Source organism: Candidatus Rickettsiella viridis (genome assembly GCF_003966755.1).
Taxonomy (GTDB): Bacteria; Pseudomonadota; Gammaproteobacteria; order Diplorickettsiales; family Diplorickettsiaceae; genus Rickettsiella_B; species Rickettsiella_B viridis.
Window position 1 is genome coordinate 980,418 of sequence record NZ_AP018005.1, and the last position, 230,686, is coordinate 1,211,103.

Below are 230,686 nucleotides of genomic sequence, written 5' to 3' on the forward strand. Positions count from 1 at the left end.
TTTTTAAAATTAGCTTCCGCTTCAGCACGCGTTAAAGAAATCGCATTTAATAAAGCGGCTTCACTATGTACCACGCGTATTCCACGTCCACCCCCGCCACCGGCAGCTTTGATCAGTACCGGATAACCTATCTTTTGCGCAATTTTTAGATTTTTTTTATCATCATTATCTAATTCGCCTTCTGAACCGGGTACACAAGGTATTTTAGCCTTTCGCATCGCAGCAATAGCCGATACTTTATCGCCCATGGTTCTGATCGTCTCGGCGGTAGGACCAATAAAAACAAAACCACTTTGCTCTACACGTTCTGCAAAATCAGCATTTTCCGATAGAAATCCATAACCTGGATGAATACCTGTTGCATCAGTAATCTCAGCCGCCGCAATAATCGCCGGTACATTTAAATAACTGGCTGCCGCCGAAGCAGGCCCCACACAAACCGTTTCATCAGCCAATTTAGCATGTTTCAAATTAGTATCTATCTCGGAATGAATCGCAACCGTTCGTATGCCTAATTCTTTACAAGCACGCAATATGCGTAAAGCAATTTCACCCCTATTTGCAATAACAACTTTATTCAGCATTATTTTTACCTATTAGCAAATGCCAAAAAAACCATCGTCATTGCGAGCGCGAAGCGCGCGGCAATCCAGTAAAATTTGAGTTTTTTCCTGGATGGCCACGGCCGGATCGAATATCCGGCCTCGCCATGACGAGATATTTTATTTTTATACTGTACAAAAATCATTATTATTCGATAATAAACAGAGGCTGATTAAATTCAACCGGTGTTCCATTTTCGACTAATCTTTTTTTAATGATGCCTGCTTTATCAGCTTCAATTTGGTTCATCATTTTCATGGCTTCAACAATACAAAGCACATCGCCTACTTTTACAGTTTGCCCTAATGCGACAAAAGGATCCGCCGCTGGATTGGGTGCTAAATAAACCGTTCCCACCATAGGCGAACGAACTTGATGGCCGGATTCAGGCAGTTTTTGCGTATTGTCTTTTGCCTGGGATCCAGAAGGAACAATGGCAGCCGCTGGCTGCGAGGAAGAAGCTTGCGTCAATTGGCGTTGAATCCGTATTGACTGCTCGCCTTCTGTAAATTCAATTTCACTTAAGTTATTCTCATTAAGGAGTTTAATAAGCTGATTAATTTTTTCCGAATCCATATAACATGGGCCTCTTCTTTCAATCTAATATTAGCGGCTTATTGGAGCATATCCGATTGTACTTTACTAGTCTTTAGGGAAAACCTATGAACAATCTAGCGCAAATAAAGTGCCAAACACTGGCAGGCGTTGGTCCCAAAATAAGTAACTATTTGGCCAAATGCGGCATTCATACCTTACAAGACCTGCTCTTTCATCTGCCCCACCGTTATGAGAATAGAACGCAGATAACGCCCATCAGCCAGGTAAAACCCGGAACACAGGTATTAGTAAAAGGCACTATTATTCAAGCCACGAGCAAATTCTCCTCTAAACGTCAGGCAAGCCTCTATTGTCGCCTACAAGACGAGAGCGGTAGCTTAGGCCTACGGTTCTTCCACTTAACCCTACCGCAGCGCCAGCAGTTTAAAACCGGCGCTACTTTGCTTTGTTTCGGCGAAGTACGCACCTCATCCAGGAAATTTTTTGAACAAGAAATTGTTCATCCTGATTACGAATTTTTAAGTCCGAATAAAGAATTCAGCTTACCCCCTCACCTCACAGCGGTGTACCCCAGTACACAGGGTTTAAGCCAACGCACCTGGAATAAATTGATACATCAGGTACTCTCATTATTAAGCCCAATATCAACCGATAAAAATACTGTTCAACATCATTTTCGCGATTATTTACCCAAAGCCCTATTAAAATTATTACGACTACCGGATCTTGTTAGCGCTTTACATTTTTTACATAAACCACCTCCCAGTACATCGCTTGATGCACTAAGTGCAAAAAAACATCGCGCCCAACAACGTCTTATTGTCGAAGAACTGCTTGCGCATTTCTTGAGCGTTCGAACCAGCAAAAAAAATCGCGCACAAGAAGTAGCACCCTTATTACTCGCAAAAAACCAATTAACCAAGCGCTTATCAACCGCTTTACCTTTCCAACTGACGGCTGCACAACAACGCGTTAATCAAGAGATCAGTGCTGATATGGCAAAACCGTATCCGATGCAACGCTTATTACAAGGCGATGTAGGTTCTGGCAAAACGGTTGTGGCTGCCTTCGCTGCTATTCAAGCGATTGAAAATCATTACCAAGCGGCCATCATGGCGCCTACCGAAATTTTAAGCGAGCAACATTACCAACATTTTCATCGTTGGCTAACGCCCATCGGTTGTCATGTGGTTTGTTTGCGTTCAAAACTGAAAGCAAAAGAAAAACGAAAAATTTTATCTGCCATAGAAACGGGAAAAGCACAAATTGTGATTGGCACCCACGCCCTTTTTCAAACCCATGTTAAATTTAAAAATCTCGGCTTAATTATCGTCGATGAACAACACCGCTTTGGTGTACAACAACGCTTAGCGCTGTGGGAAAAAGGACAAAATAATAGCTTGCAAGCCCATCAATTGTTTATGACTGCGACACCGATTCCTCGTACTTTAGCCATGACCTCACTCTGTGATCTCGAACTTTCTTTCCTTGATGAACTTCCACCTAAGCGATTACCGGTGAAAACCATTGTACTTTCAGCCAAACATCGTGCTGATGTCATCGCACGAGTTCGAAATAATTGCCTGCAAAAAAAACAAGCCTATTGGGTTTGTCCGCTGATTGAAGAATCCGATTTAGTCCACTACGAAGCCGCTAAAAGCACACTCAAACTATTACAATCCTATTTACCTGATTTACGTTTAGCGCTTATTCATGGTCGTCTTTCGCCAGAAGAAAAAGAAAGTATCATGCACAAATTCAAAGCCCACGATATTGATGTACTCGTTGCCACCTCGGTTATTGAAGTGGGTGTGGATGTAGGTAACGCTAATTTAATGATCATAGAAAATGCAGAACGCCTAGGACTCGCGCAACTTCATCAGTTACGCGGACGCGTCGGTAGAAATCATCAACAAAGTTTTTGTGTATTACTTTATGAACGCTTATCGCCCATTGCAAAAAAGCGTCTCTCTATTATGAGAAAAATTAATGATGGTTTTATGATTGCACAACATGACTTAGAACTACGCGGGCCTGGTGAAATCTACGGACTGCGTCAAACCGGCTGGCAACAATTGCGCATTGCCGACCTGAGTCGTGATTATTATTTACTTCCACATGTAGAACGACTGAGCGACACCATTACAAGAAAACATCCTGATTTAATTGAACCCATTATTCAACGTTGGACGAAAAATAATAGTCAGGACTGCAGTAAGGTTTGATATCTTACTAGCTCGCCGAGCAATGACGATGAGCTTTCAAAAACCCTTGGGCTATTAGCACTAACCTTCTTTCTTATTTTACATGATTTAAAAAAAGCATTATTGTTTGCGAAAACGAATGTGCTCTCCCTTTGCATGGGCATTAGATAAGTATCCTCCCCTGCAATATAATCTATTTCAGTTTGACTCAATTTTTCAACCCACGGAAAGATCTGCTTCAGACTTGAGTCAAAAATACGATCAACCGCAACATTCCTGCTTTTCTTCTTAGCATCCAATTCTGTATTCTTTTTAATATATTTTTTATAGGCTTTTAGCTCGCCTTGGGTCAGTTTATTTTTGTTAACCTCTAAATAATTCGTAAAAAAATTTAAGGACTGCGCATTCCAAACCAATTGTATAGGCAATTGCTCCCAGTACACCGTGGTATAACCTCTTCTCTGGCAATTATCCCCCACTAATTTTTCTAAATCACTATAAATATCTCTTTTAGAAAGCTGAACTGCGTGATCAAAAGCAAACATAGAACAACTATCAAAATCCTGTTGTAAATTATGAACTTTGCCTAATTCGTCCCGTTTTCCGCTCGCAACAAACAGGCGATCAAATGCAAACTGCTTGAGCTTCCCGTAGACACTCATCATTCTTTTATCATTCGCTGCATCGAGCAGTAAACAGCGCTTATGTTCTGCGCATGAAATATCGACGGTTAGGTAATGGCTTCCATGTTTTATAATGAGTTGCAGCCTTTTATTGATGGCAAAATTAGACTTTAAATGCTCACTTAAAAAACTCTCCAATTTATCAAACGCTAGCACGTAGCATGTAAAAGGCTCTAACTTTGAAGCGATTCGAGACCTTCTTTCAGCTTCAACTAATAAACGTAAATATTCAATTGAAACCTGTTAGTAGCTTTATTTAAACGCTTCAGTTCTATTAGCAGATTTTCTTTTGCTATTCTTCCCATGCACCAAAAGCCTAAGGAAAGTATTTATAAAAAAGAATATGCAAATAGGACATCATGCATTACCTAATCTTACAAAACAGGCAACAGAAAAAAAGCCTGTGAATCTATTTTTTTCGCAGGCTTTAATGATAAGAGAACGTCTATACAACCGATAAAAATATAATAATCTTAATGTATTACTTCAGCTTTCTTCTTCGGCATATAAAGATCCGTAATGCTGCCCTCAAATATTTCACTGGCTAACATTACCGTTTCAGACAATGTTGGGTGTGGGTGTATGGTTAAGGCAATATCTTCCGCTTCGCAGCCCATTTCAATCGCTAAGGCAATTTCACTAATTAATTCACCCGCATTCGGACCGACAATACCAGCGCCTAACACACGCTGTGTTTTAGGATCAAATAATAATTTAGTTAAGCCTTCGTCACGCCCCTGACCTAATGAACGACCGCTGGCCATCCAAGGAAACACGGCTTTTTCATAAACAATATTTTTCTCTTTAGCTTCCATTTCTGTCAATCCAACCCAAGCGATTTCTGGATCGGTATAAGCAACCGAAGGAATACAACGTGGTTCAAAAAAGTGTTTTTTACCGACAATCACTTCCGCCGCCACACGCGCTTCAGCCACGGCTTTATGCGCTAACATAGGATTACCTACGATATCGCCAATCGCAAAAATATGATTAACCTTGGTTCTTAATTGTTTATCCACCGCAATAAAACCGCGATCATCTATATCAATACCTAATACTTCTGCTCCAATTAATTTTCCATTCGGTTTACGCCCTACCGCGGATAAAATACGATCATAACGTTGTGGTTTATCGGGTACATTCTCACCTTCAAAACTAACCCACAAGCCATCTTTTTTAGCTTCAACTTTAGTAACGCGTGTATTGAGGATAAATTTATAATGTTTACTAAGACGTTTAGAAAGCGGCTTAACAATATCTTCATCGGCGCCTGCAATAATTCGACTACCACCTTCTACCACGGTAATCGAAGCACCCAGCGCGTGATAAACTGTGGCCATTTCCATACCAATAATACCGCCACCTAACACTAAGAGATCACCTTTGGTTTCTTTCAGCTCTAACGCGCCGGTTGAATCGATAATACGTGGATCATTCGGTAAAAAAGGTAACCGAACTGGCTGCGATCCCGCCGCAATAATGGCCTGCTCAAATTGCACCACTTGCTGACCTGCTTCTGTTTTGATGGTTAATTCATTTTTAGCCGTAAATTTTCCTTCGCCTTGAATCACTTCGACTTTACGTTGTTTAGCTAACATCGATAAACCACCGGTTAGCCTTTTAACTACGCTTTCTTTCCAAGTACGAAGTTTATTAATATCTATTTTAGGCTTAGCAAACTCTACACCAAACTCTTTCATCGCAGCCGCATCTTCAATGACTTTAGCGGCATGCAATAATGCTTTAGAGGGAATACACCCCACGTTTAAACAAACACCCCCTAAAGTCGCATCCTTTTCTACTAATATGACTTTTTTCCCTAAATCCGCGGCACGAAAAGCCGCCGTATAACCACCTGGGCCACTTCCTAACACCAGCACTTCAGTCTTTTTAGTTTCTAAGTCAGCCATATTTTCCTCTTAAGTAAAATGATCATTAAAATAAATCCGAAATCGTCGTCCCGCGGCCGCCGTCCTTTGGCTTGACCAAAGGATTGACCGCTCTCCAAGGACGTCGTCCCGTGGCTTGACCACGGGATCCATACTTTTCTCTGGATCCCCCGCTTTCGCGGGGGATGACGAGCGAAAGCGGAGGATGACGAGCGAAAAAGCTACAGCAACCAGCGACGGATGTCGGACAAACAATCAGCCAAAAACACAATAAATCGTGCACCTTCCGCACCATCGATAACACGATGGTCATAGGATAAACACAAGGGCAACATCAAACGCGGAATAAATTCTCCGTCTTGATATTGTGGTTTAAACTGCGCTTTGGATACGCCTAAAATAGCTACATCCGGCAGATTAACAATTGGCGTAAATGCGGTACCACCAATACCCCCTAAACTAGAAATGGTAAACGAACTACCTTGCATATCGGCACTGCTCAGTTGTTTTAAACGCGCCTTATTACTCACTTCGGCTAATTCTTTGGCTAATTCTAAAAGACTTTTTTTATCAACATCTCTTATAACTGGCACCACTAACCCTTCTGGTGTATCAACGGCAATACCAATATGAAAATACTTCTTAAGAATTAATTGTTCGCCATCGGCTGATAAAGAGGAGTTAAACGCAGGAAATGCTTTCAGCGCCGTTACCACCGCTTTCATAATAAAAACTAAGGGTGTCAATTTAACGTTTTGTTTTGCAGCAAACGCCGCTTGTGCTTTGCGAAAAGCTTCCAATTCGGTAATGTCCGCATCATTAAACTGTGTGACATGCGGAACTAGCAACCAATTACGATGTAAATATTGTGCACTTAGTTTTTTAATGCGTGATAGTGGTTTATTTTCTGTTTCACCAAATTGACTAAAATCAATTTGTGGCGCACTAGGTAGGCCCGAGCCTGTACCACTGCTTTGACCCGTTTGACTTAAACGAGATTTCACAAAATTTTGTAGATCTTCTTTTACCACACGGCCTTTTTGACCTGTGCCTTTAATTTGATTGAGATCCAAGCCAAATTCACGCGCTAAGCGGCGAACACCTGGCCCTGCATGCACATCATCCCCTTGATCATCCTCTGCTGAGGAAATCGCTGTATCGTCGGTGTTCACCGTTGCCGTGGCGGTTTCAGTGGGTTTTGCTGTTTCTTGCAGAACCTTTGGCGCGGTTGTTTCTGTTTTAGGCGCTGGTTTTTCTTCTACTGCCGCTGCATCCGCTCCTACTTCTAGCAGCACGATGAAATCGCCTTTAGAAACTTTATCGCCCACCTTTACTTTTATTTCCTTTACTTTACCTGCAAAGGGCGCAGGAATATCCATGGAGGCTTTATCACTCTCCAAGGTAATCAACGCCTGCTCGGCTTGAATAGACTCACCCACCTTAATTGGTATTTCAATGATCGCCGCTCCAGAAACGTTACCTAAATCAGGTACGCGGACTTCTTTTAAATTAGACAAACTAATTCTCCTCAACTATTCATAATGCTTAAAGGTTTCATTTAAGCTGTAAAAGGATTGGGTTTTTTAGCATCAATACTATACTTTGCAAAAGCCTGTTCAATTTCCTTAGCACTTACTACGCCCTCTGCGCATAAGGCATGCAAACTCGCAATAACGATAAAGAAACGATTTACTTCAAAAAATTGACGCAGTTGCTCGCGTGTATCACTGCGACCGTAACCATCCGTACCTAATACCAGGTAATTTTGTTTTATAAAGCCACGAATTTGATCGGCATTTAAACGAATATAATCGCTCGCCGCAATCACAGGACCTATACGATCAGATAAACACTTAGCCACATAGCTTTGTTTGGCTGGAGCGCTAGGGTGAAGCAAATTATCACGCTCAACCGCTAAGGCTTCTTTACGTAATTCTGAAAAGCTGGTCACACTCCAGATATCAGCCGTCACAGCAAAATCTTTTTCTAATAATTCAGCGGCGGCAATCACTTCATTGAGAATGGTACCGGATCCTAATAATTGTACATGCTTGCGCTTTTCATTGGGTTTTTTATTTTCTGCTAATAAATACATACCCTTGAGAATGCCTTCTTCACTCCCTTTTGGTAAAGCAGGCTGTTTATAGTTTTCATTCATTAAGGTCAGGTAATAAAATACATTTTCCTGTTTTTCAACCATACGACGTAAACCGTCTTGAATGATGACGGTTAACTCATAACCAAAACAAGGATCGTACGCCACACAATTAGGTACGACGGAGAAAAATAAAAGATTATGTCCATCTTGGTGCTGCAAGCCTTCACCCGCTAAGGTGGTTCTACCAGCGGTTGCGCCTAAAATAAAGCCGCGCGCTTGCATATCACCGGCTGCCCACACAAAATCACCGACCCGTTGATAACCAAACATCGAATAATAAATATAAAAAGGAATCATACTTAAATTATTCGTACTATACGAAGTCGCTGCCGCCATCCATGAACAAAAAGCGCCACCTTCATTAATGCCTTCTTCTAATAACTGGCCTTTAACATCTTCACGGTAATACATCAGCTGATCGGCATCGACCGGTTTATAAAGCTGTCCTACGGGTGAATAAATACCAATCTGACGAAATAAACCTTCCATACCAAAGGTACGCGATTCATCAGGAACAATGGGCACCACACGAGGACCTAAGGTTTTGTCTTTTAAAATATGGCGTAAGATATCAACAAACACCATAGTAGTAGAAATTTCACGATCGTTTGATCCTTGCAATGGCGTAGCAAAGTGATCCAGTGCTGGGACTGTTATGGTTTCATCGGATCGCGAACGCCGCGCTGGTAAATAACCACCTAACTTTTTACGATTCTCTTGTAGATATTTAATCTCAGGACTGTCTTTTCCAGGATGATGAAAACTTAAGCTTTCCACTTCTTTATCTGTCATCGCCAACTTAAATCGATCCCGAAAAGCTAACAACTGTTCGTGCGTCATCTTTTTTTGCTGGTGAGTAATATTTTGTCCTTCACCCGCCGTTCCCATACCATACCCTTTAATCGTTTTGGCTAGTATAACCGTGGGCTGACCTGTGTGCTCAACCGCTGCTTTATAAGCGCTATACACTTTTTGGATATCATGTCCGCCACGCTTTAGGTGCCAGAGATCTTCATCACTCATATCAGCAACCAGCGCTTTCAGCTCAGGAAACTTACCAAAAAAATGTTCGCGAATATACGCACCATCTTTGGCACGGTAATTTTGATATTCACCGTCAATGGTTTCCATCATCACCCGTGGTAACAAACCTTGTTTATCTTTAGCTAACAGTGCATCCCAAGCACTACCCCAAAGCACTTTAATGACATTCCAACCGGCACCACGAAATACACCTTCTAATTCTTGGACAATTTTACCGTTACCACGTACCGGTCCATCGAGTCGTTGTAAATTGCAATTCACCACAAAAATAAGATTATCGAGATTTTCTCGTCCCCCAACAGAAAGTGCACCTAAGGATTCCGGTTCATCCATTTCGCCATCACCGCAAAACATCCATACTTTTCTATTCTGTGTGTTCAGCAAGCCACGATTGTGTAGATATTTTAAAAAACGGGCTTGATAGATAGCCTGCATAGGCCCTAAACCCATAGAAACGGTAGGAAACTGCCAAAAATCTGGCATTAACCACGGATGGGGATAAGAGGTAATGCCTTTTCCGACTATTTCTTGTCGAAAATGCATCAGTTGATCTTCGCTTAATCGACCTTCTAAAAAGGCTCGAGCATAAATACCCGGTGAGGAATGACCTTGTATATAAAGTAAATCGCCGCCATGCTGCTGGGACGCCGCATGCCAAAAATGATTAAACCCTACTTCATATAAGGTGGCCGCTGACGCATAGGTCGCGATATGCCCACCCAGCTCAGAAGAAACTTTTCCGGCGCGTAATACCATCATGACCGCATTCCAACGAATTAACGCTGCAATACGATGTTCTAATTTTTTATCACCGGAAAAAGTCGCCTCGCGATTAACAGGAATCGTATTGATATAAGGTGTAGTTAAAGCACCGGGTAGTGCTATACCTTGTTGTCGCACTCTATCGATAAGCTGTTGTACGAGGAATTCAGCCCGCTCAGCGCCTTCGACCTTTAAGACAGACAACAGAGCATCTAACCACTCTTTGGTCTCAATGGGATCAGAATCTAGGTGAAAAGTTCGCTGCGTCATGGATAGTAGCTGCCCTTAAAAATATATTTTTATAATATATACTCTTCGCACTTGAATTTTTGGCGGTGTTTCCGCTCAACTCGCCATTTCGCGGCACTTGCCAAAAACCCCATTGTTATGAGTATAACGCGTTGCTCGGTATTCTACCTTAATTATCATTAAAGCGTCGTCCTGCGCTGGAGAAATCCAGGGCAGAATCCAGATAAAAAGTACGTTATAACAGTACGCCTAACGTAACAGCAAATACAATCACTAAGAAAATAATCAAAGACCGGTCAATCAATTTTAAGGCCTGAGGGTAATTTTCTAAGCTTAATTCAGCGTTTTCTTCTAAACCCAAAGCAATACGTCCACTTTTTTCAGTCAGCTCACGATTCAATGATAAATCTCTTAATAAGTAATCTAACCAAAATTGGCAGGTGTTCACAAAATTACCTGCCAAAGCGAACAGGATAGCGAATAAGCGAACCGGCAGCCAATCGAGAATAGAGAGTACTTGACTAGCCGCCTTGCCTAACGCAGGATAACTGGCATGAATATGCGCAGAACGCTCAACTAAACGATACACAAGTGCTGCCACAGGACCTAATAGCGCAAACCAAAAAATAACTGCAAATAATGTTTCATTGCTTTGCCAAAATATTGGCTGATGAACCTTATCTGTTTCATAAATATTTATCGGGCCCAAGCAATAAAAAAGCACAAAGGCACCCATCAGAAAAGCGAGCAAGCCATGAACAATAAATGCACTCAATCCATAAATAAGCGCAACCGGTATCACAACAGGCAGTACAACCAGCAATAAAGCCACATAATCCTGTTGTGCCCAGCTCTGGTTGTGGGTCAGTTGATGTACTTTATTAACATACTGTTCAAACCAATTAAAACGCGCCAGTAAATTACCTTTGTGCAAAAACCGCTCTATACTTAAACACAATAATAATGTAATAAAAGTCATAATATTCTCTCCAGCTCCTGCCAGGTTTCCGAAATAGCATGCAGTTTAATCGACACGCAACTTATCATTCAAGGCCAATGGCGTAGGATAACGTAAAACCACCCAATAAGACGAGCCAATAAATGTCAAGATAGTGGCCGCTTGAATAAGATAGTTGGCTTTTCCGCCAATTAAGGCTGGTGTAGCCTCTGCCGCTAAATAAGCAATTAATAAAGAAAACTCACTTGCCTGTCCTAAACGTACCCCCGCTTCACGCGCAATATTTCTTTTCTCACCTGACCAACGCAGTAAGACTTGAAACAGCCACGGTTTAATCAATAACACTAACCCGGCGAGTAACAGCGCAGGCACAATGACTTCGGGCAAATAACTTAAATCAAAACTTGCGCCAATCGCAAAGAAAAACATAATCAAACAGAAATCACGCAGTGGTTTTAGGTTCTCGGCAATAAAAACCGCAATAGGTCCTTCAGCAATAGAAACACCCGCTAAGAACGCACCTATTTCTGCGGAAAGCCCTAAGGCACGTGATAGTTCCGCTAAACCTAAACACCAACCTAATGCCACCAAGAAAAGGTATTCTTTAACACGATCGAAACGCATAAAAAGTTTGCTAATAAAATAGTGTTGTACTACAAACGCAAAACCAAGCAACAAAGGAAAGGTAACCAGGGTTAATCCTAAATCGGCCCATTTAGAACCTGTTAGATGTGCGCCATGCACTAATAACAACATGACAATCGCTAACAAATCTTGTAGCAATAAAACACTAATGATCGTTTCACCGATGGGTTTATTATGTAATGCGAGCGTCGGTAATAACTTTAAACCAATAATGGTACTGGAAAAAATTAAGCTTGCGCCTATCAACAAACTTTCTAATAAGGTAAAACTAAACAGATAACCAACCGCAAACCCAATCAGTGTAAATAAAGCACTAAACACCAATGTCACTAAGGCGGTTTTTTTCAAACTATGCAAAAACTCTTGTGGCGTCAGATCCAAACCCACTAAAAACAATAGGAAGATAATACCAATATCGCCAATGTCACGCGCAACGCCCAAATTAGGCACTAACTTTAATCCGCTGGGACCAAAAATAACCCCTAGCAATATATAGGCCACCAACAAAGATTGACGTGTATACAGTGCAATCGTCGCTAAAACAGCGGCACCCGTAAAAATGACAAAGGTAGAAAAAACGAAACTATGATCCATCCATTACTCCTCTAAACACAGCAGTGAGGCGTTACCTCCTGCTGCCGTGGTATTAATAGACAATGAACGTTCCACACATAATCGAGGAAGATAATAAGGACCACCTGCTTTTGGCCCCGTTCCAGATAGACCTTCACCACCAAATGGTTGTACACCCACCACCGCGCCTATCATTGTCCGGTTAACGTATTGATTACCCACATGCACATTTCGTGTAATCGTATCGACTGTATTTTGAATTCGACTTTGTATTCCCAGTGTTAAGCCGTAACCGGTATGATTGATAGACGCTATCATCGCATCACGATCCTTAGCTGCATAACGGACAACATGCAAGATAGGACCAAATACTTCACGCTTTAACTGATCTAAACTATCCAGTTGAAATAATGCAGGTGGGAAAAAGTTAGTTTCATCAATACCATCTGGCATAGCCACTTGATAAAGTAATGTCGCTTCTTCTTTCATACGATCAAAATGTTCTTGTAAAGTCTTCTTAGCGCCTTGATCAATAACAGGCCCTATATCGGTAAACAATGTCGCTGGATTACCTAACTGTAGTTCAGCCATTGCACCACAAAGCATCTCAATTAATTTATCGGCTATTTCATTTTGTACAAATAAGACACGCAACGCCGAACAACGCTGCCCCGCGCTACCGAACGCTGAATTTAAAGCATCCGCGACCACTTGTTCAATCAATGCGGAAGAATCCACAATCATGGCATTTTGGCCGCCGGTTTCCGCAATAAACGGTAAGATACCGCCGATACGGCTTGCCAGGCCTTGATTAATTTCACGTGCGGTTTCTGTAGAACCGGTAAATACAATGCCTTTAATGCGCGGATCTAAGGTTAATTTTGGCCCGATGACCGCACCACTAGCCGGTACCAAATGTAATACTTGACCTGGAATACCGGCTTCATGCAATAAACGCACGGCGGCGGCGGCAATCAATGGCGTTTGACCGGCTGGTTTTGCAATCACTGTATTACCGGCGACTAATGCAGCGGTTACTTGGCCAATAAAAATCGCCAGCGGAAAATTCCAAGGACTAATACAAGCAATCACACCACGCCCTTGAAAACTCAACCAATTTTCTTCGCCGGTAGGACCTGGTAACAACTGTGGAACTAAATCCAAACGCGCGCGCATGGCATAATAACGACAGAAATCAATGGCTTCACGTACTTCGGCAATCGCATCCGGTAATGTCTTTCCACCTTCACGAACTGCTAACGCCATAAACTCTGCTGTTCTTTTCTCAAAAAGATCCGCTGCACGCTCAAGACAAGCTGCTCTTTCCTCTACCGGTGTATTTGCCCAGTGATGCGATATCGTATCGGCACTGTTAAGCGCTTTTTCGAGTTGCGCTAAATTAGCTAAGCTCACTTCACCAATAATCTGTTGTGTTTGTGCTGGATTGACCATCGAGCGTTTCTTTTCGCCCGCTTCTAATTGGCCATCAATAATAGGTCCTGCGACTTCATGTTTTTTAGAGGCTTCTTCTATTTGCGCTGACAATACCTGCCACGATTCGGTATCAGAAAAATCAATCCCCATCGCATTTTTACGTCCTTCACCATAAATATTAATCGGCAAAGGAATTTTTGGATGTGGGATCACTTTCACTTGCTTCATTTTATTCACCGGATCAATCAACATCTCTTCAATAGGCACTGAGGGATCAACAATACGATTAACAAATGATGTATTCGCGCCATTTTCTAATAAACGTCTAACTAAATAGGCCAGTAAATCTTCATGGCCGCCTACCGGTGCATAAACGCGACAAGGAATATTAAGATGTTCAGGCCCTACAATGTAGTCATATAAGGTATAGCCCATACCATGCAAGCACTGAAATTCAAAATCACGATTTTTTCCAGCCAACTGCAACACTGTTGCCAAGGTATACGCATTATGCGTCGCAAATTGTGGATAGATCTCTTTGCTATGCGCCAATAATTTTTTAGCACAGGCAACAAAAGACACATCCGTCGAACTCTTACGCGTAAAGACCGGATAACCTTTTACACCCCTAATTTGCGCAACTTTAATTTCTGTATCCCAATAAGCACCTTTAATCAATCGTACCATCCAACGCTTGCCTTGTTTTTGGCTTAAATCGATTAACCAATCCAGCACAAAAGGCGCACGTTTTTGATAAGATTGGACTGCTAGACCAAATCCTTCCCAACCTGCTAAGGCCGGATCGCAAAATACCGCACCGATAATGTCTAAAGAAATATCTAAACGATCGGCCTCTTCCGCATCCACAGTCAAGCTAATATTATTTTCTTTGGCTTGTAGCGCTAAGCGTAGGAGACGTTCGATGAGGAAAGGTACCACGGTACTTTCTTTGGCAAATTCATAACGCGGGTGCAACGCCGATAATTTAATAGAAATACCCGGCGCATCCTTTAAGCTTTTCCCTAATACCACTTTACCAATCGCATCAATAGCGGTTTGATAGGCTTGAAAATAGCGTTCTGCATCTTTTTCAGTACGTGCCGCTTCTCCCAACATATCATACGAAAAACGATAGCCTCTTGCTTCATGATCTTTAGCACGCTTAAGCGCTTCGGTTATCGTTTGTCCCATGACAAACTGACGACCTAATAACTGCATGGCCTGCTTAACCGCCTTACGAATAATAGGTGCGCTGGTTCGCCCCATAAAACGACGTAATAAACCACTTAAACCACTCTGTTCATCGGATTTAAGCAATTTACCGGTTAGCAAGAGCCCCCATGAACTGGCATTAACAAAAAATGAAGAACTTTGGCCAAGATGAGAAGCCCAATCCGCATTACTAATTTTATCTTCTAAGAGCGCATCAATCGTCGTGCTATCCGGAATACGCAACAGTGCTTCGGCCAAACACATTAAAGCGATACCTTCCTGGCTCGATAAATCATATTCATACAGAAAAGCATCCAAACCGCCCTTAGATAGACGTTTTGAGCGAATTTTCTCCACTAAACCCCGTGCAACCCTCGCTATGCTTAAGGTAACATCATTGGGTAGCGCAGCGGCTTCAATTAATTGACGAACAACCTCCGTCTCATCGGCATAATAAGCCTTCGCAATCGCTGCCCGTAAAGGAGTTTTGTTCTCTGACTCTGGTGAAAACCACATCCGAACCTCGTAAAAGAATACAAAATTTATTTTTTTATTATTTTTATTAATCGATGCCTGTTTTTACTCACAGCAATTGGGTTTTCGGCAAGTACCGCGAAATTGCGAATTGAGCAGGAACGCAGCCGAAAATCCAATTGCCAAGAGTATACATCGCTATTTTGAACCTAATCATACATCAACTCATCTAGCGGGGTTTGTGTCGTAGAACCACCGTTTTGAATCAATTCACAGATAACATCCGTAATACAAAGGTAACGTAGAATATTAGGTGTCACTTCGTCAAAGCTGGCCTTGACCCCTAACAAAGATTGCTCCACTTCATCGAAACTAACACCGATCCCATAACCCAAGCATAAAGAGCAGAGTTGATCGGCCCTACGCGCAATCGCTGGTAACAACCCCACTTCAGAGAAAACCTCTTCATAGGTAATAACCCGCCCATTCAGCGTAAAAGTCGCTTTTAAGGTTTTTGCAATGGCATGCAAGCTTTTTTTCAGCTCCATGAGACCCCCCTACTCTTTCCACCAAGGAATGGCGATCTTGCGTGGGCCTGCAAAAACCGTTCGTAGCCAACGTAAAAACACCGTCACAGAAAAACCATAACGCCCTAATAACCCAAAAAACGTCATTGCAACAAGTGCCAATACAAAGCTCCAAACGCGTATATGCAGCAAAAATAACAACAAGGGAAATGCCGCTCGCGCATCGATCAAAAAAAATCGAGGAGTACGTGCGGAATCACGCCAATGTGCTTCTGTAGGAACACGAGCCATTCTTTATAGTTTCCCATTGTTAATTTTTTAATCATATCCAGGCTAATGGCCGAAATAATACAGCATGTCCTCTGGAATTTAAAGCTAAGAAAATAAACAGCAGACCCAAGCAACACGCAGTCTCAGCTATTCCCCTTAGGGGGTCAATTCTCTAGCCAAAGACGGTATATCTGTTATCTCCTTCTGAACATGGGATTGCATAGCAGCCATCGCCTGATGAAGACGATCTTTTAAAAGTTCAACACAATAACGAGATTTAGTTTCAACGCTTTGACCTGAGAGATAGTACATAACAAGCTGGTAAATCATCACCCATACTAGCAAATAAAATCGGTATCGCTGCTTATCGATAACCGTCCCAAATTCAGCTTCCCAATTTTTAATTCTCTCATCCATTGCTTGAACATCAATGAGATTAGGCAATGTTTTCAATTGTTCTTTTAACCGATCAAGCGCTTCCCGTTTTTTATTCCTCACATCGCTATTGACGAAAAAGAAGCTTGCCCTCGTATTTTTTTCTTCCTCAGGAATGCTATCGATAGCACTCTTGAGGAAACTAATGCTATCCATGGTGTTGAAAAACCAATTTTTATCTTGTCGTGAGGTGAATAAAGGTAAATGCTGTTTATAGGTGTCAACCTGATGGAACCATTCGCAAATTTCCCATAATGAACCTTCATGGGATTTATTTTGTAAATCCAAAAGCTGTTTAGTAGAGATCATACGTTTAGTAATCAATTCTAAATCTCGTCTCTTTTTACCCAGTATCTCGAGCTGACTAACATCACAATAATTTAGATAACCGCTTAATAAACTGAATGGGCCACAATCACGTCTGCCATGCATATCCTGCAAATAGTCAGCTATTTTTTCAGGATGTTGTTTAATAAAACCCTTGAGGTGCTTTCCTCGAATAGAATCTCTCAGTTCTTTCTTAAATAGAAAAAAATAATCCGGCTGTTCAGAGGATGGTAATGGGGTTTCTTCTGCCTCAGCAACTCGCAATAAATTTTCTATATAAACACCAAATTTGCCGGCTGGCATCTTCCCTAAAAGATGAAAAGCCTTCTCAGTAAGACTTTCTACTAAATTTTTTCGGGAATCCGGATCTTTTATTTCCTTAAAGAAAAAATCAATTTCGACTTTGTTCAGCCAACTCGCGTCTTTAAAAATGAGTTCTACTAATCTATATTCCGCCGCTTTTTTTCTTATTTCTGCAGAATGCAGCTTAATCGTTTCTAAAATAATAAGGTAATAATTTGATATATCAGAAAAAGCGCTTAATTTAAAATAATCGCTTAGCGTATTTGTTGCAAAATGCCGCTCCATTGCCCGTACCCTGGCATTATATTCATCAATGAGGTTATTCAGCGGCTCACTCTCACCTACCTCATGATTAATTTCGTTGAGGGTTTTTAGCTCTCTATCTAACACTGCCCTATGGATTTGCTTTAATTTTATCAATGATGCTAGCTCATCCCTTTTAAACCTAGCTAAAAGATGACCGAGCAGCTGCTCTGCTGCGAGGTGTTCTTCTATATAATTGACGAAAGTTGGATCATCCCTATCTAACCTTAGCAGCAAACTAAAATAATCTTGTGCCGTCATTAAATAATGTTCAAGGGGACTAACTGATTTTTCATCTAAAAAACGCAGCAAACCCTGTATACGCGCTGTTATAGAAGCCTTCTCATTGCACCCTATTTCGCTAAGTCGATTAGGCATCGTATTAAAAGCTGCATTTAAGCTAACCAGCATAAATTTAGCATTTTTAGGCAAAACTATCTGTTTACATATATCAGCTAATTGTTGCTTAATGGCTTGAGGCAATTCTTCAGAAGCTGCCAGCTCAGACAGTACATCAAGTAACCAGTAAGGTGATGCTAAACTATCATTTTGTATACTCAACAGATCGAGCTGAATATTTCTTTTAATCCACTTAGTCGCATCAAAAAATGAGTCACTCTGTTTAAACGAAACACTGCTCAGAAAACCTAGCAGTTTGTTAATATCTTTATCTACTTGCTGAAAAAATTCAGCAACCATGTTTTTTATATCTGACAACTCATCATTCAATATTTTTTGATAAGCTATCAGCACCTCTTCAGAGCCTATCTGCTGTTTCTCAGCCATTTCGCCCAATGTATTTAGGTTTTTTGTTAAACTAATGATTTTCTCAGCATATTGCTCTTTCAACGTAGGAATTAACGAACTGAGCTTAAATTCTTCCTCTAAGCCCACAAGCCATGATGAGGAATAGCGTTGTACTGCATCCTGATACTCACTTATAGCTAATAATGGATAATTAATATCGAGCTTAAATTGCTCTAAATTGTTAAGAAATACTTTTTTATAGGCCTCTTTCCTCGCTTGGAGAGCCCTCTTTCCACTTATAAAATCAAATGGGTTTAGCATTTTTTGATATTATTATTGTTGGATATGGATTAGCTTAAGTTATATCATCCTAACGTTAAGGGACTATTAAAATAATAACCACGAAGCGAACGCCAGGACAAACGTGTAGGACAAATATATGATCTAAACGCTACTCAGGGTAATGCCCATTCACTATAGCTAGGCGCCTCGGTTGACGATTAATCCTATGAAAAAAGGCAATAAATATAAGATAATTGCTAAATTTGAAGAGATTGATTACAATCTACCTCCCCTATCGGGCCGAATAGCTCAGTCGGTAGAGCAGAAGACTGAAAATCTTTGTGTCGGTGGTTCGATTCCACCTTCGGCCACCAGGAAATTCAATGACTTATAAAGATTTAAGAAAATATTAAAAAATGCGTGTCATGCAGGTGTCGTAATCAGCACTAATTTTTAGACTAAGTAACACTGAACAATCAATATTATCTAGTATATTTTACAGTCAATTCTCTTGCTCTAGCTTCTTGGATATCATCCATTGTCATATTGAGATGAAATTTCTTCTCAGGGGCATAATAGCCTAATCTCAGAAAGTGCACGTAAAGAATCTCTTAAGAACTTACTATTGATCGTACCATCGTCAGAAATACCAGCCCGAACTACCAATGCCAGCTTTTCCATCACCCATTCCATCGTAGCAATTGCAGAATGGGTAGATTTTACTTGGCGCGATTTTAAGTAGGCTTGACCCTCTGGTTTTTTTAAAAGACGAGTAGCTATCCGTGAAGCATTGGCTGAAGAAAACCCTGCCTTTATTGCTGCTTGCTTAGCGTCCATTTTACCCGTCTCATCCATTTGTTCTATTAATAGGTTATAGAAAACAAACTGACGCTGCGTAAGTCCATTGGGTAAACGGGTTTCGTTAGCCATCTTCGTAGACCATAATGGGTCATTAATTGTCTAGAATTAATACAATTATATCTTATAAAATACTTTTGATAAGATATTTAATCCCTTTATTAATCAAAAACTATTACGCTCAATTGAGGTCAAATTAGTATAAGCAAACTAGCTCTCTTATCTTAAGAAATACATCTATTAAGCCTTCAAACATACTAGTGGTAATTTCCAACCTATCGCCTAAAGACCATAAATAATGGTGAATAATTTCTGGTTTGTAATCTAATTTTTTATAGTTTTAATAGACTTAAAGTAATTACTTCTTAACTACAAAAATAAGGAAAAGAAGAAGTGACGATTGCCATTCACCACCCTCACGATAAATTTTTCAAGCGAAATCTAAAGGAAAAAAAGATAGCAATAGACTTCTTAAAAGCCTATCTACCGCAAACTATTTATAAATCTATAGACATTCATACGCTTCAGCTCACTGAAAAAAGCTTTATTGTCCCAGAGCTTAAAGAGATCCACAGCGACATCATTTATAAATGTGAAATTAATCAAACATCAGGCTACCTATTTTTCCTAGTAGAACATGAGTCAACGGCTAAAGATGAATTAATGGCCTTTCGTTTATTACACTATATTGTCTCTCTCAGCTATGAACATCTTCAACAAGGAAACAAAAAACTACCTATTATTTTACCGTTATGCATTTACCATGGTGAAGTGTCACCCTATCCACATTCGACCGACCTTTACGATAACTTTGCAGACCCAGAATTTGCCAGAAAAGTAGCTTTTAAGCCTTTTAAGCTCATAGACCTCACTGTCCTATCAGATGATGAAATTAGCCAGCATGGACTTGCTGCCCTTATGGAAATGCTATTTAAGCACCAACGAGATAAAAACTTCTTGTCTATTATGAGAAAAATGCTACAAAACCATCTTGTACAAAATATAATCAAACAGCTTAATATTTCCTATCTCACGGATATGTTAAACTACATAGTAAATACCAGTTAGGATGATAGTGAGCCGCAAGCCGCTCAACACCTTATCCAAGAACTGATACAAGCTTTCCCAGGGGAAAAAGAGGTTATTATGACTTTTGCTCAACAATTAAAACAAGAAGCCTTACAACAAGGCCGAGAAGAAGGGCGACACGAAGGTGTTTTGTCAGTTGCTAAAAGACTATTAGTTGAAGAAGGCATGTCCCCGCAAGCTGTCCAAAGATTAACCAGCTTATCTAAAAATGAGGTTATGGATTTAGTCAATAAGCACTAAATTCACAAAATGGATTTCTTGAAACTGGAAGCTGCATTGCTTTAATGATCTACTTATCAGACGTTATAATCTTCTTGGCTGCTTCCTTAGTTTCTTCTACCACTTGGAGTAACACTTGATAAAGTATTTCAGATTCCTCAAGCGATTCTGCTCGTAATACCGTTCCGATTTCTGTGCATATTTGTTCTAAACGATTCGCGCCACAATAACCTGCGCCACCTTTCCATTTATGCGCCATCTTTCCTATACCTTGCCAATCCTTGTCCTGATGATATTGTTTTAGCTCCACTATTTCTTTTTCCAAACTACTTTCTAGTAATTCCAACAATTCATAAAGTGTTTCTTTATCACCCAATAGTTTTAATGCCTTCTCTTTATCTAAAAGAGGAAATGATTGTAAATCATAGGGAAGCTCATCGCGATTTTCTTTTAAAATAGAAGATTGTGAATGCGATAAAAACACACTGAGTATCTCTGCCGCTTTCTCGGGGGTTAATGGTTTGCTGTAGATCGCATTCATGCCATTTTCAAGACAACGCTTCTTCTTTTCTTTAACCGTATGTGCTGTTAATCCAATAATGGGCACCGATGGATTACTCTGCCATTGTTTTAAACGAATACGACGTGTCACATCACAACCATCTCCATCCGGTAAGCCAATATCCATTAATATAAGATCATAATAATTTCTTTCTACTAAGTTTAAGGCCATTTTTCCATCCGGAGCGATATCCGTTTGGCAATTTAGCTCCAACAGAGCACCCTGTGCTACTCTGGCAGCGATAGGGTTATCTTCAACAACCACTAACACGCGACTTCCTGTCGTCACAGGTATTGCTTGCGGTGCAGGCGCCTGGCTCGTTTTTTTAGTGAGTATATGAATACCTTTTGCAAACGATAAAGTCTTTTCTATTTCACTTTCATTGCTGGCTGGGGATAACGATTCTTGCAAAGGAATGAAGCACATAAAGGTTGAGCCCCGATTGGGTTGGCTATCCAGCTGAATCTCGCCTTTTAAGTCATCAACAAATTGCTTAACCACTGATAATCCCAATCCCGTCCCTGAATAAATACCCTGATATGAAGGCGTTAAGCGGGTAAAGCGAGTATAAATCTCATGATGTTTATCTCTAGGAATACCTATCCCTGTATCACTGACACGCAACTCAATGATCAGCTCACGTTTCTTCTTCTCTATTAAACGTGCGCTGACTATAATTTCGCCTTTATTTGTATATTTTAACGCATTTGTCACCAACTCTAGCACAATACGTTGTAGTCGTATGGAATCACCCAGCACATACGGAGAAATATTCTTGTCATAATCAAAATATAAATTAAGGTTTTTTACATCCGCCTGCGGTTTGTTTAAGCGTATAACCTGTTCTAATATTTTATATAAGCTAAACTTCTGCCTTAAAAGCGGAATTTCTCCCGTTGCTACTTGTATACTTTCTAAAATTTTATTCAGAAATTCCAATAAAGCATTGCTTGAGTCTACAAGGTCTATCGCATATTCTTCTACTTTCCTTGGATTATTTGATTGCGTTTGAATCAAACGAGCGCAACCCACAATGCCAGATAAGGGTGTTCTGATGTCATGACGCATGTTTTCTAAAAATTCGGTTTTAGCTTGATTGGCTACTTCTGCTTTTTTTAAGGAAATTTCAAGTTTTGCTTGAGTCTCTTTAAGCTCTGTAATATCGAGTGAAACACCCAACACCCCTATCGTTTTACTTGTTTTCCCTTTGAGAGGTGATTTTCTTGTCAAAAAAGTATGTAAATTTCCATCTCTCAATTTAGCTGTTTCTTCAAAGATAGAAGTCTGGTTACTACTCATGACAAATTTATCATTTTCTATAATTCGTTCAGCCTGTTCTTTCCAAATAAACTCATAATCACTTTTCCCCACCGCCTCTTTTCTATCAGAACATCCAGTAAGTTCAGCATGTAATTGGCTTCCGCCTAGGATAAGGGAGTTTTTATCCTTCCAATAGATACTTGCCGGAACATAATCCACTATATTGTTGAGATAAGTCAGTAACGTTTCTTTTTCCTTCCATAAAGCTTTATCTAAATTCTTCTCCTCCAGAGCTATTTCGCTAAATACCCCAATATCTTCAGATAATGAACCTGTATACTGGATAAATAGCGCTGCCTTTGAGCGATCCAAGTTATCAAAATAAACAACCGATTTTTTTGTATCCCCAATATTTTTTTCCAATAAGTGCTTTATTAAATTTAAATAGTTGCCTGAGAATATAGTATCAATCGATTTTCCTACTACTTCGTTTTCCACAATATCATTATGCATAGTAAGAAAATATCGATTACAACCCAAAAAAGCCTTTGTATCCTTTTGAACCCAATAAATAGAATAGGATAATAAATTTAATATATTTAAAGCCATAATTTTTTTTATAAAAATTTAAACGCGTTAATGCGACACAAAATAAAACTGTTAATTTATAATGTACACGTATGAGAAACAGTAGAATTAATAATACCGTTCACACCACTTTTTTCTAGCGCAAAGAAACCTAATGGCCCTTTTCTATCTGTATTTGTAGAATTAATAACATCGTTCACAATATTTTTTTCTGATACAAAAAAATCTAATAGCTCTTTTCTATCTGTATTTACGGTATCAAATTCATTTTTTTGTAATTTCATCACTTGCTCAGAAAAAACCTTGGCTGTGCTATCAACGTACTCTTCCTCCAGAATAGAATAATGAGTTCCCTGTATAGGCGCACGATGGAATTTATTATCATCCACAAAATCTAATAAGTAATTATTTTTGCTTTCGCCGGCCATATGCTCAAATGCGCTTCCTAATAGAGTGGCCTTCAGTAAAATAACTCGTGTATTCTCAAGTTTTTTAGGCTTGAAAGCAAACCCTAGATCTTGTAAATAGCGATAGCGTTGTTCTAGCTGATCCATAAGGTGCTTTCTGGTTTCACCTATCTTATCTCTCACTTGCGAATAGTAGTTTAAAACCTCTTGCTTCAATTGACATTTGATGGATTCGCTCGCACAAGAAACGACCCAGGTGTCAAGTAAAATCACCCCGATTAAGTTATTTACTTTCCTTTCCTCTAATTGAGCAGCCATCTCTAACGCTAACATACCACCAAATGAATAACCCGATAAAATAAACGGTTGCTTAATTTTATCCTCTATTTGTAAAAGATAGCTTTTAGCCATTTCTTCAAGGCTTAAATTTTGCCGTATTCCGTGAGACAATACCGGATCCTCTATACCAAAAAAAGTATTATTCAACCTTGTTTTTTTCATTAATTCTTCATAACAATATAGCGCGCCGCCCGCTGGATGTATAAAACCTACGGGTGCCAATGTTTTTTCACCTTGTTGAAAAAGAATCAAAGAAGAATTTTGTTCCAAGTTAGAACAAGCCACTGGTAAGTTTAGTATCTGATCAATAGCGCGGATTGAAGAGTTTTGACGCAGTAAATTAAATGACAGCCTAACACCAAATAGTTGTTCAATTTCATAAATCAATTGCACAGTTAATATTGAAGTACCGCCACAATTAAAGAAACTATCATCTAAACCTATTTCATATTCAGCCATGGGGGGCAATGAAAGCACATCTCTAAATAAATTAGCTATTTTCCTCTGGCTATCTGTTAATACTACAGGGGAATTTCTTGTAGCGAAATCCAATTTATATGAAAGTAATGCTTTTTTATCTAATTTACCATTCGCTGTTGTAGGAAACCGATTCAATTCCTGATAAAAATCAGGAAACATAAAGGGCGGCAATTTGCTGCTTAAATAGTCAGAAAAAATCTTATTGTCCAAAATAGGTGTATCTTTATGTCTAATATAAAAAGCAATCAGCTGTTTTTTTCCAGAACCAAGCTCTTTTGTTAACAGTGCTGCTTGCTTCACCGCTGGATGAGACATTAAAGCGGCTTCAATCTCAGGCAAAGAAACTAAAACACCCACTCTTTTCAGTTGTTCACCATCCATTCTGCCACAAAAAAGCAACTGTGGATTATCGATTCTAGTCAACCTCACTTGGTCGCCCGATAAATATAATGTTGATGGTAATAACTCAGGGCAAATTACAAAACGCTCTTTCTGTAATTTAGGATTACGCAGGTAACCTTCTGTTAATGAATCACCGCCTATGGCTAAATGTGCTTTTGCCCCCAGAGGCGCCAATTTTTTAAACCGATCTAGTAAGCGAATCTCTGTGTTATTGACAGGCCTGCCGATAGGAATGGAGGAAAAATCATTGAATATATCGGCGGTGACTCGGCAAGTTGTGGCAAAGATACTTGCTTCTGTTGGTCCATATCCTATTATAAGATTCAGTGCGTTATTATTTGAACAAGAAAAAACCTCCTGCATTGCTTTTTTCTCTACAGCATCCCCGCCCGCTAATAAATATTTCAAATTACTAAAAACCGTTGGTTTAGTATAAGCATACTGATGAAATAGTGCCGCCGTTAACCAGAGAATCGTCACATTTTCAGCTAAAAGTTTTTCGTCAAAAAGTTTATAATCGAGCAGTACGTCTTTATCGATAATAACTAAGGCAGCACCATTCGCCCAAGCTAGCCAACATTCCAATTGCGCGGCATCAAACGCTAAATTTGCAGCTTGCGCAACTTTATCTTGATGATCGACTTGGATGTAGTTTGCAGATTTCACAACACGGATAATCCCTTTCTGTTTCAAAGTAACTCCTTTAGGGACACCGGTAGACCCTGAAGTATAAAGAATACATACTCTACTATCTAATGAAGCAGGAACTAATAAGCGCGCTTCCTCCTGCACTGCCATCTCTTCTAATGCTTGTTTGCTAATTTTTATAAACTGTACCTGTGACTCAGGTTTAATGGAAAAATTAAGATCTGAAACAACATGGTTTATTTTGGCATCCTGAATAATAAAGTTTAAACGTTCTACCGGATCCGCCTTAGATAAAGGAACAAAAACAGCACCTAATTTTAACAATGCCAGTTCTGCTATAAAAAATAAGTACGCTTTTTCAAAATATAACCCCACTGGCTCAGTGGCACCCACCCCTTCTTTTGCTAAATGATTTGCTAAACCTGTTGATAACTGATCAAGCTCTCTATAAGTAAGCCGCATTTCAGTATGCGAAATAGCGATAGAATCGGGATAATTAAAAACCTGTTGCTCAAAAACAGAAACTAAATCTTCATGATAATGATGTACAGGTCCCTTACTAAAGCTGAGTAATTCAGCTTGCTCTTTTTTTGAAACACAACTGATATCATGCAATTTTTGATACGGATCCTGACAAATATTATTAATTAAATAAAATTATCCGCTATACGTTGAATAAATGCATCGCTGTACAATGACTCTGAATATTCAACCAGGCAATTTATCTCTTTGCTTCCTTCTTGCAAAAACAAACTAAATGCCCCAAATCGACACGTTTCTCTTAGATCATATAAAATAGGCTTTTTAGGAATTTCTAAAACAGCCTGCTCACCATCCAACACCAATTCTGATGGTTTATAACTCTGATAAATCAAAGCAGGATTAATTAACACATTAGTAATGCCTTGCTTTTGAGCAATTTTTTGGATTGTTTCAAAAGCAAGTTATTGAAAACTAAGACTATCTAAAAAAACCTGATAATTTTTTATTGCATAATCAAAAAAGGAAATATTTTTTTCTAGATCAAAGGGTAAAACCATTAAATTAACAAAAAATCCTACGACCTTATGGAACGCTGGAGAATTTCTACCATTCGTAGCCGTTATAATCCCTATTTTATCCTCATAAGAATAAGCAGAGACTAAAATACTAAACATTGAATTAAGCAGGTTAAAAGTAGTAGTTTTAGTAGCTTGAGCCAATTGTTTCAGTCTTAGAAAATCTTTCTGTGAAATAGAAAAATTATGTCGTTTGCAAGGATGCTCTGAAGTAAGACTTAAAAAATTAGAGGCTTTATCATAGGGAAATTCTGTCGTTAAGTTCAAAGAGGATAAAATAGTTGACCAATGCTCAGTCGCAGTCGCTTGATATTTTTCAGAATAATAAACATTATTTTGATAATTAATAAAATCACTATACTGATATTTTGCAGAATGGTTCAAATCAATCGCTGAGCTTTGCTCTTGATACAAGACAGATAACTCTGAAACTGTGTTTTGTAAAGAGATAGCATCAAAAATTCCATGATGAATACGCATCAAAATATAGAATTTACGGTCTTCACCAGAATCAAAAATAGAAAAACGAATTAAAGGTTCATCACTCATTAAAAAACTTTCTTTAGCTTTTTTTAAAATAGCCGCTTCTACAGACAATTCATCTTGAACAGGGATCACTTTAAAGGTTCATCACTCATTAAAAAACTTTCTTTAGCTTTTTTTAAAATAGCCGCTTCTACAGACAATTCATCTTGAACAGGGATCACTTCAAAAAAAGTCTGTCTGTCTTCGGCTGGCAAAATAGTTTGTACCAATTCTTTATCTCGCATAACAAAAGAACAGCCAAACGCATCGTGTCGCTTTATAAGCCGCTCACAAGCCTGCTTAAAACGAGGAATCTGCAAGTTACTAATTGAAAAACAAGCAACCATTATATAATTAGAGGAAGGATTGTCGTGGTTTATTTCTTTTTTTTCAGCAAGCCATATCCTTTTTTGTTGAAATGAAGTACTCATTATTTGGCTGAATTTAGAAGGTGCTAGGCTATCTAAGCTATAATCGGACGCTGCTGTTTTTTTAACAACACACTCTAAACTATCCAGGCTACTTTCTCCACTATCGTCTTCTTTTTTAATATCATATTTTGAAACACTCAATTTGTCATCGATCTCCTCTAGGCTATCTTCTTGATCAGTGCCAAACCCTTGATCACCTGAGTATTTTTGTTGTCCAATATAAGAAATTAACGTCTGCAATGTAGTCGCTCTATCCAGCAATAGTGTAATAGAAACATCGATATCCGTAATTTGAAATAAATAGTAGCTTAACTCAGTTGCTTTTAATGAGTCTAAACCAAGATGAATAAGTGCTATATCGTTTTGTACATCACCCAATAAATAATGACAAAGTGTAAATACTTTAGACTCAATCGTAGTTAAACTTAAGAGTTTCCTCTCATCAAAGAAAAATTTATCTAAAAGAAAATCTAATGATCTTGTCAACCTCTGTAGCTTAGTTAAGTAATCATTTTTATTAAAAAGATCACCGTAGCTGTGTTTTTTTACAACAGAATTGGGAACTATTTCCTCATCATGCGTGCCGTTTTGACTCTCTAATAAATTATTAACATCCAATATAGCGAGTTGGGCAGATGAGAAAATGATATTAGTTTCTTCGCCTAACGCTGCCTGGTAGATATATCCAAAAGGAATATTACATTTCTGTAATAACAAGCTAACAAAGGATTGCGCTACTTTATTTTTCTCAGTTTTTTTAAAACGCAGATCAATTTTATCTAATGATCGGTCAACTGCGTATTGCGCGATGTGTTTAATAAAATGATATTCAATGCCTTTTTTAAAAGCTCTACAACTGACAAAAAAGCTATCCACTAATAAACTTTTATCTTGAATGTGACAAAAAGCGACCGCAATAAGACCATAATCCCCAAAATCATCACTCGCTCTAGCATTAAAAATAATCTTATTATCTTTTAAACTGTTTTTTATATCAGCAATATCTTGGAGCAAAGGAAACAAATTAAACTGATTTGTTTTAGCTGATAAGATACTAATTCTTTTAATCGTTTCCTCTTGATTTTCTTTAACTTCATCAATCAGAATAGATAAATTAATCGCTTGTAAAAACTGAATATAATTACTAAAATTAGATTGATAATCCTGTCGCTTTTCATCTTCTTTATATAACTTTGTTCTATTGGCATCTTCAGTGCTAGTAACTTTAGCATCGAAAACCCAATTATCTTGTAAAGCAAAAAACTCTTCTTCATTTTGAGGCGCTTTAATACATAAAACTTCTGGTAAATTGCGTCTAACTTCTTCAAGCTCAAAACGTGAATCATCGATAAATACAAAACTATCTACTCCTAAACCAAGCTCCTTTGATAATTCGTATATATTTTGGGATTTTAATTGCCAATTAATCTTAAGTTTTGCGAAAATTTCACGCTTCAGCTTTATATCGCCGAATCTTTTCTCAAAAACATCGTAGACATTTTGCGGATCGTTTTTACTAATCACACAAATAACTATACCCGCTTCGTTTAGCTTAATTAAAAGCTCGTGTAGTGAATGATGATGCTTCTTAAATTCTACATTTTTTGCGCCTATATCACCCACAACGCCTTGCCATAAAGTATCATCACAATCTATTGCAATAACTTTATAAGGCTTACTGATTAGATTATGTAATTTTCTAACTATAGCGCAGGACAAAGCGATATAAAATTCTGGGGTGTAAGGTATATGGGTTTCTTTACCAACTTTATTTTCAATTGATGTAAGAGAGTAATAAGATTGAATATCCGCTACCTTAATAAACGGAATAGCTTTTTCTTGCATTGCTTCATAAAAGCTTTTTTCTAACGGCTGTAAGTTAGGTAAGCCAGATTCTAAACTTGGACATAAAACCACCATAACACGAGCCGATAATCGACGCTTTACTGTATCAACCGTGTCTATCACTAATTGTAAGTTTTTTTGAAGTAGATCCATTGCGCCTGCAGTATAATTTACTAAATCAGTCAATCTAAACAGGACAGTAACTATTTGATTCTCTTTATCCTTTTTTAGCGCTAATAAAGAAGTGATAATATTTCCATAATTAACGACAACTTTTTCATCCTCCATAAATTGGTCAATTAAAAATTGAAGTGGATTTCTCAAATAGTCAGAATTAAACGAAGATAAAATAATCATATTTTCTTTTTTTTATTTAAAATTTTTATCGACTTTTTAATTCATCTCTTTAACTTTAAAAATTAACTACTGATTAATTTTTTAGCCTGAAATAAGGAATAAAAAGAAGTAAAAAAAACATTATTTAGCCCACAAATGGTACTTTAAACTATCTTTAAAAAAAAAGAAAGCTTCATAAATAAATACTCAATAATTTGTCAAAAATGCTGTGCTTTATCCTCTATAAAGCGACTGTCTAATGATTAAAATCTGCAGTAAATTTGATCGTAGTAAGTAATAGACTGGATGTTACTTAACAATAACAAGTAAAAAAATTAGCTAAGCAACCTCATTTAAATTAAATAAGAAAATAACGTTATCGACTATGGCACAGGGGAGAAAAGAACCCCCAATCCTATCATTTTCTTAATGCCTTGTACTTTCTATTTGAGCCCCATTCCGGTAGTTTAACTACCTAATAGATATATAATAATAAATATTATTTAAACTATTTATATAAAAATGGTAATGCCATGAGAAAAATCATACCCCTATTTCGCCGCCTATTTTCTTCCAAGCAAGAAGAGTGCATACCAAAGAAGAAATTTTTTCCAAAACATTCAATCCTGCTCGCTGAAGATAATCTAATCATTGTATGCGCTATAAAAAATTTACTTGAGCAGCGAGGTTATCGTGTTACGACAGCGGAAGACGGAAGTAAAGCACTTAGCTATTTGAAAAGCCATACCTATGAATGGGCGTTATTAGATATCGTTCTGCCAGAAATAGATGGCATCGATCTGGTAAAAAATTATCGTGACTGGGAAAAAGCAATGAATAAATCTCGCCTTCCTATCTTTGGTTTAACAGGTTATCCCTTTAAGTCGATGGAGCGCACTTGCAAAGAAGCCGGAATAGATTTTCTTTTTGAAAAACCTTTTAAAATGGATGATCTTAAAGTCATTGAAGACTTTTTAAGCTAAAAGCCAACTAAGTTTAGCTTGGCATACCTACTCTATTGCGCTCGCTATTTTGATTCGAGTAATATGCGCTCTCTGCACAGTACAAAAAATGCAGTACTTGCGTTTAAGCGTTTGAAATAACAGCTAATTTTTATTTTAGCCGGCAACTAAAATCTTTCGTCATTGCGAGCCCGGCACCTATCTTAAAATATTGAGTAACAGAAATAACTGATACGATGACATACTTTCTGTGAAGATAGGTGCGGGGCGCGGCAATCCAGTAAAAAGCTCACTTTTTCCCCTGGATGGCCACGGTTGGAACGATGTTCCAACCTCGCCATGACGGCTTATTTATCATTTTTGTACTGTGCAGTAATATGGCTTAAGGGGAAATGCTCTTTAATTTTCACTTAATAATAAGCCTGTAGAATCAGCAGAATCGTAAATTATGCATTTATTACACTATCATGGGCATTCCAACAACAAATCCATCACTAGCCTCATTCAATCATGAGACTGAATTAAGGCCTAAACTGTCTAAACTTTTAAATATACTCCTCAATAACCACAAAATAGATGACACTATTGAAGCTCTAACCGCTGATAAGGCTGGCTATCATAAAAACCTTTGGGATCAAATAACGACAAAAATAAACCTTTATAAACTTATCATTTACGATAAAGGAACCAATTTTTCACTGGCCTCTAATACCACAACAGCCGCTGGCTTAGAAGCGGCTAACATCATTTTCTTTATCCCTTATATTGGCTCAGCTCTTTCAATACCGATAAAACCCATGTTATATGCCATGGATAGACAAAGAAAGCTAAAACGCACCAAAAGAAAATTTTTTCGGCTTATAACTGATGATAAATTCCTTAAGATAATCAGCACTATCCTAAGCAATACCCATCAAGCAGAGTTTTTAGCTCAAAGCGGCGATCCCGAGAAAACAAGAAAATTTGCAGAAAAAATATTTCGTGAATTTTGGCTTTGTTTTAAAAATAAAGTTCGGCGGGATAGCCCAGAAACCGAGGATACTCATAAATTCAAATCTTTTTTAGAAGACTTTTCCTTGGCGGCAAAAAAGGTTTACTCTAAAAAAAATAAGTGGCATATGGCTATTCTTATAGCAATAAGCCTGGCGACACTGCCAATGATTGGCCTAATCTTTCTTTCACCGGCTTCCCTTTCTTTTTTGCCTATTGCTCTTACCACCCTTACTCAAAAATTAGCGCTGGCAGGTGGATTACTGATACCTAGTTTACATTTTATTGAAACAGCGATGCTATTGGGATTAAAAAAAATAGTGGACCTTCATGAAGTAGTGGCTAACAAAATAAACCCCAAGAATAAAAAATCCCCTAAAAAAGAGGACACTGAACCAAAACCTCCCATAGATTTAAAAAAATTCTGGGTCGACTGTTTATACCACTACCATGAAACATTAACCGATCCGTTAAAACAAAACTTTCAAGCCAGTTTAGACAAAATATTAGGGACCTTGGAAAAAGAAAAACCCTTAGCTGCCGCACCAACTAAAGCTGCCATGAGAAAAAAACCAAGCTTATTAAAAGTTAAGCATCGTCGCTCTCGCGCAATGAAAGTTAAGGCCCTATCTAAGATAACAGGGGGTCCTGCTGCAAGGAAAAAAACGCTATTCAGTCACACCCCCATAAAACAACCTATAAACCCTTATAGTATGACTGAGCTGTTTCGCTCCCCGTCAACCAAAACGATAGCGGACGCTTCGCCCGAGCATCCGCCTACGAAATACCTTGTCTTTGTTCGCTGCTAGTAATGCTATATAAATTAGCTACTATTACTCGGAAACCATCGCTTGCATAACCGCTACTTTGGTTTCCTCAGCCACTTGAATTAACTGCTGATAGAGCACTTCAATTTCTTCAAGTGACTTTATGGGTATCGCAGCCGTCAGCTGTTCACAGATTTGTTCTAAACGGCTTGCACCACAATAACTTGCTCCGCCCTTCCATTTATGTGCCATATTTCTAATCGCTGGCCAATCACTCTCTTTATGCTGTTGTTTGATAATCGCTAGCTCTTTATTAAGCCCGCTTATTAGCAAATCTAAGCATTCTTTAACCATTTCTTTTTTACCTATCAGCTTCGCGGCTTGTTCCATATTTAAAATAGCAGTCGATTGTAGCGAATCGCTTGCTTCAGGGAGCGCACTTTGCGACTGGTTTTTATGTGAAATAAAAGCGCTTAATATCTCAGCGGCTTTTTCCAGCGTCAGCGGTTTATTAAATACCGCATTCATTCCATTCGCCAGACAATGCTGTTTCTTATCACCCTCAATATGCGCTGTTAAGCCAACGATCGGAACCGATGGATTTCTTTGCCATTGCTTTAAACGAATTCGTCGAGTGACTTCACAGCCGTCATCATCAGCTAAACCTATATCCATTAAAATAAGATCATAATAATTCTTTTCTATTTTCTCTAGCGCTGTTTTTCCATCGCGAGCGACATCGCTACGGCAGCCCAATTCTTCCAGCACGTTTTCTGTCACCATGGCCGCGATGGTATTATCTTCAACGACTAGCACATGGTTTGTATGAACCACTTCTATTCCAGCGGTTAACAATTCATTAGAGGCTCCCGATAAAATACTATTTTCTTTTAATTCATTGGCTGCTTCTGTATGGGTTTCACCTATAAATAACGATTTCTGAAAAGCGATAACGCAAATAAACGTTGTACCCTTTCCTAGCTCGCTCTCAATATGAATTTCACCATCTAGATCTTCGATAAATTGTTTAACGACGGATAACCCTAATCCTGTCCCTGAATACTTACCCTTATAGGAAGGTATCAAGCGGGTAAAGCGGTTATAAATTTCTTTATGTTTATCTTGGGGAATACCCATACCGGTATCACTGACACGCAATTCAATAATGACTTCACGTTTTTTATTTTTTACTAAACGAGCGCCGATTTTAATCGAACCTTCCTCGGTATACTTTAAGGCATTCGTGAGAAGCTCTAATACGATCCGTTGCACTCGAATGCCATCACCGAGCAAATAAGGCGGAATGCTCCTGTCATACTCTAAGCTTAATTGCAAATCTTTTACCAGGGCTTGGGGTTTATTCAATCGTATTATTTGCTCTAAATCTTCTTTTAAATTAAATCGCTTTCTCAACAGTGGAATTTCACCGCTAGACACCGTAATACCTTCCAAGATCTTAGTCAAAAAATCTAATAAGGCTTCACTCGATTGCACCAAGTCATTCGCAAAGGCACTCACTTTTTGTGGCAACCCCGATTGCATTTGAATCAGATGTGCACAACCGACAATGCCCGATAAAGGTGTGCGTATATCATGACGCATGTTTTCTAGAAATTCGGTTTTTGCCTGATTGGCTATCTCGGCTTTTTCTTTGGCTATTTTTAGGGCTTCTTCCGCCTGTTTTCTTTCAGTAATATCCGTATAAACTCCTAAAACCCCAGTAATATTACCTTGGGCATCACGTAAGGGAACTTTACTAGTAAGTAATACAGTATCAGTACCATTTTCAAGCGTTTGAAATTCTTCAACATTAAGCTGAGGTTGACCACTTAAAATAACCTCTTTATCTATAGCTCTATAATGGTCACTTTGTTCTTTACTCCAAGGAAGATCATAATCAGATTTTCCAACAATATCTCCAGGGGATTTCAGCCCAGCAAGTTTCGCAAACAGTTCATTACACCCTAAAAAGATAGAGTTTCTATCTTTCCAAAAAATAGTATGTGGAACTGAATTAACTACAGTTTCTAAATAGCTATGTAAGTTTTTAGAAGTACTTTGTGTGCTATGTAAAGCAGTTTGAAGAGCCATTTGTGTTTCTTTAAGTTCGCTAATATCACTAGCAATACCTAAAACACCAATAACTTCATTGTTTTTATCAAAAACAGGTATTTTATTGGTCAATAAATAAATTGTTCCACCATCAGAAAGAGTTTGTTTTTCTTCGATATTAAGCTTAGGAACTCCAGATTCCATTATTTGCTTATCATCTCTACGATAAGCATCACTATCTTCTTTCCTTACCGGAAAATCATAATCTGTCTTTCCTATCACTGCTTCCGAAGAGGCTAAACCAAGGCGATGTGCAAAAAAATCATTACAGCCCAGATATCTCCCTTCTCTATCCTTCCAAAAAACATGTACTGGTAATTGTCTTAATAATTCGAGAATAAATGCACTATCAAATTCATTTTTTTCTTTGTTAATATACATAAAAAATCCCTGAGATAAACAAATTAATCTTCATATAAAACATATATTAATATAACCCATAAGTGGTTATTAATATTTTAATCTTGAATTGATAAAAAAGCCTTTTTTATTTTTATCATGAAATTCTTCATTAAGCTTTATTTTTTTAAAAAAATTTGGAATAAAATTATCTAATGAAACAGTATATGAAGGATCCTTATTAACAGGGCGAGCCTTTATAAGCCAAGAAAAACATAAGCCCGTTAACATAAAAGTTTTTTTCATTAAACTTTTATTTAATTGATTATCCGGATTAATTTCTTTACTAATACGGCACATTATTTGTTTAGGCAAAGGCAATATTTGCTCTTTAAAGCTATTAAACCATGTAACAATTGTATTAGCATTTCCATAACCATACAAAAGCTTCATACAAGAAAGTGAAATAAACCCATCCTCAATATAGCTTAATCCTGTATAATCTCTTATATGAACCTTACTTGCGGGATCAAATATGTCAGCTTCACCTTCAACCTGAACGGTACCAAAAAGTACTTCTGAAATTCCTGCGTTAATCATCGCAGGAATATACAGCGAAACACCAGCAACAATTTTTTCAGCAATCGCTAACTGTTTTTCAATAGGAATTTGGCCATTAATTATATCAAGATAATTTTTTGACGGAATTAAATCTGTACTATTCAACAAGTTTGTTTCAGGTGCGTAAGTAATAAATCCAAAACCATCTCCTACATTAGAAAACATACAATGCGGACCCATGCAAAAAAACATCGAATGCTTTTCTTTAAGCTCATCAGGCAATTTCACTTTAACGAGCACCTTAGCTCGATTTGTTCTTAATTCCCTTGGTAAGCGGTAGTATCCAATTTTTGAATTAATATAATCTGTCCATTCCCACGTTGCATTTACTATAAAATTTATTTTTTTCTCGACAATAAGATCGTTATCTTTTTTTAAAGATAACGAATAAGAAGTATCCATGTACGAAAAACATATATCTTTTATTTCACTGTTTGTTGTTACATGAATATTTTTATGGTCTTCTATCTCAGTTAAGAGAAACTTCCTAAATTGCGGCCAATCTAGTAAATGTTCACGCGTTTCAACGCCTAACTTTACCTGCCCCAAATTAACATCACGTTCATACTCTTCAGGGTTTAATATTCTATAGAATTCATGGGGCTCCCCAAAAAGCTTATTTTCACTATCTTGCTCCACAAGCCTGGTATACTCTTCAGCCAACGCTTTATAAGTTTCCAAGATTTCCTCTTCAGAAAACGAAAAGTTTTTAACAATAAAATAGCGCCCGTTCCTTAATGGATAATTTTCAGGGTATTCCTGCCCTACCATTAAATGTGGGCAAGACTTATAAAAACGTCTAGTAAAATCAATTGTTAGATTCAAATAAACCTTAGCGGTATTCTTATCAACATAATGAAATCCTAGACCCATTCGACCAGGAGTACGGTTACTTGTACCCTGCAATAACTCTTCTTTTTTTTCAAAAAGAAATATAGTTGCCTGCGGGTATTCTTCCGATAACCGAAGCGCTGTCATACAGCCTCCGATACCTCCTCCGATTATACCCATCTTAATATTAGCTGCTTCTTTATTATTGCTTTTATTTAACACTCTAACTCTTCTTTTAATTATTGTTCTAATCTTGTTAAGACACCGCTAACAAGCGCTTACCGATTCCAATCAACTTATTACGCATTAAAAACAATTGCCAGCGCGAGCCACCCAATTGTCGCCACAACACTGCCGATCGAACACCGGCTAACAACGCCGCGCGTATTTTACTCACCACTTCGGTTTGGCTTAAATGTTTACCGCTCCCGACTACATGTAAGCGATAAGACAGGCGTCCCAAAGTAGACACATAAATATCGGCTAAATTATTAATCATCACGTGGGGCGAAGAAGAAAAATAATTGGCTTGATAAGCCGCGTGTTTAATTCGCCGACTTAAGCTTTGTTTTATTTCTGAGCTGCGCTCCAGCTTACGCTCTAAATGCATTAAGCCGATTAAATAACGCGTCACATCTCTATCACCCATCATTTTGCTATGGCCTAATACCTTCACTAATTCTTGAAAACCCAACTGCAGTGCAGACACTCGGCCATAAACCTGTTCGACACTGGGTGCATCAACGCGGTAAATGGTTTGAATGCTGGCATCAAATACACTATTTTCAACCTGCCCTGTTCTGGCCAAATGCTTCACCAGCGCGGCGGATTGAAAAATACCGGCTAACGCTAAGCTGAGTTCAACTATTTTTTTTTCATTTTTTTGCACGGATAAATTGACTAAGTAAAGATAAGAAAAAAATCTAACGTAATTTTAACGTCGCTAGACCCAATAAAACTAATACCACAGTGATAATCCAAAATCGTACGATCACACGTGGCTCTGGCCAACCCTTTAATTCAAAATGATGATGAATAGGCGCCATACGAAAAATACGTTTCCCGGTTAGTTTAAATGAAACCACTTGAAGAATCACGGAAATTGTTTCCAAAACAAAAACACCACCCATAATTAGCAACACTAATTCCTGTCTGACCACGACCGCAATACAACCTAACGCAGCACCCAAACCTAACGCACCGACATCACCCATAAATATTTGTGCCGGATAGGTATTAAACCATAAAAATCCTAAGCCCGCGCCCACAATAGCACCACAGATGACAACGATTTCACCCGCACCCGGCACAAAAGGAATCGCTAAATATTTCGCATAAGTAATATTGCCGGTTAAATACGCAAAAATACCTAAGGCGCCACCCACTAATACGGTCGGTAAAATCGCCAGCCCGTCCAGACCATCGGTGAGATTAACTGCATTACTACTGCCTACAATCACTAAATAAACCCAAGGAATATAAAAAATACCTAAGGGAATCAGCAAGTTCTTAAAAAAAGGAATCACTAATTGGGTTTCAATCGGCAATTGCGCACTTCGGTACAGTGCAATGGCAATACCTAAACCAACCACCGATTGCCAAAAATATTTCCAACGTGGCACTAAGCCTTTGGTATTCTTTAAAACTAATTTGAGATAATCATCTGCAAAGCCAATCAAACCAAATCCTACAATCGCAATTAATACCATCCAAATACTGTGATTGCTTAGATTAGCCCACAATAAGGTGGTCAATACAATGGCGATTAAAATTAATGCGCCGCCCATGGTCGGGGTACCGGCTTTGGTTAAATGGATCTTTGGACCATCATGACGTACATGTTGGCCTATCTGATGATAGCTTAACGAACGTATGAGCTTCGGCCCTAATAAAAGTGAAATCAAAAAAGCCGTTAAACTTGCTAAAATAGCGCGCAAGGTTAAATATTGAAAAACATGGAATGCACGATAGTAATTCGACAAAAAGTCAGTTAACCACAACAGCATCGGTTCTATTCTCTCCAGTCTGATCAATTAATGTATTAACGCCGCTACTACTTTTTCCATCTGTGCACTACGTGAGCCTTTGATTAGTACGGTCACATCTTTCTCTAACAAAGGCCTCAATGCTTGGATTAAATCTTCCTGACTCGCATAATGCTTTCCTGAAGAACCAAAGGCTTGAGCCGTTGAAGCGGTTAATTCACCGCAAGTATACACAGTTTCAATCCCCAATTCTTTGGCTAATTCACCGATTTGACGATGATAATATTCGGTATTATTACCCAGCTCGCCCATATCACCCATTACAAAAATACGGCGTCCTGGATAATGCGCTAAAAGTTGTAATGCCACAGTGACCGAACGCGGATTCGCATTATAGGTATCATCAATAATCGAAGCACCCATTTTATTTTTTATGACCGCTAATCGGCCCGGCACATTCGACATTTTTTCTAAACCGCTTTTAATATGTACTAAGGATATGCCGACTTGGCTTGCGATGGCCGCCGCGGCTAAGGCATTAAATAAATGATGTTGTCCTGGCAATACCAGATGAATCGGCATTTCTCCTTTGGGACTCAGCAGCATAAACTGCACTCTACCTTCTGCATCTAAACGAATATCTTTGGCTGAAAAATCCGCCTTCTGCTTTAAACCAAAGCGAATCACTGGGTGCTTGGCTAAACGCGTTTTCCAAGATTTTTCAAAATGATCATCGGCATTAATAATCGCTATACCTTGTGCTGATAAACCCAAAAAAATTTCGGATTTTGCCTGAGCGACTTTTTCAATCGATCCAAATCCTTCTAAATGCGCGGGTGCAATATTGGTTATCAAGGCAATATCAGGTTTGGTTAGCTGGCTTAAATAGGCAATTTCCCCTGCATGATTAGCGCCCATTTCAATCACAGCAAATCGATGTTGTGCATTTAAATCCAGCAAGGTTAAAGGCACACCAATATCATTATTGAAACTTTTAGTGCTCGCTAACACAGGACCAATTTCGCTTAAAATAGCGCGTAACATTTCTTTGGTGGTGGTTTTTCCACAACTGCCTGTTAAAGCAATGACGGGGATAGAAAATTGCTCGCGATGTATCGCGGCTAATTGGCCTAAGGCTTTACGTGTATGGGCGACTAAAATCTGAGGAAGCTCAGAAGAAAGAGGCCTGTCTACCAGCGCTGCGACCGCACCGTGATTTTTAGCCTGCTCAATAAACATGTGACCATCAAATTTTTCCCCGCTAACCGCCACAAAAAGTGCACCCGCTTTAACGGCGCGCGAATCCAGACTCACGGCGCTAAAATCGCCATCAGCCCCTATTAATTGTCCTTCAAGCATCGATGCAAGTGTTGATAATTTCACAAAATTCTGTACCAAAAGTAGACTAATGTTTTAAATATATACCATAATCTAATCCATAGATCGGTAATTGAACTAAAATAATAATATGCGTCTTTTATTTTGTAATTTTCATGAAGCCAATGGTGGTGGCCAGGATAGCTATCTGCTCAGCCTGATTAAAACCTTGCAGGCCCATCATAGCGTTGCTTTAGCATGTCCACCCTCTTCTAGACTCTATTTAACACTACAACAAAAAGTGCCATGCTTCGCTATCAATTATAAGGCCCTTTTCCGTCAAGGTAGGTCATTATTTAAGCAACTGTATGCCTTTAAGCAGTGGGTTGAAAAACAAGCCATTGACATTATTCATGTCAATGGTTCAGCCGATCATCGCGCTGTGCTGCTTATTTATCCCTTCTTAAAACACCGACCTAAATTAGTTTTAACCAAACACAATGCCCTGCGCATTAAGTGGGGTGCTTGGCTGAGAATGCGTTATTTCACCGATGCAATTATTGCCGTCAGTCAATCCACTGAACAACATCTGCTTCAGGCCGGTATACCACTTGCGCTAATTCAAACCATTCCCAACGGAATAGACACCCATTTTTACCAACCCATCTCCACTGAACAAAAAAAGCAATTACGCCAACAACATGGCTTAAGTATGGATGATTTTATTTTGGTTTCCAGTGCAGGAACGGCCGACTGTAAAAACTGGCCTTCGTTAATTGCCGCCATCGCGGCACTACCGGCTAAATTAAAAAATAAGATTAACGTTATCATTGCAGGCAAGACCCCTTTGCCACAACAAATGCAAGCCATCCATCCATTTAACTTAAATGCACAGATTATTTTTACCGGCCTACTGGCCGATACCCGACAGTGGATGCGGCTAGGTGATGTGGGCTTTGTGTTATCCAATGCAGAAGAAACCATTTCTTTTGCGTGTAGAGAAATGATGGCGATGGGTCTTCCTGTGATTGTCTCTAATTATGGTGGTCTGCCAGAAAATGTCACGGACGAGGTTGATGGTTGGATTGTACCCGTTAATGACATTCCGGCTTTAACCCAATGTTTAGTCAGGCTTTTAAAACAAACTGATTTAACACCCATCGCTCAACATGCTCGAGAAAGAGCAGTAAAACATTTTGATAAAGCCGTTTTTATTCAGAGCACGCTTAAGCTTTATCAGCGCTTAATAAACCTTCCACTTCTGCCGCGTCAATAAACAGGCGTTTTATTCCACCTAGTCATTGATAGTCTGCATACCCTAAAGCCCAACTACTCCATTTAACATAAAAAGTCTCTCTGCACAGTACAAAAAAGCGTTATATACGTGTAAGCGCATGAAATAATGGTTAATTTTTATTTTAGTCTGCCACTAAAGTTTTTCGTCATTGCGAGCCCGGCACCTATCTTAAAATATTGAGTAACAGAAATAACTGATACGATGACATACTTTCTGTGAAGTTAGGTGCGGGGCGCGGCAATCCAGTAAAATGCTCACTTTTTTCCCTGGATGGCCACGGTTGGAACATCGTTCCAACCGTGGCCATGACGGCTTATTTATCATTTTTGTACTGTGAAGAGAAAAAATCTCTATAAAAATAGATACTTAATAAAATATTAAGGAAGCCTTCATAATTCATTAACTTCAGCCTGCTACATTACACCATCAATTTTTTATCTAAAAAATAAAAACATTTATTCACATTAAAAATAATAAAAATCATGGTTGTGACATTTCAAGCAGCGCTAGAACAGCTGAAAACAATAGAAACCTTATATACTGAAAAAGCTGTTGAAAAACATGCTGAAAATAATCCTGATGAAGCAGCACGCATACAAGCAGAGCGCATACAACAAGCACAGCACATACAAGCACAACTATTAGAAGCCTATAAAACAGATACCAACGCACTGAAATGCTTAAATAAAATTTTTCAGACGATAAAAAATACCTCGCTGAAAAAGCAAATTTCTACAAATATTGAATATAGCACCCCGCATGATGCCGAAAAATACGGTGAATATTACCATGCTGCACACTACCAACAACTACTCCCTTATTGCGAGCTAGCCTATCTAAGCGAGAAAAATGGCAGTTCTGAAGAATCTGAAGAACAGGCCTTAAAATTATCGGTATTATTTGATAATACTTCTGAAGTATTGACGTATCTTATAAAAAGTGCAAAAAATAAATTATCAGTGCACGATGCCTGCTTGTTTAGCTTACCCGATGTATCACAATGTGATTTTAAGGCATGGAAAAAAATTATTAAAAAAAATATTGATAATATCGTATTTTTTGATCTTTTAATTGAAATTCCCCAACTAGAAAAATTAATTCTAGAAAACAAATTGCAGCCCGGTCAAAAACTCGATAGAAACGCATTAAAAGAGAAAAAGAAGAAATTGCAGGAGGCAAATGTAAAATTTAAGGACTTAAAAAGACGACATGGTATTTTAAGCAATAAAGAAAAAAACAAATATGGCAATTCAATTAAACAATTATTAATCTTAAAGCAAGAATTATTTAAATTGAGTGCAGGAATAAAATTATCTGAAGTCGATTCAGCTGTATTAGCTGCGGTTTGTAACGAATATTGGATGCGTGACCCAGAGCTGGGAATTCCTCGTAGCATGATGTTAGAAAATCAATTAACCGACAAAGATTTTATAAACTTTAAAAAATTAAACCGCCAGCATGCCGGAAAAAATATTCCGGACATCAGCTTAGATGGGGCAGCCGATCATTATCCTGGGGTTTATTTAATGAAAGTCCCTGTACAGGATATGCAACAGGCCGCCAGAGCGGCATACCTTGGCAAGTTAACCGCTTGTTGCCAATCACTTTCAGGACAAGCGGGACAACCTTGTGTTATCCACGGCTTAACGAGCCCTCATGGTGGATTCTATGTACTTTGTGAAGGGGACCTACATGATCAAAAAATAAGCGATCCCGTACTCGCACAATGTTGGATTTGGCGCAGTCAATCCAATGCGCTGGTATTTGATTCGGTAGAATATGATAAATCGCCCGGAAAGATTGATATCACGATGGTTGCAGCCTTATACAAACGACTTGCCAAACAGTTAGTACAAACAGGTCATACTCACAAAGTGGCAATGGGAATACGTTCAGGTACAGGCATGAAATTTAAGGAAAACATGGTTAGCCATTCAGAAACAGAATGTTTTATAGACTATAAAGGTCATAATGATTCTGCCGCACAAATTGTGTTATATGATAAAAATAAACTATTTTATACCTATACTGAGGATGATGAATCACGCCTAGCGCTTGATCGTCGCCTAACAGAAATAATGCAAGATGCCTCTCCCCTGGTTCAATCTGATTTTTTAGAGATCTTACTCAATTGGTTGAGCTTAAATCCTAGCCAGCAGTCGTTGGTGCAAACCATGATACGTATCGCGAAAGAAAATAATCGTGCGCATGAGTTTATCTCTATTAGAAAAGTTCTTCACGACTATGTAGAACATAAGCTAAAACTAACGACAGAAAATATTTCGTCACTCATAGATAAAAATAGCTTCTTTTTATCTATGGTGGACAAAGAATACGGCGCTACTCCGCTACACAGAGTCATTAGATCGACTCATGACGATCTATCTACAATAGCGTTACTATTAGAGCATGGAGCCCCTATTGATAAAACAGATAAAGAGGGAGACACCCCCTTACACTATGCTTGTCAAAAAGGTAATGCAGCCGTTGTAAAATTATTGTTAGAAAAAGGCGCCTCTATTAATAAAGTAAATAAAAACGAAGATACTCCCTTACACTATGCTTGCAAAGAAGGCAATCAAGCCATTGTAAAGTTATTATTAGAAAAAAACGCTTCTGCTAGCATACGGAATAATGAGGGTGAAACTCCCTTTGATGATGCTTGCCGGAACGGTAATGTAGCCATTGTAAAGTTATTCTTAAAGGAAGATATCTCTATTAACACACCAAATGAAGATGGCAATACGCCTTTACACCATGCTTGCCGGGAAAACCACGAAGCCATTGTGCAATTATTGTTAGAAGACGGGGCCGATCTTTCGATTAACATGAAAAATGAACAGGGTAATACGCCTTTACATGAAGCTTGTCAGAATGGAAACGAAACTATTGCACAATTATTATTAGAAGAAGGGGCCAATCTTTCGATTAACGTAAAAAATAAACTGGGCAATACCCCTTTACATGAAACTTGTCAGAATGGAAACGAAATGATTGCCAAATTATTGTTAGGAAGAAAGGCCTTTATAAACATAGAAAATAGTGTCGGCGATACGCCTTTACATCTTGCTTGCGAAAATGCTCATGAAAGCATTGTAAAATTATTGCTAGTAATAGGAAGAGGAAAAGAACCCACTCGCATTAATACCGTCAATTCTTTTGGCGATACCCCTTTACATAAAGCGTGTGAGTCTGGTAATGAAAGCATTATAAAATTATTGTTAGCAAAAGGGGCCTCTGTTGATATAGCAAATAAACAGGGCCATACGCCTTTAGATGCAGCGCGTAAGAACGGTAGCGAAAGCATTGTAGAAATCCTATTAGCGCATGCTTCAAATAATAGCTTCTCCAATTCTAAGCCCAGCTTTTTTAAGCACTCACAACCGATAGCACAAAGTAGTTTACAGGCTCAAATATCTCTCAAAACTTAAGTTTTATCAGGATTTAACAAACATTCCACTTCTGCCGCGTCACTAAACGGATGTTTTATTCCGCCTACTAGTTGATAATCTTCATGCCCTTTACCTGCTATGAGGATAACATCCTCTACCTTAGCGCTTTGAATGGCGTAGCTAATGGCAAGCCGTCTATCGGGCTCTACATAAACCGGTTTTGCACCGGTTAAACCTTGTTGTATCTCTTGAATAATCTGATTTGGATCCTCAAAGCGCGGATTATCATTGGTGATCACAATACTATCGGCGTGTTGTTCCGCCACCGTTGCCATCAAGGGACGCTTCCCTTTATCTCTATCTCCCCCACAACCAAATACACAATATAAAGATCCTCGACAATGTGTTCGCAGCGCCTTGAGTGTTTGTTGTAGCGCATCCGGTGTATGTGCGTAATCGACCACAACCAACGGTTGATGCAACCTGTGAAAAGCCTGCATACGCCCTGTTACGCCTTTCACACCTGAAATAACTTTTGCAATATCTGATAAAGAAAAATCGAGTAATTTCAGTGTCGTTAACACTAATAATAAGTTACTGAGATTAAAAGTTCCTATTAAAAAAGGATTCTCAATGCTGATATCGCCCCACGGCGTGGCGATATCAGCCTTCAAACCCTGTCGCTTAAACTCATAGTGTTTCACCCATACCTGTGGAATAGATGACAACGCAGCAGGCGGTTTTGCAATAGAATAAGCGATCACGGGTAACTTTCCCGCTAACTCGCTAAGCCATGCTTTTCCATACGGATCATCGGCATTGAGTACCGCGTGCTCTACACCAGGCAAATCAAACAGCGATCGTTTGGCTTGTGCATACGCCAAAAGACTACCGTGGTAATCCAAATGATCACGCGTGAGATTGGTAAAAGCGGCAATAGAAAATTCCATACCATTCAAACGTTGTTGTGCTAAACGATGCGAAGACACTTCCATAAAGACCACTTCTGCCTTCCCTTTTAACAAGACCGCTAATAATTGTTGTAATTCAATGGCATCCGGCGTCGTTAATTGAGTAGGTTCTAGATGACCATAAAAACCATTCCCTAATGTGCCAATAACACCACAGCGTCTATCCAGTTGCTGCAAACATTGCGCTAAAAAGTGTGTACAGGATGTTTTACCGTTGGTGCCGGTAATCCCGATCACGGGTAACTGTTGACTCGGATAAGCAAAGAATCGAGCCGCAATAAGGCCCATATAATGGGTTAAACGCGCAATAGGAATCAGCGGAACCGAACAAGAAAGCGTGGATCGTGCATCGGACTCTAATAAAATCGCCGCCGCCCCCTTCTCAATCGCTTCATTGAGGAAATTTCTACCATCCGATTGAATCCCTGGGTAAGCAAAAAACAAGTCCCCCGGCTTAAGCTGGCGACTATCTTGGCAAAGTCCGGTTATTTGCGGATCCTGGCCTAAGTCAGAACTGCAAATACCGTCTAATAATTGATTGAGGTGCATAAAACTAAGGATATCATGAGACTTCTTTCAAAACTGCATAATTTGCTCGATTTCATTGTTAAACGCCTGGCTCCGGTTCTCATTTACCATCTGTAAACTCCGATCCTCGCCAGTCGTTCGCCGCGAACTCAAGCAAATTCCTTTGTTTTGAAAGAAGTCTACCCGCTATATTCAGCCAAAGGAATCGCTTGCGTAGCGGCTAAAAAATCACTATTATAAATAGTAATCATTCTCATTTAGAGATTTTATGCTTAAGGCAGCGATTCCTCTCACCCAGCTACGATCAGGGCAATCGGCTATTGTGCATGGCTTTAGCCCAGATATAGCCGCACATTGCCGCAAACTTCTGCAAAACCTGGGTATTAATCGACAAACCGTTATCACCCTGATACGACGCGCACCTTTTGGCGACCCCTTACAACTGCAAATATTAGGTAGTCAATTCAGCTTGCGAGCGAGCGAAGCCTGCCACATTTATGTGGAATCTTCCGATTAAAATAAGTCAGCCATGATGAAAAAAAATAAAATCATTGCCATCGCCGGCAACCCCAACTGCGGGAAAACCGTTATATTCAATGCACTCACCGGCAGTCGGCAAAAAATAGGTAACTGGTCGGGCGTCACTGTCGAGAAAAAAAGCGGCTCTCTCACCCTAGGTGATCAGCGCTACGAAATGATTGATCTTCCAGGCACCTATTCACTCAGTGTTGTTTCAGATAATAGTGGTGTCGATGAATGTATTGCCTGCAACTATCTACTCTCAAATCCACCGGATACGATCATCAATGTCGTTGATGCCAGTAATTTAGAACGCCAACTTTATCTCACTACACAACTCTTAGAAATGCGCCTGCCTGTCATTATTGCACTCAATATGATGGATATTGCTAAACGCCGTGGCATCAACATTGATGTCGCACAACTCAGCCAATCATTAGGTTGTCCGGTTATTCCTTTAACGGCTATTCGTGGCAAAGGCTTAGCGGAATTACGTCAGGCCTTAGTGCAAACGTCGCATTCATCGGAACCTATCACTTACCCCCTTGAACCGGCACTACAAACCGCCTGGGAAGCACTGAGTCAAAGCATGGATCCCGCGGTCAATCCTTTGGTCAAGCCAAAGGACGGCGGCCGGGACGACGTCCTTTGTCCCCGTTGGTTAGCACTGCGTCTATTAGAAGATGACAACCTTGCAAAAAAACTTGCCAGCGCAGAAGAACGAAATGCCGCAAAATCGCTACGCGATGAATTACGTACACAGTTAGGCGAAGAACCTGACCTACTCATCGCCGATGCACGTTATCGTTGGATACAATCCTCGCTCAAACAAACTATAAAAAAACAAACCAACAACAAAACATTTACGTCATCTATCGATCGCGTCATTCTGAATCGCTGGTTAGGTATTCCTATTTTTCTATTAGTGATGTACTCCCTATTTTTATTTGCGATTAATGTCGGTGGTGCATTTCAAGACTTTTTTGATATAGGCAGTACCGCGATTTTTATTCATGGCACTATCACGCTGTTAAATTCTCTACACCTACCCGCTTGGCTCATTGCATTGATCGCCAATGGTTTTGGTAAAGGTATTAATACCACGATTAGCTTTATACCCGTTATTGGCGCCATGTTTTTATTCTTATCGTTATTGGAAGACTCGGGCTATATGGCACGCGCTGCGTTTGTTATCGATAGATTGATGGCCGCGGTGGGCTTACCAGGAAAAGCCTTTGTTCCTCTCATTGTCGGTTTTGGTTGTAATGTACCGACTGTGATGGCTACGCGTACCTTAGCCTCAGCACGCGATCGCATTTTAACCGTGATGATGGCGCCTTTTATGTCCTGTGGCGCACGTCTGACGGTATATGTTTTATTTGTAGCTGCATTTTTCCCACACGGCGGTGCGCTGATTATTTTTGCTCTCTATCTCATTGGGATTATTACCGCCATTTTAACAGCCTTCTTATTGGGTTCTACCACCTTAAAAGGCGAAAACACGCCGATGATTTTAGAATTACCTACCTATCATTGGCCACATTGGCGCACTATTTTTCTGAGCACCTGGCAACGACTGAAATTATTTTTAATTAAAGCGGGACGCTTCATTATTCCTATCTGCATGCTCATCGGCTTTTTAAATGCCGTCAGCATTCATGGCAAACTTATTTCGGGTGAAGCAAACCAAAGTTCCTTATTATCTTCTATTGGCAAAACAATAACACCTGTCTTTTATCCCATCGGGATTCAAAAAGATAATTGGCCCGCAACGGTTGGTTTAGCCGGTGGTTTGCTGGCGAAAGAAGTCGTTGTGGGTACGCTGAATACGCTATATTCACAAGTAGGACAACTCACCGAAGAAGAAGATTCTTCTAATATCTTAACGGAATTAAAAACAGCAGCGCTCTCTGTGCCTAAAAATCTTGCCGAACTCAAAGTTAGCGTATGGAATCCCATGGCAGCGAAAATGGCCGCGCCCGATACCACCCCCGGGGTTTACGGTGTCATGTCCCATTATTTTGACGGCAAGATCGGCGCTTTTGCCTACTTATTATTTATCTTATTATACTTCCCGTGTATTTCAACCATGGCCGTCATGCAGCGAGAAATAGGAAGAAGCTGGGCTTATTTTTCGATGGCATGGAGCACAGGTATTGCTTACGCTGTCGCCACTGTGTTTTATCAAACCGCTACTTTTATGCAGCATCCTCTGCAATCATTACTGTGTTTTTTAATCATTGGCTTCAGTTTAATCGCAACGCTCTGGGCTTTACGCTATAAAACCAGTGGATTGACAACATTCAGCACACCAAGCACTAGCGATTGTTCCGGAGGTTGTCATGGCTAGTTTACTCGATTTAAAAAAATTTATTGCTGAAAAAAAAGTCGTTAATCTCTCTTTACTATTACAAACTTTTCAAACCAATAAAGAAGAAATCGTCGCTATTTTAGATTTATTAATACGCAAAGGTTGCGTCAAAAAATGTATTAAAACACCCGCTTGTGCAACCCGCTGTTTTAAATGTCAGCCCGAATCGTTTGCTTTATATCAGTGGATCGAGCCAGTCACCCGCACTTAATACCCCCTGCAATAAAGAGAAGACGACGCTTATTTACAGACTAACTCGTTAATGATAGATTCCGCCTGCTAATATTATATATGCGTCGAACGATATAATTGATAGCCATAACAAAAATTATAATAAAAAATGTTTTCCCGTCTTATTAAAGCCACCCGATGCTCTCTCCAAGGGTTAGCCACTATCTGGCGACATGAGCCCGCATTTCGTCTGGAATGCCTGCTTTTATTGGTGGTAATCATTGTTACCTTATACATCGATGTGAGCAAGGTAGAACGTCTGCTGCTGATTGCTTCCATAGGACTTGTTTTAATTGCTGAAATCATCAATAGCGCGATAGAAAAAATAGTCGATCGCATTGGCACCGAGCACCATGTGCTATCAGGTCAAGCCAAAGATATAGGCTCTGCAGCCGTATTCCTGACGCTACTACTGGCTATCTTCACCTGGGTTTCCATCCTATGGAAATAATAAGACAGCTCTATTCTGCCACTGTTGATCTGCCCAATAAGCGACACTACGTGATACTACTTCTATTTTCTATCATCATTGATGCTTCTTTTGGATATTCGCTCGGTATTGTCCATTCATTTGCACTATTTTTTCTTTTACTGTTAATTTTAAAATATAATCGACAGCTTTATCTAGCCATTACACTTCTTTTCGCCTTGCTTGCCGCCTTCTATTTTCCTATCGGACAAATTTTTGGTGATCCTAATTACACTGTCATTACTGCCGCATTTTATACCAATAGAGGTGAAGCAGTAGGTTTATTAGGTAGCATCCCTATTATTTATTATATAGGCAGTGTTCTAATTATTATTCTGTGGGCTTTTATAGCCAAACTACCTGAAAACCTCGCTATAAAAGCTAATAAATTTATCGTAGCCTTTGTGTTAATAAGCACCTTCTTTATGCCACTAAAAAGAGCATTACAAGAAGGTGAACTAGATTTATCCGGAATAGGCATTACCCCCGTAAAATTTTTATTAACTGCATACCACAATAGCTATTTTGTTAGTAAACAATATAAAGAATTCAAAGAAATATTAAGTAAAAAAGATAGCTGGAAAAATGTCTCTGCACATCTAAAATACCAAACATATATTCTGGTTATTGGTGAAAGTGTACGAAAAGATTTAATGCACAATTATGGCTTTGCCATTAACAACACGCCCTTTGCCAGCCAATCCAACGGGCTTTTTTTCGACAATTATTTATCGGCTGGTCCCGCTACCGTCATCTCTTTAACACATACCTTAGCCGAACATCCGAATAACGAATTACAACTGCAAAATAATATTATCAACCTAGCCAAAAAAAGTGGCTTTTATACCTGGTGGATTTCTAATCAGGGTTATCTTGGCGAATTTGATACACCAATTAGTGGTATTGGAAAAAATGCTAATACATCACTATTTTTACAATCCAAGGATTTAGCACGCTTTAAAAATGCGAGTGATAGCGCATTATTGCCTTTTATTCAATCTGCACTCAATAGCTCAACCCTACACAAACCGAAGTTAATCGTCATTCATCTTATTGGCTCTCATCCTCCGGCTTGCCAAAGAACAAAAAACCAGTTTAATGTTTATTTCCACTCCAAAGAGCTATCCTGCTATATCCAAAGTATTCAAAATACTGATACTTTATTAAAAAGCATTGCCTCACTAGCAAAATCGAGTGGAAATAGCTGGTCCATGATGTATTTTGCCGATCATGGGCTCGCTTTAAGAAAAGGTTTTTTAGAGCACAGTGATAAATATCAGCAAAATTATCGTGTTCCGATGTTTATTATTTCCTCCGATGACACACATAAAAGAACAATAACGGCCTATCGTTCTGCACTTAACTTTCCTTTCCTCTTCTCACAATGGATAGGTATTCATGCGCAAGGTTTAGAAACCACGTGCAACTACCTGTCAAATGAACCCTGTAAAAATCAGACTAAGGTCATTTTGATGGACAATAAAACACAGAAAGATATTGATACATTACCTTTAAATCCTATTAAAAAATAAAGAAGGACTTGTTGCTACCCGAACCTCCACATCAAGAAATCTTTAAACCATTACGTACATTGTCAGCAACATCGACCATTTGATTTTTAAGTTTATTTTCCCTATAAAATTGTTGGATAATGCTAGCCGCTTTCTTAATTCTAGCTTCCCGTTTCTGTACTAAAGCTTGACCTCGACTCAACCAAGAACAATCATTCTTTTCTCCTATCTCTGATCTCATCAACTGAGAATAGGCCGCTGGTGTTGAATGAAAAGCGAGATGTTGACCTGATTGGAAAGCCTTCTCTAATCCATAATGACATAATCCATAAGGAATTATGGTATCAGTAAATTCCACAGATGACACCTCATAGATAGGCGAAAATAATATTACCAATAATCCGCCCGGACCAGTTGTATGGGTAACACTCAATTTTAGTAACTTAGACTGGCAAGTTTCACGACTGCTTGCTACAAGATCTTCATCCGACATGGCTAACTTCTTTTTACTTTCCCTAATGAGTTTTTCAGGTAACTCTCTATCCTCCATTACTCTCACTAAAGCTTCCCTTATCCCAATAGCAACATCACACACTGCCATTTTAGCCATCTCCTTACAAAAAATCTGATTATTTTCCGTTTGACGAATTATTTCTACGCGCAATTCACGACTAGTTCTTTTTTCCGCTATCTTAGCTAGCACTGTAAGATACTGATGTTGTATTGACTGCGGAAACACTAGTCCTAATTTCTCAACACCCTCTTTATCCCAAGCTACATAAGCAGAAAATGGCGAATCTTCAGACGACTGTGGTTTATAACAAGCTTCATACAATGAACATTGTATTTGTTTGATAGTAGGTTCTGCTGTTTCTGGATCAACCACAGCAATGATGTCATTGTTTAGTTGCAGTAGCTCATATTCCTGCTGCTGAAAGTGACCAGAAACAACGACACTTCCCATATTGAATAAAATATTTTGTTTTACTTCCATACTAGAGGGTAGATGACGGGTATCAATGTTAGTATCGAAATCACTATACGTACCTAATGTGTAGATAGGTTTCAACCATCGCAATATGTCACTAGCAACCGCTACATTTCCCGCTTCATTCAAATGTTGAATTTCGTCTTGATAGATCGTAATTAAGCGTTTTTCTTCTACGCTCTGACAAAAAGGAATAATGTTCTGCTGTACATCATGACTCAGGATATGATGCTTTTCACAAAATTTAGTTAAATCATTAAACGCCTTCTCAGATAGCAAGCTGCGATCATAAATCAAATGAATCTCATCGTATTGATTCACACTCCGCATATTTACAAGCCGTATTTGATTCTCAAGATTCAAAAAACTATCGGGATCCTTAGTTAACCAAATTTTGACGTGTCGGTGCGGGTTAAAAGTATAAGTCATTGCAGAAAGTACCTACTGTTATTAATTTCTTGGCGTTTAAATTTTTAATTGTGATGCATTTAGACAGCTGCTTCTTATTCTAGTGCAATTATTTCTTGTGTTTCAATATTTAGTATGGCTATTAGCTGCACAAAAAAATCTTATACAGATATTATTTAATGGTTTGTAAATTTAATAATTTTAATGGAGTAAATTTAGATGAAAATAAAAAGTTTAATTACGGTGGCTATAATAGCCCCGCTGCTAGCGTTTAACTTAACCGCAAAAGCAGGCACTTGCCCTGCTTCAGAAGAGTTTGAACAAAGAACGAATGCTTCTGGCAAAATTGACTTTATCGATCAAGATGGCGATTTTGCATTAGCAGAAAAACCCATTGCTTTTGCAGGTGCCACATTTATGAACCCTAGTGAACCAGTAAAGGGCGTACGATATGGTAAAATAAGTGCCTGCTTATATTTAATAAAAGACGCCTCTACTAAAAATCCTACTTTTAAAAGTCTTGCTTTAGTGCAGAATTTAAAAACTAAAGTTGCCACGATTGCAGCTGACTCAGAAGCTTGGAAAAAGCATACAGATACAAAAGGTAGGGAAAGAGATAACCGTTACGATTGTGAATCTGATGATGTTGAAGATTGTCAATTTAATTTGTATTACTTAAAAAAATAAATCATTTTATAGCTTAAACGTGCTTATTATCCGCTATATTGACTAACATTTCTCGCAACACAACCGCAAGCGCTGCATTCATCTGTATCGCCTGTGTTAAATGACGACCCCTTTTTCTACCTACCTTATCCCTACGTTAGCCTAATTTTTATTTTTGCCCCTGCAGCGGAACGTTCTTTTGCGCAACAACACGTTAAGGATACCCTAATTATTTGCATTTAAAATATAGCTTTAAAAACTGATATTATCGTATGCTAAAATTTCCCGACGAATTCTATCATCGAAGCCTTATTGCAGGGCAAGAATATACTGAAATACCCAGTAGTGGCCGTATAGACCCTCAGCGATTTATTGAGGGTAAATCGGATTGTTTTGTAAAAAATGCTTACCAAAACAGCGATAAAGCAAAAAAGCACCTTGTCTTAACCGATTGGATTTATCCTTTTTTAAGCAATATTTATGGGAACCGCACCTTAAATGAATTCCGTGATAAATATAAAAATTACATTGAATCTCTTGTGGACGCAGGGTTTAAGGTATGGGTTTTTGTGTTGGACACGGAGCACCATGCATCATTATCATGTATTAATGATAATGATTATAGCATAAAGCAATCTATTAGACATGCTAATGAGGTGGTCCCTCCTATTTCTACAATTATGGAACTCATGGCTGAGCAAGGGGTAGCGCGTAGCCAAGTTTGTATTCTTGATTTTTACGCCATGAAGGAACATATTGGAGCGCAAACTTTTGCGCTAAACAGTTTGGAGGTTGACTTTCGCACATTTTCGTTGCCACTCGTGCAATTTTTTGAATTTTTAGGGCAAAATTCTACGATAACTAAATTGTATCTGAAAAACATAAATCAATATGCCCTTGATCTAGATGATCTATTAGTCAAAATATCAAAGCGTCTTCCTCAGCTTAACACTCTGAAGATTGATTTTAGATACTCAACAGGAAAAATAGTTGATTGCAGTGAAATATTTAGAAACGTAACATTTCCAAGCTTAAGAAGATTTCTGGTAGCGGGCCCTATTAGCATTGATGAAACCGTATTAAATAAATTTTTAAACAGTTGCCCTCAGTGTGAAAGCCTCCTATTCAATTTTGAATATAATTCTTATTTTAAGATGAGGACATTCAAATTAGATCCTAATAAATTATTAAAAGGTTTAACTTTTTCTGAGCTGAGAAAACTTACGATATATGGCGCTCTTGAGCTTGACACAGCTGTACGGGAGAACTTTTTAAGTCATTGCCCTTTGTTAACATTAGAAAATATCGATTTAGGTATAAGAAACTATGCGCAGAAGAATACATCACAAACTCACTCCTCTGAAATTAATCCTATTTCTGATGGCTTAATAAGCGATAGGTACTCAAGCCTAAATCCTCTTTTTTCGATGGGAAAAAATTCCGGTACGATCAAGTTTGATAGTGATGCGGAGTTACTCGCACAAGCTAGGAAAGATGAAGCTATAGCAGGTTCCTCTTCCGGTGAGCGCAAGCTTGATGTTGAGACTACGTTAAATGATACGGGGTTAACTGAACAAACTAGGGAAGATGAAGCTATAGCAGGTCCCTCTTCCGGTGCGCCCGAGCTTGATATTGACACTATGTTAAGCGATCTAAGGACTATTTTAAGTGATGCGTGGTTAACCGCACAAACTAAGGACGATGAAGCTATAGCAGGTCCCTCTTCCGGTGCGAACAAGCTCGATGTTGACACTGCATTCAGTGATGCGGAGTTAACTGCACAAACTTATTTTGGGAAAAATATAGCGGTTTCCTCTTATCGCCTGTTTGTTTCTGACACTATAGTTAAGAATAAAAATGGATATTTAGCATTAGAAGCTATCAAGACATCACCGGAACGATTAAACCAACAGCCTGCAAAGGTACATGATTTAGCGCCATTTGCTAATGACAAGGACAATACATGTATTACAGGACAAATGGTAGCGCGCTTGAATAGCTCAGATTGGACACCATTACCTTCTTTATCAGCAGATGAGGAGTTGCTCGCTTACCGAGCTCAGAGCGAATTGGAATTTGCTCGTGCAAGCAATTCGGATCAGTATTTCATGCGACTTAGCGCTAATAATAGCTCAAAAGAAGAATCTGTAAAAATCGAATATAAACTCAGGATTCCTAAAACATCAATCAGTTCAAATGATAAATTTAAATTATCTCGCAAGCAAAAAGGTTTATTGAAGTCAATAAACCAACTCTGTTTTAATGCAGATGGTTCACTGCAAGATAATTCTGCTTATCAGCAACTCATTCAGCAAGACAAAACCGTACTTATCTCTTTATTAATTAATGCGCTAAAAAAATTTGGAATAGATAAAGAAAAGAAAATTACGCCTCAAGATGATCCATGTATGCACGATTATACGGGCTTTAATCGTCTTTTAGAAAAAAAAGTGGGTGCCTGTAGACATCGTGCTTATTTGTTTTTAGCCTTAGCCAAGGCATTTAACATCAAGGCACGCGTGATAACCAATGCTGCACATGCGTTCATTGAAGTAGCCCATGAAGAAAAGTGGATTAAATGCGATTTAGGTGGTTATCCCACTAAAGTAAACAAAAAACCGTTGCAAATGCTACCGGAAAATGAAATCAAGCAAAGTGAACAGGAAAAAGCACTATCGAAACCGTTAATCGTTGACAAATTTACCGAAGATTTGAACCTTTTTTACACAAAGTTAGAAACTTATAAGCCCAACAAACAACAAGCTATGCTGGTCTTTCCTCATCAGGAAAGCATTGAGCTTTTTTATGAGGGACTTCATGTTAATAAACGCGTGCCGGGGCAAAAGATTCTTTATCTCCCCAGTTTTAGAGACTTGACTACCCAAACAGTACAGGTGACTAAAACAGGCATTAACATTATGGATAGTGACTTTATTCGAAAATTAAAGCAACTTCAGCCAGGCGATATTTTGTTGATAAACTACGATCGCTTTCAAATGACTGATGTGGGATTTAATTCCTTGTATGATGATTTTCGTCAACTAAGAAATATTGCTATACCTGAAGGCGTCCTTATATTAGCGGCGATGGATAAAGATACCAGTCAGCAAATGGGTGAAGATGTTGTATCAAGATTTTCTATTAGACAGGAGTGGAAAACAACCCCTACACAGCAATCGATTGCTTTAGCCCCCGAACAAAATGATACTCTAGAGGAGAATAACGATAGTACTTCTTCTCCCTTAGTCATCGATCTTTACGATAATGTTTTTGATTGGAAAGAACGATTAATCGGTCGATTAAGCCCTTCAGGTAAAACGAATCCGCCCTTTATTTATAAAACAGGTATTTTTCAACAAGCGTGGAAAGAAGGTAGAAACGTACAAATTATTCATGCACCGCTTGATAACACAGAGTGTCAACGCTTTTTTGCTGATTTAGTCAGAAATAGATACATTGATATCAATGGTGAAAGTGTTACATTGCCTGAGAAGTTTAGCTGGGAATTGACTAATCCCAAATATTGCTTTGAGCAACCCTTGCAAATTATTGCTAATCCACAAAGCAACGATTACGATTATGTGTTGAGCCCTTTTACAATAGAGGGGTTACTGCAACAATATAGTTATTGTAATAAAACGCACATTTTTACGGAAAAGCCTGGTCTTTTAGAAAAATATGCCGGCCAATCCATGCGTCTCTATGTGACACAAGAGCTATCCGTAGGCACTTGGGCAAGCTTGTGCGCTGCTGCGCAGAAACACAACTGTCAGCTTAAGCTGATATTAGCCGATAATGTGAAACTACCTGAGGAGATGAAGACAGAAATACTACCAACTACTTTCTCAACGTTAACAGATTCTACTTCTAAAAATATTTTACACCCCCCTTATACCTGCCATTTTAGTTCAGATGCAAATTTTACGGCAAAAAAAATACAGAAGGAAAACAAGCATCTTCAGATAATTTCTATTGATGCACAAACAAGCTACCAAGAATTAGTGTGTTCACTGCAGCAAGAATCTGATACCGGCGTTAAAGATGCATCAATGCTATTACCCTTAATGCGCACGAAAGAAGGTGCGCTATTAAAAGCAATAGAAGAAGGCCGTTCTATTCTTATTAAAGGACAATTTTCACCGGAATTAGCTAGCAATCTATCCAGTCTTTTTGCAGCACAACCTTTTTTAATGGTCAATGGAGAACAACGGCTTGTTAGTACGAGTCAAGTGATGTTAGTGACAGAACAACCTAATGCGTTTGCATACCTTAATAAAACTAACCTGTATCAAGCCCATTCCGTCACAGCACAAGAACGTCTAGCACTTTTACAAGAAGAAAATAAACCCCTAGAAGAGAGCGTAGAAAAAATTAAGCAACGCTTCGCTGATCAAACAGAAATCCTAGAAACATTCAGTTTTGCGCAGTTAAAAACCATGGCTGAGCGATTAAAAGAAAAACCAGAAACTGATAATCCATTAAAAACACTGGCTATGTTTTCTAAGGACTTCAATACGAGTAGAACGAAGACTGAAATAAAAAAATCGAAACAGAACCCAGAATTGACGACTACAGAGGCTGCTGCTTACGAAGAAACTAAACGCCTAGAAAAAATAAAAAGCGCGTTAGCTAATGCGCCCTATACTTTTTTAATGGGACCCTCAGGCATTGGAAAAAGTACACTGGTGTTTGAAAAATTAAAGGACGCTTATAAAAGAGAAGAAGATCAGACACTCGAATTAACTGTAGGAATGGATGAAATTGGACGTTGGGCGAAGGAACCGGCTGCTAATAGCATACATATTTTATTTATAGATGAAGCTAATTTAAGTAAGGAAGGCACTTTTGATATTTTTGAAGGTTTATTTGATGATCCACCTTCCATCTTGATAAAAGGTGAAATTTGTACATTGACGCCTCAACATAAAGTTATTTTTTGTGGTAATTTTTTAGATTTTGAGGGTAGACAAACGCATCGATTTTTTCAACAACATGGTCACGGGTTGGTATTGAAGGATTGGTCTGATACATTTTTAAAAAATATTCTAAATCAATTACTCGATCAAGTTCATCAGGCTTATTCATTAGAGTTATTAAGTAAAGAAAAAGAACAAATTATAACGCTTTTTTTAAAAACTTATCGTGATTTACCTAAAGATACTCAAAACAAACAATTCTTAACGCTACGTAATTTACAAATGATGGTGTTACGCTTTGCTAATCATGGGCAGAACTATCCTGAACTAACATCCATGCAACGAGCCTTTTTATCGCTTTACGATGAAGTTAAACCCTATTTGCCTAAAGCATTGCGAGCGGAGTGGAAAAGTAAGTTTAAACAAAATGAAAAAAGCTATCGTGAGCTACGCCCTGGCCATAAAGAAGAAGGGTTAACACTTTTAGGAAACAACTATGTGGTACCAGCCAGCCGTCAACGGACACTAGAACTGCTAGAATATCAATTGGCAATACGTGAGAAACAAAAAGAACAACCTTCAATTCATAAGCTGGGTCTTAAAGGTATATTGCTAGAAGGTGCGTCAGGTGTGGGTAAAAGTGCCTTAGTGATGGCGTTGCTCGAAAAGCACGGCTACCAAAAAACCGCCACTGAACCTGCTAAACGTTATTATTATTTAACGTTGACAGATATGGCAGAAGTTAAGGATACCTTGACCAAGGCCTTTCATGAAGGCGCTATTGTTTTAATAGATGAACTTAACACTGCGCCGATAGAAAACCTTCTCAACGCGCTGATGAGCGGTGTTGATTTAGAGGGTAAAGAAGCAGAGAAGCCAGGTTTTTTAGTCATAGGAACCCAAAATCCGATCAACTTTGCTAATCGTAGCCCTCTATCCAAGGCGCTTCAAAATCGATTTCATAAAGTCGAGGTCAAGCCTTACCGCACAGAAGAGTTGCAAGCTATACTCATTTGTAAAGGAATGGATGGAAATGCGGCAAAAGATCGAGTGCAGGCATATGAGGAGAACAACAAAAAAACGTCTAACGCGGCTTTAAAAGAAACACCTAGAGATTTAATGAAAGAGACCGGACCTATTCAAACCGATAGGTTAGAAAGTGCCAATAAATGGATAATTGAAGAGCGGCGAATAGCTGAAGAGCAACAGCAACAGATAATTGAAGAGCAACGGATAGCTAAAGAGCAGCAGCAACGGATAATTGAAGAGCGGCGGATAGCTGAAGAGCAACAGCAACAGATAATTGAAGAGCAACGGATAGCTGAAAAGCAACAGATAGTTGCTGCGCGGCTTGCTCAAGATAGCGTTACGAATTCTTTTAATGATTTATCAACTAGAATAAATCGCTATCGATTAATATTAGATAAAAAAAATGATAGTCTTTCTAAGCAGAAAGCTAAAATTCTCGGTGATTTATATAAAGCATTAAAAAATTTAGATGAAACTAACCTAGAAAAACTGACAGAATTCAAAGAGAAAATTCAGAACCCTAACTTAATAAGTATTTTAAAGGAATATAGAAATAACACTTTAAAAAAAGTGTTCTGGTGTGTTTTTGCTCCCTTCAGACCGAAAACAACGAGTGCTTGCTTGATTGCGGAGTTAGAGAAAAAAACAGAGGCCAAAATAAATTTGGCAATGAGTAACACGCATAGGTCTAGCCTATAAAAACATGGGCTTATTTGCTTAGTTCCGGACTAATAAGGCGCTTATTATCAGCCATATTGACTAACATTTCTCGCAACACAACCGCAGGTGCTACATTCATTTGTATCGCCTGTGTTAATTGGCCACGCCATTGTCTAGCACCTGTAATACCATGAAATAAACCGAATAACGGCTGTAATAAATGCGAAAGGCTTTCACCGCGCATAAAAGCCGCTTGTGCATAATCACTATATTTTTGAACAATAGCGATACGATCATCCACGCTATCTTCCCGCTCAACACGCTCAAGTTCTCTAAACATATAAGGGGTATGCCACGCCGCTCGCCCTATCATCACACCATCCACATAACGCAAATGATCACGTGCCTCCGCTAAATTTTTAATACCGCCATTGATAACAATCGCTAACTCTGGAAAATCGCGTTTAATTTGATAAACCCATTCATAATTTAAAGGTGGCACTTCGCGATTTTCTTTAGGGCTTAAACCTTTTAACCACGCTTTTCTCGCGTGAATAATAAAGGTCTTACATCCCGCTGCGCTCACTGTTTGAATCAACTCGGCTAAATACTCATAACTCTCATAATCATCTACACCGATACGGGTTTTTACGGTGATGGAAAGCGGCACAGCCGCTTTCATAGCCGCAATACATTCAGCCAGATGATGAATATCCTTCATCAATACCGCACCAAAACAACCCGATTGTACTCTATCGCTTGGGCACCCTACATTCAGGTTAATCTCGGTATAACCGTAGCGTTGCGCTATTTTTGCTGCTTGCGCTAATTCTGCAGCAACACTACCACCCAGTTGCAGGGCTAAGGGTTGTTCACTAGCATGGAAAGCCAAGAAACGGTCATGATCTGAATTATTTAACAGCGCGCCGGTCGTGATCATTTCCGTATACAGTGTGACTTCTTGCGAAATAAGCCGCATAAAATAGCGATAATGACGCGTTGTCCAGCCCATCATCGGCGCAACCATAAAAGGATTTATAAGCTGTTTTGGCTGTTTTAGCATATTTTTTTTCTAAAAAGGTCTTCACACTGCGTTTTTTACTGGGTATGATAACGCCACATGTCTTTTTACACAAAAAGTCATGCTTACAATTCTTATAATAAATTGGAGTCCTTCGTCATGAAATTGAAACAAGCTCTTGTATTAGGCTTAACTACTGCCGTATTAGCTATCCCTGCCTTTGCTGCAGACGAAGCTATTAATGCGACGAGCCAGCCTTCTTCAGTTACTACAGTTGAAAAATCAGCAGTAACACCTGCTAAAAAGGAAGCTGTTCAGAAAAAAGGACAAAAGGACGCTTTAGCGGCTAACACTGCAAAAGATGCTGATCTTAGCAAATTAAGCACAGCTAATACTACAGAAGCTAAATAAAAACTATACTCTTCGCACTTGAATTTTCGGCGGCGTTCCCGTTCGACTCGCAATCCTCATGTATGTTGTATACACTGCGGTTGCTTCGTTCTCACGGCGCCTTGCCGAAAATCCCATTGCTGTGAGTATTAAAAACGTTTTTAATACGCTTTGAAAAAAGGCCAGTTTGCTGGCCTTTTTCTTATTCGGCTTCTAGTGTTTCTACTATCAATTGCAGTCGCTTTCTACCCTGATAATAATTCACGCTTAAACGGTAAGTTATCATAATCTGCTCTGCTCTATGATTAGGCCAATCACTCAGGTTAACATTAAACGCAATTGCTTCAAATTGCTGGCTCGATTCCATAAGATTGAGCGTCATTTTTAAATGTTTATTCCCCACTAATCGCTGCGCCAATACATTAAATCGACCTTCAAACAGCGGCTCCGGAAATCCTTGCCCCCAAGGCCCACCTTGGTAACGCAATGTTTCGGCTAAATCTAAAGAGAAATCCTGATGATCTAATTCACCATCGGTATAACATTTCCCTTGTAAAATATCCTCATCCAAATGATGTGCTAACTCTGATTGAAAAGCCGCTGAAAAACGATTTAAAGCATCGCGTCGTAAGGTCAAACCCGCTGCCATGGCATGGCCACCAAACTTAGCAATCAATTGGGGTTCACGCGTGGCAATCGCTTCTAAGACATTACGAATATGCACACCGGGTATAGAACGTGCAGAACCCTTTATTTCATCGCCCTGCTGACTCGGCGCAAAAATAATACTAGGCCTATGTAAACGTTCGACGATACGGGAAGCCAGCAAGCCAATAATACCTTGGTGCCAATTCGCATCAAACAAACATATCCCATTTTCTAAGGGTTTTTGCTCAATGAGTTTATCTAATGCAACAAACGCTTCGCGCCGCATTCCCTCTTCAATCGTACGTCGCTCTTCATTTAATACACTGAGTTTTAAAGCCGCTTCATAAGCCTCATTGGCATCGTTAGCCAGTAAACAGGCCACACCCAATGACATATCCGCTAAACGACCCGCTGCATTTAAACGTGGCGCAACACCAAAACCAAAATCACTGGCAACCAATTGATCCACTTCACGTTTTGCGAGTTTGAGTAATGCATAAATACCGGGCCTCGCTTTGCCTGCTTTAATCCACTGTAACCCTTGATAAACCATTAAGCGATTATTATGATCCAGCGCCACTAAATCAGCCACCGTTCCCAACGCCACCAAATCGAGGAATTGCAACATATTCGGTTCAGGCCGTGTGCTTGGATTAAACCATCGTCGTTCTCGCAATGCATGGCGTAGCGCCAGCATCACATAAAAAATAACACCCACACCAGCTAGGTTTTTACTTGTAAACTGATCACCCGCTTGTTGTGGATTAACAATGGCATCCGCATCGGGTAAAGATAAACCAGGCAAATGATGATCGGTAACAATCACCTTTACACCGGCTTTTTTAGCGGCGGCTACGCCTTCATAACTGGAAATACCATTATCTACCGTTATAATCAGATCCGGTTTTTTAGTATGGATGGCAACCGCGACAATTTCGGGTGTTAAACCATAGCCATATTCAAATCGATTCGGCACTAAGTAATCTACATTCTGAGCAGCAAAGCTTCGCAGTGCACTCACGGCTAATGCACTGCTGGTTGCACCATCACTATCAAAATCACCTACCACCAGTAGTCGTTGCTGTTGCATTAAAGCCGTCGCTAAGATCGAAGCGGCTTCTTCAATACCTTTTAATGCTTGATAATGTAATAACTGACTTAAACGATAATCTAACTCAGCCGGCGATTGAACCCCTCTAGCCGCATACACCCTGGCTAAAATCGGATGTAACCCTTCTAAAAAAGCAACCTTATCTGTTGAACGACGTACGCGTGTTTTTTGCATGTGATATTTTTTAAAATTTCCTATCCCTATAGGCTAGCAGTATAATGATTCGCTTAACTAGAATCAGTATATACTCAAAGCAATGGGATTTTTGGCAAGGCGCCACGAAAACGAAGCAACCGGAGTGTATACAAAATACATGAGGATTGCGAGTTGAGTGGGAACGCAGACAAAAATTCAAGTGCTAAGAGTATAAGTTTATGGAATTAAATCTAGATACCGGTGAAGGTCAATATCATATACGCGGATATGGTGACGGCTTTATTCAAATTAATGACGAAAAAGTGGATCATAGTGTTATCGTTACAGCAAATAAACTGATTGATCCTTGGTTGCCACAATCCTTAACTGAGTTAAATACAACACATTTTCTGTTGCTGTTTGATTTAAATCCAGAAATTGTATTACTCGGTACCGGGCGCCATTTAGCTTTTCCTAATCCTGCTCTGTTAGCCGATTTCTACGAAAAAAAAATTGGTATAGAAATCATGGATACCGCAGCAGCCTGTCGCACTTATGCCGTATTAATGTCAGAAGAGCGTAAAGTAGCTGCTGCTTTATTAATATGCTAAAGCCTTTAATCTTTTGCCCTAAGAATTGGGATTAAATATTCACTTTCTAGGCATTAAAAATCCTATTTAGTATGGATATGGCCTGCTGCTAGCTGGTGTAGTACGCTAGCAATGTAAGTATGAGGTCTTAACCCACGTTCTGCGGCCATTTTTCTGATAACATCCATATCACCTGTTTGGACTCTAATACTAATTTTTTCTTTTTCTCGAAAATAGTTCGCTGCAGTTTTTTTAGCCAAACTAACTTCTTTTTTTAAATGATTAGTACTTTTCCATTCTTCACGATCAAACGAATCAGATAGCTCTTGCTCTTCTTCGTCTAAATCAAAAATCGGCTGTCTTTTTTTAGACATATTTAATTACCTCGCTTAGATATTTTTTAGTTGCCTTTCTACTTGGAAAAACTGTTTTTAAAAAAATCGAGTTTTTTTCCCTAACAAAAGGAACCAAATAAATATATGAATCTATCTCTATAACGTACATTTCTTGTTTAGGATATTTTTTTATATTAGGATGACTAATTACATCAATAGGGCCAGTTGCTTCTAATATGGAAATAATCTCCTCGAAACTAATACCCCTTTTATTAATCAATAAAGTATTTTTTTCTGGGTCAAAACGGTAAATAATCTTACTTTTCAAAGTTTTTCCTAACCATTTTGGAGACAAAAGTAGCCTATTATATCCCATATATCAACTTTAAGGATCTACTTTTAAACCACTGGCGCTAATTCTTTTTGAGTTGCAGAAATTTTCGGATCGCGCGAGTAAACATCATCCCACAAATGTAACACACCTGATTTATCAACCCAGGCAGTGATGTACGTCAAATGGATGGGAATCGCTTGCTTTAAGCGTAGGCTTACTGTCTGTCCTGATTCTAAGGTTGTCTCTATTTGTGATTCTGTTTGTTTAATCGAAGGATCAAATTCCGCTAAGGCTTCCAACAAATCAAACGGATCTTCCATACGTATACAACCTGAACTAAATAAACGTCGCTCTGCATCAAACAAATGCTTAGAGGGCGTATCATGCAGATAAATCATATGCGGATTAGAAAATTCAAACTTAATCTGTCCTAATGCATTATGTGGACCGGGATCCTGACGTAAAATAATACGTGAAGGGTTTTTTTGTGCGGCCAACCAATCGACCTCATCGGGATCCAAGGCTTTATTCGGTCGATTAGCCGAAAATACCCGCATACGATGCTGCCGTAAATAATCTTGGTTTTTTATAATCTGCGGAATAACATCGTTGCGCGCAATACCAGGCGGAACTGTCCAATAAGGATTTAATATAATACGTGTTACTTTTGAATTAATTTCTGGCGTCTGTCGTGACGGTGTCCCCACAATAATGCGTGCCTCTAAAATAGCATGATGGTCTTTGATAAGACGAAGATAATGATCAGGAATATTAATCCAAATATAAGCCGGTTCAGCTAATGCCATTAAACGTGACCAACGCTGTAAATTAATTTGAATTTGATGCACACGTTGCTCAGGCGAAACATTCAGTGCTTCTCTCGTCAACTTACCCACATCGCCATCCGCTATCAAACCATGCCTTTCCTGAAAAAACTCTACGCCTTCTTCTATTTTTTCATCAAAAAGCGCATTATTTGCCTGTTGATTGCATACGGTTGGAGATAAATCATGCGTCGCACACAAACGCTGACGTAGCACTACCACATCCGGGCCCTGCATACCTACGCTTAAGGTTTGATCCGTATTGAGTCGTGGCCACGGATGTTGAACCGCTGCTTGATAAAGCGCTAACATTTTTTCTAAACGTTGATAGGCCGGATTATTATTTGATTCCGCCGCACTTGCTACAGAAAAAAAGCCAAATAATCCTAAGTAAATAAGCTGCCTTTTAATACTCATAAAATACTTTACTCACTCGCTATTTTATGAGCATTTAATTTAAGGTAATGCGTTTCTATATACGCTTCTACAATTTTTTGAAATTGATTAGCAATATCATCACCACGCAAAGTCGCTGTTTTCCGACCATCTTCAAACACCGGCGCAATAGGATTTTCGCCTGTACCTGGCAAACTAATACCGATATTGGCATGTTTGCTTTCACCCGGGCCATTCACAATACATCCCATGACGGCTAACGATAAATTTTCTACCCCTTGGTACTGCTGACGCCAAACAGGCATGCGTATTTTAATATAAGCTTCTATTTCATTCGCTAACTGTTGGAAATAGGTACTGGTGGTACGGCCACAACCCGGGCAAGCCGAAACCGAGGGCGTAAAAGCACGAAGACCCATCGATTGCAGAATTTGTTGGCAGACTTTCACTTCATGCATTCGGTCGCCGCCTGGCTCGGGTGTCAGCGACGCACGAATCGTGTCACCAATCCCTTCCTGCAACAAAACCGCCAAGGCCGCTGTGCTAGCCACAACCCCTTTGGAACCCATACCGGCTTCCGTCAAACCCAAGTGAATCGCATAATTACAACGCTTGGCGAGCATCCGATGGATGGCAATCAGATCCTGAACACGACTGACTTTACACGATAAAACAATGCGATTAGCCGGTAGGCCTATTTTTTCAGCTAAAGCCGCACTGGTTAATGCGGATAAGACTAGCGTCTCACGCAATACTTCATTAGCGGACAGTGGGTGCAATGCCTGCGCATTTTTATCCATTTGTCTGGCACTCAGATCGTGATCCAAACTCCCCCAATTCACACCGATGCGAACCGCTTTATTGTGCTTTAGCGCTATTTCGATGAGTTGAGTAAATTGGATATCACGTTTTTCACCATAACCTACATTCCCGGGGTTAATACGGTATTTATCTAAGGCTTCTGCACAAGCCGGGTAATCGCGTAGCAAACGATGGCCATTGTAATGGAAGTCGCCAATAAGGGGGACCGAACAACCCGCGGCGCGAACCCGGTCACGAATAAAGGGTACCTGTTGGGCTGCCTCTTCCGTATTGACGGTAATCCGGACCATTTCAGACCCCGCTATCGCTAATTCAATAATTTGCTGGACGGTGGCCGGGGCATTCGCGGTATCGGTATTGGTCATCGATTGGACAACAATAGGGGCTCCACCACCTACCAAGACCGATCCAACCTTCACTGCCGTACTGATACGGCGTTTTATACTCTTAGAAATTGGATTTTCGGCGGTGTTGCCGCTCAATTCGCAATCCTCATGTATCATATATACACTCCAGTTGCTTCATTTTCGCGGCGCCTTGCCGAAACCCCAATTTCTGTGAGTATATTAAAAGAGTATTCATACATAGCTGTCAGTGAGGAAACCTCTCTATTTAGTGTATTAAACAGGTGAAATAAGAAACAGATTGCGTTATACTCTAGCACATTATCAGGTCAAATGAACGGCTGAAGACAATTCGAAAGCAAGGGTGTGTTGTCATTAAACGAGGGTGAGCCAGAAGGCGCGTGTTTTCGAGTATCGTAACGCAGCATACTTGAGGTATGTGAGTAACGAAACACAGAAAACACTCGTTTTGTGGCCATCATCGTGCTAAATGACGACATACCCGAGAGATGGAGGCCCCATTGAATAACACACACTTACAAACACTTTATACGACTGCCCTTCCAATCAGCAGTACCGATGCCTATATTGCTAGGCTTAAACAAATCCCCGTGTTAACCACCCAGGAAGAAACCGAATTAGCTGAACGCTATTATACGGACCACGACCTCAACGCCGCCAAAAAACTGGTCATTTCTAATCTACGATTCGTCGTGCATATTGCACAAACCTACACCGGATATGGGCTTGCCCTCGCCGACCTGATTCAGGAAGGTAATATCGGCTTAATGAAAGCAGTTAAACGCTTTGATCCTAAAGTCGGTGTACGACTTATTTCTTTCGCTGTGCATTGGATTAAAGCTGAAATTCAAGAGTTTATTCTGAAAAATTGGCGTATCGTCAAAATTGCCACCACCAAAGCACAACGCAAATTATTCTTTAATCTGCGTAAAATGAAAATGCGTCTAGGCTGGTTTAATCAAAAAGAAATTGAGCAGGTTGCACAGGATCTCGGTGTAAAACCAGAAACAGTACGTGAAATGGAATCGCGTTTAGCCTCTCACGATATGAGCTTAGATATTGGGAACGATGACGATTCAGATTCCCACGCTAACACTTATCCGTTACTCGGTACGCATTTTGAAGATAAGCGTTACGATCCAGCACGCTTATTAGAAGCGAGCGACTCTGCAGAATCTAGCCAAAGCAATCTCTATCAAGCACTGGCGCAATTAGATCCTCGTTCCCAATCCATTATTAGAGAGCGCTGGCTGGCTCAACCTAAAGCTACTTTACAAGAATTAGCGAATCGTTATCAGGTTTCTGCCGAACGTGTACGCCAACTTGAACAAAAAGCCATAAAAGAACTACGTATTGCAATAGAGAGTATCATATGACATCCATTATCAATGGCCTCAAAGCCGATAAAAAATATATTAGTGAAACCGATAGCTTTTTAACTCAATTCGATAAAAAAAATCCAAACAAATCACTGTCGCAACAAAAAGAAATAGAAAACTATCAGGCGTTATACCAACAACGCGATACAAAAATAATAAACCAATCCTAATATTGCGGCACTTGCTATGTTTCTCGAAATTGAACTTAAATTAAGTATTGATGCAAACCCCGCCCATATAGCATTACTTTTTAATCATTCCCTTTTAAAAAACGTTCACCCGGTTTCTGAAGAATTAATCAGCCGTTATTTTGATACGCCGGATTTATGCTTATGGAAACAAGGACTCTCACTACGCATTCGAGAAGCAGAAGGTCGCACGATACAAACCTTAAAAACCGCGGGCAAACAGTTGGGTGAGCTACAGCATAGACATGAATGGGATCAACCGATAGAAGATGCATCGCCTAATATCCACGCCTTTAAAGACAAAGAAGTCTCTAAAAAATTAGAAACCATCATGGGTAAGCAACCCCTAATAGAATTATTTCATACACGATTTAACCGAACCCAATGGAATTTGGAAACAGAGGATGGTACAAAAATTGAACTTGTCCTGGATCAAGGTACGGTTAGGACGGCCACGCAACACATGCCTTTGCACGAAATTGAGCTAGAATTAAAACAAGGCGATGCCCAACAGATCGAAAAAATCGCTACACTGCTAAAACAAACGATTCCATTAACCCTAGAAACACGCAGTAAAGCAGAAAGAGGCTATAAGCTTTATACTCACAGCAATGGGGTTTTCGGCAAGTTGCCGCAAAAATAAGTATCCGCAGTATATTGGAATGCAATAAGGTTACGAATTGAAGCAACCGCAGTGTATACAAACATACATGAGGATTGCGAATTAAGCGGGAACACAGCCGAAAATTCTAGTGCAAAGAGTATACCTAGTGAAACAAGGATTATTCCTGTAAGATATACTCACAGCAATGGGGTTTTCGGCAAGGCGCCGCGAAAATGAGCAACCGGAGTGTATAGATGATACATGAGGATTGCGAATTGAGCGGCAACACAGCCAAAAATTCTAGTGCGAAGAGTATAAATATACTTTATAAGAATTTAAAAACTTATGTTAGAAACAATTAAACACACGAAAGAAAAACGAATCATCATTGAAGGGATCACAGAAAGTGGTGAAACATTTCGACCCAGTGACTGGGCGGAACGGATGTGCGGATGTCTAGCCAGCTTTGAAAATCGACGCATCGCCTACTCTCCCCAACTACGCCCTAGCGTAAATAACGAAACCCATGCAAAATGCCTGGTACTCGATCCCCGGCTTAAAGAAACCAAGCCCGATGTATTTGAGTGTATTATGAAATTTGCTGGTGAAAATCGCTTAAAAATTCATGAATCCTACGAAGACGCTGAATAAGCACCACGCTCAGTTAACAAACATATCTCACATTCAGATTTATTCTTTTTACGGCCACACTGTTTCGCATGCACGATAATCAAAGCATGGAATTGCTTATATAAATCGACTCGCTTCGGTAAATTTTCTTCAAATAAGCGTTGTAAAACTTCATAATGTTCATCTCCCTTTATCATTTGTAACCGTATGAGTAAACGCCGAGTATACGTATCAATGACAAAAACAGGACGGTCAAACGCATATAATAAAATATCGTCTGCTGTTTCTGGACCTATGCCATGCACTGCAAGCAATAACTGACGCAATTTTTGCGTGCTTAATTGTTGCAATGCCTGATAACCACCTTGCGCTAGATACCAACGACAATAAAATTGTAAGCGCTGCGTCTTTATTCGGAAATAACCCGAAGAGTTTAAACAAGCTTCTAATTCCTCTTGAGCAAGATTTAGAATACTTTCAGCATCTAAGTTAATTTTTTGCTGCAAATTTGCTAAGGCTTTTTCTACATTCGACCAATTGGTATTTTGCGTCAGAATAGCGCCCACCATCACTTCAAAAGGATGATTCGCAGGCCACCAAGATTGACGACCATACCGCTTTAGTAAGCGTTGATAAAGTTCTGAGAATGTGAAAGCCATGAGCGTAAATAAGAAAAAACTAAGTAAAAGTTTAGTTTTTTCTTATAACACAACTAACTTTTTTTATCTCCGAGATACTAGAGTCTGGCTTGAAGGCACTTTGTACACTGGCACTTCATACACCGGCTCTGATTTTTCCTCAATCGCTGCCTGCATTAAAAACAAAGGACTCCCCCTATTTGCAAAAAAAGGCTTTGGTTTAACTTCTGGTTTTTTGTCCATTGGGGGCCCTTCTATACTCTCTGTCAAAGAGCTGGAATAACCTGAAGAATGACCACTATCAAAACTAGCATCAAGAGGCAAACAACGATTTAATCCGACGTTCTGATAAATAGGGCTTTCTTCCTTTTCAGCTAAAGGATTCATCACCGAAAATGGTATGGATTTTTGCAACTCAATTTCTGGCGGAGCAGAAGCTTGCTCACTTTTTTCAACCAACCAATTCGTTATAGAATTAACCCCTGCATAAGCCACCTGGTGTATAAAAGAAGCGACAATGGCATTAAAAAAAATATTCAATACTGCTTCTACTTTATGATCTTGAAATTTTTCCCCTAAAATAATACTGAGATTACTTAATAAAAAAAATAAGGTAAAAAGAACTGATGAAGTAAGCTTTTTTGAAGCCCACCGCACCCTACTCTCTTTTTCACCGCCGCCATCCAGTAACGGCTGTAACTTTGAATTAATTAAACTAAAACTAAACGTTAATGCTAAATCCATACTAAAATAGGTAGCACCTGATGCCAATACATTCAAATTACTCATCGTCCCTTTGATACTGGGAAAATAAAGTAGATTCATCGTAGACATCAACATAGATTCCGTCACGGATTGAGCCACAAAAAACAAAGTTGAATGTCGGCGAGCAAATAAAGAATGTTTTTGCAATTTTTCAAATATAAATCGACTAAGTGCTGTAAAAGTTCCTTTAAAAAGGCTCATCGGTATATGAATGACAAGATGATATTCATAAGGAGATTTTGCTTTATACGGTATTAATGATGTTGTAGCATCAATAACAGGCGCTACTGTAATAATGGTATCGCCGCGTGACAAAGCATGATCAAAAATTTCTTCAACTTCTAACCAATTTCTGCAGTGTTTGGCTCCAAACTGATAAGGTGTTACACCAAACTCATCAACCATCCGTGTATTTGCAGTCTGACTCATCAGAAATTCAATTAACGCACCTGAACAATTTCCCTTACTTGCAGCAAGAGCAAAGCGCAAAGGCGTCTCAAAATGTCTCTCGGGATCACGATAATTAATAATAAATCTTAAATAACTTGTATTTTTTACAGCCTCCATTACTTTGTGCAAATTTTGTGAATGAATAGCGTGCATTAATTTGAGGTAATCTCGATAAAAAATCGGTCTAGGCTCAGAAGTTGGCTCAGGGTTCGCATTGGATCTATTATTGTTATTTTTAATGACTGGCATTTTAAACTCCCATAATAAAAATACGATAAGTATGAGAATTTATAATAAATAAAAAAAATTAATGTTTTATTAAATAAAATATTAATTAAAATATAAAATGGACATGATATATTAACCCTCTAAAATATTACGGTAATCAACCGCAATCATCTCCAGATCTAACTTATTTAGAAACAGCGAATAACACATCCAACAACTTAAAGCGGCTAAGTCTTTAAGCTGATGAGGAATATATTGCGGCGCAATAATCAATTTTTCTTCATAGAGGTGAGATAACAAACGCTGATCTTCTAAACTGGTTTTGCCTACAAATAACAGGGGAATTCTTTCTACTAAACCTTCTTGTACTGCTAAACGTAGATAGTTATAGATTAAAATAAAGCCCTTGCTATAAACCAAATCTTTGGTAAAAGGCCCTTTATCCGGCAAACTACCGCGAAAAATACGCACCGAGCTTTTATAACTATCCTCATCACTGTAATGCTGCGATTGAAAAAAATTAAAAACCTCCAGAAAGTTAGCACCTTCTTCAGCCATCGCTATCGCACTCACTCTATCCGTCAATTTTTTAATCCGTAACGGTGAAGAAACAAAATGAAAAATTTCCATAATAATGGCCAATCCTTCTTGTGTAACCGTTGAAGAAGGAGGGCCTTTACTTAAAAAAGTGCAAATAGGTTGCTGCAAGCCATTCAGCGTGGTTCCCATATGCACCCACCCTTCATGAACCTCTAAAATTTTTAAATCACGTTCACTAAAAAGTGCATCTTTACGTATTTTTATCCATTCTGATCCGGCAGCGGCATCGGCAACAATACCATCACTGACCTTAACACGATTCGCTAGATTGGAATTGACAAAATAATGCGATAACCGTTCATTGAGGATTTTTGCGGCTTGTGCACTGGTATATTTTTTTTCATCGAATTCATTGGTTATTTTATCTTTGATATTATCCAGCGCTGAAGAGACTATTTTTGCTAGATCTTTTAAACGCGGTGCATTCACATAAAAAGCATCATCAGCACTACCATAAAGCTCTTGAGATAAGCCACTAAACGCTGCCGTACCGCGAGCTTCTAAAAAACGTAATACATAGCGATATTCTCTACACATGCGTAACATAATGCTACCGACTGAGCTAAATTGGCCGACTTGACGACTAATATCGCGTTCTAGCATTTGAAATTCTTCGCGCTTTTCATCAAAATCAAATGAAAATTTATTTTTTTGATAATAATCGCTATCCACTGGCGGTAATTCTTTACATTTTTTTGCAAAAAACGCCTGTTGTATTTCACCGCCCCACTTAATACTATCTAAAATACGAATAGGCTGCTGTGCTTTAACAATACGATCTGATAATAGGCGTAGTGTAAGATGACCATCTTTTTTATAATTTCCCATAGCATGTCTCCAAAGAAGCAACTACCCCTGATAAATAAGGATCAGAGACTATTAGTTAAGCCTATTTATGCCATCACTGCAAAGCACTCCTGATGACATTTCATCGTGCAAAAAATAGCAGGCCATAGGCTTTCTCTGACTAAACTCGATACTAAAAACAATTAACATAAAATCGCAGCTGAACTGCTTACCAGTGGTCTTAGCTCAGAAGAAATTTTTTCGCATTGGATATCTATAAATTTTAGTATGTTGTTGAAAATACCTTCCGTAGCACCACCACATTTTCTTGATTGATAGATAAAATCTAAATGCTCTTCCATTATTTTTTGAATCGATTTTACTTCTACAGGCACTTTGAAAAATTCGTAATCTGCAACAAAAGAAGTGGGTTGATTAATTTTCTGAATAAGATAAGCCTTTAATAAATGGATTTTTCCAATCAGTTCATTAACCCCTTTACCACCAACATCGGCACTTTTTACAAAAAACAGTGCATGTTCTAATAATCGGGCACATTCTTTATAAATCAATGCTTGGGACAATGAAGTGTGATCCAAAATCCATAGCAGAAACGACATACCGATAGGCTCGTTTTAAGATAGCTATTTTTTGACTATTTTCAATTTCTTTTTTTGACTGTTCAACTAAGGTAGTTGCAAAGTTATAGCAATAATTGGCTTTAGCTCGATTAGAAAGATTGTGCCAAGACGCATGATACGATTTGATTGAATTGAGTGTTTCTTTACAATCTAATAAAAAATTTGAACTTTGAACTGACTTTAATCTTTTGGATTTAAGCGTCGTAAAAAATACATTCGCTCTTAAATAAAGCACTTCTAGGGATTTTCTTATTTCCTCTAGACTTTGTTCGTTTTTTAATAACTCCGTTTCATTTTCTGGACTTTCAGTTAGACAGTTTTCTTTAGTTTGTAGCTTGCTTAACCAGGCCTCAAAAAAATAGGACTCAAGTACCTCATTGGTAATTCCTTCTTGCTGATTTTTTTGAATGAGCTTATAAATCTCTCTATATCTCATAAGAGAAGCCTTGAATGCTTCTGAACCTCTTGGCTGATTTTCAAGCAAGGCATTAGATTTTTTATTTGCGGCTTCTAATAGAGAATAAACATGTAACTCAAGCTGTAAAGATAATTTTTTTTTATTTTTCATTTTTTTATTAAAAAATTTAAAGCTACGTATTCTAACACGCATCAAATGCGTATTTCACATCAAGGACACGCATCAAATGCGTATTTCACATCAAGGAACTGGGCAAGCTTTCTCTTTAACATTTTCATGAATGATATCAACTAATAATTCACTATGAAGGGTAGTTGCATTTAAAGCGGGAATATAATGAAAACTCTCCCCGCCGGCTTTTAAAAAGAGTTGCTGATAGCGTTGCGATATTTCTTCTAGGGTTTCTAAACAATCCACCGCAAAGCCCGGACAAACCATAAGCACACGTTTTACCCCTTGTCTTGGAAGTTGCTGTAATACCACATCACAATAAGGCTGTAACCATTGTGCCTTTCCAAATCTTGACTGAAATACCGTACGATACTGCTTAGAGGATAAATTTAATTGTTTCACCAACAAATTTACTGTACCGTGACACTGCTGCGCATAAGGATCACCCAAGTCAACACTACGCTGCGGTAACCCATGGAATGAAAATAATACCATGGAATCATTTCCATGCTTCATCCAGTATTGTCGTATGCTTGCTGCTAGCGCTGCAATATACAAAGGATGATCGAAATAGGATGAAATAAATTGTAATGAAGGAATAAAACGCTGTTGTTTGAGTATTCTTGCTATCTCATCAAAACAACTGGCCGTAGTCGTCGCAGAATATTGCGGATACAGTGGCAAAATGATTAATGATTGAATGTTATTTTTTTGCAATAATTTTTTTAAGATCATCGCAACAGAAGGCTGCCCATAACGCATCGCTAAAACCACTTTAAATGAATCGCCTAAGCTTTGCTGAACCTTTTCAGCCAATCTTTTTGAATGCACCGCTAATGGCGATCCCTCTTCCATCCAAATCGATTGATAAAGCCTTGCTGTTCGTTTAGAACGTAACGGTAATAGAATGGTTCTTAAAAAAGGCTGCCACAGCCAAGCAGGCAATTCAACCACTCGTGGATCACTCAGAAACTCAGTAAGATATTGACGCACGGCTTTGTAAGCGGGGGCACTAGGCGTACCGAGATTAAGTAGTAATATGGCCTTATGATTAATCGCTGTCACGTACGAATACCTTTGCCTCTATTCAACAAATAAAGATTCAGCAGAAACAAACCCACACAACAGAAGAAAATAACCACTAAGGCTTGCATCACTGGAATATCGCTAACGCCTAATAATCCAAAACGAAAAGCATTGACAATATACAAAATAGGATTAAATAATGATAAATACTGCCAAAAAGACGGTAGTAAATGGATGGAATAAAAAACGCCCCCCAGATAAGTGAGTGGTGTTAAGACAAACGTAGGTACTAATGAAACATCGTCAAAGGTTTTAGCAAACAATGCATTGGTAAACCCAGCCAGCGAAAATAAAATAGTTGTCATAGGCACAATCGCTAACAAAACAAAAAAACTATGCACCTGTAGATGGGTAAAAAATAAAGCCAACAACGTTACTAACAATCCGACCAGCAACCCACGCGCCACGCCACCCGCAACAAATCCTGATAACAGTAACGCGTTAGGTAACGGTGCAACGATTAGCTCTTCTATACTACGTTGAAAACGCATACCAAAAAAAGAAGTCACGACATTGGTATAAGCCGCGGTAATCACTGACATCATAATCAAGCCGGGCGCAATATATTGCATATAGCTAAAACCTTCAATTGTCCCCAAACGACTCCCAATCAGCCCCCCAAAAATTAAAAAATACAGCCCCATGGTAATTAGCGGTGGTAATAGCGTTTGCATCCAAATACGTAAAAAACGCTTGATTTCTTTACGTAATAAACTAATAAAAGCGACCCAATAAATTTTAGCGCGCATGATTTTTTTATCCCCAATATTCGTCATTGCGAGCCCCGCACCTATCTTAAAATATTCAGCAACAGAGGTTGCCGGTATAATGACTTATTTTCTGTCAAGATAGGTGCGGGGCTCGCAATGACGAGTTGATGAGATTATAACATGACAACACTAATACCCTTCCCTTTAAATCGCCAACAGAGCCTATTACTAGCAGGCCCTGCCGGCCAACTTGAGGTGCTAACCACCTATCCTGAATCCCCGCGCAATCCGCCTGTCATCGCCGTTATCTGCCACCCCCACCCTTTATTTGGTGGCACGCTAACGAATAAGGTCGTTACTACCTTAGCACGCAGCTTTAACACGCTAGGTTTTAGCACTGTACGCTTTAATTTTCGTGGTGTCGGTAAAAGCCAAGGTGAATACGCTAAGGGAATAGGTGAAACCGAGGATTTATTAGCCCTGCTACAATGGCTAAAAACAGCCTGTCCTGACCATGCGGTTTGGTTAGCAGGCTTTTCCTTTGGCGCTTATGTTGCAGCGTGTGGCGCTAAAAAATGGCCGGTAGAACAGCTTATTTGTGTTGCACCACCCATAGAAAACTTTCCCTTTAAGTCCCTACCACCTTTTCCTTGTCCTTGGCTACTGGTTCAAGGCGATCAAGATGAAGTCGTTTCTGCAAACGCTGTCTTTTCATGGGCAGAAAACTTAGATAATCCACCGCCTGTTATTAAAATAAAAGGTGCCACGCATTTTTTTCATGGCCAATTGATTGAATTACGTGAAGAACTCATCGCCGCAATAACACCCACGCTAAAAACAACATGACGCCCTTACAAGCCTATACACAAAAAATTCAAGAAAAAATCTTATCCTATGATCCACACCAAGAAATGGCGATGCAGCAATTACAACAAATCTACACTGCACTTCTAAGCACAAGAAAATGGCGACTATTCAAAAAGCAACCTGTGTGTAAAGGATTGTATTTATGGGGTGAAGTGGGGCGAGGCAAAACTTTTTTGATGGACCTTTTTTATAACCATCTGCCTGTACCAAAAATGCGACTGCACTTCTATCAGTTTATGCAATCTATCCATGCTGAACTAACACGACTACAAGGTCAATCTAACCCATTAGATAAAATTGCACAGGATTTTGCACGCAAAACACACGTCCTTTGTTTAGATGAATTTCTAGTACATGAAATAGGTGATGCCATGTTGCTTTCACAACTCCTACAAAGCTTATTTAAACAGGGTATCACTCTTATCACGACGGCAAATATGCCACCGGATGCCTTGTATCAAAATGGCCTGCAACGAGCACTATTTTTACCTGCTATTACACAACTCAAACAACATCTCACTATCTTCCACTTAGAAACCTGCCGTGATTACCGTTTGTATCAAGATATCGAAAAAAATAATAGCTTAGATAATCCAGTACTTGTCATGCCATTGAGCCATGTACAACACTTATTTGATGTGCTAACTAAAGACCAAACCATTCACTCTCAACCACTTTCTATTCATGGACGTCTGATTAAGCATAAAGGCTATACTGATAATACGGTTTGGTTTGATTTTGCTTCGATCTGCGCTATTCCTCGCAGCCAGATCGATTATTTAAGTATTGCAAGACGTTTTTCTACTGTTTTAATTAGTCAACTTATGCCAATGAGTGAACATAATGATAATAGTGCACGGCTTTTCATCCATTTAGTCGATGTATTCTATGACGCCGGCATACAATTGATAGTAACAAGTGATACAACGATGCATGATCTTTATCCACAAGGCCGTTTTCTGTTTGAATTCAAACGAACTAAAAGCCGTCTGATGGCTTTTCAAAAGGAAGCTTTAAAACTCATTAACGAAAAAAAGGGCATTTAAGCGCCCTTCTTTTTCATACAAAAAAATTAAACAGATGTCTTTAATTTTTTCAGCGGTTTAATTTTCACAATCTTACGAGCAGGTTTTGCCTTGAAAATAGTAGGCTCTCCGGTGAAAGGATTAATGCCTTTGCGCGACTTGGTAGCTGCTTTTTTGACAACAGTCACTTTAAACATGCCTGGCATAGAAAAAGCATGACCTGCTTTTGCATGCCCATGCATGATTGCTTGCAACGTATCAAGCACTTCAACTACTTTTTTCTTAGGTAATTCAGTTCCTTTTATCATGCCGTTTATTAATTCAGTCTTTGTAAAAGACTTACTAATAGACGGTATTTTTTTACCGGATGTTACTTTCGCTTTTTTACGAGCTTTTGTTGTAACAGACTTTTTCTTAGCTAACTTTTTAGCCATGATTCATATTCCTCTTACATTAAGGAGTAAACAGAAGGTTTGGATTTTATAAAATAGCATATTTTTAGCATTTTACTAGAGGGGCACGCAAATATTTATTAGAACATATTTTTTACACAATCATTTTTCAAACATGTTGTATGATTTGAACAACAATTTCAATAAATATTAATAGGATAATAACGGACTCTAAAATACTAGAATAACGGTGTTCAAGCTGGCTATTAAGCATTTCTAAAATTTCATGTACTACATCTAGCTTATGGTTCAGTGCTTCCACACGCTTAGTAATATCTAGAAACTTTTCTGTCATCACATAATATTCTTCAAGATTAGAGTAACGCCAAAAATACTCCGGAACATCGAGATATTCACTACTCAAATTGACAGAACTTCGAGTTAAGAAAATTTCACCAATACGTTTCGATATCGCTCTACGTGACAACGATATTTTTCCATCTTCGGCTAATTCCTTAGGGAAACGACTATTAGCGCGTATGTTTTTCTGAATAGACTCTTCATAAAACTCTAATTTGATAGACTGTGCTAAACCATATGAAATAGCTAATTTCATTTGTATGTTATCGGTTTCGCCTTCCTCGAGAGTAATCACATCCACATTAAATCGTTGATGCGGAAAAATTCGTGTCTCTTTATCAATATGATAAATAAAACGATCTCTTTCTATTTCTGCCTTTTTAAGCACGCCCTCCGAAAAAGGAGCAATTTGTTTGATTAACCTTTCTTCTTGTTCTTTGCGTAAACCCCAGGTAACAAAACAACCATGGCTAAAAAAGAAAATATCTATCTCTTTATTGTTCTTAGTGATATACAACACGTTACGAAATAATTTAGCGGTATAATAACGGCTACGAAAATAGTCGGCCAATGCGCTTAATTTATAACTCGCAGCCGTACAAAAAGAAATACAACGCATAAAATTTACTATAGTTCAAAAAGTTTATTCTATACCGATGGCATTTTAAGAAGAATGGTGTGCAGCAGCTTTTAAGATGCCTTTGGATATTCCAATGATTTGTGGAATTCCATTTTGGCTTAATGCAATTTTATCAACTGATTGCCATTGGATGTTAGCCGCTTTATCGCTATTAACTCCCACCAATTTTTCCATTATCGCTCGTTGCTGCGTCAATCGTAATGCCGATCGTCCTTGTAAGGGTACATGTGCTTCTAAATAAAGTCTATCTTTATCCCAGCCTACTTTATAAGGGGAATCCACAATATAAACACGCTCTTTACGTTTAACTTGTGGATATAAACTTTCTATATCTTCGGGAAATAGTCGAAGACAACCTGCACTACTTCGCCTTCCCACACCTTCATAATCATTGGTACCGTGAATTAAAAAAGTCAATTGTTTAAGACGCATCGCATAGCCCCCCAGAGGATTATCTGGTCCTGGTGGTACTTTTAATGGTAAATGAACGCCATCTTTTGCACGATCTTTTCGAATTGATTCAGGAACAAACCAGGTTGGATTACTAATTTTTTGCGCAATCCAAGAAGGCCCTAACGGGGTATCCCAACCTTCTCGACCAATGCCCACTGGATAAGTAATGACAATATGACGATGCGGTGGATAATAATAAATACGTAATTCCGCTAAATTAATAACAATACCCTGACGTGGGCCCGCCGGTAATATAAAACGACTAGGAATAACAATGATGGTGCCTGGCACAAGATGTACGGGATCTATCGTTGGATTCGCTTCTACTAATTCAAAATAACCCATATCATAACGTCGCCCTATTTTACTAAACGTATCACCCGGTAATGCTTGTGTCCATTGTACGTGTCCTACGACACTATTACCCTGCGCAGGCAGAATAAATGTTAGCGCAAACGCTCGCGTAGCAAAAAGTAAATAGAAAAAAACCCCAGCGACTAAACGTAAAGAATAATGCTTAAAATATTGCATAGATACTTGAGTTGCTTAACTTAAGCTCCCTGTTTTTAAGAAACAACATATTGTACATCGAATTACCAACCACGCAACCAACCTTAAAAATGCAGTTTCGTCATTGCGAGCGTCGAAGACGCGCGGCAATCTAAATCATAGACAAGATGGCCACGCTCATTACATTCGCTCGCCATGACAGTTTTTTTAATGTTTTATCAGCAATTTATCCTATACTAGAACTTTTCATTAAGTTGCCATCTTATGTATGAAATTCAAGGTTACCATCGTCGGTTTTCCCGACATGGGATAAAAGAATTCTTTCACATGGATAAACCCCTATTAATTGGCTTACTTAGTCTGGTCATCATTGGTTTGTTTATACTCTATAGCGCCAGTAACCAAAGCCTAGAATTAGTCAGCAAACAAGCATTGCGCATGTTGTTTGCTTTTACGATCATGATCATATTTGCGCAAATTCCTCCCACTGTTTATAGAACGTGGGCACCTTGGATATTTATCATTAGCTTTTTACTTATTGTTGCCGTATTGCTCATTGGCGTTGTTGGAAAAGGCGCACAACGCTGGCTCAATCTTTGGTTATTTCAATTCCAGCCTTCGGAACTGATGAAATTATCAGTACCCCTCATGTTGGCATGGTATTTACACGATAAATCGCTACCACCTTCTTTTTTAAATTTACTGGTCCTATTAGCAATTGTGCTGGTGCCTACTTTATTCGTGGTGAAACAACCCGACTTAGGTACCGCCTTATTAATTGCCATTTCAGGCTTTTCTGTTATTTTGCTCGCGGGTATTAGTGTACGTTTACTCCTATTAGGCGGCCTGTTAATTTTAGTCATCGCACCGATTGGCTGGCACTTTATGCACGATTATCAAAAACTTCGTGTATTAACCTTTCTCAACCCAGAAAGAGATCCTTTAGGTGCGGGCTATCATATTATTCAATCTAAAATCGCAATTGGTGCCGGTGGTTTTTCTGGCAAAGGCTGGTTACAAGGCACACAATCCCACCTACAGTTTTTACCTGAACATACCACTGATTTTATTTTTGCAGTCTGCGGCGAAGAATTTGGTTTAATAGGCAGCATTGTGCTCCTAGCGCTTTATTTCTGGGTTACCTTCAGGGGTCTTTATATTAGTATGAAAGCACAAGACACCTTCTCACGTTTACTGGGTGGAGGCTTAAGCTTGAGTTTTTTCATCGCGGCCTTTGTTAATATTGGCATGGTAAGTGGTCTATTACCCGTCGTGGGCGTGCCATTACCCCTTATTAGCTATGGTGGAACTTCGTTAATTACTTTAATCGCAGGGTTTGGTATTCTGATGTCTATTCAAACACATAGAAAACTAGTCGGTAATTAAAGGAAGATTAATGATATGCAAAAAAATAAGAGTTATTTGAGCTTTCTGTTCCGAAACTCCAAACATAATAGGCACATGCTACAAGCCGTCGTTTTCTTAATTGGTTTATGCTTAAGCGCTTGTTCAGCCTATGCCGATAAGCCAGAGATAAATCACTTTATCGATAAAATGGTGAAGAAATATCACTTTGACCGCCAACAATTACAACAATTATTTAAAACCGTTAAACCCAACCGATCGATTATCTCATCCTTTGCAAAACCAAAAGAAAGTTTAACCTGGTCCGACTATAAGCCCATTTTTGTGACTGAAAAACGCGCACGTAATGGTGTGAAATTTTGGAATAAGCATCAGCAAACTTTACGCTATGCACAACAACACTATGGTATTCCTCCAGCTGTTATTATCGCTATTTTAGGCGTAGAAACACGTTACGGGGAGGTGACCGGTAAATACCGTGTCTTAGATTCGCTCAGTACACTCAGTTTTAATCACACTCGCCGAGCTGATTTCTTTCAAAGTGAACTTGAGCAATTTTTATTGTTAGGCCGTGAAAATCCAACGATTAATCCTAAAACTACCAAAGGCTCTTATGCAGGCGCAATCGGTCAAGTACAATTTATGCCGAGTAATTATCGGCATCTAGCGGTTGATGCGTCACGTAAAGGCTATAGTGACCTCATCCATAATTCAGACGATGCCATTCTTAGTATAGCGAATTACCTTAAGTATTACGGCTGGGTAAAAGATGGCCCTGTTGCCACACCTATCAAAAACAAAAATCACCCTTTATCACTCAAAACTAAACTAATTGCCTTACCTATCAAGCACGGCAAAGAATATTGGCTAGGATTTACTAACTTTCAAGTCATTAAACGGTATAATGCCAGCTCACTGTACGCCATGGCAGTCTACCAACTCAGTGAATTAATCAACCATTACTATCAACAAGAGCAGCATTTACATGTTAATAAAAAATAAGGCTTGGCAAGGAAGCCTTTTTTTTAAGACAACATTAGGATCTTTACTTTTCATGCTTATTTTGGCTTTGACAGCCTGTAGCACCACCAGTTCACGACGTTATCCACTACGTCAGGATAAACCACCTTCTTTTAGAATCAATGCCAATAAAATTCCGAATGCGGTCCCTAAAGCAGAACCTCTAAGCAAGCGCGGTAACCCAAAATCCTATGTCGTTTTCGGGCGTCGCTATTACGTGTTTAAAAGTGCCAGGGGTTACCATGCCACAGGCACAGCTTCTTGGTATGGTATGAAGTTTCACCGCTTTCAAACATCTAATGGCGAATACTATAATGTCGCTGGGATGACCGCTGCGCATAAAACACTACCATTACCTACTTACCTGCAAGTAACCAATTTACGTAACGGTAAGAAAGTCATTGTTAAAGTCAATGATAGAGGGCCTTTTGTGGGTAATCGACTCATTGATCTTTCTTACGTCGCAGCCAAAAAATTAGATATGACCGGCTCAGGAACAGCACCCGTTGCAATTCGCGCTATCACACCAGGCGTCACTCGATTTGCCAGAAATACTTCCTATACCAAACCATCTTCCGAACAAAGCTCAAAAAACCCAAGCAATCCCTTCATTCATTTAGGGCTTTTTAAGCAGCATCAACAAGCACAAAAATTGGCGTTGCTTGTTAAACAGTGGACGCAATCCCCCGTTAAAATAGAAGCGAAATCTATCCATAAGCGTCGTTATTATCAGGTAGTCATCGGTCCTTTACCAAATACAAAAAGTTCACAACAACTGCATCATCAATTGCAATTAGCGGGACTTAGTCAACCTAAAGGTTTTAATTAAGCATTAAACCGGATGGCTACACTCATTACATTCGCTCGCAATGACGGAGAAAGTATGCAACAGCACCCTCGCTACAAAAAAACAACTTACTTTCTCTTTTCTTTATTAGGCATCGCCATTCTGAGCGTATTGTTTAGCCTTAGCTACACCTATCCGCTCACCTTAGGAAAACGCAGCCTTCTTTATAGTGATTATGGTAAGTTTTATCATTCACAACGCCTGATGATCGAAGGAAAAAATATTTACTCACCGATTTATTTCATTAAAAATAAAAAATCGTCGGAACCGGGTCGTGCACTTTTAGCCAAACCAGAATCAAATCCTAAACACGCCATTCGTTTAGCCGGAAATCTCAACCCGCCTTTTTTCACCTTAATTAGTTTTCCCTTCGCTTATTTGAGCTATACACATGCCTTGCTGTTATGGACTTTTTTTTCCATGCTGGCGGGCTGTTTAAGTATTTTACTCATTCAACAAAAACTTGATCCACCCTCACTCAATTCATTACCAACTTGTTTATTACTTTTAATTGCGTTTATTAGTTATTTTCCTACATTTGCTACACTACAATTTGGTCAAGTGAGTTTAATACTACTTCCCTTTCTTGTTTTAGCTTGGCGCGCGGCTCATGAGCAAAAAAGTACAACGGCCGCTATTTTTTTAGGACTAGCCACTAGCTTAAAACCTTTCATCGCTCTATTTTTACTTTATTTTTTAATCCGTAAAGAATGGCGCGCACTATGGATTTTTATTGTAACAATACTGATATGTGCTCTTCTAGCGGCTGCATTCCTTGGCGTAAATACCTATTACGCATATTATCAGCTCAGTCACCAAATCGCTTGGGCCGCTTCCAATTGGAATGTTTCTATTTATGGCATTTTATTACGTCTGATAGGTGGAACAGAAGCGAATACGCCCTTGATACCGCTGCATGGTCTTTTTACCGGCGCGTATCTTTTCCTATCGAGTTTATTATTATTAGCACTCTACTGGTTTTTACGTCCTATTAAAGGCGTCGATCCACAAAAAAAAACCGATCTGGATTTTTCATTTATTTTAATTGCGATGTTATTACTTTCTCCATTAGGCTGGATGTACTATTTCCCTTTTCTAAGTATCCCTTTTCTAATATTGTGGCATTTTTCAAAAAAAGGATTTTATCCCATTGCACTCCCTTTGCTATTAGCCGCATTACTTCTGCTGTCTAACATTCCGATTACCTTAATCCCCACCAATCAAATAAATGCTAACAATGCACTCGCCGTGTTTTTAGGCGCTATGCTGTATTTTGCAGTACTCATTGGCTCAATGAGTCTACTTTTTGTGATGCGTAGACTTATAAAAAAACAGCCGGCGCCAGATTTTGAAAGAATACCCTTCGGCCTGCTATTATTGGTCTATATCGTCGTTTTTTTACCTTCAATCTTTGGCATCACAAAGACAACGAATAGCTGGATGCGATATGCTGTTAACTACAGTACGGAATACACATTGATCTCTCATCAGGACAATACCGCTTATAGATGAAAACTTTTCTTTTTCAAGTATCAACAAGCGGTCTTCCCTATTACATGAGTGTCATAAGCAAAGCTTACGCCACTCACACAAGGGGAGAATCGCGGATCTCCCCTTGTAAAGCCCCATCGCGATATGTGACACTTGAATTTTCAATCCTGAAAATTCAAGTGTCACGAGGTAAACTATGTTGCCCTATCCCTCAATCAATCCCATCGCCTTTAGCCTAGGACCCATTAAAGTCCATTGGTATGGATTAATGTATGCGGTTGGATTTATCGGTGCTTGGATATTAGCCAGTTATCGCGCCAATAAGCCCAATAGTGGTTGGACGATGGACCAAGTGAGCGATCTACTTTTTTATACCGCCCTAGGTGTTATTTTAGGCGGCCGCATCGGTTATATGCTTTTTTATGATTTTTCTAACTTTTTAGCTCACCCCTGGATCATTTTTCAAGTCTGGCAAGGTGGTATGTCCTTTCATGGCGGACTACTTGGCGTTCTATTAGCCATCTATCTCTATAGTCGAAAAACCGGTAAACACTTTTTTGATATTACCGACTTTACAGCCCCTCTTGTACCGATTGGTTTAGGTGCTGGTCGAATTGGCAACTTTATTAACGGCGAATTATGGGGTAGAGTAACGGATGTGCCTTGGGCTATGGTATTTCCTCACGCAGGTCCATTACCTCGACATCCTTCTCAGCTTTATGAATTTTTCTTTGAAGGAATCCTATTGTTTTCATTTCTGTGGGTTTATTCCAGTAAAAAACGACCACGTATGGCCGTTTCGGGCTGGTTTGCGCTGCTATATGGTGTTTTTCGTTTTATACTTGAGTTCTTTCGTCAACCCGATACGCAAATAGGTTTCCTCGCTTGGAATTGGTTAACCATGGGTCAGTTGCTGTCACTGCCACTGATTATTGTAGGTTTAGCTTTAATTTATAAAGCTTATGCGACTAAAATTAACAATGCTGAACACTTGAACGCATCGTTTTGACAAAAAAAAGTTGTTTTTGTGCTAGGCAGAGCCCTATAAAAAGAATTTAATAATCTTACTTAGGTCTTAATGACTTCATTTTTCAAGCAATATGCCAAGCCAAGCCGTTCAACATCAAAAAACTTTTTTTTCTGAAAGCAAACTATTATTATTTTTAGCAATACCGCTCATCATGAGCGGTGTGATTGAAACCTCTATCGGTTTTTTTTCTAATATCTTTCTAGCCCATCTTGGTACAGAAAACCTCGCTGCTGGCGCACTGGTTAATTGGGTATTTACCACCATCATGGTCATTGTATGGGGTACATTTTCTGCTGTCACCACCTTAGTGGCAGGTTATTATGGTGAAAAAAATCAAGATCAAATACGCTGCGTACTTTATGCAGGTCTGCTATTAGCCTTAATATTAATGCTACCTTCCATGCTATTGCTATGGAATCTCGCCCCGATATTCTTATTTTTTGGACAAAAACCAGCAACCGTCGCGCTCGCACAACCCTATTTGCACGGCCTTACCTGGGCTATTATCCCTGATTTTATTATCACGATATTATTACAATTTGTGGCAGGGCTCGGCCGCACCAAAACTAATTTAGCTTTTAGTTTACTGTTTGTACCTATTAGTCTCTTCTTCAATTATAGTTTGATGTTTGGAAAATTTGGCTTACCCTTACTGGGTATCGCCGGTATTGGTTGGGGGGCAGCCATTTCTTTCTGGATCATCACGATCGGCTTCATCGCTTATTTCTACTTAAATAAAAGTTATCACGATTATTTAAAACCCCCTCGTTTTCATAAAATAGGTCCTGCATTAAAAGAAATCTTTCAAGTAGGTCTGCCATTAGGCTTAATGTACTGCGTTGAAGTAGGATTTTTCTTGGCCATGACCATTATCATGGGTCTAATTAATGAAAACACGCTAAGTGCTAATCAAGTCACACTACAATTTTATTGGTTATTTTCGATTGTAACCTTTGCATTAGCACAAGGCATCACTATTAAAGTAGGTCATAGTATTGGCCAGAATGATCGCCAAGCCATTAATTACGCCACCTATTTAGGTGTATTTTATGCGTGTAGCTTCATGGTACTTGCCGCCATCCTGTATTGGTTTTTTGCTGAACATTTGATCAATATTGATTTTAAATCAACCGCAGAAAATGCAACCATTATTCATTTAGCCAAAGAGTTCTTCGCCATTGCCGCTTTAGTGCAATTGGCTGAAGCGGTACGGTTTTCTTTCTTTGGCGCATTACGCGGTTTGAAAGATACTCGTTTTACACTACTCATTTCTATTTTCATTTATTGGGTGATGACCTTGCCATTTGGCTATTTATTAGCCATCGTTTTTGGCATGGGTGGCTATGGTATTTGGTGGGCAACATTAATAGGACAAATCATAGGAACCCCCTTGCTGATTTGGCGTTACCACCGTAAGGTACAAGAATATCTTCTTTAAACAGAAAATTAACGGCGGAATGCTATGCCAGATTCTAAACGACCTAAGCCTGTACTATTGTTAATCCTCGATGGATGGGGTTATAGCGAAGAAAACGAACATAACGCTATCGCCCTCGCTAAAACACCACACTGGGATCATTTAATTAAAACCTGTCCTCATGCGCTGTTAAATGCATCGGGACTATCGGTAGGACTACCTGAAGGCCAGATGGGAAACTCCGAAGTCGGACACTTGACCATGGGCGCAGGTCGTGTGCTTTATCAAGACTTAACACGAATTAATAAATCCATTGCAGATGGCCACTTTTTTAAAAATGAAGTCTTGTTATCGGCTTTAAAAAAAGCACAAAAATCTCAAAAGGCTGTGCATATCCTTGGTTTATTATCGCCTGGTGGCATTCATAGCCATGAAAAACATATTTATGCCCTATTACAATTGTGTGCTCAAGAAAATATAAAAAATTGCTATATACACGCCTTTCTCGATGGTCGGGACACACCACCCAAAAGTGCAATGACATCCATTACTGCACTAGAAAATAAATGTAAAGAACTGGGAATAGGGAAAATAGTCAGTCTCATTGGTCGTTATTATGCCATGGATAGAGATAAACGTTGGGAACGCACGCAAGCAGCCTATGACTGTTTAACCAACGGCGAAGCTGATTATTATGCCGATACGGCCTTAGATGGCTTACAACAAGCCTATGATCGTGGCGAAAGCGATGAATTTGTAAAACCTACTTGTATTCGTGCATCGAATGTTCCACCTATTAAAATTGAAGAAGGTGATATTGTTATTTTCATGAACTTCCGCGCTGATCGTGCGCGACAATTAAGCCGTGCTTTTCTTAATATCGGTTTTAGCGATTTTAAACGAAAACAACATCCTCGTTTAGACGAATTTGTTTCTCTCACCCAATATGCCAGTGATATCCCAAGTCAAATTGCTTTTCCGCAACAATCATTAGAAAATGATCTGGGTAGCTATCTTTCTAAACAAGGTTTGACACAACTTCGCATTGCAGAAACAGAAAAATATGCACATGTTACCTTTTTCTTTAATGGTGGCGTTGAAGCAGAACACCCGAATGAAACACGTGTATTAATTCCTTCTAAAAAAGTGGCTACTTATGATCTAAGCCCTAAAATGAGTGCCATAGAAATTACGACTCAACTCCTTGAAGTGATTGAAGGAAAAAAAGTCGATGTCATTATCTGTAACTTTGCTAACCCAGACATGTTAGGTCACACGGGTAACCTAAATGCAACACAAGAAGCCATCACTTGTATTGATGACTGTATTGGCAAACTTGTTTCTGCTTTACAAGAACAAGGCGGAGAAGCCATTATTACGGCAGATCATGGCAATGCAGAGTGTATGTATGACGAAAAAACACAGCAAGCGCATACCGCACATACCACCGAACCCGTTCCATTTATTTATGTGGGTCGTCCTGCAAAAATAAAACCACAACACGATAGTGGAACATTAGCTGATATCGCACCCACATTATTAGCCGTATTAGGTTTAGCTAAACCAAAAGAAATGACAGGTGAAAATTTAATTATATTTGATTAGAAGCTACCTTGACGAAAAATCACTTCAATTTTAGAATGATTATCGGCAATCAAGGAATATATAATAATGGGTTATGATAGCTCTCTATACGGTGAATCTAACACAAAGGCTCCTGAATTTCTCTCATTCGAAAAATCATATTATTCTAAAGAACAATATGATCTTATAAAAAAAAGCTGTGAAGAAATTAAAAAAATTACTGGTCTCCTCTCACGACTTAATAGAATCAATAACTTACAATATCAACTACTAAGAAAACAGTTAGATAACATCGAAAAAGAATTTATAATATATCTCCATCGTATTATTGATCATGAAAAAATAGCAAAAATCCATTCACAAAGTGTAAACTTACTGCATTGTATGTTTCGCGCTAATCTTTTTACCATTTCAATAATAATGACTATTATTATAGCTACCCTACTACTCCTTCCAATAACTCAGCTTGTAACCATCTCATTAAGCGCCATCATCATTAACACACTGATACTTTTTCAAATTAACGCAATACTTTTAAAAGATGAGTCACCTGTTTTACCGGCTATAAAAAACACCATTGCTCTTTCAATAGCCCAATTAGACCGCTTAATAGAAGCGTCAACACAACTCTGCAAAGACATTTTTTTTATTATTGTTGAAGATGTAGATCAAGATGAAAGTAAAAAAATGCCTTATGAAAGCCGATTCTCTAATAATTCCGGGCCGTTGTTCTTGCCTTTAAGCTTATCAGAAAAACGCTTCGTATCTGTCCCATCACTATCCTGTGATAAAGACATACAAACGATTACAAACGATAATATAGATGACCACCCGCTTTACACTTCAACACCTTAAATTTCACTTTAATTATTGCCCTTATTATAAAAAATGAGGCCACCCATGCATTTTTTGTTCTCAACATTATCTGAGCAATAAAGAATCTATTTTTCCGTTACAAATTCGCAAATTCACTAAAGTGGATTAGACTATAAATAGATACCTTAAAAAAATCGCGCGAAAAATGCGCAAAAAAAACAGCCATGCTCCTCAAAAATAGGGCTTATGCATACTTTATTGACAGAAAAGTCTGTGTGAGTAAGGAAATAGCTTGCTATGCGATTAAAAATTATACTATTAATTCTTTTCAGCGGTGCTTTATTAGGCTTTAGTACACCCTTTTCAACTCCCCCACCATTGAAAACAAAAACTACTCCAACAAAACCAGAAGATATGCTTTCTAAAGATGTGCTGCGCTTTAATCGAGAATTACAAACGATAAAAGCAGAATATGTACAACCCACTTCCGAACATCAATTATTACAGAATGCCATGCAAGGTATGGCCAATGGCTTAGATCCCCATTCTAGTTTCTTAGATGCGGATGATTTAAAAGATCTACAAACAGCCACCACCGGGGAATTTAGCGGCTTAGGTTTAGAAGTTGCCATGGAAGACGGGTTATTACATGTAGTCACACCGATTGATGATGGTCCTGCACAAAAAGCAGGTATAAAATCAGGTGATTGGATTTTACGTATTAACAATAGTCCTATTCAAGGTTTAACCTTACGCGAAGCCGTAAAAAAAATGCGGGGGGAAAAAGGAACACCAATACATCTTACGCTTATTCGTAAGGGCTTACATAAACCTATCACTGTTGATCTAAAGCGCGAAACTATTCGTGTACGTAGCGTCAAAGGACGTCTGTTAGAACCTAATTTAGCCTATATTCGCATTAGTAGCTTTCAAGAAAGCACACGAAAAGATTTAGATAACCTCATCAATCAATTACAACACAAACAAAAAACACCCCTTAAAGGCTTAATACTTGATCTTAGAAATAATCCGGGTGGTCTATTAACATCGGCCAGCGACGTTGCTAATGCATTTTTGGATCCCAATAAAATGGGCTATCACCACGTCATTGTTTATACACAAGGTCAAACGCCTGAAGCTAACATGAAGCTCACGGCTAAACCCAACGATCAAATTTATCGTGAAGCAATGATTGTATTAATTAACCAAGGTAGTGCATCAGGCGCAGAAATTGTTGCCGGCGCACTACAAGATAACAAGCGCGCCGTGATTCTAGGCACCAAAAGTTTTGGTAAAGGTTCCGTGCAAACGGTTATTCCACTCGATGAAACCAGTGCATTGAAATTAACAACTGCACTCTACTACACACCTTCCGGCCGTTCTATTCAAGCCGCAGGCATTTTACCTGATATTACGCTGGATGAATTAAAAGTCAGTACCGTCGATGAAGATCCGGTCGATTCAATTTATCTACACGAATCTGAATTAAAAGGACATCTACAAAATGGTAATGCATCACCAAAAAATATTTTTGAAATGCCTACAACGATTGCAAGCAATGATTTAGTAAAAAATGATTATCAGCTCTTTGAAGCATTCAACTTATTGAAAGGTATGGTAGTACTACAAGAAACACCGATGAAAGGTTAAAGCATTTTACGGGGTTCGGATCCATCAAGATAAGGGGCAACAGCCCCTTTTTTTAATTCAACGAAGGGTTTTTTTATCTACTGAGTATATGTGTATCTTCTGTGCTCTCGAGCAAACTATCATGCGTACTACTTACCGAACCTTCGGCTTTATCAGCACTTTGAAAAAACGGATCATAAGAAGATTTAACATCAACCTTTTCACTTACTCGAGTGCTAAGCATTTTTTCAGCCATTAACTCTTCAAATGACTGGTATCGATTGCTTACTTGAGGCGCTAACATAGAGCTAGTCTTTGGTTGACCCGCCATTTTGTATTTATCGATACACGCCTTAAGATTATTCTCACACTCTTTTAAATTAGCAGATTTTTGATGGGTACCTTTTAGCAAATTTCCAACCCATCTTCCAATTTTCATCCCTATAGAACCATTATGATAAGTGTTCAAGCCAAAAAGAATAAGAGCAGCGACAATAAAAGGAAGAGTAATAGGGAAAATAGCAGCGACAATGGTAGATAATATAAAAAAGCTTACATGAAGAAAGGGAAAAGGAATAAAATAGCTCCCATTGGTTCCCCCACCCATACTCCAATACCCTATCCGTTCAGCAAGCTTATTTTTTGTATACTCCCCTAATGCGTTTAATAGCTGAATGTCCTCAGGATATTTTTCTAAACTCGCTAAAGCATCCTCGATTAAATTTAAGTTACAGTGTATTGGCAATAAGCTTTTATTAATACTAACGGCTGATTTTACTTCCACCCTCTGGGCTTTTCTTGTCCCTAAGTAGTAAATATCAAATACCAGTGATCTTTTCTGCAAAACGGATTGCAATTGCTTTGCATAACACCCATCAAACAGATATTCTTTCTCTTCTTTATTTTGCTTATCTTGTTCGCTTATAGCCATAAATCCCCTTTATTTACGAGTAGCTTTCGCATTCTATTTAAGAATACCAAACAGATACTTCAGAAAAAAATCAATTTTTTTATGGAAAATATTTTTCTAAAACTGAATTATCAATTATCATCACGACTTACTTGTATTTAATTAAGGCTACACAGCGGTAAATTTTTCTCTATTTTATCTATTTCATTATAAATTTGTTCAGAAAAAAATAAAGATATTTGGGGTCGGTCAGGAAGAATATAAACGGGTGTAGTATGAGTGGCTGGACCCGTGTTCATGCTAATAAAAGCACCATTGCCCGAAATTCTGCTATATTGCAGATCTCTGTCAAACAAACAATTAACTATTCCAAGCAAAAGCGCTTTTAATTTGAAGAGCATATATTGTAATTTACCGTTATACATCTCTTCACCAATAAAATTTTTCATCTCACTTAATGCTAAATCAAAATTTTTAATTCTATCCTTAATTTCTGCGATATCATCTTTATCTAAAACCTCACTACTCTTTTTATGGCATATATCTTCTAAATTTTTAGTCAAAAGAGCAAAATAATCTTCCATGCTTTTACGCTTGGGTAGATAATCTTCTCTGTGCTCAACTCTCACTTTTAACTTAGAATCCAGCTCTACAATAAACCCAGCAAACTCTTCTTTTAAATTACTAAACCACCCTGCAAGCTCATCATCGTGATACTCATGGCGGATACCATTAACACATGTATAACTCACATTTTTACTCCTGTAATTTAAATATAAAAAAAGAATTGATAATTAAAACTATAACTAAATATCTTTGGCACGAAAAGAAGCAAATTTAAAGTATCTTTTAAGCTGCTTTGACGAAATAAAATAATATAAAACAATTAACTAATGGTAGACCATCACATTAATTTTTTCTCTAAAACTAACTTCACTACATTAAGCTTAAATCCTTTATCGTATTTTCTGGACATGATACATCTTTGACTTAAGTAGTCGTCCCTGAAAAACTCCTTTAGCCGTCATGGCGAGGCTGGAACTTTGTTCCGGCCGTGGCCATCCAGGAAAAAACTAGCCTTTTCACTGGATTGCCGCGCGCTTCGCGCTCGCAATGACGGGCGGACGCATTCGTTTTTCGGTTAACTCGAACTTTGGTTTTTGGATTCGTTTTGCAAGCTTTCTGCCTATCTCGTTTCAAAGCTTGCAAAAGCTTATCCCATAAAATCTAACTTTGTTACTTCTTTAAAAAGCTTCCTGCTTTTTGAAGTGTAATGGATATATATACATGACTAAGATGTATTTTATATTATTTACAAAGTAAAGTTACCGTCGTAAAGTATCGAATTATCATTAGCAATAACTTCATTATCACTCTTACCGTGTACGGGTGATTTGAAGAAACCCCGATCGTATGAAGATCGTGGTGTTTGGCTGGCGGGATTCGTTACATCGATGTCAACTCCTTCCTGTGTGAGAAGTTTTACTATCTCTGTGTGACCGTACTTAATCGCAAGGTCTCGTGGTTTTCGGCCGTAGACATCGGGTTTATTGATCTTAGCTCCTCCCTCTATGAGAAGTTTTACTATCTCTATGTAACCTTTCTCAATCGCAACGCCTAGTGGTGTTTGGCCGTAGACGTCGGATTTATTGATCTTAGCTCCTCCCTTTATGAGAAGTTCTACTATCTCTGCGTGACCGTACTTAATCGCAAGCAATAGTAGCGTTTGGCCCTTAGCATTCGTTGCCTTGAAGTCAACTCCCTCCTGCTTGAGTAATGCTTCTACTATATCTTTGTCGCCGTTCAGACACGCAACGCCTAGTCGCATTTTGTCGTTGGTGACGTTAGCTTTTGCCTGTATGAGAAGTTTTACTATCTCTGTGTGACCTAGTAAAAACGCATAGTCTAGTGGGGTTAGGCCCTTGTTATTCATTGCATTGACATTAACTTCTTCCTGTATGAGAAGTTTTACTGTCTCTATTTGGCCGTTCAGACAAGCAACGTGTAGTGCGCTTTGGCCCTTGTTATTCGTTGCATTGACATTAGCTCCTTCCTGTATGAGGAGACGTCCTACCGCTTCGTGACCTTTAAAAGACGCATACTGTAGTGGCTCTCGGCCTTTGTTATCCTTTGTAATGCTATTTGCTCTTGCCTGTATGAGAAGTCCTACTACCGCTTCGTGACCTTTAGAAGACGCATAGTGTAGTGGGGTTAGGCCATTGGCATCTGTTTTATTGACATCAGCCCCTTCCTGTATGAGAAGCTTTACTATATCTGTGCAACCTTTCAGACACGCATTGTGTAGTGGTGTTTGGCCATCGGCATCTGTTTTATTGACATCAGCCCTTTCCTGTATGAGAAGCTTTACTATATCTGTGCAACCTTTCAGACACGCATAGTGTAGTGGTGTTTGGCCATCGGCATCTGTTTTATTGACATCTGCTCCTTCACGTATGAGAAATTCTGCTGTAGCTATGTGACCTTTAGAACACGCATCGTATAGTAGGGTTAGGCCGTTGGCATCGGGTTTATTTATATGAACCCGTTTCCCTTTAAAGTTTGATTCACGTTCCAAACGCTTGCCGTTATTTTCGCTCGCTGTGAGGAGTATCATAAGTAACTCAAAATCCATATCCTCTAATTTAAAGTTACTTCCTTTTTTATCATAGATTGTTTTAACTTCTTGATATACATTCCATACATTGTTAAAAATATTTTCAGCTTCCTCTGCAAAAGGCTTGATAAAAAGTTTAGCACAAGCGTCTGTATAACTACTATATAAGTCATCAACCAGAAGCGTAAGCGTATCTTTGAAATCAGCTCCCCATTGTGATTGCTTCGCTACCACAAATTTTATAAATTCATCTTTAGTAGGGATCTTTTTTTCTTTTTTTAGATACTCTTCAAAATAATGAGAGAGAGAAATTCTATCGCAGTATTCAAAATAATGAGAGGCAGAAACTTGATCGCTAGATGGGCCAAACTCTTCCTCAGCAGCTAGGAATTCTTTTTTCCCAGAAAAAGGATCCTTACTATAAGGGCGCATCGTAAATGGACACAATTTAAGCTGATACAAGTCTGTTTTCTTAAAATTATAATCTATTTCAGCCTTAGATATTAGCGATTTGCCATTAGGTGACTTTTCTATGGCATTATCTAGGGCTTTTTCGATTGAGTCTATTAATTCAAAGTGCATTTTTTCCTTTGGATCAAAATTTTTCCAAATAGCAAATATTTGTTCCAATGTAAATCTATGGGTATCGCGCTTACTTGAATCTTTGCTTAATATTAGTTTTTGGCCATCTGGAGAAAATTCTACTAACTGTGAGCGGTCCCCGAAACAATCCCCATCTCCAGAAGGGATAGTTCTATCTTTAAGTAAGCTAAAAAGTTGATAAAAAGAGCCAATATTTTTTTCAGGTTCCTTAGAATCTTGTTTACTTTTCCACCTTATAAATTTAACTATGTCGCAAATTCCGGTTCGGCGTAACGCCCACTCTTTACGATAGGCAATTTCTGCTAGATCTAAAAGTTCGCAATAGTATTCATTGATAATTACAGGTCGGTGGTAAAGACAATTGAATATCGCTGCCGCAACCGGTACTTTATCCATAGGTCCATCAGTGGGTGAGCCTGATAAAGACATGTTTGTCTTATCATTTCGTAATCGATAAATTAAATTTTCTTTCAAACCAGCTTTAAAAGCATCAAAATCACTCTCTCGCTGTAAAGATTCCTCACGTTCTTCTATTATAAAGTATAATCTGGCTAACCATAGTGCAGGAACACCAGGAAGTTTTCCATCCCCAAAAAATATATCGGATAATCGTTTGTCAATAGCTGCTTGATGCGAGGGATCAGTTGAGGTTGATTTAAGCAAGTCTTTAATATCTGGCCGTATCCTTCTGGTACCCGGTACACAAATTTTATCTATAACTCTATCCGTGCTTTCAGCCCAGATTCCATGCTCATTTTTTAATCCAAAAAGCGGATTCAGGATTACTATATCTATTTGGTCTTTACTAAAGTTTTTGAAAGCTGGGGGGAGGGGTTCAACTTGCTTACTAGCTTTGTTTGAATTTGCTACTTGTTCCACGTCTTGAGTATCGGTAGGTTCTAGTTCTTCCGCTAGAAGGACTCTATTCGAAACACGCGACTTAAGCTCCTTCGGAGAAAAACTAATTTCACTATCAAGAATCTTGAATATTTTTTCAAATATGGCTTTTATTTCCTTGACCCTTACATTGTTTTCGCTTGCCTGGGCATATAGTTCTCTAACACTTTTCTCGGCAACCTCTTCATCTTGAGTATTCATTATACCGTCTACTGGTTTAGCAATATTCTTAGAATTTTCACTAACAGTAGTAGCTATTAAATTACGTTGTAGTCTTAGGATCTCCGTTTTGAAAACTTTGTGTTTACCTTCCTCTATATCTTCTTTTGTTTGGCCTAAATTTTGGAGTATTAAGCTTTTTATGATCCTAGATTGTTCTTTAAGGAAACGAGCAGGGTTATTCCAATATCTTTTGATAAGTGCTACTAGTTCGCTATAGTCCTGTATTTCACCATTAACAATCATTATAAAATTCATAACGCTCGAACCTGGAATCCGTTCAGGGCGCGTAAAAGGAGCTAAGACAGACAGATCTACTTGATCTTCAGAATATTCAGAAGACTCAGAAGACTCAGAAGACTCAGAAGACTCAGAAGACTCAGAAGACTCAGAAGACTCAGAAGACTCAGAAGACTCAGAAGACTCAGAAGACTCAGGAACTTTAATATGCATAATGAGCTCTTTAATTCTAATATTACGATCGTCTAGGATGGCAGCACATCTATCAACTTCCTGTTTATCTATCTGACCATCAGTAATAATGACTAAATTAATTCCAGCTTCATCGGATGGCAAATATTTAACAAAGGTAGAAGGATCAGTACCGTTCTCACCTATCCTGCAATTTATCTTTATTGCCTGCTGTATACTCATCATTCTTGGTGTACGATTATTCCACAAAATACAATGTGCATTTGGGTGCGTGTTTTCCCATGATTTTAATTCGTCTTTGACATATGAATAATAATCTTCATACCCGTAAGTAGAACCCGAAATATCGATTGCAATAAAGAGGGGCTTAGTATCAGGCTTAGTATCAGGCATAGCATTCCTCTATATTGATTGTTTGTTTAGTTATAAATTTTTTACGAAACCGGCTTTGCTACAAAGAATTAAGTATTATTTACAATAACTTTTTTCTATATTATTCAATATGATACATGATTTTTCTAGAAAGAAAATTAATTTTTTTCAGGATAAAAATTTTTGTTTAATTCAATATGTAAATAATTAGTTATTTTCTTTGCTTTCTTAGGATAAATAATTCTTTCACCGTTATGTATCTTATTGATATGCGATTGTGAAATTTTTAAAATACCCGCTGCTTTTTGTTGTGTTCCACATTTACTAAAAAAATCTCAATTATTTATTGCTTCATAAGACGTTTTTAGCACCTATTATTTAGAACGTCTTATTCAGCTTAGCTAAAAAATTTATGACCCTGGTCATAAATTTTCAACATAATCTAAAAGAAAAAATAAATCTTAAATTTGTCTTAAAAAGTCTTTCTTAAAAGGAAGCCTTTTGCGCATTTAGATGGGGATGATCTTATTAAACGAATGGCAGAGAGAATCACAGGTACAAAGTTTGGTACATTTGCCTTTACAAGGCTAGGTAGGTTTATGCTTAAGTCATTGATTTTACTGGTGGGCCGTGATGGAATCGAACCATCGACCAATAGATTAAGAGTCGCCCACTTATAATCTAACTTATTGAAAAATGACCATTATTATAAACCGGACGACCCTTGCAAATGTATAATAATGGTTATGTATGTCATGTTCAGTCGCGCAAAAATCGCGCAATGATTTTAAAATTTTTTACTCTCAAACAGCGCCTTGTTTACCATTTAGGCTTAGAGAGTTATTCATCGCGGATGCCGATATGAACGTAGGCACAGATGGTTGTTGTACCTTAAAGAAGCCTTGCCCTAGCCAAAGAGTGGAGCCGTTGTTTTTATTGTTAAATACGGTATTTTTTTTGTTAGACAACAAAATACTGCCTTCAAAAGGTCTATGACTTGGAATATCAACATTATCTGTTTTTTCTGCTGAACTACTTTCACTACCTTCAGGAGAGATTAATCGTAAACTTTCGACGACTTCGAGTTCTGCTGTTAAGGCCTGCAAATTTTCTGTAAACGCATCTATTTCCCCTAAACTTACCTCAGATTGTTGGCTGAAATATTCAAAATCTTCTTTTCTGTCTTCTAAAATATGCCAAGCCCAACGCAAATCAGTTTCTTCTGTATCCAATATAGTTAGATCAGTTAACCTATTATCTATATTATCTAATGTTTCTTTCCATAATACCTTTTGATCGCCTGTAATAGAGGTAGTTTCGGATATTTCTTTCGATAATTTAGACTTATTACTTTTTTCTGAAAACAAATTTTGTAACCAACCGTATAATTTTTTTCCTTCGTGTAGTACAACTTGTAACAACATTAATTGCTCATTAAGTTGTTCAAAAGGACGCTGTGATATTTCTGGTGTATAAACAATATTGGTTTTCTTACCTTCACAATACACGGAAGGACGACCATTAAATTCAATGGGTCGACAACTTTTCTTAGAATAGCTATCTTCTGCTTTCTCTAATTTAACATAGCTATCTTTGAGAAAAATCATCATCTGCATGTTCTGTGTATAACAGGTAAAGCCTTTTAGATAAGCTTGGCCATGTCTAGCTCCTAGCGTGCACTGGCCCATTTGTCCCGCATTAGCGTTGGTTTCGTTAATTTTAGTCTTAAAGTAGCGCTCTAAATGATGATCTGATTTATTTTCGTATATTGATCTTAATTGCCTACTACGAACAGGTAGACTGTCATATACCCCAGTTTTTTCTAGTGCATTTTTCAGTGCAATTAGGAAATCCCCGGATACTTCGAATCGCTTAGGAAATTTTGTTGTATCAATCTTCGGAACAGCTAAACCACCATATACCCCACTTTTTGCCATCGCCTCTACCAATTTACTTAATGGACGACCAATCACTCCGTACTGATTAGAAGCTTTTGTTATATCAACGTTCCGTACTTCTCCTGCGTTATTATATCCAAATATTTTCCCCTTCAATGCATTTCTCATATCACTTGTCATAATATCGCCAATATTGCCAAGAATCCCTTTAATAAAATTAGTATGTTCAGTAATTTTTTTAGCATGGTGTTCATTCACCGCTGCCAGTACTATTTCTCCTAGCAAATCTCGAGGGATTGCACTACTTCGAATAGTTTGTCCGTTTGCATCAAAAGCAAGTTCGTTAAGTTTACTTATTATTGCCTCTTCATCTGTACTGTAAAGTCCCCTCAGTACTCTTGCTACTTCTAATAATGATTTTGTTTCCCTTAATCGGGACTGTGTCATAAATTCTATTGTTCTTTCAATGTTCTCAAAACCTATATATAGCATTTTATTCTTATCTATTAAGTCTGATTCATATAATCTTTGGTTGGCATTTGATTCTGCTCTAGATCCAATCACCATATCTTTCAGTCCGAAGAATTCAGAACTAACTTTACCTGCTGGAATAACCTTATTTTGTTTCCCTAAGATAAACTTAAACTCCTGAAATTCTCCGATCCAACTATGTGGCCTTAGCTTTCTTCTAATTGAATTTTGTTGATTCAACGGCTGATCTCTATCGTCATGTAGCGTTCGTGTTCCGCAACTAGCATCACTCCGTCGACAACGAAGTGTTCCACTATTACTTTTAATTTTACGAGACTTTCTCCCCATATTGAGTGTATCTATCGACAGAATTCCATTGAGTATCACTTGGTAGCTGGCAAGATTAGTCATATCCAATTCATCCCAAGAACCAGGAAGTTGTAGGTAAGTCACTCCACCTGCTATCCCAATCCCTCCTACAATTCTACCGCTTGCCCGCAGTACCTGTACTAAATTTACTTTATTCATATTTTTTCCAAAAGAATGTAAATCCTTTCCTAAAGTATTTATATTCCCTTTTAGAATTCTCCTCAGTGATTGCATCGCTTTTCTAAAAGTACGCCCATTTCTTGAAATTTTGACTAAATTTCCTTTTAAAAATTGGCTAGACTTTAAGGCACCCGCGGGAAGCATAGCCCCACCTAATCCGCCTCCTAAGATAGCTTCCCAAGTAGCAGGATCCTTCCAATTCCATTCCCAAAAAGCGGCATTACCCTGGTTCGTTAAAACACCACCGCCATAAGCTAAACCTGCTGCAGAAACCGAAGAGCTTCCTATTAATACACCTTTTCCTATACCAGAAAGACCGGTATATACACTTTTCAAACCACCAATTCCGCCTACTACTCCTGATCCTGCTCCAAATCCTTGAAACGCTGCATTCCAAGTATGAGGTCTATTCAATTCCCATTCTGCTGGATTCCAGTTACGATTACTTGCTGCTGTACTAAGATAGGTTCCTCCAGCGCCCAATAAAATGGTGGGTACTACGCCAATAGCACCTGCTGAAGTAACAAACCCTATAGGGACAAAAGCACCAGCTACTCCGCCAATACCTATGCCAGCATAAGTACTTTTATGCTTCCAATCCCAGTCGGCAGGATTCCATCGATTGTTAGCTGTTGCACCTCCAAGATAGGCGCCTGCCGATGCAGTTACTACAGTTGCTCCAATTAATATGATGACTGCAATCGCTAACTCTCCATCGGGATCCACGAGAGAAACAGGCGAATTACCGGCGTATTTATAGGGACTAAAATATTGCTCTTTGGGGTCAATTTGGTAAAAGCGGCCAATACTTGGGTCGTATAAGCGAGCGTGGTAATTATAGAGTCCTGTTTCTTCATCGCATTCTTGCCCCGTGTAACGGTATGTAATATGGGCATCAGGATTATTGCCATAAGAACGCATGAGCTGGCCGTATGGTAAGTAATCATAAGCGGCTTCAACTCGTCCGTCTTTGACAATTAAACGAATCGAACCTTCATGATCGGTAATGACACTGTAGTAAGCATTGTTCCGAATAAAACCTAATAGGCCTCGAGGTCCATAGAGATAGACAGTTATGATTGCCTCAGACGGTTCTTGTTTCTCATAGGTGACTTGGTAGTCGACCAACACTCTGCCTTCTTCATCACGAATATAGTAAATTTCTTTACTGACTTTTCCATCCGCTGATGCTACGCGCTTTAACACGCGTTCTCCTTTGGCATCGTAGGAAAATTTTAGACTACGACCATCAGCTAATAAAATACGTCTTGTACGTTGCGAAGTGGGATCATAATCGATTTGTTGTATTCCGCGATGTATGGCCTTAACTACATTACCCTGCGCATCATGATCCATAGAAAGTAGTTCTTCTGGCTTCGATGTAGTAACTTGATCAATTTTAACAGCGTGAATTTGATTCGTGCCATTTCGGTAATCCAATTCATACCGATCAAACCCTGTATAAAAATGAAGATGGTTACCGTTAGCATCAATGTCATAGGATTCAATATCAAAAGCTGTTTCACCTAAAACATGCGAAAAGTGGCAAAATAAAACACGAATAATATCGGGAATAAAAGCCGTATAATTACGTAAAGCGTCCTTAAAACTGGTTTCTAAGGAATTTAAGGCATAAAACGGTGCATCTTGAAGGTAGTGTTTATTTCGTAGCACATCCCAAATACGCTGCGCGTCAGTTTTAGCTTTTTGAATCTCATCTGGCAAGGCAGCATAGGTTTCTATTCCTTTCCATTTTAAGAAAATAGCTTGAAACTCCTCATAATTAAGTTCACGGCGCTCACTTAAACGGGTCATTAGCAATTTCTTAATCGGAAGCGTATAAGGTGTATATATCTGTGTATATAAATTTTCGATCTCACGCAAATCTTTACGTAATGCTTCTTCTCGGAAAAAGGAGCGATCGGGTTTTCCATAGATAGCACCGAGATCGCTTTGATGTTTATCTTGATTAAGATATTCTGCCCGGTGCAAGGCTTGCCAAATAGCTTTCGATTGGGTGGACGTTAATCCTGAAATTTCTTCGGAAAACGTTGTGGGTTGTAATGGTCCCAACGTTTCTTTTGGATCACCTACAAAATATTTTCCTTTTGTTAATTCTTGATAATTACCATACGCATAGCGATGTCCGTAGACAGGGAAATAACGTTCTGCAAGGGTTTTAGCGATTTGATAACCTATTGCTCCATCACTACAAAACAGAGGGAGGGTATTAAATTCTTTAGGATAGTACAGTTTAATAGGACGTTTCATCCAATCCAAATACTCTTCATTAATGAGAGCCTGAACACAACGCGTTGATATTTCTGGCGTTACCCATTGATCATCTGCAAAAGCTTTATCGTTGATAACAAAGGAACGTGGATCGGCATCCTTGAACCAGCTCGCATTAAAAACGGTTTGCATAACCATACCATCGCCATATCCGGCTTGACCATATCCCCCTTCGGTATAAGTTAAATCTTCAGCCAAAAACGGATCCGTAATTTTTTCAAGAAATCCTGGGGAATTATAGTGATAATGACGAACAAAACGGTGTTGAGAGGAACCAGGCCGGTGCTGTTCGCTGAGAAGTTGACCACTTGCGTGATAATCAAATTTGGCATAGTAAGTAGAGTTATTGTCTGTTCCTAGCGCTACGAGCTGACCTTGCTTATTATATTGATAGGTTAATTTAAAAGGCTTGTCATCGATAGCAATGGGATAGGAAAGTGACTGTAATCGACCTGCCACGTATTGCTTATCAATGAAAGCTAACATGGACAGAATTCCTTTGACTTCTACTTGATGATCCGCATTAAAACGAAATTCCTCAAAAAAGGGTTTTTCTTCGTTAAAGGTTACCAGTTGTTTAATTCGATTACGTAAAATGGGCTCCACATGATTGGCGGTATAATAAAATCGTTGATAATCCTGAGCGTCAGATGGTTCTACTGATGAATCTACATAGTTTAGTAACTCAGATTGATTCTGCGGTAGTTTGAAGTACCCTGTTCGGTGGAGCTGGCCATATTCGTTATAGGCTAAATAAACGACTTTTTCTGTTTGATTGGCACCAAACCCCATAAACCTTAGCTTATCATCGGGTGTATACGTAAATGTTACTGTCCCACTATCTGGCGTTGTTTTACTTAATAAATGGCCATTTTCATGGTAAACATAATGGGTGCCTAACCGTTGCCAATACTTTTCTTGCTCTGACAGGCGTGCTTCTTCTCCTGTTTTCAGAGGTTGCGTTTTAAATCGGCTATGGACTTTTTCGTGATAAAGTGGCGGTAAAATCTTTATTAAACGGTTGTTCTCATCATATTCATAGGTACTTAATTGATGATCATAGCCGGGTACATGTTGATACAAGGCAACCCGATTAGTATTTTTATCAAAAATTTCTACTTGGCGACGGCCATTCGGTTGAATTTCAACGTGTTGTCGATAACCCTGATTCAAAGGAAAAAGGTTGGTTAAAAAAGCAATGTTGGCTTGTTTACTGAATTTTTTCACATAAGGACCACCCACTGAAAAATCGGGACCAGGTAAACCTATCGCTTGTTTTTCATTAAGCAGATTGGGAGCGTAAGTGACACGTTGATAAGCAAATCCACGGTCTTGATGGTTTAAATGATTGACTTCACCAGGGAGATAACCGGTATTCCATACAGAATTAGAATCTGATGGATGATCGTTGGTGACAAAATCGGGGTAATAAGCAAGTAATGATTGGTTGCTCGCACGTGTCAACGACGTGACTTTAGTCGTAATGGCTAGACGACCTAAGGTATCGTACAAAGTTTCAGAAACCAGCGCTGTTTGTGCATCTTTTAAAGTTATCACTTGGGTTTTCTCGCCAAAACGATTGAAATACTCAACCTGTACACTGGGATTATTCATCAGACAAAGATCTTTAATAGCTACGTGGCCTCGTGCTTCTAACATCAAACGGGTCCAAGGCTTTAATGATTGATCGTTACCCGCAGACCAAGCTTGATCAAAAAGTAGAACACCTTCTGACCATACCCATAAACGATTTTTTTCGACGAAGAAAATCCATTCACCTTGTATCGGCAGTCCTTTCATGGATTTGGTATGACAAGATGGACAAAACAAGGTGCTACTCATACCTTGACGGGTTAACTCCACATAACTGCCTTGCCAATGCCAGCGCAAAGAAGCGGATGAAGATAAAAAAGCTATTTCACAGCGAAGCGCAAGGGATGCGCTATCTAATAAGCGCGAATCAGCTGCTATCTGATTCCAATGGTTTGCCTGATGATACAATTGTCCTGGTGCGATTTTCCAGGTTTCTGGTTCATTGACTGTCCAACGACTCCGTAGCGCAAAAGGATCAAATTCTTCGTAAAATCCACTTTCTGGCTGGAAAGTAACACGGCTAGCTTGTGTTTTCTCTATGCCTTCAGGCAGCGGAAAAAGATAACCTGTTTTGCTTTCGGCTGATACAAACTCTAGTTGCCCTTGTTCTTTCAGTGTAGCAATGGGTTGGTGCAATCTGTTATAAAGTGTTCGAGTGACCAGGCCGTTCATCTGAATGACTGCTGTCGGTTGGCTTGTCACTGGATGATACACGGAAACTTCAAAAGCACTATCTAAAGGTGAAAACCGAATATGGTCTAAATCGACACTTATATTCGTTGCAGTTCCGACACGAAGCACTATATTTAAAGGGATATCTATTTTATGAGCAGGAGGAGAATCTGAAACACTAGCAAGTGGTGAAGACACTACCATACTACTACTTTCAGTGATATTGCTTGTCGCAGCTTGCATTGTCATTTCTTGATAAATAGCCTTAATGAAGGGAAGCTCAACAAGTAACTCAAGATAGGACCAATCACCCGACTGAAATTTAACTCGACTCAATACCCCTAAAACTTCTTCTCCCTGGTCAGTGAAGATAACTCCTTTAAGAAAGGGTACCGCTTGATTTAATTCTACAGGTTGACTACAGCGTACCCAACAGGAAGCAAGATAAGTTGTATCTTGACGGCGGGGCTGAAAAATCGCTTCCAGGTAGGTATCATTGCTTTCTTTTTTTCCATCAAGATGTAAATAATTTTCGCCTGTAAAAGAAAAACCTCGTTTAACGATGTTTTCTTTGTTGAACTCCCATCTTTTTACTAGTAAGGTGCTGTTTTGAGCTAATTTACCTATTTGATTCACCTCATAGGATTCAAAACCGTAATAACCTACTTCTTCATCTTCTAATATATAAGGAGAGAAGTCTGCAATAACAAGTCGTTCAGTGTGATCCCATAATTGACTTTTTGAAATATTATTCTGATTTGTAGTTTCATTTAGTGGCGCTATGATTTCTTTGTTATTCTTCTTAGGAACTTGAACTATTTTATCCTGCCCATCAAAAAATGCTTGTTCGTGTGTAATTTCCTTTTTAGTCGTGTCATATCTCCATATCTCTTCACGCCAGCCCGACAACGTTTTATTAGTGCCCGGAATAATAGTCACTTTTTTGGTTTGCACAGAACTATTTTCTGTATTATGGCTAGAATCCACTTCGTAAGAAAAACCTGTATGCCGCTGGGTTATTTGATCATTAAAAACAACTTCACGAATAATTGGTTGTAGCAAATGGGGTAAAAAATGGGTTAGAGGTTGAATCAGTAATGCCTCTGGTTTTCCACCTTTTTGACCCACCCACTCCGATAAAGGTAATTTTTTAAGTGTTATTAATCCATAAGCACTAGCACCCATCAACTGTGCATTGGGTATAGATTGAAAGGATGCATTTTCCCCATTAAAAGTTATCAGACCAATTTCATTAGTATTTACTTGAAAAGTAAGGAAATAAGGATCAACACGTAATAATTTTAACGGATCATGAACCCCTAAATTTCTTATAACTTCACTGTGTAGATGACCGTCCTTATTTTTTTTATACAGTTTAAAAGAAGATTTTTTATCTGTCTGTTTTAAAACGAAATGTTTATTTAGATCAATTGTTACTTCTTCGCTTTTTATTGGAAGATCAACCTTTTCCCATCCAGTTCCTGTTATTCGCAGTAATGTATCATTACCACACACTACACCTTGTGGACTCATGTGAATCTGGTAAAAGGATCCCCAAGCGAATAATAGAGTCCTTTTAAAAAATTCTTTTGATTCATTAGCAGCATTATATTCTTTTAGTTTGTCTTCAACGTGATTTTTATTTGCAGTTTTTGCCCACTCTGCGATTTTCCCCGAAACAAATGTTTTAATTTTTACCTTAAAATGTTCCCCTTCTTCTACGTAACCTAATTGATAGACATCGTCCTTACCTTCATGATTTTGAGTTAATTCTCTAATTTTCTCTCGTTCTAGCTTATCCGTATGGGTTTTTACTATATTGAAGTTTTCGTCTAACAAAAATAAATGAATATGCATTCTCAATTGAGCATTTTCTTTTTTCAATTCCAATGCGCTTAATTGAATAAAATTATGTAACATTTGTAAGCCATTGTATTTCAAGACCGTCAGCAATTGTTCCTGCATGTCTTGTGCTAACTCAAAACGCCCTATCGTTTGGCGATTCATGCTAGCTAAACCAACGAGGTTAGATTTTAACAATTTTGTTTTCCAACAACTTTGGTTATCGAGATAACCCATCCATAAATTTTTATCGTCATAGGTGGCAAAGGACCGCCCATGAATAATAAAACTCTCGATTGGCTGTTGTAATGAATGAGGTATAGGTGCGGATAGTAAACTCTTACGCCACTGTTGTTCCTTTTTATTCCAATCAACTATAGTAACAGTGCCTTGGCCCATTTCTACCACAGCAATAAAACTTTCCCCCGTACGAATAAGTGCGGCCTTATCCCATTCATAATAGGCAGGATCTACCGAAAAATTTCCCTGATAACGATGAAATAAATACACCTCCTGAGTCGCTTGGGTATACAAAAGAAGCACAAAAAAATCTTCGCCTAAGTGTATCTGGTAGTTTTTGTTGATTTCTGGCCTTTTATATAAAGGCTTTTTTGGATGAACCGTAGTTGTAGCCAGAATGTCTGTTGCATCTGAATTGAGTATTTGCAGCACAATTTCTTCTTGACTATCTTCATAAGATACTACGGTATAATTTGATCCTTGATTAACAGCAAGGCTATCTTTTTGGGGACTCACCCAATGTTTTATTTCAGGTGCTTGTGGAACCAAGTTAAGTCCTTGATAATGAAACTGAGCACTCGTGTTTTGTGGTGAAACAACCTCGACCAATAAGAGGTGTTCTAACTGTTTTTTATAACGGAATTGCAGTAACTTCTCATATTGGTTCGATCCGAATTTCTGCTCAATATTTGTCAACAAACGCTGTTCATTACGAATTTCATAGTTAAAACTTAAGTGTTGTTGGTAAGTAGGTGTATCTAATTGATATCCACTGAGATAACGTCGTTGCACACCGGGACAGTGAATAAACCCTTCCTTATCCAATATAGGTTCCACAGTATATTCATCAGTTGTTTTATTTGTATACTCTAAATTCAGTGTTGTCCCTTGTTGGTTAGAAATTTTTTTTAATACGATTGACTCCGTAAACTCCTTCCCATTAGGTACTGTGCGATTAACTGTCTCGTAATGATAATAAAGTGTTTGATTACTACGTTTTGTATGACGTTCTACTAAATACCAAGCTACAGGTACAGGTTCTTGAGAAGCCGCGGCGCGACCTAAACCACGCCAATAGGGCCAAGTTAAACGCCACTGAATAGCAGTAACCTGATTTGCTGCATTCGCTTGACCGTAAATACAATGCATTTCATCAGTATCAATAACCCAACGTTGATTGCGACGTTCATAGTAAATTTTAAGATCAGGCATCTCCGCTGATGCAAAAATCAACTTATCTGAACCTGCCGTATGAGACTCAATGTATCGTAAATACTGTATCCTGCCAGATACCATCAAGGTATAGCGTTGATCTTCTAAGCGAAGACTCCCTTGATCTTCAACGAAAATCATGTCTTGAGTTAAAGCGGTTGACCAACCTACACCCAATAATCCATTTTTGGAGGATGGTATCTGGTTGTTATAAGAAAAAGCCAATTGGATAGTAAGATCACCAGGTAAATCGATATCGACTAACGGTAATGTAAAATGTACCTGACCGTTCGGAATATCAATCGCATTTTCAAATATACGATGCTCCCACTGGTCTGCCCAACGACGGTGAAATATATCTAAATTCGTATGTTTTATTTGATCAGGTATGGTAACGTTAGAACGTATCGGCAACGCAAATTTAGGAACGGATACTTCAAATTCTTCATTGTTTTCATGTATGTCTGTATCATTTTTTTTTTCGCCGGATCCCCTGACCTTAGTTATCTCAAATAGTTGAAGGTTACTCTGGTCTTGGGTTAGTAAAGTAGGCGTTGAGGAGTTGAATGAACAGGACGGCAATATCTTTAAAACCTGTACATATCGCTCAGTTCCTATCAACGAACTACTATCTAAAACAGAGCACCACTCATTCTGTATAGGATCAAAGGTTAAAAAAGTTATTCCTTGTGGTCCGGTTAAAATTAGCTCATTTCGTTGATCGCCATCTAGATCAAACAGTTGTAACGATCTAAAATACTCCGGTTTCCAACCTCTATTTTTAGATAAATTAGCACTGTAAGATAGTAAGGCATAACTGTTATTATTCCGTTGATATTGATAGACAAATAGGCCGCTATCATTCCAAACTACAATATCTTGATAAATTTGATGCGTTAAATCAGTAAACAGCAAGCTATCTTCCTGCGTAGTGTTACCAATCTTTGCAGCGATCGGAGTATTTAAAAAATTATTTAAGCTATAGTCTGGTTTAAATTCGTATAAACTTAAACCTTCACTGTTACGCAATACAATATCATCTTGACCACGACGACGTGTATCCGTAACAAAAAAATCTGTCTCCGGATCGTTCCAAATTGGTTGCTGAATAATTGCTGGGTTTTTTATACCCACAGACCACAGCGGCATACTGTAGTTTCTTTTAACATCCTCCTTGCTTACAACATAAAACTTTACTCCTTCTCGTGAACTGTGGGTTAGCACACCAAGAGAGCTTTTATCTGAATAAAAATGGCCAAATCTAACAGTGTGATTTGCTTGATTCCAATGATGAACATCATGAAAACGTAAATCTTGAGCTACTAATTCAAATTTTTGAGGCAAACTTTTACTAGGGCGATAAAAACTGATGCCTTGTATTGTTCGTAAAATAAGCATAGGCTCGCCCACGCCTAAGACATCGGATACGTAGGCTGGATAAGCTGTACTCGAATAGCTCCTCTCTCGATTGAACAGTGGTTCAGAAACTATTTTATGTAAGGTTTTTTCTTCTTTGTTGTATTCGTAATAAGCTATTTCACGATTTTGACGAATGTAAAAAGGCTGTAACGTACACTTTCTAATATCATCACCTTGAATAATATCTTCAGATGGTCCTGAGAGATTAAAATGAAATGAGCGAATAGAATCTAAACGATTAAGCTGATAGTTAAGTAGTGGCATAGCTAACTTCCTTATTTTTCTATTTCTTTTAAATAGAGTGCAGTAATTATTACTGCACTCTATTTAACTGTATTCTTAAAAAAATTACTTTGAGAGAGTTGTATTCAACTTTCCTTGATAAGGAGCACTTAAGTGAGTATCCCCTACATCTGATAAATTTGAAAACGGCGCATTGCCATCCAACAAAGCTGTTTGAGGTCGCTGAACACCAAAAAATAGCAAGTTACTTCCAAAACTATTTTTTAAAAAAGATAACTCGCTGCTGTTATTAACAGCATTACTATTTACCTCAGTACCTACTAAATTCCTACCCGACACACCTCTTAGTTTATCCTTTTGATCCAGTTTTTCATTAGCGAGCATTGCATTAACAACTGTAAACCTTTCCGATAGATCTCGACGTTTTCTACTACCATATGATCCACAATCTTCAATCTTCCAGCGAGCCTGCAACAAAGGAGTGTTTGGTATCCAAGTAAATACTCGACGCCTATCATCATCATATTTTAAATCATCAGCAGCTGCATAAAGTGTTTCATCATAAAAATCATTCCACAATGCAATTTCTGAACCATCTTTAGAGTCATCTGTTGTTAACAACTCAACTCTCCACTCATTTTTTTGAACTCGATTTCCGTTACGCCACGTAAATATTTGTCGTCTATCATCATCATATTTTAAATCACCAATAGCCGCATATAGATATTGTCCCCGATAATTATTTTTTATCTCAAATGTTTTTCCCTGATCATAAGTTTCAAATTTCCAAACAGCATGGCTTCCCGGATATCCAGAACGCCATGTAAACACTCTCCATCTATCATCATCATATTTAAAATAATTATTGGCTGAATATAAATATTCATTATTTTTCACTGTATTTCTAAGACAAACTTTACGCCATAATAAATGTCTAACAGCTTCTGGCAAACCAGATTTTAGCGAATCATAAATGTTTTTATATTCTTGGCCAATATTAGAATAATTAGGCATATCCATATATTCTTTAATTCGATACCCTACTCGTACCATTTCTGGCGTAAAAAATTGGCCATTTTGTTTCATTCCTTCTATAAGGATTTTGTAACCCACTGCTGACTGCGAAATTAAAGGCAAACGGCTAATAAAGCCCTCTACTTTATTAAAATTACTTAAAGAACTACCATAAGCTTCTCGAATAATATGTTCAAGTTCTTCTTTAAACCAATGTTTATTAGTGTCTAACTCTATAATATGCTGCCATTTAGTATTTGCCTGTTCCGGGCTTCCGTCTCTAATAGCAGCAATGCAATCTTGAATCGCACGTTGCTTATTGGCATCTCGGTCGGCTTCTCTTCGTCTTGCATTTTCTTTATCCTGTTCTGTAAGCTTGCCTTCAATATTGGCTATTTTTTGTAAGAGTGCCGTATTAATTGAATCCAGCTGAGATTGCAATCCTTGTACTTGTTGATTAATAGCGTCTATTTGCACTGAATGTTCCTGATATACATCTCTTTTAATATTATCTAATCGGGCAGTTAAAGTAGCTATTCTGGATTCAGCCTCATTTTTAATACGCAATACATCAGCTAAACTAGCTTCAGAATTAGTTACCCTATCTACTCTGTTTTTCAAATCATTTACATCTTCCTGAAGATAGCTTAAATTAGTCATTATCTGAGCATTCTCATTTGGAGGTTGCGGACCCACACCAGATTGTCTAGGATTCCTTGATTGTTTACTAGAGTTAGCTAACTCTTTTGCGTCCTTTTCATCCGTAATTTTTGGATCATTCAGTGGAAATAGCAAACTTTGTAGTTGTTTGTTGATAACTTCTAATTCCCCTATATATTCTAGCGGTATATTCTCTTTAAGACTGTCTAACCTATCAATCAAGATATGTAGTCTATTTTCAGTATCCACATTAACTTGATAGGAACCAGCTGTCTGATTTAAATTTACACTAAAGTCATTTATATCTTCTTTAAGCCACTTCAATCTATTTATTGCTACATTATTGTTACTATCTTTTCTCTGTGATTCAAAATCTAATTGTCTTAATCTCCTAGATATCTTAAAATTAATCACCTTATCTTTTTCTTGCTTAGTTTCAATATGTACGGAGGATCCTATCCGTTGTTCTATCAGAGCTAAACTCTCGTTAAGATGGGGTTTATCTAAAAGTAGTAAATCAGTTGAATTATTAGTTCTTGAAGAAGCCTGACCCTGAAAATTACCTAAAGCACTACTACTTACAACTTGACCAACTAAACCTAATGTCAGTACTTTCGCTGGATTATTTAAAATAAATTGTGTAGAGCTGTACAAACCATTTAATAAGCCGGAAATAAAACCATTTCGTTTCGGTTGTAACTCTGAAACTTTGTTAACTTTAGAATCTTTACGCTGCTTTTTATCTACATGAGAAGAATTGGAATTATTGGTAATAACATTTGACATATAAGCATCCCTTTATAGTTGGTAAAAATTTTGTTGTATCTAATTTAAAAATACCACTTCGATAAACTTCTAATTTATAGTAATAAAATTTTATAAATTTTTCAATTAATATTAAATGTATAATACGTTTAAATAAAAAAATCAATTTAATTATAGAACTCTCTATTACAAAATAGAGCAAATAAAATTTTAAACTGCGATATCTATTCTGAGTCTAGTAAACTCTAAAGTGCTTTTTGTCTTGATTTACAAGGTCTGCCCGCCCATTCTACGGTGTAGAAACCAGCCATGACCTCACTTTTCCATCGTCTCTTCGTGTCTTGTAAAACTGAGGTCATGGCTGTTGGGCGGGCATGTAAGTAAATCTTGTGTGAGAAGTGAAGAGAGAGAGAGGAGGAGGAGGCGAGAAGAAGAAAATAATAGTGTAAAGAATTGAAGGTGATTAAGAATGGGGTTGTGCTAAAAAAATGGAATAATTACGTTAACCGGATTTGGTTATACTATCCAATAAGTTGAACATGAAAATCCAAATCATCAAATTTATGCTTGCTTATTGGCACGAAATGGAGTCCAATTTTTTATAATAAAAAAATTAGGATTATCCCTTTTTGAAATTAACGTCACGTGATGTGGATATCTTACGATTTATTAATGAATTTGGTTTTTGTGAAATGCCTCAGCTCAATCAACGCTTTGGCTTACGAAAACCTAGAAACTATCAAGTAATTAATAAGTTGATTCGTCATCATTTAGTACAGCATGAACGAATCTTTTATAAGCAGCATGGATTATTTCGCTTAACCGCTGCAGGAGCACGATTTACTCCATTACCTCCGTTGCATCGAGTTCCCTTGGCTAACTATCGGCATGATCTGACGGTATTAACTCTCTATTTAAAGTTTAGGGACCTTTACCCCGATGTGACCTGGATCAGTGAACGAAAACTAAAACATGATAAATATAAGCTCGGTGTAGGCCAGCACGGCCATTTACCTGATGGCGTCTTAGTATTTCCCGACGATAAACAAATTGCTATTGAAGTTGAATTGTCTCACAAAAGTAAGCTTCGTTTAGACGATATTTTAAAGTCCTATGCCAGCCAGTTCTCAATTCAAGAAGTTTGGTATTTTTGTAAGGAATCTATGCAACCGCGATTACAGGAGGCAACCAAAGCGATGTCGTTTGTTAAAATTTACTTACTGAAGCATTTTTTAGAAAAACAACCAACAAATTATCATGTCAGTACAGGATAACAGTTTCTTACAACGTCCACGAGAAGCCATTCAGTGCTTGTTAATTGGCCTCTGTTGTTTATGGCAACTCGGGGTAGGATTACTGGGTCTTTTGTGTTTTCTTGTTTTTATCCGAGGACTTCGTTATTCCGTTTGGCAGATATTTTTAACAGGTATTTCATTGGCGGTTTACAGTTGTTTTTTGATGGAATGGCAAGCGCATTTTACATTGTCTTTCCTTAAGCTCATCGACGATGGCTTTGTTGACCATCTTATGTTTTGGAAAACCTTGTTCACCCAAGGTTTTCCGGTTGCGCTGGGAGTTGCGTATCAGCAAGCCTTTTATTATTTAGTCGGATTTCCGCTACTGTTGGCTAGTGTATTAGGCATGACCGAATGGATTCCTAATTCTACGCATGAATGGGAATTAAAAGCGATTCAACGTGGCAAAGCATTATCTTATCGGAACCCTTGGCATAAACGCTTGACTCGTCAAAATAAAAAAAACGAGGACGGAACCTTATTAGGCATTTCTGCGACGAAGGAAGCGGTTATTATTCCCGACGCTGCCGTGAATCAAATGGCTTTAGTATTAGGCACAACCGGCGGCGGGAAAACGATAACCTTACGCCGTTTTTATCAACGCGCACTACAGAAGACCTATCCACTGATTATCGTCGATGGTAAGCCTACCCAAGAAAATGTGACCTGGCTTCAGAAAAAATCTCAAGACTATCAACGCGCTTTCTATGGATTTAACTGTGGAGATTATCATCACTACGATCCCTTAGCACACGGTGGCTATACAGAACTGAAAGATAAACTAATTAGCCTCAAAGATCACTGGGAAAATGATTATTATCGTTCTATTGCTGAAGATTACTTACAAACCACATTTGAAGTATTACTGACGCTAAAAAAGAACTTTGATTTAAAAACGATTGTTAATTGCTTAGATTTTCAAGAACTCGCTCTCAAAACACGCGCCATTACCGATCAATCACTAAAAAAGCGTGTATCCCGTTTGCAGCGTTATGACACGAAGGACATTACTGGTTTGCAAGCACATTTAAATCTGCTCATTTACTCTGAGCTTGGGATTTTTTTTGAAAAAACGAAAAACACATTTAATCTGGCAGAAGTCATCCAGTCAGGCAGTATTGTGTACTTTGCTTTGCCGGCACTACGTTTCCCCAGTTTTGCTAAAGTTTTAGGCAAATTAATTATTAACGATATTAAGGCTGTTATTGACCGCTTAGAAACCAAACAGCGTATTTTTACTATTTTTGATGAGTTTTCTGTATTTGCAGGTGAGCAGGTCTTAAATCTTGTCAATATGGGACGTGGAAAAGGAATCCATGCTATTTTTGGCACCCAAGGTTTGGCAGACTTAAAACGAGTCGATACTGACTTTGAAAAGCAAGTCTTAAATTGCGTTAATACGTTAATCTGCCATCGGCTTAATGATCATGAAAGTGCAGAGAGCATCGCCTGTTGGGTAGGTACGCAAGATGGATTTGATATTACGGCGCAGATCAGCGAAGACGCCTCAACGGGGATGGGTAGTGTAAAACGTAATAAATCCTTTATTATTCATCCTGACTCAATAAAACAAGATTTACAGCCAGGCGAAGCCTTTTATATCAGTAAAGTAGGAAAATTTTTCTGGCAAAAGGTGAAAGTAACTTACTCGTAAAAATAGCTACAGAATATTTCTGTTACCATTAAAATTCGTACCTTACAAAAAATACAGTTAAATAAGATAGTTTTTTATGTTAACAATGTGAAAAGGTTTGTGATCTTTTTTATTTCAGGCACAGGCGTTGCCTGTGTGTTTCGCGCCTGTTAATTCAGTATTCTTAATAAATTCCGTTCAGTCGCTATCATGCGGCAAACCGCATACAAGGAGGCTAACGCATTAAGGGTTTAGTACCGTTTAATGTTTAGAAGATTCATTTTCTCTTTAGATTAACTGACTGACCATGGTTCGCATGTTTATGTTTTATAAAACTTCTGAGTTTTTGTAATCTTAAACAGTGGTAAGTTGTGCTTGTTTTTTTAATAGAATTTAAATTTATTTTCCTTAATAAATTCTCTAAAAAATACTAATTTAATAACGCACTATTATTGACAAAAACACTATAAATATAGTATATTTAAGGAATAAATTAAAAAATGAGAAAAATAAAACATCTTAAGAAAGCGCTGATAGTCAGGACTACGAATCCTAGCCTACCAGCTAACCACAATCTACTATATCGGAGTAAATTAAATGGCTTCCACTATAATACACCAATCCAATACCCTACAACAATTAGCTTTGAATTGTTTGCCCGGCAGCAGAAAAATTATCCAGTGTTTACACAAATTAGAAAAAAAATTTGAACGTGACTTTCATGGAGAAGATATTCTTTCTGAAATGGAAGAAGATGAAAAATCCGCTTATGAGCTATTTGGTAAAAATATTATACCTCATGAAAATTTTTACTCACTGTACTATGCTCAAGACGACATAATAAAGTGCTTAAGAAAAGTTGCAGACGATATCGAATCCTATAACGCGCTTGAAAAATTCTTAACCCTTTTTGGGGAGCAAGTAGAACTGCAAAAAAATCGATATTCTACTAAAAAAAACCAGAGAACTGGAACCTACGAATTCACCACGCTTAAAAAGTTGACGTTGGATTGTTTACCCGATAACCAAGAAATTATTAAGCGCATCCACGATTTAAAAAAGCAACTTAAGGTTGTTTTATCTAAAATGAGAACAGCTAAAAAATCCGCTTATGCCCTAATAAGTGGAAATGTTATATCGCATCAACCTTTTTACTTACTCTATGTTTGCCAAGACAACATAATAAGGGAGCTAAGACAAGCCGCAAACGATATTGAAGACTGCAATGGATTTAGAAAGTTTTTACATATTTTTTCTGATCAAGCACAACTCGGAAAGGTCCAACGTAATATTAAAAATGATAGAGCAGTATGTCATGACTATTGTGCTTAACAAGCATCCTATGTGACTATTCATAAAATACCCTCCTCCATAAGGGGGAGAGCTAAAAAATTTATAACAGTCATTTAGCTAACTGTTGCTCTTGGGAGGGATAATTCCTCCTGCCGTATGGCAACCCACCCTTTATTAAAACAACAAAAAAATGCTTAATCCTTACTTTTAACGATCAACTTATTAACAAAAAAGGATAAAAAATCAGGAGTGGGTAATAGAGAAAAATGCTTAATTTTAGCTGCATTAAAATAAAAAATACGTTAAAATAAAGCTATTAAAATAAGCTTTTTAGCAAAGACCCATGATGGCTGATCGATTTAAAAAAGGAAATAAAATTTATCAAGTTCTGCTTCGTTCTCCCCTTATTATTTTCCCTTTTATTTTTTCTTCATCTGTATGGGCTTTTGGCGGTGATACGCCGGTCAGTCAAGGACTTAACTATGTGATTGATGCCGTTTATGGCGCAACCGGATTATCGATTGCTACCGTCGCTATTATTGGCATGGGCTTACTCTGTGCAGGCCATTATTTAGAATGGAAACGATTTCTACAAACCTTAGTCGGCATTGCTATTATGTTTGGTGCGGGTGGTGTCGCCAGAGCATTACATCTATTAATTTCTTAGGAACAAATAATAAAAGGAGCTCGCTTGAGCAAAGATTACCAACTTGAAGTCGATCCGTTAGCGTTAGCCTTAACACGGCCACCGCTTTTTATGGGTGTTCCCATGCGTTTGTTTTTTGCAAATCTGGCAATCAACATGATGTTGTGTATTGATTTACACACATTAATAGGGATTCCATTATTTGGCCTAGTTCATCTGATTTTATTTCGCCTAACGATGAAGGATTTACAGTTTTTCCGCGTATGGCTGAAATACCTGACACAAACGCCGCCCGTATTGAATCATTCGTTTTGGGGCGGCACGAATAGTTACCAACTAGAGTAAAAAACGGTGTTAACAAAAATGAAAAAACGAAAAAAGCAAGCGGGATTTAAATGGAACCCCTTTTAAAAAGGGAAACCAATGCTTCACAACATATTAATATTATAGGCCACTATAACAACGATACCTTGATCGATAAAAACGGTCAGTTAATTCAAATTATTCGATTAGCGGGTATTGACGGTATTACACAAAGCGAGGAAATCTTAGACGCCTATAAAAACCGCCGCAATAGTTTGTTTAAACACTTTTCGTCGGAATACGCTGTTTATTTTTGGACGGTGGGTCGCCAAACCACGGAGTATCCAGGCGGTGAATTTAAACCAGGATTTGCGCAGCAACTAAATGAAAACTATCGCAAAAGAATACAGCAGCAGCCTTTATTCCATCATGAACACTATGCAGGCATCGTCACAAAACCGGCCGAAGGTGTGTTAAATCAAGGGTTTGATTGGATCAAAAAATTAAGCCAGCAAGCAGACCACATCGCACAGCAACGACAACTAGCCAAAACACAGCTTGCCTTGACGGCCATCACACAGAATGTACTGCAAACCTTAGCAGATTATCAACCACAACTACTCAGTCTTTATCAAAAAGGCGAACAGCTTTTTTCAGAGCCACTAGAATTTATAGGCCAATTAATTAACTACGATAAGTATTCTGTACCGCTACTGTTCCAAGATGCTTCAACCTATCTACCGAGAAAGCGGCTGTTTTTTAATCGTCATTCAGGAACCATAGAATGCCGTGCCAGTGATCATAGCAAAAAATTTGCGGCGGTACTCGCTATTAAAGCGTATCCATCCATCACCTACCAAGGTTTATTAGACAGTTTAAATAGCTTACGAGCGGAATATACCTTAACCCAATCGTTTCGGTTCTATGATCGCCATTTAGCTAAAACCCGTTTACGGGATCAGCAACACGATATGCAGCAAACTCAAGAAGAATCCCTACGTCAAACCGAGCAGATCGACGAGGCCTTTGATGATGCGGCTAGTGGCGAAGCGGGTTATGGTCAACACCATTTTACTCTAGTTTGCTATGCCGACAGTCAAAAACAACTTAACCAACAGGTGAGTGAGATCATCGCTTTGTTTTCCGATCGCGACATTGTATGTGTTCGAGAAGACATGGCCTGTGAATGCGGCTTCTGGGCGCAATTACCTGGAAATTTTTCTTATATTGTCAGGGAAGCGGACATCTCTACAAAAAATATGGCCGCATTGGCGAGCTTACATAATTCGCCTATCGGAAAATTTAAGGATAATTTCTGGGGTGATGCGGTGACGGTGTTAGAAACCTTATCGGGCAGTCCTTATTATTTTAATTTTCACGATAAGGATGTCGGTAATTTTATTGTTGTCGGTGCAACCGGCAGTGGTAAAACGGTATTAGTTGGCTTTCTCATTACCCAAAGTATGAAATTCGGTGGCAAACGGGTTATTTTCGATAAAGATCGCGGTTTAGAAATTTTAGTTAGGGCCTTGGGGGGCATCTATGAGGTGTTAAAACCAGGTATAGCAACTGGCTTTAATCCTTGTCAATTAGCGGATACTAAAGAAAACCGCACATTTTTATTACAGCTTTTTAAACAACTTTTAAAATCTTGCCATAAACCATTTGACGAACAAGAAATAAAAACCATTGAAGAGGCGATTACGGGGATGTATCGCTTAAATCCCGAAGAACGCCAATTTTGCCATATTGCGCCATTTTTCGGCGCGAATATTCCAGGTTCGCTGCGTGCACGATTTGAACTGTGGCACAGTGGCCGTGAACAGGCTTGGCTGTTTGACAATACGGGTGATTGTTTTGAACAAGATCACTACAACGCTGACGTTATTGGTTTGGACTTAAGCCATATTCTCAAAGACGAATGCTGCAAAACACCCACGTTAATGTATTTGTTGCATCGCTTTAGTCAGCAGCTCGAAGGCCAGCGTGGCATGATTTTTCTTGATGAAGGCTGGCTTGCCTTACAAGATGAATACTTTAAAAAAATTATCAATGATTTATCGCGTACACCACGTAAGAAAAACAATTTTTTTGGTCTGGCTACACAAGCAGCTTACGATACCTTGTCATCAGCCATTCAAACGCCGATTAATGAAGCGGCCGCCTGCAAAATCTTTTTTCCTAATCCCAGTGCGGATAGAAAAACGTATATTGAGGGCTTTGGTTTAAGCGAACGTGAATTTGAACTTATTAAAACCTTACCGAGTGAAAGTCATTATTTTTTGCTTAATTATGGTCGAGGTAAAGAATCCGTTGTCTTAAGAGCAAATTTACACGGCTTAGACGATGAAATTGCCGTTATTTCAGGACGAAAAGAAACCGTAGCCTTATTGGATAGCATTCGTGCAGAAGTCGGGGATGACCCCAACATCTGGTTACCCATTTTCCAGCAACGAAGAAAAGTGAAGAAAATAGGATGTTAACGACTCAATTGAGCTTGGCTCCTGTGATTAAAATTACTATTCTTAGTTTACTCATCCTTTTACCGCTTCCCAGTGCCGCAGATCCGATTAGTGACCTATTGATGATCGCCGAACAAATTCAAGGCTATCAACAGCAGATTTCCGGCATACAAAATACCATTGCAGGGTTAACGGACCAAATTCAAGCAGCGGTATCGGGTCAGTCTGAATGGGGACGCTGGCAATTTACCGATCATCAATCCTGGGGCGAAAACACCGATCAGTGGCAAGCTATCCTTAATATGACCGGAAAAGGCGGCAATAGCAGTCTATTAGGCCAAACCCTTCATTTTCTGGAGAAGGAATTCCCTGTGGATACACCACTCTATAACCAGGTTAATCCGAATAAATGCGATCAAGCTTACTATGCCTTAAAAGCAAAAACGGCCTTAGCCGCGAGAGCCGCTAGTCAATTGGGTTATGACAAGATTCAAGAACAGATTAACTATGCCAATCAATTACGCCAGCAGATTGGTAGTACAACAACACTGAAACAATCGCTAGATTTACAGAGTCGACTAACTATAGAGAACAATCTGATTCAATTAGAGACACTGCGTCAGTTAGCACTGCTCAATCAACAACACGCGATTGATGCACAAGCGGAAGTCAATGATGCCATACAAACGGCTCGTTTTCTGAGTACGAAATTTTGAAGGCAATACCAAGTAATGGAGGAGTTAACAAATGAGGCAATATCTATCGGCATTATTAGCACTGTTTTTAGTCTTATCGCTAAGCGGCTGTGTAACTAAACCACTGCAAGCCCCTTGTGATGCAAATGCCACGTTTTGTGGCACTAAAACTAAAATTAATTAGTGGTAAATGGAGAAAATATTTATGCGATTATTTTTACCTTTTAAACAATTTATTTTATTTAGCGTCTTATTCACTAGTTTTAGTCTTTTGGCCGCCTGTGGTCATAAAAATCCTTTACTTGATACAAACATGATTCAAGTTATGGATGAAGAGTTTTTCTTACGAGGAGGCAGTTATCCTATTGACGAATGTGCCTATTATTACAGTTATTCTAAACAAAATTATTCGTTAAAAAAGAAATGTAATGAGTGGACACAAGAATATTATCGTCGCTTAATCGATAGACATGTTATTCCCACTACGACTACCGTAGAAGATTTGAGAGACCCTACTTTTTGGAAAAAAATAAAAGCGTTACATTTCCTTGGTAAAGAACAATGAGCACGCTTTCTGTTAATACATTCATAACTGATACCTTAAGTGCTGTCGATCAAACGATTGAAGGTTTTGTTCATAACGTCTATCAACAGTTTCTACAACAGTATGGCTATGCTTTGACGTTGTTATGTACTGTTTATATTCTTGTATTAGGTTATCGTTTTACGTTACATACTTTGAGTGCTGATTTTAACACGCTTAATCGGCATATCCTTGTTTTACTCATGGTTTATGGCCTAATAATAAACTGGTCTTTATACCAGCTTTTTATCTACAATATTTTTACTAATGAACCTAACCACATAGCTCAAATTATTGTTAATGCTTCCAATCATCAGTTTACGACGGATAAAACAATAGCAGAGGCTTTAAACCAAGTTTATGGTATAGGCATGAGTGCGGCCGGAAAATTATTGAGTAGTTTTACTATCCAAAAATTTTTATGCGCTATTCTCGTTATCATTTTTACCTTTTTATGTTCTCTTACCGCCTTAGCACTTTTAATCTACGCTAAACTTGCGATGGCCATTGGTTTGGCCTTAGGTCCTCTTTTTCTACCTTTTATGCTTTGGGAATCCACACGCGGTTGGTTTGTGAGTTGGTTGCAAAAGTTATTTAATTTTTCACTAATCCCGATTATCACCGCAAGTATTTTATCGTTGATGCTTTCGCTGATAAATTTGGTGTTACCGGACCTTAATCAGCAAGCGCTTCAAGGTGCTCCTGATTTTTTTACAGTAGGACTGTTTGGTGGTTTATCGTTAGTAACCGCCTTTTTATTAAAACAAAGTTTATCGATTGCCAGTAGTTTAAGTGGTGGATTGACCTTAAGCGCATTAGGTCAGATAGGCAGTATGGTGAAATCAGCTTTAAATACCACGGGAGTTAATTCAGCCGCGCGTTTAACCGGAAAAGGTCTTAAATCTGCTGGAAGCGCAATGGTAAAAAAAGCGCAAGGTCAAAAACAATCAGCTATTCATTCAGCGGTAGAACAGGGAAAAAATAATTGAATGATGACGACTTTAAAAAATAAGAAAAAAGCCTTAGCAGAAGAAAAGAGCGTGGATCCAGGTAATGCATTTTATCAAGCGGCTTCGGATTGGCGTTATGATCGATATTACAGTAAAACGATTTGGCTGCGTTATTCACTAATAATAAATACGGCACTACTTACCGCATTGTTGCTTACATTAGTTGTGATAGCGTGCTTGATTCCACTCAAACAAAAAGTTCCCTATCTCTATGCGTTTAATCAAGCGACAGGTGAAGTCACCAAACTTGGTGAACTAGAGCCAACACGCTTAACTGCAAATTGGCAAATGACGCGCTATTTTATTATTCATTATGTGATGAATCGTGAAAGCTACGATAGCGATAATTTAGAAATTCCTTACCAACTAGCCTGGGCACAATCGAATGCAATCATTCGTAAACAATACGATGCCGAAGTGAGCAGCAACCTAGCTAATTCACCCTATCAAAAATACGGTAAAGATAAAGCGATTACCGTGCGTGTATTATCAGTTTCCCGTTTAAATGACAATACCGCCGCTATTCGCTTTGAAAAACAATTACGTGATAAAACGGCCAATACACAACAAATTGTCCATCAAGAGGCGATTTTAAAATGGCAATATCAGTCGATGAAAGCCACGCAAACGCAACTGGATAGAAATCCACTCGGATTTACCGTGATCTATTATCAAGTGACGCCAGTTAATTTAAATAATGGGGGACATGATAAGCATGAATAAAAAAATAAGTTTTCTTTTACTGATGGTTATCCTAGTACAAAGTACCTTGACTCAAGCGGCCTTAATTCCCCGAAAGGTTACAGCGGACCGGCATATTAAAGTAGTAACCTACGACCCCAATAATGTGGTCGTTATTCATGGGCACTATGGTTACGAAACCCAAATTGTCTTGGCGCCTACTGAAGAAATACAAACAGTCTCTATCGGTGATAGCTTAGCCTGGCAAGCCGTGCCCGTTAAAAATAATCTGTTCATTAAGCCCGTCACCGAATCAAAAACTAACATGACGGTATTAACCCATGTGAATAGCTACAACTTTCAGCTAGACTCAACGCCTGCAAAAGTTTCACCGACGTATAAATTACGCTTTATCTATCCTACGGGTGGCTATAATCGTAACGAGCAGCCCAATGCAGTGGGTGTTTGCGATCCCACACCAAATTAACTGGAAATATAGTTTTACAGGGGACAAACGCTTAGCACCGCGTGAAGCCTTTGATTGTAATAATCAATTTACGTATTTCCGTTTTAATAACACCTTACCCGCCATTTTTATTGTCGATAAAAATCGCAAAGAAACCTTAGTCAATTACCATAGAAAAGGAAACTACATCGTAGTCAATTCTACGGCACCACAATTTACTTTACGGAGCGGTAGTTATGTTACCAGTGTTTATAACGATGCAATGATTGGTGATTGGCAAAACATTCGGTGAAGATCATGAAAAAGAAAGAAAAAAACAACGAAACGACACCATCATCTACCGAGGGTTTACCTGAAATTGCCGAAGCCCGTTATAAAAGGCCTTTTCTTCTTGTCATTCTGGGTGGGCTATTAGTTTTACTAGCCACACAGTTTTATTTCCATGCTAGAAAAATAAGCAATAAAACGGAATTTTCTGTAGAGGAGGCTTATACTTTACCAAAAACCGAACCAGAACAAGTCAAAGTTTCTCCTATATTAGAAAAACCGGCCGAAAAAAACCTATCCGAGCAACAGATTGCGGTATTACAAGCGAAACAAAAAGAATTGCAACAACGCCTATCCTCACCCATGATGTTATTTAACACAGAAAATAACCATCAAGCTAATGCCCTCGTAGAAAAATCCTCAGAAAAAAACGTGATGACGGATGCTAATACGCAATTTTTACAACAGGCGGGCAAAGTTTCGGATAAAACGGTGCAAGCAAAAAGAATAGGCCCTCTTAATCAACTGATTGCACAAGGTCAGTTGCTCCATGCCACCCTAGAAACGGCCATTAATTCCGATTTGCCAGGTTCTTTACGAGCCATCGTCGACCAACCTGTCTATGCTGAGGATGGCTCGCAGGTATTAATACCACCAGGGAGTCGCTTAATCGGACAATACAAGAGCGGCATGCTACAAGGGCAGTCGCGGGTTTTTGTGGTTTGGACACGTTTAATAACACCCGAGGGTATCAATCTGAATCTAGCCTCACCCGGTGTGGATGCGTTAGGTATGGGAGGGATGTCGGCGGATAGGATTGATCGCCATTTTTGGCAACAGTTTGGTACGGCCGCACTGCTTTCGATATTAGGCGCAGGTACATCGAATGTCGGTGTTGCGGGGGGTAACGCGTCTTATAATGCTTCCCAAGCCTATCGGTTGGCAGTAGCCAATAGTCTCAACCAAACCGCACAGCAAACATTACAACGCGGTATGATTCCACCGACTTTGTGGATTAACCAAGGAAGTCCACTTCAGGTATTTGTTGCACATGATTTGGATTTTAGTGCGGTTCAGCAAGAAACAAATCCTACTCCTAAAACCACTATTTTCTAACTCAACATGTCGACAAAAGCCTTAGAGAAACATCTTGAACCCCTAAAACCCTTTTTGGCAAAAAAGGGTATCACTGAAATTTGTATTAATCAACCCAAAGTGATCTTTGTCGAGAAAAACGGAGTTTTCACACGTCATGAAGTAGAAGCGTTAGAATTCAGTTTTCTTGAAGCACTGGCCAACCTGATTGCCGAATTTAACCATAAGCCGTTTCCCTGCCCGCTTCTTTCCGGCTATTTACCGACCGGAGAACGAATACAATGTATTATGTCGCCAGCCTGTGAAAAAGATAAAATCATTTATTCGATCCGTTGTCATTCCCGTCGTGACATGCGTTTACAGGACTATCAGAAAGCCGGTGTTTTTGATGACTATGCCGCTATAAAAGAAAATATCTATCACAAAACAATAGCTGATCTAAAAACGCTCCATGAGCAAAAAGATATTTTTGGATTTCTAAAACTTGCCATCCAATCAAAGAAAAATCTGATTATCAGTGGCGGAACCGGCACGGGTAAAACGACCTTCTTAAATGCTTGTTTAAAGCTCATTCCCCATACCGAACGGCTGATTACCCTCGAAGATACGCGGGAAGTTAATATTAAACAGCCTAACACAGTTAATTTACTGTTCAATGAAGAGGACGAACAAATTACCGCGTCAAAACTCTTTAAGGCCTGTCTGCGATTACGACCCGATCGCCTCTTTCTTTCTGAACTCCGAGGTAGCGAAGCCTGGTCCTTTCTCCGAGCCGCTAACAGTGGTCATCCAGGCAGTATGAGTACCGTACATGCCGATACGCCTCAAGGCTGTTTTAAGCAATTAGTCTTTATGATGCAGCAGGCCGGCTCAACTTCCAGTGAAGAAAACCTACACACCTACATCAAATCGATCATCCCCATCGTTATCCAGCTAAAGCGTAGCACTAATCCTACCCAGTTTGTCGAGGTGGCAGAGATTTATTTTAATAGCCTTTAAGTCGTCTTAACCTACGAAAAAACTATTCGTTAAAAATATCTGTTAAATTGTTCGCATCTAAAACGGATTCGCCCCATTTCAGAAGCGTATCTGCATCAGCACAGCCCATCTTGTCTAAGTAGCGTTGTGGTACTTGGTGGAATTTACGTTGCAGCAAATGATGGAGAAAAGCATACTCCCCTTTTTGTATTCCCTGCTGTATTCCCTGCTGTATTCCCTGCTGTATTCCCTGCTGTAGGCCTTTTTCAGTGGCATCGTCTATTTGCTGTGCTAGTACTGCCTCATTATCTCGAACACGTTTAAGTTCTTGTTCATAGAGTGCAAGCTCATTCTCAGACCAATAAAATTGGTCCAAAGCCTCATAAGCCCTCTTAATGATCTGATCGCTACCGATGATCTGTTCTAAATCGGCCACCTTCGTGTTGGCTGCATACTTAAAAAAATAACACCATTTTTCTATTAAAGTTTCAAGCTGGGCGATTTCTTTTTTATGGAACTTAGGTAGTTCGATAAAGGTAAACGAGAAGTCCTTTAAATCATGCTCATAACTATCTCTATCCAGTATGATATGATCCGACTTATAGCCTGATTTATTCGGAAATAGTACACAATCGGCTATGGCGATAAAGATGATCTCTCTGAGATCGTGGTATTTCTCTCCTTTGTCAGCCTGTTGCGCATAGGCTTTGGCCGCGTAATATTGGGCGCGCTTCTCAAAGCCTTTCGTAGTTGCAACCTGCATCTCTACTATCAGTTTTGTTCCTTTTTCATCACGACATAAGACATCAACAATACTTTGCTTCTTTGCTGCAATTTCAGGATCCTGAACCGTACTTAGAAACTCTACGGATTGAATCTGTTGACTACCTGTAAAGCCAAGGATATCATTTAAAAAATGAATGAGGATGTCTTTATTCTTCTCCGACCCAAAGATAACTTTGAACGCGATGTCATTCTTAGGGTCTAAAAATTTAGATAGCATAGTCTATTTTTTTCCTTTAAAGTAACCGTGATTTTATCATAGTTAAGCTATTCATAACATCTAGTAACCATAGAGGCCACCTGATAATCCGCAGGAAGGTACTCTATGGGTTTTTCTATGCCATTGCCCTATCCTCTCGATAGGTACAAGGTGCTTTAAGCAAAATTACTATTGCTTTTCGAGCAAATTGTAATCGCCTAAAATAGCACGAAAATCTTCTATTTTCACAGGTTTTGTTAGCACTTGATCAGCACCCAATGTCAAACATTGCAGTTCTTGTTCTTTGCCATGCGCACTAACGACGATAATGGGGATCCGTTTCCTTTTTGCTTCTCTGGCACGAATCATTTCAATCACCATTTCACCTGAGATGTCGGGGAGACCTAGATCGACAAACACCAGATCATAAGTTAATTGGCGAAGCGCATCTTGTCCTTGAGTCACGCAGTCAACGTGGCAACCTAGTCCTTGGAGTAGTTGCAGATGTATGCGTTGAATGAGTGGATTATCTTCGACGACAAGAATTCGGCCCGATCGAGAAGATAGGTTTTCTTTTACAGTACTATGATTCATCTTAAATTCTCCTTAAAAATAATACTATGGAATGAGTTTGCCTTAGTTAGCCGTAAAGTAAATCCCGTAAAAATCTGAAATTTAATCACTGACTTTGTAAGGAAAGCAACGGGTTTTATTGCGTTGCAAGCGATTTATTCTCCCGTATTTTTACGGGGTTTTGTCCGTATTTTTCTGGTGAAATATAACCATAACGAATTCCTTGGACAACCGCTTGGGTCGTGTTTTTACAACCCAGTTTTTTTCTAGTATTACTTAGAAATTCTTCAACCGTTTTTTTTTCGATAGGTAATATCTCGGCAGTTTGAGCGGAACTGCAACCCAAAGCAGCGAATAATAAGCACTCTTGTTCCCGTGGCGCTAATGACTTATCAAAAAGAAGCTCAGCTTTAAAACTAATATTAAATAATAAGGTTTTAATCAGTCGTCGTTGCTTGACTGATGGCGAATGATTGCCGAGTAATCGTAAAATACGGGTGACGATATCCGTCGATTGATTCGCTGAATACTGTGTTATATCTGGATCTTCTGCTGCAGAACCAGTGACTTTTTTTTTAGACATGATAACTCCTGGGGCACAACAATAGCCCTAACTAAATAATGAGAAATAAGATTGGGTTTTGAAAAAAAGCCCAAGAGTTATGTTTGTAAAATACGTACTAAAATCGCTTCAAGCACGCGTTTTATACGGAGTTGTAATGTTGGGGATCGGTAAGATGAAAAAATTATCCGCTTCTTAGAAAATGAAGCCGATTGCCCTAAGGGGGCTCTGTGATTTATGATAGTAACAGCCATGATCAATTCTCCCGAATTGGTTGTGGTTAGCAACGGCAAGGTATGTTCAGTACCTTGTACATGCGGCTGGCGTGGGAATTTCCTGCGCCAGATTTTTTTATGAACGAATCAGTTTTAATGTTAGCGGCCCCCATACGGGGAATGCAAGGACTTCTATGATTTTTTTTATAAAGAATAACAGCGGGTTTTTATGTCATCTAGTCAAGTAGTCATTAACCAGGTCTATTTATAAACTGGATACTCAAGATCACTTAAAAAATCGGGCATGGTTTTTGACAATGTCAGGTGATTGTAGGGGTAGATTAGTACGGTCGGTGTTGTTCATTAATTGTTGAATTTGTGTCTGCACCTGCGTAAATTGTTGTTCTAGGGTTAATAACGCCATGTTATTTATATCAGGAATGCTAGAAGCTGTAGCCTGCCTATCAACAATGCTTTCTTTACTCCTCAATGCAAAATCAGATAGATTATTCCCCTGATAAAGAACTTTTTGAGAAGACGATGGTAAGCTAGCAACAGCCAGCGTAAACTGCTCTATGCGGTATTTAGGATGTTCTAAGACAATTCGTAACCCCTGTCGTAAGGCACTACCATCCAAAGATGTCATTAATTTAGCAAGCGGGGGTCGCTGCATCGTCTGATAACGTTGCATAACACCTTCTCGTAATAAGAGGAGGTCATGAGTCGTATTGAGTAATTTACGTAAATAGTCTATATCTGCCATCCGTGCTTCAGGTATCGTTTGTCCTTGGTCATGATAATATTTTACATAAGCCTCTAACGCGATAGAAACATCTTGTTTAAAGTTTTGCGTTAAGGATGCGGCGCGGTGCCTTTCTCGTGCGATCTCCTCTGCCTTGGCGTGTAGTTGTGTTGACAAATGCTTCAGCAGGAAAGCTAAGCGTGTACAGTGAGCAGCATAAGGCCCTTGTTCGATAAGGTGTTGAATAGTGGTTAGGCTATCCTGTAATGGTTGGCGACAGGTTGCCTGGCTCAGCCACCCCTTGTGGTTTTGCAGGTGGATAAAAAAATGATTTAAGACCTCGCGCAAATCCTCCTGATTTTTTTGAAAATGGTGCATCAACCATTTTTGCCAGGCCTTTTCCCAACGTTTTTGCCGCCACTGCCACCAGCGCAGTGCCGGTTGTTGTTCCAAGGATTGTAGCGATTCTTGCAATAGCTGGTAACGTAGGATGAATGGCTGTAGCGTTACGTGGATAGTAGAAAATGAATTTGGTAATAACGGCGTAAAATCCAACGGCAACAAAAGCTGCGCTAATAGCGCTTGCTGCCTTTCTAAAAAAGCGAAACGTGTTTTATTACTTCTAAATAACCAGGCGGGCTTTCTTACCTTTTTTGGTATGAGGTGAATTAATTTTGTTGGAGCCAATAATCGGTGTACGGATATCGTGATAAGAGTAATATCCTTAGCTGCGCTGAATTCTGCATATTGGTACCAGGCTAATCCATATAGCTGATTTTTATGATGAGGGCTTCCGTATTGTACAATAGCACGGTGTATTTGATTAAATGTAGCGGCATCCAGCGTTCTTTGGTGCTTAGGCAATGTGATAGAGAGGGATAATAACCGTTGGCTTTGTTCTACCAAAGCATAACTGACATCATCACAGGTAACTTGCTTTCGGTGTTCAGCGATTTTTAATCGCAGCAACAGTACCTCAAGCACTTGCTGTTGTAATACCTTAAGATGGTTTAATTTTCTTTCTAAAAATTGACAGTAACTTGCAGCAATAGGCGCAGGCAAGCGTTGTGAAGGCAGCCAGGCCTGTTGTTTTCTCTCCAGTTCTTCGTGAGCTTGTGTAAAATGATACTGATAGTGAACAATAACGTTGAGCAGAAACAAGAGGCCTTGCGCTGAATAATATTGAAAGGGTCGATGCTTCTTCCAATCCTGATAAATTTGCTTCAATTGGAGTTTAGCGCGAAGATTACTTTCTAACTGATTAAAACCTTGTTGCCAAAATATTTCTGTATTAAACAGTGTTTGTAAATGCTCTTCCCAATCGAGTCGTTGTCGAACTAACTCGTCGGTTTTTAATTGCTGGACGATGGTTTTTAACGCCGCTAACGCTTCCGATGTCGACTGATCCTGTGTTTTAGCCAATGTAGCGCGTAAAGCTCGACGCTGCGTCACAAAAGGAGACGCGTGATAAACCGATTCTTGAATCAGTCGGCAACATTGATTTAAAAAATCCAAGGATTTAGGGTGTAAATAAACTAATCCCCACGTCTTATTTAACTTTATTCGCTTTTGATAGACTTGATTAAAATGTGTAATAGTTTCGGTTAAATTAAACATGCTGATTGACCTTCTTTTTATTTTTCTTTGATCAGTTGGCTTAGCCTTCGTTCAGCCACGTGGCAATAGGGAAGCTGGTTATCGATGAGAACGCAGCGTCGTCCAAGAGAAAGTGCCGCTAAGCCTGTGGTACCGCTACCGGCAAAGGGATCAAGTATCAAATCCTGTGGTTTAGAGAGTAAGCGGATAAAGAACTGCGGTAAGGCGACAGGGAAAACAGCCGGATGACCTTGATTGCGATTCTCAGGACATAGATGCAAAACATTAGTCGGCAAGACCTGTTTTTTATGGCGCCAATTGGCAAAATTACACTGAAACCGACTGCCGGTGGCAGAAACGACAATACGTTTTTTTAATCCACTGAAACGTGCTATTCGTTGTTGGGTGGAGGCTGCCATGGGAATTTTTACGGCCTCCTGATCGACATAGGGTTTCTTTACTTTGGCTAAATGAAACACATACTCCCAGGCATCGCGTAAGCGTGTGGGCCAATAGCCTGGCATACTGGTTTTCTTATGCCAGATGTAATCGTCAATGCAATGCCAGCCTAAACCGATGAGTTTTTCGATCGTAGCCCAAACATAATGCTGGCGTACACCTTGAACAATTTTATCTTTCATGTTCAGTACTAAACTGCCCGTCGGTTTTAGCGCACGCCACAGTGCCTCATGAAAGGTAACAAACCAATCGGTATAGTGATGGGGAGCTACGCTGTCGTAATGGGCTTGCCGCGCATCGGCGTACGGTGGCGAAGTCACGATAAGAGCAACTTTTTCAGGAAAAGTGGGTAGCACGTTTCGACAATCCCCATGGAGAATTTGATACGCGGCGCCTTGTGAAACATCAGAATGCAGCAGGTTATTAGAGATCGGCGTGTTGAGCATGTTATTTTTTTCCTTATTTTTCTTTGGTTAGTACGTTATTTTCCTGCTGTTGCGAAAACTTCTGAGTGGCTTGAGAAAGCGAAAGCGGTGTTTGAGAACATTGTGCGTTGCCCTGGGTATAAACGGCCAAAGCGCACTCAGGATTGCCTAGCAAAATAGGCTCGGGCGGCGTGTGTGTATAACCCTGACTCTCATGCTCCTGCTCTAACCGGCCTTTGAGTAAACGTGGATAGCGAGGCAGTGGTTTTCCTTGATAGTCGCAATAGCGGTTCTCAAATGCTTGAGCTAAAAAAGATAGTTCCCTTTCCGATTGTTGACACAAGTAAACCCAGCCGCCCATATCGGTGATCACGCAGTGAATCACCGCATTATCAAACACCACGCTGTCATAACCACCCACGGTGCGGATAGCAGAAAGTACTTGGCTCCAGGCCTTACGTGCCGGCTGATGGTTATCTCCCTGAATTAAAACAATTAAATCCGCCGGTGTGGGCATCCCCCATTTCTGACGAGCAGGATTTTGCAAAGTATTCAACATCGCTTGTTTGACCTGCATAAACGGGTAGGATTCCAAGCATTGCCAATAGCTTTCTAGCAATACACTCGATACCTTGCGGTTAAACGATTCGGTCAATAACGTCAACCATTGCAGAAACTGTTTTTTGTCATCGGCTAGCATAAAATCTCCTGTGCATCAGACAGAGGATGTAGAGTTTCTTCTTTCGCCATCGATTGCTTGAGCCACCGCTCCCCTACGATGAGATTGTGTGCCAGCGTAGGACTCAAACCACGTCTGGCTAAGTCAAGGTGATGTTCAAAGGGAGGCGATTGTTGTCGCTGTTGAGAGGCTGCACGCTGCTCTTTGGCAAGCCACGTGTTGATATGGCGCAGAATCTGTGTTCGGGATTTACGCTCCGTTGGATTTGCCTCATTCCAGGCCTGGATTTGCCGTAGCTCTTGTGCAACATCCACCGCGGGATAGGTTTTTTGCCAATGCGTTATCGAGGTCGGTAAAACCATAAACTGACTGCCATCGCTCAGAGGAATCTGATAAAGCCCTATCGATGTAACCGTCGTTGCTATGGACACAACCTTATCGTCGATCACGTCAAGCAATTGTTTAACAGGGGGATTTTTTAATTCGCTGTTGCTGCTGGGCAAGCCGTCGTCAGACGGCGCGCCACCATCAACATCCTGTTCCTGATCCTCCTCCTGTTTCTGTTCTTTCTTCTGCTCCTGTTCCTGCTCCTGTTCCTGGCTTAGAAGGGACTTTGAAGTCCCTTCGTAGGGCCTTATTAGCCCCTTTGTTTTTTTATCTAAACACAGTGAAATATGATAAGCTTCATAAAACTTATCGAGAAAAGGTAGTTTGGGTAAGGCCTGATAGAGTTCGTTGATACACTTAACGCGATTATCGTTGGGCTTTAAAGCTTGCCCCAATTGTGATAACGCCATATCGTGTACCCAAACGTATTCTGATGCCGCATCATAGGTACAAAACCCGACTTCACAGAGATTCTGAAGCCCCTTTAAAGCCCCTTCTAAGGTGATACCTAGCTCATGGGCTATAAACGGCATGGGTAAATAGTAGATCCCTAGCATCGTGCAATGAGGGTTACTGATTAGGTATAAAGCAATGAGCTGTGTTGCCCCACCAAATTGTTTGATTTGTTTACCTTGTTCATTAATCCAAAAATGGGGTGAAAGTTTGCTATAATCACGCATGGTTTAAATCTCCTTTGAAGGGTTAATAACTATTTTTTGTTTTGCTGTCTGTTTGAGTTGTTGGGTGAGTGCAATGATTTCTTTCTTACTGCCAGCTAAAATTTGTTTCTGTTTGGCATGACAAAGTGAAGTTAGAGCGGCCGCCGTTGATAGGGCTATTTTTCTTTGGTTTAGTTGGTTAATTAATTGGGGACAGCCATACTTTAAAATTTGCTTGCCTTGCTCAAAGCATTTTCGATGGTTATTACCAAAACCTATTAAGTACGCTATTAGAGTGGTGCTTTTTTCTTTTACTTCGGGAAATTTTTCCCAAAGTGCCTCATCAAAATCGGCTTTTTGTTTATTTTTAACGAGGTCAGTCCGTTTTCCTTGGCGATTTCCAATTAACTTTTCCAAAGCAATACCTATGGCTAGTCGCTCACTCATCAGTAGGGTTTGAGCTAAGTCTTTTGGATCATATTTACCGGCTAACAAAGCGGATAAGGAAAATAGCAAGGCAGGAATAGTTTTCTTACCAAGCGCTTGGTAGTGATAAAATAATTCCTCACCAAAAATGATCCGGTTATTTTCATCTAAACCCAAAAAGACGTTTGCATGAGGTAAGTTATATTGTGGCCTGTTATTTTTTAGTGCTTGAATGCGGTGTAGTGATACACAGACTTGGATGCATGAATAAGCTGTTACTGGGCCGATAGAAAACGCGATATGCCGCAACAGTCGTACCTTGTAGCTAGGAACTAATTCCTTCCAGCTCACCGTTCCTTGCGTTAAGCTATCTATACATAACGCGTATTCCAAGGGAATTTGAATGTTCTTATGTAACCAAGCACTGACACTTTCACGCGGTACACCCAGCTTTTCTGAAAACTGTTGCATGGTATCGAATTGCTGGATGGCTTTTAATAAAGCCGTTTCCCACATCACTCTCCTCCTTCTTTTTATTTTTTCCTTATAAAAATCCTAACGTAAAAAAATGGGAATTATTCCCCGCTTTTTTACGGTATTTTTACTTTTAGCGGTTATTAATTGAGGGGAGGAACATCCGACTATTTTTTTATTAAAAAAATTAAAAAAATAATTTAATAAAAAATAAAAATTTAATCATTTTTAATGGAGGAGATGAACATGCAACCACGACTGATTCGATTACGAGATGCACCGAATTATTTGGGTATGGATCGTCATCGGTTTAATGACGAAGTGAGACCGCATTTAACGGTGATTCCGATAGGAGAAATTGGCATTGCGTTCGATCGACTTGATTTAGATGCCTGGGTGGACGATTATAAGCAGTGTAAGGGTCGTCCTCCATTAGAGAGGAAACCATTATGGGAAGAAAAAAAATGCCAGGGCTCGTTAAACGCGGGAACATCTGGCACATTAACAAGAAAGTCAACGGCCGTCGCATTTCAGAAAGCACTGGATCAGGCTCGCTCGAAGAAGCCGAACGCTATTTAGTTCGGCGTCTTGAGCAGATTCGACAAGCGAGTGTCTATGGAATTAGACCAAAGCGGACTTTTAGAGAAGCAGCTACTAAATACTTAGAGGAAAAAGATAAATCAAGTTTGCATGTGGATGCTATTTATCTAAAAAGGCTAGATCAATATATTGGCGATTTACCACTTGATTCTATTCATATGGATAGCTTAAGACATTATATTCAGGAACGCACGCAGCAGGGCGTTAAGAGGCGAACAATCAATTGCGGCTTACAGGTAGTCAGACATATTTTAAACTTGGCTGAATACGAGTGGAAAGATGAATACAACTTAAGTTGGTTACATAAAGCGCCCAAAATAAAACTGCTTCGTGAAACTGACAAAAGAGAACCTTATCCGCTTCAACTTGATGAGCAAGCCAGGCTTTTAAGTGAATTACCTTTGCATTTACAGCACATGGCTTTGTTTGCTGTTAACACAGGCTGTCGTGATCATGAAGTGTGCCATCTGCAATGGAAGTGGGAAATTAAAATTTCTGAAGGCTCTGTTTTTATCATTCCCGCTGCGGATGTTAAAAACCGTGAAAAACGGTTAGTAGTTTTAAACAAAAATGCCTTGCGTGTAATTGAGGAAGTGAGAGGAGAACATTCAGACTATGTATTTACCTTTCGAGGTAAACCTATTACTCGGATGTTAAATTCCGCGTGGAAAAAAGCACGCGCACGGGCTGGCTTACCTCAAGTCAGAGTGCACGATTTAAAACATACTTTTGGTCATCGATTACGGTCGGCTGAAGTGAGTTTTGAAGATAGGCAAGTTTTGTTAGGCCATAAAACGCAGAGTGTAACAACGCATTATTCAGCCGCTGAATTAGGTAATCTGATTCGTGCCGCTAATAAAGTCTGTGAAACAGGGAAACACTTGGTAGTCTTAAGAAAAAGTGGATTAGTCGATACGAGTCGCGCAAAAGTCGCGCAAGGAAATTTGCAGGAAATAAAAACAAGTTTAAGGTTGGTGTAAGTGTTTGATTTTAAAAGACTTTACTGGTGGGCCGTGATGGAATCGAACCATCGACCAATAGATTAAAAGTCTACTGCTCTACCGACTGAGCTAACGGCCCAAAATTGAACGGCAGATTGTAGTCAATCTGGCAGAAAATAGCAATCCCGTCCTTTTTATCGCTATTTTTAACCCGTAAACCCACACGCGTTATTTTGTTGAGTGACTTACTTTATAAAACCCAAAACCTAAACCGACCACACTCAGAAAACCCAACGCTACTGCCAAACTATTCCACCTAGCTGGCATAATAGCCAATATCTCGGGATTGCTGGTGAGTGACATCGGAATAGCTAGCAACACATCCATTAAAGCTGAACCAGCCACCAATCCACAAGCAAGCAACACTGCATAATGTTGATATTGTTCTATCTTTGCCTTTTGCTCTTCAGACCCGCCTTTTAAGCGCTGTTGAAAATTTCGTCTGATAAAAAATGCAAATAAACTTCCTATAAATAAGGGAATAGAGGAACTTAAGGGTAAATAAACACCCATCGCCACCCCTAATAAAGAAAGTTTTTTTAATCCCAACCATTGCAGTGCAATGAAAACCACCATCATCAAGGCGCCTATGCCCAACATAGACCAGGGTAAATCGTGATTAAAGATACCTTGTGTTAATCCTGCCATCATCGCAGCGGGTGGTGCTGATAAAGTCTGTGTTGGATCCATACCCGCGTGTGGTAGAACAGTTGTCAAACCATAGACGTTAAATAAAAGCTCCATCACATAAGGAATGACCAAAGCCGCTACTATCACGCCCAATACCAACATTAACTGTTGCTGCCAAGGCGCAGCGCCAATAAGATGCCCCACCTTCAAATCTTGAATCGTATCATTTGCAATAGCGGCCATACCTGCCACCACGCCGCCAATAATAATCGTCATCGCCGCCATACTGAGCCAATGCCCAGAAACAGCGGCATGTCCGTGCAGAACAAATAAAGCACGCAAAATGAGGGCGGTTAATAAAAGACCCCCGATCAAGATAGCCGAACCAGGACTAGCGGTTACCCCGACTAAACCAGAAAAATAACCACAAATCGCAGCAAAAATAAATCCTAACCCCACCACATAAAAAACCGCGCCCAAGTTAATGAACAACGAAGCGCTGTTTGTAAAAATATGTGCTGGAAATAAATAGTGAAATAAGAAATAAACGCACACCATTAAAACCGGTAATGCCAACAATAAATAAGCAGTAGGTATATCCTGTTCTTTAGAAAGAATCGGTTCATTTATAGAAGGTTTAAACAATCCCTGCGTTGAAAGCTTAAAACTTTGGTAAAAAGGCTTTAATAAATTAATCAGCGTCCAAAGCCCAGCCATCAGCATAGCACCTAAACCAAGGTAATGAATGTGATTTCTATAAGCCGCTAAACTGGCTGTTAAATGAAAGGGTTTTATTGCAGCAAAAATACTTAATAGTGGTAACGCAACACCCCAGGCCAGCAGCGCGCCTAAGACCAGACTTAAGCCCACATCAAAGCCAATTAAATAACCCACCCCGATTAACGCCGGCGAAAAACCAATACCAAAACCCACAATGGTCGATTTTCCTAGTACAAACCATTTCTCAGCTGCACTGGCAATCACTTTAAAACCGGTCTGTGCTAATTCTAATAATCCACCTAAGCCGGTACCCATGATGATTTCACGAATATGAAAGACATTTTTCTGGACTAGCTGTAACACCTCTGCAATCGCTTTTGCTTCAGGGAAGTACAACTGTGGTGTATTTATTAATATCTTACGCAATGGAATAGAAAATAAAATCCCTAACAAACCACCACATAACGCAATAGCCACATTTTCTAAATACGGAAAATGATGCCAATAGCCCATAATCACCAGTGCTGGAATCGTATAGACAATACCACCCGCCACCGCTTCGCCGGCTGAAGCGGCGGTTTGGATCAAATTGATTTCATAAATACTGGTTTTTTTTAAAAAACGCAGAATGGCCATCGCGAGTATGGCCGCTGGAATAGAAGCGGAAGGTAAAATACCAATTTTCAAAGCTAAATAGGTACTGGAAGCTGCCAGAAGAATCGCTAAAAAAATCGATAATAAAATAACTCTTAATGAAATCATACCGCTTTGTGTTTCATGCTTATTTTGCATAATTATACTCACAGCAATGGGATTTTCAGCAAGGCGCCGCGAAAATGAGCAACCGCAGTGTATAGATGATACATGAGGATTGCGAATTGCGTGGAAACACAGCCGAAAATTCTAGTGCGAAGAGTATATTCACTTTCAAATAATATCTTCATTGATATATGTCTTTAATGCGTCAGGCACTCGTATCTTTCCTTCTACATCCTGATAATTTTCCATAATCGCAACTAGCGTACGCCCTACTGCTAATCCAGAACCATTTAAGGTGTGGATTAATTCAATCGCATTTGCATTGTTGACATTACGCCAACGGGCTTGTAACCGACGCGCTTGAAAGGCCTCAAAATTACTACAGGATGAAATTTCACGGTAAGTCTTTTGACTGGGCAGCCAAACTTCTAAATCATACGTTTTGGCCGAACTAAACCCTAAATCTCCTGTACAAAGGGAAACCACACGATAAGGTAGTTTTAGTTTTTGTAGAATGGATTCTGCTTCTCTCGTCAGTTCTTCCAAAGCTGAATAACTATCTTCGGGTTTTACAAATCGGATTAACTCTACTTTTTCAAATTGATGTTGACGAATCATACCGCGGGTATCTTTTCCATAAGAGCCTGCTTCGCTACGAAAACAAGGCGTATGCGTGACATATTTTTTAGGTAATTTATCCGCTGAAAAAATAACGTCGCGTGCCAAGTTGGTAACGGGTACTTCGGCGGTTGGAATTAAATAAAAATTTTGCTCACCCTTCAGTGCAAATTGTTCATCCGCAAATTTCGGCAACTGACCTGTGCCAATTAAACTGCTGCTGTTAACAATATAAGGCACATAAAGTTCTTCATAACCGTGTTCTTTGGTATGAACATCTAACATAAATTGGATCAAGGCACGCTGAAGCTTGGCTAATTTCCCATACAGCACCACAAAGCGTGTGCCTGATATTTTTCCGGCTGCTTCAAAGTCCATACCTCCGCTTTGCTGACCTAAATCAACATGATCTTTGGGTGAAAATTTAAAAGTAGGAATTTCTCCCCACTGACGTACGGTTTGATTTTGGGCTTCGTCTTTGCCTGCCGGTACTGTGACATGAGGTAAATTAGGGATAGTCAGATAAATAGCTTCTAACTGTTCCTTTATATTCCTGAGCTGGCGCTCACATACTTCACGTTGCTCTTTTATCGTTTTTGCTTCTTCTGAGATAACAGCAACCGGTTCGCCCTTTGCTTTCGCTAACCCTATCGCCTTGGCACTTTGATTGCTCTGGTTTTGCAGTTCTTGGGTATGCATTTGCAATGCCTTACGCTGCGCTTCTAGCTGCTTTAGCTGGTCGATATCGAGCTGATAACCACGTGGTTTAAGCCGTTCTGCAATTTCTTCGATATGGCTACGTAAAAGTTTGGGATCTAACATATAATAGGGCCTTGCTCTTAAGAAAAGTCTCTCTTTTAAAAACGCTAAGTTGAATCAATTATGACGGCAAAAATCATTGATGGCAAAGCAATTGCCCAAAAAATTCGCGAAAATCTAAAAGATGCGATTCAGCGCCGCCTTAGCCAAGGCCAATCTGCCCCCGGTTTAGCAGTCATTCTAGTAGGCGATGATCCGGCCTCACAAATCTATGTACGAAATAAACGCGAGGCGTGTAGCGAATGCGGGATAAAATCAGTTGCTTATGATTTACCACAGGATATCCCGGAAGAAAAGCTACTATCCCTGATTACACAGCTGAATAGTGATGCCTCTATACATGGCATTCTGATCCAACTTCCGCTTCCCAATCACATAAGAACACCACTGATTTTAGATAGCATCGATCCAAAAAAGGATGTAGATGGCTTTCATCCTACTAACCTGGGCTTGCTTGCCCAAGGACGATCTTACTTGCGGCCTTGCACGCCTTATGGCGTGATGCGTTTGCTGGAGCATGAGAAAATTATGCTATGCGGTTTAAATGCGGTGGTGATAGGTACTTCAAATATTGTTGGTAAACCCATGGCATTAGAACTGGTTAATGCAAAATGTACCGTTACGCTCTGTCACAAGGAAACACGTGACTTAAAACAAGCTATTAAGCAAGCCGATTTATTGGTCAGCGCCATAGGAAAAGCCGGTGTTATCAACAGTGAATGGATAAAACCCGGTGCTATTGTGATTGATATCGGTATTACACGATCGCCAAATGGAAAACTACATGGTGATATCGAGTTTGAAACAGCAAAACAATCTGCGGCTTATATTACGCCTGTGCCTGGTGGAGTGGGGCCAATGACGGTGGCTATGTTACTTAGCAACACCTTATTTGCGGCTAAACACATGCCTTTATACTGTGCACAATACAAAATTAGTCGACACTAAAATTTTTCGTCATTGCGAACGCGAAGCGCGTCGCAATCCAGTCAAGGGCTTACTTTTTCTCTGGATAGCCACGGTTGGAGCGGTATTCCAACCTCGCCCGGACGGCCATTTATATTTTTTGCACTGTGCAGAGGCCCCTATAAATACCCATTTTTAAAAAATGGGTATAAAAACAAGGCATTTCCGCTAACAAAAGCACAGCTAGCTGACCCATTCTGGGCTAGAGTCAGCGCCTAAAATTGACTCTAGTATTTTCCACCTTTTCAAGACAGTTTTCCATACTTGCATGAGATTGCTCCAATCTATGGAAACGACTATCGAAATAGCAAGTATTAGCCTTAAGGTTGCCTACACCATCTTCCAGCGTGCTAACATGTCCCCCGAGACTACCTAGGGCATTTTCCAGATTGTCTACATCATCTTTCAGCACACTAACGTCGTTCCTTAGTTGTAGTAATTCATCGTTTATATCTTGCCTTTTAATTCCATCTGATTTTTTTTGAAGAAGAAAAACAAGCAAATTCAAAATCATCAGGACAATAGCCAGAAACCCCAGTCCAATGGACAGATCAGAAAGATAACCACACTGCGACTGATTTATGCCTCTGCTACTATAGGTAACCATACTTCTTAATGGATCTGCTTGGCTTTGGCGATCATAATCTAGTACTCCAGTTTCCCCAGATACTGGGCACACTGGAGGATTGAAAAACGCTAGTGCATTTTCTATTGGCATTATTATTCCTTAATATTAATAGCTTAAAAAATATTCCCTCGCAGAATACTTTATTTAAATATCAATAAAAAGTGATGCTAAAAAAATCCTTTATTTAATTTTTTAATTTTATTTGAATGATTGTTTTTAATAATTGACTGCCGTTTAGCCATCCATTGAATCTTTATTTAAAGGAACATATTTTTTCAACAAATAACTTAATAAACTAAAAATCGCCATTGCTTCGCCGCCTTCAGGTCTTCCTGGTCTAGAAGTAACATTGTAAGCATTAAAATCGATATGCACCCAATGCGTTTCTTCTTTGATAAAATTTGCTAGAAATAAAGCTGCTGTAATCGCGCCAGCAAAAGAAGAAGCCGCTGAATTATTGAGATTAGCAATTTTACTCTCTAATAATTTTTGATACGGTTTATACAAAGGTAAACGCCATAAAGGGTCCTGCGCTTCTTCGCTATTTTTTAACAATGCGCTGGCTAAGTCCTCTTTACTGGTAAAAAATGCAGAGATCTCTGTACCTACCGCGACTCTAGCCGCCCCGGTTAAAGTAGAAAAATCAACCAGTAAATCTGGATTTTCACTATCGGCTTCATTTAAAGCATCCGCTAAAATCAATCGACCTTCGGCATCGGTATTACTCACTTCTACACTTAAACCATTACGCATTGTAATGACATCACCCGGTTTATAGGCATTACCAGCAACCACATTTTCTGCGGCAGCTATCAACAAGCGCAAACGCACCGGCAATTTAAGCAGCATGATCATTTCTGCTAAACCAATCGCATTGGCCGCACCACCCATATCCTTTTTCATTAATGTCATTCCTGAACCGGACTTTAGATTTAATCCACCGGAGTCAAAACAGACACCTTTACCAACTAAGGTAACTTTAGGGTGATGCTTATCACCCCACGTCAGATCAATCAAACGCGGTTCACGTGGACTTGCTCTACCCACGGCATGAATAGCCGGATAGTTTGCTTTTACAAGATCATCACCCACAATTTGCTTAACTGAAGCATGAAAACTTTTACCGAGTTGAACAACTGTATCAGCTAATTCAGCAGGCCCCATATCTTCTGTCGGTGTATTAATTAAATCGCGTACACGATAAATCGCGTTAACTTTTGCATTCAATACACGAATATTAGCGCTAGGAGGAATCAGTAACTGAACCTGTGGTTTTGTTGCTGCTTTATAGCGTGTAAATTCATAAGCGCCTAATCCCCACTCCATCGCCGCACGATGCAGAAAAACCTCATCGTTTATATCCACATAATGATACTGTCCTGGTGGTAACGAACAAGACAAACAACCAAACGACCAAAAATCAGCTGCATCATTCAGTATAAGGATAACTTGATTTAATTGCCCTTCACTGTCAGGAAGCACAGTAGTAGCTCCTGGTTTGACAGAAAAATTAAGTGTCGCAAACCATTGCTGTGTAGCAGGCGTTTGTTTTGCTAACCACGCATCCCATTGTTGCGGTGTCAACGCAACAATGGGAATGGATTGTTCAGTTTGCTCAATGAAACAATTAAGCACTTAATGCCTCCTGGGCAGGAATATAAGATTTATCGAACACACTAGCCACTGCCTGGTGAGTGATTTGACCTCTACAAATATTAAGGCCATTACGCAAATGGCTATCTTCAGCTAATGCTCTTTGAATACCTTTATTGGCGAGTGCAAATATATAAGGGAAAGTAGCATGAGTTAAAGCAAAGGTCGATGTACGTGGAACAGCAGCTGGCATATTGCTAACACAATAATGAACAACATTGTCTACCATATAGGTCGGTTCTGTGTGCGTGGTAGGTCGGCTGGTTTCGAAACATCCGCCTTGGTCAATAGCCACGTCAACCACCACAGTGCCTGGACGCATTTTCTTTATTAATTCTCTGCTCACTATTTTTGGTGCTTCTGCGCCTGGTACCAGTACCGCGCCAATTAAAAGATCCGCCAATGCAGTATATTTTTCAATGGCATCTCGGGTTGAAAAAATAGTATTTAACTGAGCCACCAAACTGTGAATCTAACTCCTGCAGACGTGCAACGGATTTATCTAATACGGTAACCTGAGCTTGAGCACCCAACGCCATACGAATAGCATTACTTCCTACCACACCGCCCCCTAAAACAACGACACTGGCTGAAGCAACACCGGGCACACCCGATAATAAAATACCTCGCCCACCTTGCGCTTTTTCCAGACAATGCGCACCCGCTTGTATGGCAATACGTCCTGCAACTTCACTCATCGGTGCCAACAACGGCAATCCACCGCGTGCATCGGTTACCGTTTCATACGCAATGGCAATACAGCCTGACTTTAATAAAAGTTCTGTTTGATTTTGATCGGCCGCTAAATGTAAATAGGTAAAGAGCGTCTGTCCTTCGCGCAAATAACCACATTCTACCGCTTGTGGTTCTTTTACTTTGAGTATTAATTCCGCTTTATCAAACACTTCTTTTGCTGTGTTAAGAATTTTGGCACCGGCATCGAGATAATCGCTATCCGAAATGTCGATACCCTCGCCTGCTTTTGTCTGTACGAATACCTGATGCTCCTGTGCTACCAATTCACGTACTGTCGCTGGAACAAGTGCTACTCTAAACTCGTTGTTCTTAATTTCCTTAGGAACACCTATTTGCATACCATTAACTCCAATTAATTGTTATCCCTGCGCACTTTACCAGAAGCATTATGCGGTAGCTAGATAAGAGGAGCTAGGCCGGGACTGAGAATAAAGTGGCAAAGAAATATTGATAAAATCTTACTGAGAAAAATAGAGAAAACATAGTAACCTCGCTCAGAACGCACTGAAGCGAGGTTTAAGACGTAAGGCGCAAATATCTCTATTGCAGAAATTAACGAGACACTAAAGAAGGCACACTCTTTGTGGAAGAGAGGCTTTCGCTTTGCGAATGATCATTTTTTTCAATCGACAACTTAAATTTTAAAATATCATTTAATACTTGGCCACCTAAGCTATCTTTTTCACAATAAAATTTATTTAGAGACTTTAGCGTTTGTTTTTCAGTCCCTAAAGATTTTTTTTCTATAAGATACTTGAGTTGTTTAGATTGCTTATCCCAACGTTCTGAAGCTTCTTTTCCTAAAGCTTCTAGTAAAAACTTAGGCTTTTCTGTATATGGATCTTGTAACAACATACGTGGACCCAATACGTCTTTTATTTCAAAAAGTGCATTTTTTTTATTAGGATTATCCCAATTAAATTTCAATGCACTATCCAAAGGCGTTTCCCCTACGTTGTTCCTTGCATTAACCTTAGCACCATTCGACAAAAGTAAATGTATTACTGGAATATTATCTTTGGCAAAGTTTGCTGTTTTTATGTCTTCTACTTTCATAAATGTAGGAAACTTGCTTTTTATTAGAGGAATAGTGCTAGCTGCTAAATGCAGGGGAGTATCTACGCACTTATTAGCTAGGGTAACGTCAGCCCCATGGTCTATCAGCAATTTAACCAATGCTATGTCGTTGTTGGAATTCGTTCCGTCCGATACTCTGCTGCCCCACCCGCTTAACACTAGCATGAGTGGTGTATTTCCATACCGATCAACTCTATTAACATCATCTCCTGCTTGTAAAAATTCTTTTACTTTTTCTAAATCGCCATCTTCAGCAGCGGTGCGAATATCAGGCATAAAAACCCCCTATTAATTTTCAATTAGGAATTAATTATTTTACAGTAAAATAATTAAATAATTACTGTATCAAACACTATTATTTTTCGCTTTGGGTACTCAATATTAGCTGATATAAGTGCTTTTTCTGCTCTTCTGTTAGCGTTGATTGTTTAGCTTGATGTAATAATTTATCGATGCTTTGTTGGACATTCATTTTTTTTAAATGATTTAATAAATCATGAAATTCAGCTTGTATGCCTGTCGTAGGAATAGTGACAGAATAATGAATTAATTGTTGCAGAATTTTATAAGACGTTTCATCAAAGCGCCAATATTCTAATAACATTGCAGTATTTAACTCCGGTGACTCTTTCAACACTAAAAATAACTTAATCAACAGCGAACTACCGGGTAAATCCAATGTTTTAAGCAATTGACATTGTTGCTCAGAAAGTGTTTTAGCCAGCTGTGGGTATTGCACTAAAAGTGCAATAGCTAAGCGCATCGGCGAAAAACGCTTAGTGGTATCTGTTTTTTTTATTCGTGTTTTCACTGGTTTATTTATCTCACTCTGTGTGACTTGTTTTAAGGTAGGCACATCCATATTGATCAAAGTAGCCAGTTGTTCAAATAACTTATGCTGCATAATGCCTAGAGGAATCTTCTCAATCAGTGGTATCGCTAATTTAGCTAAAGCTGCTTTTCCTTCTAGTTGGTGAATATCAACTTGTGTTAATAAATGTTCAAATAAAAAATCACCTAAATAATGTGCTTGTTGTACTAAAGCCATAAATGCGTCTCGTCCCTTACTGCGAATAAACGAATCGGGATCTTCGCCATCGGGTAACAACAGAAAACGCATTGAGTACCCATCTTGCAGCAAAGCCAAACCAATCTCTAAAACACGCCATGCCGCTTTTCTTCCGGCTTGGTCACCATCAAAACAAAAAATAATTTCTTGTTTGATACTAAATAAACGTAAAATTTGATCACTGCTGGTCGCTGTTCCTAAAGTGGCGACAGCATAAGGAATCTTGGCTTGAAATAAAGCCAATACATCCATATAGCCTTCTACTACAATGATATACTCAGACTGACGGCTTTCATGACAAACCTCATGCAAGCCATACAACTCTTTACCTTTGTGAAAAAGTATTGTTTCAGGGGAGTTCAAATATTTAGCTTCACTTTGGCCTTGGTTTAATACACGTCCTCCAAAACCAATCACGCGTCCTCTTTTATCACGAATAGGAAAAATAATTCTGTCACGAAAACGATCATAAAATCCTTTTCCTTCAGATTTTTTTATCAGTAATCCGGCGGCTAATAATGCGTCAGTATCTTTAAATGCTTTAAGCAAATGATCCCAGGCAGCAGGTGCATAACCTAAGGTAAATTTTTTAGCGAGCTGTCCTGATAGGCCGCGCTGCTTTAAATAGTCAATCGCCGTCGGCGTAGCCCGCAATTGTTCTGCATAAAATGCCGCCACTTTTTCCAATAGTGGATAAAGCGTTGTCGCTAAGCCTTTCTGTCTCGATTGACAAGATTCAGAATGCGGCACTTGCAAACCAAATTGTTCCGCTAATAATTCAACCGCTTCCGGAAATGTTAAGCGTTCATAATCCATCAGAAAGCTCAGCGCATTACCGCCCGCAGAACAGCCAAAACAATAATAAAATTGCTTTTCAGCTGCTACAGTAAAAGAAGGCGTTTTTTCAGTATGGAAAGGGCAGCAAGCAATATAACTCTTGCCTTTTTTGCGTAAAGGAACGCGCGCATCAATTAGCTGAACAATGTCACAACGTGCTAAGAGATCATTGATAAAGTCTTGTGGGATTGAGGTTGATGGCATAGGCATTTAACCCCTTACTGATTACCGTCATGGCGAGCTCACGTAGTGAGCGTGGCCATCCAGTTACATACATGAATCATCTAGTTAACTATTTCCTGGATTGCCGCGCGCTGATCGCGCTCGCAATGACATATAAGAAAATTATGATAAGCGTTCTTTTACTTTCTTACTTAAAGCGGCCGTATCTGCTCGACCCTGACATTTCAATTTCAATTCTGCCATGACCTTGCCCATATCTTTGATAGAGGTTGCGCCGGTTTGTTCTATGGCTTGGGATAGCAGTTTATCGACTTCTGCTTCCGTTAAAGATTCTGGCAAATAAGTTTGAATAATGCCTTCTTCGAAGCGCTCCTGCGCGGCTAAGTCATCACGTTTCGCTTCCGTATATTGTGCAATAGAATCACGGCGCTGTTTGATCATTTTGTTAAGCGTCTGAGAAATACGCGCATCATCCAATTCAATGCGCTCATCGACTTCTATCTGCTTAATCGCCGCGAGTATCATCCGAATAACACCCAAACGCGGCTTATCCTGCGCACGAAGCGCGGTCTTCATATCATCTTGAAACCGCTGTTTGAGAGGAGAATCCATCGTTAATCCAGATTAGTGTTTACGCTTACGCTTCATTCTAGCTACGAATATAGGATTATCACGCATTAATCGTTTACGTGAACGTTTAACCGCCGCTGCAAAGCAACGCTTACGTACTTCAGTTGGCTTTTCATAAAATTCTCGGCGACGTACTTCAGCAAAAATACGTGATTTTTCGCAAGTACGCTTATAACGACGTATTGCCGACTCTAGCGCCTCACCAGGTTTAAGTATTACACCAGGCATGTAGTGTACTTCCTCAATTAAAGTTAAAATAGGGGGACAATTCTAACCATCAATCGAGTAAAATGCAAAGTTTCTATTCAAAACAGAGTGTTTTAAAACATTCCATCGGCTGTGTGCTCGGTATCGAGACCTCCTGCGATGAGACAGGCATTGCCATTTATGATGCTCAAAAAGGTTTACTCGCCCACACGCTGTATAGTCAAATTGAGCTACACAATCAATACGGTGGCGTCGTCCCCGAACTGGCTTCGCGTGACCATATCCTTAAAATACTACCCCTACTCCAAGAAACCCTGAAAGAGGCCGATCTTAGCCTCTCTGAGATTGATGGCGTTGCCTACTGTGCCGGGCCTGGCTTAGCCGGTGCTCTTCTGGTAGGCGCTGTCTTCGGGCGCAGTTTAGGCTTGGCACTCGATATCCCAACCCTTGGGATACATCATATGGAAGCCCATCTGCTCGCCCCTATGCTTGAAGAAAATCCACCTGAATTCCCTTTTCTTGCCCTATTGGTATCCGGCGGTCATACCTTACTGGTTAGCGTCAATGATCTAGGTGATTACGAGATTTTAGGGGAAAGCGTAGATGATGCCGTAGGAGAAGCCTTTGACAAAACTGCTAAATTACTCGGCCTGAACTATCCTGGGGGGCCTGCTATTGCCAAGTTAGCTGAAAAAGGCAATCCGAAACGATTTTGTTTTCCTCGTCCTATGCTAGATAGACCCGGTTTAAACTTTAGTTTTAGTGGCTTAAAAACATTTGTCAGCGGCACAATTAATTCAAATGCACAGGATGAGCAAACTAAAGCAGATATTGCCCACGAATTTCAGGCCGCTGTCATAGAGACTTTAGTCAAAAAAACACAACGGGCACTATTACAAACCGGCTTAAAACGCTTAGTGGTAGCGGGTGGTGTCGCGGCTAATAAATCACTACGAGAGCAATTGGGCGTTATGACAGCAAAAAACAAAATAACGCTTCATTATCCACGTCCCCATTTTTGTACTGACAATGGTGCTATGATTGCCTATCTAGGTTATAGACGTTTAAATTTAGGCCAACATGATGGTCTTGCTATAAAAACCATGACACGCTGGCCCTTAGATAAACTAGACTAATGCCCTACCTTAAGAGAAGAAGTGGCCACCGGTAGCGTAGGCGCTTCAAGGTCAGATGCGAGCACATGTAATGGCGGTGGGCTATCTGGTTCCTCTTGCACATAAAATGCCGAACTAGAAACAGAAGTAGGGGCCAATGAAACGACTCTATTTATTGGTTTCTCAGATTGTTTAATAGTTATAGGTGCACTCGCGGTAGGCAGAGATGATGGAGTAGAAGAAAGCCCTGGATTATTTAGCGCTTTATGCTGACTAGACGCTTCATTAACAACAGAAACAACAGCTACAGCAGAATCTACAGCACTTCCATTTTCCAATTTTTCACAAAACAAAAGACGAGCGAAAAGAGTCCCTTTTTTTCCCTTATACTCTGCTAAAGTACCCTCATTTAAATTAAACAGCTCTCGAAAAATATCCTGAATAGAAAGATTATCAGGGTACTGCTGGGCGTCGTATTTTTTTAAAAACTTCTCAACGGCCTTAATGTGATGACGCCGCCAAGCACCTGTGAATAACCTCCAAAAAAAACCACCTTTGGTATAATTACGTAATAATGCGATACACGTTTTAGTCGGGTTTTCAGAATAAAATCGAATAAAAGGGGAACGAATGAGATCATGTTCACTGATATGCCGTTGAGGAAGAGAACCCGCTTTAATTGCTTTCAAGTTAGCTTCAACGTTACTTATACCAAATAATTCCAACAATATCTGCCCTTCTTGTTTTTCTACTAGCCCTAGCTTAGTCTCAGTTTGAAAACCCAACCCAAACAAGTAATAAATCCAAGAATCCAATTCATCTTTTACAAAATCTAAATCAACACGATGATTAGCTTTTACTAATTGGATACTTTTAATAATATTGGAAAAACTTTCTTCAATCGCTTTATCAGCAACCTGATACAAATCACTTTCTATCAGTAATAATAAAAAATCGACGATAGCTATTTTTAAATGATTCTTTTTCGCCATTAATTCACTTATATCCTTTTTATTTCTAGTGCTTAAAATACTGTCATCTATACTTAAAAGGAGCTTAGATACAATTCCCTTAACATCTAATTCCTTATTTTCAGCTATTGCTTTAGCCAAAGGAAAACGATCTTCATTGAAATAAAAGGGAACTATCCGTTCTGACTGGCGAAGCGCATTTTTTTGACTGATTGCTGGAAGGGGGACTATATATCCCTGCTCATCTGCAATTAAGATATTTCCATTTTGGACATCTAAGCCTTTTTCCTGAAGCACAAAAAGAATAATAGGAACATAATCCCATCCAAGTTCTAAATATTCACTACAAGGTGAAATAATTAGTTTTTCGTTGTTTATTTTTATTTTGCCTGCCGCTTTTAAAAAAGTACCATAGCCCATCGTCTGATGGTTAAAAAAAAATTTACGCTTTTTTGCTACTGATTTTTCAAGCTCACGACTCGTATAATTTAAAATAAATTTATTATCGTAGGTAATAACAAATTCAGACCATCCGCCTGACCCTCTTGTTACCGTAGAATCTAGATCTTTTTTATAACAACCTGGCCTTGCTCTAGAGGCTTGTATACCAAAACGCTTAGCTTGAGATAAATCAGTTCCTTGTTTATGACCAAAAACAAGCTCACATTTTTTCCTACCTTCCTCCATTTCACGTAAAAATAATTTTAATTCAATTTCTTGACCACCATTTTCTACTGAGGATAAAGAAGAAGATGATGGTGATGGTGATGGTGATGGTACTGCTAAAGGAATATCATTACACACATCTACTTTACGCACATCCGCTTTTTTTGAGGCATCTGCGGGTGAGTTTTCTTTAGCAAGCCGATGTATCTCTTGTGAAGACGCAACTCTTCTCTGTGCATTTTCTTTTATAATAGAGAGCATATTAGCATCTGCTATTGGAGAAGTAACTTCAAAGTACTTCTTAAATAAACTATTTGCATGAGCGTATGAATATTTATTTTCTTTATTAAGCCCTTCTTTTCGTTTAATCATAACATCCCTTAGTTTAGCTAAACCGCTTAGAACTCTCTATGTAATAAAACATAAACGACTACAAAATTAACATAAAAGTAAAAAAATAAGAAGATCAAAATTTACTGATGCTAGAAAATAAAGATGTGTGGCTTTAATGATAACTTTCTGAATTTATTTTTTTTTCATTAAATTTAATTTTGGCTCTTTACCTGCCAATAAGCGTCTAATATTGGCATGGTGACGAAGCACTAATAAAACACACATCAGTAAGATAGGAAAATAAGCTGAGGATGGCAACAAATAAAGTGTATAAAAAAACGTGAATAGCGCGGCTGAAATAGAGGCTAACGATATAATACGAAATAAAAATAATACGATAAGCCAAACCAATAAGGCGAATAAGCCAAGCGGCCATGCTAAAGACAGCAGTCCACCCAAAGCCGTTGCTACTCCTTTGCCACCACGAAAATTAAAAAAAACGGGGAAGAGATGACCTAAGAAAGCAAAAAATGCAATCCATGCCAAAACAGGTAATGCTAAACCTAAGTAACTTGCTATTATAACTGGCAACCATCCCTTAAACATATCAACTAAAAAAACAATACTCGCTAAGCCTTTACCGCCCATTCTTAATACGTTGCTCGCGCCCGGATTACCCGAGCCTTGGGTTCGGGGATCCGGTAACCCAGCACACTTACAAACAATAATGGCACTTGATAAAGCACCCATAAGATAAGCCAACAAACAAAAAATTAATGGTAACAGCATAGTTTTTTTCAGATATAATGATGAAAATTAATGAGTAAAAATTATTAGGACTCCCTCTACATGACACCTAACTTCAGTAATCTAATTTGGATCGACCTGGAAATGACAGGGCTTGATACAACAAAAGATAAAATCATTGAAATTGCCACTATTATTACTGATTCAGAATTAAATACTATAGCGAAAGGCCCTAACTTAGCTATTTCTCAAGCTGAGCATATATTAGTCGGCATGGATGATTGGAATCAACGACAGCACACAGGCTCAGGATTACTCGCTCGTGTTAGAGAGAGTAAAATATCAGAAGAGGATGCAGAGAACCAAACCTTAGCCTTCATCAAAAATTATGTACCTGAAAATAAATCACCTATGTGTGGTAACAGTATCTGCCAAGACCGTCGCTTTTTAGCTCGCTGCATGCCGGAACTAGAAAGATATTTCCATTATCGCAATCTTGATGTTAGCACATTGAAAGAACTCGCTTATCGTTGGTATCCTCCCATCACAAAAGGTTTAAAGAGAAAGTCGAAGCATTTGGCTTTAGAGGACGTTCAGGACTCTATCGAAGAATTACAATATTATCGCAAACACCTTTTTATAAAATAAACTTAAGTTTAATATATTCACAACCATGGGATTTTTGGCAAGGCAGAGCACAAAACGAAGCCACCTTCATTTCTACAACATACATGAGGATGGCGAGTTGGGCGGGAACGCAGCAAAAAATTCCAGGGCGACGAATATATCAGTGGATTAAAGATATGGCTTACTACAGCACTAATGAATTAAAAAACGGCATGAAAATCATGCTAGATAATGAACCTTACACTATTCTGGAAAATGACTATGTAAAGCCAGGAAAAGGTCAGGCCTTTAACCGTATAAAAATACGTAACCTTAAAAACAATCGCGTTATTGAGCGAACTTTAAAATCCGGTGATAGTTTGCTTGCAGCGGATGTCTATGATATTGAAGTGCAATACCTTTATAACGATGGTCAGGTTTGGCACTTTATGGCCGCCGATACTTTTGAGCAATATGCCGCTGATGCAGCTGCTGTCGCCTCTGCCAAACAATGGTTAAAAGAACAAGATACCTGCACCCTCACCTTATTTAATGGCGCACCTTTAACGGTAGCACCACCTAATTTTGTCACTTTAAAAATAGTCGATACGGATCCAGGTGTACGAGGAGATACCTCAGGTGGTGGTGGAAAACCCGCCACCTTGGAAACCGGCGCAGTGGTGCGTGTTCCGCTATTTATTCAAATTGGTGAATTGATTAAAGTTGATACGCGTACTGGAGAATATTTATCGCGGATCAAATCATGAAAAAAAATTTAATCGGTTTATTAATCACTTTATTACTGTCTGGTTGTGCAGGACAAACGTCGAAGCTTAATCCCGAACCTCTGCCAGTCACTTATAGAACACCTTATCAAGAAGCAAATAAAAATTTTGAGCGTAGCAACAGACTTCCTTCTATGTCGCCTTCAAAAAAAGGTTACTTTGCTTAAATAAAAAAAGAGGGGTGATAGCCACCCCTCTACTTCCGCTCCTGCACTAAACAATCGCTAACGTTAGCGATAATCTTCCTACTAGCTACTTACCCAATAAACTATTTTAGCGTTTGTCTTTTTGTCCTGGCCATTGTGGTTTGCTTGGGCCGTGACCTTGACCTGGATTATGGCTAGGGTTTTGGTTAGGGTTTTGTCCTGGCCATTGTGGTCTGTTACCACCTTGTGAAGGATGTTTTTGCTGTTTTTTATCGTGAGGGAATTTACCTTTGTTCATGATGAGCTCCTAAATTAAAGCATAAAAATACTTCTCTCTTTAAGCCTAGCAAAGACCCCAGCATTTACCATAAAATCGCAGCGGATTGTTCAAAATATGTACAATAAATGGACAATAAGCGCTTGAAAATTGAAAATAGAGGAGATAAATCAAATCAGAGCATTAAACGAGCCGATTTTAATGGAGAGCAAGGCGCTAATAACTTTCTAGTTTAAGCTAATGGAAGATTTTGGGTGAAGAGCTAGGCGCCGGCTTTTCGAGGAGCGGAGTTGATAAGGCATCAATGAGCACCGCAGATAAAGCCGAGCAACAACGCGCTTCACCAAAAGCTGACCATTAGCGTTGTTCTATGAGACGACGAGGTGCCACCCTTCCATCCTCAAGCACCTCACCTACCCCTATAAACTGATCATTAACGGTATGAACCAAACGCACCCAACCTTTTTCAGAAACATTAGGTAGCAGAATAGCTTGGCCTTGGTAAAGATAATAAACCGCTGCCTGCGAAAGTTTTATACAGGGCCAAGTATGTAACAAACTATCTAAGGGCAATAAACAGTGATCACGTTCTTCTTGAGTAAACGCTTCCAATTGCTGCAAGCTTATCATGCCCCTTTCATTATAGTTTGCAACACCAAGACGACGTAATCCTTGTACATAAGCCCCACATCCTAAGGCTTCACCAATATCCTCTATTAAAGTTCGAACATACGTTCCTTTGGTACATTTAATTTCTAACTCAATACTATCGACTGTGGTACCTAATAATGTTAATCCATGTACCGTCACTTCGCGGGCAGAACGCTCGACCGTAATACCTTGGCGCGCAAGTTCATATAAAGGTTTTCCTTTAAACTTTAAAGCCGAAAACATTGGTGGAATTTGTAATATAGGACCACGAAACATAGATAACACAGATTCTAATTGATCAAAACAAGAAGAAGGGATAGGGCGTTCTTCAATGATTTCGCCTTCTGCATCACCGGTTTTTGTTTTAATACCTAAGCGTGCACTAACCCAATAGGCTTTATCTGCTTCAAGTAAAAACTGTGAAAATTTAGTCGCCTCACCAAAACAAAGTGGTAATAATCCCGTTGCTAAAGGATCTAAACTGCCCGTATGGCCTGCTTTTTTGGCAGCAAATAAACGTTTAGCCGTCTGCAGTGCCTGATTTGAAGTAATCCCTTGAGGTTTATCGAGCAACAAAATACCGTTTATAGTGCGTTTTACTGGTTTTAATGATTGGGAATGCATAGGGAATTTTTATTGTAAAATGGTGAACCCGTATATTACTCAGAACGTTTTATTTGATCTTTTTTTTCTTGATCTTTCGTAATAGCCTTGTCGATTAAATCATGTAAGCGTTGACTTTGTACATCTAAATTATCATAAAAAAACCGCAGGGTAGGTGCAACACGTAGCTTAAGCCGCTGCGCTAATGCATAACGCAAACGCGGCGCTGCTTTTTTAAGTAACTTAGCGGTTACCTCTTTATATTGTGCCCCCTGTAAATGCTCAGGATCAAGTTGGGTAAATAAAATATCGGCAAATGCTAAATCTTTTGTCACCTTAACCGCAGTAATGGTAATAAAACGCAATCTAGGATCCGCTATTTGTTTTTGCAGAACAAACGTTAATTCTTTATGAATTAGATCTGCAATCCGATCCGTACGGCTATACTCTTCGGACTTGGATTTTTTGCTGCGTTGCCCGCTCAATTCACAATCCTCATGTATGTTAGATGCTTCTTGCTATCGACGTACGTTCAAACACTTCAATAAAGTCTCCAACACGGATATCAGTGAAATTTTTGATGCCTATACCACATTCCATACCATTCCGTACTTCTGCTGCATCTTCTTTAAAGCGACGTAACGAATGCAGTTCACCTTCATGCATAACCACGTTATCGCGTAACACTCGAATTGCTGCATTACGTCGTACCAGTCCACTTGTCACCATACAGCCAGCAATAACGCCCAATTTAGCGGAGCGGAAAACTTCCCGCACTTCAGCCATTCCTAAAACAGTTTCTTTTATTTCAGGTGATAATAGACCATTCATCACGTTTTTAACTTGATCAATCAGGTCATAAATAATGCCATGGTAATGCATTATTAAACCTGCTTTCTCTACCATGCTTTTAGCATTGACATCTGCTCTAACATTAAAACCTAAGATCAAGGCTTTAGATGTTATAGCCAGGTTAACATCCGATTCAGTAATCGCACCTATACCGACACCCACCAAGTTTATTTTAACTTCAGAGGTAGACAATTTATTTAATGCTTCTTTTATAGCCTCTGCAGAACCTTGAACATCTGTTTTTAAAATAATATTCAGTACTTTCGCTTGGCCTTCATCGAGATAACTAAAAATATCTTCTGATTTAATAGCACGTTGCTGTGCTAACTTAGTTTCGCGTAATTTGCCTTCACGGAATAAAGCAATTTCACGTGCTTTACGTTCATCGGTCACCACAACCACTTCATCACCCGCAACAGGTGCATTTGACAAACCTAACACTTCCACTGGCATAGAAGGACCCGCCGATTCTACAAATTGGCCTCGTTCATTCAGTAGTGCACGCACTCGACCATAAGCAATACCGGCTAATAAGATATCACCTTTGGATACTTTTCCACGTCGAACTAAGATAGTTACAACAGGACCTCTTCCTTTATCTAAACGTGATTCAACCACAATACCTTGTCCGGGTCCTTCTTGTGGTGCTTTTAGCTCTAACACTTCGGCCTGAACTAAAAGTGAATCTAATAAATTATCAATACCTTCCCCGGTTTTTGCAGAAACGGGAACCAACATCGTATCACCACCCCATTCTTCAGGGATAAGTTCATGTTTTGCCAGCTCATTCTTAATTCTATCTAAATCCGCTTCGGGTTTATCAATTTTATTAATCGCAACAACAATAGGTACCTTGGCTGCTTTTGCATGCTGAATTGCTTCCACAGTTTGTGGCATCACACCATCATCTGCCGCAACCACTAACACGACAATATCAGTAACTCGTGCTCCACGTGCGCGCATGGCAGTAAATGCAGAGTGACCAGGTGTATCTAAGAAAGTAATAACACCTTTGGGAACTTCCACGTGATAAGCACCAATATGCTGTGTGATACCACCGGCTTCTCCCTGAGTGACTTTAGTACGTCGAATATAATCTAATAAAGAAGTCTTTCCATGATCAACGTGTCCCATAATAGTAACCACAGGTGGGCGCGGCAATAACTCACCCATTTGTTGCTGAGTAGTGTGCACTAAGCCTTCTTCTAAAGCATTGGAACTAATAGGCTTCGCCACATGTCCCATTTCTTCAACGACAATCGTCGCTGTATCCTGTTCAATGGGTTGGTTAATCGTTGCGATCACACCCAACTTCATTAAGGACTTAATGACTTCTGCCGCTTTAACCGACATCTTTTGTGCCAGCTCACCAACAGTAATCGTTTCAGGAATGCCTACTTCATGTTTTATGGCTACCGTGGGTCTTTCAAATTGTTGTTGCAAGAACTGATCCGCTCTTTTGTGGCGACCTCCCTTTTTCCTATACCGAAACTCCTCATCGGTTTCATCGGATAACTGATAAATATTTTTATGTCGGTATTTCGTCATTTCTTTTTCTTTTAAGCTGCGTGCTTTATGTTTTTTATCGCGCTCTGCTTTTTCTTTATGTGCTGTTAATACAACGTTGGTTTTTTCAGGCAGCTTTTTCTTTTCAGCTTCAGAAGGTGCTAATTTTTTTTCTTCAATTGAGTATTGATCTTTTTTTGGCGTTTCGCTGACAACAGCTGGTTCAGCTGGGGTAGTAGGTGTCGCTTCGGGAAGCGACTGATTTTGTCCTGACGCTTCCTGCGCTACTTTTTCTTGTTCTATTTTTTCTTGCTCTACTGCTAATTCTTTTTCTTTTGCTTCTTTAGCACGGTTTGTCTCTTCATCGATTAAACCTTCATTACTTTTAACATAGGTCCTTTTCTTACGGACTTGAACCTTAATCGTTTTTGCCTTACCTGAAGTATCTTTGACTTTAAGTAGACTCGTACTTTTACGCGTACGGGTTAATGTAATAAGCTTTTTAGGATTATTATTAGCGGCATCTCCCTTTTCACTTTCATGAGAAGCCGTCTTGTTGGTCACTTTATCTTTGATACTTTCTGTCATGCAAATGCCTCTCCTGCCAATAGGTGACAGCGTAGCGAACAAAACCTAAATGGTAAAAGTTATCTGTCTATTTCTCTTTTTCAAACCAAGGCGCTCGTGCTGCCATAATAAACTTGCCCGCTTGTTCACGCTCTAATTTGATAATATCCAATAGATCATCTGTAGACAGTTCGGCCAATGCTTCTCGTGACGAAACACCATTCTTGGCTAAAACAGCCGCAAGCTCTTCTGTCATCCCCTCTATCGCAAGTAAATCTTGATGAGCTTCTAATGGATTTTTTTTATCACTCTTGTCTGTGCTAGGACGTGCAGCAAGCACTTCTTTTGCACGACTTTGCAAGGCTTCCACTAATTCTTCATCAAACTCTTCAATATCAAGTAATTCGCTTTCCGAAACATAGGCAATTTCTTCTAGACTAGTAAAACCTTCGCGCGCCAATACCTGTGCAAGCTCTTCATCAATACCTAATTGTTCCATAAAAAGGCTTTGTAAACCTTCTGATTCTTTAACAATTTTTTTAGCGGCTTCGTCTACTGTAATCACGTTAATCGTCCAGCCTGTTAATTCACTGGCTAAACGCACATTTTGTCCATTTCTACCAATAGCTTGTGATAATTGATCTTCTTGTACCGCTACATCCATGATGTGGGTATCTTCATCCACAACAATAGAAGCGACTTCGGCAGGCGCCATGGCATTAATCGCGAGCTGAATAGGGTTATCATCCCATAAAACAATATCAATACGTTCACCGGCTAATTCACTGGATACCGCTTGTACACGCGCACCCCTCATACCTACACACGCACCAATAGGATCAATACGTCCGTCATTAGTTTTCACCGCAATCTTAGCGCGTGAACCTGGATCACGTGCAGCGCTCTTAATTTCAATGAGTTCTTCACCAATCTCAGGCACTTCAATCTTAAATAATTCGATTAACATTTCCGGACGTGCACGACTCATTAATAATTGAGGACCACGAATTTGTGGATTAACGGCATACAAATAGCCACGTAAACGATCTTCGGAACGTACCTCTTCACGAGGAATCATTTCTTCTCGAGGAACAAACGCTTCTACGCCACTACCTAAATCAATAATTAAGCCTTCTCGTGTAATGCGTTTTACAATACCTGATAACAATTCGCAAATTCGCGCTGCGTAGGCCTCGGCGATTTTAGCACGTTCCGCTTCTCTGACTTTTTGAATAATGACTTGTTTAGCCGTTTGTGCTGCAATTCGTCCAAACTCTACTGAAGCCATAGGCTCTTCAATCACCTTACCCACTTCGAGATTAGGATCACGCTGCTTCGCTTCGCTTAAGATAATTTGTTGCAGAGGATCAAAAGATCCATCAATGGCTTTTTCCACCTCATCTGGCACGATGGTCCAGCGACGATATGTATCATAGTCACCCGTGCGGCGATTGATACTAACTCGGACGTCAATATCTTGACCCGCCTTTTTTTTAGTTGCCATTGCTAAAGCCGCTTCTATGGCTTTAAAAATAAGCTCTTTATCGACATCTTTTTCGTTTGATACCGTCTCTGCCACTAATAAAATTTCTTTTTTCATAGCCTGCCTCCGCTTATTTAATTGTCTCAGGCAACACATTCGCACGCATAATATTGTCCCAGGTTAATGTTACGTCTTCACCCTCTGAGCTTAGTCCAATGCCCTCTTCGGTCGTAAACTTTAAAAGCCCTTTAAACTTTCGTTGATTATCAATGGCTGTGTGCGTTTGAACACTGACCTTATACCCAATAAAACGCTGGAATTGCTCCGCTGTAAATAAAGGCCGATCTAAGCCAGGGGAAGAAACCTCCAAGTTATACCGAGTTAATATCGGATTTTCTACGTTGAATAAGGCACTAATCTGGCGACTTACTCGCTCACAATCGACCAGCTTAATACCCTGCTCACTGTCAATATAGACGCGCAGGATGCTTCGCTGGCCTTGTGTTACATAAACACAACCCCATAACTCATAACCTAAGGACTCAACCGTCGGCAAAATCATTGCTTTTATTGTTGCTGAACTATTCCTCATCGCTCCCTATAAAGGGACTGTTTTATAAAAAAGCCCCTACCTCTAAATAAAAAGCCCCTACCTCTAAATAAAAAGCCCCGAAACGGGGCCCTTTAAAACGTAAAATTGGTAGCGGGGGTAGGATTTGAACCTACGGCCTTCGGGTTATGAGCCCGACGAGCTACCAGACTGCTCCACCCCGCGATAATAGCGGCAGAAGTATACCCCAACCCTGCGCTTAATTCAAACGGATTTTACGCACCGACTAAAAGTCTTGCCGGTTACATATTATGATTTCGGGATAAGAGTGACAAACTACATGCTAAAAACTGTCATTGCGAGCGCGTAGCGCGTGGCAATCCATAAAAGCTATTTTGCCTGGATGGCCACGGCCGGAACGAATTAGGCCTCGCCATGACGGCTGAAGGAGAATAATTAAGGACTTATGGACTTTAGATTGACGCCACATGCATCCAACAACGCTAAAAAAGATTTTCCCGCAGGGGTTTTACTTAACTTCCAGTAGATCTCTACATAACCCTTTAATAGGTAGCGATGATCAGAGCGATTAAGTATCTTTAAAATAGTTTCTGCACGACTTAAATCATTACTAAACTGTGTAGCACGTTGAAATAAAATAGCTGCCAATAAGGTCGCTTTTGAGACCTGCCTCGCTTTACTACCATAATAGAATCCTTGTATACACTCTTCTAAAGCTCTATCTTTATCCCATTGATGCCAGGCCTGATAAAAGTCTAGGGCATACAACTGCTGCGTTTGCACCGTGTCGAATTTTGGTGCGGTATCCAGTTGCAATATAAATAACATCGCGGGAATACTGGCCTCTATATTAGCCCATGAACAATTACCTGTTATTTGCGCGCCTATAGGCAAAGTAGCTATCGGTTTTAAACCCAATACACGATGTATAGTTTTAGTCAGAAATGCCCGTGACTGGCGATTAAAAATTAATTGTTTACAAAAATCTATACTCCAAGCATGGCGATTTTGCAACTGATAAATAACTATACTTCCTTCTCTACGACTATTTTCACCGCGATCACAACGAATCAGCCAATCTTTATATTTGATCAAGGCAATAGCATGGCCTTCATAAGCAATGGGCAATAATAAGAGCTCTTGATCAAGTAAGGCATCAATACTATGCTGATGCTGCTTTATATCAATGGTATAACGTTGGTATTTTAATAAGGCTTGTGCAATAGAAAATGCCTGAATTATTTTTTGTAAGCTCTCAAAAAAAGAACGTAAATGACGTGAAGAGAAATTATTTTTATATCGCTGCAAGGAATGGGTAATCACATCTAATGTGAATTCTAAAAAAAAACCCTCATAATCAACTTCAATAAAACGACCCTCACCATTGACAATATCAACGTGCCCACTTAATTCATAACGATGTCCTAATAATTTTGCTTGAATAAAATCCTGCGCAAAATTCAACTTAGCACCGTATTGATAAAGTAGATTTTTTAATCCCTGCTGTTGCCTCAGTAATGGATAAACTAAGATCGGCTGTCCTGCCGTGGTAGTCGCATTTGGATCCGCTTTATTGGCTAATAATAATTGACATAAATCCATGTTATGATTATCAACCGCCCAGTGCAAAGCAGAACGACCAGTCGCATCGGACTTATTAATCTCAGCACCGTATTCTAATAATAAAGCCGCCACATCAAGCTTATTCGCAATAGCCGCTTCTATTAAAGGTGAAAAACCGTATTCATCCGTCTCTTCAATATCTGCCCCCATTTGAATGGCCTGCTCTACCCCTTCTAAGGTGCCAAATAAAATTTCGTTTGCAAAGGAAGGCATAAGCGTTCTATTCATCGAGAAAGCGTAACGCTTTTTCGTCTACCCAAACTAGGACTGTTGCGTAATTGATTTTCTAAACGTAACTCAGGAAAACGTTCTCTTGCTTTGGGGTTATCGGAAGGAATAGCGGTCAGCTTAGGATCATCACCACTAAATTGTTGACTATGCGCTAATAAAGGATGTGCATGGGGTTGTTCGCCACATCCAAAGCCCTGTTGAGTTTTTTTTCTCCCGAGTAAGTTATTTGGATCTTCGGTGAAAGGAACTGGACCAAACTTTTGCTGTCCTTTACGGCGCTCCTTGGTAAAACAAGCCAATAAATAGGCAGTAAGCTGTTCTACGCTTAAGCTAATACTGCCAGCACCACCCTCACCCTCATCAGTATCTGCTTCATTGTTTAAAGGAAGCTTTTTATTGGCAATAACAAGCGGTTCCACTTCTATGCTGTTTGGTGGGTTATTCTTTTCATCCCCTAAAGGATAGTTTATTTTATAGTACTCAGACATAGTGCTGTTATTTTATCGCATTTTCTTAAACTTAACTAAAATGCTTCGCTTTATAAATGCTCCTGAACCAAACATTCAGCAATCTGTATCGCATTGAGTGCGGCGCCTTTACGAATATTGTCGGATACAATCCAAAGGTTTAACCCTAAGGGTAGGGAGATATCTTCACGAATGCGACCAACCATGACCGCATCTTTATATTTCTCAGAATCCTTCATAATCGGCATAGGGTAACCATTCTCCGCCTGCCTATCGATAAGCTCAATGCCTGAGGCTTTTTTTAATAATTCTTTCACCTTAGCAACGCTTATTTTTTTCTTAGTCTCAATATGTACTGCTTCAGAATGACAATGCAATACCGGCACACGCACTGCCGTAGGATTCACTTGAATGTCTTTATCAGCAAATATTTTTTGTGTTTCCCAAACCATCTTCATTTCTTCGCGTGTATAACCGTTATCCTGAAACTTGTCGATGTGTGGAATCACATTAAATGCGATCTGATTCGCAAAGGCTTGCGGTTTTTTAATCGCCATGCCATTCAATAAGCGTCCACACTGGTCAAGCAGTTCTGTAAAAGCCTTTCTTCCTGCACCAGACACTGATTGATACGTAGCTACATTAATTCGACTGATACCAACCGCATCGTAAATAGGCTTTAATGCCACTAACATTTGAATAGTCGAACAATTGGGATTAGCAATAATATTGCGCTTTTTATAATCTTTTAAGGCTTGTGGATTCACTTCAGGAATGACCAAAGGCACATCGTCGTCATAACGAAATTGAGAGGTATTATCGATAGCAATACAACCATTTTTGGTTGCGATGGGCACATATTCCTTTGAAACGGTTGCACCTGCCGAAAACAAAGCGATATCTACTTTTTTAAAATCAAATTTCGCTAAATCTTCAATGAATAAAGATTTTTTATTAAAGCTAATGGTTTCACCGGCTGAGCGCTGGCTAGCCACAGCATAAAACTGATCAATCGGGAAATGACGCTGTGCTAACAGAGATAGCATTGTTTCGCCCACTAAACCAGTGGCACCTATAACAGCTACATTAAATTTCTTTGTCATCCGCTAATTGCTCTTGGGTTAATAAAAAGACTTCTGCATCGCCTCGCTCGAACGCTAGCCAAACAAAAGGAAGATGAGGAAAACGCTGGATTAAGGCCGCTTTACTGTTGCCAACCTCAACAATTAATACGCCTCCTTTCTGCAAATGCTGTTTAGCCTGTGCTAAAAGCCGAACCACGATATCTAAACCATCAGTGCCAGCCGCTAATGCCATCGCTGGCTCATGACGATATTCAGGTGGCAATTGTGCAAAATCATCGGCATCCACATACGGTGGATTACTAATAATAATATCGTAACGCCGCCCTTTTAAATTGTCGAAGCCATCTGATTGAATGAGATTAACTTGCTCATCTAACTGATGTCGCGCAACATTCATTGAAGCAACCGCTAAGGCTTCTTCTGAATAATCCACGGCATCTATTTTGGCATCTGGAAATGCATAGGCGCAAGCAATGGCAATACAGGCACTACCCGTCCCTAAATCTAAAATAGATTCCACCTTTTCAGGATCAACCCAAGGGCTAAACTGTTGTTCAATCAATTCCGCCATAGGCGAACGCGGTATCAATACGCGTGAATCTACATAGAAGGGCAAGCCTGCAAACCAACTTTCATGAACCAGATAAGCAGTAGGTACTCGCTCGTTGATACGTTGGCTTATTGTATGTAACAGCTGCATACGTTCTTCTGTGGTTAAATGTGCATCTAACCACTCGGGGTTTAAAACGGATCCTAGCTTTAAAACAGCTAATGCTAAATAGATGATTTCATCCCACGCATTGTCAGTACCATGCCCGTAAAAAAGGCCTGCGCGCTGAAACTGAGTAAAACCCCAACGTAATATATCACGTAAAGTACGAAGCTCAGCTAAGGCTTCAGATAGCTGAGCTTTAGTCAGGGAAAAAGAGGATCTATCCACTAGCTTCATTCAAAATATACTCATAGCAATGGGATTTTCGGCAAGGCGCCGCGAGAACGAAGCAACCGTAGTGTATACAACATACATGAGGATTGCGAGTCGAGCGGGAACGCAGCCGAAAATTCTAGTGCGAAGAGTATAAAGGAATTGTCCGTATTTAAACATAGCCCCCTAGCGACAAGCAAAAGACTAAGCAACGATCGGGGACAGTGGGAGATCTGGCCTTTGATTAAGCATCTCTTCAATATGATTTATATATTTATTTTCTGGGGCTTGGGTATCAAAGAAACCCAAGCAGAATTTACCGCTCCTGAGCTTATGATACAAGCCATTGGTAATGGCGATGGGGAGAACGATAAGGGCTACGCATATCGCAATCTTATCCAGCAATAGCCATGCTAAAGATTGCTTTGGGAATACCTCACGCATTTGTTGAATATAGATGGTAGCATCTCTGCTAAATTTATCTGAATCAATCTTTCCTTGTTTTCTATCTTCAACTAACTGGGTAAAACACTTTACGCTTTCGATTCCTTTTTTAGCCAACTCAGGTGATTTTAAGTATTCCAGCATCCTAGTGTAATTAACTAGCTGAAAAATGCTAAGCTGATCAGATATTTTCTCATTACCCAAAGCAGCAACTAATCTATCTAGTTTTGGGCATGTTTTATCTAACGAATAAGATTTTTGCATCCTATATTCATTAGCAACTAATAACCGAATATGATTATAAATAAACTCAACAGGCCGTTCCGAAATAGGAGAAAAGAAAAACACTTCTCCATCATTTTTCAGTTTAAGGAAATAATCTTTGAGGCTCTTTATTAAAGCATCATCATACTTACCTTTTAATACCTGCTTTGATTCATCTGGCATAGGTTGAGGCGCTAGTAGTATATACCTTGGTTGCCCGTCTGGTGTTGTAGACTGCGGTACAACATGGGTATCTGGGGAAAGCGTTGCATGCTCTCCTTGTAACATCGCATCCTGTTTAACTTTAGGTTCTGATAATCCATCTGAAGTGGCTCTTTTGGGCACTACACTATAAACCATGGTTCTCTCCTTATTATTTCCTAGTATTTTAAAAAGGTAATGTCATAGGCTAATTTATTACTTAAAAAATAGAAATTGTCGACTCCTATACAAATGATGATAGATGTTGTAACTTAAAAAAATATTAAGGAAAGGGAAGAGAAGACAAGAAATGGAAAAAGATCGTCCTACTTTAGCCATCATCAATCTAGACTTAGACAAAGAATTTACAAAAGACTCATACAAATTACTACGTGAATTACTCCAGCACTTTATAAAAGAGGTACCGGAATTTCAAAAAGAAATTAACCACGCCTTTCAAGATAAAGAAAAACAAAAATTAAATGATCAGCTACATAAGCTAACCGGTTCATGTCTTTACTGTGGACTAGATAGACTAAAAACAAGCCTTTTACTCCTTAAGGCCGCTATAAACGAAAATAACTACGATAGAAATTTACTAGATGATTTAAATCAAGAAATGAAAAATGCAAAGGAAGAAGCAAAGAATTTCATCGTCATTGCGAGTACCGTAGGCACGAAGCAATCCAGAAAGTAACTTCGTTTAATTTCTCCTAGATGGCCACGCTCATTACATTCGCTCGAAATGACGGTGGTTTTTAAGGATTCGTTTGACAAGATTACTCGCTCCTCGCTTTCACGAGGATCGAAGCTAAATCTTAGGAAGCAGCACGCTCAACTAATTCTACGATTGCCATAGGGGCACTATCACCAGCGCGAAAGCCACATTTTAAAATACGTAAATAACCGCCTGGTCTTTGTTTAAAGCGAGGCGCTACGGTGTTAAATAAAGTAGCTACCGCTTCCTTATCACGTAAGCGATCAAAAGCTAAACGACGATGAGCAACCCCATCTTCTTTTGCTAAGGTAATTAACGGTTCTGCTACACGGCGAAGCTCTTTGGCTTTTGCTAAAGTAGTAGAAATAACTTCATGTTTTAACAATGAAGCCGTCATATTGCGAAACATTGCCTTTCTGTGGCTCGATGTACGACCTAATCTTCGACCTGAGTTAAGATGACGCATAGCGCTGTGCCCTTTTAATCTTTTTTAGTTTCTTCACTTTTTTCTAATTCTTCAGTATTTCCTTCCATTGATTTTTTCAAAGAAGAAAATTGCTGAACTGGAACATCCATACCTAATTGTAAACCACGTTTCTGTAAGGCTGTTTTAATTTCCCATAAAGAAACTTTACCCAAATTAGGTGTTGATAATAGTTCTTGTTCTGTTTTTTGTACTAAATCACCAATACGGTAAATATGTTCAGCTTTTAAACAATTAGCGGCGCGAACTGTTAACTCGAGTTCATCAACAGGAAGCAATAAAATAGGATTGATATCTGCATCTGGTACAGGCACCTCTGCTTCTGTCTCATGACGAAGTTCAACAAATGTATTTAATTGTTCCTGAACAATCGTAGCTGCACGACGTATCGCTTCCTCTGGCTCAATCGTACCATTTGTTTCTAAATCAATGACTAACTTATCTAAGTCAGTACGTTGCTCTACCCGTGCATTTTCAACAGAGTAAGTCGCACGTAAAATCGGATTAAATAATGCATCTAATTCTAAAGCACCCACTTGACTCACATATTGATCCGTCTTACGTAACGAAGCAGGTTGATAACCACGTCCTCTGACGACTTTTAAAGTCATCTTAAATTCTTTAGGCTTTGTTAAATGCGCGATAACGTAATCCGGGTTTTTAACCTCAACATCGTGTGGTAATTCAATATCACCGGCATGAACAGGACCGACTGTATTTTTTACTAATTCAAGTGTGACTTCTTCTCTATCATGTAATAGAAAAGCAATACCTTTTAAGTTAAGTAAAATATCAATAATGTCTTCTTGTACGCCTTCTAAGCTACTATATTCATGAAGAACACCTTCAATTCTTACTTCAGTCACAGCGCATCCAGGCATAGAGGATAACAATATACGACGTAAAGCATTCCCCAAGGTATGACCAAACCCTGGCTCAAAAGGTTGCAGACTAACTAAAGCTCTGTTTTGACTTAAAGTCTGAACTTCAATCGTCTGTGGTGTCAAAAATTTCTTAACATTCGTCGACATGGGTTACCTTCTTTACTTGGAGTAATACTCTACAACTAGATTCTCATTAAATTCTAAAGGTAATTCACTGCGTTCAGGAATCAATTTAACAATACCTTGTAACTTAGTAGAATCAATATCTAGCCAACTAGGTTGGGGTTTTTGTTTAGCAAGTTCTAACGCCGCTTGTATACGTGTTTGAGTTTTGCTTTTTTCTTTTATTTCAATCACATCCCCAGCTTTAACCTGGAAGGAAGGGATATTAACAATCGTTCCATTCACTTTTACGGCACGGTGCGTTACTAATTGTCTGGCTTCTGCACGTGTAGCAGAAAACCCAATACGAAAAACAACGTTATCTAAACGACATTCGAGTAACTTTAATAGATTCTCACCGGTAATGCCTTTTCGTTTAGCCGCCTTCGCATAATAAAGTCTGAATTGTTTTTCTAAGACACCATACGTACGTCGGATTAACTGCTTTTGGCGTAACATAACACCATAATCAGATAATCTTCCACGCTTAGTACCATGCATACCCGGAGGGGTAGCCAACTTACATTTACTATCGAGTGCACGAATGCCACTTTTTAATTGCAAATCACTACCTAATCGGCGTGCTAATTTACAAGTAGGACCTCGGTATCTAGCCATTAACTTTACTACTCCGCTTGAATAATTTTTCTAAACTCGACGACGCTTTGGTGGACGGCAACCATTGTGCGGAACACCGGTAATATTAATAATTTGCGTCACTTCAATATCTTTATTTTTTAAAGCCATAATAGCTTGCTCAGATCCTTGACCTGGCCCTTTTATTCTGACTTCAATACGTCCTAAATTATGTTTATATTTCGCTCTATATTTATCCATCGCCTTTTCAATCGCTTTCTCAAAAGCAACTCGTGCTGCAAAAGCGGTTCCCTTTTTAGTTCCTTTAAACTCACATGCCCCCGCAGAAGAAATGGCTAGTGTGTGTCCACCCTTACGAATGCAAATAATGGTGTTATTAAATGACGTGGTCAGATGAACTATCGCATCGGGAATAATTTCTTTGCGCTTGCGCATAGTGCCAGCCAATGCTTTATCTGCCATCGTTGGCTGAGCTGAATGTGCGTTGTAATCTGTCATATTAATTAAATAACCACCTTATAAGTTATAGATGCTATTGCTCTCATGGGTTAATCCTTACGAATCATTTTACGAGGACCTTTACGTGTACGTGCATTAGTACGGGTACGTTGACCACGGACAGGTAATCCACGTCGGTGCCTGATACCTCTATAACAACCCAAATCCATCAAACGTTTAATACTGAGCTGAACTTCCCGGCGTAAGTCGCCTTCTACTTTAAAATCAGTCAGCGCTTGACGGATGGAATCTATCTGCGCATCCAGAAGATCCTTAACCTTAGTTTGTGGCGGAATAGCCAAATTCTGGCATATTTTTGCAGCACGTGAACGACCTACCCCATAGATTTCTGTTAAACCTATGACGACATGTTTATTTATTGGTATATTTACACCGGCTATTCGAGCCATTTTTAAACTCCAAACCCTTAAATTTAAGATACTTCAAAAGGCGCAGTAGGGTATCTCACTGGCACCAAAAAATCAACAAAAATCGGCTTTTTCCTCGTCATTGCAAGCACAAAGTACGTGGCAATCTCCAGAAAAAAACCACTGCATTGCCATGCGCCTATGCTGTCATTGCGAGCGAAGCGCGGCAACCACAATAACAGATGCATTAGCCTTGGCGCTGTTTATGACGCGCCTCTGCAGAGCAGATAATTCTTAATTTGCCCTTGCGCTTTATAACCTTACAATTACGACATATTTTCTTAATCGATGCCCTAACTTTCATAATGACCTCATAAAATTAATTAGCCCCACCTATGTGAAAGCTTATTCAAGAAACCCTTTGTCTCCGAACTCGTCGTCCCGCGGCTTGACCGCGGGATCCATGAGTAATCATTTTTTATGGACTCTGGCTTTCGCCAGAGCGACGCTATTTCTAACTAATACAGCCCGTTAGGACCCCCTGGCAATCCTTTTAAATTCGCCTTTTTCAATAATGATTCATATTGCTGTGACATCAATAAGGACTGGACTTGAACCATAAAGTCCATGATAACCACGACTATAATCAATAAAGAGGTACCACCAAAGTAAAAAGGAACATGCCAGGCAAATATCATAAATTCTGGCAATAACGCCACCAAAGCCAGATAAATACAGCCTATCAAGGTTAGTCGCGTCATGGTTGCATCGATATAACGAGCACTTTGCTCCCCTGGTCTAATACCGGGAATAAAAGCCCCTGATTTCTTCAAATTATCAGCGGTTTCGCGGGGGTTAAACACAAGCGCCGTATAAAAGAAAGAGAAGAATACTATAGCGGCGGTAAATAGCAAGATATAAAGTGGTTGTCCTGGCGACAGCCAAAAGCTGACATTTGAAAGCCATGCCATGCCTTTTACATTCGAAAACCATTGCGCAAAGGTACCCGGCAGCATCATGATACTGGAAGCAAAGATAGGAGGTATCACTCCCGCCATATTAATTTTTAAGGGTAAATGGCTGCTTTGTGCGCTAAATAGCTTTCGCCCCTGTTGCCGCTGCGGATAATTGACCGTAATGCGACGCTGGCCTCGCTCCATAAAGACCACAAAGGCCGTTACGAGGATAATAACCGCGAGAATACAGAGCAAGGTTAAAAACTGAATTTGCCCCTGTCTAAGCTGCTCTAAGGACTTAGCAATAGCCACCGGGAGGCCGGATACAATCCCTGAAAATATAATCAACGATATACCATTACCTATCCCATGCTCGGTAATCTGCTCGCCTAACCACATCAAGAACATCGTACCTGTCACCAGGGTTACCGTGGCTATAAAGTAAAAAAATAAGCCTGGGTGCAATACCACTTGATGGCTAACCAGCCATTTTGCCATCCCTACAGATTGGAATAAGGCTAAAATCGTCGTTCCATAACGCGTATATTGATTAATCTTACGACGGCCGGCTTCACCTTCTTTTTTGAGCTGTTCTAAAGCAGGCACTACCGCTGTTAATAACTGCACAATAATAGAAACAGAGATATAAGGTAAAAGACCTAAGGCAAAGACGGTAAAGCGCGACAGCGCCCCACCCGAGAACATATTAAAAAGACCTAGAATACTATTATTTTGATGGCTGAATAAGTCAGCTAGACGGTGAGGGTCTAAGCCCGGAACCGGAATATGTGCGCCAATCCTATAAACAAGGATAGCCAGCAATACAAACAATAAACGATGCTTTAGTTCACTAAAGCCGCTGCTGCTTGGTAGATTTCCCTTTCCAGGTGAAGCAAAACGGCTTAGTTTACTCATTTAGCCCTCGACGCTGCCACCTGCAGCTTCAATTGCGGCACGCGCACCTTTGGTTAATTTGATAGCTTTCACACGTACTGCTTTTTCAAGCGTACCTGTTGCAATCAGCTTCACTTCTTTAACAGACCCTTTTATTAAGCGAGCATCTTTTAAAACTTGTAAGTCAATCACATCTACCGTTAATTTATTGAGCGCATCTAATCTCAACACTTGCGTAGATAGGCCATCAAGTGGTGTAAAACCAAATTTTGGCAATCGACGTTGTAAAGGAGTTTGTCCACCTTCAAAACCTAATTTATGAAAACCGCCGGCACGGGCACGTTGACCTTTATGGCCACGTCCACTGGTTTTTCCTAACCCAGAACCAATCCCTCTACCTACACGCTTTGCCGATGGCTTAGAGCCTGGCGCTGGCTTTAATGTATTAAGATACATGATCAATCTCCTCTACTTTTAATAAGTAGGCGACTTGTTTAATCATTCCGCGCATAGCGGCATTGTCTTTTACTTCTATCACTTGGTTTAAACGTTTTAAACCTAATGCAGCGATAGTAGCGGTATGTACAGGTATTCGACCTGAAATACTTTTAGTTAAAGTCAAACGCAGTTTTTTATCTGACATGGGTATTTACTCGTTTATCCAACAATTTCTTTTACTGATTTTCCACGTTTATCTGCAACCATTTCCGGTGTGGTCATATTTGATAATGCTTTTAAAGTTGCTCGAACCACATTAATTCGGTTTGAAGAACCAATAATCTTAGCAATCACATTTTTTATACCCACTACTTCAAAAATAGCACGCATAGGACCACCTGCAATAATACCTGTCCCTTCAACCGCTGGTAATATAATTACCTTCGTAGCGCCATGACGGCCTTCTAGTTTATGAAAAACAGTCTGGTTGTTAAGATCTATATGCAACATATCTCGTCTAGCCTTTTCTAAGGCTTTTTGCATGGCAACAGACACTTCACGTGCAGGGCGTTTACTAAAACCTATACGGCCTTTACCATCTCCCACAACAACACCGGCAGCAAAACTAAATATGCGACCACCTTTAACTACTTTTGCGTGACGATTGACCGCAATAAGCTTTTCTTGCAAACCATCACTTTTCGTTGATTGATCAAAACTCATTTATAAATAACCTTATTAATTAGAAGGACAGCTCAGCCTCGCGTGCTGCCTCTGCCAATGCCTTAACACAACCATGATACCTAAAGCCCGAACGGTCAAAGGCAACTTCTTTTATTCCAACGGCCAATGCACGTTTAGCAATAAAATTGCCGACTATCGTTGCTGATTTTACATTATTTGCATTAGCGCCACCTGCTTTAACTTCCTTATCTAAGGTTGATGCACTTGCCAACACCTTGTCGCCCTTTTCACCTGAAACTATAATTTGTGCATAAAGATGCTTAGCTGTTCTTGCTACACAAAGACGTGGCATACCTAACTGGCGAATTTTTGCCCGAGTCTTTGTCGCCCTACGTTGTCGCTTTAACTTCTTGTCTAACATGCGCGTAAACCCTCTGCCTTATTTTTTCTTGGTTTCTTTTAATTTAATTCGTTCATCCGCATAGCGAACACCCTTACCTTTATAAGGTTCTGGTGGTCTATAACGACGTATTTCTGCGGCTACCTGTCCCACTAATTGTTTATCTGAACCTTGAATAACAATTTCAGTTTGGGTAGGCGTAGTAATGGTTATACCGACTGGGATGTCATACACAACAGGATGTGAAAACCCTAGGGTTAAATTAACTTTTTGACCTTGTACATTAGCTCGGTAACCCACCCCGACTAATTGCAAAACTTTTTTAAATCCTTCACCCACGCCAATAATTGCATTCGCTACATTGGCACGTGTGGTACCTGCTAAAGCATCTGCTTCATTGCTACTGTCTAAAGGCTCAACTTGCAATATTTTATCTTGCAACGTTAATTTCACACGCTTATCAAATTGATAATTTAATACGCCCTGCTTGCCTTTAACAACAACCACTTGACCATCCAACGTTACGTTGGCGTCACCGATATTTATTGGACTTTTTGCAACTCTTGACATACAACTTTTAACCCTTATTCAACAGTGGCGATAACTTCACCGCCTTGACCTAAAGCACGGGCCGCCTTATCTGTCATTAATCCTTTAGGTGTTGAAATAATTGCAACTCCTAAACCATCAACAACCTTAGGCAATTGGTCAGCTGAACGATAAATACGCAGTCCTGGACGACTCACTCGCTTGAGTGAAGCGATAACAGGCTTTTCTAAATGATACTTTAAAAATACAGTCAATGATGACTTAGCTTGCTGTGATTCGCATTGAAAATCATTGATATAACCTTCTTCTTTTAACAAATTAGCAATGGCTAACTTTACCTTTGAGGAAGGCATAGAAACAAAAGGTTTCTTTACCGCCTGGGCATTTTTTATTCGGATAAACATATCCGCAATTGTATCTTGCATACTCATAATCGTTAACCTTTACCAGCTTGATTTTACTATTCCAGGAAGCTCACCCTTCATGGCATGAAGACGCAGCATGCTTCGTGATAACCCAAATTGACGATAAACACCACGTGGACGACCTGTTAAACGACAACGATTACGTAATCGTACAGGTGAAGAATCCCGCGGTAACAATTGTAACTTTTGTTGCGCAGTCCAACGATCTTCATCACTCAGATTAAGGTTGGAAATAATTTCCTTTAACGCCGCCCGTTTTTGTGAATATTTTTTTACTATTAATTCACGTTTACGTTGACGTGCAATGACGCTCTTTTTTGCCATATCTTTTAATTCTCTTTAAATGGAAAGTCGAATGCCGCTAATAAGGCACGCCCTTCTTTATCAGTTTTTGCAGAGGTCGTAATGGTAATATCCATTCCGCGCAATGCATCGATGGTATCGTATTTAATTTCAGGAAATACAATCTGTTCACGAATACCTAAACTATAATTCCCACGTCCATCAAATGATCGGGGTGTAAAACCACGAAAGTCACGGATTCGAGGAATAGCCACTTGAATCAAACGATCAAGAAACTCATACATACGTTCTTTACGTAAGGTTACTTTACAACCAATAGGCCAACCCTCACGGATTTTAAAGCCTGCATGGGACTTTTTAGCCAGTGTGACGATGGGCTTTTGTCCAGCAATCAAGGTCATATCAGCAACCGCTGAATCGATGACTTTTTTATTAGCGACGGCTTCACCGACACCCATATTGATTGTAACCTTAGTTATACGAGGCACTTCCATATTACTTTGATATGAGAAGTTCTCTTTTAACTGTGGTATTACCTTTTTCGCATAATATTCTTTTAATCGGGCCATTAGCTCACCTAAAATTAAATATCGACCAATTCATCATTGGATTTAAAAACTCTAACCCGTCTTCCATCTTCTAAGGTCTTAATTCGGACCTTATCAGCTTTTTTTGTTAGCGGATTGTAAAGCGCTATATTGCTCAAATTAATGCTCGCTTCTTGCGCTACGATTCCACCCGTCACATTCTTTTGTGGGTTTGGCTTAACATGTTTTTTAACCGTGTTAATACCCTCAACCACTGCTCGACTTTTACTCGGTAATAAGCGTAGCACTTTACCCTGCTTACCTTTATCTTTTCCTGCTAAGGCGATGACAATGTCACCTTTTTTAATTTTATGCATAGTTAATTTCCGCTTAAAGCACTTCAGAAGCTAATGAGATAATTTTCATAAATTTTTCTGTACGTAACTCTCTAGGAACCGGTCCGAAAACACGTGTACCTAGTGGTTGTAGCTGTGCTGTTAATAAAATAACGGCATTACCGTCAAAACGTAAAACGCTACCATCTTGTCTGCGAACACCTTTTCGAGTACGCACAACAACAGCATGGCAAACTTCACCCTTTTTTACTTTGCCACGTGGTACCGCATCTTTAACACTAATTCGAATAACATCACCAATACCCGCATAACGGCGCTTGGAACCGCCTAATACTTTTATACACATCACTCGGCGTGCACCGCTGTTATCCGCTACTTCTAGCTCTGATTGCATTTGTATCATTTTGCATCTCCTGCGACCGGTGCAGCAGCATTTCCAACTGTTTTTTCTAACACTTTCACCAACAGCCAAGCTTTATTTTTGGAAATAGGACGACCTTCTTGAATAGTAACCATATCGCCTTCTTGGCACTTGTTCTCTGGATCGTGTGCTAATAAATTAGTACTACGTTTTAGATATTTACCATATTTAGGATGTTTGACCTTTCGTTCAATACATACATTAATGGTTTTATCCATTTTGTTACTAATAACGCGCCCTATTAGGGTGCGATTGACTTTGTTAGTTTGGCTCATGCTTTCTGGCCTATTTTTTCATGTAAAATGGTTAATAATCTTGCTGTCTTTCGTCTAACGATTTTAAGTCTATTTGTCGCTGTTAACTGACGCGTTGCATGTTGTAATTTTAAATTAAACTGCTCGCGTCCTGTCTGAAATAATTCTTCTTTTAATGCGGATATATCCATCTCGCGTATTTCTTTTGTCTTCATTGTCTTCATTACAATACCGTCCGCGTTACAAAGTTTGTTGTTACTGGCAGTTTTGCTGCCGCCAGTTTTAATGCCGCTTTAGCAATCTCAGGGGTAATTCCTTCCATTTCAAACAAAACACGACCTGGCTGAACAACGGCTACCCAGTATTCAACACTTCCTTTTCCTTTACCTTGACGCACTTCTAAAGGCTTTTTAGTAATAGGCTTATCTGGAAACAATCGAATCCAAATCTTACCGCCTCGTTTAACGTGTCGTGTTAAAGCACGGCGTGCTGCTTCAATTTGCCGTGAGGTAATAAAACCCGCAGTAGTTGCTTTTAAGCCAAATTGACCGAAGCTGACTTCGGTTCCGCGTGAAGCCATACCCCGGTTACGACCTTTAAATTGTTTGCGATATTTTGTTCGCTTGGGCTGTAACATAATCTATTTCCAGTCTTTAAAATTCTTAATAAAATTTATTGTGCACTTTCAACGGTCTCTTTAGAAACAGGTTTATTAGACCCTCTAGGCGGACGACGCCGATTATAATGTCTTTGATCTCTTTCTTCCGAATGTTGCGATCTGGCTTCTGAGCTTTCTGGAAAGCTAATTTGCGAACGATCGAATATTTCACCTTTATAAATCCAAACTTTGACGCCTAATTTACCATAGGTCGTTTGTGCTTCTGCTAAAGCGTAATCAATATTAGCTCTGAAGGTATGTAAAGGAACGCTTCCTTCTTGTGAACGTTCACTACGTGCAATTTCAGCACCGCCAAGACGTCCAGAAACTTCAATTTTAATACCTTTAGCACCTAAACGTAGCGCTGTTTGTAGCGATCGTTTCATAGCACGTCTGAACATCACGCGACGTTCAAGTTGCTGCGCTATATTTTCAGCCACTAATTTCGCATCTAACTCAGGCTTCTTTACTTCTACAACAGAAAGTGAAACCGAGGTTGACATCGCTGTCTCAAGTTTTTTTCTCAGGCTTTCAATAAATTCGCCTTTCTTTCCAATCACAACACCAGGTCTTGCCACGTAGATAGTAATTTTGGCATTACGTGCTGGTCTTTCTATTTGTATCGATGAAACACCCGCTTGCAACAATGTTTTTTCTATCAGCGCACGTGCTTTTAAGTCTGCGGATAATAAATCTGCATAGTCTCTAGGCTTCGCGTACCATTTCGCTGTCGATGTTCTCGTTATATTTAAACGAATTCCAACAGGGTTTACCTTATGACCCATGATTACTTCTTCTCCCCATTGTCAGATACTTTAACCGTAATATGGCACGTTGGCTTTAATATACGATTACTGCGACCTTTTGCTCGAGCATGCATACGTTTTAAAGTAGGTCCTTGATCAACAAAAACCGTACTTACTTTCAGTAAATCGACATCAGCACCTTGATTATGTTCTGCATTAGCAACAGCAGACTCTAAAACTTTTTTTAGTACCTTCGCATTCTTCTTAACGCTAAAAGTTAGCAGCTGAAGCGCTTTTTCAACTTTTAAACCGCGTATTTGATCCGCCAGCAAACGGCATTTTTGCGGCGATAATCTCGCGAATTTTAAGTATGCAGCAATTTCCACTTCTTAATACCTCAAATTTATACTATAAATTTATACTATTTCTTTTCGTCAGCGCCTTTAGCTTTTTTATCAGCTGCCCTATGGCTACGAAACATCCGAGTTACTGAAAACTCACCTAATTTATGACCGATCATATTTTCTGTTACATAAATTGGCACAAAATCACGACCATTATGAACGGCTATGGTTAAGCCAATCATTTCAGGTGCAATCATAGAACGGCGTGACCATGTTTTAATAGGTCGCTTCACGGTCGCACTTTGGGCCGCCTGTACCTTTTTCGTTAAATGTACATCGATAAATGGACCTTTTTTTACAGAACGTGGCACTTAACACCTCACAAATTTGTGTTCATTTAATCAGAATTACTTCTTTTTACGCCGTTGCACAATCATTTTTAGATTGCGTTTATTACGACGTGTCTTATAACCTTTTGCTGGAGTACCCCAAGGGCTCACCGGGTGACGTCCACCAGACGTTTTACCTTCACCACCACCGTGTGGATGGTCGACAGGGTTCATGGCGACACCCCGAACAGTGGGGCGAATACCACGCCATCGTGATGCGCCCGCCTTACCTAAAGAGCGGAGATTGTGATCATTATTACTGACCACACCGATAGTCGCTTTGCACTCAACAGGCACTTTTCTTAGCTCGCCTGAGCGGAGACGTATAGTAGCATAATCTCCCTCTCGCGCAATTAATTGAACGTAAGCACCAGCACTTCTTGCCAACTGTGCACCTTTACCAGGCTTCAGCTCAATCGCATGAATAATGGTACCTACCGGTATATTACGTAAAGGCATTGCGTTGCCTGGCTTTATGGGGGAAGAAGAACCTGCGGTTATCTCCATTCCGACCTTAAAATCGTTTGGCGCTAAAATATAACGACGCTCACCATCCGCATAAAGGATTAAAGCAATATGAGCAGTACGATTAGGGTCGTATTCTATGCGTTCAACCCGACCCAAAATGCCTTCTTTATTTCGTTTAAAATCGATTAAACGATAAAGCTGTTTATGGCCACCACCTTGATGACGGGTGGTAATTCTTCCGTTGTTATTACGCCCGCCATTCTTAGGCTTAGGTGCCAATAAATTACTAAAAGGCTTGCCTTTATGTAGACCCGCCTTTGATATCTTTACGACAAAACGACGGCCTGGCGATGTAGGATTTGCTTTTTGGCTAGGCATATAATTAGGTACTCTCTATTTTGTTCCAGTAAAATCAATATCGTGGCCTTCTGCTAAACTTACATAAGCCTTTTTCCAAGCCTTAGAACGTCCTTCGGTCTGCTTAAAACGTCGTGCTTTTGGTTTAACAGTCAGAAGTTGAACCGCGTCGACTTTTACACTAAACAAGGATTCAACCGCTTGTTTTATTTCAGATTTATTTGCATCGATTTGTACTTTGAAAACAAATTGACGGTGCTTATCCGCTAAAAGCGTCGCTTTTTCTGAAACATGAGGCCTTTTAATCAGTTTAAATCGGCGTTGTTGTTGATGCGTTGTTGTGGCAAGAGTCATGCTAATAGTTCCTCGATTTGCTTCAGAGCCGCTGAGGTAATTAATATCTTTTCATGATTGATTAAATCAACCGGGTTAATCGCTTCCACATCAGATAGCTCTACATTGGCAAGATTACGTGCTGCTAAATAAACGCCATTGTCCACTTCATCCAGAATAATTAACACTTTATTTGGCATGTTGAATGCTTTTAACTTAGCCAGTAATTGACTCGTTTTAGGCTGTTCTAATGCAAAAGAATCCGTAATGACAAAACGGTCTTTACGTAAGAGTTCTGAACAAATGGAACGCATCGCTGCACGATACATCTTTTTATTTACTTTTTGTGAATAATCCTGCGTCGTTGCCGCAAAGGTTACTCCACCACTACGCCACAGCGGGCTACGAATCGTTCCTGCACGTGCACGCCCCATACCTTTCTGCTTCCATGGTTTTTTACCACCACCGCTTACTGCAGAACGATTTTTTTGTGCATGCGTACCTTGTCTTCCACCTGCTAGATACGCAGTAACCACCTGATGGATTAAAGGTTCATTAAAACGGCAATCAAATACAGCTTCAGATAATTGAAGTTCTTGTTTTGAGCCACTCTGTGTTACTAACGCCACTTGCATAGTGCCATTCCAATAATTAATTTATATTAAATTTCTAATCTTTTTTTACTTTATTTTTCATTCGTACCGCTGGTTTTACAATAACCCGCCCGCCTGGTGCCCCGGGTACAGCACCTTTTATAAGAAGTATGTTTCTTTCAGCTTCTACTTTTACAACTTCTAAAGACTGAATGGTACAACGCTTATTTCCTAATTGACCCGCCATCTTTTTCCCTTTGAATACACGCCCTGGTGATTGACGTTGTCCTATAGAACCTGGCGCACGGTGGGACAAAGAGTTTCCGTGTGTTGCATCTTGCATTCTAAAATGGTGACGTTTAATTACCCCGGCAAAACCTTTACCTTTATTCGTGCCAGTCACGTCTACAAACTGCCCTGAGGTAAATAAACTATCTAAAGTAATTTCTTTACCAGGTGCTAAATCTTTAACAAACTCTTCACTCGCATCGTCTAAACGAAATTCATACAATCCTTTACCAGCTTCAGTATTCGCCTTAGTAAAATGACCTGCCTCACCTTTACTTAAACGTGAAAGCGACTTAGCAGCCGTCGTTAGCTGTACAGATTTATAACCATCGCGTTCTTTGGTTTTTACCTGAACCACACGATTAGGTAATACTTCAATGAGCGTGACAGGAATAGCTATACCATTTTCAGTATAGACCTGAGTCATCCCACATTTTCTACCTATTAAACCCATTGTCATGATTATTACTACCTAAATTTAATCAACCTTAATCTCTGGATTGCCGCGCGCGTAGCTGTCATTGCGAGCAAAGCGCGGCAATCGCAATGACGAACCCCTTATTCTCTATCTGTACTCGTTTTGACTTCAATACTGACCTCAGAAGGCAAATTATCCAAACGCCTTAACACATCAGCTGTCTTTTCTGTTGAAGCATAGACATCTATCAAACGTTTATGTTTACGTGTTTCATATTGATCACGCGCGTCTTTATCAACGTGTGGTGACGTCAACACCGTTAATTTCTTTATCCGTGTAGGCAAAGGAATTGGACCACGAAGTATAGCACCTGTACGCTTCAATGCGGCAACAATTATTTCTGCTGCCTTATCAATTAAGCGATGATCAAATGAATTAAGTAATATACGAAAGTCTTGGCTTTTTAGGGACATAACTATTTCCTACCGGCCTATTAAGCCTTTTTACCTTTTTTAACGAGTTTTGAAACAACACCTGAACCTACGGTTTTACCACCTTCACGTATTGCAAAACGTAATCCTTGTTCCATCGCAACACCGTATTCATTCATCAGTGTTACCGTAATCTTTACGTTATCGCCTGGCATTGCCATTTCAACACCTTCAGGAAGTTTAATAGTTCCTGTTACGTCGGTTGTTCTGAAATAAAATTGTGGCTTATAGTTTTCCATGAAAGGTGTATGACGACCACCTTCATCCTTACTCAATACGTAGATTTCAGCCTCGAATTCTACCCAAGCTTCTACAGTACCTGGCTTAGCAAGCACTTGACCACGTTCTACCTCTTCACGCTTCAGACCACGAATCAACGCGCCGATGTTATCACCCGCTTCACCTTGATCTAATAATTTACGGAACATTTCTACGCCGGTCACTGCGGTAGTTTGTACAGGTTTTAAGCCCACAACTTCTGCTGCGTCACCTACTTTAATAACACCACGTTCTACACGACCTGTTACGACGGTTCCTCGACCTGAAATCGTAAATACGTCTTCAATAGGCATTAGAAATGGCTTATCTGTTTCCCGAGTTGGCTCTGGGAAATATTCATCCATTGCCGCAGCTAATGCAAATACACCACCGCCTTCACAGTCACCTTCTAAGGCTTTCTTAGCGGATCCCCTAATAATAGGAATATCGTCGCCTGGAAATTCGTATTTGCTTAACAATTCACGTATTTCCATTTCAACTAAGTCGAGTAATTCAGCATCATCAACCATGTCACACTTATTCATGAACACAACAATATTAGGCACCCCTACTTGTCGTGCTAACAAAATATGTTCGCGGGTCTGTGGCATAGGACCATCAGCTGCACTAACGACTAGAATTGCGCCGTCCATCTGTGCCGCACCGGTAATCATATTTTTTACGTAATCGGCGTGACCTGGACAGTCTACGTGCGCATAGTGACGTTTTTCACTTTCGTATTCAACGTGCGAAGTTGCAATGGTAATACCACGTGCTTTTTCTTCAGGCGCTTTGTCGATTTCATCAAACGCTTTTACTTCACCGCCAAACTTTTCTGCCATACATTTAGTAATAGCTGCCGTCAGTGTTGTCTTACCATGATCAACGTGGCCGATTGTTCCCACATTCAAGTGGGGTTTATTTCTTACAAATTTTTCAGTGGCCATAATTTTTTACCTCAATAACTATTAATAACTAACTATCTTTTTTTCGAATAACACTGTCTGCAACATTCACTGGCGCTTCATTATACTTAGCAAACTCCATCGTATAGGTTGCACGTCCTTTAGTAGCCGAACGTAATGCGGTCGCATAACCAAACATTTCTGAAAGGGGAACCTCAGCACGTATTACCTTACCACCACCGGCTGGCAAATCCTCTTGGCCGAGCAGAATTCCACGTCTACGGTTTAAATCCCCGTTGACATCGCCCATATGCTCTTCCGGCGTAATCACTTCAACCCGCATGATGGGTTCCAATAAAACTGGATTGGCCTTACGTGCACCTTCTTTAAATGCCATCGAACCAGCAATTTTAAAAGCCATTTCACTGGAATCTACATCATGGTAAGAACCATCAAAAAGCGTTGCCTTGACATCAACAACCGGATAGCCAGCTATGACACCATTTTCTAATTGTTCCTTAATCCCTTTATCAACTGCAGGAATATATTCCTTAGGAATAACACCCCCTACAATCGAATTAACAAACTCGTAACCTTTTCCTGCTTCGAGTGGCTCCAGTTTTATCCAGACATGACCAAATTGTCCACGACCACCACTTTGTCTAACAAACTTACCTTCTTGCTCAACCGGTTTACGAATCGTTTCACGATAAGCGACCTGAGGCTTACCTACATTCGCTTCCACACTGAACTCACGCTTCATACGATCAACAATAATATCTAAATGAAGCTCACCCATACCCGAAATAATCGTTTGGCCTGATTCTTCATCAACTCGCACACGAAAAGAAGGATCTTCTTGCGCTAATTTACCCAGCGCAATACCCATTTTTTCTTGATCTGCCTTCGTTTTTGGCTCTACTGCGACCGAAATAACCGGCTCAGGAAACTCCATACGCTCCAAAGTAATGATCTTATCCGCGTCGCATAAGGTATCACCGGTTGTCGCATACTTAAGCCCTATAGCTGCAGCAATATCACCGGCTCGAACCTGTTTTATTTCTTCACGGCTATTCGCATGCATTTGCACAATACGACCAATACGTTCTTTTTTACCCTTAACCGGGTTGTAAAGCGTATCGCCACTATTCACAACACCCGAATAAACCCTAAAATAAACCAGCGAACCCACAAAAGGATCGGTTGCTACCTTAAAAGCAAGTGCAGCAAAAGGCGCATCATCTGTAGAAGGTCTATCCGCTACTGTTTGATTTGCATCATCCAGTACGCCCTTAATCGGGGGTACATCATTTGGCGCAGGCAAATATTCAATAACGCCGTCTAACATGGCCTGAACACCTTTATTCTTAAAGGCAGAACCACATAATACCGGAACAATCTTGTTGCCTAATGTTAACGTACGAATAGCTTTTTTAATTTCTTCAGTACTAAATTGCCCAGCTTCTAGATAACGTTCAGTCATCTCTTCAGAAGCCTCTGCCGCCGCTTCTATCAGCTTTTCATTCCACTCTTTTGCTTGGTCCTGTAACTCAGTAGGAATGTCACGATATTCAAATGTCATGCCTTGGTTTTTTTCATCCCAATAAATGGCTTTCATTTGGATGAGGTCAATAACACCCTCGAACTTATCTTCTGCGCCAATCGGTAAATGAATAGGCACTGGATTGCCGCCTAAACGCTCTTTAATTTGCCCTACAACACGTAGGTAATCCGCACCGGCTCTATCCATTTTATTAACAAAAGCAAGCCGTGGAACCTGATACTTATTAGCCTGACGCCAAACAGTTTCAGATTGTGGTTGAACTCCACCTACCGCACAAAAAACAACACAAGCACCATCGAGTACACGCAAGGAGCGCTCTACCTCAATGGTAAAATCAACGTGGCCTGGCGTATCAATGATATTAATTCGGTACGGCTGAGGATATTGCTTTGCCATCCCCTGCCAAAAACAAGTGGTTGCCGCCGAGGTAATGGTGATACCACGTTCTTGTTCTTGCGCCATCCAATCCATAACAGCCGTACCTTCATGAACCTCACCTATTTTGTGTGATTCACCGGTATAAAATAAAATCCGTTCAGTTGTCGTTGTTTTTCCGGCATCGATATGGGCAATAATCCCAATATTTCGATAGCGTTCTATAGGCGTTTGTCGGTCCACTCTCAGTACCTTTTAAATATTTTTAAAATTAGCTCCACCGGAAATGCGCAAAAGCCTGATTTGCTTTTGCCATACGGTGGGTATCTTCACGTTTTTTAACAGCAATGCCTTTGTTGTCATAGGCATCTAAAATTTCGGCCGCTAGGCGCTGTGCCATTGTTTTTTCACTGCGTTGTCCGGCGGCGGTCTTAAGCCAACGCATAGCTAATGCTGTTTTACGAGAAGGACGTACTTCGACAGGAATCTGATAAGTCGAACCACCTACTCGTCTTGCTCTTACTTCAACATTAGGGCGTATGTTATCTAAGGCTTGATCAAAAATATCAAGCAATGCATCGGGATTAAATTTTCCTGAGCCAGCTTCACCTTGCGAGCCATCATCTGCCCCTATTGCCTTTTTAGACTTGTCTTTTAGACGTTCCTCTAACCGCTGTAATGCGCCATAAACAATCTTTTCAGCCACGGCCTTTTTTCCATTTTTCATGATGGAATTAATAAACTTACTGAGCAGTTCACTATTGAACTTGGGGTCAGCAAGTATCTCTCTTTTAGCGGCAACACGTCTTCTTGGCATAACTCTAATTCCTACCTAATTACATTTATTTATCTTTGGGCCGTTTAGCACCGTACTTCGAACGCCCTTGCTTACGGTTTGCAACACCGGAGGTATCTAAAGCCCCACGGACTACGTGATATCGAACACCAGGTAAGTCTTTTACCCGTCCGCCACGCATGAGAATCACCGAGTGCTCTTGCAGGTTATGGCCTTCACCACCGATATAAGTGGTGACCTCCATGCCATTGGTCAAACGCACCCGCGCCACCTTACGTAAAGCCGAGTTTGGCTTTTTAGGTGTCACGGTATATACACGTGTGCAAACCCCTCGCTTTTGCGGACATTGCGCTAAAGCAGGAACCATCGATTTTGCACGTCTTTGTACACGTGGCTTTCGGACTAACTGATTAATTGTGGCCATTCAAAATCTACTCAAAATGTGGCTTAAAATAATTAAAATGCAGCTGATGTTAAAGGCTTTTCAACATTAACTTTTAGCGCAATAAAATCCTTCTTCGTTGAACGAAGAGGGGCGGGATTGTAAAGAGACCGCTCTAAGATGTCAAGTATAGCGCTGATTTTTTCTTGTTATTTTTCACTAAAATTCAGTGCTTTTTCTTCTTCTAAGACGCCACCACAGAAAAAGAATTAAAGCGGTAAAAAAAGCGTGCTTGGGTAGCCAACAACCTGCTTACAACCCCCCTGCACTACCCAAATAAGGGCTATTAGAGGCCCCAATCTGAGGCTGGCAAGCATCCCCATTGGCTGGCGGCTTAAACAGCCCCAGGGGCGTTAATAAAGACGCCTCGCTCTTCGAGCCAGGCTGAGAAGCAGGCTGTTTGGACTCGGAACCCGGAGTAATAAGCACCTCCTGTTGCGGGAATGTAGGCTCAGAAGCGCTATTATCTGCCTCAGGCTTCATCGTGGGCCCTTGCACAAGCTCAGACCCAGAAACGTTCTCTACAGCGCTTTCTGGCTTATCTGCCTGCGCATTAAGGCTATTTAGCCAATTTTCGTTTAGAACCCCCTCTTTAACCGTCTTAGGGGCTACTAAGCGCTTAAAAAAGCGTTTAATCCACTCAAAAAATCCCACCAAAACCCCTAGCAGGCCTGTTTTTTTGCGCACTAGTTTAGGCTTATTGATGCGCGATAATTCTGTTTCGATTTGAATCTGCTGCGCATCGAATTTAATATCACCTGGAAAATATAATTTTGGCCTAACTAATCCTTCAGCACCCGTAGCATTTTGTGACGCCACTTTTTGATGATGTCCTGATGCGAATAAGTCACTATAAATCCTTAAATAAAGTGATCTGTCAGCGTCTGTATCATCATAACGAGGAAATCTTCCACGTAATTCATAAAACGTTGCTGCCGCATCATAAGCCGCTGATGCACCACCTGTACGATCCTTTCCACTCTTACAGGCCACCCAACATGTAGCGCCTATGCAATTGATAATCATGACTTCCATGGCAGCCATTAAGGATTGCCGATGACGCTTATCATTCGTTCTGAATATTTCTATACGACCTTGGCCTGGCGGAATTGATAATAAAGCCAGTATTGCATCAAACAAACGCAGCGTATTTTTATCAAACTCTGCTTTACCTTCGTCACTCAAACGTAGCTTAAGTATTTTAATTAGCTCGTCTTTTTCATCACTTGATATACTTTCCTTGACTGCACAATCATTCAGCTTTATTAATAAATCATCTTGTTCAGAAATCTTTGGCAATAAATAGCGCCTTACAGCACCTAATAATAACGCTGTATTCCTGTCATTATGCTTAGTCTGCTCAGGATGAACACTAAAACGACGCCATATATTGAGCGGATGATTAGTCGATAATAAAGTAATTTTACCAAAAGAATGCTCTTTATATTCCAAACTTCCATTGTCCCGTACAACAAAACCCCATTGTGTTAAAAAAGTTTTGTTTGCAGGCGCAGTCGGATCGTTTAGCGCTACCTGAAAGCGCTTAACTGCTTTCTCCTTCATTTCGTATATTTTGGTATCATTATCACTAGAGTCTGAAAGATGCTGACTCTTTAACGTAGCCGCCATTCCAGGCGACAAAAGTGACTGCGTCAAAATAACCGCCTCGAGAGTTTCGCCAACATGCGATTTACGAATCTGTTGTTCCAAGCTCAATCTAATCTGCGAGGCCAAATTTAAACAAGTTATGCGAAACCCCTCGTGATCAGTATGCGCTTGCTTCAGCAAATCAACAGGAAAAGGGGTTGCGTGTCGAAAATAAGTTAAAGCCTTCTCATTACCGATGTAAAAATTATGCCGCGACATATTAGCAACACCAGGAACGCAACGCAGCGAGGAAGGTATTGATTTAGTACAGAGATCTTTCCAATTGGCTTTAATAAAATTCTGTTGCCATAACGCTAAGCTCTGAAACCAGAACGGCTCTACGAGTGTATTGTGAATTTTAATGTACTCTTGAAATGAGCTTTCTTCATCAAAAAAAGGGGTTTCACGCTGAATTAATGTGTGATCAGTAATGCAATGAACGACTCCTTCTTCTTCATCTAGAAATGACACGAGAGTCCCAAATTCTTCACGCCCTTTTTTCCAGACTGAACAGCGTTCGGCAAGCAGCAGCGATTTAAACGAATCTTTTAGCGTGGTATGCTGAAGCAAAATATCGTTATATTTTTCCAGCAAGCTATCAAAGTATTCTTGGTTTGTACTAAAAGCAGCGCTTTTATCAAGACACTTAGCATAATCTATATAAATGGCTTCAATATTTTTCTTTATTAAATCCACTCTAGCCGAAAATTTAGTGCCTACTTTCCAATCTATTGCCGTTAAATGCTCTATTAAAAGCAACATCCCGTCTTTATAAGATTCCCCTCTTTGCCTTAAATTTTCAACGGCTTTTTTTTCGATTGGCATATAGCATACTCTATTTTTATTCTAAACATTTATCATAATTATTTTTCTATTAATAATAGTAACAGCCTATTATTAATAGAATATTAACCAACATCTCTTTTCATGCTTTTAAACATAAAAGTCGCGCTAATTAATAAAAAAATAATAAAGTTAGAAATAAAAAATGCACCCAAAAGGTGCATTTTTCTAGACCGAATTGTGAGTTTTACACAGGAAGCAAAAATTACTTTGCTTCGTCTTTAGGTTCAGATAACGCCTGACTCAATGCCTGTTCTGCATCACTGGCTGTTACTTGCGGAGCTGCTAATTTTTGCTTTCTTGCCAAACTATTAGCCGCTCGCTGACGTCGTGATTCAGCATGATAGGCAAACCCTGTACCTGCTGGAATTAAACGTCCTACAATCACGTTTTCTTTTAGTCCTTTCAGATCATCACGTTTTCCTGTCACCGCCGCTTCAGTTAAAACACGTGTGGTTTCTTGGAACGAAGCCGCTGAAATAAACGAGTCTGTCGCCAACGATGCTTTAGTGATCCCTAATAATACTGACTCAAAACGTGCAGGCAGTTTATCTTCGCCGATTAGTTTACGGTTTTCTTCTTTGACACGCGCCTCTTCAAGCTGCTCACCTTTTAAGAAGCGACTTTCGCCCGAATCCAAGATGTTCACTTTACGTAGCATTTGACGAACGATAACTTCGATGTGTTTATCGTTAATCTTAACACCTTGTAGGCGGTATACTTCTTGCACTTCGCTGACAATATAATTAGACAGCTTATTAATTCCTAAAAGACGTAAGATGTCATGTGGATTTAAAGGACCATCCGCCACAACCTCACCACGCTCAACATGTTCACCTTCAAAAACGGTGACATGACGCCATTTTGGAATTAACGCTTCAAAGACTTCGCCACTATTTCCAGTAATAACTAAACGGCGTTTGCCCTTGGTTTCTTTACCGAAACTAATAATTCCAGAAATCTCTGCCAAAATAGCGGGTTCTTTTGGTTTGCGTGCTTCAAAGAGATCAGCTACTCGCGGTAAACCTCCGGTAATATCTCGGGTCTTAGACGTTTCTTGCGGAATACGTGCCACGATATCACCCACGCCCACTGCTGCACCATCTTCTAAGCTCAAAATAGCGTTAATGGGTAAGAAGTAATGTGCTGGTAAGCGTGTGCCAGGTAAAAATAAATCATTACCTTCTTTATCGGTTAATCTCACCATCGGTCTTAATTCTTTACCACCAGAACCGCGTTGTTTAGAGTCCATCACCACGATGCTGGTTAAACCAGTCACTTCATCGGTTTGGCGATTCATGGTAATACCATCAACCAAATCAATAAATTTAATATACCCAGCTACTTCAGTCAAAACTGGATGAGTATGCGGATCCCACTGTGCGATGACTTGGCCTAGCACTACTTCGGTACCATCAGAAACCTTAATACTCGCACCATAAGGGAGCTTATAGCGCTCACGTTCACGGCCTTGTGCATCTAACAGGGTTAATTCCCCGGAGCGCGAGACCGTTACAAAATGACCATCGGCGTGCTTAACTAACTTAATGTTGTGTAGCTTAATTCGACCTTTGGATTTCACTTGGATGTGGTTCGCTAAAGCAACCTGCGAAGCAGCTCCCCCGATGTGGAAGGTACGCATGGTTAACTGTGTACCCGGCTCACCGATTGACTGTGCAGCAATAACGCCCACAGACTCCCCAATCACGACTAAGTGTCCTCGTGCTAAGTCTCGGCCATAACAAGCCGCACAAATACCATAACGTGCTTCACAAGTAATAGGAGAACGTACATTCACTTGATCCACCGCGCGCTCTTCTAAGATGTTAACCCACTGTTCATCCAGCAAGGTACCTTTATTAACCACGACATCATCGCTACCAGGTAGGCTCACATCATCGGCTAATACACGACCTAATACACGTTCACGTAACGGCACCATAATTTCGCCGCCTTCTACATGGGGCGTAATTAAAATACCTAGTTCTGCGCCACAATCGAGTTCAGTCACCACCATATCTTGTGCCACATCCACTAATCGACGAGTCAAATACCCGGAGTTAGCGGTCTTAAGTGCTGTATCGGCAAGACCTTTACGCGCACCGTGAGTAGAAATAAAGTACTGTAATACGTCTAAACCTTCGCGGAAGTTAGCCGTAATCGGTGTTTCAATAATGCTACCGTCTGGTTTGGTCATTAATCCACGCATACCCGCCAACTGACGCATTTGCGCAGGTGAACCCCTCGCGCCTGAGTCTGCCATCATGTACACAGGGTTAAACGATTCTTGTGCAACGACGCTACCTTCTGAATTCGTAACGTCTTCAGTCGCCAATTTTTCCATCATCGCTTTTGCAACTTGGTCATTGGTACGCGACCAGATATCAACTACTTTGTTATAACGCTCACCTTGTGTTACCAAACCTGAGGAATACTGTGCTTCAATTTCTTTTACTTCGGTTTCGGCTTCGGAAATAATCCCACCTTTACTTTCAGGTATAATTAAATCTTCTATCCCGATAGAAATACCCGCACGTGTGGCGTAGCTAAAACCGGTATACATTAACTTATCAGCAAATATAGCGGTCGCTTTCAAGCCTAAACGACGATAACATTCGTTAATAAGGCTTAAAATAGCTTTTTTGTTCAAGGTCTTATTGATTAAAGAAAACGGTAACCCATCCGGTAAGATTTCACTCAGTAACGCTCTACCGATGGTGCTTTCTAACAGTTTGGTTGATTCTTGTTTGTTACCTTGCTCATCAAATAGCACTTCGGTAATACGCACTTTGATTTTAGCATGCAAATCTGCATGCCCCGTATCATAAAGTTGGCGTACTGAGTTTATATCAGCGCAAACGAGGCCTTCACCTTTGGCATTAATTCTATCACGCGTTAGATAATAAAGACCTAATACCACATCCTGCGTAGGAACAATGATAGGTTCACCATTCGCAGGTGATAAAATATTGTTAGTCGACATCATTAAAGCACGTGCTTCTAATTGCGCTTCGATGGTTAATGGTACGTGTACGGCCATTTGGTCACCGTCAAAGTCGGCGTTATAAGCGGTACAAACTAACGGATGCAACTGAATCGCCTTACCTTCAACCAAAATAGGTTCAAACGCTTGAATACCCAATCGGTGCAAGGTAGGTGCTCGGTTTAATAAAACCGGATGTTCACGAATCACTTCTTCTAAAATATCCCAAACTTCAGGTGATTCATTTTCTACCATCTTTTTAGCAGCTTTAATCGTAGATGCTAAATCATGTAATTGTAATTTGCTTAAAATAAAAGGCTTAAATAACTCTAAAGCCATTTTCTTTGGTAAACCGCACTGATGTAATTTAAGGGTAGGTCCTACTACGATGACGGAACGACCTGAGTAATCCACTCGTTTACCTAATAGATTCTGTCTAAATCGACCTTGTTTACCTTTAATCATATCCGCTAAGGATTTTAAAGGTCGCTTATTACTACCGGTAATCGCACGTCCGCGACGACCATTATCTAATAAAGCATCAACCGACTCTTGTAACATACGTTTTTCATTACGTACGATGATGTCGGGTGCATTTAAATCAAGCAAGCGCTTTAAACGGTTATTACGATTGATAACACGGCGATATAAATCATTTAAATCGGAGGTTGCAAAACGCCCGCCATCTAAAGGCACTAAAGGACGCAAATCAGGTGGTAATACCGGTAATACCGTTAGCACCATCCACTCGGGCTTATTACCTGATTGTTCAAACGCTTCTAAAAGCTTTAAACGCTTCGCATATTTCTTTAATTTTGTTTCTGAATTGGTATTAGGAATTTCTTCACGTAAGCGATTAATTTCTTCACCCATTTCTAAAGTAATGAGTAATTGTTGTATCGCTTCGGCACCCATACGCGCATCAAATTCATCACCATGTTCTTCGATGGCTTCTAAATATTGTTCATCCGTTAAAAGCTGTCCTCGCTGTAACATGGTCATACCAGGTTCAATCACAACAAAGGCTTCAAAATACAGCACGCGCTCTATATCACGTAATGTCATATCGAGTAAAAGACCGATACGTGAAGGCAAGGATTTTAAAAACCAAATATGGGCAACAGGACTGGCTAATTCAACGTGACCCATACGTTCACGACGTACTTTGGTCAATGCCACTTCAACGCCACATTTTTCACAAATGACGCCACGGTGCTTCAGTCGCTTATATTTACCACATAAGCATTCATAGTCTTTGATAGGTCCAAAAATTTTCGCACAAAACAAACCATCTCTTTCAGGTTTAAAGGTACGATAATTGATAGTCTCAGGTTTTTTCACTTCACCATAAGACCAGGTACGGATCATCTCAGGCGAAGCTAATGAGATACGAATATTATCAAATTCATCTAGATAATCTTCTTGCTTCAAAATACCCAATAAATCAGCCATTAAAGGTTTTTCAGTCACCTGAGAAGCAGCAGATTGCACCGCTTCTGCCATGCTGGCTAAGCTTTCTTGAGGCGAAGTTTGTTTATCTTCTTGTGCAGACACTTTTTTATCTGCCGCCATTGATTCTGTCGCAGCACTTTCAACTTCATTATTCATAGGGTCCACTTTTGGTTTAGTTGCCAAGGTTATAACTCCACATCAGATTAATCTTTGGTTTCTAATTCTGCATTAATTGCCAAGGAGCGTATTTCCTTGACTAATACGTTAAACGATTCTGGCATACCCGCTTCCATATGATGGTCACCATCAACAATATTTTTATACATCTTCGTTCGACCAGCGACATCATCTGATTTCACCGTTAACATTTCTTGTAAGGTGTAAGCTGCACCGTAGGCCTCTAAAGCCCATACTTCCATTTCACCAAATCGCTGTCCACCAAACTGTGCTTTACCACCCAACGGCTGTTGAGTGACTAAACTATAAGAACCCGTTGATCGGGCATGCATTTTATCGTCAACTAAGTGATTTAGTTTGAGCATATACATATAACCAACTGTAACAGGGCGTTCAAAACGCTGACCCGTTCTACCATCATAAAGCGTTGTTTGGCCTGATTCAGGTAGATCCGCTAAACGTAACATGCGCTTGATTTCCGTTTCAGTCACACCATCAAAAACAGGGGTCGCCATAGTCACACCTTTACGCAAATTCTGCGCTAACTCGAGCGTTTCTTCATTCGATAACGCATCGAGATCAACCTTTTGCGCGGTTTGCTTATTATCGTTATAGATGGAGCCTAAAAAGGTTTTGATTTCTTTCATGTTTTTCTTGTTATCTAACATGCCGCCTATCTTTAAACCTAAGCCCTTGGCTGCCCAACCTAAATGGGTTTCTAATACTTGCCCCACGTTCATACGCGATGGAACCCCTAATGGATTCAATACGATATCCACGGGCGTACCATCTTCCATATAAGGCATATCTTCGACGGGGATAATGGTTGAAATAACCCCTTTGTTACCATGTCGACCCGCCATTTTATCCCCTGGCTGAATACAACGCTTAATAGCCAAATACACCTTAACGATTTTGAGTATCCCTGGTGCTAAATCATCGCCTTGGGTTAATTTTTTACGTTTACTTTCAAACTTTTCATCTAAAGCTAAACGAGCTGCTTCAAGTTGCTTAGCAACAGCTTCTAACTGTTGATTGGCGGCTTCATCACGCAAGCTGACCGAAAACCACTGATCTTTAGACAGCGTATTCAAGTATTCCAGCGTTACCTTGCTACCTGATTTGAGCTTATTAGGACCACTGCTCGCAACAGCACCCACCAATAATGTTTCTAAACGTTGGTAACTATCATTTTCTAAAATTCTAAATTCGTCGTATAAATCTTTCTTAATTTTTTCTAAAGCCGCAGCTTCGATACTTAAAGCACGTTGATCTTTTTCCAGACCATCACGTGTAAAGACTTGCACGTCGATAACTGTTCCTCGCATGCCGGAAGGCACACGTAATGAACTATCTTTTACATCGGAGGCCTTTTCACCAAAAATAGCGCGTAATAATTTTTCTTCTGGCGTTAATTGTGTTTCACCTTTTGGTGTCACTTTTCCAACCAGAATATCACCACCTTCAACCCAAGCCCCTAAGTGTACAATCCCAGATTCATCTAATTTAGAAAGCGCACTTTCACCGACATTAGGAATATCAGACGTAATTTCTTCAGAACCTAATTTGGTATCACGACCAATACAGGTCAGTTCTTCAATGTGAATCGTGGTAAAACGATCTTCAGAAACAACGCGCTCTGAAATTAAAATAGAATCTTCGAAGTTATATCCATTCCAAGGCATAAATGCGACTAATAAATTGCGCCCTAATGCTAATTCACCGAGATCCGTAGAAGGACCATCCGCTAATACATCCCCTTTCTTAATCTTGTCGCCTTTATTGACTAAAGGTCGTTGGTTAATACAGGTATTTTGATTAGAACGTGTATATTTTGTCAGGTTATAGATATCAACCCCGGCGGTACCTGCTACCGCTTCCTCGTCGTCTACACGCACAACAATTCGACCTGCATCAACGGAATCAATAAAACCACTACGTTTTGCGACAACAACAACACCCGAGTCTACCGCCACTTTACGTTCCATCCCTGTTCCCACTAAGGGTTTTTCAGTACGTAAGGTAGGAACCGCCTGACGTTGCATATTAGAACCCATCAATGCACGGTTTGCATCGTCGTGTTCTAAGAACGGAATTAAAGAAGCCGCTACGGAAACAACCTGCGACGGCGAAATATCCATATAATCGACTTTATCTGCTGTTGTCAGCATGGATTCATTACGATGGCGTGAAGGAATCAAATCATCGATGAGTCGGCCATGGCTATCCAAACGTGTATTAGCCTGCGCAATAACATATTTACCTTCTTCAATAGCTGATAAATATTGGATTTCATGCGTTACTTTACCGTTTTCAACTTTTCGATAAGGGGTTTCAAGGAATCCATAATGGTTTGTGCGTGCGTAAACAGCCAGAGAATTAATCAAGCCAATATTAGGTCCTTCCGGTGTTTCAATCGGACAAACACGACCATAATGGGTTGGATGCACGTCCCGAACTTCAAAGCCCGCACGTTCACGGGTTAAACCACCCGGTCCAAGCGCTGAAACACGTCGTTTATGCGTAATTTCTGAAAGTGGATTTACTTGGTCCATGAACTGAGATAATTGACTGGAACCAAAAAATTCTTTTATCGCCGCAGAAATAGGTTTAGCGTTAATTAAATCTTGCGGCATTAAATTTTCAGACTCTGCCACACTGAGACGATCTCTAACTGCTCGTTCCACACGCACTAAGCCAACACGGAACTGGTTTTCAGCCATCTCACCCACACTACGCACACGTCGATTGCCTAAATGGTCAATATCATCGACATCGCCTTTACCATTACGAATATCAATCAAGGCTTTTAAAACATCAACAATATCTTCTTTAGCTAAAGTGCCAGATCCTAAAATTTCTTCACGCCCTAAACGCCGATTAAACTTCATTCGGCCTACAGCGGATAAATCATAACGATCAGGAACAAAAAACAGATTTTTAAATAAAGCTTCTGCTGCTTCTTTGGTTGGCGGCTCACCCGGACGCATCATACGGTAGATTTCTACCAATGCTTCTTGCTGGCTATTGCTAGGATCAATACGCAGGGTCGTGGAAACATAAGCGCCTGAATCTAAATCATTGGTATACAATGTTTCAATGGTTTTTATACCGGACTCAGCTATTTTTTTAATGATATCAGCGGTTAATTCGGTATTCGCTTCAAATAAAATCTCACCTGTTTCTGGGTCAATGACTGGTTTTGCTAAGGTTTTACCCAGCAAATATTCAGCTGTAAACTCTAATTGTTTTATTTTTGCTTGTTCTAACTGTCGAATTTGTCGCGCAGCAATACGGCGACCTTGTTCTATAATAACTTTACCTGCTGCATCCTTAATATCAAATGTGGCGATTTCACCGCGTAGGCGCTCAGGTACTAAATCTAAAACAACTGACTCACCTTTGAAATGGAAGGTATTATTCGCGAAAAATAATTCGAGTATTTCTTCAGTGGTAAATCCTAAGGCACGTAATAGGATCGTTGCCGCTAATTTACGGCGTCTGTCGATACGAACAAAGAGGTTATCTTTGGGATCAAATTCAAAATCTAGCCATGAACCACGGTAAGGAATAATGCGTGCTGCATAAAGTAATTTACCGGATGAGTGTGTTTTACCCTTATCATGCTCGAAAAATACACCCGGCGAACGATGTAGTTGCGAAACAACCACACGGTCAGTTCCATTAATAACAAAACTACCTGTATCCGTCATCAAGGGCAATTCACCCATGTAGACTTCTTGTTCTTTAATATTTTTAATTCGGTTAGTGCCCGGCGCTGCTTCATCAAAAATAATCAAACGCATCTTGACACGTAAAGGCGCACCGTAGGTTAGACCGCGTGCTTGACATTCTTTGACATCAAAAGGCGGTTGCCCTATTCGGTAGCTGATATATTCTAAGGTCGCTTCACCACCAGAATAAGAAGAAATAGGAAACACTGATTTAAAAGCCGCATTCAACCCAAACTCTTCTAAAGCGTCTGCTGGGGTATCTGTTTGCAAAAAACGATGGTAAGACTCGATCTGGGTCGCTAAAAGATAAGGCGCCTCCATAATCGTGGCTTGTTTACCAAAATTTTTCCGAATACGTTTTTTTTCTGTGAATGAATAAGGCTTAGCCGCTGACTCAGTTGCTTGGGATATCCGAATTACCATCAAAGTTCACCTAGTTTAGAGAACAGAATTACAATTACATTGAAAAAGCACTAACATAAGAATGCTCAAGTTAACCCTGAGCATCTCATTTTGACTTAATAAGAACCAGTTGCTGCCCTTTCATAAAGAAAGGACAACAACTGCTCTTAAATAAAACCAATCTATTTAAAACGCGTTGACGTTATTTCAGTTCAACTTTAGCGCCCGCTTCTTCAAGCTGCTTCTTAAGCGCTTCTGCATCAGCTTTAGAAAGCCCTTCTTTAATAACGGGTTGTGCTGATTCAACGAGGTCTTTAGCTTCTTTTAAGCCTAGATTGGTTGCTGTACGTACTACTTTAATAACATTAATTTTGTTAGCACCAACATCTGCCAAAATTACGTTAAATTCAGTTTTTTCTTCCGCAGCAGCGGCTGATCCGCCCGCACTAGGAGCCGCTACAGCAACAGTCGCTGCGGCAGCAGAAACACCAAACTTCTCTTCCATGCTCTTAATAAGATTAACAACGTCCATTACGCTCATATTTGCAATCGCGTTTAATACATCTTCTTTAGAATTAACGGCCGTACTCATATAATCACTCCAAAAAAATAAAATACTTCTTCTATAACCTTTAGCTTACCCTGCTGCCTGACGCTGATCGCGTACTGCAGCAACGGTACGTACAAATTTGGCATGTGGTTCAGCCAAGGTACGAACCAGTTTGGTAATAGGCGCTTTCATAACTGCCATTAAGGTGGCAATCGCTTCATCACGTGTCGGTAAACTAGCCAGCTTATCAATATCATTCACTGGAAGCAGTTGACCATCAAACGCTAATGCTTTGACTAGCAATTTTTGGTTCTGCTTTGTAAATGCTTTAATAAGTCGCGCTGCTGCACCGGGTTCTTGTTGAGAAAACGCTAAGAGTAAGGGACCTACTAAGGTGTCCTGAAGACACGCAAAATCCGTTCCTTCCAAAGCGCGTCGTGCCAGTGTATTGCGCACAACACGCAAATAAACACCGGAGTTACGCGCCTGTACTCGCAATTGACTCAATTCACCCACACTCAATCCGCGATATTCAGCAGTGACTGCTGATAACGCGTTTTTTGCAACTTCTCCGACTTCCGCGACAATGGCCTGTTTATCTTCAAGTCTTAGTGTCACGTTCTGGTTTCTCCTCATTCTGAATGATACTAAATTGGGTTTTAGAGTGGTGCGCACGCGCACCGTCTATCATCCGCTTTAGCGATACTCAGCAATTTAATTAAGGTGGCCGTAATACGGTTCACCGTCTGCGTAGGGAATATTAAGCTTTGATAAAAAAGTCTATATTGTCTGGATTGCCACACAATGACGACATTTTTTATCATCACACCTACGGTCTTCGACAGTTAGTAGGTTTTTTACCTACTTTCTGCGAATTTCTTAGACCTAAAATGCAGCGTTTTATACTTTGCTTGCTGCATTTAAGCGGTCAATGTTCTGCCCTTATAAGGGGGTAACCCTTCTATACTAAATAGTGGGGCTAGTCAAGCGACCCACTACACACACCCTAGACTGTTTCTGCAACCGATGAAAGGTTAACAAGTAATCCCGGACCCATGGTGCTAGACAAATGTAATCTTCTTAAAAAGATACCCTTGGCTGTACTTGGTTTTGCTTTTTTAACGGCAGACAGTAACGCATCTAAATTTTGCTGTAACTGCTGCGCTTCAAAATTGATTTTACCAATCGTACAGTGCACGATTCCGCCTTTATCCGCGCGGTACTGTACCTGGCCTGATTTTGCATTGGTCACTGCCGTGGTCACATCCGTTGTCACGGTGCCCAGCTTAGGGTTAGGCATTAAGCCTCTAGGACCTAATATTTGACCTAATTGCCCTACAAAACGCATCGCGTCGGGTGTAGCAATCAACACGTCAAAATCTAAGTTACCGGTCTTAATTGATTCAGCAAGGTCTTCAAAACCAACGATATCAGCACCGGCTGCTTTTGCTGCATCCGCATTACCTGCTTGAGCGAAAACAGCGACGCGTGTGGTTTTACCAATCCCGTGCGGTAATACAACAGCACCGCGAACCGCTTGGTCCGACTTACGTGGGTCTACGCCTAGATTAATACTTACATCTACGCTTTCATTAAACTTAACCGTAGAAAGTTCTTTCAGTAAAGTAATCGCCTCTAAAACAGAGTACGTTTTATTAAGAGGAAGTTTTTCTTTGATCAGCTTGAGACGTTTAGTCAGTTTAGTAGCCATTTTATATTCCCCCTTCTACTTCAACGCCCATGTTGCGCGCGGTACCCGCGATGGTACGAACGGCTGCATCCATATTGGTTGCGGTTAAATCAGGCATCTTAATCGCTGCAATCTCTTCCAATTGCTTACGTGTAATCTTACCGACTTTGTCTTTATTCGACGTGCTACTACCCTTGGTAATACCCAGTGCTTTCTTTATCAGAATAGAAGCCGGTGGTGTTTTTGTAATAAACGTGAAACTACGATCGCTATAAACCGTAATAACAACGGGTATAGGCATACCTTTTTCAATTTGTTGGGTGCGCGCGTTGAATGCCTTGCAAAACTCCATGATATTCACCCCTTGTTGACCCAATGCGGGACCAATAGGAGGCGCAGGATTAGCTTCACCAGCCTTAACCTGTAGCTTCACATAAGCTTGTATTTTTTTTGCCATTTTTTTATCTCCGGGTAGTTAGCGCTTATCGAAATAAGCTCCCCTACTCTTCGCCCTTGAATTTTTGTCTACGTTCCCGCTCAACTCGCCATCCTCATGTATGCTGTATACCCTGTGGTGGCTTCGTTTTCGCGGTGCCTTGCCAAAAATCCCATGGCTATGAGTATATTTTCATCATCCCCCTACTAACTAGGGGGGCCTTGATAGATCTACCTAAGTAAATCTAAATTACATTAAGCTTTTTTAACTTGCCCAAATTCTAATTCAACTGGCGTGGAACGACCAAAGATGATTACCGCAACACTTAAGCGGTTCTTCTCATAATTAACCTCTTTAACTTCGCCATCAAAATCAGCGAAAGGCCCATCGACCACCCGTACCACTTCTCCCACTTCAAACAAGACCTTAGGTTTAGGTCTATCCACACCTTCTTGCATCCGATGGAGAATTTTATCAACTTCTTTTGCATTCAGTGATACGGGCTTATCACTCGTGCCACCAATAAATTTAATAACGCCTGGGGTTTTTTGTACTAAATACCAGCTATCTTCATCCATTTCCATTTCTACTAACACATAGCCTGGATAAAATTTACGTGCGGTCTTACGTTTACGTCCCTGGCGTATTTCTACAACCTCTTCCGTAGGAACGATAATCTGGCCAAATTTACGCGTAAGCCCTTGCTGCTGAATGCGGTCGTTTAGCGCTTCTAATACCTTACGTTCATAACCTGAACGAGCCTGCACCACATACCAGTGCATTTTAGGAGCCGCCATGTTGTTTTCAACTACTTCCGATGACTTTTCAGACTGGCTAGAAGAGTCTTGTTCAACCTCAGTTTTTTTTTCTACCATAAATGTAAACTACCCTCTTCTAACTGGTTAAAAACGCAACAAGCCACAATAAGAAACTATCTACTGCCCACAAAAACAAACCCGCCAATAGGACCATCACCATGACCAGAAGCGTCGTACGCACCGTCTCTTGTCGAGTCGGCCAAACTACCTTATACAATTCAGCGCGTGCGGCCTGTGAGAATGACCACAGACGCTGGCCCTGCGTTGTATAAAAAAAGAGCGCTGCCAGCATAAGGATGCCCATTATCCAAGCTATCAACCGAATAGCAAGGGGTTGGTGCGAGAAATGGTAATTAACGCCAATAGCCAGCACCAGGCCTACACCTATTGCCAACCATAGGAAAACATCTTTTATCGATGTTTTACTTTCTAATTTCGTGTTCTTCATCTTACCTTTTCTACCTGGCAGGCCAGGAGGGATTCGAACCCCCAACTTTCGGTTTTGGAGACCGACGCTCTACCGTTGAACTACTGGCCTAAACTGGAGCCCACAACCGGGATCGAACCGGTGACCTCTTCCTTACCAAGGAAGTGCTCTACCACTGAGCCATGTGGGCGACCGATTAATAACAACTTTAATCTTCTTCTACGTGGAGCGGGTGATGGGAATCGAACCCACGCTATCAGCTTGGAAGGCTGAAGTTCTACCATTGAACTACACCCGCAAATAAACCCACTTAAAATTTATTGCACTTGCTTCCCATCGTGATGGGGATTTTTAAGGGGAGAATCGCGATTCTCCCCTTAAATGGCTGGCACAAGCTTTGCTTGAACCAACCCTGTGATCGGTATTCTGGTGGAGGGGGAAGGATTCGAACCTTCGAAGGCTGAGCCGGCAGATTTACAGTCTGCTCCCTTTGGCCGCTCGGGAACCCCTCCACAAAATTGAGGGGGCTATTTTGCGAAAGTCAAGGCTAGATGTCAACAACTATTCTTACTAAACTGCTATTATATATTTTTTATTAACGTCAACGTAATGAACATCTATTCTGCTACCGTCACGCTTTATTTAGTTATGGATCCACTGGGAAATATTCCCATTTTCCTTTCGTTACTCAAACACGTTGACGCCCAACGGCGCACTCGAATTATTCTACGTGAAAGCCTCATTGCGTTTGCTGTGCTGACACTTTTTTTATTCTGCGGCAAAACCATTCTGCACGGCCTAAAAATTAGCGACGAAGCCTTAAGCATTGCTGGAGGCATTATTTTATTCCTGATTGCCATCAAAATGTTATTCCCCAGCCCAACCCGCTATGCAGCCGACGAAACCCTAGCAGAAGAACCCTTTATTGTACCCATGGCCATCCCATTTATAGCCGGTCCTTCGGCGATGACAACCGTTATCTTGTTTGCCAGCCAAGTGCCTAATCAAATGGGACATTTGTTCATGGCAGTAGCGCTTGCCTCTTTAGCATCCATACTGACACTTCTAGCCGCCACGCCCTTACAAAAACTACTCGGCCCCAAGGTCATCGCCGCGTTAGAACGTTTAATGGGAATGATATTAACAACTATCGCGGTGCAGATGTTTTTAACGGGATGGGCAATGTATTCGGCTCACCCCTGAATTAAAGTGCAACCTTATTCGTCATTGCGAGCGAATGTAATGAGTGTGGCCATCCAGTTTACGATACTTTCTGGATTGCCACGCGCTTCGCGCTCGCAATGACGGAATCAATGTGTCAGTAACACTTTCCTCAATATATCCAACGCTTTATCCAATTGTCCTTTGGTAATTACTAAAGGCGGCGCTAAACGAATAACGGTGTCATGCGTCTCGTAGCTTAACAAGCCTTCTTCCAGTAACTTCAAACAAATTTCTCGTCCTTTTACACCCTCAACAAACTCTAAGCCTATAAATAAACCCTTGCCACGAATTTCTTTAATGAAAGGCGTTTTTATTTTTAATAGCTCCTTGTGTAAATAATCCCCTAATTCTTCCGAGCGCTGAATAAGGTTTTCATCAAATAAGACTTCCAGCGCTTCTAAAGCAACGGCAGCCGCTAATGGATTACCACCAAAAGTACTCCCATGGTCACCTGGCTGAAACACATCCATCACTTCACGTTTACTTAAAAATAAAGAAACAGGTAATAATCCGCCACCCAGCGCCTTACCTAAAATTAAACCATCCGGTTTAACCTGCTCATGTTCACACGCTAAAAAACGACCTGTTCTACCTAAACCTGTTTGTATTTCATCGAGAATCAATAAAACATTATTTTTTTGGCACAATTCGGCAACCGCTTTGAGATAACCAGTAGGCGGCACAATAATACCCCGCTCTCCTTGTATAGGTTCGACTAAAAAAGCCGCCGTATGCGGCGTAATCGCCTTTGATAAGGCTTCTAGATCACCATAGGGTATGGTTTTAAACCCAGAGGTAAAAGGACCAAAACCTCGTTTATATTGTGGTTTTGAAGACAGCCCAACTACCGTCGTGGTACGACCATGAAAATTTCCCTTACAAACAATAATTTCAGCTTGATCGGCAGGAACCTTTTTAACAGTATAAGCCCACTTTCTAGCCGCTTTTATCGCAGTTTCTACGGCCTCAACACCGGTATTCATCGGTAAGGCACAATCCATGTGGCTAAGCTCACAAACGCGTTCTAATAAAGCACCCAGCTTATCGCTATAAAAAGCACGCGAACAAATACTTAAGCGTTGCGCTTGTTCAGTTAACTTAGCGACTAAACGCGGATGACAATGCCCATGGCTGACAGCAGAATAAGCACTCATCATGTCGATATAGCGCTTACCGTTAATATCTATCAGTTCGGCACCTAAACCACGACTCAATACCACCGGTAATGGATCATAATTGGCTGCACCATAACGCTTTTCCCTTGCGATGACTTTTTCTTTTATATTTCCTGTGGCATTCAATATAGCAGGATTAAGGGCTGCGTCATTTGGCATAAAGATTTAATCTCCAAAAATACTTAATACGATGTTATTAATTAATAATTCAGTCTTAGCATCTTTATCGAGATGCGGATTATATTCAACAATTTCCATACCGAGTAATTGTTTTTCCTGCTGTAACAACGTTAAAGCTTGACATAAATCCTTGCCTTTAATGCCATCTGGCTCTGGCACACCGACACCCGGCGCATCTTCGGGATCAACCGCATCCAGATCTAAGCTCACACCGAAACCTGCTGTACCTTGCTTAGCACGCACAATAGCTTCCTGCAATACAACCGCTAGACCTCTTTCTTTAATTTCTGGCATTTCATAAATACGCACGCCTAAACGGCGTAATAGTTCGGCTTCCCCACTTTCAAAACTACGACTACCTATCAAACTAACATGTTCTGGCTTTAATTTTGCTGCCGAGGTTAAAATCTGGGTTAGCTTCAAATCACCATGACCCAATAAAGCAGCCAACGGCATCCCATGAATATTTCCACTGGGTGTTGTTTCAAACGTATGGCTATCCATGTGCGCATCGATCCAAACCAACCCTAACGCTGCATTTTTTTTACTTAATTCAGCAGCAACACCACTCCACGTGCCTATTGCACAGGAATGATCGCCTCCTACCACGATAAATGTTTGTTCCTGTTCGCTTAAACGCTGTGTCATACCTGCCAATTGCGTGTTGAGCTCAACAACTTGCGCTAAACACGCTTGCTTTGATTCATACTGAGGAACTAATAGGGCCTGCCAATGGGTTTTTAAGCCTTTATCTGACCATTGTTTTTCAAGCGCGCTCTCCTTAAGTCGCAATGGTCCATCAGCACAACCTGGATTATTCGCAGCAACTCCCGAAGCGTAACCCAGCAGTACCAAAGACTTCGATATCATTATTAAATTCCTCTGTGCACTCTTCGCACTTGACATCGACTACCTCGCGGCACTTGCCGAAAATCCAATTGCTGTGAGTATATTATTTATTATAAGAAGCGTTGATTACTTACTTTTATGAAAAAAAACAACGAATAGTATATAGATTCTAGCTTTATGAGACCACCTAACTTTTACAATCAGTCTTTAAATAAGACTTGATATCTCAGCAAAGCTGACTAACAATAGATCTATGCAACCACTTGCGCCACTCATCAAGGACCTTGCCGTTATATTGGGCGTAGCCAGCTTGGTTACACTTTTGTTCCAAAAAATAAGACAACCGGTTGTACTCGGTTATCTTTTATCTGGAATTATTGTAGGTCCGCATTTACCCCCTTACGACTTAGTCACAGACGTTCCTAGTTTGCACACCTTATCTGAGCTAGGCGTTATCTTCTTGATGTTTTCTTTGGGCTTAGATTTTAGTTTTCACAAGCTTAAACGTGTCGGAAGTCCCGCTATTATCACAGGCTTACTTGAAGTCCTACTAGTACTGGTTATTGGAATAGGACTGGGAAAGCTCCTAGGCTGGCCTATTTATGATTGTATTTTTTTAGGCGCTGCCCTCTCCATCTCATCCACAACTATTATTATCAAAGCCATGGAAGAGCTAGGTTTAAAAAGTAAACACTTCGCCGAACTCGTCTTTGGCGTACTGATTGTCGAAGATCTACTCGCCATTTTATTGCTTGCCGGTCTTTCTATTGTCGTCGGCACACATGCCGTACTATCGGCAACACTAGTGGATTCAGCGATTAAACTCTTCATTGTCGTTGGAAGCTGGTTTTTAGTCGGTTATTTTTTAATTCCATCCCTAATCCGAAAATTAGTGGATGTTGCCAATCAAGAAACATTGACGATTGTATCCGTCGCGCTTTGTTTATTACTGGTCTGTATAGCCGCCTATTTTGGCTACTCTAGCGCATTAGGCGCGTTTATTATGGGTTCTATTCTGGCAGAAACGGATTTAATTCAGTTTATCGAACAATATATGCGGCCCATTCGTGATATTTTTGCAGCGGTGTTTTTCATTTCCGTGGGAATGCTGATCGATCCGGCTGTGATTATTGATCAACTGGGGGTTGTATTACTTATCTCTGCTGTTACTATTCTTGCTAAAGTATTAACAACCGCTAGTGGTGCTTTAACCGCCGGACAAAGTTTAACAACCTCCGTACGCGCTGGATTTAGCATGGCGCAAATTGGTGAGTTTTCCTTTATCATTGCGGGTTTAGGTCTCTCATTAAACGTCACACGACCCACTTTATTTCCTATTATCATCGCAGTCTCTGCTGTGACCACTTTTACCACACCTTATCTTATCCAAGCCTCAGCTGCTGTCAGCCAACAACTAGAAAAAAAGCTACCTGCTTCGTTTAAAAGCTTTTTAAGTCACTATGCGATATTAATTCACCGTTATTTAATGCTGAAGAAAAAACGCGCTATCTATAGTCAATATATTGCCAAATTATTGATCAATGCAGTCATGGTTGCCATCATTTTCACACTGAGTGAAAAATGGCTTTTCCCTAGAATTAATGAATGGGTCACAACAACCTATTGGGTGAATACACTCAGTTGTCTTATCGCTTTATTGCTCGCTTCACCGTTTATTTGGGGCATGATTTTTGCCTATAAAATGTTTCCGCATCGCTCTCATGCAGCAATAAAACCTATTATCGCCATAGGATGGATATTCACTTTCACGGTTATCACGACACTGGCGGTCACCTATTTCCATACTTGGTCGATTACCTTTCTTTTAGCGCTGATTTCCTTCCTGCTGTTTAGCATACTGCACAAACCCTTACAAAAATTTTACCCTTGGTTAGAAAAAAGATTTTTAGCTAATATCAAAACGCCTAGCCACCAAGAAACCTCAAAAGATGAATTAGTAGCCTGGGGAATCAATCTAAGAGGAACAGATATCAGCAGTAATTATTACTTCATTAATAAAACACTTGAAGAGTTAGCACTCAATCAGCAATTTGGCATCCATGTCATCGCACTTTATCGCGGCAGCAAAGTGATACTTGCGCCTAAACACCAAGAAAAAATTCGCCTTTATGATAAATTATTTATTTTAGGTAACGATGAACAAATTGATGCCTTCAGCCAACTTTTACAAACCGGCATTTATCAAGAAGAGCTTGAACTCTTTAATCATTTTGAATTAAAAACGTTTTTACTGGATAGAACACATCCTTTTGTGGGACTAACGATCGAAGAAGCCATGGAAAAAAGCCAGTTAACCGGGATTATACTTGGCTTAGAACGTAAAGGCGTAAGAACTATTAATCCAAACAAAGAAACTATTTTAAACAAAGATGATTTGTTAATTTTGTTGCTAAGTAAACCATTTACCTAGGCGTCATCTTCCCAACAGGTCAAAAAGCAGGCAATATGTTAGCATAACGACTTTGCATAAAGAGTACACGTCATGGCGAGCGAATGTAATGAGCGTGGCCATCCAGGTTACGATATTTTAGATTGCCACGCGCTTCGCGCTCGCAATGACGAACTTTTATTGCATTTTTTGTAGTGTACACAAGACAACTTTATCATTTCATAAAGGATCATTACTATCATTAAGCAGTTTTTCCACCGTCTTTTCCCCAAAAAGAAAATTTATCCAGAAGCAACCATCATTCCGCGGGCGGAACATACTATCTCGCGCAAAAGCATCTCTGCGAATGCACTCAAAGTACTTTACCGACTGGATCAGCATGGTTATAGCGCTTATTTGGTGGGTGGTTGTCTGCGCGATATATTACTGCAGATAAAACCTAAAGACTTTGATATCGCAACCGATGCACGCCCTGAAAAAATAAAAAAACTCTTTCGTAATTGTCTTTTGATTGGCCGGCGCTTTCGTCTCGCCCATATTCGCTTTGGTCGAGAAGTGATTGAAGTCACGACCTTCCGTGCCGATGCTGAAAAGAAGTCCTTAAAACACCGAACGGTAGCCGCTCATGGTATGTTGTTACGTGATAATATCTATGGAAGTATTGAAGAAGATGCATGGCGTCGTGATTTTACGATGAACGCTTTATATTACAATATCGCTGATTTTTCTTTAATTGATTATTGTGGTGGGCTTAGCGATATTCAACATAAAATTGTTCGTATCATTGGCGATCCACAGACACGTTATCATGAAGATCCAGTGCGTTTATTGCGTGCGATTCGTTTTGCTGGAAAATTAGGTTTTACATTAGATCCAGCGACAGCTGAACCTATCCCTGAATTAGCTAATTTATTACATCATGTTCCCCCTGCGCGTTTATTTGAAGAAGTGCTCAAACTGTTCCACCATGGTCAAGCTTTTGCAACCTATCAACTTTTACGCCATTACCAATTATTTAATGAACTATTTCCACAAACATTTGCATGTCTTGACAAGCCCGCAACTGAAAAACTGCTAGAAATCGCCTGTAAAAATACCGATCAACGACTTCAAGAAGGAAAAACTGTTTCACCGGCTTTTTTATTTGCTATCTTTTTATGGCCCGCTGTACAAGCGAAAGTCCAACATTACAATAAAAAACAGACACCTCTTTTTATTCTTTATCAGCACGCTATCAGTCATGTTCTGGCAGAACAACAAAAACAAATTACTATTCCACGCCGTTATAGTACGACGATACGAGAAATATGGGATCTACAACAGCGATTGATTCAGCGCCGTCCTTATATGATCAACCGATTGACGGCACACCCACGCTTTCGTGCGGCATATGACTTTTTATTGTTACGTGCACAAATACAAGAAATACCCTCCGAAATCGCATCCTGGTGGACCGATTTTATAGCCGCTGACGAAAGTACAAAAACACAATTAATTGAACAAATTATAACGCAACACAAAAAACCAAAACGCCATAAAAATCGAGGAAAATTTGTATGAACGGATTGACAGAAGCACCAGTATGGAAGCTACTAGAGCAACATGCTTCTGCCGTAAAAAAAACATCGATTGCCGAATTATTTGCAAATGATTCGCAGCGTTTTAAACATTTTTCTTTACATCAAACTGGCTTAAGTTTTGATTATTCTAAAAATCCTATTACTGAAGAAACATTGAATTTGTTATTCAAACTTGCCGACACATGTGAGTTAAAGAAGCATATTCAGGCTTTATTTTCCGGAGAATGTGTTAATACCACTGAAAAACTTCCAGCACTACACACGGCACTACGCGATCCACGAACATCCGGGTTAAACGTCAATGGTACTGACATACTACCACCTATTCATGCTGCTTTAGATAAAATGGCGAATTTTGTATCACAAATACACAACCATACCTGGCGTGGCGCAACAGGCCGACCCATCACTGACATCATCAACTTAGGCATTGGCGGATCGGATTTAGGCCCTTTAATGGCAATAGAAAGCTTAAAACCTTATCAGCAAACACCGCTTCGTTTTCATTTTATTTCTAACGTTGACGGTTACGCACTCAATCATTTGCTAACGCAACTCAACCCCGAAACAAGCTTATTTATTATTGCTTCAAAATCTTTTTCTACTCAAGAAACCTTAATCAATGCAAAAACTATTTTAAAATGGATACAAGAAAAAACTGCTCCGCATAATCCGCTACCGCAGCACTTTTTAGCCATTACCGCACAACAGAAAAAAGCCCTGCAATTTGGTATCGCGAAAGAAAATATCTTTCCGCTTTGGGACTGGGTAGGCGGCCGTTTTTCCTTATGCTCCTGCATCGGTTTATCACTGGCATTAGCCATTGGCATGCAAAACTTCCGCGAACTTTTAAGCGGTGCACATACGCTCGATCAGCATTTTTTCAAATCGCCTTGGCAAGAAAATATGCCGCTGATACTGGGATTACTCGGTATTTGGCAAAGAAATTTTTTTCAATCCGAAGCACATGTTATTTTGCCATATGATGCGGCACTCAAATATTTTCCCGCTTATTTGCAACAATTAGAAATGGAAAGCAATGGTAAATCCATTCGTATTGATAATAAAAAAGTAAATTACGCCACCTGCCCAATCATCTTTGGTGAAGTAGGACTCAATGGACAGCACGCCTTTTACCAACTTTTTCATCAAGGTACCAGTCGCTTTTCTGTTGATTTTATCTTGTCGCTACGCAATCCTCAGCACATACTGCAACATCATCATCAACATGCGATTGCTAGCGCATTAAGCCAAAGCAAGGCATTAATGCAAGGTTATCGCAGTGATGTACCCTATAAAACCTTAAATGGAAATCATGCTAATAATATCTTGGCCGTTGATGAGCTCACACCGTTTACCTTAGGTATGCTCATTGCCTTGTATGAACATAAAGTATTCGTACAAAGTGTCATTTGGCAAATCAATCCTTTCGATCAATGGGGCGTAGAATACGGAAAACATCTCAGCCAATCCATTTATAGCGCTTTAGATAAAAACACCACCGAATCAAGTGATGCTAATTTTGACTCATCCACACAAGGCTTAATTAAACAGTACCAGCATATGAATGGTGATAGCTAAAAAGAAAACATCCTAAAAATGAACTCTCTTAATTTGCATAGATTCACAGGAATAGGATTTTCGGCAAAACGCCACAAAAGTGCGAAGCGTATACGTTACATTGTAAACAACTCAATACACTTATATACTGAAAGCATTATTAACCACAATGCTAATATGGCCTGATGGACATTAATCACCCCAAACCTTTTTCATCGGCCAAAACCGAAGTCAAAAAACGTAGCAAAAAAGTAGCCTGGCCTGCTTTTGAACTTGCCTTCTTAGATCATGATTTTTTACTACATAAGTCCTTACGATCCGTACGTTTACAACTTGAATTATTAAAACCGGAACTCTCACAACAAAAACTCAAGATCGAATCAACCATCGTGGTTTTTGGTAGTGCCCGAATCCCGGATCATGCAACGGCTAAACAACAACTCAAACGGGCCCAACAAAAACTAAAAACTAAACCCAATAGCCCTACGTATAAAAAAGCCGTGCAAACAGCTAACAAACGACTTAAAAGTGCCAAATATTATCAAGAAGCACAACGCTTTGGCCAGATTGTCTCTGAACGTTGCAAAAAAAATCGACGCCGCCATTTTGTTATTGTAACGGGCGGTGGGCCTGGGATTATGGAAGGCGCTAACCGCGGTGCGCAGGATGTTAAAGCCAAAAGCATTGGTTTAAATATTGTCTTACCACATGAACAAGCACCGAACCCTTACATCTCACCTGAACTTTGTTTTCAATTTCATTATTTTGCTATACGCAAAATGCATTTCTTAATTCGTACACGTGCCTTAGTTTGCTTTCCTGGCGGATATGGTACATTAGATGAATTATTTGAAGCACTGACCCTACTGCAAACAAAAAAAATAAAACCGATTCCACTATTATTATTTGGAAAAAGCTATTGGTCTAAGCTGATTAACTTTAAACTATTAGTCGATGAAGGCATGATATGCTCGAGTGATCTTAAATTATTTCATTATGTAGAATCAGCTGAACAAGCCTGGAAAATCATCGCAAAATTTTACGATTTGCCAATGAAATAACTACATAGACAATCTATTATAATGACCCTGTTGCGCGTTAGTTAGATGGGGATCCTCTTTCTGCTGAAGTTGATCCTTCATTGAAATTTGGCTGCATAAAGGGGATGCCAACAAGCCGTGTGTTATTGATGTTTCACAAAGATGAATGGGTTCTTTACTTAAACTCTCTAATTTATTTTGCTGGCCAACACCAACCCGAGGCAAATATTTAACGCCTATCGCCGTTACAATCGCCGTAGTGAATGCAATGACTAGCAAAACAGGCATTGAACTAAAGAAACAAAAAGATAAAGCCATGCCTAATGACACAATCGAAGCAATCGTAAAAAAATTGAATAATCGTTGTAACCAAACAGGTAGATGGATCCTGTTATCTTCTACTTGTACTTCGGCATCACCTTTTTTTTCAAATGCTTTAATAACCTTGGCGCATTTACCATCTCTTGCAATACTGCGTGGAGTATAGCTAGATCCATCTATTACTGCATTAGCATCAGGATCAGCGCCTGCTGCAAGCAATAATTCGGCAATCGCGGGATATCCACCACTGTCTACAGCAAAATGGAGTGGTGTAAATCCATATTTGTCTGCTGCTTTGGCATCAGCCTTTTCCTTAAGCAATAATTCGACAATCACTGTATACCCACCCTCTGCAGCCGCATGAAGCGCGGTAGAACCAGCTTTCGTTTTCGCATTAACATAAGCATACGCATTAGCATCAGCTCTCTTCTTCCCAAGCAGGAATTGAACCGTATCGGCATGCCCATTCTCTGCAGCCACATAAAGCGGGGTTCGCTTATTGTCTGTTACCACATTGATATCAGCGCCATTTTCAAGCAGTAATTTAATCGTCTCCGTATGCCCTGTCTCTGCTGCACGAAAAAGCCAAGTTACTCCTCCTATCCCTATCATCTTTGCTTTTTCTGCCGTAACCTGATGAATTACCTTACAATTAGAACGCCACTCATCGACAGCTAATTTAGCCTTTGCTAACTGATCACCCGTAGAATAAACAGCCGTACATAAAATAAGTGGTTTGTCATTTGCGGTATTATTGGTAAAAATTTTTCTTATTTTCTTAGCTATATCAACATATTGATCGCTAGAAAATCGCGTCACTGTAGCGTCATTGTCGATAATCCAAGGAAAGCTTGAATTAGCCGCATCATAAGCTAGCATAATCAAATGTTTATCACTCGAAAGTAATAATCCACAACGCGTTTCTTTGTGAACTAGCGTTTCCATCACTTTTTGCAAGGAAGTTAAATAAACCTCCATATCTGTATACGTATAAACACTGGAAAAAGAGGACACCCGATGTATTCCGCCTCGTTTTTCTGCTAATTTACTTTGGGCAATGCGCGCTACGGTAGAAACCTCCGATTGTCTAAGTGTCGTCTTACTATCAGACCATTCAAGGTGTTGACCGGGCGAATGGAAAAGCTTTACTGTCTGTAAATGTGCAAGAATATCCGGATATTTCAGCACACCCTGCTCATCACGTGATTCTAACTCCTGCTTAAGCACTTCATCATCAGCTTGCGAATTTAACTGAGCCATTTTTTCTAAACGTTTAATATAGCTTTGCTGATATTCCGTACCTAAAATAAAAGCTTGTAACGCCACTACCCCACAACCATGACAAGCGCCCTTTTCTTCAGGTTCTAGATCTATAAGGTTCATTAAACGAATAATAATATCTTTCATAGCAAGCTAAGCACGCTTATTTTATAAACCCCTGGAGGAGAAGCCTAAGCTCCTGGAGCCTAAGCCGCCAATTAATGTCGTTTGTGTATTAGCACCATCTATATGCTTATCACGGGCTGCTAGCGTTTCATATTCTTTTATAAATTTCGCTTCGAGCTGTTTTAGCTCAGCTTTAATCGATTTATCCGATAAACGACGGGGATCTTTTAATAAGACTGGTGTCGTCTGGGGGAATAACTTTTCATGCGCCTTAATAATCGCATAACGTTCCTTCCAGTTTGGATCATTGGTATTTAACACTAATATACCAACTCCTTTATTCTCAGGCCCTTCACCTGTCCCTTGGGCTAATTCAAGCATACTTTGTGTTGAGCTTCTAACAAAATCCATATTTTTAATGTTCTTTTTTATAAAAGTGGGACGACCATCCGCATTAACTGAATCAACAGAAAATTCAATCACATGCTCCTTCTTAACCGCTTTATAGGCTAATGTAATTTCACCCTCTTTTTTAAATTTAAATAAGTTGCGGGACGTTTTAACTCTGATAGCCTCAAGTAAGGTGCTACCTGTGTCAAATTCGACAGTAGTGTGTGTACGTTTATAATCCGATAACGCAGCATACGGAGTATTGCCTATTTCAGGTGATAGTTTATTGAAAAACTCCTGACGTGCGCGAGCCAACTCTTCCGGTGTTTTTGTAACTTTTAAACAGTGCGCAGGACTTTCTACTTTAACTATCGCTTGCTTTGGGTCTGGATCGTTTTTATCTATGATAGCACTCAGTGCTTTCTCGAGCATTAATAATGGGGTTATACGTGCAACAATAGCTTCGGTTTGCGAACAAACTCCCTCTATCGATTTAATAGCCTGTTCATAGCTTTTTTTATCTTTAGGAGTTAAACCGCGCTCATTTAACTTTTCTTGAAGTTCTTGTTTTTTCTCAGCAAATTTTCCGTTATTTATCAGCGTTAATATGCTTTCTAGTGAAAGTTTATCCTCTCTAGCGAAGTCACGTATTTCTCGGCTAGTAGCAACATCCTCCATCGTTAAGTGTAGTCGCTCAGCAGAATTTTCAATAAAATCTGCTGTTGCTTGATAATAATTTGCTAAATCTTGCGGGGTTTTATCTTTGTAACTATCAATTTCTTGTTTGGCAAAATCAATAGCTACATTTTCCGCTTGCTTGGCCAAACTATTTGGGTTTATTTGAGTATGAATTAACTTCTCAATCACTTGATCGGGGCATCCTGCCAAAGTACTAATCTCCTCTATGCTTCTTTCTTCTATGAGCGTGGCAGCTAACTGTTGCTTCACTGCTTCCAGAACTGAAGGTTTCAAATTATAAAGTTTCTGTTTTAACTGCTTGTCAGTCAATCGATTGAGCAAATAACCTTCTTCAGCCAGTTTATCTATTAATATCGGTTTTGCATAATCGACGAGGGCTTTGCTTACTTGAGCACAATCAATTTTGTCAAAAACTCGATCTATAATCGCTTGTTTTGCCTGCTTATCTTTCTCATGCGCTTCTTGTTTTGCCTGTTTACCTTTCTCTTTAGCTTCCAGTTCAGTGAGTGTTTTTTCGACAGCCGCGTTGATGGCATCTTTATTCTCAGCAAAATAATCACTAATTTGAGATCTAGCTTGTTGCTCATTCAATGAATTAGCCTGACGTATTTCAAGCACTCTGTCTCTTAATGCGCTTACGAATGGTTTCGTAGCTGGGCTTTGCATGGTTTTCTTAGCTAATGTGTTTGCATCTATCGCTAGGCTGAGCGCACCTTGTCGATTAGCTATTATCTCCTGAGCTGCTCGTTCAAAAACCTGATGAGTTTTAGCAGCTGCTGCTTGAAAATGATTTAAATAAACTTGAGCATGTGCTACAGCTGTTTCCTCTGCTAACCCTTTGAGCGTTGTTGATCTATTACACTCTATGCTCAACAATGCCTCCATCGCCGCATTATTTTCCAACTTGTTCAGCGTTGCTAGGGATCTGCTATTTAATCTACGACGTAATTGTTCTTTAAAAATTGCTAAATCTTTATCAGATAACCCTACCTGTTCGTCTAAATTCTGTAACGCCATTACTACATGAGAAGGATTGATAACTGCGCTATCGCCAGCACTCTGAAGCTTTTCCAAGAAAGCGCTTCGTGCTATTTCAAGTAATTTGCTATTAACAACCTGCAGAGTAAGTGACTCAAGTATTTGATCAATTTTTTGCACTTTAGCTGTCTTAAACTGCGCAAGCGTATCGCTAACTATACCTTCAACTTGATCTGGATGGATGTCCGCATTTGTTCCAGATAAAACAATTTTTATTACGTCATCTAAATCTTGATCTGTCAAAGATAGACTCGGATCCGTTTTTTTCATTTCTTCAAGTTTTTTCTTAACTATCTTTGCAATCAATGGTTCATGCTTGTCTTCCTCTGTGAGACTCGGCGTAGAAGTACTCGAACTGTTCATGCCGCTAGCCCCACTATCAAAATGACTGCTAACGGAATTTTTTCTACCGAAAGGGGTTAACTCTATAAATTCAGGACTCCCTAGTTTAAGTTGATCCTGCAAGCTTCTTCCTGGCTCTGTTTCTGCGAACTCTTCTGCACCATATTTATTGGAAGCGTCTGACAATCTAAACATTTTTCTTTTTAATGGCATACTTGGTTTTCCCTTTAAGTTCTCACGATCCGTGGAATATGGTCGTTTTTGTGTTTTCTCTGGCGCTAATCCCCCCATGCTTTGATGGCTAAGCACGGGGTTATCTGCGCCTAAATTTTCCTTGGTGTTCTGCAAATTTCTTTGTTGTTCCTTTAAGCGCAATAGCTGCCTATCTTTCTCTGCAAGAGCACCACGTAGCGCTACAACTTTAGCTTGCTCTTGTTGAAGCGCTGTTTGACTCCCTTCAAACGCGTCTTGAAGTTGTTTAACTTGCGATTTAGCTTGCTGCAGTGCTTCTTCCTTCGCTTTAGCGTCAGCTTCCGCTTTAACATTGGCCTCATTTGCTCGTTCAAGTTCTGCTATTAATCTTTGGTTGGTAGCTTGCGCTTGCTGAAGATTGTCTTGTAATCCTCCAAGCTGGTCAGCTAACTTTATTTTTTTATCTTTAAGTTCTTTTATTTCATCTTCTAAAGACTTTAATGTTGTTTGCTTAGCGTCAAGCTGTGCATGAAGCCCTCTTTCAATTCCATACGCTTTATTAAGTTGTCTTTCTTGTTCGGTAATTTTAGCTTGCGTTTGTTGAAAACTATTTTGTAATCTTTGAATTTGTTGTTCTAAACTATCCTTTTCTACTTGAGCTTTTTGAACAGCCTCTTGAGCTTGTTTAAGCACATCTCCCTTAGCTTTAGCATCAGCTTCCGCTTTAACTTTATCTGCATTCGCCTGAGCAAATGCTTCATTCGCTTCCTGAAGCTGTCTTTCTTGCTTTATAGCATTAACTTTAGCTTGACCAACCCCCTCTTGAGCTTGTTCAAGCGTTGTTTGTAATGTTTTAACTCGCTGTTTTAATATAACATTAAATCCAGTTAGATTTTCTATTTGAGCATCTTTTTCAAAGATATTTTCTTCTAACTCTGACTGTTTTTGCTCTGCTTTTACTCTAGCTTGATCAACTTGTTCAAGCTTAGTTTGTAATCCTTTGATTGCTTTTTCTGATTGTTCAGCCTCTAATTTAGCTTGTTGAAACATTTGTTGACTTTTTCCAAACGCAAACTCATCAGCTAAACTTAAAGATGCTCCCTCCCCAATCTGGCTTCTTACTATTGTTGGGCTTGTATTCATATCATCCAAATCATTTTGTAAATGATTTATTTTACGCGCCAAATCATCCCGTTCAGACTGTAAACTTTCATTTTGTTTTTTAAGTTCACTTAGCTCTAACAGCATCGGGTTATCAACAACGTTATTTATTAATGGCTTATTTTTATCCTTTTTATCTGCCGCTGGGCTCTCGTTACGCAATATTTCTATATTATCCTTCTGTTCTGCTATGGTTTTTTTTGCGTCTACAAGCGCCGTCGTAAGTACTCGATTTTCACTTTCAGATGTTTCAAATTGTTCCTCAAGTGCACTCTTCTCTGCTTGAGTCCTTTGAAGTTCCTCTTGAGTTCGTGTTAACTGATCGTCTTGAACTTTAATCCGTTTTCTTTGTTGTTGTATTTCACGCTCAAGCTCCGCTGTATTAGCATCAGACTCTTCAGCTAAACGTTTATTTTGTAATCGACTTTCTGTTACTTGAGACTTTAATTGATCATTTTCGTCTTGGAGTACATGCATTTCACTCTGTAAACCTACTTCCTTAGCCTGAAATACTTCTTGTTGCGCTAATAGCTTATCTTCTGTTGCTAGCAACTCTTTAGAAAGTACATCTACTTTAGCCGCTAATTCTTCAATGCGTTTTTCTGATACAACCTTCTCTGCTCGAGCTTTTTGCAAATCTCTATCCATTAATTCAATTTGTTTTTCAAAAGAAGACTGTTTTTTACCTGCATTTTGCAAATGATTTTTTAGCTCTTGCTTTTCAGTCTCTAGGTTTGTAATACTTCTTTCTAACCTAGCCTTCTCTGTGCTTAACTTTCCTATCTCGCTATCTCTTTGAGCAACCTGTTTCCTAAACTCCGCTACATCGTCAGCAGTTGCTACGGCTAGTTCTTTTGCAGCTATCAATTGCTGTTGTGTTTCTTCGAACTGAGTCTTAAATTGTTCTACATTAGCTTGACTTTCTTTTAACTGACTTTCTAAATCTGCTTTCTGAGATTTAGCTTCAGCTAGTTTTCTCTCAAGATTCTGTTGTGACGCTTGTTGAAGTGTATCCTGATCTTTTAGGCGCCCTTCCAAATTTGATATCTGGGTATTTTTTTCCCTAAGCGCATTCTCAAGATCTGACTGTTTATTTACATGCTTTTGGATCTCATGGTTAATATTTCTCAGCTCTTCTTTTAGTCCTTGATAAAATGCTTGTAATTGCTTGTAGTTCTGTTCTAAAGCACTGTATCCACTTTCACTTTGCTCTAATGCTTCTCTTACGCTGAACAATTCTTCTACTAATCCGTCGCGTTCCTTTATCCACTTATTTCCAGTAAGGCGTTTAGTTTCAGCACTATTCTGTACAGCCGCATCTGCTTGATTAGATAATACTTCCACCCTTGCTTTCAGTAGCGATATATCTGAATTTGCTTCAGTAAGTTTAGCTTCGAGTGCTTGCTTATCCTGTTTTAGTGCTTGATTTTCCTGCTCTAAACCCGCATTCCCTGCACTAAACTCATCAACGCTTTTTTGCATTTTTGCAAATTGCGCGCGCTGCTGACTAGCCTGTCCCTTTAGTTGCGTTATTTCTTCAAATAAGCGTTGCTCATTCTGATCAAAGTCATCCGCTAAAGACTCTCGACTGCTCACCTCTTGTTTTATTCTATCGATTAGATAGGTATTTTCTTTTTGTTTCTCCTCTATCTGACTCTTTAAATCGCTAATCTCGTCTAAAAGCCGTGCAGAAGTAGTTCTAAAAAGTTCTTCGGCACCGGCTTGCACCAAAGCAATAAGATCAGTTTGCAATTGATTTTGTAGTGTCTGTAAATCATGGTTCTCTTCTTCTAGAAGTCTGACTCTTTCTGTCAAACTAGCTAATCTTTCTTGATCTTCCATAGAAGGGGCAGAAAGAGGCTGTGGTTTATTTTCTTGCTGAGCTTTTAACAGATCTTCTAACGCTAATATTCTTTGACTTAAGGCTGTATTTTCTCGCGCTAAGTTTTCAATTCGCTGCTCAGCTTCAACGTTTTTATTCGCTTGAGCTTGCTTTAAATTCGTAGTTAGCTGTTCAATTTTATCTAACAGCACTTGAGTATTAGTGCGCATTTGTTCCAGCTCGTTTTGTTTTGCTGTAACCTGATCACTCACTGCATCTACATGCGCTTGATATCTTTGCTGCTTATGTAATCCCTCTTCTTTTTGCGCTATTCCTATATTTTGCAAAATTTTCTTGCTCTGCTCTAAGAGCATCTTTAATGTTATTAAAACTCTCTTGTAGCTTAGATAAAGCTTCTGTCGCTTCAGAAGCACTCTTCTTAACGGCTTCAAGCTCGCTTGCCTGCACTTTAAGTTGTTCTTCTATCCCTGTTTTAGCATCAAGATTTTCTGTATTTTTAGTTTCTAAGCTGTTAATTGTTAGCTCTAGCTTATCCTTCTCTGCCATTAGATCGACTATCTGGCTATCTCTTTGATCAATGTCCCTCCTAAAATTCTCAATATCGCCAGCCAGATCAAAGAGTTGCTTTCTTGCGGCCTCAAGCTGATCTTGCATCGTATGAAGCTCCCTATTTTTAACATACGCTTCTGTCTGAGTTTCTTCGGTCATGGTGCCCATCTCTTTAGTAAGAGGCAACATAGTCTCTGATGAAGTAGCAGCGGTATCGCTGTGAGTATTGTCTTCTACTTGGCTACTAGGACCCGCTGTTAACTCTGATATGTCTGTTACTTGCGCTGAATTTTTAGTAAATGCTTCTGGTTTTTCTTGAGCTTGGCTTTGCTGGGGGACGTTAGATGTTGTCGCAATAGCTTGATTAACACCGCTAGATAATACGAGCTTCTCTTTTTGTTGCTGAGCAGCTTGTGCAAATGCATTCACTGCCCCTTGAAGATCCGCGCTATCTTTATTAACTAATTGTTTCAACTGTTGAATGTAGCCTTCAATTTTTTGATAGTTATCTTTAATTATTTTCTGAATAGTGGTTTCGATTTTTTGTATTTTTAATTTATCCGGACGCTGTCCCTTTTTTTTACATTCGAGCATATATCCGTTAAGTTTTTTTAGCGGCTCTGCAAGGTTGTTTTCAATATCTTTAACTATCGCTCGCATCTCAAAAAGAACGCTCTTCATCTCACCCCGTTCTTGAGAAGATTGTTTTCCTCTTGTATCGGCTACGGCGCGTTCCAGTTTTGTAATTTCACTCTTAATAGGAGTAAGATCGGCTTTTATAGCGCTTGGCCCGTTTACCTTTGCTATTCCTACAGGAGCATTTGGTTTACGGTTATTATCTGGACCCATTATCGCTACCTCTCTAACTAAAGACTTCTGACCAGTCACCATAACAAAGAAGTCTTAAAGATAACTTAAGTCATCAAAACTCACTTTTACCCTTAGTTATGGCCCCATTGATGATGACTGGAATCTTTATTTCCACGCTTAGAAAACCCCTCAGGAAAAGCGGTCAGATGAGCCCTAGGCGATATTTATCCCTAGGATCATGAACAAAGGTAGAAGTCCAAAAGTACCCTATTTGCCGTAGGGTATAAATTTATGGATTAAAGCCATTAAATTAAAGAAAGAGAGTTTAATGTATTTTTAATATATCCTTTGTATAATAAGGTAGATTAAAAAAAAGAGGAGACAATCAAATGACCACACCAACGGCTCGTATGCCCTATTACTTAGCCCCTGCTAACGCTAATCCCATTTTTAATAATATTCATTTTTCTTTAAAAGCACTCCAAGCATCTGAATTTGATGTCTCTTCCTACTTTAATGAGAACTTCAAAAATAGCATTCTGGATGAGTTAGGTGAATTACCCGCAGCGAACAGAAGTGAGGTTAATAGCTTTTTGGCACAAAATATTAATGATGATACTGATTATAAAGCATTTCTCAAATCTATTGATGAGCTCAAAACACTTAACGATAAAGCCCTGTTAAGTAATCCAAATGCAGCGGCATCCTTAATCGATAATGCCGAAGAAAAATTTCAAGCTTTTCTTAAACAACAGAAGTTAAAATTTGATCAAGCGTTTACTGGTATCCCCGCAGAAAAGAGAGAAAAGCTATGGTCAAACTATGAAAAGAAACTATCATCCTTCATTTATCAGCCTGTTGCCGATTTTGCTAAACAGGTCGATCCTGACCATTTATTGACTCAAGCCATGCGCTACTATGTTCACAAGGTAATGAATAATAAAGATGCGAACTATGCAGATTTGCAAACAGGTTTAGATCAGACAGAGTTTACACCGCGTCCGCAATTTATAGATAGTGATAATAGGATCATTACCACAGAATATGACAAAGATGGCAATATAACATCGCTGCGTGTTCACCCTTATAATGGCAATGTCGGTGATGCACTTGCTATTTTTCTTGCATCCCTTAAAGAGGGTCAAAAAATACCGCCTATTAAGATTGTATGCCCCCTTTCAAACGCTGATATCTTAAAAGCGGAAATGAATATTGGGCCATCGCTCCTCATCATTTTATTGGCACATACAATTGTTAAGCATATACAACAAGGAATGCAAAGAAAACAAATTTTAAATGCCGCTGTTGAAAAAGGTATTCCTTTAAAACATATCTCACTCGAAGATAACCGTGGCAAACCTATTCCTATTTTCAAAGAGAATAATTGGCTTGAAGATCTTGTAGGTGTTCAATCTTCTCAATATAAACTTACAGAATCCCAGAAAAAATTTCAAGAGACATTTCTGGACAATCTTCCGACGATGACGCCTTCAAGATAAGTATACTATTTAATTTATGTTCGCCAGGGAAGGTGAATTAAATAGAAAAAATAGGTAAATGGCTATTTTTTTGAATACGTTCTATGTTTTCTTGACACTTATAGTCTTTATCACTGGGACTAAAATGTGTTTTTATCCCTGCTTGTTTACATCGCAGCCACGCAAATCGTTTTGCGGGTACTGAGCCTGAAAACATTACTTTTTTAGCCCCTCTCTCAATTAAGCAGTCAATCATGTAATTAATTGTTTTAAGTAAAGGGCCTGTGGAATAACCGCCGTAGTTTTTTCCCACCGAGGTAATTAAGCCATCACCAAAATCTAAAACTTTCCAACCTTCTTTTAAACGAATAATTTGAGGAACGTTTTCAGAAGAGCCCGCTGTTCCTGTTCCTTCTTCATCTGACGCCTCTGATGGCAAATTCGGCTCAAGTTGATAGATAGAAAAACTAGACCATAAACATAATAGATACTTAAAAGTCTTGTCTCCTTTAGGTCCTTCCTTAACAAACAAAGCATCGAGCTCACTCAATGCTTTGTTAAGTAAAAAATCGGCTGAATCTACTGTAATAAGACCGCCATCTTGGCTATCAGAAACTAAATCCTCATGTTCCAAAGAAAGTTCAGATTGACTCTTCATACCATGTTCTCAAATGATTTTCTCTCCCAGTTACTCATTACCAGCGCTACCTGTGGGTGAAACAGTCGTACCTTTATCCTTATTTGCTTTATTAGCTTGCATTTGCTTGCCAATACTACGCATATCCGAAACACCCTGTTGCATTCCCGATTGAACGGCTTGTGAACCTGCCTGACCTATTTCACGCATATTACTGTCTACACTGCCGCGAATTTGATTCAACATACCTTCTTCCGGTGTATTTTCAGCTTGCGCACCTATCCAACGCATCACTTTATTGGGCACTTCATAAATCATGCCAAAACTACGATTAACCAGCGCTAAAATCACGCTAGTATAAATAATCATCAACGTAGTCTGTGATACAAGGCCTAAAATATCACCATGAAGCCAATCTTGTCCCAAGCCCCCCATAAAACGTAAGGCAATACTAAAGCCTTGATTTAACAAAGAAATAGAAACGTAAGACAAAATAATCCCGAAAATAAATCCAAATACCATTAGCATAGGCCTCAGAAAGACGCTAGCCAATAACATAACCGCTTGTTCCGCTTTACCTAAGAAATCATGTCCTTCTGGATGAGTAATACCTAATGCGACCAGGGGTGCCGCCATGACTGATTCCAAAACAATCACAAACCATGTCACCGCACCAAAGGTAAATAATATAAAAGGGATCAAGGGCACGTAATAAGCTAAGGTCGCCCCCAAGCTTAAATTAATCATCAGCCAAAAGGTAAATATCGGCATGAATAAACCAATGAAACCAAACAAAGCACCCAATACAGCAATAATAGGACCTGCGGGTGCAAAAAACGAAACCGCCGCTCCAGTTACACCACCTAGTACCACTACCGCTGTGACAATAACAAAGAAACTTATCCACACGCTCTCTACTAAATGAACTAAATCATCGCCAATACTGGACAAGGTTAAAATAGGATCCGCTCCACTATTATCTAAACCCTTTTGAAGTTTCTTTTGAAATTCATCAACCGACTGAAAAGTACTTCCTAGGAACTGACGCAATAAACCATTGGTTCCGCTTACATCACCACCCGTTGAAGGAAACAATTGATTACCTCCACTTGTGTTGCCAGCCTTCGTGGTTTCATTTTGAATATAATCATCGATAACACCGTTTTTAGTCGGCAGATTATTCTTTAGATTATCTAGAATGATTGGATTATTAATGTCTTTGAAAACACTACTATCGTAGTCAGGGCTAAAAGTCGGTGTAATCTGATCCTTAATCACCGATAAATCGTTTATTTTACGTAAACTTTCGTTAAGCTTGGCCATTTGGTAATAATAGCTTCCTGCTAATATCCAACCCGTATCTTTTGCATCTTTAATAAAGTCTTTGAGGTTTGTATCTGCACCTGCTTTCAAAGCTCTCAACGCTGGCTTAACAATCGCAAAATAATCCGCCGAGGTATAAACTAAAGAATTGCTGACCAAAAGAGGATCGTCTTTTTTCAAAGTAACCTTAGAAACTTGATCGTCATACGCTGGCGCTAATTTATTAGCAATACCTTTAGCCATTGAATTCATATCTAAAGTCATCTGCCTAACACCAATACTCGCGCTGTCGTTAGCGGTTAAATTAGCCGGATTAGCCACTTGAGCATTATCAGCTTTACCAATGAAGTCCCAGCTGACTGAACCACAAGCACCTTGATATTTGGCGAAAGTTCCATCCATTTTCCCTGGAAAAGTAATAAACCCACCCTTATCTTTGGTGTAATCTATAAGTTTGCCTGTGTTACTTCCATTAGGCCCTTTACCTGTCACGGATAAAGAAGAAGCAAAATCAGGTACTTCTATTCCTTTACCTTTATATTGACGAACTAACCCATTATAAAGCGTGTACATACATACTTCTGATTTGAGAATATCACCCGATTTAGTCACTAAAAAGGTATTATCAGCCGACTTTCCTGCCCCCGATCCTCCTGAAGCGAGTCCTTGTACAGGCTCTATGACTGTACCATTACGATTCATATAATCTAAAGCAACATTCCATACCTGATCAGCAGCACCTACACCTTGTACCACTACCCACATCACTAGAATCTGGATAAAAGAATAACCGGTTGCTTTAGGCAATAATAAACCAACACCAGAAACCATCCGCAAAGGTACCCATATCGAAGACCATTTTTGTCCTAAAAATTCACCTTGGTGAGCCGTATTTAAGATGGATATAAATAAGGCGTAGGTCAATAAAACAGAAGCCATCACTAATATGGCTGCGTTAAAAGAACCTAACATCGTTCCTAAAATTTGACTGCCTGTTCCATGCAATACACCATCCACAACACCAAAAATAGTCGCTAAATAAGAAACCGATAAGTCACTGGCTGGTGGCGCTAAACTGTCAGCCAAAAGCAAACTAGGAAATAAACCAATAAATAAACTGACTAGAATTTTTTTCATGATGTTTTTTTTCTATTAAGAAAGTAAGCGTTGAACCAGTCGCGAAAAGTACAACCTAATCGCCGGTGTTTAATCTGAAAAACCCAAAAATGATAACGAAAAACTTGGGTTAGAATAACCAAACTCAGTCCTATACAAGGAAAAAATCCACGTAGGGCATGTTCAGATAAGAGATGAATACTATAAGCGACACATATCAGAAGAAGGGTTATCCATATCCACATCAAACGCCTAAATTCTTTTAGTCGCTGTACTAAATCTGCTTCAGTGAGTTTAAGCCGAAGTAAGGCGGCTTCAAAAGACTCTTCGGTGGTTGCTTGTTCAGGAACAAAAAGCTTTTTCGCAAAAGAAAAGAATTCACGATTGGTTTTCGCAAGCTGGCGATAACCAATCCATTTAGGAACATCGACTAAAGGCTTTATTATTTTTTTTATACCGCCAAAAAAGCTCACGTAATACTCCGTAGTTTATTAGATTTCTTGTATTCTCTTCGCACTTGAGTTTTCGATTGTATTATCGAAAACTCAAGTGCCGTGAGTATAAAACTAAGTGGGTTGCCCATTTTTTAGCGCCATTATCACACTTGGCAAACTGACTGCTATGTAAAACTCGGCAAAAACTTATTTGCTTATACTATTATGCTTGTCTAAAACATGCAAATAGTTTAATAAGCTAGTTAATTTTAATTAAATACCTCTGCAAAACGACTGTGTTAGCAACTTAGGTTTGATTTGTGTGCCATTCCGTTGGATAATCACAGCGTAGACGCTATTTACCGGGTCTATAAAAGTAAAACAAGAGTAAAATTATGCCTGATTTAAGCCACAAAGGCTCACACCTGTACTGGAAACAGTATCAAGACCCGATGATCTATCGCGTCCTAAGCTTTATGGAAAGCGTTGAGCAATGGACCAAAGACGGCGACCCTTCCCTAGAAGCAGCGCTTACGCAATTAGGACAAGAGATTGATGAACTTGATAAAGTTGATCTCGATAAACTAGGACGCCAAGCATTATTTATTCGCCTAGGTAATCATTTAGGCATGTCACGTACCCTACGTTTATTACAAGCACTCGATACCTCGCACCCTGGCTCCGCGGCTAAGTTATTGATTCATGCCGAAGAAACCAGTGACAATCCAGAAGACGAAGCCGGTCTATTTTTACGTCGAAATATCGCCTTTGAGCGTTTACGATTGCTCGCACGGGTTTTTTCACAGGATCGACTTGGTCTAGTTTTAAAAGCATTAGAAGGTGAATGATGATAAAAATACAAATGCTAGTGTTATCCACTGTGTTTAGTCTTTTAGCGATGCCTTTGTTTGCCTATGCGGACAACAAACAGGATCCCTTACAACGTTATAGGGATGAAATCAAACGTATGGAAGCAAATGCTTCGCAAACAGTACTCGATCAACTCAAAGCAAATGAATCAAGTAGCCCTTCAAACACAATGCCTAGTCAAGCTGCCCCCACGCCGCTTCCGCAACCCCCTGTTTCAAACAGTGCTAGAGCTTTTTCTCCGCCTACTACTGCAACACAAAACGGTGCTATGCCAACCAATAACCAACCCCACACGAATGACGGCAATCCCTGGTTAAAACCAAATCCCTGGGAAGCGCAAGCACATGTTAATCCCTGGGCAAATGCACCTATTCCCAGCGCGGGCAGCACCACGCCAGCTAATAACTTCACACCACCACCGGCTCCGCCGAATATATTCGCGCCACCTCAGCCTGCAGTGAGCACACCGAATAAAACAACTAACAATAATACAAACCATTAAACCCTGCACAGGAATTTTTTTATGTCAGTAAAATCAATAATAAAAACCACTTTTTTAAGCGCCACACTTGCTACTCTGGGTATAAGCACTCCGATGCTTAGCTATGCAGACACTCCCACTCCTCCCGCTGATTCTGGCACACAAAACCTAGTTGCCGGTTTTGGATCTGCTGCAATACAAAGTAAGCTAATGAACACAGCGCCTGAAGGAAATGACATTACGACCTTCACAGGTACTGCACAAGCGGCTTATTTGCTTTCACCCAACTCACCGCTAGTTGGGCCACTCACAAAAAATCTATTAGGCCAACTAGCGAATCTAGGAAAAGATAACGCAAACGATGCGCTATCTTTTATATGGAACCCTAATGCAAAAAAAGTAGATCCCAATTTAGCAAAAGACCCCATCAAATCGGTTGATGTTAATAGCCTACTCCAGCCTATGACCTACAATGATCTAGAAGCAACCCAAGCTAAAAATGTTATCGATGCATTAAGTGGCTCATTGTCACCGCTGAATACGGTTAATTTTAATCAACTCATCGCTAATTTAAGTGGTAATAAAGATACTAATTTAAAAGCCACACTGAATCAAAAAGAAAACCAAGATTATCTTGCCGCCTTACGTAGTTATATTGCTACACAAACGGTTGCCTTAGGTAATCTTTATCAAATCTATGCAGAACGCCAAGCGATTGACACCAATGGGCTTAGCCCGCAGCTAAAGGATGCAGTCAAGGTAGTTGCAGGACAAACAACAAAAGGGCAAGTTAGTGCGCTACAACTTGAAAACTTCATGGCAACACGCCGTATTCTTGATAAAAGTTGGTACGACAATTTAATTAAAGAAAATCCTGCAACATTACAACGTGAACAAGTTCAATTGCTAGCTGAAAACTTAGCAGAAAGTTACCGAACACGGATGACAACAGAACGTTTACTCGCTACTATGTCAGTCTTGGTATTAGAATTAAACCAACAAATTCGTGTTCAACTACAAAATCAAATACAAACTATTAGTAATCCTCCACAAAAATAGGGGATGTGCTGTACCACGAGATGGACTTTAAAAAAAAGTATTCTTTATTGGATTCTATTGATACGCCGAAGCAGTTGCGCACATTAGATGCGTCGCAACTGCTTCAATTAGCAATTGAACTCAGAATTTTTCTTATCGAAACCCTAAATCAGTGCGGTGGTCATTTTGCGGCTAATTTAGGTACTGTTGAACTAGCTATTGCCTTGCATACGGTTTTTAATACCCCTGATGATGATTTGGTCTGGGACGTTGGGCACCAAGCTTATCCTCATAAAATTCTTACCGGTCGGCGTGGTCAGTTAGCGACCATTCGTAAAACGCATGGTTTAGCGCCGTTTCCTTCACGGCAAGAAAGTGAATTTGATAGTTTTGGCGTTGGTCATTCGAGCACCTCGATTAGCGCGGCTTTGGGCATGAGCATGGCGGCTAAGCAACAAAAAACCGGGCATAAATCCATTGCTGTCATTGGTGATGGTGCAATGACGGCGGGAATTGCTTTTGAAGCCTTAAATCATGCGGGCGATATTCACGCTGATTTACTAGTGGTACTGAATGATAATGATATGTCCATTTCAAATAACGTGGGCGCTTTATCTAATTACTTTGCCCGCATCTTATCCAGTAAACTCTATACGAGTGTTAGAGAAGGTAGTAAAAAAGTTCTGGAGGCAATACCGACGGTACGTGAATTTGCTAAACGTACCGAAGAACATGTAAAAGGCATGTTAATCCCAGGTACCTTGTTTGAAGAATTAGGATTTAACTATATTGGACCACTTGATGGCCACGATCTCCCACTTTTAATCAACACCCTAAACAATTTACGCCAATTGTCTGGACCTCAACTCTTGCATGTTGTCACGACAAAAGGAAAAGGTTTTCCAGCGGCCGAAGCTGATCCCATCGCCTACCACGCCGTCAGCCCAAACTTTTTAACTAAACCAACAACCATTCCTTCAAAAACAAAACCACTCACTTACTCTAATGTCTTTGGTCAATGGATCTGTGACATGGCCGTACGGGATGAACGTTTAATTGCGATTACGCCCGCTATGCGCGAAGGATCCGATCTGGTTGAATTTTCAAAATGCTATCCCGATCGATATTACGATGTGGGTATTGCCGAACAACATGCGGTTACCTTTGCTGCCGGGCTTGCCTGCAAAGGACAAAAACCCATTGTGGCTATCTACTCTACTTTTTTACAACGCGCTTATGATCAACTGATTCATGATGTAGCACTACAAAACTTACCGGTACTTTTTGCGATTGATAGAGCAGGCATTGTAGGCGGTGATGGAGCCACTCACCAAGGTTGTTTTGATCTATCGTATCTTCGTTGCATTCCTAATCTCACGATTATGACACCCAGCGACGAAAATGAATTATATCAAATGCTTTATAGCGGTTTTCAACAATCCACGCCCTGTGCTATCCGTTATCCACGAGGATGCGGCCCTGGTGTTGCTATCAACAAAGCGATGGTCATGATTCCTCAAGGAAAAGCCGAAATTAAACGCGTAGGTCAAACGATTGCTTTATTAGTTTTTGGCGCATTATTACAACCGGCGTTTACTGTCGCAGAAAAACTGAATGCAACCGTTGTTAGCATGCGCTTTGTTAAACCCTTAGATACTGAATTACTTAGTCAATTAGCGAATACGCATACTTTATTCGTCACACTAGAAGAAAATGTGATTGCTGGGGGTGCTGGCAGCGCGGTTGGCGAATACTGTCATCAGCAACAATTGAACTGCGATCTACTCTCTCTAGGGTTACCCGACACCTTCATAGAACACGGCGACCCGGGAGAATCATTATCCCAAGCTGGCCTAGATAAAGCCGGAATCCTGGCGGCTATCGAACAGCGACTAGGGTATGCTGTCATTAAGCGAGGATGAGCAAAAAAGTGAGTGTTTTCGAGTATCGTAACGGAGCATACTTGATGTATGTGAGTAACGAAACACAGAAAACACTCACTTTGTGGCCATCATCGTGCCAAATGACGGCATACCCTAGCGAAGGTGCCTACTTTTTAGTAGAGTGGGGTCATTTTTCGGTAAGTAATTACTTATTTGGCTACTATACCTAGATTGCCACGCGCTTCGCCCTCGCAATAACGAGCCTTTTTCTACATAACGATTTTTAATTATGATCGCAAAACTTTTAAGTAAATTTATTCCTAGCCGCAACCAGCGTCTTCTACAAGAATGTCAAAAAACCATAGTGGCAATTAATCACTTAGAACCTAATCTACAGGCTTTATCTGATACTGAATTACAAGCTAAAACCGCCGAATTTAAAAGCCGCCTAAGCGATGGCTGTGCTTTAGACGAACTATTGGTAGAAGCCTTTGCGGTGGTTCGAGAAGCGAGCCGGCGCGTGCTTGGCATGCGCCACTTTGATGTGCAATTAATTGGCGGCATGGTATTACACAGCGGTAAAATTGCTGAAATGCGTACGGGTGAAGGTAAAACCTTAGTCGCCACGCTGCCTGCTTATTTAAATGCCTTAAGTGGCAACGGTGTGCATATCGTTACTGTGAATGATTATCTAGCTAAACGCGATGCGCAGTGGATGAATCCGCTTTATACTTTCCTGGGATTAAGTACTGGCGTTATCGTCTCTGATTTGCCATTACCTGAAAGACAAGCTGCCTATGCGGCCGATATTGTTTATGGAACCAATAATGAGTTTGGCTTTGATTATCTACGTGATAACATGGCTTTTTCTTTAGCTGAAAAATCACAGCGCATTTTAAATTTTGCTATTGTTGATGAGGTCGATTCTATTTTGATCGACGAGGCACGCACACCCTTAATTATTTCCGGCGCTAGCGAAGAAAGCTCTGAGCTTTACATTAAAGTGAATCAACTCATTCCATCACTCACTTTACGAAAAGAAGAAACGGGGCCCGGTGATTTTTATCTGGATGAAAAAACCAAACAAGTCCATTTAACAGAAGAAGGCCACCAGAACCTAGAACATCTTTTAGTAAAGCAAGGTTTGCTGAATGAAGGAGAAAATCTTTACCATCTCAATAACATTGGTTTAATGCAGCATGTTAACGCAGCCTTGCGTGCACATTATTTATTTCAACGTGACGTTGATTATATTGTACAAAATAATCAAGTGGTTATTGTTGATGAACATACTGGCCGTTTAATGACCGGACGGCGCTGGTCAGATGGGCTACATCAAGCCGTAGAAGCCAAAGAAAAAGCAGACATCCAAAACGAAAATCAAACCTTAGCTTCGATCACCTTTCAAAACTATTTTCGTCTTTATCATAAATTAGCGGGAATGACTGGCACAGCTGATACAGAAGCGTATGAATTCCAACAAATCTATCATTTAGAAGTGGTTGTTATCCCTACCCACTTACCTATTTCTCGCCAAGATTTACCGGATCAAATCTACCTCACTACTGAAGAAAAGTTTGCCTCTATTATTGATGACATTAAAGCGTGTAGAGAACGCAAACAACCGGTACTGGTAGGAACCGCCTCCATAGAAACCTCCGAATACCTCTCACGTTTGTTGGATAAAGCAAAAATTCCACATCAAGTGCTCAATGCTAAGTTTCATGAGAAAGAAGCACAAATTATTGCCGAAGCGGGTCGTCCGGGCACGGTCACGATTGCAACCAATATGGCAGGACGAGGAACTGATATAGTTTTAGGCGGTAATCTCAAAGCAGAACTTGCCAATTTACCTGCCAATACCTCGGATGAAGAAATAGAACAACATAAAATCGAATGGCAAAAACGCCATGATGAAGTGATTGCTGCCGGCGGATTACATATTATTGGTAGTGAACGACATGAATCGCGTCGTATTGATAATCAGTTACGTGGTCGTGCAGGACGCCAAGGCGACCCTGGCTCTTCTCGCTTCTACTTATCATTACACGATAATCTGATGCGCATCTTTGCATCGGATCGTGTTGCGATTATCATGCAAAAATTAGGCATGCAAGCTGGCGAATCCATTGAGCATCGCTGGATTACACGTGCCATTGAGAATGCTCAACGCAAAGTAGAAGGCCGTAATTTTGATATTCGTAAGCAATTATTAGAATTTGATAATGTCGCTAACGAACAGCGTAAAGTCATTTATGAACAACGTAATGAGTTATTGGCAACCGAAGATATTTCGCCCATTATCAAAAATTTATGGCCCGATGTACTTAGTGCGACCATTGATCAATTCATTCCACCACAAAGTCTAGAAGAGCAATGGGATATCCCCGGCTTAGAAAGTCGATTGCTACAAGATTTTGCGCTGGGATTACCGTTACAAACCTGGTTAAACGATACAAACTGCACTGAAGAAGACTTACGCCAAAAAATAGTGACCGCTGCAGAAATAGCGTATACAGAAAAAGAAAAACAAGTGGGCACCGCCACTTTACACCAGATCGAAAAAACATTGATGTTGCAAACACTGGATAATTTATGGAAAGACCATCTCGCTGCCATGGATCATTTACGCCAAGGCATCCATTTGCGGGGTTATGCACAAAAGAATCCAAAGCAAGAATACAAACGTGAGTCTTTTGCCCTTTTTGCTTCACTCCTAGATCAGTTAAAATATCAAGTCATTAGCTTGTTGAGCTGCCTACAAATACAAACCGCTGAAGATGCAGAACGCTTAGAAGCGCAACGTAGACAACAAATGCCACAGTTACTTGATTTCCAACATCCTAACTCCATCAATACCAGCACTGAGAGTGATGATTTGGAAAATACTAAACAGCCTTCTACTCAACGTAATCTGATTAAAACCGGTAGAAATGAAGCATGCCCTTGCGGTTCAGGGAAAAAATATAAACATTGTCATGGACAATTAAACTAATATGTCGCAACCACAAATTATTATTAAAACAGCGGAAGAGATTGAAAAAATGCGCATAGCTGGCAAGCTAGCCGCTGAAGTCCTAGAAATGATAACGCCTTATGTCAAACCTGGCATCACCACCAATAAGTTAGACCAAATTTGTCACGATTATATCGTCAATGCACAAAAGGCGATTCCTGCGCCATTAAATTATCGTGGATTTCCTAAATCTATCTGTACTTCTGTCAATCACCAAGTCTGCCACGGCATTCCTAGCGGACGGGTTTTAAAAGACGGCGATATTATCAATATTGATATCACTGTTATTAAGGATCAATATCACGGTGATACCAGTAAAATGTTTCTTCTGGGTAAACCGTCTATCTTGTCACAACGTCTATGCCGTATCACTCAAGAATGTTTATATCGTGGTATTCGTCTGGTCAAACCGGGAACCTATTTAGGTGATATTGGCGCTAGTATTCAAAAATATGCGGAATCAGAAGGCTTTTCGGTGGTTCGCGAATATTGTGGTCATGGTATAGGACGGATTTTTCACGAAGATCTACAAGTATTGCACTACGGTCATCCGGGCACGGGCATTCAATTAGTCCCTGGCATGACCTTCACTATTGAACCTATGATCAACGCAGGAAAACGCTATACCAAACAATTACCCGATGGCTGGACGGTGGTAACAAAGGATCATAGTTTATCCGCACAATGGGAACATACCTTACTTCTCACTGAAACAGGCTATGAAGTACTGACAAAACGCTCTGAAGAAGCAGCACTTATTTAAATTTAGCCGTCATGGCGAGGCTGGAACGAAGTGACAGCCGTGGCCATCCAAAACAAAACTAGCCTTTTCATTGGATTGCCGCGCGCCTACGGCGCTCGCAATGACGGAAGTACCCGTTTACACTTAACTTCCCCCCATTATTTAATGCATAAAAATCATATACCGCTAGAGTAATGATTGATTTACCTTTTCCAACCTTATATGCTCCAGTCTTTAGAAAGATAAGCTCAAATAAAATAACAAGAGTCATGTATGCTAAAGCGCTCAATAGCCATCTTTTTTTTAGGGATATTCGTCCTCGCACTCGTCAGTTGCGACCTCCTTCATGGCAGTAAACCCGCTA

At 39.7% G+C, this 230,686-nt stretch carries 191 protein-coding genes, 8 tRNA genes and 2 pseudogenes (2 of these 201 only partly in view); 68 read left to right on the top strand and 133 right to left on the bottom strand.

Features of this window, described 5'->3' with window-relative positions; all coding sequences use genetic code 11:
* Positions 1-584 carry the beginning of an acetyl-CoA carboxylase biotin carboxylase subunit gene (gene accC, locus DMP02_RS04550; RefSeq protein WP_126322883.1) on the bottom strand. Its footprint begins 757 nt before the window's first position, so only the first 584 of its 1,341 coding nucleotides appear in the window; the start codon lies at positions 582-584; its stop codon lies beyond the left edge, outside the window.
* Positions 585-750: 166 nt separating this feature from the next.
* Entirely contained in the window at positions 751-1,179 is a 429-nt protein-coding gene (gene accB / locus DMP02_RS04555) for an acetyl-CoA carboxylase biotin carboxyl carrier protein (protein WP_126322884.1), read from the bottom strand.
* 86 nt (positions 1,180-1,265) lie between these two features.
* Here accB and recG point away from each other — a divergent pair, with 86 nt between their 5' ends.
* Entirely contained in the window at positions 1,266-3,386 is a 2,121-nt protein-coding gene (recG, locus tag DMP02_RS04560) for an ATP-dependent DNA helicase RecG (protein WP_126322885.1), read from the top strand.
* On the opposite strand, the gene DMP02_RS04565 is transcribed toward recG, so the two are convergent.
* The 10 genes from DMP02_RS04565 to DMP02_RS04610 all read right to left on the bottom strand — a co-directional run bounded on the left by DMP02_RS04565 (position 3,365) and on the right by DMP02_RS04610 (position 18,679).
* Positions 3,365-4,186: a hypothetical protein gene (locus DMP02_RS04565; RefSeq protein WP_145985130.1), complete on the bottom strand. Its 822-nt coding sequence runs from the start codon at positions 4,184-4,186 to the stop codon at positions 3,365-3,367. The genes recG and DMP02_RS04565 overlap by 22 nt on opposite strands.
* A 335-nt stretch (positions 4,187-4,521) precedes the next feature.
* Complete coding sequence (lpdA, locus tag DMP02_RS04570) at positions 4,522-5,958, bottom strand: dihydrolipoyl dehydrogenase (protein ID WP_126322887.1); 1,437 nt, start codon at positions 5,956-5,958, stop codon at positions 4,522-4,524.
* A gap of 200 nt (positions 5,959-6,158) precedes the next feature.
* Positions 6,159-7,454: a dihydrolipoyllysine-residue acetyltransferase gene (aceF, locus tag DMP02_RS04575; protein WP_126322888.1), complete on the bottom strand. Its 1,296-nt coding sequence runs from the start codon at positions 7,452-7,454 to the stop codon at positions 6,159-6,161.
* Between the two features lie 41 nt (positions 7,455-7,495).
* Positions 7,496-10,171 carry a pyruvate dehydrogenase (acetyl-transferring), homodimeric type gene (gene aceE, locus DMP02_RS04580; protein ID WP_126322889.1) on the bottom strand — a complete coding sequence of 892 codons (2,676 nt, stop codon included), beginning with the start codon at positions 10,169-10,171 and terminating at the stop codon, positions 7,496-7,498.
* 214 nt (positions 10,172-10,385) lie between these two features.
* Positions 10,386-11,129 (bottom strand): regulatory signaling modulator protein AmpE, encoded by a 744-nt coding sequence (locus DMP02_RS04585; protein WP_126322890.1) that lies wholly within the window; start codon positions 11,127-11,129, stop codon positions 10,386-10,388.
* A 45-nt stretch (positions 11,130-11,174) separates the two neighbouring features.
* Positions 11,175-12,347, bottom strand: coding sequence for a cation:proton antiporter (locus DMP02_RS04590; protein ID WP_126322891.1), 1,173 nt, complete (start codon positions 12,345-12,347; stop codon positions 11,175-11,177).
* A gap of 3 nt (positions 12,348-12,350) precedes the next feature.
* Positions 12,351-15,488 (bottom strand): bifunctional proline dehydrogenase/L-glutamate gamma-semialdehyde dehydrogenase PutA, encoded by a 3,138-nt coding sequence (gene putA / locus DMP02_RS04595; RefSeq protein WP_126322892.1) that lies wholly within the window; start codon positions 15,486-15,488, stop codon positions 12,351-12,353.
* A 167-nt stretch (positions 15,489-15,655) separates the two neighbouring features.
* Entirely contained in the window at positions 15,656-15,994 is a 339-nt protein-coding gene (locus DMP02_RS04600) for a type IV secretion IcmS family protein (protein WP_126322893.1), read from the bottom strand.
* Between the two features lie 9 nt (positions 15,995-16,003).
* Positions 16,004-16,264, bottom strand: coding sequence for an IcmT/TraK family protein (icmT, locus tag DMP02_RS04605; protein ID WP_126322894.1), 261 nt, complete (start codon positions 16,262-16,264; stop codon positions 16,004-16,006).
* Positions 16,265-16,399: 135 nt separating this feature from the next.
* On the bottom strand, positions 16,400-18,679 hold the full coding sequence (locus DMP02_RS04610) for a hypothetical protein (RefSeq protein WP_126322895.1): 2,280 nt from the start codon (positions 18,677-18,679) through the stop codon (positions 16,400-16,402).
* A 259-nt stretch (positions 18,680-18,938) separates the two neighbouring features.
* On the opposite strand from DMP02_RS04610, the gene DMP02_RS04615 reads away from it, so the two are divergent.
* A tRNA-Phe gene (locus tag DMP02_RS04615) sits at positions 18,939-19,014 on the top strand.
* Positions 19,015-19,204: 190 nt separating this feature from the next.
* On the opposite strand, the gene DMP02_RS04620 is transcribed toward DMP02_RS04615, so the two are convergent.
* Complete coding sequence (locus DMP02_RS04620; protein ID WP_232019621.1) at positions 19,205-19,570, bottom strand: terminase small subunit; 366 nt, start codon at positions 19,568-19,570, stop codon at positions 19,205-19,207.
* 321 nt (positions 19,571-19,891) lie between these two features.
* Between DMP02_RS04620 and DMP02_RS04625 the strand changes: the two genes are divergently transcribed.
* Together DMP02_RS04625 and DMP02_RS07385 are read left to right on the top strand one after the other, a co-directional pair.
* Entirely contained in the window at positions 19,892-20,566 is a 675-nt protein-coding gene (locus tag DMP02_RS04625; protein ID WP_232019622.1) for an Rpn family recombination-promoting nuclease/putative transposase, read from the top strand.
* Between the two features lie 78 nt (positions 20,567-20,644).
* On the top strand, positions 20,645-20,827 hold the full coding sequence (locus tag DMP02_RS07385) for a transposase (RefSeq protein WP_232019623.1): 183 nt from the start codon (positions 20,645-20,647) through the stop codon (positions 20,825-20,827).
* Between the two features lie 49 nt (positions 20,828-20,876).
* Here DMP02_RS07385 and DMP02_RS04630 read toward each other — a convergent pair whose 3' ends face one another.
* The 5 genes from DMP02_RS04630 to DMP02_RS04650 all read right to left on the bottom strand — a co-directional run bounded on the left by DMP02_RS04630 (position 20,877) and on the right by DMP02_RS04650 (position 29,708).
* A complete protein-coding gene (locus DMP02_RS04630; RefSeq protein WP_172593981.1) occupies positions 20,877-23,141 on the bottom strand; it encodes an ATP-binding protein in 2,265 nt (754 codons plus the stop codon).
* 152 nt (positions 23,142-23,293) lie between these two features.
* Complete coding sequence (locus tag DMP02_RS04635; protein ID WP_126322897.1) at positions 23,294-26,107, bottom strand: AMP-binding protein; 2,814 nt, start codon at positions 26,105-26,107, stop codon at positions 23,294-23,296.
* 32 nt (positions 26,108-26,139) lie between these two features.
* Entirely contained in the window at positions 26,140-26,385 is a 246-nt protein-coding gene (locus DMP02_RS04640) for a hypothetical protein (protein WP_126322898.1), read from the bottom strand.
* A 51-nt stretch (positions 26,386-26,436) separates the two neighbouring features.
* Positions 26,437-27,168, bottom strand: a complete 732-nt coding sequence (locus DMP02_RS04645; RefSeq protein WP_126322899.1) for a condensation domain-containing protein — start codon at positions 27,166-27,168, stop codon at positions 26,437-26,439.
* Positions 27,165-29,708 (bottom strand): HAD-IIIC family phosphatase, encoded by a 2,544-nt coding sequence (locus DMP02_RS04650; protein WP_126322900.1) that lies wholly within the window; start codon positions 29,706-29,708, stop codon positions 27,165-27,167. Before DMP02_RS04650 ends, DMP02_RS04645 begins: the two co-directional genes overlap by 4 nt.
* Before the next feature lie 512 nt (positions 29,709-30,220).
* Here DMP02_RS04650 and DMP02_RS04655 point away from each other — a divergent pair.
* The gene (locus DMP02_RS04655; protein ID WP_126322901.1) at positions 30,221-30,670 is read left to right on the top strand and encodes a response regulator; all 450 of its coding nucleotides are present in this window, start codon (positions 30,221-30,223) and stop codon (positions 30,668-30,670) included.
* 446 nt (positions 30,671-31,116) lie between these two features.
* Positions 31,117-32,448: a hypothetical protein gene (locus DMP02_RS04660; protein ID WP_126322902.1), complete on the top strand. Its 1,332-nt coding sequence runs from the start codon at positions 31,117-31,119 to the stop codon at positions 32,446-32,448.
* Between the two features lie 24 nt (positions 32,449-32,472).
* Here DMP02_RS04660 and DMP02_RS04665 read toward each other — a convergent pair whose 3' ends face one another.
* From DMP02_RS04665 to DMP02_RS04685, 5 genes are all read right to left on the bottom strand, one after another.
* On the bottom strand, positions 32,473-34,899 hold the full coding sequence (locus DMP02_RS04665) for a PAS domain-containing sensor histidine kinase (RefSeq protein WP_126322903.1): 2,427 nt from the start codon (positions 34,897-34,899) through the stop codon (positions 32,473-32,475).
* 69 nt (positions 34,900-34,968) lie between these two features.
* Positions 34,969-36,531, bottom strand: a complete 1,563-nt coding sequence (locus tag DMP02_RS04670; protein WP_126322904.1) for an FAD-dependent oxidoreductase — start codon at positions 36,529-36,531, stop codon at positions 34,969-34,971.
* A gap of 34 nt (positions 36,532-36,565) precedes the next feature.
* Positions 36,566-37,198, bottom strand: a complete 633-nt coding sequence (gene hflD, locus DMP02_RS04675; RefSeq protein ID WP_126322905.1) for a high frequency lysogenization protein HflD — start codon at positions 37,196-37,198, stop codon at positions 36,566-36,568.
* A gap of 34 nt (positions 37,199-37,232) precedes the next feature.
* Positions 37,233-38,315, bottom strand: a complete 1,083-nt coding sequence (mraY, locus tag DMP02_RS04680) for a phospho-N-acetylmuramoyl-pentapeptide-transferase (RefSeq protein ID WP_126322906.1) — start codon at positions 38,313-38,315, stop codon at positions 37,233-37,235.
* A gap of 27 nt (positions 38,316-38,342) precedes the next feature.
* The gene (locus DMP02_RS04685) at positions 38,343-39,677 is read right to left on the bottom strand and encodes a UDP-N-acetylmuramoyl-tripeptide--D-alanyl-D-alanine ligase (RefSeq protein WP_197720792.1); all 1,335 of its coding nucleotides are present in this window, start codon (positions 39,675-39,677) and stop codon (positions 38,343-38,345) included.
* Positions 39,678-39,762: 85 nt separating this feature from the next.
* Here DMP02_RS04685 and DMP02_RS04690 point away from each other — a divergent pair, with 85 nt between their 5' ends.
* Positions 39,763-40,887: a glycosyltransferase family 4 protein gene (locus DMP02_RS04690; RefSeq protein ID WP_126322907.1), complete on the top strand. Its 1,125-nt coding sequence runs from the start codon at positions 39,763-39,765 to the stop codon at positions 40,885-40,887.
* 503 nt (positions 40,888-41,390) lie between these two features.
* Positions 41,391-44,339: an ankyrin repeat domain-containing protein gene (locus tag DMP02_RS04695; protein ID WP_126322908.1), complete on the top strand. Its 2,949-nt coding sequence runs from the start codon at positions 41,391-41,393 to the stop codon at positions 44,337-44,339.
* Here DMP02_RS04695 and DMP02_RS04700 read toward each other — a convergent pair.
* Positions 44,336-45,820 (bottom strand): UDP-N-acetylmuramoyl-L-alanyl-D-glutamate--2,6-diaminopimelate ligase, encoded by a 1,485-nt coding sequence (locus DMP02_RS04700; RefSeq protein ID WP_126322909.1) that lies wholly within the window; start codon positions 45,818-45,820, stop codon positions 44,336-44,338. The genes DMP02_RS04695 and DMP02_RS04700 overlap by 4 nt on opposite strands.
* A gap of 247 nt (positions 45,821-46,067) precedes the next feature.
* On the opposite strand from DMP02_RS04700, the gene DMP02_RS04705 reads away from it, so the two are divergent.
* From DMP02_RS04705 to DMP02_RS04725, 5 genes are all read left to right on the top strand, one after another.
* On the top strand, positions 46,068-46,316 hold the full coding sequence (locus DMP02_RS04705; RefSeq protein ID WP_126322910.1) for a FeoA family protein: 249 nt from the start codon (positions 46,068-46,070) through the stop codon (positions 46,314-46,316).
* 15 nt (positions 46,317-46,331) lie between these two features.
* Positions 46,332-48,668, top strand: a complete 2,337-nt coding sequence (gene feoB / locus DMP02_RS04710; RefSeq protein ID WP_126323505.1) for a Fe(2+) transporter permease subunit FeoB — start codon at positions 46,332-46,334, stop codon at positions 48,666-48,668.
* Positions 48,661-48,900 carry a FeoC-like transcriptional regulator gene (locus DMP02_RS04715; RefSeq protein WP_126322911.1) on the top strand — a complete coding sequence of 80 codons (240 nt, stop codon included), beginning with the start codon at positions 48,661-48,663 and terminating at the stop codon, positions 48,898-48,900. Before feoB ends, DMP02_RS04715 begins: the two co-directional genes overlap by 8 nt.
* 129 nt (positions 48,901-49,029) lie before the next feature.
* Positions 49,030-49,371 (top strand): diacylglycerol kinase, encoded by a 342-nt coding sequence (locus tag DMP02_RS04720; RefSeq protein WP_126322912.1) that lies wholly within the window; start codon positions 49,030-49,032, stop codon positions 49,369-49,371.
* Positions 49,362-50,921 (top strand): phosphoethanolamine transferase, encoded by a 1,560-nt coding sequence (locus tag DMP02_RS04725; RefSeq protein WP_126322913.1) that lies wholly within the window; start codon positions 49,362-49,364, stop codon positions 50,919-50,921. Before DMP02_RS04720 ends, DMP02_RS04725 begins: the two co-directional genes overlap by 10 nt.
* A 31-nt stretch (positions 50,922-50,952) precedes the next feature.
* Here DMP02_RS04725 and DMP02_RS04730 read toward each other — a convergent pair whose 3' ends face one another.
* The gene (locus tag DMP02_RS04730) at positions 50,953-52,317 is read right to left on the bottom strand and encodes a glycosyltransferase family 88 protein (protein WP_126322914.1); all 1,365 of its coding nucleotides are present in this window, start codon (positions 52,315-52,317) and stop codon (positions 50,953-50,955) included.
* A gap of 198 nt (positions 52,318-52,515) precedes the next feature.
* Here DMP02_RS04730 and DMP02_RS04735 point away from each other — a divergent pair, with 198 nt between their 5' ends.
* Complete coding sequence (locus DMP02_RS04735; protein ID WP_126322915.1) at positions 52,516-52,983, top strand: hypothetical protein; 468 nt, start codon at positions 52,516-52,518, stop codon at positions 52,981-52,983.
* Between the two features lie 251 nt (positions 52,984-53,234).
* Positions 53,235-59,606, top strand: a complete 6,372-nt coding sequence (locus DMP02_RS04740; protein ID WP_126322916.1) for an AAA family ATPase — start codon at positions 53,235-53,237, stop codon at positions 59,604-59,606.
* Between the two features lie 10 nt (positions 59,607-59,616).
* On the opposite strand, the gene dusA is transcribed toward DMP02_RS04740, so the two are convergent.
* Positions 59,617-60,630, bottom strand: coding sequence for a tRNA dihydrouridine(20/20a) synthase DusA (gene dusA, locus DMP02_RS04745; RefSeq protein ID WP_126322917.1), 1,014 nt, complete (start codon positions 60,628-60,630; stop codon positions 59,617-59,619).
* Between the two features lie 117 nt (positions 60,631-60,747).
* Here dusA and DMP02_RS04750 point away from each other — a divergent pair, with 117 nt between their 5' ends.
* Positions 60,748-60,999, top strand: coding sequence for a hypothetical protein (locus tag DMP02_RS04750; RefSeq protein ID WP_126322918.1), 252 nt, complete (start codon positions 60,748-60,750; stop codon positions 60,997-60,999).
* Positions 61,000-61,180: 181 nt separating this feature from the next.
* Here the strand turns inward: DMP02_RS04750 and recJ are convergent, their stop codons facing one another.
* Positions 61,181-62,911, bottom strand: a complete 1,731-nt coding sequence (recJ, locus tag DMP02_RS04755; protein ID WP_126322919.1) for a single-stranded-DNA-specific exonuclease RecJ — start codon at positions 62,909-62,911, stop codon at positions 61,181-61,183.
* 200 nt (positions 62,912-63,111) lie between these two features.
* Here recJ and DMP02_RS04760 point away from each other — a divergent pair, with 200 nt between their 5' ends.
* Complete coding sequence (locus tag DMP02_RS04760) at positions 63,112-63,483, top strand: Mth938-like domain-containing protein (protein ID WP_126322920.1); 372 nt, start codon at positions 63,112-63,114, stop codon at positions 63,481-63,483.
* Between the two features lie 62 nt (positions 63,484-63,545).
* Here the strand turns inward: DMP02_RS04760 and DMP02_RS04765 are convergent, their stop codons facing one another.
* From DMP02_RS04765 to ispG, 4 genes are all read right to left on the bottom strand, one after another.
* Positions 63,546-63,836, bottom strand: a complete 291-nt coding sequence (locus tag DMP02_RS04765; RefSeq protein WP_126322921.1) for a hypothetical protein — start codon at positions 63,834-63,836, stop codon at positions 63,546-63,548.
* Positions 63,829-64,125 carry a BrnT family toxin gene (locus tag DMP02_RS04770; RefSeq protein ID WP_172593982.1) on the bottom strand — a complete coding sequence of 99 codons (297 nt, stop codon included), beginning with the start codon at positions 64,123-64,125 and terminating at the stop codon, positions 63,829-63,831. Before DMP02_RS04770 ends, DMP02_RS04765 begins: the two co-directional genes overlap by 8 nt.
* Positions 64,126-64,196: 71 nt before the next feature.
* Complete coding sequence (locus DMP02_RS04775) at positions 64,197-65,372, bottom strand: L,D-transpeptidase family protein (RefSeq protein WP_126322923.1); 1,176 nt, start codon at positions 65,370-65,372, stop codon at positions 64,197-64,199.
* Positions 65,373-65,380: 8 nt separating this feature from the next.
* Positions 65,381-66,676 (bottom strand): flavodoxin-dependent (E)-4-hydroxy-3-methylbut-2-enyl-diphosphate synthase, encoded by a 1,296-nt coding sequence (ispG, locus tag DMP02_RS04780; RefSeq protein ID WP_126322924.1) that lies wholly within the window; start codon positions 66,674-66,676, stop codon positions 65,381-65,383.
* 362 nt (positions 66,677-67,038) lie between these two features.
* Here ispG and rpoH point away from each other — a divergent pair, with 362 nt between their 5' ends.
* The 4 genes from rpoH (at position 67,039) to DMP02_RS04795 (ending at position 69,360) form a co-directional block, all read left to right on the top strand.
* On the top strand, positions 67,039-67,914 hold the full coding sequence (rpoH, locus tag DMP02_RS04785) for an RNA polymerase sigma factor RpoH (protein ID WP_331855843.1): 876 nt from the start codon (positions 67,039-67,041) through the stop codon (positions 67,912-67,914).
* Complete coding sequence (locus tag DMP02_RS07235; protein ID WP_172593983.1) at positions 67,911-68,087, top strand: CBU_0585 family protein; 177 nt, start codon at positions 67,911-67,913, stop codon at positions 68,085-68,087. Before rpoH ends, DMP02_RS07235 begins: the two co-directional genes overlap by 4 nt.
* Before the next feature lie 16 nt (positions 68,088-68,103).
* Positions 68,104-68,748: a CYTH domain-containing protein gene (locus DMP02_RS04790; protein WP_126322926.1), complete on the top strand. Its 645-nt coding sequence runs from the start codon at positions 68,104-68,106 to the stop codon at positions 68,746-68,748.
* A gap of 306 nt (positions 68,749-69,054) precedes the next feature.
* Complete coding sequence (locus tag DMP02_RS04795; protein WP_126322927.1) at positions 69,055-69,360, top strand: DUF3579 domain-containing protein; 306 nt, start codon at positions 69,055-69,057, stop codon at positions 69,358-69,360.
* On the opposite strand, the gene DMP02_RS04800 is transcribed toward DMP02_RS04795, so the two are convergent.
* From DMP02_RS04800 to DMP02_RS04830, 7 genes are all read right to left on the bottom strand, one after another.
* Complete coding sequence (locus DMP02_RS04800) at positions 69,342-69,998, bottom strand: endonuclease III domain-containing protein (RefSeq protein ID WP_126322928.1); 657 nt, start codon at positions 69,996-69,998, stop codon at positions 69,342-69,344. The genes DMP02_RS04795 and DMP02_RS04800 overlap by 19 nt on opposite strands.
* Before the next feature lie 63 nt (positions 69,999-70,061).
* A complete protein-coding gene (locus DMP02_RS04805; protein ID WP_126322930.1) occupies positions 70,062-71,441 on the bottom strand; it encodes a hypothetical protein in 1,380 nt (459 codons plus the stop codon).
* A gap of 111 nt (positions 71,442-71,552) precedes the next feature.
* Entirely contained in the window at positions 71,553-72,848 is a 1,296-nt protein-coding gene (locus tag DMP02_RS04810; protein WP_126322932.1) for a flavohemoglobin expression-modulating QEGLA motif protein, read from the bottom strand.
* 161 nt (positions 72,849-73,009) lie between these two features.
* On the bottom strand, positions 73,010-73,426 hold the full coding sequence (locus DMP02_RS04815; RefSeq protein ID WP_126322934.1) for a hypothetical protein: 417 nt from the start codon (positions 73,424-73,426) through the stop codon (positions 73,010-73,012).
* The gene (locus DMP02_RS04820) at positions 73,368-74,015 is read right to left on the bottom strand and encodes a hypothetical protein (protein ID WP_126322936.1); all 648 of its coding nucleotides are present in this window, start codon (positions 74,013-74,015) and stop codon (positions 73,368-73,370) included. Before DMP02_RS04820 ends, DMP02_RS04815 begins: the two co-directional genes overlap by 59 nt.
* 90 nt (positions 74,016-74,105) lie before the next feature.
* The gene (gene hemH / locus DMP02_RS04825; RefSeq protein WP_126322939.1) at positions 74,106-75,101 is read right to left on the bottom strand and encodes a ferrochelatase; all 996 of its coding nucleotides are present in this window, start codon (positions 75,099-75,101) and stop codon (positions 74,106-74,108) included.
* Positions 75,098-75,871 carry an ABC transporter permease gene (locus tag DMP02_RS04830; protein ID WP_126323506.1) on the bottom strand — a complete coding sequence of 258 codons (774 nt, stop codon included), beginning with the start codon at positions 75,869-75,871 and terminating at the stop codon, positions 75,098-75,100. Before DMP02_RS04830 ends, hemH begins: the two co-directional genes overlap by 4 nt.
* A gap of 141 nt (positions 75,872-76,012) precedes the next feature.
* Between DMP02_RS04830 and DMP02_RS04835 the strand changes: the two genes are divergently transcribed.
* Both DMP02_RS04835 and zapE read left to right on the top strand, forming a co-directional pair.
* Positions 76,013-76,678, top strand: coding sequence for an alpha/beta hydrolase (locus DMP02_RS04835; protein ID WP_126322940.1), 666 nt, complete (start codon positions 76,013-76,015; stop codon positions 76,676-76,678).
* Complete coding sequence (gene zapE, locus DMP02_RS04840; protein WP_126322942.1) at positions 76,675-77,745, top strand: cell division protein ZapE; 1,071 nt, start codon at positions 76,675-76,677, stop codon at positions 77,743-77,745. Before DMP02_RS04835 ends, zapE begins: the two co-directional genes overlap by 4 nt.
* A gap of 26 nt (positions 77,746-77,771) precedes the next feature.
* Here zapE and DMP02_RS04845 read toward each other — a convergent pair whose 3' ends face one another.
* The 3 genes from DMP02_RS04845 to DMP02_RS04855 all read right to left on the bottom strand — a co-directional run bounded on the left by DMP02_RS04845 (position 77,772) and on the right by DMP02_RS04855 (position 80,100).
* Positions 77,772-78,158 carry an HU family DNA-binding protein gene (locus DMP02_RS04845; protein ID WP_126322944.1) on the bottom strand — a complete coding sequence of 129 codons (387 nt, stop codon included), beginning with the start codon at positions 78,156-78,158 and terminating at the stop codon, positions 77,772-77,774.
* A gap of 127 nt (positions 78,159-78,285) precedes the next feature.
* Entirely contained in the window at positions 78,286-79,095 is an 810-nt protein-coding gene (locus tag DMP02_RS04850; RefSeq protein ID WP_126322946.1) for an RMD1 family protein, read from the bottom strand.
* A 45-nt stretch (positions 79,096-79,140) separates the two neighbouring features.
* The gene (locus DMP02_RS04855; RefSeq protein ID WP_126322948.1) at positions 79,141-80,100 is read right to left on the bottom strand and encodes a L,D-transpeptidase family protein; all 960 of its coding nucleotides are present in this window, start codon (positions 80,098-80,100) and stop codon (positions 79,141-79,143) included.
* 243 nt (positions 80,101-80,343) lie between these two features.
* Between DMP02_RS04855 and rodA the strand changes: the two genes are divergently transcribed.
* The 9 genes from rodA (at position 80,344) to DMP02_RS04900 (ending at position 91,299) form a co-directional block, all read left to right on the top strand.
* On the top strand, positions 80,344-81,465 hold the full coding sequence (gene rodA, locus DMP02_RS04860) for a rod shape-determining protein RodA (protein WP_126322950.1): 1,122 nt from the start codon (positions 80,344-80,346) through the stop codon (positions 81,463-81,465).
* 15 nt (positions 81,466-81,480) lie between these two features.
* A complete protein-coding gene (locus DMP02_RS04865) occupies positions 81,481-82,446 on the top strand; it encodes a lytic murein transglycosylase (RefSeq protein WP_232019625.1) in 966 nt (321 codons plus the stop codon).
* Positions 82,430-83,293 (top strand): septal ring lytic transglycosylase RlpA family protein, encoded by an 864-nt coding sequence (locus DMP02_RS04870; protein WP_126322951.1) that lies wholly within the window; start codon positions 82,430-82,432, stop codon positions 83,291-83,293. Before DMP02_RS04865 ends, DMP02_RS04870 begins: the two co-directional genes overlap by 17 nt.
* A 12-nt stretch (positions 83,294-83,305) precedes the next feature.
* On the top strand, positions 83,306-84,823 hold the full coding sequence (locus DMP02_RS04875) for a glycosyltransferase family 87 protein (RefSeq protein WP_126322953.1): 1,518 nt from the start codon (positions 83,306-83,308) through the stop codon (positions 84,821-84,823).
* A 175-nt stretch (positions 84,824-84,998) separates the two neighbouring features.
* Positions 84,999-85,811 (top strand): prolipoprotein diacylglyceryl transferase, encoded by an 813-nt coding sequence (lgt, locus tag DMP02_RS04880; RefSeq protein WP_126322954.1) that lies wholly within the window; start codon positions 84,999-85,001, stop codon positions 85,809-85,811.
* Positions 85,812-85,902: 91 nt separating this feature from the next.
* Positions 85,903-87,270 carry an MATE family efflux transporter gene (locus DMP02_RS04885; protein WP_126322956.1) on the top strand — a complete coding sequence of 456 codons (1,368 nt, stop codon included), beginning with the start codon at positions 85,903-85,905 and terminating at the stop codon, positions 87,268-87,270.
* Positions 87,271-87,294: 24 nt separating this feature from the next.
* Entirely contained in the window at positions 87,295-88,854 is a 1,560-nt protein-coding gene (gene gpmI / locus DMP02_RS04890; RefSeq protein ID WP_126322958.1) for a 2,3-bisphosphoglycerate-independent phosphoglycerate mutase, read from the top strand.
* A 66-nt stretch (positions 88,855-88,920) separates the two neighbouring features.
* Positions 88,921-89,688, top strand: a complete 768-nt coding sequence (locus DMP02_RS04895; RefSeq protein ID WP_126322959.1) for a hypothetical protein — start codon at positions 88,921-88,923, stop codon at positions 89,686-89,688.
* A gap of 258 nt (positions 89,689-89,946) precedes the next feature.
* Entirely contained in the window at positions 89,947-91,299 is a 1,353-nt protein-coding gene (locus DMP02_RS04900; RefSeq protein ID WP_126322960.1) for a S41 family peptidase, read from the top strand.
* A gap of 73 nt (positions 91,300-91,372) precedes the next feature.
* Here DMP02_RS04900 and DMP02_RS04905 read toward each other — a convergent pair whose 3' ends face one another.
* The 7 genes and pseudogenes from DMP02_RS04905 to DMP02_RS04930 form a co-directional block, all read right to left on the bottom strand.
* Positions 91,373-92,209, bottom strand: coding sequence for a hypothetical protein (locus DMP02_RS04905; RefSeq protein WP_126322962.1), 837 nt, complete (start codon positions 92,207-92,209; stop codon positions 91,373-91,375).
* A gap of 137 nt (positions 92,210-92,346) precedes the next feature.
* Positions 92,347-92,940, bottom strand: coding sequence for a hypothetical protein (locus DMP02_RS04910; protein WP_126322964.1), 594 nt, complete (start codon positions 92,938-92,940; stop codon positions 92,347-92,349).
* 560 nt (positions 92,941-93,500) lie between these two features.
* Complete coding sequence (locus DMP02_RS04915) at positions 93,501-97,346, bottom strand: ankyrin repeat domain-containing protein (RefSeq protein ID WP_172593984.1); 3,846 nt, start codon at positions 97,344-97,346, stop codon at positions 93,501-93,503.
* Positions 97,347-97,483: 137 nt separating this feature from the next.
* A pseudogene (locus DMP02_RS07545) lies at positions 97,484-97,627 on the bottom strand (hypothetical protein); the annotation flags it as partial.
* Positions 97,628-97,946: 319 nt separating this feature from the next.
* Positions 97,947-98,049, bottom strand: a tRNA-OTHER gene (locus tag DMP02_RS07240).
* Positions 98,050-98,128: 79 nt separating this feature from the next.
* Complete coding sequence (locus DMP02_RS04925) at positions 98,129-109,777, bottom strand: RHS repeat-associated core domain-containing protein (protein ID WP_126322284.1); 11,649 nt, start codon at positions 109,775-109,777, stop codon at positions 98,129-98,131.
* A gap of 84 nt (positions 109,778-109,861) precedes the next feature.
* Positions 109,862-112,216: a hypothetical protein gene (locus tag DMP02_RS04930; protein WP_126322285.1), complete on the bottom strand. Its 2,355-nt coding sequence runs from the start codon at positions 112,214-112,216 to the stop codon at positions 109,862-109,864.
* Positions 112,217-112,824: 608 nt separating this feature from the next.
* On the opposite strand from DMP02_RS04930, the gene DMP02_RS04935 reads away from it, so the two are divergent.
* From DMP02_RS04935 to virB11, 15 genes are all read left to right on the top strand, one after another.
* Complete coding sequence (locus tag DMP02_RS04935) at positions 112,825-113,469, top strand: hypothetical protein (protein WP_126322286.1); 645 nt, start codon at positions 112,825-112,827, stop codon at positions 113,467-113,469.
* Positions 113,453-115,144 (top strand): type IV secretion system DNA-binding domain-containing protein, encoded by a 1,692-nt coding sequence (locus tag DMP02_RS04940; protein WP_126322287.1) that lies wholly within the window; start codon positions 113,453-113,455, stop codon positions 115,142-115,144. The genes DMP02_RS04935 and DMP02_RS04940 overlap by 17 nt, the downstream gene beginning before the upstream one ends.
* A gap of 576 nt (positions 115,145-115,720) precedes the next feature.
* A complete protein-coding gene (locus DMP02_RS04945; protein WP_126322288.1) occupies positions 115,721-116,455 on the top strand; it encodes a hypothetical protein in 735 nt (244 codons plus the stop codon).
* A 304-nt stretch (positions 116,456-116,759) separates the two neighbouring features.
* On the top strand, positions 116,760-117,083 hold the full coding sequence (locus DMP02_RS04950; protein ID WP_126322289.1) for a TrbC/VirB2 family protein: 324 nt from the start codon (positions 116,760-116,762) through the stop codon (positions 117,081-117,083).
* A gap of 24 nt (positions 117,084-117,107) precedes the next feature.
* Complete coding sequence (locus DMP02_RS04955; protein ID WP_126322290.1) at positions 117,108-117,407, top strand: type IV secretion system protein VirB3; 300 nt, start codon at positions 117,108-117,110, stop codon at positions 117,405-117,407.
* A gap of 50 nt (positions 117,408-117,457) precedes the next feature.
* Complete coding sequence (locus DMP02_RS04960) at positions 117,458-119,848, top strand: VirB4 family type IV secretion/conjugal transfer ATPase (RefSeq protein ID WP_126322968.1); 2,391 nt, start codon at positions 117,458-117,460, stop codon at positions 119,846-119,848.
* Positions 119,842-120,543, top strand: a complete 702-nt coding sequence (locus DMP02_RS04965; protein ID WP_126322292.1) for a type IV secretion system protein — start codon at positions 119,842-119,844, stop codon at positions 120,541-120,543. Before DMP02_RS04960 ends, DMP02_RS04965 begins: the two co-directional genes overlap by 7 nt.
* Positions 120,544-120,574: 31 nt before the next feature.
* Positions 120,575-120,706 (top strand): hypothetical protein, encoded by a 132-nt coding sequence (locus tag DMP02_RS07460; protein ID WP_269471418.1) that lies wholly within the window; start codon positions 120,575-120,577, stop codon positions 120,704-120,706.
* 21 nt (positions 120,707-120,727) lie between these two features.
* Positions 120,728-121,087, top strand: a complete 360-nt coding sequence (locus tag DMP02_RS04970) for a hypothetical protein (RefSeq protein WP_126322293.1) — start codon at positions 120,728-120,730, stop codon at positions 121,085-121,087.
* A complete protein-coding gene (locus tag DMP02_RS04975) occupies positions 121,084-122,094 on the top strand; it encodes a type IV secretion system protein (protein WP_126322294.1) in 1,011 nt (336 codons plus the stop codon). Before DMP02_RS04970 ends, DMP02_RS04975 begins: the two co-directional genes overlap by 4 nt.
* Positions 122,095-122,838, top strand: a complete 744-nt coding sequence (locus DMP02_RS04980) for a virB8 family protein (protein ID WP_126322295.1) — start codon at positions 122,095-122,097, stop codon at positions 122,836-122,838.
* Positions 122,831-123,283, top strand: coding sequence for a TrbG/VirB9 family P-type conjugative transfer protein (locus DMP02_RS07465; RefSeq protein WP_172593952.1), 453 nt, complete (start codon positions 122,831-122,833; stop codon positions 123,281-123,283). Before DMP02_RS04980 ends, DMP02_RS07465 begins: the two co-directional genes overlap by 8 nt.
* On the top strand, positions 123,249-123,554 hold the full coding sequence (locus DMP02_RS07470; RefSeq protein WP_126322297.1) for a TrbG/VirB9 family P-type conjugative transfer protein: 306 nt from the start codon (positions 123,249-123,251) through the stop codon (positions 123,552-123,554). The genes DMP02_RS07465 and DMP02_RS07470 overlap by 35 nt, the downstream gene beginning before the upstream one ends.
* 5 nt (positions 123,555-123,559) lie before the next feature.
* Positions 123,560-124,645, top strand: coding sequence for a TrbI/VirB10 family protein (locus tag DMP02_RS04995; protein ID WP_126322298.1), 1,086 nt, complete (start codon positions 123,560-123,562; stop codon positions 124,643-124,645).
* A gap of 6 nt (positions 124,646-124,651) precedes the next feature.
* Positions 124,652-125,623, top strand: a complete 972-nt coding sequence (gene virB11, locus DMP02_RS05000) for a P-type DNA transfer ATPase VirB11 (protein WP_126322299.1) — start codon at positions 124,652-124,654, stop codon at positions 125,621-125,623.
* 22 nt (positions 125,624-125,645) lie between these two features.
* Here the strand turns inward: virB11 and DMP02_RS05005 are convergent, their stop codons facing one another.
* From DMP02_RS05005 to DMP02_RS05040, 8 genes are all read right to left on the bottom strand, one after another.
* Positions 125,646-126,605 carry an Rpn family recombination-promoting nuclease/putative transposase gene (locus tag DMP02_RS05005; protein ID WP_197720787.1) on the bottom strand — a complete coding sequence of 320 codons (960 nt, stop codon included), beginning with the start codon at positions 126,603-126,605 and terminating at the stop codon, positions 125,646-125,648.
* 168 nt (positions 126,606-126,773) lie between these two features.
* Positions 126,774-127,178 carry a response regulator gene (locus DMP02_RS05010; protein WP_126322300.1) on the bottom strand — a complete coding sequence of 135 codons (405 nt, stop codon included), beginning with the start codon at positions 127,176-127,178 and terminating at the stop codon, positions 126,774-126,776.
* Between the two features lie 115 nt (positions 127,179-127,293).
* The gene (locus DMP02_RS05015) at positions 127,294-127,740 is read right to left on the bottom strand and encodes a helix-turn-helix domain-containing protein (RefSeq protein WP_126322301.1); all 447 of its coding nucleotides are present in this window, start codon (positions 127,738-127,740) and stop codon (positions 127,294-127,296) included.
* 480 nt (positions 127,741-128,220) lie between these two features.
* Positions 128,221-130,293 carry a hypothetical protein gene (locus DMP02_RS05020; protein WP_126322302.1) on the bottom strand — a complete coding sequence of 691 codons (2,073 nt, stop codon included), beginning with the start codon at positions 130,291-130,293 and terminating at the stop codon, positions 128,221-128,223.
* A gap of 17 nt (positions 130,294-130,310) precedes the next feature.
* Positions 130,311-131,177, bottom strand: a complete 867-nt coding sequence (locus DMP02_RS05025) for a DNA-methyltransferase (RefSeq protein WP_126322303.1) — start codon at positions 131,175-131,177, stop codon at positions 130,311-130,313.
* Positions 131,178-131,190: 13 nt separating this feature from the next.
* Positions 131,191-131,856, bottom strand: coding sequence for a DUF6475 domain-containing protein (locus tag DMP02_RS05030; protein ID WP_126322304.1), 666 nt, complete (start codon positions 131,854-131,856; stop codon positions 131,191-131,193).
* Positions 131,850-132,902 carry a hypothetical protein gene (locus DMP02_RS05035; RefSeq protein WP_126322305.1) on the bottom strand — a complete coding sequence of 351 codons (1,053 nt, stop codon included), beginning with the start codon at positions 132,900-132,902 and terminating at the stop codon, positions 131,850-131,852. The genes DMP02_RS05030 and DMP02_RS05035 overlap by 7 nt, the downstream gene beginning before the upstream one ends.
* 3 nt (positions 132,903-132,905) lie before the next feature.
* Positions 132,906-133,823 carry a YdaS family helix-turn-helix protein gene (locus DMP02_RS05040; protein ID WP_126322306.1) on the bottom strand — a complete coding sequence of 306 codons (918 nt, stop codon included), beginning with the start codon at positions 133,821-133,823 and terminating at the stop codon, positions 132,906-132,908.
* Between the two features lie 198 nt (positions 133,824-134,021).
* Between DMP02_RS05040 and DMP02_RS05045 the strand changes: the two genes are divergently transcribed.
* Positions 134,022-134,360 (top strand): hypothetical protein, encoded by a 339-nt coding sequence (locus tag DMP02_RS05045; protein WP_232019583.1) that lies wholly within the window; start codon positions 134,022-134,024, stop codon positions 134,358-134,360.
* Complete coding sequence (locus tag DMP02_RS05050) at positions 134,246-135,361, top strand: tyrosine-type recombinase/integrase (protein ID WP_232019585.1); 1,116 nt, start codon at positions 134,246-134,248, stop codon at positions 135,359-135,361. The genes DMP02_RS05045 and DMP02_RS05050 overlap by 115 nt, the downstream gene beginning before the upstream one ends.
* Positions 135,362-135,385: 24 nt before the next feature.
* Here DMP02_RS05050 and DMP02_RS05055 read toward each other — a convergent pair.
* From DMP02_RS05055 to serS, 3 genes are all read right to left on the bottom strand, one after another.
* Positions 135,386-135,461, bottom strand: a tRNA-Lys gene (locus DMP02_RS05055).
* 89 nt (positions 135,462-135,550) lie between these two features.
* Positions 135,551-137,524 (bottom strand): OPT family oligopeptide transporter, encoded by a 1,974-nt coding sequence (locus DMP02_RS05060; RefSeq protein WP_126322971.1) that lies wholly within the window; start codon positions 137,522-137,524, stop codon positions 135,551-135,553.
* A 135-nt stretch (positions 137,525-137,659) separates the two neighbouring features.
* The gene (serS, locus tag DMP02_RS05065; protein WP_126322973.1) at positions 137,660-138,931 is read right to left on the bottom strand and encodes a serine--tRNA ligase; all 1,272 of its coding nucleotides are present in this window, start codon (positions 138,929-138,931) and stop codon (positions 137,660-137,662) included.
* Positions 138,932-138,991: 60 nt separating this feature from the next.
* On the opposite strand from serS, the gene folD reads away from it, so the two are divergent.
* Positions 138,992-139,876 carry a bifunctional methylenetetrahydrofolate dehydrogenase/methenyltetrahydrofolate cyclohydrolase FolD gene (gene folD / locus DMP02_RS05070; protein ID WP_126322975.1) on the top strand — a complete coding sequence of 295 codons (885 nt, stop codon included), beginning with the start codon at positions 138,992-138,994 and terminating at the stop codon, positions 139,874-139,876.
* A gap of 226 nt (positions 139,877-140,102) precedes the next feature.
* On the opposite strand, the gene DMP02_RS05075 is transcribed toward folD, so the two are convergent.
* The 7 genes and pseudogenes from DMP02_RS05075 to rpsU all read right to left on the bottom strand — a co-directional run bounded on the left by DMP02_RS05075 (position 140,103) and on the right by rpsU (position 146,955).
* Positions 140,103-140,612 (bottom strand): hypothetical protein, encoded by a 510-nt coding sequence (locus tag DMP02_RS05075; protein WP_126322977.1) that lies wholly within the window; start codon positions 140,610-140,612, stop codon positions 140,103-140,105.
* Between the two features lie 144 nt (positions 140,613-140,756).
* On the bottom strand, positions 140,757-142,157 hold the full coding sequence (locus DMP02_RS05080; RefSeq protein ID WP_126322978.1) for a leucyl aminopeptidase family protein: 1,401 nt from the start codon (positions 142,155-142,157) through the stop codon (positions 140,757-140,759).
* Positions 142,150-143,269: pseudogene (ald, locus tag DMP02_RS07500) on the bottom strand (alanine dehydrogenase). Before ald ends, DMP02_RS05080 begins: the two are co-directional and overlap by 8 nt.
* Positions 143,270-143,483: 214 nt before the next feature.
* A complete protein-coding gene (locus DMP02_RS05090; RefSeq protein WP_126322980.1) occupies positions 143,484-144,284 on the bottom strand; it encodes an ankyrin repeat domain-containing protein in 801 nt (266 codons plus the stop codon).
* Between the two features lie 79 nt (positions 144,285-144,363).
* On the bottom strand, positions 144,364-146,118 hold the full coding sequence (gene dnaG / locus DMP02_RS05095; RefSeq protein ID WP_172593985.1) for a DNA primase: 1,755 nt from the start codon (positions 146,116-146,118) through the stop codon (positions 144,364-144,366).
* Positions 146,119-146,259: 141 nt separating this feature from the next.
* The gene (locus DMP02_RS05100) at positions 146,260-146,709 is read right to left on the bottom strand and encodes a GatB/YqeY domain-containing protein (RefSeq protein WP_126322984.1); all 450 of its coding nucleotides are present in this window, start codon (positions 146,707-146,709) and stop codon (positions 146,260-146,262) included.
* A 12-nt stretch (positions 146,710-146,721) separates the two neighbouring features.
* Positions 146,722-146,955 (bottom strand): 30S ribosomal protein S21, encoded by a 234-nt coding sequence (gene rpsU / locus DMP02_RS05105; RefSeq protein ID WP_126322986.1) that lies wholly within the window; start codon positions 146,953-146,955, stop codon positions 146,722-146,724.
* Between the two features lie 62 nt (positions 146,956-147,017).
* On the opposite strand from rpsU, the gene tsaD reads away from it, so the two are divergent.
* Positions 147,018-148,070: a tRNA (adenosine(37)-N6)-threonylcarbamoyltransferase complex transferase subunit TsaD gene (gene tsaD, locus DMP02_RS05110; protein WP_126322988.1), complete on the top strand. Its 1,053-nt coding sequence runs from the start codon at positions 147,018-147,020 to the stop codon at positions 148,068-148,070.
* On the opposite strand, the gene DMP02_RS05115 is transcribed toward tsaD, so the two are convergent.
* Both DMP02_RS05115 and plsY read right to left on the bottom strand, forming a co-directional pair.
* A complete protein-coding gene (locus tag DMP02_RS05115; protein WP_126322990.1) occupies positions 148,067-150,058 on the bottom strand; it encodes a DUF5617 domain-containing protein in 1,992 nt (663 codons plus the stop codon). The genes tsaD and DMP02_RS05115 overlap by 4 nt on opposite strands.
* Before the next feature lie 153 nt (positions 150,059-150,211).
* Positions 150,212-150,808, bottom strand: a complete 597-nt coding sequence (gene plsY, locus DMP02_RS05120) for a glycerol-3-phosphate 1-O-acyltransferase PlsY (RefSeq protein ID WP_126322992.1) — start codon at positions 150,806-150,808, stop codon at positions 150,212-150,214.
* 60 nt (positions 150,809-150,868) lie between these two features.
* On the opposite strand from plsY, the gene orn reads away from it, so the two are divergent.
* The 3 genes from orn to DMP02_RS05135 all read left to right on the top strand — a co-directional run bounded on the left by orn (position 150,869) and on the right by DMP02_RS05135 (position 152,324).
* On the top strand, positions 150,869-151,414 hold the full coding sequence (gene orn / locus DMP02_RS05125; protein WP_126322994.1) for an oligoribonuclease: 546 nt from the start codon (positions 150,869-150,871) through the stop codon (positions 151,412-151,414).
* A 155-nt stretch (positions 151,415-151,569) separates the two neighbouring features.
* Positions 151,570-152,139 carry an elongation factor P gene (efp, locus tag DMP02_RS05130; RefSeq protein ID WP_126322996.1) on the top strand — a complete coding sequence of 190 codons (570 nt, stop codon included), beginning with the start codon at positions 151,570-151,572 and terminating at the stop codon, positions 152,137-152,139.
* Positions 152,136-152,324, top strand: coding sequence for a lipoprotein (locus DMP02_RS05135; protein WP_126322998.1), 189 nt, complete (start codon positions 152,136-152,138; stop codon positions 152,322-152,324). The genes efp and DMP02_RS05135 overlap by 4 nt, the downstream gene beginning before the upstream one ends.
* A 106-nt stretch (positions 152,325-152,430) precedes the next feature.
* Here the strand turns inward: DMP02_RS05135 and DMP02_RS07245 are convergent, their stop codons facing one another.
* The 12 genes from DMP02_RS07245 to DMP02_RS05190 form a co-directional block, all read right to left on the bottom strand.
* Positions 152,431-152,601, bottom strand: coding sequence for a hypothetical protein (locus DMP02_RS07245; protein WP_172593986.1), 171 nt, complete (start codon positions 152,599-152,601; stop codon positions 152,431-152,433).
* Positions 152,602-152,937: 336 nt separating this feature from the next.
* Positions 152,938-153,855 (bottom strand): tRNA pseudouridine(55) synthase TruB, encoded by a 918-nt coding sequence (gene truB, locus DMP02_RS05140; RefSeq protein WP_126323000.1) that lies wholly within the window; start codon positions 153,853-153,855, stop codon positions 152,938-152,940.
* Between the two features lie 35 nt (positions 153,856-153,890).
* Entirely contained in the window at positions 153,891-154,319 is a 429-nt protein-coding gene (rbfA, locus tag DMP02_RS05145) for a 30S ribosome-binding factor RbfA (RefSeq protein ID WP_172593987.1), read from the bottom strand.
* Between the two features lie 19 nt (positions 154,320-154,338).
* A complete protein-coding gene (gene infB, locus DMP02_RS05150) occupies positions 154,339-156,780 on the bottom strand; it encodes a translation initiation factor IF-2 (RefSeq protein WP_126323003.1) in 2,442 nt (813 codons plus the stop codon).
* Positions 156,781-156,847: 67 nt separating this feature from the next.
* Positions 156,848-158,359, bottom strand: coding sequence for a transcription termination factor NusA (nusA, locus tag DMP02_RS05155; protein ID WP_126323005.1), 1,512 nt, complete (start codon positions 158,357-158,359; stop codon positions 156,848-156,850).
* A gap of 13 nt (positions 158,360-158,372) precedes the next feature.
* Positions 158,373-158,834, bottom strand: a complete 462-nt coding sequence (rimP, locus tag DMP02_RS05160; protein ID WP_126323007.1) for a ribosome maturation factor RimP — start codon at positions 158,832-158,834, stop codon at positions 158,373-158,375.
* Between the two features lie 106 nt (positions 158,835-158,940).
* Positions 158,941-159,017: transfer RNA gene (locus DMP02_RS05165), tRNA-Met, on the bottom strand.
* A 231-nt stretch (positions 159,018-159,248) separates the two neighbouring features.
* Entirely contained in the window at positions 159,249-160,649 is a 1,401-nt protein-coding gene (gene ankH, locus DMP02_RS05170; protein WP_172593988.1) for a Dot/Icm T4SS effector AnkH/LegA3, read from the bottom strand.
* Positions 160,650-160,660: 11 nt separating this feature from the next.
* The gene (locus tag DMP02_RS05175; protein ID WP_126323011.1) at positions 160,661-161,155 is read right to left on the bottom strand and encodes a hypothetical protein; all 495 of its coding nucleotides are present in this window, start codon (positions 161,153-161,155) and stop codon (positions 160,661-160,663) included.
* A 50-nt stretch (positions 161,156-161,205) separates the two neighbouring features.
* On the bottom strand, positions 161,206-162,237 hold the full coding sequence (locus DMP02_RS05180; protein WP_126323013.1) for an aspartate-semialdehyde dehydrogenase: 1,032 nt from the start codon (positions 162,235-162,237) through the stop codon (positions 161,206-161,208).
* On the bottom strand, positions 162,221-163,168 hold the full coding sequence (gene prmB / locus DMP02_RS05185; protein ID WP_126323015.1) for a 50S ribosomal protein L3 N(5)-glutamine methyltransferase: 948 nt from the start codon (positions 163,166-163,168) through the stop codon (positions 162,221-162,223). The genes DMP02_RS05180 and prmB overlap by 17 nt, the downstream gene beginning before the upstream one ends.
* 180 nt (positions 163,169-163,348) lie before the next feature.
* The gene (locus DMP02_RS05190; RefSeq protein WP_126323017.1) at positions 163,349-164,212 is read right to left on the bottom strand and encodes a hypothetical protein; all 864 of its coding nucleotides are present in this window, start codon (positions 164,210-164,212) and stop codon (positions 163,349-163,351) included.
* A gap of 151 nt (positions 164,213-164,363) precedes the next feature.
* Here DMP02_RS05190 and DMP02_RS05195 point away from each other — a divergent pair, with 151 nt between their 5' ends.
* A complete protein-coding gene (locus tag DMP02_RS05195) occupies positions 164,364-164,750 on the top strand; it encodes an Hpt domain-containing protein (RefSeq protein ID WP_126323019.1) in 387 nt (128 codons plus the stop codon).
* 121 nt (positions 164,751-164,871) lie between these two features.
* Here the strand turns inward: DMP02_RS05195 and rplQ are convergent, their stop codons facing one another.
* From rplQ to DMP02_RS05420, 45 genes are all read right to left on the bottom strand, one after another.
* Complete coding sequence (gene rplQ / locus DMP02_RS05200; RefSeq protein WP_126323021.1) at positions 164,872-165,237, bottom strand: 50S ribosomal protein L17; 366 nt, start codon at positions 165,235-165,237, stop codon at positions 164,872-164,874.
* Between the two features lie 14 nt (positions 165,238-165,251).
* Positions 165,252-166,286 carry a DNA-directed RNA polymerase subunit alpha gene (locus DMP02_RS05205; protein WP_126323023.1) on the bottom strand — a complete coding sequence of 345 codons (1,035 nt, stop codon included), beginning with the start codon at positions 166,284-166,286 and terminating at the stop codon, positions 165,252-165,254.
* A 12-nt stretch (positions 166,287-166,298) separates the two neighbouring features.
* Positions 166,299-166,919: a 30S ribosomal protein S4 gene (gene rpsD, locus DMP02_RS05210; RefSeq protein ID WP_126323025.1), complete on the bottom strand. Its 621-nt coding sequence runs from the start codon at positions 166,917-166,919 to the stop codon at positions 166,299-166,301.
* Between the two features lie 30 nt (positions 166,920-166,949).
* The gene (rpsK, locus tag DMP02_RS05215; RefSeq protein WP_331855844.1) at positions 166,950-167,396 is read right to left on the bottom strand and encodes a 30S ribosomal protein S11; all 447 of its coding nucleotides are present in this window, start codon (positions 167,394-167,396) and stop codon (positions 166,950-166,952) included.
* Positions 167,397-167,446: 50 nt separating this feature from the next.
* A complete protein-coding gene (gene rpsM / locus DMP02_RS05220; protein ID WP_126323026.1) occupies positions 167,447-167,806 on the bottom strand; it encodes a 30S ribosomal protein S13 in 360 nt (119 codons plus the stop codon).
* Between the two features lie 205 nt (positions 167,807-168,011).
* On the bottom strand, positions 168,012-168,128 hold the full coding sequence (gene rpmJ / locus DMP02_RS05225; protein ID WP_126323028.1) for a 50S ribosomal protein L36: 117 nt from the start codon (positions 168,126-168,128) through the stop codon (positions 168,012-168,014).
* A gap of 154 nt (positions 168,129-168,282) precedes the next feature.
* Complete coding sequence (secY, locus tag DMP02_RS05230; protein WP_126323030.1) at positions 168,283-169,635, bottom strand: preprotein translocase subunit SecY; 1,353 nt, start codon at positions 169,633-169,635, stop codon at positions 168,283-168,285.
* Complete coding sequence (rplO, locus tag DMP02_RS05235) at positions 169,636-170,070, bottom strand: 50S ribosomal protein L15 (RefSeq protein ID WP_126323032.1); 435 nt, start codon at positions 170,068-170,070, stop codon at positions 169,636-169,638.
* On the bottom strand, positions 170,060-170,257 hold the full coding sequence (rpmD, locus tag DMP02_RS05240) for a 50S ribosomal protein L30 (protein WP_126323033.1): 198 nt from the start codon (positions 170,255-170,257) through the stop codon (positions 170,060-170,062). The genes rplO and rpmD overlap by 11 nt, the downstream gene beginning before the upstream one ends.
* 14 nt (positions 170,258-170,271) lie before the next feature.
* Positions 170,272-170,775 (bottom strand): 30S ribosomal protein S5, encoded by a 504-nt coding sequence (gene rpsE, locus DMP02_RS05245; RefSeq protein WP_126323035.1) that lies wholly within the window; start codon positions 170,773-170,775, stop codon positions 170,272-170,274.
* 19 nt (positions 170,776-170,794) lie between these two features.
* Positions 170,795-171,157 carry a 50S ribosomal protein L18 gene (rplR, locus tag DMP02_RS05250; RefSeq protein WP_126323037.1) on the bottom strand — a complete coding sequence of 121 codons (363 nt, stop codon included), beginning with the start codon at positions 171,155-171,157 and terminating at the stop codon, positions 170,795-170,797.
* Between the two features lie 18 nt (positions 171,158-171,175).
* Positions 171,176-171,706 carry a 50S ribosomal protein L6 gene (rplF, locus tag DMP02_RS05255; protein WP_126323040.1) on the bottom strand — a complete coding sequence of 177 codons (531 nt, stop codon included), beginning with the start codon at positions 171,704-171,706 and terminating at the stop codon, positions 171,176-171,178.
* Between the two features lie 14 nt (positions 171,707-171,720).
* A complete protein-coding gene (gene rpsH, locus DMP02_RS05260; RefSeq protein WP_126323042.1) occupies positions 171,721-172,116 on the bottom strand; it encodes a 30S ribosomal protein S8 in 396 nt (131 codons plus the stop codon).
* Positions 172,117-172,128: 12 nt separating this feature from the next.
* Positions 172,129-172,434, bottom strand: a complete 306-nt coding sequence (gene rpsN, locus DMP02_RS05265; protein ID WP_126323044.1) for a 30S ribosomal protein S14 — start codon at positions 172,432-172,434, stop codon at positions 172,129-172,131.
* Between the two features lie 5 nt (positions 172,435-172,439).
* Positions 172,440-172,982, bottom strand: coding sequence for a 50S ribosomal protein L5 (gene rplE / locus DMP02_RS05270; RefSeq protein ID WP_126323046.1), 543 nt, complete (start codon positions 172,980-172,982; stop codon positions 172,440-172,442).
* A gap of 14 nt (positions 172,983-172,996) precedes the next feature.
* Positions 172,997-173,317 carry a 50S ribosomal protein L24 gene (gene rplX, locus DMP02_RS05275; RefSeq protein ID WP_126323048.1) on the bottom strand — a complete coding sequence of 107 codons (321 nt, stop codon included), beginning with the start codon at positions 173,315-173,317 and terminating at the stop codon, positions 172,997-172,999.
* Between the two features lie 13 nt (positions 173,318-173,330).
* Positions 173,331-173,699, bottom strand: coding sequence for a 50S ribosomal protein L14 (gene rplN, locus DMP02_RS05280; RefSeq protein ID WP_126323050.1), 369 nt, complete (start codon positions 173,697-173,699; stop codon positions 173,331-173,333).
* On the bottom strand, positions 173,696-173,992 hold the full coding sequence (rpsQ, locus tag DMP02_RS05285) for a 30S ribosomal protein S17 (RefSeq protein WP_126323052.1): 297 nt from the start codon (positions 173,990-173,992) through the stop codon (positions 173,696-173,698). Before rpsQ ends, rplN begins: the two co-directional genes overlap by 4 nt.
* Positions 173,989-174,186, bottom strand: a complete 198-nt coding sequence (gene rpmC, locus DMP02_RS05290; protein WP_126323053.1) for a 50S ribosomal protein L29 — start codon at positions 174,184-174,186, stop codon at positions 173,989-173,991. The genes rpsQ and rpmC overlap by 4 nt, the downstream gene beginning before the upstream one ends.
* 8 nt (positions 174,187-174,194) lie before the next feature.
* Positions 174,195-174,608: a 50S ribosomal protein L16 gene (rplP, locus tag DMP02_RS05295; protein ID WP_126323055.1), complete on the bottom strand. Its 414-nt coding sequence runs from the start codon at positions 174,606-174,608 to the stop codon at positions 174,195-174,197.
* Between the two features lie 35 nt (positions 174,609-174,643).
* A complete protein-coding gene (rpsC, locus tag DMP02_RS05300) occupies positions 174,644-175,414 on the bottom strand; it encodes a 30S ribosomal protein S3 (RefSeq protein WP_126323057.1) in 771 nt (256 codons plus the stop codon).
* Positions 175,415-175,416: 2 nt separating this feature from the next.
* Positions 175,417-175,761 (bottom strand): 50S ribosomal protein L22, encoded by a 345-nt coding sequence (gene rplV / locus DMP02_RS05305; RefSeq protein ID WP_126323059.1) that lies wholly within the window; start codon positions 175,759-175,761, stop codon positions 175,417-175,419.
* Positions 175,762-175,796: 35 nt separating this feature from the next.
* Entirely contained in the window at positions 175,797-176,090 is a 294-nt protein-coding gene (gene rpsS / locus DMP02_RS05310) for a 30S ribosomal protein S19 (protein WP_126323061.1), read from the bottom strand.
* A gap of 36 nt (positions 176,091-176,126) precedes the next feature.
* On the bottom strand, positions 176,127-176,954 hold the full coding sequence (gene rplB / locus DMP02_RS05315) for a 50S ribosomal protein L2 (protein WP_126323063.1): 828 nt from the start codon (positions 176,952-176,954) through the stop codon (positions 176,127-176,129).
* A 15-nt stretch (positions 176,955-176,969) separates the two neighbouring features.
* On the bottom strand, positions 176,970-177,287 hold the full coding sequence (gene rplW / locus DMP02_RS05320; RefSeq protein WP_126323065.1) for a 50S ribosomal protein L23: 318 nt from the start codon (positions 177,285-177,287) through the stop codon (positions 176,970-176,972).
* On the bottom strand, positions 177,284-177,901 hold the full coding sequence (gene rplD, locus DMP02_RS05325; RefSeq protein ID WP_126323067.1) for a 50S ribosomal protein L4: 618 nt from the start codon (positions 177,899-177,901) through the stop codon (positions 177,284-177,286). Before rplD ends, rplW begins: the two co-directional genes overlap by 4 nt.
* Positions 177,902-177,935: 34 nt before the next feature.
* Complete coding sequence (gene rplC, locus DMP02_RS05330; protein ID WP_126323069.1) at positions 177,936-178,607, bottom strand: 50S ribosomal protein L3; 672 nt, start codon at positions 178,605-178,607, stop codon at positions 177,936-177,938.
* A 98-nt stretch (positions 178,608-178,705) separates the two neighbouring features.
* Positions 178,706-179,038 carry a 30S ribosomal protein S10 gene (rpsJ, locus tag DMP02_RS05335; protein ID WP_126323071.1) on the bottom strand — a complete coding sequence of 111 codons (333 nt, stop codon included), beginning with the start codon at positions 179,036-179,038 and terminating at the stop codon, positions 178,706-178,708.
* A 20-nt stretch (positions 179,039-179,058) separates the two neighbouring features.
* Positions 179,059-180,261 carry an elongation factor Tu gene (gene tuf, locus DMP02_RS05340; RefSeq protein WP_126323073.1) on the bottom strand — a complete coding sequence of 401 codons (1,203 nt, stop codon included), beginning with the start codon at positions 180,259-180,261 and terminating at the stop codon, positions 179,059-179,061.
* Positions 180,262-180,289: 28 nt separating this feature from the next.
* Positions 180,290-182,407 (bottom strand): elongation factor G, encoded by a 2,118-nt coding sequence (gene fusA, locus DMP02_RS05345; protein ID WP_408608713.1) that lies wholly within the window; start codon positions 182,405-182,407, stop codon positions 180,290-180,292.
* Between the two features lie 22 nt (positions 182,408-182,429).
* Entirely contained in the window at positions 182,430-182,975 is a 546-nt protein-coding gene (rpsG, locus tag DMP02_RS05350) for a 30S ribosomal protein S7 (RefSeq protein ID WP_126323077.1), read from the bottom strand.
* Between the two features lie 25 nt (positions 182,976-183,000).
* Complete coding sequence (rpsL, locus tag DMP02_RS05355; RefSeq protein WP_126323079.1) at positions 183,001-183,378, bottom strand: 30S ribosomal protein S12; 378 nt, start codon at positions 183,376-183,378, stop codon at positions 183,001-183,003.
* 270 nt (positions 183,379-183,648) lie between these two features.
* The gene (locus DMP02_RS05360; protein WP_126323081.1) at positions 183,649-185,868 is read right to left on the bottom strand and encodes a hypothetical protein; all 2,220 of its coding nucleotides are present in this window, start codon (positions 185,866-185,868) and stop codon (positions 183,649-183,651) included.
* Positions 185,869-186,091: 223 nt separating this feature from the next.
* Entirely contained in the window at positions 186,092-190,321 is a 4,230-nt protein-coding gene (gene rpoC, locus DMP02_RS05365) for a DNA-directed RNA polymerase subunit beta' (RefSeq protein ID WP_126323509.1), read from the bottom strand.
* 203 nt (positions 190,322-190,524) lie between these two features.
* A complete protein-coding gene (gene rpoB, locus DMP02_RS05370) occupies positions 190,525-194,655 on the bottom strand; it encodes a DNA-directed RNA polymerase subunit beta (protein ID WP_126323083.1) in 4,131 nt (1,376 codons plus the stop codon).
* A gap of 181 nt (positions 194,656-194,836) precedes the next feature.
* Positions 194,837-195,226: a 50S ribosomal protein L7/L12 gene (rplL, locus tag DMP02_RS05375; protein WP_126323085.1), complete on the bottom strand. Its 390-nt coding sequence runs from the start codon at positions 195,224-195,226 to the stop codon at positions 194,837-194,839.
* 45 nt (positions 195,227-195,271) lie between these two features.
* Positions 195,272-195,802, bottom strand: a complete 531-nt coding sequence (gene rplJ, locus DMP02_RS05380; RefSeq protein WP_126323087.1) for a 50S ribosomal protein L10 — start codon at positions 195,800-195,802, stop codon at positions 195,272-195,274.
* A 388-nt stretch (positions 195,803-196,190) separates the two neighbouring features.
* Positions 196,191-196,895: a 50S ribosomal protein L1 gene (gene rplA, locus DMP02_RS05385; protein ID WP_126323089.1), complete on the bottom strand. Its 705-nt coding sequence runs from the start codon at positions 196,893-196,895 to the stop codon at positions 196,191-196,193.
* A 1-nt stretch (position 196,896) separates the two neighbouring features.
* Positions 196,897-197,331 carry a 50S ribosomal protein L11 gene (gene rplK / locus DMP02_RS05390; protein WP_126323090.1) on the bottom strand — a complete coding sequence of 145 codons (435 nt, stop codon included), beginning with the start codon at positions 197,329-197,331 and terminating at the stop codon, positions 196,897-196,899.
* Positions 197,332-197,564: 233 nt separating this feature from the next.
* The gene (gene nusG, locus DMP02_RS05395; RefSeq protein ID WP_126323510.1) at positions 197,565-198,107 is read right to left on the bottom strand and encodes a transcription termination/antitermination protein NusG; all 543 of its coding nucleotides are present in this window, start codon (positions 198,105-198,107) and stop codon (positions 197,565-197,567) included.
* A gap of 97 nt (positions 198,108-198,204) precedes the next feature.
* Entirely contained in the window at positions 198,205-198,576 is a 372-nt protein-coding gene (secE, locus tag DMP02_RS07265; protein ID WP_197720793.1) for a preprotein translocase subunit SecE, read from the bottom strand.
* A 15-nt stretch (positions 198,577-198,591) separates the two neighbouring features.
* A tRNA-Trp gene (locus DMP02_RS05405) sits at positions 198,592-198,666 on the bottom strand.
* Positions 198,667-198,670: 4 nt separating this feature from the next.
* Positions 198,671-198,745 (bottom strand) — tRNA-Thr (locus DMP02_RS05410).
* A gap of 34 nt (positions 198,746-198,779) precedes the next feature.
* Positions 198,780-198,853: transfer RNA gene (locus tag DMP02_RS05415), tRNA-Gly, on the bottom strand.
* Positions 198,854-198,982: 129 nt separating this feature from the next.
* Positions 198,983-199,067, bottom strand: a tRNA-Tyr gene (locus DMP02_RS05420).
* 97 nt (positions 199,068-199,164) lie between these two features.
* On the opposite strand from DMP02_RS05420, the gene DMP02_RS05425 reads away from it, so the two are divergent.
* Complete coding sequence (locus DMP02_RS05425) at positions 199,165-199,758, top strand: MarC family protein (RefSeq protein ID WP_126323093.1); 594 nt, start codon at positions 199,165-199,167, stop codon at positions 199,756-199,758.
* 107 nt (positions 199,759-199,865) lie between these two features.
* On the opposite strand, the gene rocD is transcribed toward DMP02_RS05425, so the two are convergent.
* Both rocD and DMP02_RS05435 read right to left on the bottom strand, forming a co-directional pair.
* Entirely contained in the window at positions 199,866-201,113 is a 1,248-nt protein-coding gene (rocD, locus tag DMP02_RS05430; protein ID WP_126323095.1) for an ornithine--oxo-acid transaminase, read from the bottom strand.
* Between the two features lie 6 nt (positions 201,114-201,119).
* Positions 201,120-202,004 carry an arginase gene (locus DMP02_RS05435; protein ID WP_126323097.1) on the bottom strand — a complete coding sequence of 295 codons (885 nt, stop codon included), beginning with the start codon at positions 202,002-202,004 and terminating at the stop codon, positions 201,120-201,122.
* A gap of 232 nt (positions 202,005-202,236) precedes the next feature.
* On the opposite strand from DMP02_RS05435, the gene DMP02_RS05440 reads away from it, so the two are divergent.
* From DMP02_RS05440 to DMP02_RS05455, 4 genes are all read left to right on the top strand, one after another.
* Entirely contained in the window at positions 202,237-204,414 is a 2,178-nt protein-coding gene (locus tag DMP02_RS05440) for a cation:proton antiporter (RefSeq protein ID WP_126323099.1), read from the top strand.
* A gap of 276 nt (positions 204,415-204,690) precedes the next feature.
* Positions 204,691-205,953, top strand: a complete 1,263-nt coding sequence (gene pcnB, locus DMP02_RS05445) for a polynucleotide adenylyltransferase PcnB (RefSeq protein ID WP_126323101.1) — start codon at positions 204,691-204,693, stop codon at positions 205,951-205,953.
* Positions 205,950-207,554, top strand: a complete 1,605-nt coding sequence (gene pgi, locus DMP02_RS05450) for a glucose-6-phosphate isomerase (RefSeq protein ID WP_126323103.1) — start codon at positions 205,950-205,952, stop codon at positions 207,552-207,554. The genes pcnB and pgi overlap by 4 nt, the downstream gene beginning before the upstream one ends.
* A 164-nt stretch (positions 207,555-207,718) precedes the next feature.
* Positions 207,719-208,594: an LOG family protein gene (locus DMP02_RS05455; protein ID WP_126323105.1), complete on the top strand. Its 876-nt coding sequence runs from the start codon at positions 207,719-207,721 to the stop codon at positions 208,592-208,594.
* On the opposite strand, the gene DMP02_RS05460 is transcribed toward DMP02_RS05455, so the two are convergent.
* From DMP02_RS05460 to DMP02_RS05470, 3 genes are read right to left on the bottom strand one after another with little or no spacing between them, the layout of a single operon-like run.
* Entirely contained in the window at positions 208,595-210,301 is a 1,707-nt protein-coding gene (locus DMP02_RS05460) for an ankyrin repeat domain-containing protein (RefSeq protein ID WP_126323107.1), read from the bottom strand.
* Between the two features lie 21 nt (positions 210,302-210,322).
* Positions 210,323-216,271, bottom strand: a complete 5,949-nt coding sequence (locus DMP02_RS05465) for a coiled-coil domain-containing protein (protein WP_145985131.1) — start codon at positions 216,269-216,271, stop codon at positions 210,323-210,325.
* Entirely contained in the window at positions 216,228-217,343 is a 1,116-nt protein-coding gene (locus tag DMP02_RS05470; protein ID WP_126323110.1) for a hypothetical protein, read from the bottom strand. Before DMP02_RS05470 ends, DMP02_RS05465 begins: the two co-directional genes overlap by 44 nt.
* A 350-nt stretch (positions 217,344-217,693) precedes the next feature.
* On the opposite strand from DMP02_RS05470, the gene DMP02_RS05475 reads away from it, so the two are divergent.
* Complete coding sequence (locus DMP02_RS05475) at positions 217,694-218,803, top strand: hypothetical protein (RefSeq protein WP_126323112.1); 1,110 nt, start codon at positions 217,694-217,696, stop codon at positions 218,801-218,803.
* A gap of 37 nt (positions 218,804-218,840) precedes the next feature.
* Here DMP02_RS05475 and DMP02_RS05480 read toward each other — a convergent pair whose 3' ends face one another.
* Genes DMP02_RS05480 through icmV form a run of 3 tightly spaced genes read right to left on the bottom strand, consistent with a single transcriptional unit; the run spans position 218,841 to position 222,331 of the window.
* Entirely contained in the window at positions 218,841-219,440 is a 600-nt protein-coding gene (locus DMP02_RS05480) for a hypothetical protein (protein ID WP_126323114.1), read from the bottom strand.
* Positions 219,441-219,470: 30 nt separating this feature from the next.
* Positions 219,471-221,879, bottom strand: coding sequence for a type IVB secretion system protein DotA (dotA, locus tag DMP02_RS05485; RefSeq protein WP_126323116.1), 2,409 nt, complete (start codon positions 221,877-221,879; stop codon positions 219,471-219,473).
* Entirely contained in the window at positions 221,876-222,331 is a 456-nt protein-coding gene (icmV, locus tag DMP02_RS05490; RefSeq protein ID WP_126323118.1) for a type IVB secretion system protein IcmV, read from the bottom strand. Before icmV ends, dotA begins: the two co-directional genes overlap by 4 nt.
* 356 nt (positions 222,332-222,687) lie before the next feature.
* On the opposite strand from icmV, the gene icmW reads away from it, so the two are divergent.
* The 7 genes from icmW to DMP02_RS05525 all read left to right on the top strand — a co-directional run.
* Positions 222,688-223,140, top strand: a complete 453-nt coding sequence (icmW, locus tag DMP02_RS05495; protein WP_126323120.1) for a type IVB secretion system protein IcmW — start codon at positions 222,688-222,690, stop codon at positions 223,138-223,140.
* Entirely contained in the window at positions 223,137-223,664 is a 528-nt protein-coding gene (locus DMP02_RS05500) for a hypothetical protein (protein WP_145985132.1), read from the top strand. The genes icmW and DMP02_RS05500 overlap by 4 nt, the downstream gene beginning before the upstream one ends.
* A 21-nt stretch (positions 223,665-223,685) precedes the next feature.
* Complete coding sequence (locus DMP02_RS05505) at positions 223,686-224,702, top strand: hypothetical protein (RefSeq protein WP_126323124.1); 1,017 nt, start codon at positions 223,686-223,688, stop codon at positions 224,700-224,702.
* 20 nt (positions 224,703-224,722) lie between these two features.
* Positions 224,723-226,603 carry a 1-deoxy-D-xylulose-5-phosphate synthase gene (gene dxs / locus DMP02_RS05510; RefSeq protein WP_126323126.1) on the top strand — a complete coding sequence of 627 codons (1,881 nt, stop codon included), beginning with the start codon at positions 224,723-224,725 and terminating at the stop codon, positions 226,601-226,603.
* Positions 226,604-226,853: 250 nt separating this feature from the next.
* Complete coding sequence (secA, locus tag DMP02_RS05515) at positions 226,854-229,559, top strand: preprotein translocase subunit SecA (RefSeq protein WP_126323128.1); 2,706 nt, start codon at positions 226,854-226,856, stop codon at positions 229,557-229,559.
* Position 229,560: 1 nt separating this feature from the next.
* The gene (map, locus tag DMP02_RS05520; protein WP_126323130.1) at positions 229,561-230,343 is read left to right on the top strand and encodes a type I methionyl aminopeptidase; all 783 of its coding nucleotides are present in this window, start codon (positions 229,561-229,563) and stop codon (positions 230,341-230,343) included.
* 252 nt (positions 230,344-230,595) lie between these two features.
* Positions 230,596-230,686 carry the 5' end (the start) of an efflux RND transporter periplasmic adaptor subunit gene (locus DMP02_RS05525; RefSeq protein ID WP_126323132.1) on the top strand. 941 nt of this gene lie beyond the right edge of the window, so 91 of the gene's 1,032 nt are visible here — the first part of the coding sequence; the start codon lies at positions 230,596-230,598; its stop codon lies off the right edge, out of view.

Excerpts from the sequence above, each read along its gene's own strand:
- accB (WP_126322884.1), bottom strand. The coding sequence starts at position 1,179 with ATGGATTCGGAAAAAATTAATCAGCTTATTAAACTCCTTAATGAGAAT.
- recG (WP_126322885.1), top strand. The coding sequence starts at position 1,266 with ATGAACAATCTAGCGCAAATAAAGTGCCAAACACTGGCAGGCGTTGGT.
- lpdA (WP_126322887.1), bottom strand. The coding sequence starts at position 5,958 with ATGGCTGACTTAGAAACTAAAAAGACTGAAGTGCTGGTGTTAGGAAGT.
- aceE (WP_126322889.1), bottom strand. The coding sequence starts at position 10,171 with ATGACGCAGCGAACTTTTCACCTAGATTCTGATCCCATTGAGACCAAA.
- DMP02_RS04585 (WP_126322890.1), bottom strand. The coding sequence starts at position 11,129 with ATGACTTTTATTACATTATTATTGTGTTTAAGTATAGAGCGGTTTTTG.
- DMP02_RS04590 (WP_126322891.1), bottom strand. The coding sequence starts at position 12,347 with ATGGATCATAGTTTCGTTTTTTCTACCTTTGTCATTTTTACGGGTGCC.
- putA (WP_126322892.1), bottom strand. The coding sequence starts at position 15,488 with ATGTGGTTTTCACCAGAGTCAGAGAACAAAACTCCTTTACGGGCAGCG.
- DMP02_RS04600 (WP_126322893.1), bottom strand. The coding sequence starts at position 15,994 with ATGGAGCTGAAAAAAAGCTTGCATGCCATTGCAAAAACCTTAAAAGCG.
- icmT (WP_126322894.1), bottom strand. The coding sequence starts at position 16,264 with ATGGCTCGTGTTCCTACAGAAGCACATTGGCGTGATTCCGCACGTACT.
- DMP02_RS04610 (WP_126322895.1), bottom strand. The coding sequence starts at position 18,679 with ATGCTAAACCCATTTGATTTTATAAGTGGAAAGAGGGCTCTCCAAGCG.
- DMP02_RS04620 (WP_232019621.1), bottom strand. The coding sequence starts at position 19,570 with ATGGCTAACGAAACCCGTTTACCCAATGGACTTACGCAGCGTCAGTTT.
- DMP02_RS07385 (WP_232019623.1), top strand. The coding sequence starts at position 20,645 with ATGACTTTTGCTCAACAATTAAAACAAGAAGCCTTACAACAAGGCCGA.
- DMP02_RS04630 (WP_172593981.1), bottom strand. The coding sequence starts at position 23,141 with ATGCATAATGATATTGTGGAAAACGAAGTAGTAGGAAAATCGATTGAT.
- DMP02_RS04650 (WP_126322900.1), bottom strand. The coding sequence starts at position 29,708 with ATGATTATTTTATCTTCGTTTAATTCTGACTATTTGAGAAATCCACTT.
- DMP02_RS04655 (WP_126322901.1), top strand. The coding sequence starts at position 30,221 with ATGAGAAAAATCATACCCCTATTTCGCCGCCTATTTTCTTCCAAGCAA.
- DMP02_RS04660 (WP_126322902.1), top strand. The coding sequence starts at position 31,117 with ATGGGCATTCCAACAACAAATCCATCACTAGCCTCATTCAATCATGAG.
- DMP02_RS04665 (WP_126322903.1), bottom strand. The coding sequence starts at position 34,899 with ATGTATATTAACAAAGAAAAAAATGAATTTGATAGTGCATTTATTCTC.
- mraY (WP_126322906.1), bottom strand. The coding sequence starts at position 38,315 with ATGCTGTTGTGGTTAACTGACTTTTTGTCGAATTACTATCGTGCATTC.
- DMP02_RS04690 (WP_126322907.1), top strand. The coding sequence starts at position 39,763 with ATGCGTCTTTTATTTTGTAATTTTCATGAAGCCAATGGTGGTGGCCAG.
- DMP02_RS04695 (WP_126322908.1), top strand. The coding sequence starts at position 41,391 with ATGGTTGTGACATTTCAAGCAGCGCTAGAACAGCTGAAAACAATAGAA.
- DMP02_RS04700 (WP_126322909.1), bottom strand. The coding sequence starts at position 45,820 with ATGCACCTCAATCAATTATTAGACGGTATTTGCAGTTCTGACTTAGGC.
- DMP02_RS04705 (WP_126322910.1), top strand. The coding sequence starts at position 46,068 with ATGCTTAAGGCAGCGATTCCTCTCACCCAGCTACGATCAGGGCAATCG.
- feoB (WP_126323505.1), top strand. The coding sequence starts at position 46,332 with ATGAAAAAAAATAAAATCATTGCCATCGCCGGCAACCCCAACTGCGGG.
- DMP02_RS04715 (WP_126322911.1), top strand. The coding sequence starts at position 48,661 with ATGGCTAGTTTACTCGATTTAAAAAAATTTATTGCTGAAAAAAAAGTC.
- DMP02_RS04720 (WP_126322912.1), top strand. The coding sequence starts at position 49,030 with ATGTTTTCCCGTCTTATTAAAGCCACCCGATGCTCTCTCCAAGGGTTA.
- DMP02_RS04725 (WP_126322913.1), top strand. The coding sequence starts at position 49,362 with ATGGAAATAATAAGACAGCTCTATTCTGCCACTGTTGATCTGCCCAAT.
- DMP02_RS04730 (WP_126322914.1), bottom strand. The coding sequence starts at position 52,317 with ATGACTTATACTTTTAACCCGCACCGACACGTCAAAATTTGGTTAACT.
- DMP02_RS04735 (WP_126322915.1), top strand. The coding sequence starts at position 52,516 with ATGAAAATAAAAAGTTTAATTACGGTGGCTATAATAGCCCCGCTGCTA.
- DMP02_RS04740 (WP_126322916.1), top strand. The coding sequence starts at position 53,235 with ATGCTAAAATTTCCCGACGAATTCTATCATCGAAGCCTTATTGCAGGG.
- dusA (WP_126322917.1), bottom strand. The coding sequence starts at position 60,630 with ATGCTAAAACAGCCAAAACAGCTTATAAATCCTTTTATGGTTGCGCCG.
- DMP02_RS04750 (WP_126322918.1), top strand. The coding sequence starts at position 60,748 with ATGAAATTGAAACAAGCTCTTGTATTAGGCTTAACTACTGCCGTATTA.
- recJ (WP_126322919.1), bottom strand. The coding sequence starts at position 62,911 with ATGCAAAAAACACGCGTACGTCGTTCAACAGATAAGGTTGCTTTTTTA.
- DMP02_RS04760 (WP_126322920.1), top strand. The coding sequence starts at position 63,112 with ATGGAATTAAATCTAGATACCGGTGAAGGTCAATATCATATACGCGGA.
- DMP02_RS04765 (WP_126322921.1), bottom strand. The coding sequence starts at position 63,836 with ATGTCTAAAAAAAGACAGCCGATTTTTGATTTAGACGAAGAAGAGCAA.
- DMP02_RS04775 (WP_126322923.1), bottom strand. The coding sequence starts at position 65,372 with ATGAGTATTAAAAGGCAGCTTATTTACTTAGGATTATTTGGCTTTTTT.
- ispG (WP_126322924.1), bottom strand. The coding sequence starts at position 66,676 with ATGATACATGAGGATTGCGAATTGAGCGGCAACACCGCCGAAAATCCA.
- DMP02_RS07235 (WP_172593983.1), top strand. The coding sequence starts at position 67,911 with ATGACATCCATTATCAATGGCCTCAAAGCCGATAAAAAATATATTAGT.
- DMP02_RS04790 (WP_126322926.1), top strand. The coding sequence starts at position 68,104 with ATGTTTCTCGAAATTGAACTTAAATTAAGTATTGATGCAAACCCCGCC.
- DMP02_RS04795 (WP_126322927.1), top strand. The coding sequence starts at position 69,055 with ATGTTAGAAACAATTAAACACACGAAAGAAAAACGAATCATCATTGAA.
- DMP02_RS04800 (WP_126322928.1), bottom strand. The coding sequence starts at position 69,998 with ATGGCTTTCACATTCTCAGAACTTTATCAACGCTTACTAAAGCGGTAT.
- DMP02_RS04805 (WP_126322930.1), bottom strand. The coding sequence starts at position 71,441 with ATGCCAGTCATTAAAAATAACAATAATAGATCCAATGCGAACCCTGAG.
- DMP02_RS04810 (WP_126322932.1), bottom strand. The coding sequence starts at position 72,848 with ATGGGAAATTATAAAAAAGATGGTCATCTTACACTACGCCTATTATCA.
- DMP02_RS04815 (WP_126322934.1), bottom strand. The coding sequence starts at position 73,426 with ATGTCGTTTCTGCTATGGATTTTGGATCACACTTCATTGTCCCAAGCA.
- DMP02_RS04820 (WP_126322936.1), bottom strand. The coding sequence starts at position 74,015 with ATGAAAAATAAAAAAAAATTATCTTTACAGCTTGAGTTACATGTTTAT.
- DMP02_RS04830 (WP_126323506.1), bottom strand. The coding sequence starts at position 75,871 with ATGCGCGCTAAAATTTATTGGGTCGCTTTTATTAGTTTATTACGTAAA.
- DMP02_RS04835 (WP_126322940.1), top strand. The coding sequence starts at position 76,013 with ATGACAACACTAATACCCTTCCCTTTAAATCGCCAACAGAGCCTATTA.
- zapE (WP_126322942.1), top strand. The coding sequence starts at position 76,675 with ATGACGCCCTTACAAGCCTATACACAAAAAATTCAAGAAAAAATCTTA.
- DMP02_RS04845 (WP_126322944.1), bottom strand. The coding sequence starts at position 78,158 with ATGGCTAAAAAGTTAGCTAAGAAAAAGTCTGTTACAACAAAAGCTCGT.
- DMP02_RS04850 (WP_126322946.1), bottom strand. The coding sequence starts at position 79,095 with ATGCGTTGTATTTCTTTTTGTACGGCTGCGAGTTATAAATTAAGCGCA.
- DMP02_RS04855 (WP_126322948.1), bottom strand. The coding sequence starts at position 80,100 with ATGCAATATTTTAAGCATTATTCTTTACGTTTAGTCGCTGGGGTTTTT.
- rodA (WP_126322950.1), top strand. The coding sequence starts at position 80,344 with ATGTATGAAATTCAAGGTTACCATCGTCGGTTTTCCCGACATGGGATA.
- DMP02_RS04865 (WP_232019625.1), top strand. The coding sequence starts at position 81,481 with ATGCAAAAAAATAAGAGTTATTTGAGCTTTCTGTTCCGAAACTCCAAA.
- DMP02_RS04870 (WP_126322951.1), top strand. The coding sequence starts at position 82,430 with ATGTTAATAAAAAATAAGGCTTGGCAAGGAAGCCTTTTTTTTAAGACA.
- DMP02_RS04875 (WP_126322953.1), top strand. The coding sequence starts at position 83,306 with ATGGCTACACTCATTACATTCGCTCGCAATGACGGAGAAAGTATGCAA.
- lgt (WP_126322954.1), top strand. The coding sequence starts at position 84,999 with ATGTTGCCCTATCCCTCAATCAATCCCATCGCCTTTAGCCTAGGACCC.
- DMP02_RS04885 (WP_126322956.1), top strand. The coding sequence starts at position 85,903 with ATGCCAAGCCAAGCCGTTCAACATCAAAAAACTTTTTTTTCTGAAAGC.
- gpmI (WP_126322958.1), top strand. The coding sequence starts at position 87,295 with ATGCCAGATTCTAAACGACCTAAGCCTGTACTATTGTTAATCCTCGAT.
- DMP02_RS04895 (WP_126322959.1), top strand. The coding sequence starts at position 88,921 with ATGGGTTATGATAGCTCTCTATACGGTGAATCTAACACAAAGGCTCCT.
- DMP02_RS04900 (WP_126322960.1), top strand. The coding sequence starts at position 89,947 with ATGCGATTAAAAATTATACTATTAATTCTTTTCAGCGGTGCTTTATTA.
- DMP02_RS04905 (WP_126322962.1), bottom strand. The coding sequence starts at position 92,209 with ATGGCTATAAGCGAACAAGATAAGCAAAATAAAGAAGAGAAAGAATAT.
- DMP02_RS04915 (WP_172593984.1), bottom strand. The coding sequence starts at position 97,346 with ATGCCTGATACTAAGCCTGATACTAAGCCCCTCTTTATTGCAATCGAT.
- DMP02_RS04925 (WP_126322284.1), bottom strand. The coding sequence starts at position 109,777 with ATGCCACTACTTAACTATCAGCTTAATCGTTTAGATTCTATTCGCTCA.
- DMP02_RS04930 (WP_126322285.1), bottom strand. The coding sequence starts at position 112,216 with ATGTCAAATGTTATTACCAATAATTCCAATTCTTCTCATGTAGATAAA.
- DMP02_RS04940 (WP_126322287.1), top strand. The coding sequence starts at position 113,453 with ATGTCAGTACAGGATAACAGTTTCTTACAACGTCCACGAGAAGCCATT.
- DMP02_RS04945 (WP_126322288.1), top strand. The coding sequence starts at position 115,721 with ATGGCTTCCACTATAATACACCAATCCAATACCCTACAACAATTAGCT.
- DMP02_RS04950 (WP_126322289.1), top strand. The coding sequence starts at position 116,760 with ATGATGGCTGATCGATTTAAAAAAGGAAATAAAATTTATCAAGTTCTG.
- DMP02_RS04960 (WP_126322968.1), top strand. The coding sequence starts at position 117,458 with ATGGAACCCCTTTTAAAAAGGGAAACCAATGCTTCACAACATATTAAT.
- DMP02_RS04965 (WP_126322292.1), top strand. The coding sequence starts at position 119,842 with ATGTTAACGACTCAATTGAGCTTGGCTCCTGTGATTAAAATTACTATT.
- DMP02_RS07460 (WP_269471418.1), top strand. The coding sequence starts at position 120,575 with ATGAGGCAATATCTATCGGCATTATTAGCACTGTTTTTAGTCTTATCG.
- DMP02_RS04970 (WP_126322293.1), top strand. The coding sequence starts at position 120,728 with ATGCGATTATTTTTACCTTTTAAACAATTTATTTTATTTAGCGTCTTA.
- DMP02_RS04975 (WP_126322294.1), top strand. The coding sequence starts at position 121,084 with ATGAGCACGCTTTCTGTTAATACATTCATAACTGATACCTTAAGTGCT.
- DMP02_RS04980 (WP_126322295.1), top strand. The coding sequence starts at position 122,095 with ATGATGACGACTTTAAAAAATAAGAAAAAAGCCTTAGCAGAAGAAAAG.
- DMP02_RS07465 (WP_172593952.1), top strand. The coding sequence starts at position 122,831 with ATGAATAAAAAAATAAGTTTTCTTTTACTGATGGTTATCCTAGTACAA.
- DMP02_RS07470 (WP_126322297.1), top strand. The coding sequence starts at position 123,249 with ATGCAGTGGGTGTTTGCGATCCCACACCAAATTAACTGGAAATATAGT.
- DMP02_RS04995 (WP_126322298.1), top strand. The coding sequence starts at position 123,560 with ATGAAAAAGAAAGAAAAAAACAACGAAACGACACCATCATCTACCGAG.
- virB11 (WP_126322299.1), top strand. The coding sequence starts at position 124,652 with ATGTCGACAAAAGCCTTAGAGAAACATCTTGAACCCCTAAAACCCTTT.
- DMP02_RS05005 (WP_197720787.1), bottom strand. The coding sequence starts at position 126,605 with ATGCTATCTAAATTTTTAGACCCTAAGAATGACATCGCGTTCAAAGTT.
- DMP02_RS05010 (WP_126322300.1), bottom strand. The coding sequence starts at position 127,178 with ATGAATCATAGTACTGTAAAAGAAAACCTATCTTCTCGATCGGGCCGA.
- DMP02_RS05015 (WP_126322301.1), bottom strand. The coding sequence starts at position 127,740 with ATGTCTAAAAAAAAAGTCACTGGTTCTGCAGCAGAAGATCCAGATATA.
- DMP02_RS05020 (WP_126322302.1), bottom strand. The coding sequence starts at position 130,293 with ATGTTTAATTTAACCGAAACTATTACACATTTTAATCAAGTCTATCAA.
- DMP02_RS05025 (WP_126322303.1), bottom strand. The coding sequence starts at position 131,177 with ATGCTCAACACGCCGATCTCTAATAACCTGCTGCATTCTGATGTTTCA.
- DMP02_RS05030 (WP_126322304.1), bottom strand. The coding sequence starts at position 131,856 with ATGCTAGCCGATGACAAAAAACAGTTTCTGCAATGGTTGACGTTATTG.
- DMP02_RS05035 (WP_126322305.1), bottom strand. The coding sequence starts at position 132,902 with ATGCGTGATTATAGCAAACTTTCACCCCATTTTTGGATTAATGAACAA.
- DMP02_RS05040 (WP_126322306.1), bottom strand. The coding sequence starts at position 133,823 with ATGTGGGAAACGGCTTTATTAAAAGCCATCCAGCAATTCGATACCATG.
- DMP02_RS05045 (WP_232019583.1), top strand. The coding sequence starts at position 134,022 with ATGAACATGCAACCACGACTGATTCGATTACGAGATGCACCGAATTAT.
- DMP02_RS05050 (WP_232019585.1), top strand. The coding sequence starts at position 134,246 with ATGCCAGGGCTCGTTAAACGCGGGAACATCTGGCACATTAACAAGAAA.
- DMP02_RS05060 (WP_126322971.1), bottom strand. The coding sequence starts at position 137,524 with ATGCAAAATAAGCATGAAACACAAAGCGGTATGATTTCATTAAGAGTT.
- serS (WP_126322973.1), bottom strand. The coding sequence starts at position 138,931 with ATGTTAGATCCCAAACTTTTACGTAGCCATATCGAAGAAATTGCAGAA.
- folD (WP_126322975.1), top strand. The coding sequence starts at position 138,992 with ATGACGGCAAAAATCATTGATGGCAAAGCAATTGCCCAAAAAATTCGC.
- DMP02_RS05075 (WP_126322977.1), bottom strand. The coding sequence starts at position 140,612 with ATGCCAATAGAAAATGCACTAGCGTTTTTCAATCCTCCAGTGTGCCCA.
- DMP02_RS05090 (WP_126322980.1), bottom strand. The coding sequence starts at position 144,284 with ATGCCTGATATTCGCACCGCTGCTGAAGATGGCGATTTAGAAAAAGTA.
- dnaG (WP_172593985.1), bottom strand. The coding sequence starts at position 146,118 with ATGCCATCAACCTCAATCCCACAAGACTTTATCAATGATCTCTTAGCA.
- DMP02_RS05100 (WP_126322984.1), bottom strand. The coding sequence starts at position 146,709 with ATGGATTCTCCTCTCAAACAGCGGTTTCAAGATGATATGAAGACCGCG.
- rpsU (WP_126322986.1), bottom strand. The coding sequence starts at position 146,955 with ATGCCTGGTGTAATACTTAAACCTGGTGAGGCGCTAGAGTCGGCAATA.
- tsaD (WP_126322988.1), top strand. The coding sequence starts at position 147,018 with ATGCAAAGTTTCTATTCAAAACAGAGTGTTTTAAAACATTCCATCGGC.
- DMP02_RS05115 (WP_126322990.1), bottom strand. The coding sequence starts at position 150,058 with ATGATTAAACGAAAAGAAGGGCTTAATAAAGAAAATAAATATTCATAC.
- plsY (WP_126322992.1), bottom strand. The coding sequence starts at position 150,808 with ATGCTGTTACCATTAATTTTTTGTTTGTTGGCTTATCTTATGGGTGCT.
- orn (WP_126322994.1), top strand. The coding sequence starts at position 150,869 with ATGACACCTAACTTCAGTAATCTAATTTGGATCGACCTGGAAATGACA.
- efp (WP_126322996.1), top strand. The coding sequence starts at position 151,570 with ATGGCTTACTACAGCACTAATGAATTAAAAAACGGCATGAAAATCATG.
- DMP02_RS05135 (WP_126322998.1), top strand. The coding sequence starts at position 152,136 with ATGAAAAAAAATTTAATCGGTTTATTAATCACTTTATTACTGTCTGGT.
- DMP02_RS07245 (WP_172593986.1), bottom strand. The coding sequence starts at position 152,601 with ATGAACAAAGGTAAATTCCCTCACGATAAAAAACAGCAAAAACATCCT.
- truB (WP_126323000.1), bottom strand. The coding sequence starts at position 153,855 with ATGCATTCCCAATCATTAAAACCAGTAAAACGCACTATAAACGGTATT.
- infB (WP_126323003.1), bottom strand. The coding sequence starts at position 156,780 with ATGACAGAAAGTATCAAAGATAAAGTGACCAACAAGACGGCTTCTCAT.
- nusA (WP_126323005.1), bottom strand. The coding sequence starts at position 158,359 with ATGAAAAAAGAAATTTTATTAGTGGCAGAGACGGTATCAAACGAAAAA.
- rimP (WP_126323007.1), bottom strand. The coding sequence starts at position 158,834 with ATGAGGAATAGTTCAGCAACAATAAAAGCAATGATTTTGCCGACGGTT.
- ankH (WP_172593988.1), bottom strand. The coding sequence starts at position 160,649 with ATGCCTTCCTTTGCAAACGAAATTTTATTTGGCACCTTAGAAGGGGTA.
- DMP02_RS05175 (WP_126323011.1), bottom strand. The coding sequence starts at position 161,155 with ATGTCTGAGTACTATAAAATAAACTATCCTTTAGGGGATGAAAAGAAT.
- DMP02_RS05180 (WP_126323013.1), bottom strand. The coding sequence starts at position 162,237 with ATGACAAAGAAATTTAATGTAGCTGTTATAGGTGCCACTGGTTTAGTG.
- prmB (WP_126323015.1), bottom strand. The coding sequence starts at position 163,168 with ATGAAGCTAGTGGATAGATCCTCTTTTTCCCTGACTAAAGCTCAGCTA.
- DMP02_RS05190 (WP_126323017.1), bottom strand. The coding sequence starts at position 164,212 with ATGGTTTATAGTGTAGTGCCCAAAAGAGCCACTTCAGATGGATTATCA.
- DMP02_RS05195 (WP_126323019.1), top strand. The coding sequence starts at position 164,364 with ATGGAAAAAGATCGTCCTACTTTAGCCATCATCAATCTAGACTTAGAC.
- rplQ (WP_126323021.1), bottom strand. The coding sequence starts at position 165,237 with ATGCGTCATCTTAACTCAGGTCGAAGATTAGGTCGTACATCGAGCCAC.
- DMP02_RS05205 (WP_126323023.1), bottom strand. The coding sequence starts at position 166,286 with ATGTCGACGAATGTTAAGAAATTTTTGACACCACAGACGATTGAAGTT.
- rpsD (WP_126323025.1), bottom strand. The coding sequence starts at position 166,919 with ATGGCTAGATACCGAGGTCCTACTTGTAAATTAGCACGCCGATTAGGT.
- rpsK (WP_331855844.1), bottom strand. The coding sequence starts at position 167,396 with ATGACAGATTACAACGCACATTCAGCTCAGCCAACGATGGCAGATAAA.
- rpsM (WP_126323026.1), bottom strand. The coding sequence starts at position 167,806 with ATGGCTCGAATAGCCGGTGTAAATATACCAATAAATAAACATGTCGTC.
- rpmJ (WP_126323028.1), bottom strand. The coding sequence starts at position 168,128 with ATGAAAGTTAGGGCATCGATTAAGAAAATATGTCGTAATTGTAAGGTT.
- secY (WP_126323030.1), bottom strand. The coding sequence starts at position 169,635 with ATGAGTAAACTAAGCCGTTTTGCTTCACCTGGAAAGGGAAATCTACCA.
- rplO (WP_126323032.1), bottom strand. The coding sequence starts at position 170,070 with ATGTATCTTAATACATTAAAGCCAGCGCCAGGCTCTAAGCCATCGGCA.
- rpmD (WP_126323033.1), bottom strand. The coding sequence starts at position 170,257 with ATGTCAGATAAAAAACTGCGTTTGACTTTAACTAAAAGTATTTCAGGT.
- rpsE (WP_126323035.1), bottom strand. The coding sequence starts at position 170,775 with ATGAGTTTTGATCAATCAACGAAAAGTGATGGTTTGCAAGAAAAGCTT.
- rplR (WP_126323037.1), bottom strand. The coding sequence starts at position 171,157 with ATGTTAGACAAGAAGTTAAAGCGACAACGTAGGGCGACAAAGACTCGG.
- rplF (WP_126323040.1), bottom strand. The coding sequence starts at position 171,706 with ATGTCAAGAGTTGCAAAAAGTCCAATAAATATCGGTGACGCCAACGTA.
- rpsH (WP_126323042.1), bottom strand. The coding sequence starts at position 172,116 with ATGAGTATGCAAGATACAATTGCGGATATGTTTATCCGAATAAAAAAT.
- rpsN (WP_126323044.1), bottom strand. The coding sequence starts at position 172,434 with ATGGCAAAAAAGAGCGTCATTGCACGTCAACGTAAACGTGAATTAATA.
- rplE (WP_126323046.1), bottom strand. The coding sequence starts at position 172,982 with ATGGCCCGATTAAAAGAATATTATGCGAAAAAGGTAATACCACAGTTA.
- rplX (WP_126323048.1), bottom strand. The coding sequence starts at position 173,317 with ATGCATAAAATTAAAAAAGGTGACATTGTCATCGCCTTAGCAGGAAAA.
- rplN (WP_126323050.1), bottom strand. The coding sequence starts at position 173,699 with ATGATACAAATGCAATCAGAGCTAGAAGTAGCGGATAACAGCGGTGCA.
- rpsQ (WP_126323052.1), bottom strand. The coding sequence starts at position 173,992 with ATGAGCCAAACTAACAAAGTCAATCGCACCCTAATAGGGCGCGTTATT.
- rpmC (WP_126323053.1), bottom strand. The coding sequence starts at position 174,186 with ATGAAGACAAAAGAAATACGCGAGATGGATATATCCGCATTAAAAGAA.
- rplP (WP_126323055.1), bottom strand. The coding sequence starts at position 174,608 with ATGTTACAGCCCAAGCGAACAAAATATCGCAAACAATTTAAAGGTCGT.
- rpsC (WP_126323057.1), bottom strand. The coding sequence starts at position 175,414 with ATGGGTCATAAGGTAAACCCTGTTGGAATTCGTTTAAATATAACGAGA.
- rplB (WP_126323063.1), bottom strand. The coding sequence starts at position 176,954 with ATGCCTAGCCAAAAAGCAAATCCTACATCGCCAGGCCGTCGTTTTGTC.
- rplW (WP_126323065.1), bottom strand. The coding sequence starts at position 177,287 with ATGACTCTTGCCACAACAACGCATCAACAACAACGCCGATTTAAACTG.
- rplD (WP_126323067.1), bottom strand. The coding sequence starts at position 177,901 with ATGCAAGTGGCGTTAGTAACACAGAGTGGCTCAAAACAAGAACTTCAA.
- rplC (WP_126323069.1), bottom strand. The coding sequence starts at position 178,607 with ATGACAATGGGTTTAATAGGTAGAAAATGTGGGATGACTCAGGTCTAT.
- rpsJ (WP_126323071.1), bottom strand. The coding sequence starts at position 179,038 with ATGTCCCTAAAAAGCCAAGACTTTCGTATATTACTTAATTCATTTGAT.
- tuf (WP_126323073.1), bottom strand. The coding sequence starts at position 180,261 with ATGGCCACTGAAAAATTTGTAAGAAATAAACCCCACTTGAATGTGGGA.
- rpsG (WP_126323077.1), bottom strand. The coding sequence starts at position 182,975 with ATGCCAAGAAGACGTGTTGCCGCTAAAAGAGAGATACTTGCTGACCCC.
- rpsL (WP_126323079.1), bottom strand. The coding sequence starts at position 183,378 with ATGGCCACAATTAATCAGTTAGTCCGAAAGCCACGTGTACAAAGACGT.
- DMP02_RS05360 (WP_126323081.1), bottom strand. The coding sequence starts at position 185,868 with ATGCCAATCGAAAAAAAAGCCGTTGAAAATTTAAGGCAAAGAGGGGAA.
- rpoC (WP_126323509.1), bottom strand. The coding sequence starts at position 190,321 with ATGGCTGATTTATTGGGTATTTTGAAGCAAGAAGATTATCTAGATGAA.
- rpoB (WP_126323083.1), bottom strand. The coding sequence starts at position 194,655 with ATGGTAATTCGGATATCCCAAGCAACTGAGTCAGCGGCTAAGCCTTAT.
- rplL (WP_126323085.1), bottom strand. The coding sequence starts at position 195,226 with ATGAGTACGGCCGTTAATTCTAAAGAAGATGTATTAAACGCGATTGCA.
- rplA (WP_126323089.1), bottom strand. The coding sequence starts at position 196,895 with ATGGCTACTAAACTGACTAAACGTCTCAAGCTGATCAAAGAAAAACTT.
- rplK (WP_126323090.1), bottom strand. The coding sequence starts at position 197,331 with ATGGCAAAAAAAATACAAGCTTATGTGAAGCTACAGGTTAAGGCTGGT.
- nusG (WP_126323510.1), bottom strand. The coding sequence starts at position 198,107 with ATGGCGGCTCCTAAAATGCACTGGTATGTGGTGCAGGCTCGTTCAGGT.
- secE (WP_197720793.1), bottom strand. The coding sequence starts at position 198,576 with ATGAAGAACACGAAATTAGAAAGTAAAACATCGATAAAAGATGTTTTC.
- DMP02_RS05425 (WP_126323093.1), top strand. The coding sequence starts at position 199,165 with ATGAACATCTATTCTGCTACCGTCACGCTTTATTTAGTTATGGATCCA.
- rocD (WP_126323095.1), bottom strand. The coding sequence starts at position 201,113 with ATGCCAAATGACGCAGCCCTTAATCCTGCTATATTGAATGCCACAGGA.
- DMP02_RS05435 (WP_126323097.1), bottom strand. The coding sequence starts at position 202,004 with ATGATATCGAAGTCTTTGGTACTGCTGGGTTACGCTTCGGGAGTTGCT.
- DMP02_RS05440 (WP_126323099.1), top strand. The coding sequence starts at position 202,237 with ATGCAACCACTTGCGCCACTCATCAAGGACCTTGCCGTTATATTGGGC.
- pgi (WP_126323103.1), top strand. The coding sequence starts at position 205,950 with ATGAACGGATTGACAGAAGCACCAGTATGGAAGCTACTAGAGCAACAT.
- DMP02_RS05455 (WP_126323105.1), top strand. The coding sequence starts at position 207,719 with ATGGACATTAATCACCCCAAACCTTTTTCATCGGCCAAAACCGAAGTC.
- DMP02_RS05460 (WP_126323107.1), bottom strand. The coding sequence starts at position 210,301 with ATGAAAGATATTATTATTCGTTTAATGAACCTTATAGATCTAGAACCT.
- DMP02_RS05470 (WP_126323110.1), bottom strand. The coding sequence starts at position 217,343 with ATGGGTCCAGATAATAACCGTAAACCAAATGCTCCTGTAGGAATAGCA.
- DMP02_RS05475 (WP_126323112.1), top strand. The coding sequence starts at position 217,694 with ATGACCACACCAACGGCTCGTATGCCCTATTACTTAGCCCCTGCTAAC.
- DMP02_RS05480 (WP_126323114.1), bottom strand. The coding sequence starts at position 219,440 with ATGAAGAGTCAATCTGAACTTTCTTTGGAACATGAGGATTTAGTTTCT.
- dotA (WP_126323116.1), bottom strand. The coding sequence starts at position 221,879 with ATGAAAAAAATTCTAGTCAGTTTATTTATTGGTTTATTTCCTAGTTTG.
- icmW (WP_126323120.1), top strand. The coding sequence starts at position 222,688 with ATGCCTGATTTAAGCCACAAAGGCTCACACCTGTACTGGAAACAGTAT.
- DMP02_RS05500 (WP_145985132.1), top strand. The coding sequence starts at position 223,137 with ATGATGATAAAAATACAAATGCTAGTGTTATCCACTGTGTTTAGTCTT.
- DMP02_RS05505 (WP_126323124.1), top strand. The coding sequence starts at position 223,686 with ATGTCAGTAAAATCAATAATAAAAACCACTTTTTTAAGCGCCACACTT.
- dxs (WP_126323126.1), top strand. The coding sequence starts at position 224,723 with ATGGACTTTAAAAAAAAGTATTCTTTATTGGATTCTATTGATACGCCG.
- secA (WP_126323128.1), top strand. The coding sequence starts at position 226,854 with ATGATCGCAAAACTTTTAAGTAAATTTATTCCTAGCCGCAACCAGCGT.
- map (WP_126323130.1), top strand. The coding sequence starts at position 229,561 with ATGTCGCAACCACAAATTATTATTAAAACAGCGGAAGAGATTGAAAAA.